This is a genomic window from Rhizobium sp. Leaf306, from assembly GCF_001423425.1.
Taxonomy (GTDB): Bacteria; Pseudomonadota; Alphaproteobacteria; order Rhizobiales; family Rhizobiaceae; genus Neorhizobium; species Neorhizobium soli.
The window spans coordinates 1467990-1646967 of sequence record NZ_LMNX01000001.1; the positions used below are offsets into that span (position 1 = coordinate 1467990).

The following is a 178978-nucleotide window of genomic DNA, read 5'->3' on the forward strand; positions in this document are numbered from 1 at the left end:
GCCGGTCATGCCGGACCTGACCGCATCGAGAAATTCCCTGTGCTGGAGAGCTTCGATATAGCCTTCGCGCTGGATGGCGACCTCTTCGAAATCCATGGAACGGGAGGTATCGACGGCTAGGACGAGTTCGACATCGACCTCGCCGGACGGACCGCCCGCAGTGGCAGGCGATTGTACGACGGGCGTTGCAGCCGAAGACAGGCTGATCAGCATCGCAAGTGTTGCAAGCATCTGCACTCCAATCACTGCGTTTGTACTGGTGAAAACAGTAACACAGGAATGAAAAGCTTCGATGCAGTTGTGCGAACTCGACTTCAACTCTCAGTGATGAGACTCATTCTGCAGGCGTCACCTCCTGCTGGGTGCCTTGTGTGAGCGCTTCGACAAGGCAATCCATGATCGCTTTTCTGAGCGCGTAGGTGCTTGCGCTGGTTCGCTTGCGGTCAAGGCACTGCGCGGCTTCGATCAGGCTCATACCGTGGTGGACGACAATCTGATGGGCCCTGTTCATGGCCCAGTATTCGACTGAAGAACTCTGGTCTTCAAACCTGTGGCTTACTGCGTCCAATGTGGCCTCACTAGATAAATGCATCGTGACGGCGAATCATTTGCTGAGCACAATCTAGCGCAACAGTATAGATTCGTGAATCCGGCACGGATTTGCTTCGCGGCAATAAACAGTCCAAATTCTTAAGTGAAAACAATCACTGTTAGTTTTTATGAATGAGATCTTCCCCGTGATATGAATATATATCACGTTTCTGGCGCGAGACTTGTCGGCATGCCGCCGGCATCGACCAGTTTACCGCGGGACGACCATCGGTTTTCCCGTCACCGGATCGGCAATGATCATTGATTTCAAACCGAAAGCCGCGTCGAGATTGGCTTCCGTCATGACCTGCTCGGGGCTTCCCACATCCACCAGTCCGTTACTGCCGAGCAACACGAGATGATCGGAAAACCGGACGGCTAGATTGAGATCGTGCAGTACGGCCACAACCGTCGTTCCGTGGTTGCGATTGCGCTCGCGCAGCACGGAAAGCACGTCCATCTGGTGGCTGAGGTCAAGCCATGTCGTCGGCTCATCGAGCAAAAGGTAGGGCGTATCCTGTGCGAGCACGAGCGCGATCCAGGCCCGCTGCCTCTGGCCGCCGGACAGTTCGTCGAGCGGCCTGTCGGCGAGATCGGCAAGGCCGACCTGTGACAACGCCCGTTCGCAGGCGATCGCATCGGTCTCGCTCCAGGGCGCGAGCAGTCCGCGCCAGGGTGTGCGGCCTCGCCGCACCAGATCAGACACACTGATGCCTTCCGGGGCCTTGGATGCCTGCGGCAGGATGGCGAGCCTTCGTGCGAGAGCTCTCGTGTCGATCTTCGCAATATCATCCCCCCCCAGCGTCACAGTGCCGTGCAGCGGCGGGATAAGCCGTGCCAACGCTTTTAGAAGCGTCGATTTTCCGCATCCGTTCGGCCCGAGAATGGTCGTGATCTTGCCGTCCGGCAGTGTGAGCGACAGATCCTGGATCACGATCCGATCGCGATAGCCAAGGGTCAGGAGTTCGGTTTTCAGCGCCTTGCCTGTCACAGGTCTCCAGTCTCCATTTCACGCGAGAGCAGCCACAGTAGATAGGGCGCTCCCATGATCCCTGTCATCACGCCGACCGGTAGCTGCAGACCCGGCACAAGCGAGCGCGCGACGAGATCCGCGAGTACAGTAATTGTGGCACCTGTGACGGCGGCTGCTGCAAGCCGCGATCCCGGACTGCTGGCCTTAGTCATCCGCGAGCCGAGCGGCCCGGCCATCAGCGCCACGAACGGCACCGGCCCCGCCACGGCGACACCGGCGCCGGCCAGCAGCACACCCGTGGCGATCAGCAGATATTTCGACCGGCGCACACGCGCGCCGAGACCCGTTGCAAGCTCATCGCCCAGTTCGAGCAGGCCGAGCGAGCGCACCTGAAAGGCCAGCAAAGCAAACAGAACGCCGCCGGTGGCGGAAACCTGAAGCGCATGTCCCCAGTTGCGGGCGGCCAGAGAGCCTGCAAGCCAGCGCTGCGCATCCGCAGCCTCCTGGAGCGGCAGGCGGGTCATCAGGAAGCTGCTTGCAGCAGAACAGAAAAAACCCATTCCGAGGCCGACGAGAATAAGCGTCAGCGCCGCCTGCGTACCGTGCCGCCGGTAAGAAAGTCCCGCAACAATGACAGCCGCAATCAATCCGCCGGCGGCGGCCAGAAATGGCAGCGGCAGGGAAAGGCCGAAGGCGACGCCGCAGATCACCGCAAGGCCAGCACCTTGCATGAAACCCATCACATCCGGCGCCGCCAGCGGATTGCGCAGCAGGATCTGGAAGATCGTGCCGGACGCGCCGAGAACGGCCCCGACACCGACTGCCGTCGCAATTCCCGGGCCTCGCAGGACACGCAGCGTCAGCGCTCCTGGCCCGGTCCCCGTCCATAGACCGGTCCACAGATCCTGCGGTGTCAAAAAGATCTGGCCGAGCATGAGCGATGCGAGAATGGAGGAAAGCAGCAGGCCAACCAGCAGGACGACGCCAGCCCTGCCGCCACCCCTCGCCCGACCATTGCCTCGCGCCGTCACGATGTCGCTCCGGGACGAAGCCGCCGTGCGATGATGACGAAAGCCGGAGCCCCGATCAGCGCTGTCATGATGCCGACGCGAATTTCCGATGGCGCGAGAAGGATACGCCCGAGCGTATCCGCATAGAGCAGGATCGACGCGCCGATGACAGCGGCCGCCATCAGCTCGAACCGCAGGGCGTGTCCGGCGACGCGCCGCGCCAGGGGCGGAACCAGAAGGCCGACGAAAGCGATGGGGCCCGCGACCGCGACCGCAGCACCCGTCGTCAGCGTGATCGCCACGAGAGCTCCGGCCTGCACGCGCGCCGGTTTCGTGCCCAGCCCGCGGGCAAGCGAAGACCCGAGTGAAAGTGCCTCGATGCGCGGCGCAATCAGGAGAGCCACCCCGATACCGATGGCAGCGGCGCTCCCCATGCCGGCGAGCGGACGCGCGCCAGCCTGTGCCAGCGATCCTGTGATCCAGAAACGGAGAATTTCGAGCGTCTCGTTGCGGGCAAGGACGATGGCCGAGACCAGAGACAGAAGCATCGCATTGAGCGCTGTGCCCGCGAGCGCCAGCCGGACGGGGCCTGCATCGCCGCGTAGTCCACCGCCCAGCATGAACACGGCGGCGGCGGCGAGTGCTGCGCCCGGAAAGGCCATGGCAGACATCAAGCCACTATCGGACCGCCCTGTCAGCAAAGCCGCAATCACCACTGCGAAGGCGGCACCGGAGTTGACGCCCATGATGCCGGGATCCGCCAGCGGATTACGAGTGAGCGCCTGCATGATCGTGCCGGCGATACCGAGGCCCGCACCGGCGATCAGCGCCGCGACAAGGCGCGGCATTCGGACGGAACCGATGACGATATGGACCGGATTGCTCTCATCATATGCAAAGATTGCCTGGAACACATCGATAGGCGTGACATCGCGCACCCCGACGCCAAGTGTCAGCACCACGGCGAAGAGGAAAATCAGGCCAAGGACGGCGGCTGATTTCACGGGGCAAGCCCGGCGGCAACGCTTGACGGAACCTGTGTCTCGACTTTCCCGTCCAGAGCCAACCCGATCTCCGCTTCGAGCCGCTCGAGCGCGAACGGCAGGGAAAGAACGCTGCCGAAGGTCAACGCTCCGGCCAGAAGCGCTCCGGCCAGAACCTCACGACCCTCGACATGAGCCTTCAGCGTCTTGCGCATCGGCATTGAGACGATGTCCGGCACGGCATCGGACGTGGAGACCCAGATCAGCAGGTCCGCGTCGAGACTGGAAAGATCCTCCGGGGAAAGCCGGGCGTAAAAACCCTCGTTTGTTTCGAGGTTGGCGAGTGCTGGCGGCGGCCTGAAACCCAATTCCTTCAGGAACGTCGCGCGGGTATCGGTGCCGATGAAGGCACCGGTTTCTCCGCCGAAATTGTAGGCGCAGACAGCGGTCTGTTCCGCCCATTGCGGATGCCGTGTCCTGATGTCCGCAAACCTCGACTTGACGCCTTCGATGAGTTCCTCAGCCTTGCCAGTGTTGCCGACCGCGCGACCGATGACGCGGGTCTGGGCGTCCCAGGTGGTGCCATAGGCGAGATCGCCCTTTTCCTGCATCAGGACAGGCGCAATCTGGGATAGGATATCGTATTCGGCCTGCGAGATACCTGATCCGATGCCGATAATCAGGTCCGGTTGGAGCGAAGCGACGATCTCCATTGACACTTCACCCGAGATGACCTGCGGCTGGGCATCTCCCATCAGCGCCTGGGCCCAAGGCCAGACGTTGTAGGGATAGCCTCCGAACCACTGGCGCGTGGCGACAGGGACGACACCCAGCGCCAGGAGAGGATCATGGGTGGAATACCCGAGCGAGACCACACGCCTGGCCGGCTGCGGCAGTACCGTTTCACCGAAGGCATGGACAAAGCGAAGTTCGTCTTGCGCCATCGCGACACCAGGAAGGCCTCCGGTCGCCGCAGCGGCAAACCCCGACGCGATAGCCGTCAGAACCTGTCGTCTCGTGGGTGCAACGATACCGAAGCCGATCGCTGTCTGGCAGATAGGCATCTGTAAACGGTCCTTTCCACAGTCATGTCTTGGTATACTCAGGTTTCACAGTTCGAGTGCCCCATTGAGGCGAAGCCCGGTTACCAAGTGTATTTCAGCGTTGCGAGAACCGTACGGCGATCGCCGTAATAGGCGGTGTTGCTGAAGCCGTCGATCTGGCTGATATATTCCTTATCGAGCAGGTTCGTGACGTTCGCCGAGAGAGCGACGTTGTCGCGGATCTGATATTTCACGGCTGCGTCGAACAGGACCCTCGACGGAACGGGATCCGTGTTGGCGTTATCGGCATAGGAACTGCCGACCAGGCGTCCGCCAACGCCGAGCGTCAGATCGCCGCGCGCGCCGTTTCCGGGAAGCGTGTAGTCGAACCATGCCGACGCCATATGCTTGGGAACGAGATACGGCCGGTTGCCGACGAGGGTGGGGTCGACATCCTCCTCGATCTTGGCATCCAGGTAGGAATATCCGGCGGTAAAGTTGATCCGATTGGACAGCGCTACCTTGGCTTCCAGTTCGAGACCGCGAACGTTGATCTTTCCGACCTGGTACTGAGCCGAATAGTCCGGTGCCCATTGTGCGACGTTGGTCTGCGTCAGGTCGAACAGTGCCGCCGTGAAGAGCGCATCGATGCCGGTCGGCTCATACTTGATGCCGATTTCGTACTGCCTGCCTTCCTGCGGTTTAGGGGTGCCGATGAAGTAGCTGCGATTGGCCGCAACCGGCAGGAAGGATTCCGAGTAGTTGGCGTAGACGGATACTTCGCTTGTTGCCTTGTACGTCACACCGGCGCGCTTCGAAAAATTCTCGTCGATCGCGTCGGAGTAGGTCCCGTAGGAGGTGTTTTCTGTCTCGGCGTGATCATAACGACCGCCAACAGTGAAGATCAGCCGATCGTCGTAGGTCAGCTCTTCCTGGATATAGAGACCCTTGGTCGTGAGATCGGATTCGGACGCAACGCCGGCACCGAATGACACGCAGCTTCGACCGCAGTATACCGGATTGCGGATATCGCCGATGCCGAGTGCAGTACCGTCAAACCGCATTTCCTCGTTGCTGTCGCGGCCGTAGTCGAAGCCGAGCAGCGTCCGGCTGTCGAAGGCACCAAAGCTCGCCTCGTACTGCAACTGGTTGTCGATATGGAAGCGCGTGGATTCGCCGTAGACTGCAAGAGCGTTCCGGCTCGTGGCTGGATCAGCCGAATTGTAGACACTCTCGTATGTGACATCGAGTTTGGTGTACCTGGCGTTCTGGCGGAACTCGAAACCATTGCCGAAATCGTGGCGGAACTGGTAACCGATATTCTTCTCGATTACGTCCATGTTGTCGAAATCTTGCTCGCCGAGATAGGTCTCGGAATCGATGCCGGAGCCGAGCGGAATGCCGTGAGACGTGCTGCCGTCACGCTTGTTGTAGTCCATCAGAAACGTGAAGGACGTATCCGCGGTCGGAGACCAGGTCAGCGCCGGCGCGACGTAGATGCGATCGTCTTCGGTCTCGTCGATCCCTGCGTCGGCATTCTGCCACTTGCCGGTCAAACGATAGCTCCAGATACCGTCTGCATCCAGCGGGCCGCCGAAATCGGTTCCAGTCTCGACATGACCGTCGCCGAGTGTCGTGTAGACTTCGCCGAATTTCTCGTCCTGCGGAAGCTTGGTCACCGCATTGACGATACCACCCGGTCCCGACAGTCCGAACAGAGACGAGTTGGAACCCTTCAGCACTTCGATGCGCTGCATCGCATAGGGTTCGATACGGTTGGTCGTAAAATCGCCACCCGTATACATCGGCAGACCGTCGCGATAGGTCGCGTTGCCGGTCGAGTAGAACCCGCGGATCAGATAGTGATCGTAGCGATTGTCGGAGCCGTAGATGTCAGTCGAAACACCCGGCGTATAGGCCAGAGCCTCGTCGAGCGTCGTGACGCCGCGCTTTTCCAGTTCTTCTTCCGTCACGACGGAAACCGAAGCGGGTGCATCGAGCAGAGGGGTATCGGTCTTGCTGCTGGAACGGGAAGCCTTGGCAACGATCGTCGCATCGGGACCCACTCCATTGCCACCGCTTTCCAGCACAATCGGGGCGAGCGTTGTGCCGGTGGCATCAGCTGTCTGTGCAAGAGCCTGCAGCGGCAGCAGGATTGCCACACTGGAAAGAAGCGCTATCCGTTGGGCGCTTACCCGGCGCCCCATCGAAATCCGTGAAAAACGATTGATTTGAAAAGGTCTTGACCGAAACGCCACGCGAAATTCCCCTCGTACTAAAATTCCTGCCACGACGCCCCGCCGCTTCAGACCAAGCGGCAAGGAAAATCATGATTATTTTGATCAGGAATTATCGGGAGGGCTTTTGCAAGTCAACGGTTGAACTCTTTTGCTCAAAGCAAGAGTTGCCCGGAACGGAAACGCGAGGTCAAACTGTGGCAGGAATGTCATAGCGGGGGCGCTGGCTGTCCGTGCTTCCGGGATAGGACAGGGCTGCCTAAGCTAGCTCCGCTCTGCCAGCGCGTTCAATTTCGCACCCTCGAGACGGTAGAAGATGTGGGTTTCCTTCCGCTCGCCGCCGAGGTCGTCGTAGAACTTCAAAAGCCGCTGGTTCGTGCGCGCCGCCGTCCAATCGACGCGGCCAAACTTCCGTTCGACGGCAATCGCTGCAAGCCGCTGCATCAGTTTGATACCAACCTCTTGGCCCCGCTCGGAAGCTGACACGAAAAGCTCTTTGAGGAACAGGCCCGGCACCAGGCCGGGACCGGGAAAGATCGAAGCGAAGGCGGCAAAGCCGATCACGCGGCTGGTTCCGGCGACGATGATCTCGGTATTGAGCGGCCGGTTGAGAATCCCCGCGACGATTGCTTCCCGCGGAGGGCAGAACACGCCGTAATAGCCCTGCATTTCCTCGAGCAGTCCCGCAAGTTCATCGGTGTCCCCGGCGCTAAACGGACGAATATGCATGATTTTTGCCCTGTTGGGATACGTGTGATCGTCCGGCAGAAAAATCAATCAGCGCGGATCGTGATATCCTTCCAGCCAAAGTGCGCGACGGTCAAGATCATCCGGGTAAGGGCAGGTGTCCAGCGTGTTGCCGCTTGCCGCGGACCTCCGGCCTTCTTTCAGGATGATCAGCCGTTCCGAATCCGTCAGTGTATCAGGCTGGACTGCGGTGCTGTCGATGGCTACTTCCACCCGCACCCCCTGTCCACGCAACGCATCGATCGAAGAGACGGCATCCTGCGCCGTTGCGAAACTTTCCCGAATGATCTGATCGCCTCGGACGGCCCTTAACTCGTAGGTCATGGCGCATCTCTCCTTGTTGTCAGAAACAGAGGAGATGCGGTTATTGTTCCGGCCGCCTAACGCTTCCGCTAAGCTAATTTTTCTGCCCGACCGAGCGGCCTGCCCCGTCCGGGAACGTTAGCTTGGCATGCGCCTGCGCAATCGGCGCAAGCTTTGCCATCACTTCCGGAGGAGCGACCACGGATTTGCCGGCGCTTGCATCCACATGCAGCATCAGCTGCTCTGCCGTCGCGATGATGCCGTCAGTCTTCGAGTCGTGAATGGTCGAGAAAAATCGGACGCGCTTTTCGTCGACGGACAGGATCTGCAGTGTGGCGTAGATCGCCTGGCCGAGCTTGGCCTCGCCCAGATGCCGGATATGCGTCTCGACCGTGTAATAGCTGTGGCCCGCCTCGACATACGCGAAGTCGACGCCGATCAGGCGCAGCAGGGCATCGGACGTGTCGCCGAACACCTGGAGGTATCGGTGCTCCGTCATGTGGCCATTGTAATCGACCCAGGCGGCGTTGACCTTGGTATCGACCAGCCGCAGCGGGGCCGAGGTGTCGACGGACAGGCTTGCGCCGTTGCCGTTTCCGCCGCCTTCAGACCAGAGATGCGTCTCGAACTCGGAGAGGATCTTTCCGGCGCCCCAGCCCTTGCCGCCGTCGCCAGCTTTCAGCGCCTGCATGATGCCTACCAAGTTTTCGTCCCGGATGCGTTCCAGATCGCGGATGCCATAGGCGCCGGACTGGGCATCCGATTGGGCTGCGATCTTGTCGACCAGGGCGTCATCGAGATCGACCACGTCGGTCAGCTTGGTCCAGGGCCAGGCGAGGCAGGGGCCGAACTGCGCCAGAAAATGCCGCATGCCCGCTTCGCCACCCGCAATGCGGTAGGTTTCGAACAGTCCCATCTGCGCCCAGCGCATGCCGAAGGAATAGCGGATCACATCGTCGAGTGTCTCGGTATCGCAGATATCGTCATGGATCAGCCACAGCGCCTCACGCCAGAAGGCTTCCAGCAGACGGTCGCCGACAAAGGCTTCGATCTCCTTCTTGAGGATCACGCCCTTCATGCCAATCGGCGCCAGCCGCTCGCGGGCGAGAAGCAGGGTCTCCGGGCTTGTGCGTTCGCCGCCGACCAGTTCGGCCAGCGGCAGGAGGTAGACAGGGTTGTAGGGATGCGCGACGAACATACGCTCGGGATGCCGCATGTCGCGCTGCAGTTGCGTCGGCATCAGTCCTGAAGTGGACGATCCGATCAGCGCCTTCGGATCGGCAGCCGCATCGATTTTCGTCAGCACGCCACGCTTCAGGTCCAGCCGTTCCGGGACGCTTTCCTGGATCCAGTCGGCGCCTGCGACCGCCTCCTCCAGCGTCGCGCAGAACGTGAGTTTTCCCCGAGGTGGCAGCGGCGCCATGGTCAGCATGCCATAGGCGCGCTCCGCATTGGCCACCACCTCCGTGACGATGCGCTCGGCATCGGGGTGCGGATCGAAGATGGAAACGTCGATGCCGCCAAGCAGGAAACGCGCGGCCCAGGCGCCACCGATGACACCGCCGCCGATACAGGCTGCCTTCTTGATCTTGCTCATGCCGGTCACCTTTTCTGCAGCTTGAGTTTTTCGCGCACCTCGGCCGGGCCGATGATCTTTGCGCCCATGCCCTCGATCACACCGACCGCTTTTTCGACGAGCTGCGCATTGGTCGCGAGTTGCCCCTTGCCGGCATAGAGATTGTCTTCAAGACCGACCCGCACATTGCCGCCGGCCAGCACCGCTGCCGCCGGATAGGCAAGCGCGTTGCGGCCGATCGAGAAGGCCGAGAACGTCCAGGTTTTCGGAACGTTGTTGACCATGGCCATGAACGTGTTCAGGTCGTCGGGCGCGCCCCATGGAATTCCCATGCAGAGCTGGATCAGCACCGGATCCTCGATCAGGCCTTCCTCGACGAGTTGCTTGGCAAACCACAGATGGCCGGTATCGAAAGCCTCGATCTCGGGACGGACGCCAAGCGCCGTCATCTGCCTTGCCATTTCGCGCAGCATCGACGGCGTGTTGGTCATGACGTAATCGCCGAGCGAGAAATTCATGGTGCCGCAGTCGAGCGTGCAGATCTCCGGCAGGCACTCCGCCACATGCGCCACACGCTCGGTCGCGCCGGCCATGTCGGTTCCATCAGGATTGACCGGGAACGGCGCTTCGACATTGCCGAACACGAGATCGCCGCCCATGCCGGCGGTGAGGTTCAGGACCACATCGACATCGGCCGAGCGGATGCGATCGGTCACTTCCCTGTAGAGTTCGATATTGCGGGCCGCAGCACCGGTTTCCGGGTTGCGCACATGGCAGTGAACCACGGCGGCTCCCGCCTTCGCCGCGTCGATCGCAGAATCGGCGATCTGCTTCGGCGTGATGGGCACGTGTGACGATCGTGATGTCGTATCTCCGGCACCCGTCACGGCGCAGGTTATGAAAACCTCGCGGTTCATCTCAAGCGGCATCATATGCTCCTTCTGATTGAGCGTATTACGACCGAGAGGCGGATGGAATGCTTTGCATTATCGGAGCCATTTCATACACTATCGGCAATCAGCACGGATTACGGTGAATGAGCCAAAAGGCCCCCAGTCAGCACTTCGATATCCTTCTTCTGCCAGAGACCAACCTCATCCTTCTGGCGTCTGTGATCGAACCGTTGCGGGCTGCAAATCGCATTGCCGGGGGCGACCTCTATCGCTGGACACTGCATTCTCCTGATGGAACGCCGGTCGACACGACATGCGGAATACCGATCGCGGTGGCTGGCGCGTTTCGACCGGCAAGGGAAACGGACCCGCTGTTCGTCTTGTCGAGTTATGACTGGAAGAAAAGCGTCACGAACGACCTGAAGGCGCAGCTTGCTCGCACAGCGAGACATCGAAGCCTGATCGCGGGTATTGAGACCGGAACCTTCGTGCTGGCCGAGGCTGGCCTGCTGAACGGGTCGCGTGCAACCATCCACTGGGAGGATCTGGAGGCCTTTTCGCTGGTTTATCCGGAGGTCGAGCTTGTTCGAGACCGCTTCGTGATCGACAGCAAGCGCATTACGACAGGCGGACCGGTTCCGACGCTCGACCTGATGCTGGAACTGATCCGCAGGGCCCATGGCCATACGCTGGCGCTCGAAGTGTCCAGGCTGTTTCTCTATGAATACGGTCACCGCCTAGACCGCGAGCATGGTTCAGCCGTCACTCCCGTCAGACATGGACGCGACGCCAGAGTTCAGGCGGCGGTGCGATTGATGGAGGAGACTGTCGATGCTCCCTTGGTTCTCACCAGGCTCGCAAAGCGCGTCGGTGTAAGCGCGCGGCATCTTCAAGACATGTTCCAGACAACGATGGGTGTGGGACCACACACTCATTATATTGCCCTGCGTCTGAACGCAGCCCGACGAAAGGTCATCGAGACCTCAGCAGCAATCGCCGACATCGCCGCCGAGACCGGTTTCAACTCGGCTTCCGCCCTATCGCGCAGCTACAGGGCGCAGTATCGCGAAAGTCCGAGTGAGACGCGACGGCGAGTCAAGCGCCGCGATCCTGTTATTTCTTCAGGATGACCCACAGCGCGTGCACGATACCCGGAAGAAAGCCGCACAGGGTGAGGAGGATGTTCAGCCAGAAGTGGAGGCCGAGGCCGACCTGCAGGAACACGCCGAGCGGCGGCAGGAGGAAGGCAAAAAGGATGCGGATGATGTCCAAAATTATCTCTCCGAATGATCAATGGCGCAAGATAACGTGCAGTGCAGCGAAAAGTTCATTTTCCCGCTCTGCGGTCGAGGTGCGTGGCGAGGCGCTTTCGAGCGCCTACCGGGTTAAGTTGATGCTGCTGGTTACGACCGTCTTGCCCGTGCTCGGATCCTTGTCGACCGTCTGTAGACGCAGGCTGCCAGCACCGCGCGATTCGATTGTCATATTGGCAGTCCGATCGCCGTTGATGACACGTGCCCAACGGACGGACAGATTGATCCGGTTGCCGGATTGTCTTCCCGAAAGGGTCGAAGGCTGACCGGAAGGGCCGGTATAGGTGCCGCGGTAGCCATTGCCGCTTTCCTGAAGTGTGGCGGATATTTTGCGCTGGACGACCAGCAGGCCGCGGCAGGTGCCGTCCATCGAAAACGCCGTGCGCCCACCCGACATATCGAATTTGCACGTCACGTTGATCGGCTTTGCGCCGATGCGCGTCACGACGGTGCCAACGCCGGTCCAGCTGCCCTTGAGCGTGGGAAGAAAGGAAGACTCCTGTGCCGATACGGGCAAGCTGAGAAGGCTGGCGATGCAGGCGATGATCGGGCGGCGAAAGCGCATGGGTTGGCTCCATCTGAGATTGCTACCCAACGTCGCAAACGCGTTTGGAGTTCCCCTCCTCCAAAGCAGGATCCGGCGGAGCCTGAACGAGAACTGTGACGGGCTCGAATGCGGGACGCTGCCCTTGATCCTGGAGCTCCTGTTAAGAGACGCCGGCGACCGGGGTCTCTCCATGCGGTCACTTTTGACGTCCGGATTGGGAACCACGATTTACGTTTGCCGTTTGCCCTTCGCCGATTTTCGCGTCGCAGCAAGGAATGTGCTCATGGAATTGAAAACGCAGGTCGCCCTGGTCACTGGCGCCGGATCTGGAATTGGCAAGGCGGCAGCGCTCAAGCTGGCCCAATCGGGAGCCAGAATCGGGCTTCTCGGCCATACGCGCAGCGAACTGGAAGAGACGGCTGACGAAATCACGGCCGGAGGCGGCGACGCCCTCGTGCTGGATGCCGACGTTGCGGACGAAGCCGCCATGAGAGCAGCGGTTGATCATCTGGTCGAAGCCTATGGCCAACTGGACATCGTTGTGATCAACGCCGGTATCAATGGTGTCTGGGCCCCGATCGACGACATGAAGCCGGACGAGTGGGACACCACGATCCGCGTCAACCTGCGCGGCACCTACCTATCCTTTCACGTCACCGTGCCGCATCTCAAGAAACAGGGCGGGTCGGTCGTCGTAATCTCCTCGATCAACGGCAACCGCACGTTCACAACGCCGGGCGCTACCGCCTATTCGGCCACCAAGGCTGCCCAGGTTGCGATGGTGCAGCAACTGGCACTCGAACTTGGCAAGCACAGGATCCGCGTGAATGCGATCTGCCCGGGATCGATCGGGACAAGCATCGACGACAATACAAGCCTTCGCGGCAAGGACGAAACGGCTGTCCCTGTCGTTTTCCCGGCAGGTGAAATTCCGATAACCGGAGGAAAGGCAGGCGAAAGTGATGATGTTGCTGACGTCGTGCTGTTTCTCGCGTCCGATCGCTCACGCCACATCACGGGGACGCCGATCTTCGTCGACGGCGGGCAAAGCCTTCTTCGCTAAGATATAAAGGCGTGGAACCAGTCGATGACATTCGCGTTACTGTCCGCCATCAAGGAGGGCAGGAAACGTGAAGAATTTTATTATCGCAGCCGCTATTGCTATTACATCGACTGTATCATTTGTACCTTTTGCACAGGCTCAGAGCGTTACGATCGTTACCGACGACCGTCGTGGACCCCCGCCGCCGCGCATGATGCGCGAACGTGACCGTCATCATCAGCGCCGCGGTTGCGTCGTGAAGAAGGTCAAGACGATGCGTCACGGTGCCGTGATCATCAAAGAAACGAAGGTTTGCCGCTAACACCAAGTGCTGGCCGCAGGTTTTCTGCGATACAGCGATAAGTCCTGCCGCGCTTCCCAAGAGCGCGGCATTTTCTATGGAATAGGCACGTCAGTATGGGAGCGGACACTCCGGACCCATGCAGCAGAACGGGGTCCGCAATGCGATAATGGCGTTGCTAAAGCCGGCAGACATGGCGGTCTCGACCTTGAACCGGAATAGTACGCATGCTAACTAATGGTCATCATAAACTTAGCACACTAACCTTTTATGGATCAGGATCTCGCAAGCTCTGATTTTCTGGAATCGCTTACCAAGGTAAGCCGGAAAATCCGCACGGCGTTCAATCAGCAGGTCACCGCCCAAGGACTGACCTATCCGCGCGCCCGTGCGCTGTTTCGGCTGACTAAAAAGCAGAGCATGACACAGACCGAGCTTGCTTTTGAGCTTGAGCTCGAGCAGGCGACACTGGTCCGGCTGCTTGACCGCATGGAACAGAACGGCCTGATCGAGCGCAGGCCCGATCCCGGCGACCGACGCGCGAAACTGATCTCGCTGACGTCCCACGGCAAGGAGCAGGCAGACTTCGTGCGCTCCCTCGCGGACCAGATCCGGAAACAGATTTTTGCAGGCCTCGACCACGACGATATCCGCCGTGCCAACGACCTCCTGGACGCGATCGGCACCAATCTTGCCGATCTGGAGAGCTTCAATGTCATCACGTGACACAACAGTCGTGAAAGACGACGTCGAAAATTCAGATGCGAGCCCCGATGCGGGGCGATCGGCCGCCTCAGCTGTGCAGGATGCGGCCCCTGCCGTTGCGCCGCCTGTAGCCCCCCCGGCTTTCGTTCCGAAACCGCTTCCAATTGCGCTCCTCTATGCATTCGCGTCAATTGCCGCGGCGGTCATGCAGGGCCTGGGCACAAGTCTGATTTCGGCCAACCTCCAGCAGATCGCTGGCCCGATGGAAGCGACCCAGACCGAAGCGTCCTGGCTGGTGGCCGCCTATCTGTTTCCCAACGCCAGCCTTGGTCTGTTTCTGTTCAAGGTCCGCACGCAATACGGTATCCGCAACTTCTGCGAAATCGCCATTATCCCTTACGTGATCATCAGCCTGGCACATCTGTGGGTGAACGATCTCAGCGTTGCCATTGCCCTCCGGTTTTTTGCGGGAGCCGCGGCCGCGCCTGTCTCCTCCATCGCAATTCTCTACATGCTGGAGATCTTTCCGCCGGAGAAGAAGCTGAATATCGGTATCTGTCTGGCGCTGATCGGTCTGCTTCTGGCAACGCCGATTGCCGGTCTCGTGTCGCCATCGCTGCTCGACGAGCGCGACCTTCAGGGCCTCTACCTTCTGGAACTGGGCCTCGCACTGATCGTGTTCGGCCTTGTGTTCCTGCTGCCACTCACCTCGCCTCCAAGAGCCAAGGTGATCGCGCCGCTCGACTTTGTCAGTTATGCACTTTTGGCCACCAGCATGGGATGCCTTGCCGTCGTCTTCACCATGGGCCGCCTCTATTGGTGGCTGGAAGCGGACTGGCTCGGCTGGCTGCTTGTCGTCGCGATCGTCACCGGCGTTCTGATGACGATCATCGAACTCAACCGCAAGACAAACCTGATCGACGTGCGCTGGATCACCTCGCGCGAGATCATCCATTTTGCTGGCGTTCTCCTGGTCTTCCGCATGCTTTTGACCGAGCAATCCACAGGCGCGATCAACTTCTTCAAACAGCTCGGGCTGTTCAACGAACAGATGGCTGGGCTCTACTGGGCGATCCTGATTGCCAGCGTGATTTCAGGCCTCGTCTGCGCGCTTGTGATGAAGCCCGGCCGTGAAGGCTTCATCCACCTCGTCGCGTTGATCCTGATTGCGGCGGGATGCTACATGGACAGCCAATCCACGGTCCTGACCCGGCCGGAACAGATGTATGTCAGCCAGGCCATGATCGCTTTCGGAAGCGGTCTGTTTCTACCGCCGGCCATGGCGGTGGGTTTTGCCGCCGCGCTGAAGAAGGGCCTGACCTACGTCATCAGCTTTATCGCCGTCTTCCTGTTTACCCAGAAGGTCGGCGCGTTCCTCGGCAGCGGCTTGTTCGGCACCTTTGTCACCTGGCGCGAGCAATATCACTCGTCGATCCTGACATCCCGACTTCTGCCCACCGATCCGATGGTGACGGCGAGAATCCAGCAGTATGTCGGCGCCTACGCGCGGTCGACATCCGATCTGACCCAGCGCACGATCCAGGGCACCACGACCTTCGCCAAGGCCGTTCAGCAACAAGCCTATGTGCTCGCCTACAACGACGCCTTCTACGTGACTTTCCTGATCGCAATCGGCGCGATCGTGATGCTTGTATGCCATCTCGCGTGGACCCACCGCGATCGGCTCATACCGCATGCTTCTGCCTCCACGCAGGCCTGACCGTCAATTCGATACACTTTAGAAAAAGAACAGAGCTATGAACGCTGCCTTCAGATCCATTTCCACATACGTCGCGCTCATCGTCGGGATCGTCGGCGTGTTTATCGTGCTTTACGCCTGGAACCTGCCCCCCTTCCACGGCACGGTCGAGACCACGAACGATGCCTATGTCCGCGGACAGGTGACGTTGCTCAGTCCGCAACTGGCGGGCGTCATCGTCGACGTGCCGGTGCAGGACTACCAGAAGGTCAAGAAGGGCGATCTAATCGTCAAGATCGATGACCGCATCTATGCCCAGAAGCTCGAACAGGCAGAGGCGCAACTCGCCACCGCTGAAGCTTCGCTCGACAATTCCGAGCAAAGCCGCAAATCGGCGGAGGCCAATATCGTCTCGGCAAAGGCCGGCATCGAAAGTGCGCAGGCAGCACTGAACGCGGCCAAGCTGACCTATGAGCGCACCGAGACTTTGCTCAAAAACAACGTCACCACCCAAAGCGAGTCGGAGAAGAACCGCGCCGCCTATGACCAGGCGCAGGCGAGCCTCCACCAGGCACAGGCGACCGAACTGGTGGCTGAACAGGACCTCAACACGATCGTCGTCAGTCGTCGTTCGCTGGAAGCGAGCGTCGGAAGCGCCAAGGCCGCGGTCGAACTCACGCGGATCGACCTGCAAAACACCAGGATCATCGCACCGCAGGACGGAACCCTTGGAGAGGTGACCGGCCGTATCGGTCAATATGTTTCCGTTGGCACACAGGTCGCTTCGCTCGTGCCCAATCACGTTTGGGTGGTCGCAAACTTCAAGGAAACCCAGCTGGAGAACATGACCGTCGGCCAGCGCGTGACATTCACGGTCGATGCTCTGGGTCATCAGGCGTTCACGGGAACGATCGAGCGTTTCGCCCCGGCGACAGGCTCGGAATTCTCCGTGATCAAATCCGACAACGCGACCGGCAACTTCACCAAGGTCGCTCAGCGTATTCCGGTGCGCATTGCCATCGATACCGATCAGCCCCTGACGGACCGTCTTGTGCCCGGCATGTCCGTCGTGGCCAAGATCGATATCGCTCAGGAGAGTGCAGCAGCTGCGGAGGTAGAGACGCGCTAAGCCGAAGTGGCGATGGTGTCAGCGGAACCCGCATATCCCGGATGTCGAAACGCCCCGCATCAGACGCTGACGCGCGGCGCTCGCCGATTATCGTCTGAAGTCGATCCCGTCAGTTGCGGGCGACCCAGTCATGCCAATCGCCCTCGCCGCCGCGAAAGACGTTGAGATCGATCTTACCCTCGACGCCCTGCGAGAGGCCGGATCCGGAATACTGCCAGAACACCCATCTGCGATCGGGATAGACCACCGACGGATGCTGAGCGACCGCGCGCAGCCAGAATGGGTAGTTAAGGAACTCGCCGCGCAGGTTGTCCTTGTAGAAATCCGGCGCCGTGTAGATCACCGGCCGCTTGCCGTAATGACGCTCCAGCATGTCCATGAAGACCTGCATCTTTTCGAGCACCTTGGCGCGCGACAGACGCATCTTGCAGCTCGACTCGCCGTTATATTCGACGTCGATCACAGGCGGCAGCGCGTCGGGATCTTTCGGAACATTGCGGATGAACCATTCGGCCTGGTCGCTCGCAACGCGGCACCAGTAGAAGAAGTGGTAGGCACCGCGCTTGACGCCGGCCTCCTTGGCCTTGCGCCAGTTGGTCTTGAACATCGGATCCAGATGATCGCCGCCGTCGGTCGCCTTGATATAGGCAAAGTTGGCGCCCTGCGTCCGCAGCTTTGCCCAATCGATATCGCCCTGCCAGCGAGAAACGTCGACGCCGTGAACGGACATCTTTCGTGGCGAGACCTTGCCGAAATTGATCGGTTTGGCATCGCGGAAGCTGTGGCTGTAGATCCGCGAGCGGCCACCCGGCGAAACCCCGAGGCCTGGCCTCATGTCGGGCAGGGAAACCGGAGTGAGCGCCGATACGGGCCGCTGAGCCGGCATCGGCATGCCGACGGTCGTGATCATCGGATTGCCTGGCGCTTCGACCGAAGGACCCGGCGCGATGTTGCGGAACGCCGGCGACTGCGGCACAGGCCCGCCCCAGGCCAATGGCTTCTGCGGTGGTGACGGAATGCCGGCCGTCGTCCCGACGTCGACGGCGGGAACCAGCGGAGCCGTTCTTGCAGCCAGACGGGACGTCTTTGCAGACCCGGATGAAGCGGGCACAGCGGATTCCAGATCGCTGCTGGAGGTACATCCAGTCGCAGCGAGGGCCAGAACGAGCAGTGATACAGCCGTAAGACGCATAAGGAACCCGTACTCGATACAAAACGGAATCCGTGCAGCAGACGATCAGCGCCGCACGTTTACTAACGGGACCTTACCGGGAAATACTGAATGCAATCTTTACGGAGGTGCTCCGAGCCCTACAGGATGACGTCTAGAGAGGCGAAATCGATAACACTTCAGTCACGAGGTCGTCAGGTGAGCGCAATGAGCCCGCGAAGGGCACGACACGATCAATCAGGCGGTCTTGATTTAATCCGGAATACGCTCGTTTGGAACTCTCCATGCGGCGTTGGCGTTCGGTTGTCGAATATATCTCAAGGAGACATGGATGGACCAGTTACGGGATCAGCTCGAGGATCAGCTGGCAGCACTTGTCCAGGAAGCGGCGCCACCCCTCGAACGGCAGTGGTGGCATAGCTCGACCGTCTACCAGATCTATCCGCGCAGCTTCTGCGATCTGAACGGTGACGGCATCGGCGATATTCCGGGCATTATCTCGAAACTGGATTATATCGCGTCTCTCGGCATCGACGTCATATGGCTCTCCCCGATCTTCAAATCGCCGATGGATGACAACGGTTACGACATTTCGGACTATCGCGATATCGCGCCGGAATTCGGAACGCTTGCCGACTTCGATCTGCTGATTGCCGAGGCTCGACGCCGGGGCATCGGCATCCTGCTCGATCTGGTTGTCAATCACACGTCCGACGAACACCCGTGGTTTCAGAACTCACGAGCCTCTCTCGACAATCCGTTTCGTGACTTCTACGTCTGGCGCAAGCCGGGTCCTGACGGCGGACCGCCCAACGATCTCCAGTCGACATTCGGCGGCCCCGCCTGGACGCTCGACGAGACGACCGGCGAATACTACCTGCATCTCTTCTCGCGCCGCCAGCCCGATCTGAACTGGGAAAACCCGAAGGTCCGTGCCGAAGTTCATGACATGATGAACTGGTGGCTGGAACGCGGCATTTCCGGTTTCCGGATGGATGTCATCGATTATATCGGCAAACAGGTGGACCAGGGCGTGGTGACCGATGGTGCGCACCTGCACGAATATCTGCAGGCGATGAACCGCGAGACCTTCGGTGGCCGCAACGTCCTGACCGTCGGCGAGGCGTGGAGTGCCACACCTGCATCGGCACTTCTCTATTCCGGTCGCGAGCGGCAGGAACTCTCGATGGTGTTCCAGTTCGAACACGTGACCCGCCAATGGGATGAAACCTACGGCAAATGGCAGCCGAAAACCTTCGACCTCGTCGAACTGAAGTCGGTGCTGAGCAAATGGCAGAACGCGCTGGCCGACGATGGCTGGAATTCCCTGTTCTGGGGCAATCATGACCTGCCGCGTGCCGTTTCGAAATATGGTGACGCTACGGGCTATCCCGTCGAATCCGCCAAGATGCTGGCGACGGTCCTGCATCTGCTGAAAGGCACGCCGTTCATCTATCAGGGCGAGGAAATCGGCATGACCAACATGCCGTTTAGCGCGATCGAGCAGTACCGCGATATCGAGACGCTCAACATGTATCAGCTGCATGTGGATGCCGGCCGTTCGCCTGAGGATTTCATCATGGGCGCCAACGCGAACGGCCGCGACAACGCCCGCACGCCGATGCAGTGGAACAGCGCAGCTTATGGCGGTTTTTCCACCGTAGAACCCTGGATCGGCGTCAATCCGAACTATGCGTCGATCAATGCGGACGTGGCGATGAGCGACGAGCGTTCGGTCTGGAACCATTACCGCCAGCTGATTGCCTTGCGGAAATCCCATCCGGTCATCGTCTACGGCAAATACCAGTCGTGGCTCGACGACAATCCCGACGTCTTTGTCTACACCCGCAAACTGGACAGGGACCTGCTGGTCGTCATCGGCAGTTTTTCAGCCCGCGAGGTAAGTCTGGATCTGCCGGAAGAGCTGCGCGTATCCGGCAGTTGCCTCATCTCCAACGAACAGCCGATCGAAGCGCTCTCGGAGACGATCGTTCTCAAGCCGTATGAAGCCTTCGCCATCCTGCACCGGATGCCATGACGAAAAGTTTTCAGTCTTAGAGAGCCCTGCGCCCGGAGGCGTAGGGCTCTCATCTACTTCCGCAACAGCCTCAGCGCATTGATCGTGACCAGCACGGTTGCGCCGGTGTCGGCGAGGATCGCCGGCCAGAGCCCGGTTATGCCGATCACCGTCGTCACCAGAAACACCGCCTTCAGACCGAGCGCGATGGTGATGTTCTGATGGATGTTGCGCATCGTCTTCTTCGACAGGGCAATCATTGCTGCGATATCGGCCACCCGGCCATGCAGCACAGCGGCGTCGGCGGTTTCGAGCGCAACATCCGTGCCGCCGCCCATGGCGATGCCGACATCTGCCGCCGCCAAGGCCGGTGCGTCGTTGATCCCGTCCCCGACCTTGCCGACGACGAAGCCGTCACGCTTCAGTTCGCCGACGATCCGGCTCTTGTCTTCCGGCAGCAGGTCGGCGCGGACCTCGATGCCGAGCTCCTGTCCGATTGCAACAGCCGTGCGCGCATTGTCGCCGGTCAGCATGACTGTTTTTACGCCCGCTTCGGTCAGAGCCAGAAGCCCAGCCTTGGCATCAGCCCGCGGCTCGTCGCGCATGGCGATCGCACCGGCAAGCACACTGCCGACGATCAGCACGGAGACGGTTTTGCCCTCGTCGTTGAGCGCTGCGATCCGGCGGCTGTGCGCCATCGACATCGACACCCGCTCGGCGGCAGCCTTGGGAGAGCCGAAGAAGACGTCCTGTCCCTCGACCTCTGCTGTCAAACCTTTTCCGCCGAGCGCCTTGCCATCACTCGACTGCGGAATGACAACTTCGTCTTCTTCAGCTTTCGCGAGGATGGCCTTTGCAAGTGGATGGCTGGAGCCGATTTCCAGCGCGGCCGCAATCCGCAGCACCTCATCGGCACTTTGGCCGAAAGCAATGACATCGGTGACCTGCGGCCGTCCCTCGGTCAGCGTGCCGGTCTTGTCGAGGGCAACAACGGTCAGCTTTCCGAGTGTCTCGAGCACCGCACCGCCCTTGATCAGGAGGCCACGGCGGGCACCGGATGAAAGCGACGCAGCGATCGCCGCAGGCGTCGAGATGACAAGTGCGCAGGGGCAACCGATCAGCAGAATGGCAAGCCCTTTGTAGATCCACTCGTTCCAGTTACCACCGGCAATGAGCGGCGGCAGGATGGCGACCAGAGCGGCAACCGCGACGACGCCGGGCGTATAGTAGCGCGAGAAGCGGTCGATGAAACGTTCGGTCGGCGCCTTCTTTTCCTGCGCCTCCTCGACGAGGCGAACGACGCGGGCAATCGTGTTGTCTTGCGCAGCGGCGGTGACACGCACCCGAAGCGCGCCATCGGTGTTGATGGTGCCGGCAAACACGACATCATCGACGCCCTTGGCAACCGGCGTGCTTTCGCCCGTCACGGGCGCCTGGTCCACCGCGCTCTGGCCGGCAATGATGACGCCATCGGCGGATATCCGGTCGCCGGGCCGCACAAGGATGATCGACCCGATCGCAAGGCTTTCGGCCGGTACGGTTCGCGTCTGGCCGCCCTCCTCCAGAAGTGCTTCCTTCGGCACCAGTGCGGAGAGGCTTCTGATGCTGTCGCGTGCCTTTCCGGCGGCAACGCCTTCCAGCAATTCGCCGACGAGAAACAGGAAGACGACGGCCGCCGCTTCTTCCGACGCATCGATCACAACGGCGCCGACAGCTGCGATCGTCATCAGCATTTCGATCGAGAACGGCGTGCCGGCGAGCGCTGCCATGATGGCGCGCCGCGCGATCGGCACCAGACCGATCAGCATCGCGGCGGTGAAAATATAGGTCTCGTAAGCGGGAAACAGGTGGCCGAGCCCATAGGCAACTGCAAATGCCAGGCCGGCAAAAATGGTCAGTCGGCCCTTGGCCGATTTCCACCACGGGCCCTCCATCGGGCCATGGTCATGGCCGTGCAGGCCTTCAGTGGCGGCTGTGTCCCGCTCATGATGGGAATGGTCATGACTGCTTCCATGATCGTGATCATGATGGTCGGCGTGATCAGCAACGGGAATGACCGGCTCAGCCGAACGATTCCGCTGCGAAAGCTGTCTCAGCGGATAACCAAGACCGGAAACACGCTTTTCGACGGCGCTAAGATCGACGCTGTCATTGTGGCTGACCGTCATCGTGCCCGCGGCAACCGATACCGAAACATCCTCGACGCCGGGCATGCGGCGGACAGCCGTATCGATCTTGGTGGCGCAACTGGCGCAATCCATACCGCCGACCTTGTATCGAGCCGTGTTCACTGTTGTCATCGTGCTGGTTCCCTGCCGTTCGTCTCAGATCACCTCTCGTGTCTACAACCTCTAGCCACTAGAGCTGCAAGAGCTAAAACGCCCACAAGTCAGTTCTTATTTGAAAATGGCGCCAAGCTATGTCCCAGAACCCCAACAAATGTTCGTTATGAGCCAATAGGTTTTTCCACAGAATACCGAATGTGCGTATCCCTCTGCTTTAATTGCATAATTTGCAAAACCAGAAGAGCGGCGTTTGTCGCTTGCATGGCACCCGACGAGCCTGTCCGAAAGGAGAGAGCTCATGAAAAATCTTAGCGAATACCACCCTTACTGGTCGGCGGATCTCGCGCGTCGATACGACAAGCGAGCGAGTGAAGTCAGGATGACTTTGCGTTCGAATGCAGCGATTTCACATGAGCGACTGCTGGTTGCCGAGTACGGATCGATGAGCCGCGAGGAGTTCGATCTTCGGGTCGATCTCGCCAAGACCGCCGACGTCCTGAGGCAGCGATGGCTGACCGGCTCGAGAACCATAGTTGACCCGTCAATGAACCTGGGGCCGGATTTGACGGGCGACCGTTTGCTCGGACTTGCTGCAAGCGAACCTATCTACGTCCACCTCGGCGCCTCCGCCACGGTCTACGCAGCCGAGAATATCTTGTTGGATGGTCTTTATATTGAGCGCCTGTCGAGAGACGGCGAGGCGGACATGTTCGGTATGGGTGTCGTCTGCAGACCATTTGTACAAGCCGACCACAGGATGTCGCTGGCCGATCTCCTGTATGGCCAGTCAGTTGTGAGCTACGGCCTCACGCCATCGCTGAATGCGGATGCCGACATCGACGTGGTCGTAAAAGATCCTGCTTTGGATGACCCCCTGTTCCATACGGCCTTTCTTGCCGCAGTGAATGGGGTGGCGGGCAACGTCGCAGGATTTGGGAACGGTGCACCCGTGCGAGGTGGCTTCAGCTTGTAGAACTTGGTGAGGGAATGGACCGACACAACCGGGAAACGGTCCGTCCCTTTCTGAAGCCGGGATGCGCGCCTGGCTGTCGCGCGAGATTCTCCACGACCGTTAAAAGTCGAAGCACCTGCTCAACGCGTTCCTTATCGTCGCCCGCTATGGAAGTTGAAAAAATGCGGGGACTATCATGGATACAATCGCAGTCGGAGACATACACGGGCGCGCCGACCTCCTTGAGAGGCTCCTCAAGCATGCCCACGCCTTCCACCCCGACGCTCGGGTGGTATTTCTCGGAGACGTCATCGACAGAGGTCCGGATTCGAAGGACTGCCTCGACATGGTGGCTAGCGAGCTTGCCCGGAACCCTGCCTCGCGGCTCATTATGGGCAACCACGAAGACCTCATGCTCAGGTTCGTCGACGGGGGTAGTAAGTGGTCAAGAAGCTGGTGCTGGAACGGCGGCCTGAGCACCGTGGCGTCGTACGGTTATAGGGGCTTCGATTTCCTCGATGACGACGATTTGGTCTGCCTCAGCGACGAGCTCGCGGGAATCCTGAGGACGGAGCAAGCCTCCCACATAGCCATGATCCGCGATGCCGTTGCTTTCCTGGAGCTCCCGAAATTCGTTTTGGTCCACGCGGGCATTGATCCTGCATTCCCCATGGATCAGCAAGATCCCTACAAACTGCGATGGAACAGCAAGACGCTCATCGCATGCCGCGACCGCCTGCCCAAGACGGTAGTCCACGGCCATACGGTCACCGGGAGCCCTTTTCCCGAAGTACACGTAAACCGTATCAACGTGGACTGCGGAGCGTATAAGAGCGGAGTTCTCTGCGCGACTTTACTTCCAGCAGATGCTTCCCCCGCTTTCATCCTCTCGGTTGTTAGCGATGAACTTTATGAGATCCACGACACCACGCAGTACTGCGGGTTGTCGATGGCATCCTAACATTCAGGTTCGTCGAAACTCGTACCACAGTGGATCGCTTGGGCAGAGAATTTGCCGGACTGCGGCGCCGACGACCATGAATGCTCACGACGGGCCTGTCGGCGAGCTGGGATGGTTTCCGGCTTCGCTTGCATGAAAGGACGAACTACGGCCCAGAGCATTTTAGCGTTCGTCCTTGAGTTTGTGGGTGGCCTTGGCAAGTGATCGCAGTGTGCAGTAGAGATCGAACACGAAGCAAATGGTGCCGCTCTCATTGCTCGACCTCTTTACCCCGGTAGTGCCAGAGAAACGACTTCACCCGCATTTCAACCGTCTGATCTCATCGACGGACTGGGATATCAGAGAAGTGCTTTCTGATTGGCTGGTCGACTTTGTCGATCGGGACGGCAAGTTCGTGCAGGAATTCCAGCTGACATTCAACTCGTGCTGGTGGGAGCTCTATCTGTTTGCCGTGCTCAAGAGCCTCGGGTGGTCCGTAGACTTCTCTCATGCAGCCCCGGATTTCGTTATCGCTGATGCGACTTTGACGATCGAAGCTGTCGTGTCCAATCCGTCTGACGGGTCGCCTCCGGATTGGCTGAAAAGCCTTCGGGATGTGTCTGATCCACGAGACGTAGAGCCGCGATGGCTGGAAACCCTCGCACGCCTTTATAACAGCCTCGACGGCAAACGAGCTATCTATGAGCGTCGTTATTCCGCCATGCCGCACGTCGAGGGTAAGCCCTTCATCCTGGCGATCCATAATTTCAGCACGCCTGATAGCTTCCAGCTCGGTGACGTCGCGATGCAGCGTCTCCTATACGATCTCGAAAAACGAGAGACGTTCCTGAAGAACGGGAAGGTCGCCCTGCCTCTCGGTATTTTTGACAGACCCGAGTACCGGGACGTGAGCGCAGTGATGTACAGCAGCGTGGCGACCTATGGAAAAGTTCGCGCACTCGGGCGGAGCAACGCCGATCTCTGCTTTCAAGCTATTCGCATTCGAAACAACGTGGAAATGCTCCCGATCTTCGGCACAAAGGCGGACTACCAAGAGAGCCTGCGTGACGGGCTGCGGATATTCCATAACCCGAACGCCAGCCGTCCATTGCCGTTCGGCTTGTTCGAAGTACCCGACGTCAGGGAGTTCAGGCTGATCGACGGCGAGATGTACACTACGTGCCATCCGGATGGTGATCTTTGTATGCGGCAAGTCATCCGCGCCTCGCCAGGGTGATCAGCAGCGAGGTCGAATTAGAGGATGTAGTTGGCATTCGTTACTCAATTGTCGAGCATAACTAGCGTTATAGAGCGGCGTTTTCGTCCAGGCCGCTGAGATACCCGCTCGAGAAGCGCGCCATTGATCGCTTCGGCCCCCTTTGGTTGCCTCGGTCGGCTCCGTCTAGAGCGCGGTCGCTCTGAAACTCGAAACCGCTTCATAGTCCGGCCGTCCCCCAATGTGATGCCGTAGGTTTCCAAGGGCAGTCTCGTTCACGTACAAGAGGTTGGGCCTTCGCTGGAAGCCACGATAAAAAGTAACCGGGACGGACGTTCGTCCAATCCCGGTTGCACTTAGATCAAGTCGCGACATCGGTCGGTGGCGGCGCATCTGCGCCAAGCGTCGAGGCCGCCTATTCTTCGCGCATTCCCAGCTTTTCGAGAAGCTGATGGATTACGCCAATCTGGGCGTCATTGATCCGATACTGCCGCTTGCGTTCTTGCAGCCAGCTGACCTCCCGGGGCGCCACCTTCCATTCGCCGTCCTCTTTGCGGACGAAAGCATAGGCGTCGCGCCATGTGACTTCGTCCTCCAGCTGAAACTTGAAACGCACCGCCGGAATCATTTCCCAATCATGGACACGGGTGATGGCTCCGATCTGGATGCCGGATACTCGGGAAGCGATCCGACTTCCGGCCAGCCTCCATGCTGACTCCGCGAGAACGGCATCGATCTCCGAATGGAAGTCTACACCGATCGGAGGGTGCGCGCCCGAAGCCCGCTCCCCTGCGGCGACGACTGCGTCCTTCAAAACCTGGATATCGTATGTGGCCTCGTCGTCCCCCGGTGCGCTTGTCGTCACTGCCGTCCGCAGCGCCTCGATAGCCTGAGAATATTCAGCCTCCGCACTTACGACGATCAAGCTGAAACGGGTTGCGGTCTTGTCCGACGTCAACACCGCATAGTCGTCGGTCGGAATGCGGCCAGAGCGTACGAAGATATCAACTACGGTGTGGTTGTCTGGAAGGCCGAGGCGAGCTGTGGCAGGATCCTCATATCTCCGCGGGCTGCCGTCTGCGGTGTCTTCAATCCAGAGTGCAGTCCCGCGGTGTTTAGCGAACTCACCTACTGCCGAGACGATTGCTCTGTCCAGATCGTCGTCAAGCCGGACGGTGGCCAAGATCAGTTGATCCAGCGTGAGGTACAGGTAGGTCTTGTCATCGTCATCCATAGTGTCTGCCTTTTTGCCGCCGGATTAGCGCGTCGGGGACCGCCGCCGTGCACGAGAGCGTCGGTGCAACCTGCCATGTTGGCCGGAAGCTTCTGCTGGTTGGGAGGGTTTGTTTGCCGTTCCAATACAGACATGCTCACCGGAGAAAACCGCGGTGTCCAGAGTTTTTTCTAACGAAATTGCAATTGCCTCACAGGCGCGCTCGCTCGACCTCGGGCAACGATCGCGGCGGTCAGTATGAGCGGGAGGGTTTGCAAAAACTCTCCACCCCTGTGTCTGGTTCGGCGGTCAACGATGATAACGTACGTACGCGGTCGACTGAACCGAAGAGCTTGTCCGCGTCCACTACTGGGCCAGCACGCGGAGGTGGTGACTGAGCCGCAAGTCGTCTTTATCCGGACCGTCGTCGGGTCCACTGGCGAATACCTTAGCGTTGCCGCCCTCGGACCGGATCCGTCTACTGATTAAACCAGTACCTTGTCTTCAGGCAAGTGGCCCTCCCGCAACGCGGCTACGAGGCCTCTTAGACTGCGATCCTATACGACCTACCGGATTTGCCGGGCAACCACTCGCTGGAATACGTAAAGCGCGCTGGCAAGTCGCCCTGGTCATTGCGCAGGAGAATTTGTGTGGCTTCGTGCAGTGCCCGGTTCGTCGCAGTCATCACCCTGGCCTTGAAAGGTGTGGTCAAGCCGTCCGCCGAACGGTTCTGTTGATAGAACGTGACTGTTCCGAGCAAAAGCAACTCATCGCCGAGCGTCGTGTGCTCTGGTTGACCCACGAAACGATCAACGAGTTTCCCGTCGCGAAGACCGTATTCCGTAGGTTCTAAAATGGTTTGGACGTTCTGTTGCCAGTTGACAGGCCACCCGAGCCTTTCCAGCGTCTCCGCCGCTTCGACTACGTCGTGGAAAGCCTTATGATGGGCGGGCATAAGGCCGCCGACGACGCCGTTTGCGAAGCGGACCTTTTCCATCTCGCATAGCCGGGCCACGTAGTTTTCGAAAGCCGTACCGAGCCCCGACGCCAGCCCCCAACGGCCCGGCATGTATTCGACATCCTCGCTAAGCCTGAATTCGACCGAGAACCTGGGAAGCCTGACGTCCTGCGTAAGGCCAAGGGCTTCATCGACCGTTTTGAGCGCAGCATCTTTCCTCATTAGCGAGGCCGTCTGCCTCCGGTAATATACCTCCAGTCGTTCCTCGCGAGCGTGATCGTATTGCACTGTTTGCCTCATCGGATCTCTTACTACTTCCAAGACTGACCGAGTATTCCTTCGGCCGCAAGGAGCGAACGGCCAGGTATTTGGCCCTCTGGACGAGATCGAGGTGGAAGGCGACGTCCGTCTCAGTCCCCTATCGCCTTCGTTCGGTCGCTGCCATCTGATGGTCTCCATTGAACTCTTGACGCAAGAACTCTCTCGTGGAGGCGGATTTCCTAACGGGCTAAGCTGCAGGACTTCAACGTATAGACGCAAGCTCCGCCGCCAGATTTGGGTCGACCGACATGTCCGAGCGTATGAGGCCATTCTCCTGATGAAAGGCCTATGCCAAGGCGGTCGGTCTACGATGGGATACCAGCATACACCGGGGTATCGGCGCTGTGAAAAGCTGCCACATCACTCGTTCCAGCACATGTCTAAGCTAGCCGCCCTTGTCGAGGCCGGACACCGTCCGTGATGCACGGGATGGCCGTGGTGACAGCTCGTCCCCGGCACCATGATCGGCTTTCGATAGTTCCGCCAAGTTTCGAGCAGAACCCAGAGTAGCGAGGTCCTCGCGTTGCGGGGATAGCAGCCTACTCCGATGACGTCCACGTCTACCGCCGACGATCGCGTCGGTCGCGTGGAACGGGCGCTCGCCACCCCGAAGATCGGGTCGTTCGTCAGTTCGGATGAACACGAGCATTTCGAGTAGACCTCGACGACCTAGCAGGCGCTGGGGTGACTACGTAATCTATGCCAAGCGCAATAATCCCGAGTTCCAGCCAACTTTATCGATCGGACAGCGGAATCGTTCAGAGCTCCTCGATACTTGTCCAGTGTCATGAGCTGGAGGACCCCGATGTCGAAACTGCCAAAGCATTTGAAAGAGGCTCAAAACCTGTTCCGGGCACGTATGGCCGAGCAAAATCGACGCATTGACGCTCTTTTCGAGGACAAGGGCGGCCTCGTTCCATCCGACAGGTTACTTGCCGAAATGAGGTCGTCAAAAATCGTGGAGACAACAACGGCTGAAGTGTTCCTTGAGCAGCTCCGTGCCGAGATGCCACAGGGAGACGCCGATGCAATGGACCAGTTGAGCAGAACCGTGCAGTAGGCTGTCCATCGGTATACAAAAATGGATGCCGATCACCCCGATAAGGGTCAATTTTGCATGCCGAAATACACTCAAACGACATTGACAGATCCCGGGGCTACGTCTTCCGTAGGGGAATAGGATTGCAATCGCGAAAAATCCGGATCAGCATGGGGAGGAAAAGGAAACCGACAATGACATTCATGCTCACCGATGTTGCGTCTGCAAGAAATATGATTGATGCCCCTATGAGTGGTCCGGTGAAGTTCATTGCTCGGCTTTTGGTAGGGACTGAGGATATTGCGATCGTCGTTACACCCGGTTCAATCCGAGTGTTCGTTGATGACGCCGAGGTCTGCGCGGGCGTGCATTGGAGCTATGTGAACAAACACGCTACGAAAATATTGGAGCAAGTGGAGCGAAATTTCGCGCAAGGAAGCGCACAGGTCGCCATAATCGGGCGGTGGCTGAAAATCGGTGACTTGGAAGGGATCGAGCCTTACTTGGTCGTATCGTACGACCGGGCTGGCGCATCTACTTCGTCGAGTTACACACTCCGGATCTTCGACCACGACGCAGAATTGATGCCGGGCATGGAAATGCGCTTCGAGCAGGAAGAGTGGGACGCGATAGCCGCGAAACTGATGGAAAAGACCGAACTCCTCATCCGCCGCGACGATCTCCCAGCTCACGTTCTCGACAACGGTTGGCCCAGCGGTTTGTTTTGGTATACGTCGCCGGATCAGGGCTCCCTGTGCTTCGCCTATGAAGCCGTCGGTCGAACTACGTTTGCTAGAACGGTCCATGGGAAAGCGTTGTCGGAAGCGGAAACAACGGTCGCCATGCCTTCGACATGTCGTGTTGAACAGGTTACAGGCATCTCTGGGCGGCTCTAGCCCGGCTCGCTCTGAAGAAGCTGAATCGGGAACTTGGCGTCGCGCCTGCGAAGAAGAATCCATTCCAAGCGAAGTGATCGCATGGGAGTTCCTGTAGATCGGTATGATGGTTTGAATTCATGAACACGGCTGACGTTTCCGTCTCTGAAACCGCGGCACTTCTGGCGAAGAAACCCGGGACATATACAAGACATCGATACCTTCGCCAGGTGATGTTCTGCCATCTTCATAGACTTGCAAGCCTCGTTCGGACGTAGGTCTGGAAACGTACCCGTTGTTTCTTGGCATCCCGTTCTCCTTGGAGAAGCCCCGCGCAAGCGAGCCATGTTAGATATCCGAAGGGTGAGATAGTTGGTCTCAGGGCAAGCACGGCAATTAATACAAAGAGACGAAGATGAGTGGGAAATTAGATAGGCGCGTGACGATTACGAGCGGCCGACAAATTGGGATAGGGGACGACAACTTTGATATTCGGGACAGCGGCGTGCCTGTTACCTTCGCCGACATCATTGTGGAAGCTCGTCAACTGAACGGACTGGTCTACCTGTCCCTCGCGGCAGGCATCACCGATGGAAAAGATCCGGCAATCGCTGATGTCACCAACCGGATGCGGATGAGCCTCAGCACCGCGCAGTTTGTTCACAACGTTCTCGGAACACTAATTAAAGAAGCGCTCACGCCCGTTGATCTCTCGAAGGCCAACTGAATGCTTTTATCTTACTGCTAACGTAGGGCAGGTACCCAGATAGCGGATTCGCGATCACCAAAGGGTTTCGCCTTTCCATCCAAGGCGCAGGCACCGACCCACGCGCACACGACCGCGTCCAGTGCATACTCGAATGCCTTGAGCTCGTACACTCGTGCGTCGACCGAAGGCAACGACAGCGCTGCCGCAACTCCTTTTATCTCTGCATCGAGTTGTTGGATGATCTCGGCCCACACTTCCAGCAGTCTGTGGCGACGCATGCCGGCTACGAGATCGGGCCAGTACTTCCCGATCCTCGACTGCTTGTATGGAAGCCGCCGATCGGCGTTAGTCAGCTCCATCAGCTCCGGATGCGCATAGACCTCGATGAGCGCCTGGCCACCGAATGCGGACACGGCCAGCGGATACCCGACTGCATCTAACCCGACCCGCAACTCATCGCTAAGCCGACCGGGGCGCGCCGCGCTCGGGGTATGGGTGCTGGCATGTCTGGAACCATACGCAGCCGAGATCATGTTGTCGGAGGTCCTACGGTTTACTATTGGGGCCATCGACAAGGGCATGTCTATCGCCACCAGGTCGACAGAAGCGCCAGCCTTGGCGGAGGCGGTTTCGACGATTGCCTTAGCATCCGGGATGCTTCCACGATGCCTGAGGACTGGTACAGCATCGCTGCCGCCGAGAAATGCCGCGTAGGATGCCTTCACATCGACAAGGTTCCAACCGTCTCCGTAATCGGCTATCAAAGCGACACCGCTCGGCGCCTTCTCCGTCCATGCGGCGTCTATGCCGAGCGCGACCTTCACGAGCCTCTAACCTCTAATCTGCGTTACGATCGCTGTCGAGCAATCGCCGCGCTACACCTCTGTCTGCGACGATCATGAGCATCCTGGTCCTATGTGCCTCCAAGAGGAGCGACGCTGGGACTTTCTTCTCCTGTTGCCACCTTAATGGCGCAACAAAAGCTCAACCTGCTCCGATGTTGTCCGTTGGTGTTCGACGAAATCCTTGCGCGTGAGAGCTGCTCGCGAAGCATGCTGTCTACCCTCATAATGAAGTGCGCTTCGAAATACTTGTTCTCATACAGTCGCGCGTCGTCCGCCTGGCCTATGAAGCGAGATTGTGTCCCATACCCTAGCGACGTTCAATCTCGATCGCGAGCCGTTTAGCATGATGGAGATCGGACCCCTCGCCCGCCAAGGCCCGTCTTCATGCTCTCCCAGGGAAAGTTCTGCTGGCTTCGGAAACCTGCCTTCTTGTCGTTAACCTAAGTTGCTACATCCGATCAGAGTGCCGGCGCAAGTCGGTATTGGGACTTTCCGTTTTTCGGCAGCCCCCGCGCCCGTTCCAGTCCTCAGGTACAGGGAACCGACGAGTTTTGGCCGAGTTGTCTGCGAAACTGATTACAGGGCAAGACATAATGGCGATCCCGACACCCATCGATCTTGAGCTACCACGTTGCCGCTTAGGCGAAGCTGCGTTCTGGGACGATAGCGGTCGTCTGTTGTGGACAGACATCCTCGGACAGAAAATCTATATCTATCATATGGGAAGAAAAGAGTTGTCGCATGTCGATACCCGCCTGCCCGTGAGCTTTGCGTTCCCGGCACGGTCAGAACATAGGATCATCGCAGGCCTTGCCGACGGAATATACCAGCTTGATCTCCACAGCGGCAGAGAGGAACTGATCGCGGAGCTTGATCTCCCTGCGAACCATCGCTTGAACGACGGTAAATGCGGTCCGCTTGGACGTCTTTGGGTCGGAACGATAGACACATCTGAAGATCCGTCCGGAACTGCAGCACTCTATCGATTGACGAGCGAGGGCTTGCTCGACGTCGAGGATGGTTATGAGAATGCCAATGGCAAGGGCTGGAGTCCTGACGGCACGGTCATGTACCATGCAGACACTGCGCGCGGTATCGTTTGGCGGTACGACTACGACGCCGAGAGCGGCGCTATTGCAAACAGGAGAGTGTTCGTACAGCTCGAAGGCGAGAACCCCGACGGGCTTGCGGTTGACGTGGAAGGAAACGTCTATGCGGCGATTTACGGCGGCTCATGCGTCGCGGTTTACTCGCCGCGCGGCGACGAGGTGGAGCGGATCCCGGTTTCGGTACCGAACGTGACGAGTTGCGCTTTCGGCGGCGACAATCTGCAAACCCTATTCATCACCACAGCGTACGACGGCATGGACAGTTCTGCTCTTGAGACTGCGCCTCTCTCCGGTCACGTGTTCGCGGTCAGGAGGAATGTTCCAGGTGTACCCTGTCCTCTTCCAGTGATCCCCGTCATGACAGGGTACCGGGGTGCTGCGGAATGATCATCGGTTACCATGCTTCCCACGAACAGTTTCCCCCGAGTGAGTTGCTTGCGCTTGTAAAGGCTGCGGAACAGGCTGGCTTTCAAGCGGCCATGACATCGGATCATATTGCGCCCTGGAGCGAGCGCCAAGGGAACTCGGGCAACAACTGGGCATGGCTCGGCGCGGCCTTGAGCGGGACGACACTGCCGTTCGGCAGCCTCGCGATCCCTGGAGGTTGGCGCTATCATCCTGTGGTGCTTGCGCATCTCGTGGCAACGCTGGCAGAGATGTTTCCCAGCCGTCTGCCATGGATCGCGCTCGGTAGTGGCGAAGCGTTGAACGAGAGCGTTGTGGGATCGGGGTGGCCCTCGAAGGACGAGCGCAACGCGCGACTTCGAGCGTCGGCTGACATCCTGCGGGCTTTGTTCAGAGGCGACACGGTTACCGCGCACCATCCGTGGTTCGACGTCGACGACGCGAAGCTCTGGTCTCTTCCAGCGACGCCGCCCCGTTTATACGGGGCAGCGCTCACGCCTGAGACAGCGGCGTGGCTGGGCCCGTGGGCCGACGGACTGATCACCGTCCGAAAGCCGAGAGCGGAACTCCGGATGATTGTGGAGAGCTTTGCCGGCAATGGCGGATCTGGAAAACCTATGGCGCTCCAGCTTCAGGTATCCTGGAGCGAGACCAGGGATGAGGCCCGGATAGCGGCTTGGCAACAATGGCGTAACGCCGCTGCCCCGCCCCACCTTCTGGCCGATCTCCGCACTCCCGGGGACTTCGATGAGCTGACGAAAGATTTTGAGCCTGATGAGATCGAGGGCGTCATCCCACTGGTCACCGAAGGGCGCGAGTTGCTCGACATGATCGCAGATGCGGAATCCCTCGGCTTCGAAGAGATCTATGTTCACAACGTATCGCGTGACCAGGCAGGCTTCATTGGGTTCATGTCGCGTGAGGTTTTACCTACCCTGCGATAAGGTGACGTAATGCTCTGTATTTTGCCTCGAAACACCTGTCGGACGCAGTAATCCGTAGAACGCAACGAGCAACAACTCCCTGTGTCGACTGCGCAGCCCGACTTGATCGGTCATTGTGCAAGGAAATGCATTCTAAGACGGCGCGTTTCGTAGGCCTCCGTTTCGCTTTGCTCTTTGCCACGTCTACAGCCCTTCAAGTCCATGGTTTACGGTCATCCAGGCGCGGTCCAACAACAGCATGGCCCGCCTTCAATTGCTCAGATAGCTCTTCTTTCCTCCGTCCGTCATGCAGTAGCGCCCACCACGCGGGCCAGTGCAGTAAGTGCCTAACCGACAGGAACATTCTGAGCTCAAGGCAGGTGTCATCTGAGCTCCTGGGCTTCCGATGAGGCCCGAAGCCGCACCCATATATGCCGAACAAGACCGTTTGCTGCCCGAAACGGACCCGTCATTGCAGATGAAGGTCTCTCCCTGACACGCCGCTATGCCACTCTTCCTGCCGCTGCATGGCGTGTTCTCCGCCTTCGCGGCAAAAGCGCAGCAGAGAACCAGCACCGCCGACATTATTGCCTGCCGAATTCCCCTACCACTCCTCAACGCGATCTCCAGTTCAGGACCTGCTCGTTCGCCAGGTATCTTTCCAGGACGGTCGGCACATCGTGAAGCTTGGTGTACGGTGGCACCAGGTCGATGTCACGAACCTCATCCTGGATCCAGTCTCCCGTAGACAGCTGAATGAGGTCGTCTCCTGAAGAAAGGGTCAGGAAGTCGCGCTTCCCGCCGAAACTGGGAAACAGTTCCTCGATCGATCCAGCAGCCTTGTAGAACGTCTTGAGGTCGGACGGCTCAGGCCCGAACAGACACCACACGAAGTTCTTGCCGTCCGCGGTCTTGGCGATGGGCAGGTAGGCCACCCAGGTCTGGATCGTTCCCTTCCTGAAAGGCCGCTTCCCAAAAGCGATCTTGTCTTCTCCGTTCTCCAGAAGTTCGGAGCCTTCGACAAACTCCTCCATCGTGGCCTTGGCGGTCGCGAACCCTTGCATGCTGCTCCGCCTCGCAAGGTGGTAGTAGCGGTTGACGCACCCGTTTACGATCATCGACGTCGTTATGCCGGGCTTTTCGCGCATCTGATAGGAGTGTTCGTCGTACTTGATTCCGAGAACCCGGATGCTGTCCGCGTCATCGGCGACGAAGATTTCGTCCTTCGTCGGCGCAAGAAGTCTCGGGAGTTCAGCCGGGACGACGTAGAGCTTGTCGGCGACAGCGATCAGCCTTGATATCGCCAGCACGGCCGACCGATAAGCATCCGCGACGACGGAGGCATCGTAGCGCTCCCCAGTGAGCGCGAGATACGGCGCGTGGTACCCGAGGACGGCTCGCGGTTCCAGAGATCTGTCGGGAAGCTGATCAGGCAGAGGGTCCTTGTCGCGGGCTTGTTCAGGATCCTTGGGCAGCGCGGTCCCGCCGAGGAACGCGATGGCGCACGCTGACATGCATTGGTCGCCCGAGTGGACGACGGTCGCGAGGCCGCGCTTCCGGAAGGCAAGAGCCAGATCCAGTCCCTCGTGGTAGGAGCCTCCGGGGCTGTCGAGAGAGACGACGATCCGGCGCCACGGGTCCTGTGAATAGCTGAAGCCGGACGCCACGAGCGCCGCGTCCAGACGCTGCACGTCCCCTTGCGCGATCTCGCCACGCAGCCGGAACCGGACCTCTTTCGGACTGTCGTTCCGGATACCATCGAACGAAATGTCCGCAGCGCGCGCCGAGACGGCAAAGAGAGCGGCCAAAACCAGCAGTCGTGGGGCCCAACAACAGCCTCCCCTTCCCCTTGTCACTTGGCGACGCCGGGGCAGAGCTGCTGGAAGATCGTGAGCTGCACCGGGTAGCCGGATGCGGACGAACCGTCGAGGATCTCGCCCGACTTCAGGTCCCGGACGGCATAATCGACGAAGGTGTCGGCGGACTTCATCGCGCCTTCGAACGCGAATGACTGGCCGTACATGTCTGTCCAGGTCGCCTTCCTGCAGTTCCCGGTAACGCGGTCGCCGACCTTCACCTCCGCCATCGCGCGTTTGACGCATGCCATCGAGTTGTCCTGCTCGTACCCCACGCAATACGCCTTGGCGTCCTTTGGCGTGTGCTTGACAACTATGACCGCGCTCGCCGTCCCGATCCCCGATTTCGAGACCGTCGTCAGATGCATCCCCGCGCGGGAACCGTAATAGATCGAATGGTCTTCGGCAGCACTGGCTTGGTGCGCGAGAGCTGCGGCAAATAGCGCGCCTATCCCGATCACGGGTTTCCTGAACATGTCTCTGCCCTCCCTGTTTTCAGTCGCAACATACTTTGCGGACATATGTATTGCCGAACGTGACCATCGCGTCCGCTGCGATAAGTCCCCTCGCTTTTAACGCTTCCGACAGGTCCTTCGCCTGCCGCTCCTCGTAGACGTCCGGCAGCGTCACCGCGATCCAGCCGCTTGCCGCCAGGTGGGCCGCAAGCGGAACAGCTGATCCCCTGATGAATGATCGGGCGTCAGCCAGCGTCCTGAAGCTCTTGACCTGGACGAACCGCCCCTCGCCACCTGGCTCGTCGAACTGGCTCACTCGCACCCATGAGTAATGCATGTAGCCGCTGGCCCCGCCGACGTTGACCCGGTACCAGTCGCCCGACGTTTCCGTTATTTCGACGGCGCTGCCATTGGGCGCGTAGCGTAGGGTTTTGGCGTCGGCGTTCGCCGCCTGCTTCACCGGAGAGGCTCCCTTGGGGTGACGGACGTACCCGCTAAGGGCTCTCGGAACCTCGAGCGTCGCTTCGGATTCTCCGTCTGTTGCGAGGTTTACCGAGCTGGCCGAACGCGGGCTGCCCATGGCGGGCGGAGTCTCCGGAGCCGCAGCGATTCTTGACGCGGCCTTGGGATAGCACAGGATCTGGAAGACAGACGGCGTTACCCGGTCGGCGAGATCGGCAGTCGAGAGCGATCCCGAAACGGCAGCGGGATCGGCGGCCTGTGCCTTCAGGCTCTGAGACTGCATGAAGAGCTCCGCGACTGATGCCCGGATGGCGAAGTTCACGTTCTGGGCGGTGATGCCGATCTCGTCGGCCGTCTTCTTCGACAGGGTCGCGCTGGTGATTCCGATAAGGTTTCCGGCGCGGTCCACGACCGGGCCTCCGGAGTTGCCGGGCTGGATCGGCGTGGAGATCTGGATATATCTGGTGTCGTTCCGGATACCTGCAAGAGCGTTAACGTTGCCCGTCGTGATCTTGACCGAGTCGGCGAGAAGCGTGGCGAGCGGATATCCTACTGCAACGATGTCTTCTCCCAGCCTCGTCGGCGAGTTCCGGAAAACGAGTGGCTGCAGCAACGGGGCCGGTGATATCTTCAATGCCGCCAGGTCGTTGATCGCGTCGGTTCTGGTGTCCGTCGCGTCACCCTTCCCCTTCACCTCGATGCGTCCGCAATCCTCGACCACGTGCGCGTTGGTGAGTATCCATCCGTCGGCTGTCGCCGCAAAACCCGTCCCGGACGAGACAGGTTCTTCGGCACGGCAGTCAACGTCGACGGCGCTGGCCAGGCCAACGGCGACGATTAAGCGGTATGCAAAGCTCATCTAAACCCCCAACTCGGTTCGGTACTTAATGCGTCCACACACGACAATTTCAACCTGATATTGCGGGACTGCTTAACGCGGGCTTCCACGGCGGAAACGATAATCGCGAGCTTTGGGAGCTCTGCCTCGTAGGTGCATCTCAAAAGCCCGTATCAGCAACGGCACGTGGCCGCTTCGTCAGCCGGGTTTGTGTCTGTCGTCACCGTTTGTACCTTCGCACGGCGACTATGCACGTCACCGCTTAGCAGTGCACAATAGAAAACCCTCCAGTGGAAGTACGCGAAACCGATGTTCCGTATGGACAGCAGCAGGTCCATAACCGAACCCCCCCACCGTACGATGGTCCTCGTCAGGGCAAGAGGACTAAGAGCGCGGCACAGGCTGACCGGGAAGGGGCGACATGACCGGGCTACTCCACGTTCCGTTCTTCTAGGACGAGGTGCTCACCAGCTACCTTTTCCACACGGCGGGCGCGAACGGTAGAGGCTCCCTCCGCGGTTTCTGCTCGGATGTCGGCATAGGTTTGGATGCGGTCATTTGCGCCGACGATGAACCCATTTGCAGGCTCGCGGAACTCCTTCCCGACACGAAGGACGAACTTCTTACGCGCAGGATATCAAAGCCAGGAAGGCATCGACTGACGCTCGGTGATATGGCCTTTACGCCTCGTGCGCTGGCACCTGCAGCCGTAAAATTCTGTCCTACCTGTCTGGCCGGAGACAGTCTAGACGGGCGGCGCATGGTTTGAACCGGCCGCCAAGCCCGACGCCAATGGGCCCTGTCATGCATCCGCGCGTGCGAGCGTCATGCCCGCTTGCTGGTCTCTTTCGGGACCTCTTGCGATTTCCTGATAGGCTTCTGCAATGACAAACTTCAACCTCTCATCCATGTGAGAAATGAACTCAGAGTCACATCGATCCAGTATATTTCGGAGCCCTGAACCATCGCTTGAAAGCGAGTACGCGATGTAGCCTGATACGACGTAATCGTAGACGTGCTGTCCCTCGGCCTTCGGGGGGGGGCGACCTTCATTGCTTCGCCATAAAACCGATGAGCCGACCGAAATTGTTGCTTCTTAAAAGCTTCTTCAGCGGCGGATACATTGCGCCGAAATGCTTCCGCTTCCGCAAACACTTGGTCGTAGGCACCATTCTTTTCGACAAAACCAGTCTGTGAAGCCATTATAATTCCGCCAGCGATCTGATCAGCACTTTGCGTGCCGTGAATCGCGGATTGCGCGAGACTAGGTAGTTTGAGTTGATCGGCGGCAAGCTTCAATACAGCGCCGACCCCGATATCGTTTTCTCTCCCGATCAATACGATATTCACATCGCGGCCTGCTGCGATGGAGCTGTGCTCGGCTCGAACTACGTTAAAGCCAACCACGGACTAATGTTGAGATTTGTTGTTGTCGAGACTGCCCAGGGACTCTTCGTGGCATATGCGGAGAAACACGACCTGCTGGCGCCTGAAGTGCCAGGATGTCTCTCGATCAAGGGAACTCACTCCAGATCGCACGATAAAGGCCAACTGACCTGAAAACGTGTGGCGTCTTCGGAAAGACGCCACACGTCTAATTTCGCGATCTAGGGGGTGTCAGTTTCCGGTTTATCCTGCTGCCAGAGATCGGTAAGCGTGACACCTTTCCTGCCCCAATTGTCGGTGTCTATCTCGTCGATCACGACGAAGACGTATTCCGGATTGCGACCCAGTTCTTCGACAAGCACTTCGGTCATTCTTCTGATAACCGCTCGTTTTTGATCGACGGTGGCAATTCCTTTGGCGATTTCAACCTTGACGTAGGGCACCAACCAACCTCCCTTTTCTTCGATCGATTCTTATCCAGCGGCCCGGCTCGAAGACTAGCGCCGCCGACGATCGGCGGTAATCGCGACGTGGACCAGAACCGCAGTCGAAAGCAGGATGGACGAGACCAGAACCGCGACAGAGAGAAGGCCTCGGTTGGTAATTTCTGCCTTCGCCCGAAGCCCACTGTCCTTCGTCACCATCAGCGATACTTCAGCACGCTGGACTTCGTACATCGACGAAGGGCTGCTGTCGCCATCCTTCTGGGTCGAGACAGGACTTTGCGCTTGCCCACCGCTCATTTCTCGAGCTTGCCTTCAACCTTGCTCCGGCTGTTGCCGACCGTTTTGACGGCATCCTTGACCTTCGTTTTCGGCACGCCCTGCTTTTTGGCCTCGTAAGCCACTTCGTGATCCTGACCTGCGGCGACACGCGCCCGGTCTTGGTTTCGTCCGCGAGAAGTCGTTGCCATTTCGAACCTCCTTTGTTGACCTGTCGCGATAACTCATGAGGATTCATCAAGTTCCGCGGCCCGGCACTAGCCTACCGCGGACCAAGTCTCGTCGGCGCGACAAACGTCTATTCCTGGGTCGGCGGCTACTTCGTAAGCAGTGGGAGCGCGGCCGTTTAACGTCAGCGTGACGCTTCCCGCCACCTGTATCACTCTTGCCGCACCGGATCGGCTGGCATGGTCATCGATCCGTCAACGGTCTCGTCGGCAAGAGCTGCTTCCAGAGGTTGCGTCAGTTCAGCGCCTAGTTCTTCCACTGCATAGTTTCGTGTAGCAACGACTGGCCAAATCGCGATATCGATGATGTCCGGATCGGCCGGGACGCTGTCATCCCTGTCGCCCTGGAATTCCATCCAGTTGATCTGGACCACGCAGTCGGTGCTACCCACGAGGAAGATCGGGCCGTACGGCAAAGGATCGGGCAACGAGGGGCTGAGTATCCCGAACGACATCGAAGGGAACGAGGCTTGGGTCTGCTCTATTCGCGTCCACAGATTGCCGCTCATGGGCTCGGTGACGGGATGCTCGGGTTCGCTGTCGTAGATAGCGATCCTGATATGTTGCTGAAGGCTGGACTGGGTGTAGATCACCAGGCCATTGGGCGTCACGCATAGACTGCGTGCCTCCATCTCCGGCGTGATCTCCACGGGAGCCTCGAAAGCCTCGTCCTCCCTGTCCACAAGGTAGAACTGACCGTAGTCGGACTGCCAGGCGAACGTCGCCCAGCCTTTCGGCGATGGTGCCATTCCCGTCATCTTTCATGCGCCTCCGCCCAGTGAGGATAGGTAACGTAGGCCGTCAGCGCGCCCTCGCCCTCCGTCGTGATCGTCACGGCCTCGCCTTTGGGCATGTAGACGATGTCACCAGGTCCCGCCGTTACGGTTCCGTCCCCCGTAGAAACCGAGAGCCTCCCTTTTAGGACGATCATGGTGTCGTGGACGGCCATGGTCTCTGTAAGCGACTGGTCAGGAGCGTAGCGGCCGTATCCGATGGTAACAGGGCCACCATCCTTTTCGTCGATCAGATTTCCGACAAAGATATCGGCATCCTGTCCAGGAGACTTGACCAGTTTGGCGTCGGACAGACTGAATTTCTGAACCTTCATATCTACCTCTTTATTCCCGACTGGAGGTAGTGCGGCCGCCGAGAACGCCAAGGTCGACATTAAGGAGACGCAGATCACCAAGAGCTGTACCTTACCGACACTCGAACAGCCATTACACGGAGATCAGCGGAGCTGCGGCGCGCACTATGCTGGACAAGGATCACGTCAAGATTGAATCCCCTTCAGGTATGTGGCTATAGAGATCGGTCGACAGAGCAGCGCGTAGGGAGCAACCATGCTGATACAGGTCAGAGACAACAACGTGGATCAGGCGCTGCGCCTTCTGAAGAAGAAGCTGCAGCAGGAAGGCGTCCTGCGGGAGATGCGACGTCGCGAGCACTACGAGAAGCCATCCGAAAAACGTGCGCGGGAGAAGGCCGAAGGTATTCGCCGGGCGCGGAAGCTCGCTCAGAAAAAGCTTAACAGGGAACTCGGCATCGCGCCTGCTAAGAAGAAGCCCGTCCAGGGGAAATAATCGCGTCCGGGACTTCCTGCGATCCTTAGGAAGGTTGTCATATCCAGTCGAGGCTGACGTCTCCGTTTCTAAGGGGCGGCACTTCAAGTTGGGAGGCCGTAGAGATCAAACCGAATCTCACGATTGTACTGAACACTGGTTGTCCGGCGCTGATTCGAAGTACGGCACGGACATCAGCTGTTTGTGGTCATGACACATCTACTATCGTACGCCATCTCCTCGGGCTGGTTCGAATCCGGCGTTCACAACTCAACTCCGTAATGTCCTCAGTTAATCCCTAGTGGCTCCGCGCGGCTTCCTCCCCACTGAGGCTCAATCGGACAACGGTCGTCCCGTCTGGATCGTCAAGTTCGATTACCGCACCTTCTTCGCCACCCCGGCTTCCGACGAACAGTGCTATTGCAGCCGATATAGATCGACAAGCCGACCCTATATCTCGTTCGACGATGGCGTTTTCGGCAAGCACACGTCTTGCTTTGTCTCGAACACGATATTGATATTGTGGCATATTCCGTCTCTACCTAACGTGCTGTAGCACTGGTGTTGGCGCTGCTGTTGTAAGCTTGAATGGCCGCTCTACTGCATTGTCGATGGGGTATTTGAAGGTTCAAAGAAGTCCACAAGACTTGCATCGCGCGCGTCGCCAAGCTCTGATTTGATAGCATCGAGAGCGTAAACCAGTCGCTCTTCGACATCTTTCGCCTGAATGAGTTCTGCGCAACCTCGTGCGTAGATCACCAATCTGGCGAGAGCTGCAAGCTCGTCATGTCGGTCGTCAATGTTTTGGGCCATGCGATTCTCCATTTCGCATCAACCATAACGCTGACCGCTTCGACCCAGGCGTGAATTGAGCGTGACACAACGAATGCCTGTGCCCGGGGTCTAGTCCCGCCACAAAGAGGTCGATTGAAACGACCAAGGGACACATGCACCCTGCTCGGTATCTCTAACGACTTCTAGCAGTGTCAAGGCGTCCAGCCGTTTCTGGTCGACATACTGGTCCTGACACACCTCGAAACGTTTTTTGGCCTCGGCATGACCAAGTTTCTCGCAATGATTGTGTAGTCCCGTCCAGGTCCGGAGCTTGTAGAACAGCGTTCCGGCAATTGTTTCAAGCTCGTATGCCTCCGCTGCCGTGAAGGTCTGCCGATTTTCAAGAGCCTTGACCGTCGCGCGGATGTTGACCATCGGCAACGTGATCGGTCTGAACCCATATTCCATGGGGCCGTGAAGCAATGCTACTTCAGCATCATCGACCAGCTCGCCAGAAGCGTAGTCATTGAAGATCCCACCTACTCCAACCATGCCGAACGCCTGACATTCCGCTGCACGCAAGGCACCCATACTGGCAGCACCGACGACTGCCACTCGTCGGGATAGCGCATAAAGGATCTCTTTGTGCCATACCGGGGCCGTGTATTCGAACCCACCGTCGATCAAGCCGATTACCGTCGCTCCGTCACGGACAGCTCGCAGCATGTCACCTTGAACCGCAGGCGGTCTGATCTCGATTGGGTGACCACTAAGATCGTTGGCGTTGGGTAAGCTAGGGCCGACAAAAACGACCTTCATTGTGACAACACTGCAGCGACTGCCCTCGCCCCATACCTAAACTTTCGTTCGCCGGGCGGATTTTCAAGTTCCGGTGCAAGGATCTTGGCGACGACAAATGGTAGTTCAGGATCAGATAGCCGGACAGAGTAGATCCTGGAAAGACCTCGTTGTGCTAGGAGATCTACAACCGACTTTGACCCGATAACGGTTCTGCTCGGTGACAGCGCGCACGGCCGGGCCATCATCAGGCGCCTTATAGCATCCGGCAGAGGTCGCAGATACGTTTCCGGATAGACGTCATCTCTCGCGCCACCGATGTATGTCAGACGGGATTGGGCGGCTTCGGTAATGGCACGCACCGCAGCCTTTGAGACGTCCGGATGCGTCCCGCATCCGAAAGTGACGTCGACGTATCGCGGTGATCCCGTAGTCAAAACGCGGGTCTCACCGATGTAGGCGGCAATGGTCGGAATGCCGATATCGCTTGTGACATCGAAAAGTCGAAGCGATACGCCGCCATCGCGCATCTTAGCGACAAGCTCATCAATGATTTTGCTCTCGAACTCGTCAGGGTTAATCGCCAATTCATCCTGCGCCGCTGGCGACTTAACGTGCCAAAGGGCCGTCGCATCACGCTCTATCCGTTCAAGCAAGCCATGAAAGATAGCCTCCTCTTCCGTGCTTCCCGATGCAAGCCCGTCCGATGACTTCCAGTAGCGAGGATCGGGAGTTGTTCGATCGAGGGACACCGCTTCGCTGGGAACGAGTACTGCTTCGCGCGAGATAAGATGCCGCGCCTCGACGAACTCCAGATCTTCATCTATTCCACCGACGTCTCGCCCCGCCGCCAGCAGTTCGGGCAAAAGGTCGTGCGGTTGGCCCCTCCGCATGAGCTCCAACTGGCTCGTTGTAATTGAGCTGAGCTGTAGGTCACAGGCAACGGCCCGTTCCAACGCTTCCATCGCCGCCGAGGTCCTGGCGTCGTCATCCGTAAGACCTTTGCCGTGAGCGACAACGATAGACCTCGCATTCGGGGTGTACGCACACCAAACCGGAATACCTAGACGGTCCAGACCAGTTTGGCGTGCTATTCGCGTGATGCCATAATCAGCGAAGTGCGACGAGACCCGACGAAAGGTTTCAGCGGAAGGATATGCCCTGTCCACGGACTTTCTCAGCCGTCGAAAACGCCGGAGAAAGCGGCCTCGGTCGAGTGTATAGCGACTGCGAAATCGATGCCCTTCACGACGGTTCCGCCTGCTTTACGGAGGTCGTTCGCGGCGGCCAAAGCACCAGTCGCCGGAGGGTCGAATGCTACGATCGTTCCTACTTCCAAGTCTGCCATGTACAGCCCTTTTTCCCCTGGGATACCGATAACGACGATCTTCGACATTTTCATACTCCATTCTCGTTGGTTGGAATCTTACCTGAAGCCAGCCTTCAGCAGGCCTTCCCTGTAAAGCTCTTTTTGCCACGTTTCCCTAACAGGAAGCACAGACAACCACTTCTCGAGCTCGAAGGAAGGATTGAGCTGTTGCGCTCGCAGTCGATGCATCTTCGCTTTCGATCGATCGCCCGCCATAGCGTAGCAGGCGGCAAGCAGCCTGCGTGCAGACGAGCCGTCGGCCATACTTTCGATCTGAGAAATCGCGTTCGCGAAGTTACCGAGGAAATAATTTGCCCCGGCGGCAATCCAACGATAGTCGTCGGGGGACTCAGGGTTCAGCGATATTGCCTTGGTTATCTTCTTCAGGCCGTCATCGGGCCTCGAAGCATGTACAAGTGCGTCAGCGTAGCCGCAGAGGGCATCCGCGAAATGCGGGCTAAGTTGTTCGGCCCGGTGGAAAGACGCAAGGCTCCCATCGACGTCTCCCCGGTAGAGCAAGGACAAACCGAGCTCTCGGTGCGCGGTGGCTAGGTCGGGTGACGCAGATACCGCCTGCCTACCCAGAGCTTCAGCGTGCACAAGTAGCTCGTCGTCTCCTCTTGCCGTCAGGACCCATTCCCACGAGAACGTACGTGAAAGCCCAGCTAAGGCGGGCGCAAAGTCGCCGCGAACCTTCAGCGTCTCCTTGAACGCGTTCCTTGCCCGGCGAACCCCGGGCAGCGTGTAGCTGGACAGGTGCTGGATACTCGAAAGGTATGAGCGGTATACCTCAGGCTGCGTCCGAAACTCCGCGAGTTGGCCCACGTTCAGTCCGAGATGCTCCGAGATCGTGCTCACAATAAGCGCTGCGACTTCCTTCCGGCGGGATACGAGTGTGCTGCCATCAATGGAAAAACGCTCTGCCCATAACACTGCGTCCGCAGGTAGGAAAACCATCTGCGCGAACAGGCCTTCCGAAGACATTCTCGTATCGACAACGTAGGAGATAGAATGGTTTTCGAGTTGGCCGAGCTTGTCCGCGTGGTGCCTGATTTTCGCAGCCGTATATGGAGCGACTACTGCCGCACTGCGGAGTGAACACAATCCTATCGTGATATCCTCGACCAAAGCAGAAGCAAGGCCCGGGTCGACATCGTCGTGAAGCGTCGGGGGAAGCAGAACCAATCGAGGAAGATCCGCCACAGTTTCGACGAAGGCACCGCGCTCTGGAATCAACGTAACGTAGGGTGTCCGAGGCTCAGCGTAAGAGAGGACGGTCCGACCCGAACCTGAGATCTTTTGATGAGTAGTGGATAGGAGTTGAACAACCATGTCATCAGACGGGTCATGCTCAAGAACCAGCTTCGCGCTTTCGCGTACTGTGAGCCAGTCGGGTCTCTCTAAAGCCTGCTGCGACGCCTCGACGAGGGTCTCTCTAAACTGCCACCAGTAGTCCTGTCGTCGCCTAGCTATCCAGGTAGCGAGCGGTGCCGGGGCGTCGGTGAAATCGATGAAAGGTCGTTCGATTAGTTGCTTGACTGCTTGCAACTTACGGACCGCATCGAGGCCGGACTCGAACACGTTGAAGTCGACTTGCAAATCGTCACGAGTTCGAACGTGTGTCGACGAAACCTGAAATGGGGTTAGCCACCCGGCCGCCTCGCACTGCCGCACGCGCTCAATCATTTTGCGCAGATTTATTCTTGCTGTCGTGATTTCGCCCGGCCATAAAATAGTTGCGAGGTGTTCTCTTGAGCTATCGCGATTTCGCTCGGCAGCGAGATACGCGGCACACAAGAGTGCCTTGCGCGGCAAGGGTACAGGACCTTTTTGAGGGTCAACGAGCGTTAGGGAGCCAAAAGTAGTAAGATGCAGCAATATGTCTACTCGCGGGGCGCTCTTTCTCGTTCCTCAACCTTCCCCGAAGCAGTGGACGCTAATGATGCAACGAACCGGACAAAGCTCTGGCGAGTGCTCCCGTCAAGCAGGCTAATGAAGGCTGTATTTAGCTCGATGCCTTCCTGGCTAGTGACGAAATCCATGACTGCGTCCTCGTGCTGCGGGACCGGTCGGTCAAACTCCATCGGAGCGCTATCATCCGCGAAAAAGTAACCTACTTGGACATGGAGAATTGACGCGATATTATGGAGTCGGCTTGCGCCAACGCGGCTGGAGCCGCGTTCGTATTTTTGAACCTGCTGATAAGTTATGCCCAACCCCTGGGCGAGCTTCTCCTGAGACATCCGCATCGAACGCCTACGAAGCTTGATTCTCTCGCCGACATGCAGGTCAATCGGTTCAGCTTTTCGCATCATGTCTTAGTACTTTCTCATCGACGGTAAGATCATGATTGAACTGCAATGCTTTTGCAACCGCATCAGGGAGTTGCTTACCACTTCGATCCGTTCTAGGCGCATGGGTACCGCGCCGATACCGGGAGGAGATTCTCGACCATGTCGATCAGGCGAAAAGCGTCCGCCGAGAGGGGCTGACGCGGTTCGCCCATGGAATACGTGGCGAGGGTGCCGCGAGGGTCATGTCCGGGTTCGAAGAGTACGTCGATGGGATGGAGCGGTTATTGAGAGCCGCAGGTCTGGAACCCAGGAGGCTGGATGGGTCGAACGCGTCCTTCCAGAGATTTTTGACTTCGCGACAGAAAATGCTTTCGGACGAAGAGACCATCCAGAAGCTAGCTCGGCATATGCAGGTGTCCCCTATGCCCGACATATGGAGCGACCGGCGCGCCGCGTCGAAGACGTCGCCTATCTGTTGGCCAGGTCCGAGACACCGGGTTATCCGCGCTCTAGCCGAGGGGTTGGCGCGTACAGGTCGTGAGTCCGAGTATGTCGCTCCAGCGGTTCTTGAAAGATCGTTGGTTAAGCGGCTCGGTAAAAGACCTTGGTTGGATATTGAGTGGGACTGTTAGACTATCGGGAGAGCAGTGCCGGCGCGGCGAATATTTCTTCAAACGGCTGGCTTTGATCCGAGTTTTTTGCCGTCGTGAGAGGTACCAAAGTAACCACCGAAAAAGCAAAACGCCGACCAACGTTCGGCGTTCAATATGCAATTCGACTAACAGCGATCCACCAGATTTTCTTAGCGAATCTCGTGTTTTACCTCGTGGCCGGAATGAGGCTCAGGAACCGTTTCGAATGTGTTACGAATGATGTCGTTAGTCCAGGCATCAACCGTTCCATCGTCCAGTCCGCTGTCCTGAAAAATCTTCTCAAGGCGGGCTTGAACCGACGCGCTAGCATCAACCCAGCTACTAACAGCAGCTCTGTTCAAATATTGGGTCAATTTTTTTCCTCACATGAATACGCAATCAAAGCACGAACGCTTGACAGCAGCAACACCTAACTTACCGGGGCAGCTCTTAAGGATTCAAGATTGCACCCTACTAAGGATCTCTTAGAACGGACCACACTGCGATCTAGCCAAGCTCCATTTCGCGCAAATACGTGATGTAGAGCTTGGACAGACATACGAATTCGCTTATCTACTCGCAGAGGGTGAACACTGAAGGCTAAAACAGCGCTAAGAAGAAGTGGGGCACCAACACAGCAGCGGCCCCGCTTCCTCATGGACCAGTAAGACGCACCAAGCAGCGTGATCACTCGTGCCTGACTTCGGGATAGCTAAAATAAGGCGCCGAGGTCGCCTCTCGGTCCGCCGTGAAGGGTAATCACTTTCCGACTAGCGGGGTCTTGCGCCTACTCCCACGATGTCTACTGCCTCGCAGACCTCGAACCGGCGACTACAGACGCAACGATGTTCGCGACGCGGGTAACCTTATTCATCCTTCGCCATCTTGTAGACTTCGACGCGACGTTGGCTTCGTCTCGATCCGCCGGCCAACCTTTGGCCAGCGATTTATACGACCGTCACAGAACCCTTACCGCGACGTGCCATGATGGAGAGAGTCTCGACGGAGAATGGCATGCGCGAAAAGAAGCTCCGAGAAATCGAGCACATGGCGGCTACCATCAGGGAACTTGCTCAACCAGGCATGAGCCCGAAGCAACTCATTGACGCCGTGCGCGGGCGTCATCCAGACGCCACCAAAAAGGAGGTGGCGCGAGCGGCGTTCATGAGCGTGATCCATTCGGCTGAACACGATCCGAAATATACCCTGGAACTACATGACCTCGCTATGGAGACCCGGGACAGCTGATATGGCTGTACTTCAGTCACGAACGACAGCGTGGCAGGTTCGCCGACACTGGTGCTTTGTCCTCCGCCGTGATCCGTCCGCAAGGGGTTGTCGAAGCACGTCAACGTGCAAGTTGCCCTTGGCGCGATCCGGGTCGGAAGGATAAGACGTTGCCCATCGAGACATTGTCGGAGGCAGGCTCTCTCTTCGGACGTTCGAAGGCCGTTCCGGTGTAGAACGAAGGCACTCCGTCGATGTCTTTGAGGCAACGGCCTATCGAGGCGATGTGTCGGTACCGGGTGCCGTCAAAGACCGTGAATGTCGTCAGCCCCGCCGCCCCGGTCAGGATCGAGGAATGGCATTCGAATGCCACCCGCTCTCGGTCGCCTGGAATTATTCTGGCCATGATCTCTTCGACCGTGACGCCGCGGATGACCTGCTCGACCGTGAACCCGTACAGGTGCGCGAACGTCTCGTCACCTGTCAGGTGGTTTTCCGGCACGACCCAGCTGAAGAAACCCATATGCGACACGTCGTCCTGATCGAAATTCATCCAATACTCCCGTGCGATTCGCCGACATTCTGTCACTAATACTAATATTCGAAATTGCTAATTTTAATGAGCTAGTTGTAGTAGTACGACCGGGCTAAGCCTTAACGAGTATACCCTGGACATCCCGACGGCTCGGTCTCGTGGATTAACGCAACGAGCGCGCCGGGCTTACAGCACGAAACGCGTCTCGGAATGAACTCGACATGGTCAGCAAGGTCCGCTGCCTCCGGTCGCACTCTCCCGGACGTCACGACCACGCGAAATGTTGGCCAACGGCTGCTCCCCAGAGTGGTGCCTCGTCACCCGCATCGAAAAACCGAAAAGCCGATACGTCCAGCAGATGACCCCCAACTTGTCCTCTAGAGGTCGGGAACTCTAGCTTCCATGAAGCGTTGGCGACTGCTAATCACACATCAAGGTTTAACTTCCACGACGGCATCTATGCGAAACGATAAGACTGACAGGAACGACACGTTTGAGTTCCTCGGCCACAAAGGGGCGGCAGCAGACATCATCCGGGAATTCGACTGGTCGACGACGCCGCTTGGACGAGTGGAAACCTGGCCGCAGTCTCTACGAACAGCGACAGCGCTCCTCCTTCATTCCCCGGTCCCAATTGTTATGCTTTGGGGCGAGGATGGCGTGATGATCTACAACGACGCGTATTCCGTTTTCGCGGGACATCGACATCCAGCGCTGTTCGGATCGAAGGTCCGTGAGGGCTGGTCGGAAATCTCCGATTTCAACGACAATGTCATGAACACCTGTCTGGCAGGCGAGACCCTCGCCTACCGCGATCAGGAGCTAACGCTTCACCGTAACGGCTATCCCGAACAAGTATGGATGGACCTCGACTACTCGCCCGTTCCTGGCGAAGACGGGCGACCGGCTGGCGTAGTAGCAATTGTGGTCGAAACCACCGAGCGAGTCTTGGCACAACGCCGTATCATGGAAGAGTCGCAGCGGCTTCAAAACCTGTTTAGCCAGGCTCCAACGTTCATGGCCATGGTTAGCGGAGCCGACCACAGGTTCGAATTGGTCAACCCGGAATACCGGAAACTGATCGGCGGACGCGACGTGATTGGCCTCCCTATTGCCGTGGCGCTTCCCGAGGTCGCCGAACAGGGGTACGCAGCGCTTCTTGATCAAGTCTTCAAAACTGGTGAGCCGTTGAAGCGCATGTCGGATCGAGTGTTATTGAAGCGAAACGAGTACGGCGCTTTGGAAGAGCGCTTCGCGGACTTCGTCTATCAACCAATCCGCGACAACAACGGCAAGGTGACGAACATCTTCATACAGGGTTCGGACGTTACCGAACGGGTCCGGGCCGAAAACCATCAGAAGCTTCTGATCAACGAGCTCAACCATCGGGTCAAGAACACGCTCGCCTCCATCCAGTCCATCGTCAGCCAAACGTTGCGTGGGGTACAGACGAAGGAGGAGGCTTCAGATGCGATCAATTCGCGAATCCTCGCCCTTTCTCGCGCCCACAATGTCTTAACCGAACAGAACTGGGACGGTTCAGACCTACGCATGATGGTCGACAGCTCTATGGAAGCCTTCCGCTACCCCGGCAGACAGGCTATCAGCATCGACGGTCCAAGACTTCGTGTCGGTCCACATGCCGCGCTGTCGATTGCGTTAGCTCTTCACGAGCTTGCCACCAATGCTGTCAAATACGGAGCGCTGTCGAATTCCACTGGAACAGTGACCGTGGAGTGGACAGTGTCTTCCGAGAATCGATTCACGCTGAAGTGGACAGAGCGCGGTGGACCAAAGGTCCGCCAAACTGATCGGAAAGGGTTTGGATCCCGTTTGATTCTGAGGGTACTGCCAAAAGAGCTCCAAGGCACCGCCGAGATGGATTTCGGGGAGGACGGCCTGGGGTTCAAACTGGAAACTTCCATGGAGGCCGTTGTCGACAGCTCGGCTAGCGTCGGACTTTAGATGGCGCGTATACTTATCGTAGAAGACGAAATGCTCGTCGCGATGCTGATCGAAGATGCCCTTACCGATCTTGGGCATGAGATAGTAGGACCTGCGATGCGTCTTGAGACGGCTCTGGAAGCGGCATCCAGCCAACAGTTCGACTTCGCGATTCTCGACATCAACCTTGCAGGAAAACAGTCGTTTCCTGTCGCGGATTGCCTGTCACAGCGTGGCATCCCTTTCATGTTCGCAAGCGGGTACGGCGCAGCAGGTCTATCAGCGCCCTATCTGTCGGCAAAGGTGATCCAGAAACCGTTCTCCCCTCGCGAGCTCGGGGACGCGCTAAAGAACCTGTGACGGCGAAGCTGGTTGCCGCCTGGTCAGGCGGGACGTCGCTCGCCATGGACAGGTCGTCGAAGCTGGCGACACGCTGACGTTTCACTGCGTCGCCCTGCCGTCGTGCTTACAGCTCGGTTTGAGAGGAGCGGATTACGCCGTCTTTATTGAAACTTAACGCGATATCGTCTCGTAGCTCATTCCTGAACTGGAACAACTTTCATACTGCGGAATTTTATGATCCTGAAAGCGCCCTGCTATTATGACGACATCAAAATCCGACACCGATCCCTCGTTGTGTGACGAGCCCTATGCGGTTGCACGGTGGTTTCTGTCATGGCACAACCGTTCCCAATAACCTCATTAGAAAGCAGGATTCTGCCATTGAGTTACGACAGGTCCGAGGTTGATCTCAGCAACTGCGATCGTGAACCTATTCATATTCCTGGCAGCATTCAGCCGCACGGAGCCATGGTCGTTCTGGACGAAGAAACTGGCAGGGTCCTCTTCGTATCGCAGAACGTCGACAGGTTTCTCGGAAGTACCAACCGCGAATACGTCGGCGCCCAGCTATCAGACGTCGTTGGTTCGACGGTCGCGCATGACCTCGGCAACGCCGTCGCCCGATCGGGGTCGAGCCATATTGCCGGACTGGTTCTGAAGGCCAAGCTCGGTGACTCGAACACCCTTGCCGACATTACGATCCATCGTCACGGTGGACGGACATTTCTCGAGTTCGAGGCCCCCGCATCGCCTGAGGATACTGAGGTCGCGCTGCACCTCACGCAGTCGCTCGTGAAGCGGGTGGACGGTCAGAAGGAATTCGATCCGCTTTTCCGCACGACGGCGAGGCTCGTCCGCGCCATGCTCGGCTACGACCGTGTCATGGTATATCGCTTTCTTCACAACGGCGCCGGACGAGTCGTGGCTGAAGCAAAGGACCCGTCGCTCAAGAGCTTTCTCGGTCAGCATTTTCCCGTCTCCGACATTCCGATGCAGGCGCGAAAGCTCTACGTACAGAACTGGGTACGGGTGATTGGCGACGCCAACTTCGTCCCCGTTCCCCTCACCCCCCGCGTTTCCGAGGAAGAGGCACCCGTAGACCTGTCGCACGCTCATCTGCGTAGCGTGTCGCCGATACACTGCGAATACCTGCGCAACATGGGTGTCGCGGCCTCCATGTCGGTATCTATCGTAGTCGACGGCGAGTTGTGGGGACTGATCTCGTGTCACCACAACTCGCCCAAGTGGCTGTCCATTCCGCTTCGCGTGTCCATCGAGCTTTTCGCACAGTACTTCTCGCTCCATGTCGCTTCCATCGAACATCGGGAGCAGAAGGCCGCCTCCGCATCTACCCGCAGCCGCCTCGACGCGATCATCGCAGAGGTCAGGCCCGAGGAATCGGTTGATACCGTTCTGAAATCCCGCCTGAACGACTTCGCGACGCTGATCGCAAGCGACGGCGCTGGACTGTGGTCGAAGGGGGAATGGGCGTCCCACGGAGTGTCTCCACCCGAGAACATGGTACCCGAACTGATGGAACTGGTCGCCGGGCAGGCCGGACGCGCCATCTGGGACACTCAAGACCTTGCATCCTTCACTGGAAACAGGGAGATCTATGGAACGCGCGTCGCCGGCATGCTGGCCATACCGATCTCGGTGTCGAATCCCGATTTCCTCGTCTTCTTCCGCAGCGAAGAGGCACACCAGATCGAATGGGCCGGAGAGCCGACCAAGACCGAGATCAAGACGGAATACGGCAAGCGCCTCACCCCTCGCGGCAGCTTCGACACCTGGCGGGAAGACGTGCGTCACAAGTCCGTCCCATGGTCAGATGCGGACCTTGTCGTCGCGGATGCGATCCGCGGGTATGTCAGGGACGTAATGCTCTCCCATAACGACGCGACCGAGGAGCAGCGCGAAAAGACCGAAAATCAGCGTAAGCTTCTGAACGCTGAGCTCAATCACAGGGTCAAGAACATCCTGAGTCTCGTGAAGTCGATCGCCGCTCAGACCGGAGCGAACTCCGAGTCGGTTGACGACTACGCAAAGTCGTTCGAGGGCCGCCTGAGAGCACTGTCCTACGCGCACGACCAGTCATTCGCTGGATCCGACGGCGGGGAACTCGGAAGCCTGATCACTGCCGAAGCTGACATGCACCGCTTCGCGCAGATGCCGGACAGAATCGTTATCTCAGGTGAACCTGTCGGGCTGACAGAGCGTGCGTTCGGCGTGTTCGCCCTGCTACTCCACGAAATGATGACCAATGCATCCAAGTACGGGAGCCTGTCCGTACCGTCCGGTAAGCTGGAAGTCTCCTGGGTGCTGACCGAAGACGGAGACTGCCGTCTCGACTGGGTGGAAAGCGGCGGTCCTGAAGTCGTCATGCCGACCCGAAAGGGGTTCGGGTCCAAGCTTATCGAGAAGACGGTGTCCCATGACCTCGATGGAACGGTCGACCTGCAGTTCGCTAAAGTCGGCCTCAAAGCGACCTTCGTACTTCCTGCGCAACATCTCTTCAAGGTCAAGACAGCGGTGCTGTCGCGGACTGATGAGGCAATAGAGGAGAACTCTTATCCGATCGGTGGCATGCGGGTTCTTCTCGTCGAAGACCAGTCGCTTATCGCCATGGACACTGAGGAACTTCTTCGGGCACTGGGCGCGACGGAAGTGACCGTGGCCGCGACGGTTGACGCTGCCCTGCTGTCTATCGAGCACAAGCGTCCGGAATGCGCGGTCCTCGACCTTAACCTCGGTGAACAGACATCCGAGGACGTAGCCGCCGAACTCGAACGCCTTGAGATACCCTACGTGTTCGCTACGGGCTATCGCGATGGGATCAGCATTCCTGCTGTATACTCGGAGGTTCCGGTCGTTCGCAAGCCTGTTGCATCGGGGGCGCTGTCGTCGGCGCTGCTCAGATCTCTACAAAGGGGTGCCGCCTCATCCGGGGGATAGCTTTGTAGCAGGCGGGATGCACCCTCGAAGCTTGAGCATTCAGCCACGGCTTGCGGCCAGACGGTCTTGGCATGCCCGTCATTCCGCAGTGTCCGACAGCGAGTCTGGTGCAGTTGATACTCTAGCTCTGTCGCTTATCTACCCGACGACACGGGAGAGACGGGCATGTGCAACCTTTACAATGTAACAACTAACCAGCAGGCCATCAGGGACTTCATCAGCATCACGCGGTTCAGGGAAGGAAACCTGCCCCCGTCGATCAACGTCCACCCGGATCGCGACGGACCGATCATCCGCATGGACACCGAAGGCGAGCGCGAGCTGACCATGTCAACATGGGGCATGCCGACGCCTGAGGTGCATCTCGACGGCAAGCCCGACAGGGGTGTTACGAACGTCCGCAAGACATTCATTCCCCACTGGCAGCAGTGGCTCCGCGTCAAGAACCGCTGCCTTGTTCCCGCGACGGCATTCAGTGAGTATGAACAGACGGCCGACCCGACTACGGGGAAAAAGCCGCTACGATGGTTCGTCGTCGGCGAGGACCAGCCGCTGTTCATGCTCGCGGGCATTCATACCAAGTGGATTGGCTCACGAGGACCGATCAAGGCGCCCCGCGAGGGAGAACACGACCTCTACGCCTTCCTGACGACCGACCCCAACGAGATCGTAAAGCCGATCCATCCGAAGGCCATGCCCGTTGTTTTGACGACGCAGGAAGAATGCGAGATTTGGATGACCGCGCCTTGGAGCGAGGCGAAGGCTCTTCAACGCCCCCTTCCCGCCGACCGAATGATGGTGCTGCCACGCTATACTGCGGTTGGAAGCCTTGGAGGACTTCCGGCACAGACGAAAGACCTGTTCGGCTGACCTCTCGTTGAATGGCCGTAGTGAAGTAGACTTTGCGAAACGTATAGTCGCGTATCGGTCATGGCTAGGCAGATGAAGGCGAGTCGACCTTAGTGGCGGCACGATCCGCTCTTCAATAGTACCCACCGTACTGAGGGCAGTATGCTTCGAGCCCCCGGACCGACTGGGCAACCGCTAGCTCGTATCAATTGACGAGAAGTGAGGCTCGCCGCCCGCTTAGAGCGTGGTCCGTCTGCAGCGAGCCTCGGCTGCAGGGCCCGGGAGTGGGGCAACCGCAGCGCGCAACTGTGGGCCTATCAAATAACGAGCGTAGCGGCCAGATCTGCCCCTCTGGATGGCCAGGCGACCCTTCGGGATCGAATGTCAATCGTTCCGGTAATTAGGTCGAGGCAGAGGATGCCGCTGTCCGTCAAACGGTGAGGTTCGACGGAGGAGCACAGACCGAGAGACGCAAGTTCCTGACCAGCAAGCATGCGTAGGGTTTCGATCTCGTCCGGTATCAATTCGGGCATGGTTCCCTCCAACGCCCGAATAGAATGGCGGCGGCATTTCAGTCAACGATACGGTGACGTGTCAACGCTCTAGCTTGCAGGTAGTCATCGCTGTAGCCGTTCACTTCAGGCATATGACATGGCGAACTCTGCCCTGTGGGTTGACGTCGTTCTGCATTCGTTCCATTCGTTTGTGATGGTCGGGAATCTCAGAACACTTGCCGAAGCCGTCAGGCACAACATGGTCGTCGTTGCGGCATGCCGCCCATGCGGTCGCGAAGGCAGGTTTCTGGCGCGTGACCTCGCCCAGTACAAAGGCTGGAACGCCAGCCCATGGAAACTGAAGTTCAGGTGCAGCGCCTGCGACGGGACCGAGATGAAAGTCACTTGCGAGTTGTTCGATCTCGATCCCAGAAGCGTCCAGGTGATCTGGAAACCGATTGAGATCAAACGGTAAGCATGCCTGACGAAGCAACGCTGAATCAATCTTGCAAGAGAACCCCTCAAGCCATTGAAAAATGATTCGTTTTGACTCGGAACGAATCACTTCGAATCCGATTGGAGTCGCCAACCAGGTGATTCGGAGTAAAGCGTATGGCAGGTCATCGAGCGCAGTGGAAAGGCTTCCTCAAGTTCGGAGAGGTCACAGCGGGTGTAGCGCTTTATACGGCAGCCTCCACCTCCGACCGCATCACTTTCAATACGATCAATTCGGCGACAGGCAACCGCGTCAATCGCGTCTTCATCGACAGCGAGACCGAAAAGCTGGTGCCTAAGGAAGCCCAGACCAAGGGCTTCGAAATCGAAAACGGACAATATCTCGTCATCGACCCAGACGAGGTGGCCGCCACGATCCCGGAGAGCGACAAGACGCTCGAAATCGAGGCGTTCATCCCCTGCTCCGACGTCGACGACGTCTACTTCGACAAGCCCTACTACCTCACTCCAGATCGCATGGGCTCCGACGCGTTTGCTGCACTGCGCGACGGCATGAGGAGGTCGAAGGTCGCAGCCATCGCGAGGACTGTCCTCTTCCGGAGAATGCGCACGGTTCTCATCCGTCCCCACGGCAAGGGCCTGATCGCCACGACGCTGAATTACGACTACGAAGTTCGGTCCAGCGCGAAAGCTTTCGAGGAAATGCCGAAGCTGGAGATCGAAGGCGAGATGCTCGATCTCGCCAAGCACATCATCAGCACGAAGAAGGGGACATTCGATCCGGCAACCTTCGACGACCGATATGAGGCAGCACTCGCTGAACTGGTGAAGGCCAAGGTCGAAGGCAAGGCGCTTCCCAAGCGCAAGAAGATAGAGGTCTCGCAGCCGAGCGACCTGCTCGCCGCCCTACGAGAGAGCGCAGGGCTGCTGAAGGCTGCCGAATCCAAACCGGAACGCACGGCTGCCAATGCCAATGCTGGCGCTGGTCGGAAACGTGCGGCGCGTGGGGCGGTCGGGAAGTCCGCCGCTTCGAAGACCGCCCCGCAGCGCAAGGCAAGCTAGGAGAGAGACGATGGCAATCCGTCCTTACTGGAAAGGCTACCTCAAGCTATCGCTCGTGACCTGCCCGGTCGCCATGACCCCGGCGACCAGCGAGAGCGAGAAGGTGCGGTTTCATACGCTGAACCGCGAGACGGGCAACCGTGTCGTCTCGCAGTACATCGACTCTGTCACCGGGAAACCCGTGAAGGACCAGAACGAAGCGAAGGGGTATGCCCGTGGTGAGAACGACTACGTTATCCTGAGCGACGATGACCTCGACGCCGTCCAGCTCGACACGGTGAAGACAATCGACATCCAGAAGTTCGTACCGTCGCAAAGCATAGAGTGGGTCTACCTTGAAAAACCGCACTATCTCATGCCTGACGATGCGGTCGGCCACGAGGCTTTTGCCGTCATCCGTGATGCGATGAAGGCCGATAACGTCGTCGGGGTATCCAAGCTGGTTATCGGCCGCCGCGAACGGGCGGTCGTGCTTGAGCCGCGCGACAACGGGATTGTCCTCTGGTCGCTACGTTTCGGGGACGAGGTACGGCCGGAAGATGCCTATTTCGAAGACATAGACAACGAAGCGGAACCCGACCTCATCCCGCTCGTGCAGAAGCTGATCAAGCAAAAGTCCGCGAGGTGGTCGCCTGATATGGTGAGCGATCCTATCCAGGAGAGCTTGCTGAAGCTCATCGAGGAAAAGAAGAGGACCCTGAAGCCCACAAGGAAGTCGTCGAAGACAAAAGAGGCGCCTGCTCCCGCATCGAACGTGGTCAACATCATGGACGCGTTGCGCAAATCCGTCGCGGACGACCTAAAGAGCAGGAAGGCAAGCTGATATGATCGACCATCCCGAAATCACCCTTTGCGAACCCGCACCGTTTCTCTACCACGAAAACGGACAGATCGCGGTGACCGACAGCTCGCAGGTCTGGTCGGTGATCGTGACATGCGAAGCGATCAGAGCGATTGCCAACCCGCCAGAGATGTCGTTGCGACGTCTGACGCTTAACGCTAACTTCCTCACTGGCCTGGCTGCTTCCGCGATATCTCGCGGGGAGGACATCGGGGGCAAGGTGTTTATCAGAGAGAGTGATGTACTTTCGGCCACGGTCAGCCACAGGCAGGTTATGCAAGGCTCGCAACGACGGCCTGGCCTTTGAGCGCAAAGGGTCAACTTGATCGCAATTGGGCGCGTTGATTCCAGTGTCGGTTCACGACACCCCGTCGCTACGAGGCCGAGGAGCAAAGTCGGAAAAATGCTACGCATGTGAGACCCTCATGAAGGTAGGCATTCCAAACACGCTGCTCGCTGGACGAAACTACCCAGCGTTAACGAATCTGTGCCACGTACCTACCCTAAACCGTGAACGGGATGACGTCCGGCTACAGTTGGTTCCGCCCGCTCTTCGTAGTGAGGCTCGACGGTCGCATAGGAATTGGAGCCCCAACGCCGAGCCTCTGCCGCGATCGAAGCAAGGGCCATCGCGACAATTTCAAAACTGCTGCTCAAGAGGCTGATTCGCTAGCAGCTACCGCGACATGAGGAACAGCCGATTATTCGAGGCCAACGACAATAAGAATAAGCGGCGCTGCTGCCATCACCAGAGCGACCACACATGCGATCGCCATCTTAACTCTGTAGGCTTTCCGAACTTTCGAACCATCCCATTCATATGACATCGGCGAGCCCCTCAAATCTTTGCCGTGTTTGACCAGCTAAGAGTAGGCAAGTCTAGACGTTGGGGAACAATAGCTTGATCTTGAGGATGATCCGTACGGTGCCGCACCATTGCTACCAAATTGCGTCATCGATGCCGCCGGATGCCCGATGAGTCTGAGGGGGAACCAACCATCGCGGCGGCTCGGTCGGCTCTCCCAGACTACCCCCGTCCTCAGAAGGCAGTTCGGCCTAGTAAGCACTCGCGTTCCGTTAGTGCAATTGCTGAAAGTCACTCATAAAAAGTGAGGCCCGGCGCGTGTCGAATTTCCGTAGTTCGCAGGCGGTCGTGGCTCATCAGTAGCCAACGGGCAAGCCGCTGGTGAAGGGTGTATCCCCCGTTGGCAAGCGCAGTGTATGCAAGCTGCGTTTGGTAGTACTGGACGTAACGAAGGAAGAGACGACGCGCATCCGCGTTCTCCTCGAAGACATCAATGAACCGCGCTACTGGCAATGCCAGCGCACTTCCAGCAACCTGCATCAATGTTGTACTGCGTGTCCGACGGCTCATGAGCGCGACGTGACTGCCGGCCATACCCTCGAAACCGATATGTCGGACCTCCGCTGACCTGCCGTCTGCACTATTTGCGATAACTGAGCCAAGGCCGGACTCGAGGAAATAGACGTGAGACGTAACGCGGCTAGGATGCACTAGGACAGATTTCAGCGGGAGCTCAATCCGCTTCAGATGCGACCGAAGCTGATTGTAGGCCAACGCAGGCAGTGCCTGGAGAAGTCTGTTTCCGACTGTTCCCTGGTGCACGGTGGCTCCTCTAGAAGAGTAGAGCCTGATCTGCAGTGCCGAAGGCTCGTTGCAGCGGTCGCTCGGCGGACGAGGAGGCAAACGCTTATCGGCGGAAGCCGTGTTCTATGCCTTCGACCTGCCCTACTTCGACGGCCACCTCCTCACCAATGCGGAACTCTCCGTGCGTCGCCATCTTCTGACCGATTTCCTAGACGGCGCGACCGGGGCGATCGGGCTCTCTGAAGAGGTTGACGGCGACGGAGCTACGCTGCTCAAAACATCGTGCTCGCTGGGGCTTGAAGGCATCATCGCAAAACATCGCGACAGCAAGTATCGATCGGGTCGAACTGGTGACTGGCAAAAAAAATAAAATGCATCCAAAGCGAAAGCTTTGTGGTCATCGGATACGAACAATCGAACGTCGCGCGAGGCGGGATCGGCTTCCTTCTGCTCGCAGCGCGACGTGGCGACAGCTGGGTTTCCGTTGGTGCAGTAGGCACTGGCTTCAAGCAGAAGGACGCCGTGTATCTCAAGGCCACGCTCGATAAGCTGAGGACTAAGCGACCAGCGGTGCCGGTTGAAGGAAAAAACTTAGTATTCGCGCAGCCAACCCTAATCGCGGAAATCCAGTTTCGAGGGTGGACGGATGACAACAATCTCCGTCACGCCTCCTACAAAGGACTCCGCGAAGTTCAGGACAACGCTGACATCTATGAGGTCCGAGACAACTGATCTCTCCTCATCTGACTAACATGGACCGACGCTCTACACGGCGAGTAAGGAAAACTTGCTTGGAGATCATAGGCCGAAATCAACGCTGCAAAGCCGCACTGCTCCATCCCAGCCCAGGTGTTTCGAACGACTGAAGTTGGACCGGCTGGTTGCGAATTTAGCAGCTAATCCTGAGTTCATTAGCTTCCCCTTGTTCCATCTAACGATTATTGCTTCGTGGTAGCGGTCGCCAAAGCCGCGAATTGGGGGAATACTAGGTGGTGTCATCTTACTCCGCTTTGATTGCGAAATCGGGCTCTACTGGTGAGCGCATTGCTGAGCTTGACTGGTCGCAGACCTCGCTTGGCAAGATCGATGATTGGCCGGAGATCGTTCGTTCAACCGTCCTGCTCGTTCTAAAATCGCCACTCGCAATGGCGACCCTATGGGGTCCGGACGGAATTCTTATCTATAACGATTCGTATGCAGATGTTGCAGGAAGCCGCCACCCAGGCCTGCTTGGAATGAAAGTGCTTGAGGCTTGGCCGGAGGCGGTCGATCTCAATTCCCAAGTTCTGCAAACATGCCTCGCGGGAGACACCCTCTCATATGAGGATCAACCACTCCTCCTCTATCGTGAGGGTGAGCCGGACGAAGTTTGGGTTGATCTCGATTACTCTCCGATACTCGACGCCGAAGGTAATGCCATTGGCATTATGGCCGTTGTCGCTGAGACGACGGACAAGGTTTTATCTGAACAATGGCTCAGTGGCGAACGTGATCGGCTGCGACTTCTTTTCGATCAAGCACCCGGGTTCATAGCGATCCTCCAGGGTCCAGACCACATCTTCGACATTACCAATCCGGCTTACATGCAGTTGGTGGGGCATAGGCAAATCATCGGACGCTCTGTTCGCGAGGCGTTGCCCGAAGTCGCGAGCCAGGGATTCATTGAAATTCTCGATAACGTGTACTCGACGGGCGAGCCTTTTACAGGGCGAGCACTGCGAGTTGGCCTCCAGCGCGACGAGAATTCCGCTCCCGAAGACCGGTACGTAGACCTCGTCTACCAGCCTATCCGCGACCGCAAGGGAAAAATAACCGGGATATTCGCTCAGGGCACCGACGTCACCGACCGCGTTGCCGCCGAGGCTGCGATAAAACGGAGCGAAGCGCAAAATCGTCAGGTCTTAGACAGTGCTGTAGACTACGCGATTATTGCCTTTGATACCGATGGCAAAGTGACCCGCTGGAACAAGGGTGCTGCGACAATATTTGGCTGGTCAGAGGATGAAATCCTCGGGCAAGACGCCTCTCGCATTTTCACGCCGGAAGACCGCGAGATAGATCGCATCGCCACAGAGATGGGTCTCTCGATCAAGGATGGTTCGGCGAACGACGAGCGCTGGCATATCCGCAGATCGGGCGAGGTGTTTTGGGCAAGCGGGGAAATGTCTCGGCTCCTGGACGACGGAGGCAATCTTGTCGGGTTTGTCAAAGTCCTCAGAGACAGGACTGAGGAACACCGGGCGACTGAAAAACTCAAACGAACCGAAGAACGACTGCGACGCGCCCAGGAAGCAGGAGGCGTCGGCATCTTCTCTATTTCGGTTGGTGACGACGTCCTGGAAGTTTCTCCCGAATTCTGCCGCCTGTTCGGGATTCAGGACACGGAAAACATTTCCGCGAAGACAATCGAGAGCCTGGTCATACCGGAGGACCAGGACAAGGTGTCCAATGCAGAGACACGGAATACGCAGACGGCACAGCTTGACGTCCAATACCGTATCAAGCGGGCAGACAACGGCGAAGAACGGATCATAGCCCGAAAAGCGGAGTTCGAGTACAATTCCGAAGGACAGCCGGTTTGCCTAGTCGGCGTCGTTCAAGACGTCACGGATCGGGATCGGGCGATCCTCGCCCTGCGTGCGAGCGAGGATCGGTTTAAGACGTTCGCGCAGGCGATGCCGAACCATGTCTGGACGGCAACGCCCGATGGATTGCTGGATTGGTTCAACGACCGCACCTACGCGTACTCGGGCGCATCCGAGGGCGAGCTTGATGGGCGGGCGTGGACTGGCATTGTTCATCCCGACGACATCGACACGGCAGGGATGCAGTGGCTGGAAGCCTTGACGAGCGGACTCGTCTACGAGGCGGAATTCCGCTTGCGACGTCATGATGGTGTCTACCGATGGCATCTTGCAAGAGCCGTACCGATGCGAGACGAACGGGGCGAGATCACTCGTTGGGTTGGGACGAACACCGACATCAACGATCTCCGAGCCACGCGTGAGGCACTCGCTAACCTCACCAGTCATTTGGAACAGCAGGTCGAGGAAAAAACTGCCGACCGGGATCGAATGTGGCGTCTCTCAACTGAGATCATGCTGGTCGCTGGTATGGATGCAAAGATAATGGCGGCTAACCCCGCTATGCTGGCCCTTGTCGGGCAAACCGAGCATGAACTGCTGGGACAGCCCTTCATGGACTACGTCCATCCGTCAGACCGTCAGGCTACGCTCGACGAGGTCGCGAAACTCGATAAGGGTCTCCGCACGCTAAACTTTGTGAACCGCTATCGCGGTGAAGGCGGCGTTTATCGAACGGTTTCGTGGACCGCAGTCCCGGACAACAATGTCATTCATGCCGTCGGTCGCGACGTAACTGCCGAAACAGAGGCAGCCGAGCAGCTGAGAAAAGCTGAACTAGCACTTCAGCAGTCGCAGAAGATGGAGTCGATTGGAAACCTGACCGGCGGCGTGGCTCACGACTTCAATAATCTTCTTCAGGTCGTCTCGGGTAATCTTCAACTGCTGTCGAAAGAAGTGGTTGGCAACGACCGCGCAGTGAAGCGGATCGCCAACGCGCTCGACGGGGTCAATCGCGGTGCCAAGCTTGCAAGTCAATTGTTGTCCTTCGGTCGTCGACAGCCTCTTGAACCGAAGGTCATAAATATCGGTCGCCTCGTCAAGGGTATGGACGAGATGTTGAAACGCTCGCTGGGCGAAGCCATCGAAATCGAAACTGTCGTCTCTGCTGACTTGTGGAATGTTCAGGTCGACCCGACGCAGATCGAGAACGCGCTGCTGAACCTTGCAATCAACGCTCGCGATGCGATGGACGGAACCGGCAGGCTCACAATCGAAGCTTGCAACGTCACTTTGGACGCTGTGTATGCTAAGGACAATTCTGAGGTTAAGCCGGGCTCCTACGTCATGCTGGCTGTCAGCGATACGGGTTCGGGGATGTCGCCTGAGATTGTCGCCAAGGTGTTCGAGCCGTTCTTCTCTACCAAACCAGAGGGCAAAGGGACGGGTCTCGGGCTCTCCATGGTGTTCGGGTTCGTGAAGCAGTCCGGCGGACATATCAAGATATACAGCGAGGTCGGCGAAGGAACGAGCATCAAGCTTTATTTCCCGCAGGTCTTGGCCGAAGAAGACCTGATCGTCGACATGGACGTTGGCAAAATCGAAGGTGGCACGGAAACTATTCTGGTGGCCGAAGATGATGAGGCCGTCCGGGCGACAGCCGTCGAATTGCTTCGTGATCTAGGTTACTCGGTTATCACCGCTAACGATGCCGAAAGCGCCCTGGTCGTTCTGCAGAGCGGCGTGCATGTCGATCTATTGTTCACGGACGTCGTCATGCCCGGGCCGCTGAAAAGTCCCGAACTGGCGCGGATCGCTCGGGAGAAGAACCCCTCTCTGTCTGTCCTCTACACGTCGGGTTACACTGAAAACTCAATCGTACATGGCGGCCGACTTGATCCTGGCGTGCAGCTATTATCAAAGCCTTACACCAAGGAAGCCATGGCTCGCAAAATCCGTCATGCATTCGCCAATCAGGCGCAGCGAAATCAATCCCTCTCGGTGACACCGACGCCGACCATAATCACTCCCGCGACTGTCTCCAGGAATATCCTGCTGGTTGAGGACGACGTTCTGATCAGGCTGAACACAGCCGATATGCTTGAAGAAATGGGACATAGAATCACCGAAGTAGGCAACGGCACCAACGCGCTTGAAATGCTTGAAAGCGGCAGTTTCGATGTTCTGTTTACAGATGTCGGACTACCTGGCATCTCAGGGATTGACCTCGCGAAAGCAGCCCGGAGCCGGTTTCCGAACCTTACGGTGATATTTGCGACCGGCGATCCTAACGTGCCTTCTTTGGGTGGTTCAGGAGTAACGAAAGTGCTCTTGAAGCCGTATGGGGAGGACGACCTGCGCTCCGCGCTCTCGGACGTTGCTTAGTGGAGGGAGTAATGAACAGGCCACCCGGCGTTCTGAGGCCACATTTTGTTCCGCGAATAGCGGATGTTAATCGGTGGCGACGGCCGCCAACCAGGAGCGTGCCAACGTAAGGTCCGCATTGTGACGTGCCCATCCATGACCGGCATCTATGACATGTAGCGAAACGACAGCCCCAGCGTTGACAAGCTGCTCATTGAGGACGGCACCGTCGTCGTGACGTCGGCGGTCGTCATGCGTTCCTGCCAAGATCAAAATCGGTTTTTCTGGCATTACCTGGAAACGGGAGTCCGGGGACAGCGGCTCGGGGCGCATGAGGATTGCCCCTGTAAACCTCTTGGGTATGACGGACAGTAATGCTTCAGCAAAAATCGCGCCGCTGGAATATCCCACTATAATGACGTCACCTGATGCCGGGAGATTGGCGTTTCCTTCCTGCGAAACCCAGCTTGCCGCCTGATCCACGACCTCAGCAGCTGGAATGCTGCGATCAGAGCGGCGTTTGAAGAAGGCGAACCCACCTGCCTGTGCAAAGGGTCCACGAGGAGCGATTATTCGAGCCTGAGGTGCAAGCTGCTGACAGAACTCTGCCAAATCGGTTTCGTCTCGGCCAGAGCCATGAAGTGCAAGAAGTGTCGGCATCGGTTAGTTTCTGCATGGTACGGCCGCGTCTCGGCGAGGTGTTGGTCGCGAGGTTCTTAGAATTGTCCACCGCGTTCGATACGGCGGATGGTGCCCATTGCTTACGGAGAGCCAAACAACTGGTACGCGTTTCCTCAAATATCAAGAGCACACGCGTCTTCGCGTTTAGACGAATGACCTGAAGCGATCAGGGGCTGCGGCTTTCATTCCATTGCGGCTGTCTACCGCAAACCGAATCACTGCCGTCAACTCTAGAGGCAGAAGTGGTTTGCTGATCACCCCAAGCGCTTTTGGAACGCCATCGCCCAGTACTTCAGGATTTGCCGTCATGAAAACAACGGTGACACCAGCAGTGGCAAGTTCTCGTCCTACATCAGGTCCTGTCGGACCATCGAGCAAGTTGCAGTCGACTAAGGCGACTTCGATGCTGCCAAACGGCGGAACCTCATCACGGCTTGCGGCAATGCCAACGACATCGAATCCGAGTTCAATTACTGCATCCTCTGCCATCATGGCCAGGATCGGTTCGTCTTCGACAATGAGTATGTTTGTCACGCTACATTTTACCCCGTTTTCTGCAGAAGCAAAAAAGAGTATGTATTGTTCCGAGGCTTATTCAGATTTCATCCTTGAACCGCGCAACGTCACAGCGGAAGCGCGGAACGGCGCTTGTCGCGACCACGGTTTCCCTTTGGAGCAGGCGACCGTCTCAAAATGAGTGTCGCCTGTTCGCTCCGTTATGCGGCGACAATCGCCACCGACCTGAACCGAGACAATCGTCTTTGGTTGACGAATAACGCGTGATCAAAGCCCCTTGTCAATATGCGCATCCATTACTGCGAACGGGTGGAAATCTCGTGCGGCGGGTTGGTTTCGTAGACGTCGCTCCCCTCGACGCATCACCGAAACTGGCGGCCCCACACCTGACCATGTCGGACTGTTTCAAGCGCTCGCAAGTCTTGAATTCTATACCAGCGATTCTCATATGAACGTAAGAGGAACAGGAGACGTGCTGTCATAATGACTAGCGTTCGAAAACCGCCATCGAAGACCTCCATCCAAGCCTTGTCCGCTATCGCGCGATATCGCCATCAGCGTCGCTCCGGCCGCGTCTGGCTGATCGGCGACCGGCGAGTTTCAAATGCGACCGTCGCATCGCTCGAACGGGGCGCGTTTTTGAGAGAGATCGCGGTCAACGGAAACCCGGTGCTTGTGATTACAGATCAGGGGAAGCAAGTGATCGCTGACGGAGGCAAGGCAGTCTAAGTCGCGATCGGCCTTCGCGCAGTCATTCTCTTCAAGATCGACCATGTCGCATGAAGCCGATTCTAATGACAAGAAGAAGCCCGCCCACTAGGCTTCCTTGTTCCGTCGGAATCAGATCAGGCGGCCTGCGGAGCCATCGTGGCAGCCTCGGGCTTCTTCAACAGCATGACGGCGACAGCCGCAAGCAGGCACATGACGCCTGCGATCTGAAGGGCCGGCATGTATGTGTCGTAATCGCTCTTGAACCAGCCTGCACCGAAAGCCGCAGTCGCCGCACCCAACTGGTGGCCGGCAAATACCCAGCCGAAGACGAGGCTAGCCTTTTCGCGTCCGAAGTTCTCCGCAGCGATTTTGACTGTCGGCGGGACCGTCGCCACCCAGTCGAGGCCGTAGAATATGGCGAAGACTGACAGCTCAATGGTGCTGAACCCGGAGAATGACAGGTAGATCAGCGACAGGCCGCGCAATCCGTAAAACCAGAAAAGCAGTATACGGTTATCGTATCGGTCTGATATCCAGCCGGCAAAGATCGTGCCGACGAAATCGAAGATGCCGATAACGGCGAGCGTGCCGGCGGCGGTGACGGCGGCCATGCCGAAATCGCCGCAGATGGAGATCCAGTGCGTCTGGATCAGCCCGTTGGTAGAGAGGCCGCAGATGAAAAATGTACCGAAAAGGACCCAGAAGACGGGACTTCCGGAGACGCCCTTCAGGGCGACGAGTGGAGATGCGAGCGTGGTAAGGAGCTTGTGATCCTGTGTTGGCGGCTTCGATATGGTTGTTTCGCCATAGGCAGGCAGGCCGACATCGGCGGGGTGGTCGCGCATCAGCAGCAGCACGAGTGTGAAGGCGATCGCCAACACTGCAACCGTCAGGGACAAGGCCGTGCGCCAGCCGTATGCTTCGGTAAGGGCTGCCAGAAGCGGTAGGAACACAAGCTGGCCCGTGGCATTACTTGCCGTCATCAGACCGATGACCAGGCCGCGTCGTTTCGAAAACCAGCGGGTAGCTACGGTGGCGCCGAGCACCAGAGCGGTCATTCCGGTGCCGACACCTATGACGACACCCCAGAGCAGCAGCAACTGCCAGACCTCGGTCATGAAAAAGGAGGCGACGATGCCGAACACGATCATACCGAGCGCAGTGGAGACGACCTGCCGGATGCCGAAATGGTTCATGAAGGCGGCGGCGAACGGTCCGAGTAGCCCAAACAGGACGAGGCGCACGGCCATCGCGGTGGAGATGTCGGCGATATCCCAGCCGAATTCCTGATGAAGCGGTTGCATCATCACGCCGGCCGAACCCATGGCGCCGGCGGTTGCCAGCATGGTGAGAAAAGTAGTCGCGGCGACTACCCATCCGTAATGGAGCTTTCTCGCGGCCATCCAGCCAGCAACGCCTGTCGATATCATTGGTGGTCCCTTCGTGTGCCGTTGTGGCGCCCAGATCATTGGGGGTATCTGCCCGCATTCGCAGGTGAAATTGCCTATCCTGGTCGAAAAAATCAAAGTTCGGCAAGGAGTTCGTGAAGTTGACGCGCCTTCTCGCGCCCGAGGCGGGCCTCTATGTTATCTTGGACGCCACCCCATAAAGGGGCGCCCTTATCCAGTATCTCGCGACCTTTCTCCGCGATCGTGAGCACTGCCTCGCGCTGGTCCTCACCGTGGCCGATAGCGATCAGCTCCAACCGACCCAAAACCTTGGCATTCCGACCGACGGTTGAGCGGTCGAGCTGAACCGCATGCGCCAGATCGGTAAGCGATACCGGCTCCATCCTACGTATGTTCCTGAGCAGGCTGAACTGGCCGATATTGACGCGAAGCGGAGCCAGGGCCTCGTCATAATAGGACGAGACCTTCCGGGTCGCCTTACGCAACAGGATGCAATGGCATGTATCGTTCGACATTGTTCACGGGTATATACCCGGACCTGAATTTAGGCAAGCAGCCATCGGCTGCCGATATTGCTTACCATTTCAATTCGCCGTTCTCTCGGGGCGCCGTAAATGTGATTCTTAGATCATCGACGACAACGCACAGCGGGAGATGTCGGGTATCTCGGACCTATACGGCGCTTGTCTTGTACGGCGCATGCGAAAGCACCATATCACGCCCTGCCGCCTCAGATACTTCGCACTTTCGCAGCGACCCCCGTTGCGCGATCGAGCTGTGTACGGGGCGAGAGGGCGCTCCTCGCAAGGGTAGAGCGCCCTCGGCACGATTATAGACCCAAGATCCCGTCTAGCGCGATGACTGTTCCGTCCTCTTTCGTCTTGCCGCTCGTCGAGCGGACCGCAGTTCCTCAATAGTCGGTTGCCACCATTCAGCTCCCTGGGCCACGGGCGTCTTCGAGGGCCACGCCTGCACTAGCTCTTCAAACGTAGGTTTCCGCCAGGTTCCCCAGACGTGACCATCGGTGGCGCCGGGGTAGAATTCGCCAACGACTTCCGGTTCGACGAGTTCCCCGGTGATCTCTTCGAAGACAACGAGTCCATACTGCACCGCGACGACACGGCCGAGTGGCGGTAGCTTGTCGATGTTTACCGGATAGCGTCGCCGCTTCCGCTCCGCGGTCCGCGCTTTCGACTTCGCTTCCTGTTCGGTACCCTTCCTCTCTTCGGCGCGGCGTCGCCTTTCTTCTGGTTCGTTCCGGCGCGCTGCTTCCTCAATTTCTGGCCATCGATCCTTGAGCTCTCGGTACGACCGAAAGGGAACGTGCCATAACTTGAGGTCGCTATCCCACCGCGAGTAGGGAATTTCGCGAAGCTTCTCGACGACAGTCCTGGAATAGGGAGTGCTGATCAGGAAGCCCGCTCTCCCGAGCTCAAGATAGACGCTCGCGATCGGATCGAACTCAAATGCGTCCCTGCCCTTCGCGTCGGCGAATGCATCGGCTTCCGCCTCCAGCTCCGCCAGCCACCGCGTGAAGCGACGAGAGGCAGTGGGGCCTGGGACGAACCACGCTTGGCGGGCGTCACTCCACCGTGCACGGGGGAAGCGTTTCCGGAACTGCTTCACGGTCATTCTATCGAACGGAAAGCTGACATCGGCACGAAGCTGGTGTCGGCTTCAGTGGTCGGTTCAACGTCGTCTGGTGTAGCTTTAGCGTTCATCGCCATGTTAACGCCCATCGGCCTGGTCAGGTTTCAGCCAGGACTATGCCGCCGCCCGAAAGCGTATGGCGGCAAGTTCCGCCGAGAGGTTCGGGTCGACAGACAGGTCAGAACGTATGAGACCGTGGCTCCAGCGGTCACCAGAGAACGGTCGATGCCAAGGAGGGCAATCGACGATGGGATACCAGCACACCCCGGCTATAACAGCACCATGGAACACCGCGATATCGACCTGCTCCAGCACGTGCCGGAGCCAGCCGCCCTTGTTGAGGCCCGGATATCGGCGGTGGTGTATCGGATGTCCATCGTGCCAACTTGTCTCCGACACCATGATCGGCTTTCGGTAACGTTTCCATGTCGCAAGCAAGACCTTCACGAGCGACGTTCGGGCCGTATGCGGGTAATAGTTCACACCGACGACGTCCACATCGACCGCAGAAACGATCGCGTCTGTTGCCTCGAACTGGCGCTCTCCCACCCCGGTAATGGGGTCGTTCGTCAGGAGCCCTACTTCAGGATGATGATCCCGAGCGACCTTTGCCATCAGTACTGCCATCTCGACAGCTTCGTGACGCGGCATCCCGGCGATCACTGGATAGAGCGAAGGCTCGTTGACAGGACAAAGCCACAGCTTTTCATTTCCATTAACCGCAAGTGCCGCCTCGGACGCGATACGAGCACAACGAACTGGATCCTGATTTCGATGGTAATGGGAGAGATCCCAGATCGCTTGAACGCCCGCGTCTCTTGCCGCAACGAGGCGAGCGAGCGCGTGGTGTCCGGGGACGATGCCGTCGCGGATCGTGAGAAGTCCGTGGTCGCGAACAATACGGAAATGGTCAGCTAACCGCGCATCAACCGTGTGCCCGGTGGTGACAAGAAGGTCGTGCCGGCCGCGATGAACAAGGCCGCATTCGAAGCCCGCCATTACGCGGCTGCGGAAAAAGCGAGCGGGGTGGAGGGGTAACGGCAGTTGGTTCATTCAGTCGGCTGAGACCGTACAGTCAGCTTGTTTCCGTCCGGATCACGAAGGTAAGCAACGAACGATCCGTTAGGTCGCTGGGAAGGAGGACTTTCGATCGCGGTACCCCCATGTTGGATTCCAGCCACATGCCAGGCCAGTACGTGATCGTGGCTCGCAGCCGAGATGCCGATAGTCCCGCCGTTTGCAACGGTCGCTGGCTCGCCGTCGATCGGCTTCGTGATCATCAACCGACCGCCCTCATGGAGGTAGATCAGTCTCCCTCTCTCATCCATCTCGCCAGGCTTTCCACCTAACGCTGCAAACGTGGCATCATAGAAGCGTCGGGACCTTTCGAGGTCGTTGGTGCCAATCATGACGTGAGTGAACATGCTTCATCTCCGGTTTGGAATGCTCGACTCATTCAACGGTCAACCTCACCATAAGCTTTGGTAGGGCGCAGAAATTACGCAGCATCAGCCAGCCGATCTGAAAATAATGAGCGTTCCGCTTCCATGGCCAAGTACGCCTTGACGACAAATCGCAACGCGGTGGCCCGATGCGTTCGGTCAGGTCTTCGCCGAAACATCAAGTCGCACTACGTTCGTGAGATCGGGCACCGACGACTTAGCAGTTGCCAGCGCATCCAGAAGATCGTCCAACTTGAACGGTTTTGTAAGGACAGGCCGGGATATCGTCCCGCCCGCTTCGAGCTTGTCGCTGTACCCCGTCATCAGGACCACCGGAAGATCAGGGTGACTGCGAGCCAGATGCTCGGCCAGTTCTATGCCGGAAACCTCCGGCATCATGATATCACTCACAACCGCCTGGATATCCGGCTCTCGCTTCAGGATCTCCAGCGCTTCAGCTCCATTCCGCGCTGTCAGGATCGAAAGAACCAGGCCCTCCAACGTCAGGCGCGCCGACTCGAGCGAGGGAGGCGTATCATCTACAAGAAGGATTTTGGCTGGAAGCTCACGCCGCCTATCTTCGCTGTGTTCCATTTTTCGCGGTGCGGTCGATTTCGGAAGGAGCAGCGTGAATGCGCTTCCGCGTCCAGGTAGGCTCGCCGCCCTGACCGTACCGCCGCTTGCCGTCGCAAATCCGTGAACTTGCGTCAGTCCAAGCCCCGGCCTTCCGGTTGCGTTCTTGGAAAAGAATGGTTCGAAGATCCGGTCTAGGTCTCCGGCGGCAATGCCCTCACCATTGTCGGAGACGATCAGCGCCACCATCGGTCCCTGAACCCGGCTGTCCTCCAACGCACCCTCGGCGATGTTGCGCCCCTCGACGGTGACCTCGCCTCCTCCGCTCATCGCTTCCCTTGCGTTCGTGAGCAGATTGATCAGCGCAATCTCAAGGCCGACCGGGTCGGCGTCGATCGCCCAGAGATCGTCCGGAAGCCGGACGTCGAGCGATATCGTGTCGTTGAGGGCCTGCTTGAGCAGGGGTGCAATCTCTGCGAGTTTTCGATCCAGCTCGATCTGTTCCGCACCCTGGTTGGAACGTCTCGCGAATGACAGCAGCCGCCTGGTGATACCCTTGCCTCGCGCGATGCCTTCCCTCATGTGGCCCAGCATGCGCGTCACACGTTCCTCGTCGTTCCGCCGTCTTTCGATACCTTCGACGCCGGACTGGAAGACCATCAGCAGGTTATTGAAGTCGTGGGCAGCCTGTCCGGTAAGCTTCCCCAGGGCGTCCATCCGCTGCCAGTTCGCAAGGCTTTCACGCTCGGCGCTCCGTGTCCGAACTTCATGATAGAGCAGAACGGCTGCCGTCGCACACAAAACGACGATCACGATGCTCGCGACAAGGAGGAGCAGCGTTGCCTGCCTCGCGGGTAGATCATAGTCGGCCGCTGGAACTCCCACACTGACTCGCCAGGGCGTCCCAACGAGCGACGCCTCTGATACGTGAAGACTTGTGCCATCGTGCAGTTCGACGCGGGAGATCCCGGCAGGGCTGACATATTCCAAGGCTGGCCTGGCCTCGAAACCGGGTGCTGCAGTGGCAGCGACTAGCCTATCCTGATTGTCTACAACCCACGAGGCCCAGTCGCTCGGAAGCCCGCTTCTCTGGAGGATCTGCGTGATCATTTCCGGACGGATGACTGCTGACAGCACAGCTCTGGCGCGCCCGCTCCGGATAATCGGAACACGGACGGCGAAAGCAGGTTTGCCGCCCGGCCCGATAACCACGTTCCCGATTATGCCCGATCCAGATTTTAGCACACGGTCGTGACTCTCCTTGTCGACAACCGTCCTTGGGGCGGAGGCTGCAAGAGGGGGGAACGACAGCACGATCTCTCCGTCCCCGTTCGAGACCCGCACCTGCTCCCATGCTGGGACCTGATCGTTGAGACGGCGTGCCGTCTCGTTGAAGCTTGTCCGCGACACCGGGAGGTCGAGCCGTGGCGATTCCGCTACCAGAGAGAGGAGCTGGATCTGCGTTGCGAGTTCTCGCTGGAGCGAGCTTGCCAGAAGCGAAGCACGGTCTAGGACGTTCGCGTCGATCTCGGCCTGACGCTCACGGATGATGAACCATCCCATCAATGTCGCAAGCACGAGCACGGGGATGATCGCCGCGCTCAGAAGCAGGAATGCAGGCCGCGCCTTGATCAAAATGAAGCCTCGGTTCGTCACAACTGAACGTAGATCCTTATTTCCGGCGGGCAAGACTGCCAACCACTTTTCCTCGTCTTCAGACAATCGAATTCTGCGACAGGGATGCGCCTCTCGGCATGGAGTGCTGTTCAGGCAGATGGCACGATCGCGTGAACGAACGGCATCCGGAACGTGAAGCACGTCTCGTCGGCGTCGGATCGCACATCGATGCGTCCGCCATGGGCCTGGGCGATCTGCGAAGCGATGTAGAGACCCAATCCGAGACCCTGAACGCCCGCCCTGCCGTCACCTCGTTTAAAGGGAAGGAACAGTTTGCCGATCTCGGACCTCTCGATGGGCTTGCCGCCGTTCGTCACCGAGATCTCGAGACAACCATCGGCTATTCGCCCATTGATCGCGACAGGCTTGTCGTCGGCACCGTGAGTGACGGCGTTGGACAGGAGGTTCGAGACCATCTGCGCCAGTCTGGGGTGGTCTACGGCGAGCGTCATGGGGGCATCGAATGCGGCCGATATCCGTCTCGTCGGGTTTGCGACGGAAACCTCGTCCACCACGTGCTGAAGTGTCGTGGAAAGGTCCTCCTCGGACAGCGACAGTGTGATTCCGCCGCCCATCCGCGCCCTGGCGAGGTCCATCACGTTGTCGACGAGACCGGACATCCTGGAAAGGCTGGATTTCATCAGCTTCAGGAGGACCGGGCTGCGCTCCGTCCATCCTTCTTTCATCAGACGCGACGTCCCCGCATCCACGGCCGCGATCGGATTTCGCAGGTCATGCCCAAGCACTGCGATAAACTGCTCCCGGAATTCGGCAAGCTCGCGTTCGCGCTGGAGCGCAACGCTCACGTTCAGTAGCCGTGTTTCGGCATCGAGATGATGTGCAATGAGTTCCGCAAAGAGCTTGAATGCGCCGAGAACCTCGGGGGTTTTCAACTTCGCCGGATTCGAATCGATCGCACACAGCGTACCCCAGAAGGCACCACTCTCGAGAATTATCGGCTGGGAGAGGTAGCTGCGCAAACCATAGGTGCGCGGCATGTGATGATCGCAGTATAGGGGATCTTCCGCAGCATCGTCGAAGACGATTGTCTGCCGACGCATGCGGACTTCATTGCACAGTGTGCTTTCGATCGGCAGTTCGTCGCTCGGTTTGAGACCGAAATCGACCCGGTCCAGAACTTCGCAGGCGATCCAGCGTGTCTCCGTCACGCGCGCGACCGCGGCAAAGCCCATTCCCGTGACGCGCAAGACGACATCAAGCATCGTTGGCACGGCTGCTATGGCACCCACACGCTTGACGTCGCGCGCGAAGTCGTCGTTCCGGGGTTCCACTGCGACGCCGCTCCGTAGTGTTGTTCCAGCAGTAAGGGACTCGATCAGGGCGGCATTCTCCAGTGCAGTGGCAGCGGCCTCTGCAAGCGCCTCGAGCACCTCCACCTCCCAGTCCGCAGGCGTATAGGGCTGCGACCAATATGCGCCGATCGCGCCGACAGGAGCATTCGACCGGACAGGTGCCATTGCCATCGCCCGGACAAAGGTTCCAGCGTAAAGCTCGTAAGGAATCCGGTCATCGGCTCTGATATCCGGAATCACCGCGGTTGCCTTGTTGCGCATCGACCATCCGCTGACGCAGGCAGCTGCCGGAAATTTCTGGCCCTTCCAGAGAGGTCCGATGGCGTCCTCTTCGACATAGTGGCAAAGATCCCCATCCTTGAGGATGATGGCGATCCCTTCGCAACCGATGACATTCCGCACGGTCTCTCTCAGCGTGGAGACTGCTTCCTCGGTGCTGCGGGCACGAGCAATCCTCGCAAGAGCCTTGGAGAGGGACGCAATAGGCGTTGAGATTCTGGTCGCCTGATCCACGGACCACCGCCTTTCTCGGCACTAGCCGTTCAGTGGCGGTAATATCTCAAGAAAAAAGTTGCGTTTCAAGTGGAACTTCCGGTCGAGCCGTCTACCCGGACTACTTCGTTAATGACAGACTCCAAGGCGCTCCCACGGTGATCCAGAATTCGGCAAAATGTAAACGAGTAACGAGAATAATGTCAGGGCGTCATATCGGCTACGGCGTCCCTCGAAGGTGGACTAAACACTTCGCCTCGTCAGTAACGCCTGCGGACCAGGATTGGAGAAGCCGTGACGACCACTGATCGTAATAGTCGGAGCGACTAGCAAGCAGGCCGTAGCGTCGCTTCACTGCTTGAAAGTAGCTGCATTCTCCGTTGCCCTGACGCGCAACAGCGTGTCTCCCGCACACTCGCTATCTGAACTGGGCGTTGAGATATTGAACGTTAAACGTCGAGTCATTGCATCCGCCTCATTTGAAGCGACGCGACCGCGGCAATTAGCGGGCCTCCTGCGCGGCAAATCGCGTTTCTATCAAGAGGTTTCCACGGCCCATGTGTCCTTGCCTCCGGACTTGCATGCGTAAAGGACGGCGTCCGCCTGCGATGTCAGTCTGGCCAGGTCGATTTTGGCATCCGACCAGGCGCCGCCTATGGTTGCCCGCACATCTGCCTGCGTGTCTCCCAAAGTCATCGCCTGGCGCATCGCGAGGATGATCCGTTCAGCGATGCCCTCGACGGCATGCCGATCGCCTGCGATGACCAGGATGAATTCGTCTCCGCCCGTTCGAGCGGCCAGATCGGTGAAGCGGATGCAAGCACCGAGCCTTCGAGCAGTCTCCTGCAGGACGTAGTCGCCCGCCGGATGCCCCAGACAGTCGTTGACCAGCTTGAAGCCATCCAGGTCGATCGCGAGAACGCCGATACCGGATGCAGTGACCATCTGCTCATATCGACTGGCCAATCCTCTCCTGTTGAGCAGCCCTGTGAGAGCGTCGCTCTGCGAATTTCGTTCGGATGCTTCGAGACGCTCGTGCTCCTGCGTGAAGTCGATGGCGACGCCCACGATCCTGCGCGGTCTCCCATCGGGATCCCTGAGTAATCGACGATCGCAGCGCATCCACTTCTCACCGGACACGGTCTCGAGACGATACTCGGCGACGGACTGGTCGACCGTTCCGGAAAGGAGCGGTGTAAGGTCCACGGCGACGGAGTCGTCCGGATTTACCCTTTCGAGATAACGCTTCAGATCTAACTTCGCAGCTTCGGGGCCGCCGATGAATTCAGCCAGGCGATCGGACGTCTCGAACGTATTCGTGGACACGTCCATATGCCAGAAGCCGCCCCGGAGCGCCTCCATCGCGAGCTGGAGCTGAGCCGCCTTCTCTGCAAGCTGCCGCTCGTGTTCCTTGTGGGCCGTGATGTCCTCGATCTGCGACAGGAATCGGACGACCTTGCCAGAGTTGTCGCGCATCGCCGCAACGTGGATCACGACGTCGACGATATGGCCATCTGGACGGACATAGCGCTTTTCGATCGTGTATCCGTCTCGATTTCCTGCTAACACATCCCTGAAGAGAACGAGATCCGCATCCAGATCGTCCGGGTGTGTGAAATCTGCGAAAGGGGTTCCGCGGAGAGCTGGCAAAGGAATTCCGACGAGTTCTGAAAAAGCGTCGTTGCCACGCACGATACGCCCCTCGACGTCGACGACCGCTATCCCGATGGGGGCATGGTCGAAGGCGAAATCGAACAGGGCGAGGCGGACCTCGGCGCTGTCGTCAACAGGAACATCTTCGGGTTGCATGCGGCCTCCTCTTCCTCCTCCGACTTGACATAGGTGATCCATGTCCGAGGACAAGCTAAAGGTTCAGTCTGTCTGCACGGGAGGAGAAGCACCCGTTCTCCGAGAGCATCTACGGGCTACAGAGCGGAGGGAAGAATACGTTACCACCGCATCAGTCATCGAGACCTTTAGGCTCAGCTCTGCCGATCATGTAGCCTATCCGACAGCCACGCTGGCAGCCATCGTCAACGGGCTACATGGGGAGCCGCGTATTGAACGGGTGTCAAGCCTCGAGGGCTGGACTTTTGACCGCTTCGGTCCGATAGCAGACTCAGCGTAATTACGCTGAGCAAACGGCTATCTCGTTCCCACGTGGCTACGCAGCACGCTCTGCTTCCCGCTGTCTGTCGAGTAGCTTCAGGACCTCTTCGGCGCTGCAAGGCTTGTGAAACAGAAAGCCTTGCATCTGGTCGCAGCCGGCTGCCTGGAGAAGGTCGTGTTGGAACTGTTCTTCAACGCCCTCCGCGGTGACGGTCAGGCCCATGGCCTCACCCATACCGACGATCGAGCGGATCATTCGGTCGGCATTCGGCTTGATGCGAAGACCGCTGACGAACGACCTGTCGATCTTCAGTTTGCTGAATTGAAGCCGGTTGAGATAACCGATCCCGGCATAGCCGCTTCCGAAGTCATCGAGCGCAAGCCTGAAGCCAGCCCGGACAAGCTTTTCGACCTGGTTGGCGAACTGAACCATGTTATCCGAAAGCGCTGTCTCGGTGATTTCGAACTCGATAAGATCGGAGGGTACTCCCGCTGCCCCGGCCATTTCGATGACGTGATCGGCGAAGTCTGGACGAGAGAATTGCATTGTCGATATATTGATAGAGGTAACGAGGCCCGGCCAACACTGCATATCCGCAAACGCACGGCGCAGCACCCAGTCGCCGAGTTCGCCCATGAGGTTGTTTTCCTCGGCTATAGGTACGAACAGAGCTGGTGAGATCGAGCCTTGTTGGGAGTGGGTCCAGCGAAGAAGAGCTTCGACTCCTGTGACACGGCGGCCGTCCGCACTCATCAGCGGCTGATAATGCAAGTCTAGCGTATCAGCGGCGATAGCGGATCTCAAATCCCTTGCCAGCGATTGACTGTGGAGAATCTCCGCGTCCAACAACTCATCGTAGGCTCGACCAACACCTCTGCCAGCTGACTTCGCCGAGTACAAGGCCACATCGGCTCGCCGCATGGCTTCAGACAAGGGCATCCCGGACGCGCAACTGCAATACCCGACCGAGAAGTTTACGGGCAGCCTCACGCCTGCTTCGATGAAGTGATTTTCGCCTACACGAAGGAGGCGTTCCAACATAGGTTCCGGACCGGTTTCAGCTGCAAATACGACCATGAACTCGTCGCCACCCACCCGCGCCACGAAACCGTCCGTTCCGGTAGCTCCGACGAGGCGGTTTGCGAACTCGCGAATATACTGGTCTCCGACGATGTGACCGTGGCCATCGTTCACCTGCTTGAATCTGTCGAGATCGGCATAAGCGACGTAGATCAACCTCCCGCTCTCTTTCGCATCTTTCAATGCAGCCGAATACTCCTCCTCCAGTCCCTTCCTGTTTAGCAACCCGGTCAAAGGGTCATGTCGAGCTGCTTGATGAGCGTATGCCTGACTTTCTCTAAGGGCATGATTGGTCTGTTCAAGTTGAACAAGCCGCTCAGCTAATTCATTTGCGGTTTGCTGATCGGTGGACCAGCGGTGGACGAGCGTCGTCGCCATCTGACGAACCTCGTCTGCATTGAAAGGCTTAACAAGGTAAAAGAGGCGATCCTGCGCTCCGACGATACCCGCTATCTCGGAGGGTCTATGGTCCGAATAACCCGTGACTACCACGATATTTATTGCAGGATCCAAGGCCCGAAGCTGCTTAGCGGTCTCGATGCCGTCGATACCCGGGGGCATTCGAACGTCGAGGAAGACAGCCGAGAACGGCCGCCCCTGCCGCTTTGCTGCCTCGAAGACGCTGACGGCCTCGTTGCCTTGTCGACAATATGTGATGTCGTTGATGACAGCGGCTGAGTTGACGGTTGATGGCTCATCGCCGAACAGGTCTGCCGCCAATGCATCGAGTTCGCCAAGCACGGGCGGGGTCGTTGGAGCGACGAGATCGGATAGAATTCTACGATATGAGTCGATGACACTGGCTTCGTCGTCGCAGACGAGAATCCGTTTCCCGTATGAATCTATCATCATGCTGCCGCCTTACTCTCCGTCGCTGCAGGAAGCGTGACCGTAACGCATGCTCCTCTTCCTGCCCCCTCGCTTTCGACTACGACCCTACCACCCATCGCATTCATAACGTTAGCGCACCAATGAAGCCCAAGCCCGCGCTTGCCTTCACTCTTCGTGCTGAAGCCCTTCTCGAAGATATGCTGTAAACTTCCCCGGTCGATACCGACCCCATCGTCCCGTATCATCATCGCAACCTCTCGGGCGCCCTGGCCCCTTGTGCGGATCTCGGAAGTGACTAAGATTTTCCCTGACTTTGACCCAGAAGCTTCTATCGCCTCCGCTGCATTGACGAGGATGTTGGCAAGGACCTGATCAAAAGGCACTTTGTGCCCGAGAACCAGATTGCCGTCGAGGTGACTGAGACCGAGGTCTACAGCCGCACGGCGTTCGACCAGTTGCACTGCGTCGCGCATCGATTTGTCGAGATCGATCGATTCGACGGCGCGTTCGAGTTGGGCAGACCGTTCGCTGTCTTTGAGGATATCATCGATATGCCGAAGCATGTCGACCATCGACCTCACACTATTCCGGCGTTCTGCCTCGTCCTCGATCAGGCGCGTCGCCGACATCGTAACGAACTGGTTCAGCTTTGCTGCTCGGTCCTGCGCTATCTCGGGGTCCTTGAGTTGCTCAAGCGCCTTCGTTAGGTTTTGGCTAACGGCCGACTGCCCCTCTTTCGAAAGCTCCCAGGCAAGGACGGAAACCGGGCTCATGGCGTTACGTACATTGTGAAGCAGACCGGCAGCCTGGTCGGCAGCACCATGGTCGTAGTCCTGTCTACGCAGCTTGTCTCTCAGCTCCGCCAGTTGTTGTGCCATGTCGTTGAACGCCTGGATGGCCTCGCTCAGTTCGTCGTTTCTTCCGTCGTCCGGCAAGGCTTCAAGCTTACCGGTCGAGGCGACATTACTAAGATGAGCTCTAAGCATTTCGATGCGGCTTACGGCTATTTTCCGAAGGACATATCCGAGCGCGAACAAAAGCAGTGCTGCGCCTCCGAGCAAAAACAGCAGGGTCGTCAGGATCGTTCGCTCCCCAACTGCAGTGATATCCCGGCCGGTCCGCGAAATCACAGCGGTAAGAGGTTTCCCCTCGACACTCGTCAACTGATCTACCCGATAGAGGAATTCCTGACCGGAAACGCCCAAGTCCTCTGAGGCCTTTTCTGGAGCCTTGAATTCGAAGTCGACCTTCGTCGCCGATCTCAGAGCATCGGCGTCGAGAATACGTCCTAGAACCAGTGTGCCGGCACGCTCCCCGCTTCGATCGGACATTAGGATAGGTGCATACCCAACCACGACGAGCCCTTGGTCGGTACTCAACAACGCTGACCGGACTTCGACATCTTCTGTTGCCTCGAGAAAAGGGTGGGACCGGAGGAGCTGATTACTGGCAAATAGTCTGAGTGGCGACGGTTCTTCTTCGCCATACCGATACCCGCTATCGAGGACGATATGCCCTTCGTTATCGACAGCCACGAAATAATTTACACCGAGGGTCTTCAGCGATTCTGCAGTGACGTTTTTGTCTACGTAGTCCGTCGCTTCGTTTCTCATGAAAGCGTACGTATCGTCCCAGATAGCGTAGTCGCCGGCGCTGTTGGCTACTTGCTCTTTGTGAAGCTCAATCGCTTCCAGAACGCGACCTTGATTCCGATCGGCTGCTTGCTCCTCGAGAGATGCAAAGCTGGGCATGACTGCCATCCTCAGGGCTGCGAAATTCAGCACGGCCGAGACAGCAACAACACCCAGAAGCGCCAAATTGATTTTTGTGATCAGACGCACGAACTACCCCCTGTTGTTGGTAGTTTAGCTTTTCGATGATTAAGCAAGTGCTTGGTAGCATGGTAAAAATTTCAAAGCGGCCGCGTTTAGCCGACGTCGAGCCCCGTTTCTTCAGTCGCTCCACTGGGGACTCCGGAGGCGCAAGTATTTCGGTTATTACTAAATCCGGCAGCCTTATAAACTCGATCGTCATGTTGTAGCTGTGCTGACCCGATTTGGATTTACAGGTCCCGGATCATGCAAGCCCGCGTCGATAAGGGATGCGTTTATTCGAGCGGATGTCGCTCGTGACACCACGATAGCAACAGCGCTGGGTTTCGATGAGATTACAGTGTCCTCGGGACGTCCGAGGTTGAGAAATCAGACCTGTTCACGCATGTCGCCAATGCGGATCGCCGCCTCCCGAGGGAAGCGGCCGACGTCAGGCTCGGCCAAGTGAATGGCGTATTTGTTGCTCCAATGAGTCAGAAACAGGGTCGTACCGCTGTCATGAAGTAATCCTTCCATCATTTGCTTGGTGACAGCATGTTAGCCATCAACCGAAAGCGAAGATGACATCGGTTGACGGGGCCAAGGTCGTAGCCAATGCCTACGAATGGTCGAAGCATCAAAGCCACTGCCGCGCAAGACAACGAGCTACTTGATAAGGCCGGCCTCGATTGCCGCCGCTTTGAATGCCGCTGCCGCGTCTGCTGCTTTCGCACGACCATCGATGGCTTTCAAAATGATCCTTCTCGCGAAAGAGAACGAAGCTCTTCTTTCGCCTGGCCAACTGGTCATCATGTAGGCGATCGCGTCCCGGCAGTTACGAATGCTCTTGAAATGATCCCCGCAGTCGACCGTCACTTCCACTGGCTGCTCCCACAGGTCAGAGCCCATTTGAGATCTCCACATTTTTCATGCGTAACCAACGAGACTTTTGCTTATCGGTTCCAGCTTCGGACGCAGAGTCTAGCGCAGGTGTTCTCTTGGCCTGCGACGAGCGCTTCAAGGTCGCGAGTTCGCGGGTGCCCATTGCTTCACGCGCGGAACTTTTGCAATCGGCACTCGAGCACCCCGTGCGGGCGGAAACAATGGGTATTCGTCACGAAGGTTGGAACTACTCTCCACTCGCTCTGAATTGATTCCTACGCAGGCCTGCGGCCGATCGATTTTCGCCTGACCATTGTCAATCTCGGGGATGGCAAAAGGCCCGGACGTTGATCAGGACATTCGAAACAAGGCTGTATCTGAGAACGAGCGATATTTCGTGTCTCGGTCCGGTGCTTTGCGAATACGCCTCGGTCATGGCCCGTGCTGAACGGCTGCTGCTCGCCCGCCTCAAGGCCGAGCGCGTCTGGACGGGAGACCTCAAGGTCTCGTTCTACCAGCCGCTGGGGCTGTCGGCGACTCATCTGGACATGGCGTATCGGAAACTGATGGCGAAGCTCTCGTCGGTGGCGGAACTGGCCAGGGAGCGGCTGAACGACCTGCAAGGCCCGTCGCGATAAGCATCCTCCGTATCTTCTGCCACTGCGCAAAACACCATGTCACCGTTAGCCAAAGCCGTCGCGTCCGTGAAGCAAAAGGGAACACCAGAGATATAACCAAGGTCGAGCCTGTTGATAGCGGTCGGTTTGATCGGATCGGACTTCGAACTCTGCAACGCAGCAAGGGCGTCCCAGACGGAGTAGCTGATGATCGCGTTGTTGGCCTGTCCCTTGTTGCCGCGCTGGAACAGGCGCAACTCATCGCCAACGATGACCGCGCCCTCTATGTTGAGCACGTCAAATGCCTCGTGAAGCGAAACGAGAACAGGGTACATATCCAGTTCCCGAGGCGGGCCTAACACGGTCCCATCGCTGTCGAGGGCGACAAGGGCCCCGCGTCCCCGGTTCGGCCTAGATCCCGATCCGAGAGCCAGCAGTGCGCCATGAGGGAAATTCTCGAAAGGCGGAACGAGGGTGAGCGCCTCAAGGTCTGGCTTCATCCGTTTTCGCGCACCTTTATTGTCGGGCAACACAACCTCGAACAAACGGACGAGACGTCCGGGTTTAGGCAGATCTTTCGAGAATACTCCGAGATGAAGCTCATCGTCGGCAACAACGTAAATCGTCGAGCCCACGCTTACGAGGCCGCTTGCGGCGCTCAAGTGCAAAGGTCGCTTCGGTGAGGCCGCAGCAGCGATGGTGAGAGCACGCATCTCGGTAAAAGTGATCATCGTACTGTCTTATCAAGCCCGAATGAACAGCTCCAGCCCTGGACTGCTGCAAACCTTCCAGTGGCTCCTATCCGGATCGTGAAGCCCGCGTCGGCTTCGAAGGCTACGGCAGTGTGGAACGTCGGTGATGGCCTCAAGTGTATCCTACGCGGCTTTTCACGATATCGAACGGCACCACGTTGAGGGTATGCAGTTGGTCTGCCGCTGCGGGTCGGCCAAGATAGTACCCTTGTAGCTGATGAATGCCGTACTGCTGCATCAGACGCTGATGCTCGATAGTTTCTACCCCTTCGACAAGAATGCGGGTTCCACGATTACGAAGCAGGCCGATGATGTCCAACATCATTCGTCGTCCTCGCTCCGTGTTGCAGTCATGGAGGAAGGACCGATCGATCTTGACGGTATCGAACTCTATGAGACGTAGCCACGACAATCCGGCGAAACCCGTACCGAAGTCATCCAGCCAGACCTGGACACCCAACTTTCGCAAATCGTTGATGCAGCGCACGACATCCTGGTCTACTTCAAGCTCCATCCCTTCCGTGATTTCGAGAGCGAGCCTTGCTCCTGCTAAACCGAAATCAGAGAGCGTTGAAGCGACGAAACTTGAGAAGTCGGGCATTTTGAGCTCAATCGGCGAAACATTCACACTTGCGACCTCCACCTTATTCTCTGGCAGAATGTCGTTGCAGACGGTGCGTATCGCCCAACGCCCCAGTTCGATTATTGACCCCGATCGTTCGGCGACGGGGATGAAGTCAGCGGGTGAAATCGAGGTGCCGTCGGGCCGCCGCAAGCGCATCAGAGCCTCTGCAGCCGCCACTCTGCCCGTTTGAACATTTTGGATCGGCTGATAGACGAGTGATACAAGCCGCTGGGCGACCGCGACCTTCAGGATCGCTGCTATGTCCTCCTCGTCATCCCGTGTCCTCGCGTCACCAGGATCGAAGACCACGACCGCGTTCCGACCGCCTTTCTTCGCGGCGTAGAGGGCAAGATCCGCTTCGTGGACAACTCGGTCGAGGTGCTTGGTCTGGTTCCTGGCGAACGACAATCCGATGCTGACCGTAACGATCGAGGTTCCATCTCGTCGGTTCTCATGAGGTAAAGCCAGCGCACGTATGGCAGACTTGATCGCCTCTCCAAAAGCGATGGCGTCCTCAACGCTTTGCTGCTGCGCGATGATGATGAATTCCTCGCCGCCGTAACGTGCAATCCGGGCTCCGTGCGAATTCACAACCGCCTGGAGAAGATGGGATACAGCGACAAGGCACCGATCGCCCTCTTGGTGCCCATAACGGTCGTTGTATCGTTTGAAATAATCGACATCGAGCAGCAGCACATAGAACATCGACCTATGGTCAACCCAACGCTGCCAGTAATCACGTAGTCGCTCATCGACAGCCCGGCGGTTTTCCAGCCCAGTGAGCGAGTCCGTGTTGGACAAAAGGAGGAGAGCTTTGCCCCTCTCCTCTGCCGCGTTGTGCTGGACACGGGCCTCGAGAGCGTTGAGGAACACGCTGTAACGCTCTCGGTTGAGTTTCAGGTTCACGTATGAAGTGAATACGAAGCACGAGATACAGAAGGCTCCGAGGATCAGCTTATAAAGCGGCAACATGGGTGAATACAGGTAGAGCGTGCCCAGAAAGATGAGCATATTCGCTGCAGAGGCTGTGAGTGCGACGGGAAAGCGAAAGCTGAAAAACAGGTTCACGCTCATCATGAAGATGGCGCCGAAAACCATGTAGTAGGAGAGCGCCTCCACAGCACTGGACATCTGTGCAGTGAGAATCCAAACAAGATAGGCTACGGATACGGCTGTAGCCGCGACAGTATCGATCAGGCCGGATCTTGCTCCGACGTAGATCAAGACCTCTAGGATCGCTAAGGCACTCACACCAACGGCGAGACGACCTGCGACGGTGTAGTAAGCGACGTCGCGGATAAAGAGGTAGTCGGTAAGAGAGTACGCAAGGAAAGCGACAACGGCTATCCATAGGCCCTTGCGAGTTAAGCGTCTTCTGCCGTGCTCACTCTCACGCACGTACAGATTACGAAGGTCTTCTTCTGGCGACGAAGTTGTACCTGCAGCGACGACACCTGCCTCGGCAAACATGTGCAGCATGACCTCAGACCCAATTCGGTTGCAGCTTACGCGTCGTGGACCGCCGCTCTATGTCGGTAACGACATGTTCCCGCATTGACAAACGATAACTGGCTCACGCCTGGAAGGCTGAGCATTAAACCCGAAGCTTATTTAACAATGTCTAAAAGTTGGTGACACGTGACTGTCCCGATGTGGGACACCGGAATAAGCCTTGACCCTGGAGGAAATGGTGAGAAATCTAACAATGTATTAACATTCGATTAATCATGAGGTTATTTTTTTTGGCTCAGCCCCTTTTCTCTCCTGACGGTCAAAGCTTGATCATGCCGCAATCCGTCAGCGACAGCCTTATCTCTCAAAAGCCGACCAACCAGGCAGAACTTCTAGCTGAAGCAAAAGCTCAGTTTGCCATTGTCATAAACCTTGCCATGCAGCGGTTGGATGCCGGGAAGGATCTGCCCGAGATGACGAGATGGTTGATCAGTCGACTGCACGATATCAGGCAAAAAGCAGGGCCCGAAGTCTGGCAGATGCTCGTCCCCATCATACAGGCGCATCCTTCCGCGCACGTATTGCAGCAGTGCCCCTTCACCCGGTGGTCGTTCGAGAAGCCGCGCGGGTATTCCGGCGATGCCGGACTGATAGACTTCATCTATGGACATGAAGCGGTAGCTGAAGAAGTCGCCAAGGCGACTCCCGTCGGACTTCAGATCTTTGAGTACACAATTAACGCACCAGGGCCGGTTGCGGTCAGGGAAAGGCGAGACATTCTAACCCGCTACGTCGATGAGACCGCGGCGAGGACCGCCCCGGATACTGAAATCCTGGCGATTGCCGCCGGGCACCTCCGGGAAGCGGAGGCATCGACGGCTCTTTCAAAAGGCGAAATCAAGCGCTGGGTCGCCCTTGATCAGGATCCCGAAAGCATTGGCTCAATCATGAGACAATTCGAAGGGACGTCTATCGATCCAATCGATGGATCGGTGCGTGGGCTCCTCACGGGAAAGCATCAACTCGGAACATTTGATTTGATTTATGCCGCGGGTCTCTACGATTACCTCACCGATAAGGTCGCGATCAAACTTACGCAGATTTGCGTCGCGATGCTGAAGCCGGGCGGAGTATTCTTGTTCGCTAATTTCTCCGATGAGATGTCTGACGACGGCTATATGGAATCTTATATGAACTGGGAGCTCTTGCAGCGTTCGGAGTCAGACATGTGGCGTATCGTCAATGCCAGCGCCGGGGTGGAGACAGTCGATGCCCGCGTCTGGTTCGGCACCAACCGCAATATCATTTACAGCACCATTAGAAGGCTGCCGTAGGCTACGGCGATAGGGCCTCTTGGAAAATCCTAAGCCCCAAGTCGATGACATCGTAATCCGGGCAACGTGACGTCGCCTTGGACATGACTTAGTCTCGATTATTGCATTCGAACGGTCTTAGAAGTATCCGAAGCTGGTTTAAGGACGGGTCTGCGGATCCCTAAGCCCGTCCTTACCTTAACTAGGTGGCTCACAAACCTCTTATGGCGGCCTAAAGCAGCTCGGCCATAGCGAGCCTGTTGTTCCCACGGTTGCTCAGTTAACGTGAACTGCGCCAAGAGGCTCTGGAGCTCGTCGGCTTCCGCCGCAAGGCCGTGACTTGCCGCTGTCTGTCCTCGATCATTGCAGATGCGTCGATTCCTGGCTAGGTCTTTGTATCTCGGCCGTCGCCTGGCTTCAAAAACACTCGTAACGTCGTTTGGGAGCAAACTGTGCAAATTGGCGTCGCTCAGTCTCTTTATTCTGTTTCCGTAGCAGACGTGTCGTCACGTACCTGAAGGACGTCTGTAAATGCAATCGAGGAGAGAACTTGACCCGCAACGTCTGGAAGTTCGTAAACCTTGCCCTTCGCGTTCGAACGACCGGACTTGACGGCCTCTCCCATGATTTCCCGAGCTGACTGGATTGCTTCGTTCTCCGCGGATGCCAAGGTGTCGTGCTCTTCGCCCTCTGGATCCTTATTTAGCACGTCGCCAGAACGTATATTAAAGAAATACCGAGGCAAGGTCTCTACTCCCGTGAGGCACCCAAACTGAAATACATCGCGAAAGTTTCCATCCTTCGCGCCCTATATGGACATGCGCGTCAAGGCCTCTATCTCAGGCGTTGAAAGCGCTGCACGGAGGCAACTTTGACCTGGACATCCAATGGGCTTTTGCAAATTATGCCCGAAAACGACTTGAAGATGTTGGAACCGCACCTCCAGCTGATCAGCCTAAACCAGGGTGACGTACTCTTCGAACCAAATTCTCCAATTTCTCACGTCTACTTCTTTGAAAGTGGATTGTCGTCAGAGATTGCGGTAGCCGGAACCCACAGGATCGAAGTTGGATGCATAGGTCGTGAGGGTTGCTCTGGTATACCCGTCATTCTAGGGTCATTCAGTTCCCCACACCGATCCTTCATGCAAGGTGCAGGTGAGGCTCACAGGATTGAAGCGGCAACGCTTCGTCGCTTAATAGGAGAGAGCGTCTCTTTGTCGGCAGTCCTACTCAAGTATGCTCATGTGTTCATGATCCAGATCGCAGCCACGGCGCTTGCCGATGGAAGGTTCGATGTTGAGAAACGTCTGGCGCGTTGGGTCCTTATGTCTCACGACCGTCTGGGTGACACGTTAACGCTAACACATGATTTCCTTGCCCTTATGCTGGGAGTAAGGCGCCCCAGTGTTACCGATGCACTGCATAAACTGGAAGGCAAACGCGCAATCCGCTCTGAGCGTAGCGTCGTAACGGTCCTTGATCGCCCACTTCTGGAACAGATCGCAGGGGAAGCATACGGAACGCCAGAAGCAGAATATCGGAGGTTATTCACCTCGCAGCCGTAAACGCTGAAGGTTCGGGAGGCGCATGGTTCAAACGATCCTGGCTTAAGGCCGTACTTCTTATGAAACGGCCTGCCCGGCAAGATTGACGGGCAGGCCGGCAACATCAAATGCTGCCCGCGGAGTTTTTCGACGTTTCGGCTGAGCCAGCCAAACCGGTTTCGCCGACGATTTTCTCGCGAGCGACGTCATGAACGTCGGAGGCAACATTTACGGCTTTCTGATAGACTTCAGATGCCGCATCGCCGACCTTGTCAGCCGTCTTGGAGACCTCGGAGGATACGCTGTCCTTCAACCGGTCCGACGTCTCACCCATCACTTCGTCTTCCGCACTGGTATGCGGAAGTGCGGCACCGATTGCAGCCCCCAGCGCGAAGGCAATCGCCCCGCCGACGAGTGGCTGGTCCTTGAAGTGCTTCAGAACAGCGTCGTTGAGCTGCGAGCCCATTTCGCTGGCGCTATTGCCTGCACTCGACAGCCCTTGTCCAGCCTTGCTGGCAGAACCGGTGATGCTCTGCCAAGTGCTCGATACCCAACCCGAGGCCTCGTCAAAAAGGTTGCCGGCCTCGTCGCGAATGTCGTGGATCTGACGACCCGAGGCATCCGCGAAACCGCGGAAGGTTTTGCCCGTGGCGTCGACGAAGTGGCCGGCGCGGCGTCCGGTCTGATCCGTCAGCGCCTTGTAGCGGCTTCCGCCGGCGTCACTGAAATGGCTGTAGTGGACGTCTCCGTCGGCTTCCGGCGGACCGATGCGACGCAGCTCACCCTTAGTCGGAGCAAGCGGGTAGCTTTCTTCCGAGCTCTTTGCATAGGAGGCAACGTTGGTCTTGGGTCCAGCCATCAGCCACGCGAGGCTGACACCGATCAGGGCGAGCGGAATGGGGTTGTTCTTAACTGCTGCGCCGATGTTGGACGCGTACTCGCCTCCGCCGCTCGACTTCACATAGGCGAGCGCCTCGTCGACCATCTGGCCTGGAGACATACGCTGCTGGATAGCGTCGAGCCGCTCTTCGATGCGCTGGCGGTCTTTGGCGATTTCCTGCTCGATTTCGGCAGATCGGGAATTGTCTGAAATATGGGCCATTAGGTTCTATCCTTTACGATCTGGGCATCGCGCTGCAGCGAGGCAGAGGTGCGCTCAAGCTTGAGATTTTCCCCTTTCAGGGCTTTCAGTCCGCGCGAAGCAAGGCCCCAGGCGATGAGGGCGACAACGACGCCGACGACGACGGATGACAGAGCGTCAGCGTTCGGTTCGGTCATTCCTTGCGAGACCAGCAGCGCGGTGATCCCCTTCACCAGTGCGGCCAAGAGAACGCCCACAGCGCAGATTGCCAGAACAATGCCTGCGGCAAAGGCTTCGATGCCCGTCAGCGCATGGGACATCTTTTCCGAGGCTTCGGTCTTCGCAAGTTCGATTTCCTTGCGGAAAAGGCCGGAGATGTCGCCAACTAAGCCTGTCACCAGTTCAGGGAGGGATCGGTTTTCGGTTGAATTAGTCACGGGCACGGCCCTCCGTGTTAGCAAGGCTAGTTGGGGCGACATAGGTCGATGGCGTGTTGTGCGCTGGCGCATGGCCTGCGGACGCATGATTTTGCACTGGGCCGGACTTGACTGTGCCGGACTTGGGCGCGGAGGCCGTGAGGAAACGGCTGGCTGCGAGACCAGCGATTGCCGCAATGCTGAGGAATGCAAGCGGCTGCTTGCGACCAAAGTCCTCAGCCATGTTGGCGATTTCGCCGATGCTGCGATCCTGGATCCGGTCAGAGGCGCTGCGCAGATTATCGCCAAGAGTGCGGGTCAGCTTGCCGATGTCGCGGTTATCACCGCTTTCGAGTTCGCCAGCAACTTTCTCCATGGCTTCTGCGATGCCGCCAAGTTTTGCGGCAAGAATGTTCTTCTGGTCGCTCGCTGCTTCTTTCGCCTTGGCCGAAACGGTCGAAGCCTCCTTGCGGGCGAAGTCCGAAACGGACTGCATGTCGTCGCTGATCTTCTGCTTCAGATCCTCAGCCGATGATGCGGATGCTTCTTCTCCGTGAACGATCATGTCGATCTCCTGATGTTCGCTGGTTGCAGAGGCCCCCTCAACAAGATAAAAAACCGATTGTTCCTCAATATCTGCATGGAGATGTGGGGCAGCGCCTCGCTTTCGCTGTCGTCACGAGATCATAGCCGATGTCGCAGGTGTGACTTACTCGTAGATGTTGAGTTGGCGTTCCGGCGGATCTCATTGCTGACGATGTTTGCATCGCGGATGTCAGAGTCGAGAGAGAAATTCATCGGTCGTGCATACATCGAGTTGTAAAGAAAAACGGTCTTGGAGCAGCTTTAAGGCTGCGTCGTGGGTTTCGTCGGCGCCGCTGCATACGGCGTCGCTTAACACAAGAATACGGTAACCCAGATCCATGGCGCCAAATGCTGTCGCCAGCACACAAACGTCAGTTTCTCCGCCGGTCAACACAATACCTTCTACGTATTCGCGCTGAAACTGCTGGTGAAGCCGTCCATCCGCCCATGGACTATAGGCTCGTTTATCGAATACTTGAGCCGGCGGCACCATTCGGCGAAATATCGGCAGGATATCAACCATCTCGTGTGGCAGATGCTCTCGCGTCATCATCGACCACTTCTCAAAATATTGCCGCCAGGCACCCGGCGCTTCGGCGCCTGTTAAGGGGGGCACAAAACGTGTGAAGACGGTCAGATCTGCATACCGCCCCGAAATCTCTTCGATCTGGGGCCGAACCTGTTCCATCCAATCAACATGCCAAGGCGTGTCTTCGGCGAACATTCGCTGCATGTCGATGCATAGATGCCTCCAGCTTCTCCCGCCAAACATCAAAGTCCTCCTTTACGACTATATCGAAGGAATGCGGTCCGTCCCCCGATAAATACGATCCCTACACCTTAGCTTCTTCGCCGGCCTCACGAAGAGAAAGGAAACGCTCGGTTACGGCAGCAAGGTTTTGCTCAAGCCAGAAAGCCATTGCCTTCTCCTCTGCAAGGTTTGCCTTGAGTCCGTTGGAGCCTGCATTGTAGCCGCCTGCTTCGGCGATTACGATCAAGGAGTTGTAAGCAGCGATTTCGAAATTCTCGAAAGCGAAGTTTGCAAAAGAGTTCTTAAGGATCTCGTCGCCAGCAACTGTATGTCCCATTGCTGCCATGGTACCGGTGAATGAGAGCGCTATGTCCTTAAGCGCGGAATGACCTTCGTCCAGTCCTGACAGGATTTCTTCGATACGAGCAATCTGGCCTTCAGTCTCCGTAATGTGCTGCTCTAGTTTCGCAGCCACGTCGGGATAGTTTTCGATACGTTTGACCTGCGGCTTCATGATGCTCAAGGCCTGGTTTTCCATAGCGTGAGCGTTCTTGAGACCTGTGATGAAAATTTCGCGGGTTTCGTTATCTGACATAGTGTTCTCCTGGTAAGGGTAGCTCAACCAGTACGGGCAACCATAGTTCCGCCCCGCACTGTCAGCGCATACAGTCCAAGCCGCCTACCGTCCCAAGATTACAAAAGCTATTTGAAAAAAACCAAATAGCGTCCCTTTAAATCCGTTTTAGCCAGCCGGAGTGTGACTTGGTAACAGTCCTCTGTCGCCAACTCCTAGAAGAAATCGCTGGAGGAAGCGTACGGTGCTGCAGAAGCGGTAAATCGAAAGTTTTTTTTCCTAAACGCTCGACAAACCCTCAGTGTGAGATGTTTAAACACGGCATCGGAATTCGGAGAGTGGGCACTGAGTGGTGCAACACGCTGCCTTGATAGCTGCTGTTCTGCAACTCGGTTGTCTCGTCAACGCACGGCTGGTGGAACACGCTTGCAGCTTTTTTGTTTCTCTCGTGCGCATTGCATTCTGGAGAGAACCTGTTGCCGATTGTTGCCACCGCCGGCTGGTCCATTTCGAACAACGTGGCGGACCGCTTCGTAAAAGAGGGAAGCGGCCTCGCCCGATACTCTTCGGTATTTAGTGGCGTGGAGATCAACTCTACATTCCACCGCCGGCATAAGCCGGCCACGTTTGGAGGATGGGCCGAAGCAGTACCTAACGACTTCTTGTTCGCGGTAAAGATGCCGAAAGAGTTGACGCATGTCCGTGCGATGGAAGACATCTCCCAGCCGTTCGGAACCTTTCTTGAAGATATCTCGCCATTGGGGGAGAAGCGCGGGCCCCTACTCTGTCAGCTGCCGCCATCCCTGGCGTTCGATGCTGATACGTTTAAGACAGCGTTTAAGGCAAAGAGGGACCTCGACACTGGACCAATTGTCATCGAAGTACGGCACAAGAGCTGGACATTTCCCGAAGCGTTGGATTTGCTGAAGACTTACAATGTGGAACGAGTTCTTGCCGACCCAGCTAAGGTATGGCCGCCGCATGATTTCGGAAGCCCGCCGCGGTACATGCGTCTGCATGGCAAGCCAAAAATCTACTATTCCAGTTACACCGATGACGCGATCAAGTCTTTTCAGAACCTGTTGGCTCCGGAAACGTGGTGCGTTTTTGACAATACAGCGTCTGGAAAAGCGATCGATAACGCGTTGACGATGCTCGATCTGCTCTCGAAGTAATGTAGGCAATATGCTGTTGGCACTTGCCTCAACCGGCAATCGTACAACACACGCCGTTGACCCGATCAACTTACTTGAAAGTAATACAAGCTGCTTTGGACATATCGCTGTCTGGGTATCTCCTTTGTTTGATGATGCTGGACAAGATGTGGCAAAACTAGCTCAACGGCCGGCAAACCACGACCTTAGAGATGCGACCGCTTGCTCGATAAACGTTGTCTCGTTAATCTTCTGAGGTAGGAGCACCTGATAGAAGATGGAGCTCGCGAGGGCAGCGGATCGCCCGGCCTTCTATCCTGGAGACCAAATACTTGAGAGTCCTGGATAGCGACATGTCGTCAACAGGTTTCGTCAAGACGCCGATCGCAACGTCTGTTTCCGATGGAACAGCGGTTGGATTGGCTGTTACAATAACCACTGACGTCCCGGTCCTCGCAAAATCCCTGGCTATGTCCAGGCCGCTCGCACCATCCAGCAAATTTAGGTCTATGAGTGCGATATCTGCCTTGCCCACATAGTCCAGAGCGTGGCTACGGCTCGCTGCAGCACCAACAACTTCATAGCCAAGATCGGCGATAGCTTGTTCGGCAGCAGCTGCTATGAGGAATTGATCCTCAATGACGAGGACCTTGTATGGCATGCGCGATTGCTTTTTCATCACGATGGAACGCGGAGACAATTCCTTCAGTTCCAGTTCACGCGGGTCGTTGATGACACAGTCAAATGCTCTTCAAATTCCCGGAGTTTGTTCACCGCGTCTACTGTTCATTGATGGCTAGATCTGCCAATTGGCGCCTAGAGCTTTTGTCGATAAGTTTCAAATACGTCGCGGTTGCCCCTTCGGACCCCCTCCCGCGGCGGAGGCCCGGCGTTGCTGACTACGCTGCACGTGTGCGCCGGGCCTCATATCAAAGTTGTGAGCACAAGCAGAAGTTCGCATCAACATCGGAGGACGGTTCAAAGCATTTGCGGGCGTTCCCCAGCCGAAGCGAAGTTTGGTACCCAAGCGGGTTTGATCGTACACGGTCGCCTGTAGTTATGATTATGCCTGAATTTAGCGTGTTAGGCGAACGAACTCTCCGTCTGGAGCACATATCGACTCAGCAGTGTAGAAGAAGTCTTGACGCTCAAACCCGCCGCCGTCCTCCCACGCGTGGTTCACCTTCTGATCGCATTCCAGGATCTTATCCAGTGGGCTAGCCGCATTCTTGGGCATCTGCACTTTGTCCACGAACAGGTAGTGGCTAGTATTGGGATCGTCAGTGCGTAATACGGTGTCGTACTTCAGTGAGGCGGTGTATCCAGCTTGACCCTTGCCTAACTTTTCGCAGAAAACGTCCTTGTTCGGGTGCACTTTCGCCTTGTACTCAAGCGGACATCCGTCTTGCTTAACTTCCATCTGCAGCACGAGCTTGGAGTACTTTCCTAGCTCGAACTCCTCTCCGGGAGATATCGTCATATCCCCTTGACCGGAATTTTGCTGTGTCTCTGGTTGATAGACAACGGTTCCAATGGCTTGCTCTGCGGAGCTGCCAGCCCGTGTAACAAGGATCGATACTTTCTTGTACCAAAAGCCTTGGGCTTGCGTGGGTGTGAAAGTGACTGACTTTGGTTTCATCGGCGCTATGGCCGAGGCAGCGACGCCAATAGGAATGGTCTTCAGGCCGACCATCCCCAAGAAAGCATTTTGCGAACTACCGCTAACGGTCACCAGCACTGTCTGCCCGGTCATGGAAACGTTATATGTCATACCGGCCGGCAAGCTCTTTGCGTAACCCGCTAGAAAACGTTCAGCTGCAACCTTGGCGGCACCTGCATTCGTTCCGTTAAAGACGCGTGCGCCAGCGAGCGCCGCGCTATCGGCAACACCCTGTGCGCTAACTTTCTCGCGGGTTGCCAAGGTGTAGTCGATCGCTCCACCGGCAGCTATGATCAGCGGCGTCGCCACAAGAGCCGTAATCATACCAAAGTTGCCACCGCGATCCTGTAAGATATTTCGTATAGTCAAAGTCGTCCCCCCAGCGTGTTCGTTGTTTTTAGAAGTGGGAGGTAAAAAGGAACGTAAGGAACACGGTATATCAGGCGTCAACACTTGGCGTTGCTTATTGCGGAACTGCTTTATTAGCGTTTACTAACTAATATAGACTCCGCGGTCTTCATCCTGCTGCACACACGGCGCAGTAGCGTTTTGCGATCTTGCTGGTGGTTCGACGCTCGCGCCTTGGTCGCAGACAGAGACGTCAGCACTACCGCGCCGTCGCAGCAGTTGTCTGCTGACCGTGGCTGAGAGCTGCCGTCATTGCCTCTGGAAGGAACACGCGCGTAGCCGCGGGTTTTGATTGGCTACTTACGAAAACAAGCGCTGCCGCAATGCCCGTCATCATGATCATTATTGAAATTGCTGCCGATCTCATCTCTTCCCCTATTATCCAAATAAAATGACTGGCCGTCGAGAAGCGGCGGCCAGCCATGGAGATTAGTTGATCACTTGAATGACCTTGCGTGAAGCCGGCTCCACGATCACCCGTTGCGTGTTGACGATCGCGTAAGAGTACTTTGGATTATCCGGAACAGACTGCACGACCACTGTCTGCGGCAGTGCTTCGCCAACGACTATTTTCTCTTGGACGACAACTGTGTCCGTTGGAGCGGGTGCCTCGCGAACATAGCTGACAACACGTTCCGGGGGCGGATCAATCGCTGTCCCCGCAACGGCTCCGACGACGCCGCCGACAGCTGCGCCGACTGGCCCCCCGACGATTGCTCCTGTTACAGCGCCTCCAGCTGCGCCATTTACAGTCGAGGACTGCGCGAAAGAAGCGCCTGCGGCCAATACGACGCTGGCTGTGAGCACGATATGTTTCAGTGACATAACTTTCCTCCTTTGAGTAGCCTAATGACCTGCTTGAAACGAGGTCGCTCATTCGCAGTTCCGTCCTCGGACCTCGGTCGCAACTCGGTTGGGCTTTGGTCCCAACGCGCCGATTTTTGGGGTAGATGGCACGAGACAAAATTAGTTTGGCGTCTGTCGTCCCTCACGACACCTCTATCGAACTTGCAAGTTATCCAGCGCAATGAGCGTCGGTTATCGGTTCCCCCAACTCCTATCGACTCCAACTCCCGCACACGGAACGCCAATAAAGAAGCTCTGTCGCGAACCGACTTCCGATCCCACGCCATCGCAGACCGCGTCGCCAGCTGATGATTGGGACTTAAGTCCCGATACTGCATTCGTCGGGAACATGCCGATTCATTCCGCATTCTGACAGCAAACGCCCAAGAAGAAGGTTGCACGATGAAAGCGGTTATGATCGTTCTCGGAGGTTCTGTCCTTGCTGTCACAACGTTTGTCTGGGGAATGGTATCCGCGACTGCACTTTGGACGACACGCACTCCAACTCAGTTGGCGAGCGCCAATGTCTCCGAACTTTGGACCACTAACCCGGTGAAGATCGATAGGGCCGCGCAGTACCTTGAACGTACGGCAGACCGCCCCCTGCCGGTATCGTCCAATATCGAGGCAAGTCTAGAGCCCAGTGTGCGGATGGACATCCAAGATAGTGAGCTCATCCTCGACCTCCCCGAGCTTGGCCTGTCCGGTGGAGCCCGAGCGACGAGCGAGGACAAGCCTCAGGAAATGACATTTGAGCACCTGGAATGGTGTGCAAGCCGATATCGCTCTTACAGACCACGCGACAATTCCTTCACGCCATTCAGCGGCGGGCGACGGCAATGCAATTCGCCATACCAAAGCAGACATCCGTTTGAACCGGCTGATGCTCGAACAATCTCGGAAGAGCCTTACGCGGAGGATCCGTTTGAAGAGCTCAGCACCAACGATATAGAGGTTTCCCAACAGGTTGCTGGCGTCGATCGTTTCTCTCCCGGAGATACGGTTCGCGTGCAGTCTTGCTTTGCTCGATATCGCTCATATCGAGTGAACGATAACACTTATCAGCCTGTCAGTGGCGGCCCCCGTCGACAATGTCGGTAGTGATGAGACCCGACAAGCTATCGGTAGCCAGATACCAAGAGCCATACTGCACCAGTTGCGAGCGCGAAAGCCTTCGTGCGTCACAAGCGAAGCCAACGTACTAGGATCGAGAACATGCAGAAAGTCTTCGCATTGGTGATGCTATGTAGCGCGGTCGCCAATGAACCAGCCCAGGCGTTAGCGGCGCAAGAATATGAATTACTCGAAAAGGCCAGGAGTGCCGGCTCGGCTGTAGCTTCCACTTCTCAGCCTCGCAGCCAGCCGTATCGATCGCACGCGGCGCCCCATAACGCTGTGAAATACAGCCAGAACATCTCTGCCAATGTAAAATCCAACCACCCGAACCCAAAGCCGACTGATCCCTCACCCGAGCCAGGAACACTGGCGATTTCTGCCGAGCTTAAGCAAGCAATCCGGGATATTATCGCCGGTGAGAAGACCGAAGAAGAGAGTCCCACCTTTGACATTGCCCCCGGTGCTTTGGTTCCCAGCTCAGTCAAACTGCATCCGTTTCCGCCAACGGTCGTAGAGATCGTTCCCACTCATCGGAGCTATCAATATTTTGTAGTTATCGACAAGCGGGTAGTCATCGTTAATCCGTCGACGCGGGTGATAGCTTTCGTTCTTGGGCCCTGAGCCTTCGTTCTCCCCGTTCCTGGACATCTAGCGGCAAAATGTAAGGTGAATCGTCCCACTTTCTGCAGTTTCCGACTTCACATCATAGCCAGCTTCCAAGCCGCGCAGATCGTCCCAGAGGCGTATGCCTCCTCCCAGCAGAATCGGAGCGATCGCCACATGCAGATGGTCAACAAGTCCGGCTTTGAGAAAATCACGCACCACGGTCGGTCCACTACCTATCCGTACATCCTTGCCATTTGCGGCCTTCACGGCCATCTGCAGCGCTTCAATCGGGGTCGCGGCGAGAAAGTGGAAGGTGGTGCCGCCAGCCATTTCGATTGACGGCCGCGTCGTATGGGTGAGGACAAAGACCGGGCAGTGGAAAGGCGGCTCGTCACCCCACCACCCCTTCCAGTTCGGATCATCGGGAAGTTGTGCAGCCCGAACTTGCCGGCACCCATGATCTCGGCTCCGATGTTGTCGAAATAGTCCTTCGCATAGTCGTCGTCCAGGCCGGTTGTGCCTTTGCCGCTGTTGTCACGCAGGACACGCTCCTGAAAGGTCTTCGTCGCGATATAGGTACCCGTGAGGCGCGACCAGTCTTGGCCGAACGGATTGTCTGGCGTCTGGTCTGTGGTCGTTGCGAAACCATCGAGAGAGGCAAGAAGATCGACGCGAACTGCCATATAGGTGCTCCGGGACACTAAGGTAATTACCTATGTTACAGTGCGCCTACACTAAGGCAAGTACCTTCTTGTTATTGACCAGCCTGGGCGGTCGGTTTACCTATCTGCATGCCTTCTCATTCGAATCCGCTCGACCTCGCATTTCATGCTCTCAGCGACCCGACACGCCGGGCTGTGATATCGCGTCTGGCCGAAGGAGAGATGCCTGTCAGTGTGCTGGCTGAACCTTTTGACATGGCGCTCCCCTCATTCTCCCAGCATCTCAAGGTGCTGGAGGATTGTGGGTTGATCGCGAGCGAGAAGCGCGGGCGCAGCCGCTGGTGCCGCCTTGAACGAGCACGCTTTGAGGAGGCGGCAAGTTGGATGGAAGCGGAGCGTAGATGCTGGGCCGAGCGACTCAATCGACTGGAAGCCTATTTGGACACCACGAAAGAGAACGACGATGGAAAAGCTGTTTGATACCTGGGCGTTTGACCGTGAGATAGTGCTCGTCAAGGTGTTGAAGCACCCGCGCCATAAGGTCTTTGCCGCCTGGATGGACCCGGAAGCGCTCGCGCAGTGGTACGGTCCGGCAGGCCTCAACATCGAGAACCGAAAGGTCGATATCCGCGAAGGCGGTGAATGGTGCTTCGACATGGTAGGGGTGTTTGAAGGGAAAACACAGCGCTTTGCCAACCTTATGCGTTTTCTAAAGATCGTGCCGAACGAGCTGATCGTGGTGGACTACGGCACTCCCGAGCCAAACGATCCGGAGCGTTTCTACATGATGATAACGTTCGATGAGCAGACTGACGGGAGGACCGTGCTGACCATGCGCCAACTTCACCCGAGCCGTGAACGCCGCCAGATAGTCATCGGCTTTGGTGCGGTTGAGTATGGGCTGCAGACGCTAGATGGGCTAGCGACCTGGCTCGAGGCCTGAACGCCCTACAGCTGGGCGGCGTGTTCGTTACAGTGAGGTTAGAATGTCAGCGACTGTCTCTTGGGTCTGGCCGCCACTAGCTGCTAATGTGGGGTCAAAAGCGCCATTGCGAACGCCCACACTCTGTAGCCGCTATTCCATCCTTAAGTTCCAGGCTGAACAGTCACTTATCGAACATTACCCAGCTGCTTTTTGATGACCGCCATTGGCGCAAAATCGCAAGCGTACAGCTCTCAGGGCATTCATGCTGTCAAAGTCAGTGCACTAGTCTTCAGCACGACCCGCCACGGTTGGACAATGTTCGAGAAGAATACCGCTTGAGGCCTAAGGCAATGCTGATAACGACGAGTACGGCTTCATGATGCGGGGCGACTGGGTGCAGTGCTTTGGTGAATCTGTGTCGCCAAAGCCGGCAGGTTGGACCCTCCCCGCGAAACAGACGATCAACTTCCCTTCTGTAAGCTAGCTGACTACTGCATTTATTTCATCGCATGTCGTCAGCCAAAAGGCTTACACTCTACCGACTTGCAGTAGTCAGCAAATCGGTTCGAGCATCTCTTTGAGTTGGTGAGGATGGCGGATCCCGAAGAGATACCACTCGGTAAGCTCGCGGGCCAATATTCGAGCTTGCGGACCTTCGAAGGCAAGTCCTTTCTCACGGCACACGTCTTCTAGCACCGCTCGTAACAGGGCAAGGTCGTTCGGCTCAAGAGTATCGAAGGACGGGAACATGGCTGCTTATCTCCGAAAAATCGGTATTTAGTGCTGTGTGACACGACTAACTACCTAATAAGCCCAGCATCATTTGCCGCCGACTTGAACGCGGCTGCAGCGTCTGCTGGTTTCGCGCGACCATCAATCGCTTTCAAACAGAGCCTTCTCGCGAAAGAGAACGAAGTTTTCCTTTGGCTTGGCCAACTGGTCATCATGTATGCGATCGCGTCCCGACAGTTACGAATGCTCTTGAAATGATCGCCGCAGTCGACCGTCACTTCCACTGGCTGCTCCCAGAGGTCAGAACCCATTTGAGATCTCCACATTTTTCCATGCAGTAACCAACGAGACTTCCTATTTATCCGTTCCAGCTTGGGACTTAGGTCTAGCGCAGTTTTTCTTATGTCCCTCCCACACAAACTATTCGGGGTCGGGAGCCCGCGTGAGCCCATCGTTTTAAGCGCAGGACCATTGAATGCGGTTCGCCTGGCCTTAAATATCGCTGCCACGATCAACATGGTTTTGAAAATTGTCCGCGCTGGTTCTAGCCTTCAATGCTTTGTCACTGGCTAAGCAGTTCGTTGTTGCTGGCGGGATGGTGACGCTCGTGGCTGTGTTCGCGGTCGGCGTCTTCGTAACCGATTTCATATCTCACGCAGTCACACAGAATACGGCAGCTGCGACGGCTCTTTACGTTGATAGTGTAATCGCCCCCATTCTACCGGACATGACCACCACCCAGCCACTCGATGAGGCAGTTGAACGCGCCCTGGACGAAACACTTAGCCAAGGTGCGCTTGCGAACCGGCTTCTGTCTTTTCGGCTGTGGCGAGGTGACGGCACGGTACTCTATTCAAACGACAAGAACATTATGGGGCAGATCATTCCTCCGGATGACGATCTCCGTCATGCCTTTTCAGGTAACATGGTTGCTGAGTTCGAGCATGACGATGATGAAGACCCGAGGGGAGCCGTCGCGTCCGAAAAACCCATCTTGGAGATCTACAACCCTATCTATCAACCTTGGTCCGGAGAAGTTGTTGCTGTTGCCGAGTTCTACGAGCGGGCCGACGAGCTGAATGCAAGTCTCGGCTCGGCCAGGATCAAAACCTGGCTGGTGATAATGGTATCGACGCTTTCTTTTTTTGTCATTCTCTCCGTCATCGTCCTCCGGGGAAGCCGGACGATCGAGAACCAGAAGACGACTTTGAACGCCCGTGTCGACGAACTTGGCGAGTTGCTTGTTCAAAACAGGGATCTTTCTGGTCGCGTTCAGCGGGCATCGCAACGCACGACAGCTCTGAATGAGCGTTTTCTGCGGCGCGTAGGTGCCGACCTTCATGATGGTCCGATACAGCTGATGTCTTATGCGTCCATGCGGATCGACAGCCCAAATGTACGAGACTGTCGCCGACCCGCACCGGATAGATTGGAGGAAATCGATACAATAAAGCAAAGCCTTGACGAGGCTATACGGGAGGTTCGTGCCATCTGCCGCGGGCTAGTGTTGCCCGACGTTGAAAACGCTCCGCTCGATGAACTCTTGGAACGGGCTGTCTCGGGTTACAGGTCACGGACCGGAGCGGGAGTAGAGATCGTTTCGGGTTGCTCAATTTCGAAGTTATCGCCGTCGGCACGAATATGCGTTTATCGGTTCGTGCAGGAGGCCCTAAACAACAGCTGGAAACACGCCGGTGGTAAGGGCCAGCGTGTGGAGCAATGGAGTGACGGCCAATCTCTGACGGTCGCTGTAAGTGACCAAGGGCCAGGCTTCGATCCAACCCGAACAAGCTCGGGTGGGCTCGGGCTTCTCGGGTTGAAGGAGCGTATTGAGAGCATAGGGGGTAGGTTTGATATAGCCACATCTTCTGCGGGAACCAAGCTTACGATGCAGTTGGAGTTAGATGGTTTGGAGGCAATATGAGCAATTTGCGAGTGGCAGTTATTGACGATCACCCCTTGTTCCGCGCTGGGGTCATTAAGACGCTCGTAGAACTCGGCATAGACGTCGTAGCTCAGGGAGCATCTGCAGAAGACGCAATCACTATCGCTAAAGAGCTCTGTCCCAGCGTCATGCTGTTGGACATCTCGATGCCGGGAGGGGGACTTGAAGCAGTAGAGGTCATTACCGAGAACAGTCCCAAAATCAAAATTGTCATACTGACTGCATCGGAAGAAAGCGACCACGTGCGTAAGGCTCTCCAACTTGGAGCCTGCGGATATGCGGTGAAGGGCGTCGGCCCGGCTGGTTTGGCCGAAATCATCAACACGGTCACCGCCGGAAATCGTTATCTAGCTCCCACCTTGAGCGTGAAATTAATAACGGAAGCCAGCGAGGGCAGTGTTTTAAGCCTACGCGAGCGGGAAGTTATGGATCTGATAGCGACTGGCCTGAGCAACAAGGTTGTTGCTCGACAACTCGGTGTTCACGAAAAGACGGTTAAGCATCACATGACACGTATATTCGGAAAGCTCCACGTATCCAATCGCACGGAGGCGGCCCTGAAATGGCAGCGGTCGAGACCACCCGCTTGAGCGGCTCGCTGCTCTTGATTGGTCTACTCTAGCATGGACCGTATCCTGGCCCTGTCTGCAGGGGTCGGGTAACGGCTTATGATTGTGCGTCCGATTCTGTCGCGCATGACGTAACGGCTTTCGGTGAGGACCTCTCGGATACCGCTGCGGTGACGCACCTCAACGCCCTCGCCGCTTCGGTTGATCGTATCCCCCGTGCGAGGGTTTACGTCGTCGCCTGTTTTGCGACCAGCATTTGCTGAAGCCCCGTTAGCAGAACCGGCGCTCGCTTTACCGCCATTCCCCTTACCGCCGCCATTTCCGTTACCCCCTCCGTTTCCGTTGCCACCTCCCCCGTTCCCATTACCGCCGCCGTTTCCGCCGCTATTGCCATTCCCGCCACCATTGCCATTGCCGTTCTGTGCCAAGGCGCCTCGACCCTCAAGAAGCAAAGCAACTCCACCGAATGCGACCCGTGATGAGGAAAGGGAGCAGGTTAACTTCGACCAACATATTCCCATAATAAATTGCCGGCGCGATACCACTGGAGTTTCTCCTGCCTTCGTCCCGTTTCGCTACGTCTACCTTATCTGAACCCATGCATGCGGCGAGGCATTTTGTGGCGGTACCAAAAGCCGTCCTGACTAGTTTGCTCTACGCCGCGACAATGCCCAAGGCTAGCATCGCACCTGTTAGCACCAGTATTGTGACGAGCAACCATCTGGCCTGATAGACACTCTCTTCCACAGTAGCCTCCTCGGTAAGTCAGCGGAAAATACCCAACAACGCCGTGCGGTTCCCGCTATTCGACCTTTCCTCCTCGCGGGTCACCATAGGTCGCAGAGCTTTGGTACCAATGGTCCCAACGTCTTCCGACTGAAGCCCTCACATGGGAACAGCGTCTCCGAAAGCTTGTTGATCACCCAGCTTCACAAGAGATTGAGCTTGGAAGCGAGGAAACAAATAGAGGAGATCAACATGAACACCGTGACACGATTTGCATTCGCAGCCGCTCTTCTTGCAGGCACTACAATGTCAGCCTACGCCCAGTCCAGCAGCACTGTTGGCACGGGTGGCACATCCGCAGGAGGTGGAACGTCCAGCAGCTCCGTTGGCACTGGCGGCTCAGCGGCCGGTTCGGGCGACTCGGGTTCTGCTTCGACGCTTGGGACTGGTGGAACGTCTGCGGGGGGCGGTCAGTCCAGCAGCTCGGTTGGTACCGGTGGCTCCGCAGCTGGTTCCGGCAGTGGTTCGGGCTCCGCCTCGACACTTGGTACCGGCGGCACCTCTGCTGGCGGCGGTCAGTCCAGCAGCTCGGTTGGCACTGGCGGTTCGGCTGCAGGCTCAGGAAGTGGTTCGGGTTCCGCGTCGACGCTCGGCACAGGCGGCACATCCGCCGGCGGTGGCCAGTCTGCAAGCTCTGTCGGCACAGGCGGCAGCGCTGCCGGTGCATCGGGCGAAGAGAATGGCAAAGGCAAGAAGGACTGCCCTCCCGGCCAGGCCAAAAAAGATGGCGCCTCGTGCTGATTTAAACACCGGGCGGAAGTTGATAGCTTCCGCCCCTATCTGGAGGACCAGGCATGACTTCGGCATCATTCTCACATAACGGCGCTTTCGCCTTACCGCTGATTTTAGCGGTAGTTGTTGCTGGTACGGCTTTCGCCAATGAGAGCATTAAGCTGAACGACGGGACAACTTGCACCGTCATCGAAAATAGCGGCCCGGTGGGCAATGGGACCTCGACGTCGATCACAGCGGGGGGCGGCAGCGTCTCGTCGTCGACAACAATCGACGGGAAAACGACGACCATGCATTCGAGCGGCGGTTCGACATCTTCGAGTGCCGGCTCGTCCGTCAACAGCGGGACCGCTGGCAGTCATTCGTTTTCTACGGCTAGCGTTACACGTCCCGACGGCACCATCGTCACGCGCCGCTCTGACGGCACTTGCGACGTAACAAAACCAATGAAATAGGAGGAACATCATGTCGAAGATCATTTCGATTGCAGGCCTTTCCTTCCTCGTATCGGTGTTCACGACGCCAGTACTCGCACAGGATTGTAACGCGACGGGCACTGTCGGCTCCGGCGGTAGTGCCGCAGCTGGCGGAACCTCCGCAAGTACGCTCGGCACCGCAGGCGCGTGCCAGACAAACGACGGCACGTCCGCATCGATCGCATCGGGCGGCAGTGCCGCCACAGGCGATGGCAGGGCGAAAAGCCAGACAAAGGTGAACGAGAACCCGAACCAACTGCGGGCGCAATCCAAGGCGCAAGCAATGGATCAGGGAACGTTAAGCAAGTCGCAGACCAAGACGCGGGTCAAAGGTGAAGAGCTGCAGAGCACGACCCGCAGCATGTCTCACGTGCCCGGCGAAAAGCCAGTTAAGAGCACCACTGATAGCAATATTGCCTTGCCGCAGCAATGATCCGGGCCTGTGCTCTGGGCAACTACCGGAGCACTGACTTCGTGAGATGTACCAGCATTTGGGCGCGCCTCATTGCCAGGCATGTCTTGGATCGGTTGTGGTACCTTATCGGGCCAAAAAGGCCAACAACCGACTTCTCGAAACAATCCGATGTAGGTTTTCCGCTTGGCTGCAGATGAGATCGCTGCGGCTGGAACTCACGCAAAGCGCCCAGCCACGCCCTGAAATCGATTTGCTCCAGCGCTGGTGATGCAAGGCGGCGTCTCGGTGTCAGTCCGTGGAAACGGGCCTCACATCCGGCGCAATACCGATTGAGGGGAACCTGAGAAGGATCGAAAGTTCTTTGATCGCCACGATCGGTGCAATGTTAGAACTGGATGTGGTAGTAACCAATATGGTGGAACAGCCGACGGATCGACAGATACCGACTAACCTTCCCCCTACAGGAAACCTTTAGAAATTGAACTCATGGTCAAGCCTGCCGCAAGATACGGCTTGCATCCCAATTGCGCCGGAAATCGGCAACTTTAGAGCGGCGCTACCGAGGGGCGTGCGGATTGCCAAGCCCCTCCTCATGTTGTCGAAGTGGCTCAACCTCAGATGGCTACCTCAAGCAGCTCGGCCATAGCGAGCCTGTTGTTCCCGCGGTTGCTCAGTTAACGTGAACTGCGCCAAGAGCCTCTTGAGCTCGTCGGCTTCCGCCGCAAGGCCGTGGCTTGCCGCTGTTTGTTCCTCGACCATTGCAGCGTTTTGCTGCGTACCCTGATCGATCGTGTTGATCGCTGTGTTGATCTCCTGGAGCCCGGTCGATTGCTCGCGTGAAGCGACAACGATCGCGTCGATATGTCCGTTGATCTCCTGAACCTCAGCAACAATCGTCGCCAGTGCCAGACCTGCATTGCCGACGAGTGCCACTCCCGTCTCAACCTGTGACGCAGATGTATTGATCAACGCTTTAATTTCCTTTGCAGCGTTGGCCGAGCGCTGCGCTAGTTCCCGCACCTCCTGCGCAACAACAGCAAAGCCCTTGCCCGCTTCGCCTGCTCGAGCCGCTTCAACGCCGGCATTCAGCGCCAAGAGGTTCGTCTGGAAGGCGATCTGGTCGATGACGCCGATGATCTTCGAGATTTCTGCCGAAGACTGCTCGATGCCGTGCATGGCATTGACAGCATCTCCAACCACGATACCGGACTGCTCGGCGTTGCCGCGTGTACGGTTTACCAGTCGACCAACTTCCTCAGCGCGTCGAGCAGAGTCCTTGACCGTGGTTGTTACCTGTTCGAGCGCCGCGGCCGTTTCTTCGACGGACGCTGCCTGCTGCTCCGTCCGCCGCGCGAGATCGTCAGCGGACTGACGGATCTCGCTCGCACCTGCATCGATAGCTCTCGCATTTTGTCCGACTGTCGTCAGTGCCTCGTTGAGTTTGCCGATCGAATTGTTGAAATCCTCGCGCAGACGATCAAGGTGCGACACAAACGGCGTCGCGATGCGATAGTTCAGGTCACCGTCGGAGAGATGCGCCAATCCCTTTGCGAGGGCATCGACTGCCAACTGAATGTCTGCGGCATCGTTTGCAGACTTTTGTTCCCGGTCGACTCGTTCACGTTCAGAAGACGTACGTGTCTGTTTGGCGTCACCTTCGAGACGTTGGCGCTCTATCGCATTCGTCCGGAACACTGAGAGCGCGGATGCCATTGAGCCAATCTGGTCTGTACGGTTCTGCCCGGGGATGGCCACCTGCAGTTGACCTGCAGCCAGCTCTTCCATCACAGACGTCATCTGTGTCACCGGCTTAATCACGAGCTTACTCAGAAGAATGGCGACAAGACCGATCATTCCTGCGACGGCAAGCACTGTTGCGATGATGGCCGCGATCCTGAACTGGAAAACAGATGCATAGGCGGCATCTGCATCTACGACAAAACCGAGATACCAGTCGACGGACGGCAGACCACTGACGGGGACGAAGCTCGTCAGTTTGCGACTCCCGGAGATTTCGGTCTCCGCGATGTCGGCTGCAATCGCAGGTGCGCCAGATGGAAACAGATCGATCAGGGTCTTGTTGACAAGGGATTTATCCGGATGAATAAGAATCTTACCGCTTGTGTTTACGAGGAATGCGTACCCTCCAGTGCCGACATCGACCGACTGGATCATGGACACAAGCGAGTCGAGCGAAAAATCGCTACCTGTCACACCGCTCAGTTTCCCGTCGACCTTAACGGGGACGGCAGCCGTAATGATAAGCCCGCCTGTCGAAGCATCCGAGTACGGCTCCGTCAGTACCGCCTTATCAGCCTGGATGGCATCGAGATACCAGGGTCGCTTTCTTGGATCGTAACCGGCGGGCAGTTCCTGCTGCGGCCAGGTGATGAACGCCCCGTTGGCAGCGTCGCCGAAGTAGGTGGACATGAACTGACTTGTTAAAACGTCGTTCTGCAGAAACGCGAGTTTGGCCGCAGGATCCTTGGCTTTTTCCATTCCCTTGGCAGATACATCGGTCAGCATGATGCGACCGTTCAGCCAGTTTGCAATGCTTTGGGATGCCTGCTTTCCGGAGGCGCTGATCTTTTCGGCAACAGCCTTGGTTGCCACGCTGCGTTGCAGGCTGTCGATATAGGTCGAGAAACCGACGAAGGCGGTAGCCACGACGAGAGACGCTGCTATGAGAATACGCGTCATCAGGTTTGATTTCCTAGACAAACCAAAAATCCTTCGGATGCTGCCGGTGCGACACCTAGCTTAGATTGGACGGGGGACATGCCTTGAGGCGAGGCAACGCGCATCATGCGTGCCGGAAGACGTGAGCTTCGAACAACTCACTAAATTAAGAAGATTAAATTTGAGCGACTACGTTGCCTGGAACCGTCAGTCCATCCTGCAACCAAGCGCTTCGCTTCTCGTTCGCGCCAACCTTAACCGCAGTTTCCCTACATCTCATACAGTTATCACTCGTCTCGCCTTCAAAGTTCAATCCGCCACACCGAACCTTCGAACGATTAGCTTCACGCCTGGAAAGGTTCACGTAGGAGCTTTTAGACTTTGCCAGTGCCATCCCGTCGGGTACTGCGTCTAGCGCCGCGGAGACATGCCGGCTAACCCTGGTGACCCCAATAGCGTGAGAGCGACGGGCGCTACTCCGGGCCATCCGGTTTTGATTCTTGTTCGGGAGTCGCCGCCGCAAGCACGTGAAGAACATCATTCGCGTCCATCTCGCCGCTCATGAGGAGGGAATTCGCCAAGGACACAATCTCCTCTTTTCTTTGGGAGAGCAGCGCTGTAGCCTCGGAAACGCACCTTTGCAGACGAGCAGCGACGGCGTCGGTCAGTTCCCGATCATACATACGAAACCGCTGGACCGAGCCGGGGTCGGTTTTTCCCTCCGCGAGAAGGCTGGGACCGAATGCGAACGTCCGTTCCATCATCGTCGCCAAACCCGTCGCCGAAGCAAGGTCGGACATTTCGTGTCCGCCCGCTCCGGAGGAATGGTCGCCGAAAACGAGCTTTTCAGCGACCATCCCGCCGAACAAGATCGTGATCCTTCTCAGGTAGTCGCGCTCCACTGCGAGGTTGGGGAGAGCCAGTCGGAATTCCGTGGCTCCGAGTGCAAGCATATCCCTGCCTGCCGTAGGCTTCCTCTGCAGTCTGACACGAACGAGGTTGCCGGGTTCGAGCAGAGCGCCCACGACGGCATGACCGATCTCGTGAACCGCTACCCGCAACCACTGTTCCTCCGACAGCGCAGCGTCGCGTGGCATCGCTGCCGCGACATCGTCCGCCGACACCTCAACCCCGTCACGACGGCGGCAGATCCGCTTTGCATCCCTTGCGAGCTTTGCCAGTTCCGCGCCGGACCAGCCATGAGTATCCTTCATCATGGGCCTCAAGTCCTCAGATCCCGCTAGCTCGGCAAGGTGCTGCCTTAGGATAGCCTCTCTTGCGTCGACGTCCGGATGGGCGATCTCGATTACTCGTTCGAGTCTTCCCGGCCGAAGCAAAGCGGCATCTACAGCATTGGCGTCGTTGGTGGCTCCGACGACGACGACGCCAACGCGACCGCCGGACGGATCGAGGCACTCGAGGAGGGCGTTGATCACCTGCCTCTTGTAGTCGTAATGTTCGGCGTCCTTACTCGACGCGCGATCGCCGAAGCTGTCGAACTCGTCGATGAAGGCGATACACGGCGCCGTCTTCCCAGCCAGCGCGAAGAATTTTCTCATCGATTTCAGCAGGTCGCCTAGATGACCGGATGCCTGCCACTGGGCGGCCGATGCCGAAAGTAGCGGCAGTCCGCACGTTGCCGCAAGCGAAGCAGCGTAGGTCGTCTTACCGCTGCCCGGAGGTCCTGCAAGGAGGATACCCCGGTCAACGTCGTCCCATCCGATATCGCCGTGTTTCCATCCGTTGATATCCTGAGCCAGAGCCAGACCCCAGTCTCTGGCGTCGCCGTAGCCGTGCAGATTCTCGAGAGGCGTAGCCGATGGAACGGCCGGACGGGCTTTATCTGCAGGCTCCTCGCGAAGTTGCAGCAAGCTCCCGACCACGCGAGAAATCGGACGCGCGCGTTGGATCGCAAGCCTCACTCGCCGCATCGGCTGACGGGCTAGCTCCGACGCTTCGTGTTCCGAGATCGGTTTCATCCCAAGCTGCTTCGCGGCCATTCTGTAGTGAGCCGCACGCGGAGGCGCGACAGGTGCATCCAGATCGAGAAGCAGTCGAATATCATCCGAAATCTTCTTGTCTCCTCCGAGCAGGATGATCGCACGTCTCACGTTTTTGAGCTTGGCGACAATGCTCCAGGGTGAGATCTCCAGGTCGTCGGCATACCAGACGGCGCTGTCGCTCTCTCCGCCGTAATCAAGATTGTCCGCGACCTTGAGAAGCTCTCTGGCGGCCTCGGCATACAAGAACACGTCAGCTTCATTGGATACCCTTAGTAAGGCTACGAACGAGACGTTCTTCCGGTCGATGAGAGTTCCGATAGCCCCGCGAATGCCGTACTGAGCAACCAGCGTGACGAGATGTGGTGCCTGCGATGTGTAGTTCGTGCGAAATCCAACCATGGTGAGCCTCGGGCGTGTTTAGAAACAAAAACGGAGAGCGCAGTTCAGCTCCGTATTCGTCTCACCATCGTCTCCGGGCCGAGCAGCGCTTCGTCTAGGTCCGCTTCGAGAAAACCGTGGAGCATAAGGGCCGCAACGGCGGCGACGGGCTCGCGTACGCGGAGGACCGAAAGGCAGTCGGCCATGGGAAGCGATCCCTGTTCGTCGAGGGTCGCAAGCAGTCTGATCCGATCCGACAGTGTCACCGTGTAATTCGCGTAGTGCAGCAGATCGCGGGCATTGCGCAGTCTGAAGCCGCTGTAGATCTCCGTGCGCGGAACCAGCCGGTATACCGCTCCGATATCTCGGGCCAGACCCTCCAGGTCGCTCTGCTGGCTGCTGGCGTGATCGGGAGCGTCGATTATCCAGATCGTGCCTTCGGTGTCGACCATCCGGAAGTCAGGAAGGTGTCCGATATGGTCGGCCTCGGGAAAACCCACACATGAAGACCAGCTTTCGACATTACTGTCGACATCTAGGATAGCGGCCAGATCCTTAGCTGTTCCGGATCGGAAATTGACTACACCGCGGCCTTTGACTGTTGGGCCGGCGAAGGGTCTGGGAGGCGGCAACTGGACGGCGTCGGGCCGCACCGAAGTCTTGTGCTTCTTCATATCGAGCTCACAAACGAACAGAGAGGATGACCTCCGCGACTTGCGCGGTAAGCGATCAGCGTATTCGTATCTTGCGCGATATGGTCTTCGTCATGGAGTTAGCCGTCCTGGAACAGTGATACTGCTGTCCGAGGATCATCAGACCAGATGGTTGATATTGCCTTAACGCCTCGCAATTTTAATTGCTTCCCGAATAATCTAGTATAGGCCCGTCCATTCAAAGCGATGCCAGGTGCGAAACTCCCAGTTCCAATCAATTTTACCAATCTGGAAATTAAATTTCCAGAGCTCATCGGTACTGCTCGGAGCCCTGAACCGGAGGACCGCCATGTCGAAGCTGCCAAAACACTTGCGGGAGGCTCAAGAGTTATTCCGAGCACGGATGACCGAGCACCGTCGACACCTAGACGCTCTTTTCGAAGACGGGGGATCTCTAGTTCCGTCCGAACGGTTGATTGGCGAAATCAGATCGTCAGGAACCCTAGAGACAACAACGGCTGAAGACTTCCCTGCGCGGCTCAGCGCAGAGATCGGGCAGGAAGATGCCGAAGCATTGAACCTGGTGAGAAGAGTAATTCAGTAGCTTGCCGCGATAGCGATGCAGCGGAAGCGCGTTTTGGGCCAGGCCCGCAATCGCCTGAGCGGGTAGCGGCTTCTACACGGCGTTCGCGGACGTGGAAATCGGCCAACTTTCGATTGGCCGAGACGCTTTCAGCACACGTCGATCGTGTATTCGCGTTTCGAGGCAAGCGTTCAGGCAGGTCTACGGTCGGATGCAAAATTCCGTGGCAAAGGCATCCTTGATCTTCAGTTGGGCGCATCACTACCCGCGGTTGTGACAAAACCTCAGGGCTCAGGCGTTTTCTGGCCTGACTTCGAAGCAACTTATAAAATCATAAGACCTGATGCGAGCCCCAGCGAAAGGCTGGCGATTAGAAGCAAGATAACCTTTGCGTTTATCGGGAGGCGGTGCTGACCGGAAGGCGGAGACGATCCTTGTGCAACCCGAACACCTTCGTCCACACCGGTTGGCTCCACGGCCTCCTCCGATCCGAAAAAGGGACGATCTTCGGGTGGCTGAGATACGACTATGTGCGTGATGTGCTCGCTATCAAGCTTGACCGTGAAGGGTATCTGATCTGCAACGCGCAGGTTTTTCGCGACAGCGTGTGCCGCGGTCGCTTCGTCGAGGGTTTCGACAAGGGAGGTATGTGTTACGAGATAATAGGGCATGCAGTTCCTACGGCATCAAAGGCGGGCTTTGGCAAAAGAAAGCCGGACGAATTTCGGCTCAGGCAGCCCATTCGCAAGAATAGGACTTGTAGCCGCAGACAAGCCGACCCCTGTAAGTCGGTTTCCAAGATAGCCCTAACTACCCCGGTCCGTCATCCGGAAACGGCCCCCGCGGGTTCCTGCAGCAGTAGTCGGATCGTGGGAATTCGCACCGACCCATTGGCGACCTTTGCTCCCTCTACTGCGATAATTCGCCGCCTTCGACCCAGAAAGTAGACAGCGTGACAGCCAGGACGAAGCAAGGCACGCTGTTCGCCTTATCCTCGCGCTGTTTTCGTCCGTCGAGGTTCGAAGGTGTGAACGCGTTCGAAGAGGAGAGCAACCGCTGCCTCGATTTTTAGACCCCTTCATAGACCAGCTGGGTAAACAGACCCGGCGTAATCACGAATTTGCCCCAGGACTTGTCGAATGCCGCAGTTGGCCCTGCCGCGACGACTTCGCCGACCGACATGCCTTTTGCCTTGAGCGCAGCAACATTGTCCCTCACCGAGACCATCATGTCGTGGAAAGCCTGCAGCTCGGCCTTGTTACTAACGGGAGCACCGTGCCCCGGGATTACGATCGTCCTGTCGTCCACCATGGAAAGGCTTTTGGCGCAGGCAGCGATCTTTCCATCGATGCTACCTCCTGTTGAATAGTCGATGAACGGATAGATTCCGTTCCAGTAAGTGTCCCCGGTATGAAGGACGTTCTGCTCGACGAAGTGTACGCCGATATCGCTGTCGGTATGGGCGGGTTCGTAGCATATCAGATGAAGCTCGCAGCCTTCGTAGTCTACGTGCTGATCAGCGGTAAAAGTCTCGCTTGGTATCGCGCCAGCTGGAGACGGCGGGAACGAGTAATCCCAGTCTTCGACACGTTGGGTCTGCATGAGGCGCTTTTTCGTGTTTTCATGCGCGACGATCTTCGCGCCAGCTGCGTGGATCCATTCATTGCCGTCAGCATGGTCGAAATGCCAGTGGGTATTTACTAGGTGGGTCACTGGCTGTCGACCGAGATCCGCCAACGCCTGCTTGATTTTCGGCTGCGTCGCGGTGATCCCGGCATCGATCATCACCTTGCCCTGCTTGCCAGCGAAGACGGCGATGTTGCCACCGGAGCCCTCCAGCACGGCAACGTCTCCCCGGAGCTTAAATGTAGTGATGTCGGCCTTGGCGGCGGCCCCTCGTATCATGCCTACGAGCTGGTGGGCTTCCGCGTAGGCCTCCCTCGGCGATAGCCACCCCCCGGCAACCCCCGCTGAAGCAACCCCCACGCAGCACATGCAGAAGCCGCGCCGTGAAAGCTTAGGAACTTGAAACGTCGACATGGAGGTTCCTCATATGGGACTGAACATAACTTGAGATGAACGTTTGGGCAGGTGGAATGCTTGTAGAATCCGCTCCATAAGCTCCGCGATGATCTTTAGCAGCGTTCCCTGGAGGCTAGGCGCGGAAAGGAGCTGTTACCCGGGGTTTTCCGAGGTGACACCAGGTCGGTCGGCTAGCTGATAACAAAACCACCATCCGTGTAATGGTCTGCCCTTTCATCGGGCATCATGCGATTAGATAGCGACAACGCGCAGTGACCGATTCCGGTCTCGCCCCGTTGCTTTCAGGACTTGCGAGAAAATCTGCGAAGTTATGTAGAATTTGTAAGAGGGATAGCGGAAGAGAAGCCGCTATCCCGGTGGTCGCCCTCTTTGAACTTCGAGAATTACGGCCTCAAATATGCAGTGACGGCTATTCTTCGACCGGCTTGCGCTTGAACGCAGAAAGATTCTCTTTCAGCCAGGCATATGCCGACCGAGGTTGTTGTCCGGTGATTTCGAAGACAGTGGATGTCGTTTCCGACTGTACGGACAATTCAAACAATCGGTCGAGACCAAGTTGAAGGTCGGCTATCATCTCGCTCAGCCCAGAATTCAAAAGCAGCTCGCGGTGTTCTCCAGGGGTTCGGTGGTCATATAAGATTTGCTCGCCGAGCAGACGCGATAGCTCGGCAGCGATTTGGGGCATGCTGACTGCTTCTGGTCCTGTAAGATGATAGGCCCGCTGCGCTTGAGGGTTCGCCGTGTCGAGAAGTACTACGCGCGCCACGTCGGCGACGTCGCGGGTATCGATGAGGTTGACGCGTCCTTCGCCTGCAGCCCCGCCCCATGCGCCTTGGACGACAAACGGTGCCCTGCTCTTCAATATATCGACAAAGGTTGATGGACGAAGTAGCGTGTATCCAACATCGCGTGTGGCAAGATGCGCCTCGATCTCTGCATGCCAGTCGAACGGGTGAAGCCTTACAGGCGGTCCCATTACCGAGACCTTCACAATGTGAGCGACTCCGGCATCAACCGCCGCATCAATCAGCGCGATTTCGTTCTCTACCTGCCGCCCGTAAGTGCCGTGCACCACGAAAAGCCTGTCAGCTCCTTCGACAGCCTTTGACAGGGTGGATGGTTTTTCGAAGTCGACCACTGTCGGCGTGATCCCGGGAGGCAGCCGGTCAGTGGACGGATCGCGCGAAAGCGCTACGATTTCGACGTCGTCGGCTACGAGTTTCGAGAGTAGCGCAGAACCAATTCGCCCTGTAGCGCCCGCAACCGCGATGCGCAAGGCGCCATTAGAGAGTGAGTCAGACATAATGTACCTTCTTGATCATCTGGGGTGACGTCAAAATGCGGTTGCTCATTACGGAAAGTTTTAACCATCCGGCATAATCGTCTCAGTTCATATACTTGATTACCGAGCCGCAAGTTGATCGACGCTATTCTGACTAAGCTTTTGACGGCGTTGCGTACAAGGATGACCGTCCTTTCGCACGCGGCTAATTTATGTGCCGCACCGCATTTTCGCTTGGTGACTCAAATGAGGAATTCAAAATCCGAACCCTCTACGAACCAGGCGTTTCCACCTAGTCGATACGGCCAGACGCGGGCGGGTCACTCGCAGGGAACGACTCCATCAGGGCCTCATCAAGAAATTGGTCGGGAGTCGATCTCGGGAAAGACTGCTTCTCAAGGCGCAAGTCTGCGAACTCCGGTAACGTTTCTGCCCCGTCACGCAGTGGTTCGAAGGCGTTATCTGTCGTTTTGGTCATCGCTAGTTCTCCTATCGGGCGAGATATGGGCATGTGGCTGGTCTTCGGTATTGGACGATCCAGCACTCCAATGGCAGCATCGCGGTGGCTCGTAGGGCAACGCAGTGAGTGACCCCAGCGACAGGAAGAAGCCGTCCGACACTACTTCGGGCACCGAATTCTACAATAATCGCAACAACCGCGGTTCTACCCTCCTGTGAGAATTGATGGAGGGCTCGTTGTTAGCAAAACTCGAAAAAATAAGTGGCGTCGTTCCGGCTGAGGGTGAAGTCCCAGTCTTTGACGAGGGCGACATGGTAGTCATCGCAACCCGTTCGCCCATTGGGCACTACCGGATGCCTACGTATCTCCGCGGCAAAATCGGAAAAGTCGAAGCCATCATGCCGCAAATGGCTATGGACAACGAGGAAGAGGGATATGGCCGCAACGCGGGGTCCAAGGGTCACTACTACCGAGTGGCAATCCCGATGACCGAGATTTGGTCGGACTACATCGGTTCTGCGAATGACGGCCTCCGAATTGAAATCTTCGAAAACTGGCTGGAGAAACCGTCCGATGTCTGATCATCACCACCATGACCATGACCATGACCATGACCATGACCATACACCCATCACGGTCGATGAAATGCCAAGCTATTTCGACCTCATGGAAACGGCGGTGCGTGAGCTTCTCGTCGAACGAAAGTTCTTCAGAGCCGACGAAATCCGGCGCCAGATCGAAGTGCTCGATTCCCGAACTCCGGCCCTGGGGGCGAAAGTCGTCGCGAGGGCTTGGACGGACCCGGCGTTCAAGTCGCGTCTTCTCGAGAACGGTCGCACGGGTTGCGAAGAGCTCGGCATAACCTTCTACGACGATACCCAGTTGATCGTCTTGGAAAACACGCCGGAAGTCCACAATCTGATCGTTTGTACTTTGTGCTCGTGCTACCCGCGCCCCGTCCTCGGTCTTCCTCCTGACTGGTACAAGCTCAAGCCCTACCGCGCCCGCGCAGTCTACGAGCCCCGGTCGGTCCTCGAAGAATTCGGGACCTCCATACCGGACGACGTCGAGATACGGGTAAGCGACTCCACCGCGATCATCCGCTACCTCGTGCTGCCGATGCGACCGGACGGGACCGAGCACCTCAACGAAACGCAACTAGCCGACCTGGTCACTCGTGATGCGATGATCGGGGTCATCCAGGTCGCATACAACAGAGAGGCAGTGTGATGGGAACCGAGAATCTCGTGAGAAAACTGCCTAACGACATCGGCGGGGACGAAGCAGGGAAAATCGAGCGCGTGGAACACGTGTTGCTCCCGTGGGAGAAGCGATGCCATGCGTTGGCCGATGTCCTCGACTTCCATAAGATCATCAATACGGAAGAGAAGCGGCGCGGCGTCGAATCTCTGGGCGCCGAGATGATCGGAGAGCTTTCGTATTATGAACGGTGGATCGTCGCATTTGCCAACATACTTTTCCAGAAAGGCATTTTGACGCCGGGGGAACTGGCGATGAAGATGTCGGAGGTTGAAGGACGGTTCTCCGATGTTCCAAGCACGCACCATAACTAGAACGGGTAGCAAGGGCACCGTTCCGAGCTTCTTCGAGCAAGATCCCAAGCTATCCGTTCTGCGCCGGGCATTTGTGGAAGCAGTTGGAACGGGGTTCCTGGTTGTTGCAGTAGTCGGGTCAGGTATCGCTGCATCAAGGCACGCTCCGGCCGAGCCGCTGGTGGCGTCCTTGCTGGTCGCTGTATCGATAGCAGGTTCGCTTGTCGGACTGATAGTTGCCTTGGGGAAGGTGTCCGGGGGGCATTTCAACCCACTGATCACCTTCGCCCAATGGCTGAATCAGGAACGTAGTACGGGCTGTACGGTGGCATACATCGTCGGACAGGTGGTTGGTGGCGCAGCGGGGTCGATCCTCGCAGCTGCGATGTTCAGCGTACCCGCTCGCACTGGTATAGATGCACTCCCATCTTTCGGGGGCTTCCTGAGTGAGGTCGTAGCGACGGCAGGGTTGATGACAGTCGTGCTGGGCTGCGCTCGCAGTACCAAATGGGAGACCGGACCGTTTGCCGTCGGAGCTTGGTTGGTGGCTGCCATCATCGCCACCCCTTCCACTTCCTATGCGAACCCCGCGGTCACCCTGGCCGCGATCTACGCACCTGGCCTCGTCGGCCTTTCGCCCCTTACATCGGCGGCGTTCGTCCTAGCACAAATGGCCGGGATGTTTGTCGCCGTGGGTATCAATAAGTTAGCTTTCGCCGGCGACGACGTAGTCACTGATTAGGTGACGACGTCCTTGCTAACCGCCTCCCGCAAATAGCGCGTGACTGTCAGCATTTGCGGCTCGCGGGGGCAGGTCGCTTCCGCAAGCAGACGATCGCGATGCGATAAAATCCGAAGCAAGCCTCACCCTATTGGAGATAAGAAATGCATATTGAACCCGGAATAGTAGACGGAGCCAAAATCGTACTCAGCTATGCGACCGCGGGCCTCTCCGGCCTTTTCGCTCTCAAGCTCGCATCGAGCGACATCAACGAACGCGGAGCGTTGTCATTCGCAGCACGGAGCGCCATTACGACCGCACTGGTCTTCTGTTTCTTCGAGGTCCTGCCGCACTATCCCGTCGGCGTCTCGGAGGTACACCTTATCCTCGGCTCGACCCTGTTCCTGTTGTTCGGGATGGCCCCGGCGGCGATTGGGCTCGCGGTCGGTTTGCTGGCCCAGGGACTGCTTTTCGCGCCATACGACCTCCAGCAGTACGGGATGAACGTGACGACGCTTCTCGTTCCTCTCTTTGCGCTCCGGATAGTAGCCTCGCAAGCAATCGCGCCGGGTATGCGGTACGTCGACCTCAAGTATCGGCAGGCGCTGACCCTCTCCGTAACCTACCAGGCTGGCATCGTTACGTGGGTCGCGTTCTGGGCTCTGTATGGCCACGGCATCGGCATCGATAACCTCGCGTCCATCGGCACCTTCGGTCTGTCGTACATGCTGGTGATTTCAATCGAACCGTTGGTGGACATCATGGTCCTCGCGATAGCAAAGTCGAATGCGACTATCGCGCGAAGCTCGGTGTTTGACCTGCGACTGCTCGGGCAAGCCTGACCATAAACAGTCTAGCTTTTTGGTTTCCGACCGTTGCTCTGCACTTTTCACAACGGTGAGCGACATATCAAACCAACAGTGAAGGGTGCGGCACCTCGCACCCTTCACTGCAACGTTAGTCCGTCTCACTTCGGGCGGCGCTCTTCGATTGGACTTCTTCGGCCAAGCTCGGTTTTCTCGGCCGCCGCTTGGCTTAGGGTCAAGGCTGTCAGGTTCGATGAACGCGCGGACCAGGTTTCCCACGGCATCTATTCGCTCCGGCAAAAGGCTTCGCCGTCATGATGGTGGTCGCCTAAAGCACTTCCCCGACCACAAGCTCGATCGGAGTTCCATCCGGAGGCGTGACGAACAGATGCCGCCCGCTAAGCTCGCGGAAATCCATAGTCGAATAGGCTATGCCCCGAGGTCGAGTTTACCCTGAATCAAAGCACCATCGAGGCGAGACGCGATGTGGTCAATGCCTTCAGCGTTCCGGGGGGCGGGGGTGCCATCGGCTGGTCAGCGTCATGAACCCGAAATCCCGGAAATTCGACCGATGCACGATATCCGACATTGAGGGCAAGAAGGTCCTCCAGCAAACCCCTTCGTTCCTTCGAGGTCGGCGGTCCGCGTCACGTGATCCAGTCATCGGATCACTCGATCACACCACCGTCATCGACCCGGACGTTTGACCACGTGACAAAAGGCGTAGTCATGAGGAAGATCACAGCGTTGGCGATATCGCCTGGTTGCCCGATGGTTTTGACCGGAAGGTTCGCTGCAACACGCGCGAACGTGGATTTGAAACTGTCATCTTCCCTAGCGCGTCCTTGAAAAAACCTTCACGCGTCAAAGCTCGGGAGCCTCAAGTGGCAGAGTGAACTCGAAACGGCATCCCGGCGATCTGCCCTGGACGAGCCGCATCTGCCCTCCATGGCTTTCAACGATCGTGCGGCAGATCGACAGGCCCATGCCCATTCCGTTCTCCCTAGTGGTCTCGAACGGACGGAAAATGTTCTCGACACGCTCCTCGGCGATACCCGGTCCGTTGTCGTTGACTCCGATCGTAATGAACTCCGCATCATGACGGGCATCGATCGTGAGCGTTCTATCGCGGTCGGTAGTCTCTGTCATCGCTTCGATGGCGTTCAGCATCAGGTTGACGAAGACCTGCTGAAGCTGAACGCGGTCGGCCGGGACCGGCGGGAGGTAGTCGGGCATGTCTAGTTTGAACGCGACCCTGGTTTTCTGGAGTTCCCCACGGGTGAGGATGGTGACATCGGAGATCAGCTCCCTCATAGAGACCCGTTCCACGGTCGTCATCTCCTTGCGGAACATCTTCCGGATACGGGTAACGATATCGCTCGCGCGACGTCCGTCGTCGACAACGTTTCTAAGGCTTACCATGGCTCGAGTGACGTCCGGTGTAGGCCTTGAAAGCCACCTTAGAGCCGCCCCGCCGCTCGCTACGATTCCGGTAAGTGGCTGATTGACTTCATGGGCGATGGAGGCTGCGAGCTCGCCCATGCTGGTCGCACGCGCGACGTGCTCGAGTTCAGCCTGCACCTCTCTCAGATGAACGGCGCTCTTTTGAAGCTCAGCCTCGACGCGCTTGCGTTCTGTGATGTCCATCGTCGTGCCGACATACTCGATGACGTCCCCCGTTTCGCTGAGGACCATCCGTCCCGTGCAAAGCAGCTGCTTGACTACTCCATTTGGAAGAGTGGCTTGGAATTCGAACTGCAGGTCCTGCTTGAGCACGGCCGCGGCTCTCATCGAGCTTTCGAGGAAAGCCTGCTCTTCGGGCAGCATTCTCTCTAGCATGTCGCGTAACGTACCTCCGACTTCCGCGATCCGGTATCCGAAAATGTTACCGTGTTCCTCGGACCACTGGAGCTTGTCGCTGTGGATATTCCAAGCCCAGCTTCCCGTATGGCTGATACGCTGCCCCTCCGCCAGCAGCGCCTCGCTCTTCATCAGGGCCTCTTCGGAGTTTTTCCGCTCCATGACGAAGCTGGCGAGCTGTGTGAAGCGGTCGATAGCTTGACGCTCCCGGTCCCCCATGGTCCTGCGTCTGTCGGAGTAGACGGCTATTGTGCCGAAAACGGAACCACGCGCCGACATGATAGGCGTGGACCAGCATGTTCTAATGTCGAATCTCCGGGCGATATGGCGGTCGTCGGACCAAAGGGGGTCCGTCTCGACGTCGTCCACCAGAACTGGCTCGCGTCTGAAAGCCGCGGTGCCGCAGGACCCCGTCTCCGGTCCAATGGGAATGCCACCGACCTCCTCGTTGAAGCCCTCCGGCAGCCTGTACCCTCCCGCGGGCCGCAGCGTCCCGCCGTCCTGGTCAAGGAGCATGATAGAAACGAAGGCACCGTCGCTGAGGACGGTAAGCGTCTGGCAGAGCGAGTCCAGGATCTTTCCAAGAGGCTCTCCGGAGGCGATCATCTCGAAAGATCGCTTCTCGCCGGCGAGAAGGATTTCTGCTCTCTTGAGATCGTCGATGTCGCTTTCTGACCCGTAGCACCTGACGATTCTGCCCGTCGAGTCGCAAAGCGGCTTCGCTCTTACGATGAACCAGCGATACTCCCCGTCATGCCGACGGAGGCGTGCTTCCAGACCACTCATTTCCCTTTTGGTGACAACCCTATACCACGTCGCAGCAGACTCAGCCCGGTCGTCCGGATGGAACACGTACTTCCAGCCGCCGTTGCTGGCTTCGCTCGGCGTCAGCCCCGTATACTCGTACCACTCCTTGTTGAACCATTCGTCTCCGCCGTTGGCGTCAGCGCTCCAGATCATGGCCGGCATAGTGTCGTTCGACATCCGGAACTCTTGCTCGCTCTCGGCCAGAAGCTCCTTCTCGTGCCTTAGCTCCGCAAAGGAGCGACCGTTTTCAAGAGCGATCGCGGCTTGCGGTGCAACGGCCTGTAGAATCGCGACGCACTCCAGATCAAAGTTCGGGCTTTCTGCCGCACGGCGGAGGAGAAGCACGCCAGTCAGCCGCGATCTCTTCACAAGAGGTAGATAGAGCGCAGTGGCCGTCTCGGGTGGCTTGCCGTCTTCCAACGCGGGTCGGACGTTCCCTGCTTGGTCGGCCCATATGACTTTGAGGGTGCGCGCCGCTTCCATCACGCTCTGGCAGGAGACGTCATTCAGACCGGGTGAGCGGTTCAAGTCGATCGCTGCACCATCGACGGTTTTCTTCGCCCGTGCGCCGACCCGGATCTCGCCATCGTGCAGATCGAGGAGAAGTGCTTCTTCAGCGCCCGAAATCTCAAGAGAGCTTTTAAGGATCGTTTCCGAGAGATGGCCGAGATCGACGGTGGCTGAAAGAGACTGCGACAACTCAAGTACTGCAGAGACCCAGCTTCCTGACGGGTCGCACGCGCCCGCGAGCGCCTGTCCGGCGGACGGATCCGCATAGTACTCCGGGTAGGCTCCTTCTAGTTGCTCGACTTTGCCCACAGCACCCCAGCGCACGTAGCAGTCACGCGCCTTCAAGAAATGGTCCTTCGCCGACTGAACCGCACCGCGTTTGCGGTAAAAGCGACCTGCGGTCTCGTAGGCGAGGGCCTCATCCGCCAGAAGACCGTACCTGGAAGCCAGCTCGATCGACTGTTCGTACAGGCGCTCGGCTTTCCTGAACTGCCCGTCGATGCGCGCCACCTCGGCCAGCCCAAGCAACTGCTTGCCATGGAATGTCTCCGGGCAAGTCGCCGCCCAGCGGGCGAGCCAGTCTACGTTGCCAACGATCGCCGCGTAGCTTTCATCGGGGCCACCTTCGCATAAGGCCGCAGAGGCAAGCGCCGAGATGAAATGGAAGTCCACAAGCTGGATGTGGCCAATCGAAGCCCAAGTGAGGGTCGCAGCCTGCTCCATGGCATGCCTGGCCTTTTCGAAGTCGCCATAGACGAAAAACGCCTGCGCTTTCAGTATCCAGTAATAGCAGATATACGTAGGGGTCTGCTCCGGCACGAAGCCGGACTCGAAATCGCGGGCGACGAAAAGCCCGTCATCGAAAATGTCGTCCGCTCGTCTGCCTTGGCGCATCACTTCGACGAACCTTCTCTGCGCGGTCAGAGGCAGCAGGTTCGCGTTGAAATCCGCCTTTACGACGAAGTCGGTGGACGTATCTATCTCGGCGGAGATTTCCGCAAGATCGTCGCCACGGGCGAGTCTATGAGTGACTATTCTCACGTAAGCATAGCAGAGGAAAGGAATGTCGTTGCTTCGGCTGCGCGCGGCTATGCAGGATCTTGTCAACTCGATCACCGCGCCGATCGGGCGGGTCCAGATTGCCACCAGTTCAAGGAAGGTGATCGCCTTGGGCTCGTATTCCCAGAAGCCATATCGCGTCACGACGGTGAGAGCGAGTTCGCAGAAATTGAGACCGTCCTTATACCGACCAAAATGGTGACTGATGAAGAAGCCGAAAAGGACGAACGTTAAGACACCCTCTTCGCTAATCCCGTGCTGCAGCGTGAGATCGACCATGTGGCATAGCGTGACGCCCAAAAGCCTTTCGTCGGTAAGAAACGCCGAGTTGCTCATCGAGGCGAGCACGCTCATCACCGCCTTCATGTCGGCTTCTTCCATGATCGGAAGATTGACGAGGTCCTCGACTTGGCGTCCGTCAAGTCTCGCCCACACGGCGATCGCCTGGGCCTCGAGTTCGAGCTGGTCCGGGCGCTCGGGTATGACGATCCCGAATTCCTGAAGGCAAGCGAGCGCTACAGTCACGCTTTCGGGAACCTCGGATCGGCGAAGGTGGAGTTCGATCTGGAGGCAACAGGCTGCCGCCCTGTCGATCCTGTTCGCGGCCAGTTCCCAGAGAAGTTTAATATGCCCCTCGGTCGCTAACAGGCTTGAGGACGAAATGCTCGACTTGGCACTGTCTAGGGCTGCCGCGAAGCTTCCTGTGTCCAAAGCGTTAGCGCGGGACGCCGCAGAAACGCCCGCGAGTCCTATGGTTTCCTGTTCGGACGACATCCGTTGGCTCTGTGACTGTGGCTCTCGATACTGATCTTTAGCTTATTCTTGTGGCACCTTTGCTGTCCCATGAACACCGTGCAAAATGGTTTCCGTCAAAAAAAGGCAGGAATGTTGGGGCGGCGGGTCGTCCCCCGTCGAGACCGCAGGCGAGGCGGATCCTCCAAGCACCCGTTGTTTTCCAATCCACGGACACTCCGAGACGCGAACCGACTGACATTGTCTTCATCAACCTGGAAGACGGCGCGCCAGGGCGTTTTCTGGCGCGAAACGCGAAGGATTGAACGGAACATAGGTCGGGATGAGCGATGCGATACGACCGTGTCGTTATCGTCTGCTGTCCATCTCCTTCCAACGCGTCAGCGGAATTCCCCGCACGAGGCGGTCCTTCACCTTGTCGGGAGTTATGCCGTACCTGGCCGCCAGCTCTATGCATGCCCTGTTCCTACTCCGCCAGCGTTCACCTTCGAACGTGAACTGCTTCTTTGAGGTGGGACCGATCGGAGTAGACAGGGCTTCTTCGACCGACATCCCCGTCTTAAGACGGAATTGGTAGGTACCGCTGCCGATGCCGTATTCTGTCAGCGCCTGTCCAACGGACGGCCAAGTTCTTCCAAAAGCTTCGACGGGCTTGCCTTGCGCCCTCTCGATTATCGCCTTTCGCGTCATCCACGTCCAGTTCGTCGGTCCCCATGGCCCCTGCTCGTCAATCCTAGTGAGTCTCCCCTCCCCGGGGTTGCCAGTCACGTCAGCTTTGAAGCGTTCATAGTCCAGCCAATCAGGATCAACTGCGTCGCCCTTGTCTCTTGCCCTCTTGAGTATCCCGAGGTGCTGCCGGAAGAGGAGCGATCCCGCCTCAGCATGCCTGCTATGCCGGCGAGCTTTCGATGGCAATGGCTTGTTCGCCCTGAAATGGCTTTCGATGACATGTTCCGGTAGCCCGGTTTCCTTTGATAGTACGCGACGCATCAACGCAACAGACCGGAAGTGCCTGCCATCCCATTCCGCAGGTCTACCAACGTAGGAGCCGATCTGCCCTCCGGCTCTGGTGTTCAGCCCCTTGGGGTGGAGTGTCCCGAGAACAGCCATCCATTCGATTTCGCGCTCAGCAAGTCTCCCCTCCCCGCCCTCCACCACCTCAAGGACGTCTAATGCGAAGTTCCGCGGTTCTCCATCGCGCATGGCTTGGTGCAGCAGGCTGGCGCCGCCCTTAGCCGCCATCAGGAAATGCTGACCCAGGCGGATTTCAGGCCTATTCACGGTCAACCCGACATATGCCTTGCCTGTCCTCCTATCCGTGATCCTGTAGATGTACCCCGGCGCGCCGTCTGACATGGGAGGCTCGGCGAGGATGTCGTCGATAGCCCATTTAGCTTTTAGCCTGGCATGCAACATTTCCCGTTCGCTGTAGCGGTCGATCGCCTTGAGAAAGGACGTGAATGCGGAGTACCCGCCCCGGTGATCGGGATACAACTCTCCGTCATATACGAACTTCTTTCGGCGGCCGCCGCCGTGGTCCGTGATCCAGTCCGCCTGGGTGGAAAAGGCGGCCTTGTCGAGTTGTTCCTGAGTGATCGGTATCGAACGTTTCTCGAGAGACTTCAACCTTGTGCGGAAAACCGAATAGGATTTGACATGCTCATGCGAAGCATACTTGGCGTAAAGTTCTTCAGCTTTTCGTCTCCCGTTCTCTGTTTCCATCCAGGTAACGCGCTTGCCGTATTTAGCCTGGAAGGCCGATGCATCCGTGTAGAAGATCTCATCAAGGACCTCATCTGAGAGGCTGCCTCCGTTGTGGATTAAGCGGTGCAGACGTCCAGAAACGGTTGACCAGCTGACAGGAGCCGACGGCACCAGAGAAACCATGAGCTGGCGAAAACCCGAATAGGCAACGCCGCGGTACATGATCGGAAACGGAAGTTTCGCGTTATGCGAAGGACCGCGCATGAAAGCCCCCGTTTTAGCAGTTGGAGAACTTCGGCCCACAGCCGACAACAACTCCTGATATCACTTTTCAAGTCACGAACTAGCGATACTTCAAAACGAAAATCGGCTCCGCGAATATCAGATGTCTCGGGGAGGATCGAAGCGATCCTTTGCCGGGTTCTATTTGAAATGTCCACTTCCGCATGGACAAGGAAACCGTCCGCAAAGCGAAGCTTCGTTGTCCATGCGTCTCCGTCAGGCACCAACCGGATGCTTTTACCTGACTGCATATGTCATGATGCGAGTGGCACAAGGCGGGACGCCGACGCCTGTGCAAGACGATCGACGGCTTCGTCGGTCGTCCAGAGCGCATTCGCAAACCAGCGGAAGTTTACGAGAGCGGCGAGGTAGGCATCGCCCTCCGGTAGCTTGCTCCCAGCGGTGGCGTCCCTGACCACCGCCACCTCGAAGCCCTTTTCGACAAAGTCGCGGAGGTGGGATTCAACGCAGAAGTTCGCGGCCATGCCAGCCAGGATGACCTTGTCGATGCGCTTCTTGCGCAACTGGAAGACCACGTCATTGGTCTGGGGGCCGGCGATCTTGTGCGGCGAGCACACGATCGTCTTCCCGTCCTCGATGTATTCCTTATACTCGGGCATCCAGTCCGCACCGGAATTCTCGAAGCCCTCCAGAGACAGGGGATCACGGCGGTCGAACATCCGGAGCTTGTGCATCAGGGTTTCGCCTGTCGCGGCGAAATCCCAGCGATGGTCGAACGGGTAGTAGTAGTGAGGCGAGATGACAACCTCGATCCCGGCCTTTTTCGATGCCTCGAAGAGTTTGCCGATATTCTCGACGGTGTTGTGCTCGGTGATGCTCTCGCCGAACGCGCCCCAGCCAGCACCCTTCGAACTGAGGAAATCGATCTGGGGATCTGTGATTACCAGCGCCGTCCGCGGGATATCGATGTCGACGTCGGTCTTGGGTAGCGCTGGGTTCTCCGGGTCGCGATAGGCGAGCGGGACGATTTTCTCCGGCATTGGGGTTTTCCTCTCGGTTTGGGGCACCGCGGGTGTCGACTTACTCCCGCTGTCGCGCGGCCAGGCGGCTGGTGCCTCGGGATGTATCCGTGAAGGGAACCGCTGGTCTTGTTTCGCGGACATACTGGCCGACGGTGCAAGACTGCGATTGTAACATCCAGTTTCCGCGAGACGCCGCTTTGGCCGGACGGTCCGCACGCAGCGAGCTACGCGGAACAATGGCTGAAGGGGCACCGGCATCGTTGCTGGGGCACTTATTGCGGGTATTCGTCACGAACGGTTGTCGCGCCCGCCCTGCCTCCCAAGACCAGTGTGATCCGGCCAAGAGACGGCAAGGCCGTTTGCGGCGACAGTTACGCTATAACGACGACGGGGTTCGCCGCATATGCAATTCAGGATAGGTGAATATAACAATTAGCTGGTGTCGAGCGAAGGGGCGCGAGACTGCCATGCTGACGCCGCGGATCGCGAGCTTTCAAGACATCTTGCCCTACGTTCCCCGCCAACAGCTTTCGAGCCAGCTACGGCGTTGCTCTTTGCAGCGCAGGCCGCCGACCGATGAGTTGTGACAGGGGCACCCTGTGGACATCGTCAGAACGCTATCGGACCTTTCCGTCATTGCATCTTTGTCCCGCAAGGCTCTAGGAATCGTGCGATTTCGCCAGTGCCAAAGCAAGCATCTCGACAGCTGGCCCCACAGCAGCCGTCTCGACTTCAAGACGACCCGTATTCCTGTGAACGTCCGCTACCATGGCGTCGATGACCTTACCGCCTCCCGGATACTCGGTCCTGCGCGTCTATCACGCATCGTACGAGTTCGTCGGCGTCTATCGGCTTGTTAAGGAAATGGACCGCTCCGTTTTCGAGCGCCTTGGCCCTGGTGACGTCATCGTCCTGGGACGTCACGAACACGATCGGGAGAGCACAATGCTGCCGCTTCAACTGCGACTGGAGCTCCAGCCCGCTCAACCCGGGCAGTCGCTGGTCCAGGATCAGACACTCGACATTATTCTGGCAATTCGACGCCATGAATTCCTCCGCGGAGCCGAAAGCCCGCACTTCGTACCCATAGGACGACATCAGGTCCGCATAGGCGACCCGTACTCCGTCGTCGTCCTCCACTATGGCAATCGTTAGCAAATCACGTGGCTCCGATGGCCTATCTCGGAAAAGCCGCGCAGGCTTTCCGGCATGGTTGTGACACAAAGCCTATCGGGATCTTCTGCCTCAACTGGCTTTCTCATAATGTCATTCAAGCGAATAGGGCCTCCCACCCGTGCGCGGTTCTCGCCGTAACCTCGCCCTGTTCGGAGCCCCGATCAGGCAACCATTGCTCCAAGCGTGAGTCCTGCGACGAGAACACGAACTCAGGAACCTTATCAGACGGCAATCACCCGTCCACCTACCTCTAGGTATAGAGCCGCGCGAAAACAATCGTTGTGCGCGATGATACAATAACGGCGGTGCCGTCCGTCATAACGTGCACTCAACGACAACTCACCGAGGCCAAAAGCGTTTCGGAAAAAGCTGTGCGGCAAACGGCGCCGCCAAACGGGAGCCCGACATGACAGACGCAGAGAAGACCATCGCATCAGTATCGGGTACATTCAAAATCGGCGATTTCGTCGTCAATCGGCTCGGTTTCGGCTCGATGCGACTGACGGGGCGCGGTGTCTGGGGGCCTCCGGCAGACCGCGAGCAGGCGCTAGCCACGTTGCGGCGCGCGCCGGAACTGGGTGTGAACTTCATCGACACTGCGGATTCGTACGGACCGGACGTGGCAGAAGAACTAATCGGTGAAGCTCTGGCCGGTCGTCACGACATCCTTGTCGCGACGAAGGCCGGACTTCGGCGTCCCGGCCCGGACCAGTGGATGCCCCACGGCCGACCGGAATACCTGATCGAACGCGCCAAGGGCAGCCTCAGGAAGCTCGGCGTCGAGCAGATCGGACTCTGGCAGCTGCATCGCATCGATCCGCGTGTCCCCATGCAGGACCAGTTTGCCGCAATCCGTCAGCTTCTCGACGAAGGAGTCATAGCCAACGCCGGCTTGAGCGAAGTCTCGATCTCCGACATCGAAGCCGCGTCCCGATACTTCAAGGTCGCAACGGTTCAGAACCGCTACAACCTGGTCGATCGCGGGAGCGAGGACGTTCTCGACTATTGCGAACGAAACGGTATCGGCTTCATTCCGTGGTTTCCGCTTGCTGCAGGCGACCTCGCGCGCCCGGGCGGCGTTCTCGACTCGCTCGCCAAGCGACACGGCGCGACGCCCGGCCAAATCGCTTTGGCTTGGATGCTCATGCGCAGCCCGGTCATGCTGCCCATACCCGGTACGTCCAAGGTCAATCACCTCGAGCAGAATGTAGCCGCCGCCCGTATCCGCCTGTCCGACGACGAATTCCAGGAGCTGGACCGAAGCGTCCGCTGATGGGTGCCATCGAACCGGAGCTCGAACGAAGCGGCGGGCATGTTACTCAGTTTCCGACACAGGTGCACCATGATAATCGACTCCTCCATGTATCGCCGTCATGGGCTTCTGGGCTTTCAGCTTCGGAGCGAAGTCTATCGCGACGGCGCCCATCAGGCTACTTGGCCAGGGTGACAGTTCCGCCATTTCGGTGATCGCCCCAATCACCTTCGTGCTTGCAAACGTCTTTGTGCCAAGGCTAGCGCTGATGACAGTTTGGCTGCTCTTCTCCGGCAGAATGTACGGTCAGCCCGCCCCAGCGAATTAAGACCTGCGTCCCTCAGCGGGACGGGTCGCCGTCTCCCGATCCTTTAACCTGAACGACCGCGCCGGGCATGCATCGGCCTGTCAGTCGCTGCCTTGCGTCCGAATGAACCCCCCGTCCGGTCGCCTATTATCAAAACAATGAGGAACCGTAATGAACGCTACCCTAGAAACGGCAACAACCGAATATATCGACGTACCGGGAGCCAGGCTCGCCTACCGCCGGATCGGGCATCGGTCCGAAAGGAAACTCGTCCTTCTCCAGCATTTTACGGGAACCATGGATGCGTGGGATCCGGCCGTGGTGAACGCTCTCGGCGAGGTCAGCGAAGTGTTCGTGCTGGACAACGCCGGCGTCGGCGCTTCAAGCGGCACCACGCCCGGCAATATCGAGGAAATGGCGGACTACGCAGAGGCCTTTATCGCCGGACTCGACCTCGGCGAGGTCGATCTCCTCGGCTTTTCTCTCGGTGGCTTCCTCGCGCAGGTAATGGCCGCGCGGCGGCGCGTTGCGATCGGCCGGATGGTGATCGCGGGAAGCGCGCCGATGGGCGGCGAGGAACATCTCCTCGAGGTCGTGGGGGCTGCCTTTGAGAAAAAGGCCCCGGACGTCCGCCTCCCGCTGTTTTTCACGCCGTCGGACAAGAGCCAGGCAGCGGGTCAGGCCTTCGTCGAAAGGACGCTTGCCCGCACTGCTAACCGCGATCCCGACCATGGGAATTCCGTCAGTGACCCGCAGGCGAAGGCCATCATCGAATGGTGTGCCCGACCGGATCCCGACCACCAGTCCCTGAAAGCCATCAATACGGCGACGCTTATCGTTCATGGAAGCGATGACACGATGTTCCCGTCGGACAACGCCTACGTGATGTTTAAGAACATGCCGGACGCGACGCTTATTCTCTATCCCGACTCCGGCCATGGCGCGCTCTTCCAGCAGCCCGAGACGTTCGTGGCTCACGTCAGAACCTTCCTCGAACTCTGAACAGCAACAAAGGATGATGAAATGAATTCGCTCGTTAGCAAGATCATCGACGCCCATGGTGGCCTCGAAACATGGAGACAGTTCTCTCTTCTCAAGGCTCGCCTTGTCCAGGGGGGCGCGTTATGGACGCTCAAGGGGCAGCCGACGACGCTTTCCGAGACCAACGTCACTGTGGATCTCGTGAAAGAATGGGCGTCCCACTCGCCCTTTGGCCCACAAGCAAAGGTATCGAGTTTCGAGCCCGGCAGGGTCGCTCTGAGCGATGCCCAGGGTAAGGTTCTCGAGGAACTTCGCAGTCCGCGCTCGTCTTTTGCGGGCCACTCGCTCGAAACGCCCTGGAGCGAACTCCAGTTGGCCTATTTCGCAGGTATCGCCATGTGGACGTACCTCAACATGCCGTTCTTGCTCGCCCACGCGGGTGTGGTCGTCGATGAGCTTCCGGACTGGTCGGAAAAAGGTGAAACCTGGCACAGACTCAAGGTCACGTTCCCGGCCGACATCGCGACCCACAGCACCGTTCAGACGATCTATTTCGGTGACGACGGTCTCCTCAAGCGCCATGATTACGACGTCGAGATCGCCGGAAACACTCCGGGCGCGCACTATATCGATGGCTACATCGAGGTTCAGGGTATCAAGATCCCGACCAGCCGTCGCATCTTCCCGAGACAGCCGGATGGCCAGTCGATGGCCGAGCCTCTGGTCGTCTCAATCGATCTGTACGACATCAAGCTTTCCTAGTCGAACGACACTCCCCGGCGGCAAGCAGATGCAGCCGGGGAACCAGTCCTCCGCCCCGGGTTCGGCGGATACCCGATCTTACAAGAACCGCCGCTGACCAACTGCGAAAGCACATCGCGACCAGGCGAGGGAACACGACATGACCGACACGACCGGAACCTATCTCGCCGTGCAGGCAGTATCGCCCGGAAAGCTGGAGCTAGCCAGGAAGCAGATGCAGGCCCCTCGCCCCGGATACGTCCGCATCAAGGTCGAAGCCTGTGGGGTCTGCCACTCGGACGCCGCCACGGTCGAGGGTGGGTTCCCGATCGCCTGGCCGCGGGTCCCGGGCCATGAGGTGGTCGGGAAGATCGACTGGCTCGGAGAAGGCGTGGAGGGTTGGAGCGTCGGCCAACGTGTCGGCGTGGGATTTCTCGCGGGCAGCTGCGGGCATTGCCCCGAATGCCGTTCCGGTCATCTCGTCAACTGCACCAACCAGGAATTCACGGGCGTGCACCACGACGGCGGATACGCCGAGTCGATGATCGCCAAGGCGTCTGGCTTGATGTCCATTCCCGACGACCTCACTGACGTCGAAGCCGCTCCGCTCCTTTGCGCGGGCCTGACGACTTTCAGCGCGCTCAGGAATTCCGGCATGAAAGCCGGGGATCTTGTCGCCGTCGTCGGGATCGGTGGCCTCGGTCATCTCGCCGTGCAATACGCACGGAACATGGGATACGAGGTCGCAGCCATCGGACGCGGGGAAGCGGTAGGAGAGCTGGCAAAGCAGCTCGGCGCACATCATTACATCGACAGCACCGCAGAGCCTGTCGACCAGGCGCTCCAGAAGCTCGGAGGCGCGGACCTGGTTCTAGCCACCGCGTCCGGCGGCAAGGGCGTCGCCGATGTCGTGAAGGGTCTCAAACCCCGCGGCAAGGCGATCGTACTCGGCGCTACGCCGGAGCCGATCGAACTTGCATCCGGTGACCTTTTTTTCAAGGAGAGGTCGGTAGCCGGAGCGCTCACCGGAGACCCGGCCACCGGGGACACGACCCTACGCTTCAGCTTGCTTTTCGGCATATCGGCGATGATCGAGGAGTTTCCGCTCGAACGTGCGGTAGAGGCGTATGCAAAAATGATGAACGGCAAGCCGAGGTTCCGGATCGTTCTTAGGATGTAGCCGGAACCCAGGTCCGTTCGGCCGATCGCTAGGGCACCTTAGAGTGACGGCCATAACGCGGTTCTGCAGGAGAAGCACGCGAAGAGATCGGGCGCTGGTCGGCGATCGGGGTCGGAGATCACCTGGCCGGCTCGAAGCGAAGCAATCGGAAAAACCGGAGTTTGCCATGACTGAAAGCCTAACGGTCCAAGAAGCCATTGCTGACAGCCTGATTGCCCTCGTAAATGCGGCTGACGGCATAGACCAGCGCTCGTTCGCAGAGTTTCTCGTATCGGAAGCCCGGCGTCAGTCGACCCGGAGCGAGCCGCACGCACGCCTATCGTCAAAGGTCTGCAATGCCCAACTGCAGTTTGCCTTGCACCCGCCTAGACGTCCAGCTTCCAACCTGGCTGGCACCGATGCTGTGTACATTCCGGCGATGTGACCGTATTACGGCCGACGTCGAGGGTACCAAGCATCAAACCGGAGACATGGCGCCTACAGACCGGGCGCTTGCCCGCCTGCTCCATGCGTCTGCGTTGTTCTCCAGAAGCTACCCTGCCGAATTTGTTGACCTGTCTTTTGGGATAGGTGAGGCCACACCACAGTACAATTGTTACCAACCGCCAGTCGTTTATCCATTGCATAGGGCGCAGCACAAGCCGTTGCCCGGATTTTACCACAGGATCGCTGCGACTACGAGCGCGGAGAGATCCGCAAAGCGGTTGCAGGTGGACGATGACGGTACTGCAATTTGACGATTTCGAAATGGATATCCAGAGCCGGAGCCTCAAGAAATGCGGCGACCAAGTCCGACTGGGCTCGCGGGCTTTCGATCTTCTCGCGGCCCTTGCTTCGCGTTCAGGCGAGGTGCTGTCCAAGGCTGAGCTTATGTTGGCCGCCTGGCCGGAAACCAACGTTGAGGAAAGTTCTCTCCGGGTTAACATCGTGGCACTTCGCAAGGCACTCCACGACGGAGCGCCCTCCAAGACGATCGAAAACGTAGCGGGTAGGGGCTACACTTTTACGGTGCCAGTTAAGAAACTCGGCGATCATCGTCACCAGCACACGGTCTCAAAAACAGACGCCCTTCCCGGTGCCTATTCCCGGCTTATTGGACGCAAGCAGCTCGTCGACAGATGGGCGTCCGAGATGGACTTCGGCATATCGACTATTGTAGGGCAAGGCGGCATCGGGAAGACTTGCGTCGCTCTAGAGGTCGCCCGTCAGATACAGGATGCCTACGACGCGGTTCTTTACGTCGATATTTCCGACTTTACAAATGCACCTGTTTCGCCTTTGTCGACCGCGCTTAAATCGAAACATGTAACGCCCGATACCATCCAGAAAGCCATCGACAGTCTTCTCGGGGAGTCCGTTTTGATCGTGCTCGACGGATGCGAGAGCTCAATCAACCGGGCAGCCGTGGTGGCCGAGGCCATCGCCTACAGCAAACCAAATGTCGCGATCCTCGCAACGAGCCGTGAACCGCTCGGAATCATCGGGGAAAATGTACTTCACCTTTCCCGTCTCACGGTGCCTAACGATAACCAGCGCGTTTCTGATCTGACTTCGTTTGCCGCCGTCGAGCTTTTTGCAGACCGGGTGTCATTGGTCGCCGAAGAGTTTTCTATCAACAGTACACGCGACCTGGAACTGGCCGCCGAAATCGTTCGGAAGACCGACGGCAACCCGCTTGCCATCGAACTGGCCGCTTCCCGCGTCGCGGACCTCGGGCTGGAGAACCTGCTGTGGTCCCTCGACCGCCCGTTGCGGGCACTCCGCCGGGGAAATCGCACTTCTCATCCACGGCAACAGACGCTAAGAGCAAATTTAGACTGGAGTTTCGATCTTCTCGACGGGTCTATGCAGACCGTTCTCGCAAGACTTTCGGTTTTCGAGGGCGAATTTACCCGGGACATGGCCTTGGAGCTGAAAGGCCACGAAACCGCACCCGGTGAAGTCGAGGAGGCTATTGAAGGCTTGGTCGTGAAGTCTCTCCTATCCCGACAGCTGAACTCCGGGACGTATTCGCTTCCAAGGCTCGTCCGTGAATACGCCAAGGAAAAACTTTCGTCGTTTGCGATCACCGGACACGATGGTGAGCTCGCGTCTGCCACCTCGCTCCGTCGCCAGAACGGATATCAGCATCCTCATCATGAGGCCGTCGTCTCATCGCGGGCGGCGCAGCCCGTGTTCGTGCCGGTTGGGAGAGCCGCCTGAACGTCAGGAGCGTTTCATCACTTCTGAGCCAGAAATTCCGCTTTTTTAACGAGGTCGGCCACCGACCTAGCGCGCATTTTCTTCATCACGTTCGACCGATGAAGCTTTACGGTGACCATGCTGATCCCAAGCTGCCCTGCGATCTGCTTGTTCATATAACCGTTTACAACGGCGCGCATGACCTCCACCTCTCGTGGAGTGAGGCTCTCCCAAAGCTTTTCTATGTTCGATCGCCCTTGAGATTCTGCGCGAATGAGCTCGTCACGCTTGATCGCGCCCGTGACCGCGTCGATTAGATCCTGCTCGCGGAAGGGCTTCGTGAGGAAATCGATCGCGCCGGCCTTCATCGCCCTCACGCTCATCGGAATATCTCCGTGGCCCGTGACTACGATGATGGGCATGCGGTTTCCCGCCTGCTGTAAGTCGGATTGGAAGTCCAGACCGCTGGTTCCCGAAAAGCGTACGTCGAGGACGATGCATCCAGGTGTGTCGAGATCGTCGGCTTCAAGCAGGGCTCGCGGCGAATCATACGCGATCGCATTCAGATCGATCGATTTGAAGAGGTCTAATAACGCGACCCGGACCGATTTGTCGTCATCTACTACACGTATCAGCGGCGATGATAAACGCTGCTCTTCCACGGCCCGTCCCTCGCAAACGCAAAGTCGACCCGTCTTTGTCCCCGTCACTGGCAGGAAAGCATCGCCTTTATTCCCGACAAATCTAAACCGGGAACCTACGCATGGCAATTGTGCAGGACCATCAGGCCGCCGATTTGCAGTATTTTATCGTGATAGGATACTCTGGATGCTAGCTACTCGCGGCCTGCACAGTACGTTTTGGTCAACGACGCGCGGCACGAGGTGTGGTTCCGACAGGACATGAAGGTTCAGCCTGTTCTTGTCGCTGCTCGACTTCCTTTGCCCGTTGGAAAGACTCAAGTTTAACAACATTTCACAAGCGTTCACTCATATTTTCAGCGAAGCTGTAGGCAGACTTATGAGACCGAAATCTCACAGAATCCGTCTTTTGGAACCCGTTTGAAACATCGTGAAGTCAGATGAAGCGCACTGCTCAAATGTTCGTCCCAGCATTAGACGATGTCGATCATGGTCTCTCTTCCAAATGGGTCTCCGTTCCCGGAAGCACGATACCAATGGGTGAGTACGCGCCCGCCTTTGTGCTGCCGCGTTCGGATGTCGGCTCCTTTGGTTTCGCCGAGCTTCTCGGCACACCATCTGTCCTTTACTTTTATTCCGGGTCGGGCGACGACTGTTCGCAGCAGAGTGCCATCCTTGCCGATCTCTCCCCCAGGCTCGCCCGCCTCGGTGTTGCATTGGTCGGCATAATCGCCGCCGAACCCTCGGCCATATCCGTCTACTGCAGAGCCATTTTACCCACGTTTCCGTTACTTTGCGACTGGGAGCCGCGTGCACTTGTCTCAAGGTTATACGGCTTCAATCGCGAAAAGGCCGCCCCCGCAATTTCAGCGACCTACCTGATTGACGCCCGCGGCGTGATCCGCTGGATATGCTGCGAAGACGGAGATCGCCCGACAAACGGCGCCAAAATCCTCGGTGCTGTCAGAACACACCTGCTACGACCGTTCCCGGTCGGCCCGGTAGATTGACGGGAGAGACCCTGCCCATGTCACTACTGCAGTTCGACGATTACGAGATAGATATAGAGCAGAGGCGGCTGACCGAACGCGGACAGCCGCTGAGGCTCGGCGGCCGGGCGTTCGATATTCTCTCCACACTTGTTTCCCGCGCCGGGGAAGTAATTTCGAAAGAGGAGCTGATAAATCTCGTCTGGCCGACGACAACGGTCGATGAGGGGTCGCTCAGGGTTCACCTGGTGTCTCTACGAAAGACGTTGGGTGACCGGGCAAAGCATTACATTGAGACCATCCCCGGCCGTGGATATGTGTTCGCCGGTCACGTTCACGCCCTGACACGTAGCGAGGGAATTCGAGAACCGGAGACCGCCGGCGCGATCGACTTGATGAGCGCGCTTCCCCGCATCCCGAGAAAGCTGGCCGGCAGAGACGACTTTGTCGCTTCTACCCTGGAGTTACTCAAGACGGCCCGTCTTTTGACTATCGTGGGGCCGGGAGGGATCGGGAAGACATCCGTGGCGGTCGTTTGTGCGCATTCCCTCTCCGGAAGCAGGCGGATCGTCTTCGTGGACCTTGCGGCAATAGCCGACGGAGAGAAGCTTCTTCCATCGCTCGCCAGTCAGCTAGGACTAAATACGTTCGGCGAAGATATCCTGCCCGGCATTCTGGCCGAGCTATCGAAGACACCGACGCTGCTGCTCTTAGACAGTTGCGAGCGCATCGTGGACGCCGCTGCGAATACCGCGGAGGCGCTGCTGCGCGCGTCTCCCACTACCCAGGTCCTGGCGACCAGCCGGGAAGCGCTAAGGGCATCAATGGAAAGGGTGAGACAGCTTCCACCGTTGGAATATCCGAGAGAAGGACGGGCGTCTCAGGACCCGCTGGGATATTCGGGCGTCGAACTATTCGTCTCTCTCGCCGCTCTCGCCAGCGACAACATAGACCTGACAGAGCCAGACAGTCTCGAACTCGCCGCGGATATTGTCCGCAGACTCGACGGAATACCGCTTGCCATCGAGCTTGCGGCAGCGCGCTCGTTCGACATGGATCTTGCGACACTTCACCGCTCGGTGGCCGACCCAATAGCCGTGCTGAGGCGCGGCCGCAGGACCGCGCCACCGCGCCAGCATACACTCCGAGCAACCATCGACTGGAGCTATTCGACGCTTTCCGACAAAGAACGGGAGCTTCTTCAGCGCCTATCCGTGTTCACGGGGACATTTTCACCGGAAGCGGCTATGGCCGTCACCGGAAGCAACGAACATGCCGAGGATTTTCACGCAGCCTTCGATGGGCTTTTTCTCAAGTCGCTTCTGGTCGTGACCCAGCAGGTCGGGATGTTCAGACTGCTTGGAGCGACAAGGGACTACGCGCGCGAAAAGCTCGCGCAAGCCGAATTTGCAGCCTCGTGCCGTTATGCCCACGCGTTATACTGCCTTGGCCGGACCCGCATTGCTGAACGTGAGTGGCCGACGGCCGATCCAGCGGAATGGCGGTCGCTGAACACCGATTTGGTTCACGACCTACGAGCAGCATTGCGATGGGCGTTTGATGACGGCGGCGACGAAGAATTGGGAACACAGCTAACCGCGGCCTCGGATACTATATGGGTGCAGTTCGGCATGATCGCCGAACAACTGGCCGTCGCCGAGCGGGCGCTGAGGTCATTCGAAGGGCGAGGCGTGGCTGATGCCGCCCTTGAGATGAAGCTCCGGATGTCCTACGGGAGCGCTCTGTATCACACAAAGTCCATAGAGAGGAACGCTGACGTCATCGCGGAGTATGACAAGGTCTTGGGCTTGGCCGTCGCCGAAAAAAACAGCACCAAGGTCATGAGGGCCATCGTAGGGATAGCGGCAATTCACACGTCAAACGGCGACTATCAGGGGGCGATTGACCTGGTAAACCGCTTCAACGCTGAGTTTGACGCGATCGCCCCACAGGCTCGAAGCCGCCTTCTCAATCACAACTACCATTATGTCGGCGAGTTCAACAAAGCCATGGACCACGCGCGGATTGCCCTGGGCACACAATGCGATTGCATCGGCTCTCAGCCGAATAGCGGCAGCAGTTTCGATCCACGTGTCAGCACTCTGTGCACGGTGGTTAAGACGCACTGGATCCAGGGGCGCTATTCCGCAGCTAGGGCTGCCCTTAACGACACGCTGGAAGAGACTATAGCACGCGGTCACGCTATATCGACCTGCCTGTTTCTTGCGGCCTCGGCTTGCCCGACGGCGTTCGGCCTCAGCGACACTGACCTCGGCACGCGGCTGCTGGATATCCTTCGTGAGGTTTCGACAAAGAACTCGTTGCTGAGATGGCGCGATTGGGGGAGCGTTTATGAAAGCGTGCAGGCAGCGTTACGCACCCACGACCGGTCATTATTCGAGCGCGCCACTAGCAGGATCAAGGGAGCGCCTTTCGAGAATTCCATTGTGATGGCCGGGCGGCTTGCCGACGATGCCACCCTGCAGAGGATTGATCCGGTGGGAAGCTGGTGCGGCGCGGAAGCGCTGCGCCTGAGGGGCGAATTGGCGATGCCGGGCTCGCCCGTCCAGGGCCGCGATTTACTCATGGCTGGCTACGACCTCGCAGTCAGCCAGGCCGGAACGATCTTCGAGCTACGATGCGCGACCAGCCTTCTTAGACACTCCCCTTCCGATCTGCTCAACAGCGCAAGAACCAGGCTTCTCAAAGTCCTGGATACCGTGGAATACGACGAGAGCGTCGAAGATATTGCGGCAGCCAAAGCCTTGCTCTGAAGTGGGCACTGCAGTCGGTCACTTTCGGCGACCAGACTCGAACAAGAACCAGACGCGCCCCTCGGCTTCGTCGATCTATCCTTCTACAAGGCTAGTGGTTGCATAATCCCGGTGTTCGGCGGTCAGCTCGTGGACCTCGCGCATGATACGGATCAACTGCTCGTTATCGCTCTTGAGTTCGGCTAGCATGTCCTCGGGCGTGACAAAATCAGCATCGTTGTCCGGAAGGCGCTGAAGACGGGCAATATGGCCGACCGAGCGCAGGGTCATGCCGCCGACCTTGCGAGCGCGCTCGGCGATGGCGTCGGTCATCGCGATCAGTTGGCCCCCTTGGTCATCGAACATGAGATGAAAGTCGCGAAAGTGTGGCCCGGAGAGGTGCCAGTGGAAGTTTTTTGTCTTGATATACAAGGTAAAGACGTCGGCAAGCATGGCGGTGAGCGCGGCGGCGATGTCGGTGCGCGCGTTGCCTCCGAGGTCTGTCGGCGTCGTGAGGGGTGCCTTACGAATGGTCGTAGCGGCGACTTGGTCCATGATATGCTCCTCGGGTTGTGCGGACGGGAAATGCATCGAAGGATTTCGCCCTACGCATCGGCGAGATTGACCTCTACCGGCGGTAAATTCTTGGACAATTGAGCCTCCGGGTACCCACACCTTTGTATGACCGGCAAACCCCTACGGCCCGACTTAGCTCAACGGCAGGTTCATCGTCTTCAACGGATCCCCGTTTACGGTAGCCTTCGGACTGTTGAGGCCGAAATCGGAGGCTTCAAGGAGGATTTATACAATACCTCTCCGCAGATCGCCGCTCTTCTCATGAAGCCACAGACCCAGCGTGATACGTGGCCTCCGCCGCGAGCTATTCGAGCGCCTCGCGTTCGCCGGAGATAATTCAAAGACTAAGGATGAGACGCCATGCGAGTTCTCAGGAACCTGGAATACAGCAATCGTCACGCGCTCGACGTCTACGTCCCGGACCTGTCCCGCGGTGCGGTCCTTCTGTTGCACGGCGGGTGGCTAGATGGAGACAAGAGCGACGAAGCGCTGCTTGCCGAGCGCATGTGTAGATCGGGTATTCTGGTATTCGCCGCGAACTTCGATCTCGATCGAAGCGGGCCGAACGGCCGCGCCCTGCGCGACGCGCTTGAGGCGGTTGCCTGGATCCGCGGTTCGGAGTTCAAGTTCGATCGAGATCGCGTCGCGGTCATGGGCGTCGGCACCGGGGGCACCGTGGCCATCGAAGTCGGTTTGAAAGAGGGTGTCCCGGTCGTGGGATGGTCTGCCTTGATCGACCTCAAGAGCTTTATGGACAGCTCAGCCACTCTCGGCGACAGCGACCATCTACGTGACTACTACGGCGTGAGCCGGGAAACCATCGAGGAAGCCGGGGATCAGATCCCGTTCCTCAGGGGCGTCATACTGGCGCTGGTGGCGAACAATCTCAGCCTCCTCGCGGCCACGAGCCCTCTCCAAAGGGTAAACCCGTCCGCAGGGCGGACGCTGCTCTTCAACTCAACGAACGAGCTGGTTCCCGCAACAGGTGCGGGCATGCTGCAGCTGGCCATGTTGGAGGCGGACGTGCCCTGCACCGTACACCTCCTAGATGGAACCCGGCACGGCTCCGAGTACCTTCTCCAGGCACTTCCGGAAACAATCCAATTTCTCGCTGCTGCGCATACGGACGAAAGTGCCGATGCGGCGGAACGCGACCACGACGAACACCCCGGCGATTTGGTTGAGGCCCCTATGGAGAAGTTTCCAGCAAGCGATCCATTCTTTCCCGGTTACGCCGCCCACTGAGGTCGGCCCAAATCTCGCCGTTCTGGTCGACATCGGGCATGTTTCCCTTGAGGGTGGCAATAACCTATCCAAGGGCGATCACGTCACCGGTGTCGCAAATGTCGTAAAACGGCAGCGGCTTCAAACGCGTCCCCGTGCGGTGTGTCTCGCATCAGTAGATATCTAATCGGAGTACGGGGCCGGGGAAAGACAACCGCGAGGTCGCCCTCCGTCGGGGCGATATATTGCAATCCGCATGGTCTTCGTTGATGCATTCCTTGTCGGCGTATTCACTCAGCCGATGAAGAACAGCATGATCCAACAGTTTCTATGGAACCCCCTGGTCCAGTTCGCAGTCCTTGTCTTGGCAACGACCGCTGTCCGCATCGCTTTTGGGCGGAACCCCACCATTAGGTTCATCGCCAGCGTCTGTTTCTTTGCTCTCCTGACCGCCACGCTACTTTCCCACGGTATGACCCCCTATTCTCCCGACATCGGTGACGACGCACTGTCCCGGCGGATCACGACCGGATTCCTCAAGGCCGTGTGGTGGATAGGAGGAGCCGTGGTCCTCGTCAGCTCGGTCCGGCTCTTCCTTATCTTCGAGAACAAGCCGCGGGAAGGACGTCTTGTCCAGGACCTCGTCGTTGGCGTCATATACCTCGGAGCGGGGTTGGCGTTGATAGCGAATGTCTTCAGCCTCCCGATCGGCACGTTGATTGCAACGTCAGGCGCTTTCGCGATCGTGCTCGGCCTGGCCTTACAGAGCACCCTCAATGACGTGTTCTCAGGCGTCGCGCTGAACCTCGGGCGCCCTTATGCGGTGGGCGACTGGATCGTCCTCGAGGGCGGGTTTCAGGGTCGTGTCGTCGAGACCAACTGGAGGTCGACCCATCTCGTCAACGGCACGGGGGATCTAGTCGTCTTGCCCAATAGCACGCTGGCCAAAGCGCGGCTCGTGAACCTAGCGCGACCGGATGAGACGCATGGCGTGTCGATAACGGTGCGTTTCCTGCCGACCCGCACGCCTGCCGCCATGGAGGAAACGATGCGGACCGTCCTGCTAAGTAGCGTTTCGATCGTTAAGACGCCACCGCCTTCCGCGCTCGTCGTCGGCATTGACAGCCTCGCCATAGAGATCGAGTTGTCGTTTAAAGTTTCCGGCTTTGCCATGGCTGGCGCGGCCAAGAGCGAGATTTTCGATCTTATCTACCGCCATGCCAAGGCGACCGGATTGAAAATGGCGGGGCCACGTGATGTTGCCGCACCCTATCCGGAGAGTGCGCTGGAGGCTCAGTCCGCGAAGCATCCCGGCACTCCGTGGCGGCTGCTGGAGTCCATTCCCTTGTTCGCTACGCTGACAGACGACGAGAAGGACGCCCTCGCATCTTCCATGATCAGGCGGACATATCGGAAGAACTCAATAATTGCGTCGCAGGGCGGCAAACTTTCCTCGCTCATGATCATGAGGACCGGGGTCGCCGTGGTCGAGCACACCGAAAACGGCGCTCGGGCCGAACTGGCGCGCCTGTCGCCGGGTGACCTTTTCGGTGAGCGCGGCGTCCTTGTCGACGCGGCCGAAGCTGGAGACACAAGGGCGCTGACCTTTGTGGTGATTTACGAAATTTCAAAGGAAGACCTCGCCGCGGTCATGCGTGATCGCCCTGCCCTAGCGGAAGAACTTGGCGTGCTGCTCTCCCGAAGAATGGAAGACGAGGAACAACTGGCGAGCGCGAACGCCCTCGTGCACGTGCCGCATCCCGATACGCTGGCGTCCCGCATACGGCGGCTTTTCGAGATCCCGCGGGAAACCGAATTCCTGTAGCGGCCGCCTCTGCGGCGGCCACTACGTCGTCACATCACTTGACGTTGCCGAAGAGCATGTTCAGGCCTTCGGTGATCGTCGGGTGGGCAAAAATGGCATCCCGGAGGACCGTGAACGGGAGTTGGCCGAGCATCGTCATCTGCACGACGCTCATGACATCCCCGGCGTTGACCCCGAGCATGCTGAAACCGAGGATCTGATCGGAATCCTTCGCGACCAGTGCCTTCATGAAGCCCTTTCTTTGTGAAAGGGTCCGGGCGCGCGGCACGACGTCCATGGGTAGCCTTGCTGCGCGGTACTCGATTCCCCGGGAGCGTGCTTCGCTTTCGTTGAGGCCTACACGCGCGTACTCGGGGTCGATGAACACGCAGTACGGGATGATGCGTCCTTCAGTCGTCCGGTTCCCGCCCTTCAGCTGGCTCGCGACAATCCGGTAGTCGTCCAGCGAAGCGTGAGTGAACATGGGCGTTCCTGCGACCTCGCCCATTGCCCAAACGTCTTGCGCTGTCGTCTTGAGATGTTGGTCGACCTTGATGAAGCCCCTAGCATCCAACTCGACTCCCGCGAGCTCGAGGCCGATGCCTTCAGTCGGGGGCCGCCGGCCTGCCGCGACCAGAAGGTGCGATCCCTCGAAATGGCGTCCGTCGGCCGTCTTGACGCTGACGGTCTGGCCTGACTTTCCTGTTACGGTCGTTCCGTTGCAGCCGAGCTCAATACTGACGCCCTCGTCCCGCAGCACGTCCACCAAGGCGGAACTTACGTCATCGTCTTCCCGAGGCGCGAGACGCGTGTTGCTCTCGATGATCGTGACCTCGGCACCAAGTCGCCTGAAAGCCTGCCCGAGTTCCATGCCGATGTAACCCCCGCCGAGAACAAGGAGATGCGTCGGCATGTCACCAAGCTGGAGCGCCTCGACGTGGGTGATCGGATCCGCTTGCGCTAAACCCGGAACGTCTGGGACGGCGGCCGTGGTGCCGAGATTGATGTAGACCTTGTCGGCCGTCAGCGTTCTGATGCCGTTCTCCGTTTCAACCGCGATGGTCTTGGGCGACACGAAGTGCCCCCAGCCGATGACGAGCTCGAAGCCACTTGCGTCGAAGCCAGACTGGTTGAACGCGACCATTTCGGCGACGACGCTTGCCGTGCGATTGCGGACGAGATCGAGACTGGTGCGAACGTTGTCCGCCTGCGTACCGAATTCACCTGCCCGGCGGGTCGCATGGGCGATCTCTGCGCTACGGATAAGGGTCTTGCTCGGGATGCAGGCGATGTTGATACAGGAGCCGCCGATAAGCCCGGCCTCGACGACGGCGACGCGTTTGCCCGCCTTTGCCTGGTCCATCGCCAGTGTCTTGCCTGCCTTGCCGCCTCCGAAAACGAGGATGTCGTAGGATTCTACTTGGGCCATTTCAGTTTTTCCTTGAGGTTTCACTCCTTTCCGATGAAACCATTCGAAGAGACTATCCGATTGTATAATCGAGCCTGTCGGGCTTTATTTCGTTTCCGCTACATCGCTTTTCTCTACGGCGGCCGCAACGTTACGCCAGCTGCTGCGGACGTGGGTCAGGATCGTCCGTGGTGTCTAGGAGACGATACCCGTTTTAGGATTAGGCTTTATGCTGGGCGGGACAATCGGGCCGAAAAGTGTCTCAACCGAAGCACCGCTGCAAGTGGTCCGTTCCCCGGGCTTGGTGCGGCAGGCACGCAGTCGCGGACAACGACCTAGTACTGGCCGCGGCCGATCAAATCCGTTTGAGTCCGCTCCGCTGATGGTCCGAGGGGTCAGAAGGGCACAAATCCCTTTGTCGCAAGGGACAATCACGATAGCCGCAACCCGCTCAAGGTCTTCAATTTTCCCTGCGTCAGCCACGGCAGGGCGTCGGACCAAGAGAGGGACGCGACCCGCAAGTTGGCGGCGGAGTCAGTGTCGAATGTGATCGTTCCGAAGCCGCGGTCGTTTCAGGCTCTATTGCCAGGAGGGTGGTCAGCGTCGGCAGTCATTCATTCGCTTGGGAAGAGGCGCCAGGCTGCACTATGCAATCGGCATCAGCGCAGAGAAGAAAAGTCCTGAAGGCATGAGACGCTGAGCCATTTTTCCATGGAGCTGGCCTTCGATGATCGTCCGCATCAGCTTGGAGCCCTGATTCGGCGCACCACCGGAATCGACCGCGGGTCCGCCGATTTCCTTCCACGAAAATCCGAGCTCGCCATCGTTGAATGTCCACTGCACCAGAATTTGGCCCGAGCTAACCGACAGCGACCCGTACTTGAGGGCGTTCGTCGCAAGTTCGTTTGTTAAAAGCCCCAGTGCCGCGGCCATGTTGGAGCTGATTTGGACATCGGGGCCTTCGAACATCACTCTCGGCAGTGTCGCGTCCTGGTAAGGAGACAGGACTGCCGTCAAAACCTCGCCGAGAGGAATGCCTAACTCACAGTCGCTTTCGCCGTCGAGAAAATGATGCACCTCCGCGAGCGTGCGCAATCGGCCGGCGAATTCCTTGGAGTGCTCTTTCGGAAGCGACAGTCTAGCAAGGCCGATCGCGGATGCGTATACGTTCTTCAGACGGTGGCGCACGTCGTCGCGCTCCAATTCGAGACGGGCTCTCGCGCTTTCCAGCGCGGCCAGGTTCACACACCGTGATATCGCTGCGGTCGTCGCCCTCGCGAGCGTCTGCGCGGCGATTATCTCGATCATCGTGTCGCGCCCCTCGTCATAACCCCCGAGGTCAGTCAAGAAGCCGCCGATTGGCACTGGCAGCTGATCTACGGATTTCGTACAACGTTCAACCGCGCTCGCACGGGTTGTGGCGTCTATTGCCAGTTCTCCAGTACTGACAGGGCCATAATCCACCGCGACCGCAATTGGCGAGGCCAGAGCGTTTGTGGAAAGCATGTCCGAAGACTGTGGCCAAACTGGCAAGTCTTCCTCGCCGGCAGCCTGTATGATCGAGATGGTCCTGGCAGAAAGGATGCGCCGGGCCGCGGTCCGTGCGATCTCGGTGATCTGGTGACTGTCGTTGGAAGCCGCGATCTGAGCGAGCGCTTCGATGAGGATGGGATAGGGCTGAAGCATCTTATGCACCATCTTAGGGCTAGGGCCGCTTGGGTTAGGAATATCTCAATAGCTATTTGCTGAACCTCCACTGAAATAGGACGATCCAGCCCTCCCTGACGACCGGGCAGATTTCGGCGGTTCCTTGATCCGCGATGCCTGCGACCTACTTCACGGACCTGCCAGACTGAGGGACCAGGTTCCCCCACTAACGCCCTGTCCTTCGTGGTGGTCGCTTCGCCATTCGTGATATTCGGCGGCGACGCACGATATTACCTTACTGAAAACCACAGAGAATCTGGTGTCACGGCACGTTCGAGCACTCTTAGCCACTCACGGCGAGTCCGGAACGACGGTCTTTTCAGTGGCGGTGCGCATCGGAGGCGCGGTGTCGGAAGCGGATCTCGTAAAATCGCTTCCGACAGCACAGATGAGGCAACCGCTCATTCGGAAGTCTTTGAACCAAGAAGTCGAGGTTTTCGACTATTCATGAGGGAAACCGCCTCGCCACCGGTCGTGCGGAAGCGGCCGACCGTTGCTCAATTCACGTTTTCAGTCAAAGACGGCAGAGCCCATTGGGGGCACGCTTATCTCAAGTATCCTGCACGCCCCCACAGCGGCAGGGTTCGAAGCGTCATACAGCGGCCTGCCAAAGCGGGAGCGATCTTATGCGTCGGCCGGTCGCGGAGAATATGGCATTGGCCAGGGCTCCCGCCGCGGCGGCCGTTCCGGCTTCGCCCACACCTCCCGGCTTCTCGCCGCTTTTGACCTGGTACACGTCGATCTTTGGTGCCTCGTTTATGCGAAGGATGCGGTAGGTGTCGAAGTTGCTCTGGTCCACCGCGCCATTGGTAAAGGTCACCTCGTTGAACATCGCCGTCCCCAAACCGAAAAGCACTCCGCCTTCCATCTGCGCCCGCACGGTGTCCGGGTTGATCACGATGCCGCAATCGACCGCGATAACGGACCGGACGAGTTTGATCTGCTTTCTCGGTGTGATCTCGATGTCCAGGATGTGCGCCAGATAGCTGCCGAAAGCGAACTGCAGACTTATTCCTCGCCCTCGTCCGGGTGGCAGCGTCTCGCCCCAGCCCGCCTTTTCGGCGGCGAGATCGAGGACCCCGAGGGCGCGTGGGTTTTTGGTCAGCATGCGGCGGCGAAACTCGAGCGGATCCTGGTCGGTGGCATGGGCCATCTCGTCGACGAAGCTCTCGACGACGAATAGATTGTGGGTAGCCCCCACCCCGCGCCACCAGCTTGTCGTCACCCCGGCGGGTTCGTGGCGCACGTAGTCCGCAAGGACGGCATCCTCGTCGTAGGGCGTTTCCGCGGCGCAGTCGACGGCGTCCGGGTCTACGCCGTTGATGAATGCAGCCGGAGCCCAGCGTGCGAAGACCGAAGACCCGGTCACGCGGTGGGTGCGACCGATAAGGCGACCATTATCGTCCAGACCCGCGGCGACGCGGTCATAGTAATATGGTCGGTAGAAGTCGTGGGTCATATCCTGCTCGCGGGTCCAGACGATCTTGACCGGATAGCGGATGTCCTTGAGCAGCCGGGCGGCGATTTCAATCGAGTCGACGTCGAGACGGCGTCCGAACGCTCCGCCCATCAGCTGGTTGTTGACCGTGACCTTGTCGGGAGAAATTCCGAGCGCGTCGGCAACCGCCTTTTGCGCGCGTACGGGGACCTGTGTGCCGACCCAGAGCTCGGCTTTGTCTTCCTCGATAGCAAGCGTGCAGTTCAGCGGCTCGAGCGGCGCGTGGGACAGAAACGGCGAGTGGTAGATGGCGTCGAGCTTGGTCTTTGCGTTATCGATGACAGATTGGGCGTCGTTCTGGTTTCGAATGACAACACCCTGCGTCTTGGACACTTCGTGCATGTCCATGACGATAGAGACGTTCGTGACCGTTGAGTTCGGGCCGTGATCCCACTCGACTTCGAGAGCGTCGACACCCTGCTTCGCGGCCCACATATGATCGCCGACGACCGCGACCGCGTCATCCGTCCTGACGATATCGCGGACGCCGCGGACGGCCTTGGCCGCTGCCTCGTTCATCGTTGCGATCTTGCCGCCCTTCACGGGTGCCATCACCAAGGTGGCGTATCCCATTCCCGGCAGCCGGGTATCGATCCCGTAGACCAGCGAGCCATTGACCTTCGCGGGCGTGTCTATACGTTTGGCGCTTGTCCCGATGAGCCGGAACTGCGAGGGCTCCTTGAGCCTGATCTCCTTGGGGACCTGTCGTGAGGCAGCGCGGGGAGCGATGTCGACATAGGTGGCCGTTTTTCCCGAGGCATCATGGTAGATGACCCCTCGTGCCACGCGACACTCGTCGGATGGCACGCCCCAGCCTTCGGCAGCGGCCTCGACAAGCATGATCCTCGCCGCGGCTCCGGCTTCGCGCAACCGCATCCAGTCAGATCGCGTGGAAGTCGATCCTCCTGTCGCCTGATCGTAAAGGATCGGATCCATGTATTTGGAGATGTCGGGCGGCGCGGCTTCGACCTTTACCTGGCCGAGGTCCAGTTCAAGCTCTTCGGCCATGAGCATCGCGCTGGAGGTGTAGATGCCCTGCCCTATCTCAGCGTGCGGCATGATCAGGGTGATGCCGTCGACGTCGATTTTGACAAAGGCATTCGGCACGAAGCTTCGCTGATCTCCTGCGGCCGCCGCACGGCGGACGCTGTCGGGTAACTGCACCGCCAGGACTAGGCCGGCTGTCGCAAGGGCGGTACCCCTGAGGAAATTTCTACGGGAGACGAGGTTCTCGATCACTGCGGTATCCTCAAATTGCAATCGAATGGATAGCTTCGCGGATTCGCACATACGTGCCGCAGCGGCAGATGTTGCCCGCCATTGCATCGTCGATGTCGGTATCGGTCGGCTTTGGGTTCTCGTTTAGGAGCGCGGCCGCGGACATTATCTGCCCCGAATGACAGTACCCGCACTGCACGACTTCCTTCTCAAGCCACGCCGCCTGCACCTTTGCCCCGACAGGAGTGTTTCCCACCCCTTCGATCGTGGTGACAGGCTGGCCGTAGACCGCATCCATCGTCGTTTGACAGGCCCTGACGGCCACGCCGTCCAGATGGACGGTACACGCGCCGCACTGGGCGATGCCGCATCCATATTTGGTTCCCGTCATGCCAAGCACGTCTCGGAGTACCCATAGTAGGGGCATATCATCCGGCACAGCGACGTCGTGGACTTTCCCGTTGATTGTAACCTGTCTCATGGCTCGCTCTTCTCCGTCACCTGATATCCAACGCAGAACCCGACCCCGGTTGCGCGCCCACTGATCCGCGATAGCCCCAGAACGATCCGCGGCGGGCGGACAGTGATTCCGCGAACGCACGTCCGTCAGACACTCGAAGCGTCATTGAGTATCTTACTTGTGGCGAGCGCTGGAAAATTGGACGATCCTGCACCGGAGCGCGCCGCGCAGGAGCGGGCGTGGCAGAATTGTCGAGAACGCAGAGATGACCCCTCTACGACCCGGTACATAGTTTCCGGTCGCTGCCCGCTCAGAGGGCGACAGAGACCTGCGCGCAATCGCCACAATCCCGGCGTGTGCCGGCAATCAGGTAGTCCCAGTCTGTCGATCGCGCTACCGAGGCGCTCTTTCGCCATTTCAACGGGGTCATGCCGACGAGGCGTTTGAATACTTTGGAGAGATGGGCCTGGTCACTCAGTCCGCAAGCATGCGCGATCTGGCTCAATGGTTCATCGGTCGAAGCGATCAGGTACTTCGCGGCCTCCATGCGTCTGGACAGAACGTAGTCATAGGGCGGTCGCCCGAAAGTGACGTTAAAGCCCTTCGAAAACCTGCTGACACTCAGGCGCACCTGTTCGCTTAGGTCGAATACCCGCAGCTTCGAGTCGACGTTCCCATCAACATAGCGGATGATCTTCTTGCGCTGCCATTCGCTCAGGCCAGCGGTGAGCTTCTCTTTGGCCTCGACCGATACGGTGATCCGCTTGTCGGCAATGCTCTGTCTTTCGACAAGACCCTCGATGGCACGGTAGTCTGCTTCCAGGCCCCAGGTCTTCGAGACGTCTACTTCGTCCTGAAGCGGAATGTAATAGATCGTCTTGTTCATCACGGTGTCCTCGCTGGTTCGATGCAGTGAGGTTGCCGTGTTGCGGTACGTGAAATCGAGTTATGAGATGTAAAAAGAAGTTATGGCGATTAACCCCCGCCTTAACAGTCGCCTTGACTGAATTTTACAATCCCGACGTCGCGCTACTGCGTAACTGCGGTATGGGGTTCCCGTTAAAATCATACAGATAGCGGGGTTCCGTTTGCCAATTCAGGTTTTTGAGGCTCTCGTGAACGTAGTGGGACAGGATTTGGATCGGGCCTCGATTTGCCGGGTGGCTCTTGTTACGCAGGCCGATAGCGGCGTCGGCCTGGCGACCGTTCAGGCGCTCGCCGAAGGCGGCTCGGATCTTGCTCTTGCACTCGAGGTGGAGCCGGACGCTCACTTCCTCGAGTCGCTGCGGTCTTACGGAGGACGCGTTGTCTTTTTCCCGACAAGCAGCCGACTGAACACCGTCGAGGCGACCCAGCTCGTACGAGCCGTAATGGCTGCTTTCGGGCGTCTGGATGTGCTGGTCGCCAACAATGTCCGCCGGGTGGAAGGGCAGATCGATGACGAGGACGTCGACGAAGACGCTCTCGAAGAGCAGTTGTCCATGAACATCAAAGGCACTTTCGCGCTGATAAAGGCGGCGTCGAAAGTCATGAACGAGGGCGGCCGCGTTATTGCCTTGGGCTCGAGCATAGCTGACCGCGTAGGCACTCCGGGATTGGCCGAATTCGCCGCGACGAGAGCGGCGATAGCCGCTTTCTGCAAGGGCGCCTCGCACGATCTCGGTCCTCGGAGCATAACGGTTAATGTCGTGCAGGTCGGAGCGCTGGAGAGCGATGTTGATGGGGCGCATTCACAGGAAACGCTTGCGGCAGAGCGGGAGGCGAACGTGCTCAAGAGACTTGGGCAGCCTTCGGAGGTGGCTCATGCGATCATGTTTCTGGCAGGTCCCGGAGCGACGTTCATTACGGGCAGCGTCCTGAACGTCGATGGCGGATACAACGCCTAACCAATATTCCAGGGTGAATACCTCGGCCCGGAAGGACCGGGCTTCTCTTCGGCCTACTGCGCTATTTCGCGTTGGATGCCGGTCGTATCCTGTCGCTCGGTTCGCCTACCTGCAGGACGCGGCCTTTTCGCAATCGTTAGCTTCAATGGCTCGTCGCTTTTCATTGCGACTTCACCAGCCAAAGTCCGAAAGCTCGAAGGAGCCGTTGCAAGACAGTCGTTCAGATGTGATACCCAATTGACATTATAATCCGGCGACCTTTGCGGCGAACACAATGTCCTTTCTCAAATTCGGAAGCTTCGAGCTCGATCTGACCAATAGAAGGCTTTCTGACGCTGGGAAGCCTTATCAGTTAGGGAAGAAAGCCATCGAAATACTTTCCGTTCTAGCAAGCAGGGCGGGCGAGATCGTTTCGAAGGAAGACCTGCTGAAGGCGGCCTGGCCCTCGACTACCGTCGATGAGGGCGCTCTCAGGGTCCACATAGTAACCCTTAGAAAAGCGCTCGGGGAACGCAGCGGGCGTCGCTACATCGAAAACATCGCGGGGCGAGGCTACATTTTCGTCGCACCAGTCGAAATCTCGGACGCGAGCGCCAATCCCCCAGGCATTCCGACGGCCGCTCCGGAGTCCAATCTTCCCAGGTTTCCCGGCCGGCTGATCGGCCGAGAGATTTTCGTGGAGTCGTGCCTTTCCGCTTTAGGCTCAACCCGGCTTCTGACAATTTGCGGCGCGGGGGGGATGGGAAAGACCGCAGTGGCGCTTGAGATCGCCCGGAAGTTAACCGTTTCACGTCGGGTCACCTTCATTGACCTGGCCGCGCTGACAGACCAGAGCCTGATCATGCCGACCCTGGCATCGGCGCTTGGCCTTATCGTGTTCACCCAAGACTATCGTCAGGCGGTCCTGAACGCCCTTCATGAAAGTGACGCTCTCCTTCTGTTCGACAACTGCGAACATCTCATCGAGGCGGTCGCGGTGACAGTCGACCAGATCCTCAGGACGACAAAAGGAATCGTGGTGATCGCGACCAGCCGAGAGCCGTTACGGGTCGCTGGCGAGAGAGTGAGGCAGCTGCCGTCGTTGCCCGTACCGGAAACCCAGACGTCGCGCTCGGCGCTCCTCGCCTTTCCGTCGGTGGAGCTCTTCATCGAGTCGGTCAGGCTTGCCTCCGAAACTGAGACCTTTGAAGACGACGAGAGCGTTTTCGCGTCCGCGGATATCGTGCGCAGCCTGGATGGCATCCCGCTGGCAATCGAGCTGGCCGCCTCGCGCGTCAGCAACCTTGGACTCGCGAGCGTACTCGACTCGCTCGACGATCCCCTGTCAATCCTGCGAAGGGGACGACGAACGGCTCCGCCTCGGCAACAGACGCTGAGGGCTACCCTGGATTGGAGTTACGACAGTCTGACCGAGGACGAAAGAAAGCTCTTTGCCCAGATGGCGGTGTTTCCCGGAACGTTTTCCGATCTTGGCGCTGAGGCGATCGCACGCGACTGGCTTACTGGAGAAAGCTTCGACAACGCCTTCGACGGCCTGGTACTTAAATCCTTGATCACGGTGTCCAACAACGACGGCAGATATCGGTTTCTGGACACGACAAAGGGCTATGCAATGGAAAAGCTCGCCGCGAGCGGGCTGCAACCTCGGTACCGGATGGCTCACGCGATGTACTGTCGCGAGGAACTGCTGCGGGCCGAGTATGACTGGCACAGCCTCCCGACCAACGACTGGATGCGGCGGCACGGCGCACTCATAAACGACTTGCGCGCGGCCGCCAACTGGGCGTTTTCGGAGCAAGGCGATTTGGACGTGGCCATAGAACTAATCGCCATATCCAACGTGCTATGGACGCAGCTTGGCGTGATGCACGAGCAATTGGTCGCAGTCGAGAAGGCTCTGGACCTCTTGCCCTCCACGAAGCATCTCGGGACCGATGTCGAGCTTCAGCTCAGGGTATCTCGGGGTAGCGGGCTTTATCATGTCCGTGGTTTCAAGAGCGATGGCGAGGCGATGGCCGAATTCGAGCGCGCCGCCGTCATAGCGGAGCAACTGGGAAACCCGGGCCGCATCATGAGGGCTTACGGCGGCAAGGCATCGGTGGCAAGTTCGAACGGCCGCTACACCGATACGATTGCCATCGCTCAAGATCTGCAGAAGCGCTTTCCGGGTGCAGCAAGCTTCAGTCGGTTTCTTGAGCACAACTATCTCTTCCACGGCAACTTCTCCGCATCCCGCGAGCAGGCAGAGATATCTCTTCTCGAAGCGAGCCGTGCAGTCAGGACGACCCTCAACAACGGCACCGGATACGATCAGGGAACGATCGCGAAGGCCGTGATCGCGATGATCGACTTTCTTGAAGGGAAAATCGACCAGAGCTTTGCTGCGGTCCGCGAAATGATAACTGATTCCGAACAGCTCGGGCATTCCATATCCAGCTGCCTAATGCTTTGCCTCACTGCAATCCCCGTCGCTTACCTTTCTGGAAATACCGCCGAAGCGCGGGCCAGGCTCGACACTGTCCGACAACTCGCGGCAAGGGACGTGCTCGTTCGCTGGCAAGAATGGGTGGAGGGCTACGACTTGATCGTGCCGGAAAACACCCAGATCAACGAAGTCCAGACGGCTTTGCAGGGTGCCCTTTTACAAGGCGTGGGTATGCGGCTCGAATACATGACGGTGCTAGCAGGATGCAGGGCTTCCGCCGCGGCTCTCGAAAGGGCGCTGTCAGGCGATGCCGGATGGTGCAGACCGGAACTGCTGAGGCTCAAGGCGGTGACCTTGATCAAAAAAGACCGCGAGAAGGCCATCGCTCTTCTCCGAGAGGCTTTAAATTTGGCGCGTTCGATGGGAGCCGCGTTCTGGGAACTTAGATGCGCTATATGCCTTGTTCGTCTCGCGCCACCTTCGCAATCCGCTTCCGCTAGGGACGACCTTGTTTCGTCACTTGGCAAGTTCGACTGCACGCATCCGATTGCCGACATTGCAACGGCGCGCAAGCTCCTCGCAGAGTGAGCTGCGGCCGGGCCGGGTCAACCTGTATTTGCTTTTAGTCCGGTTGCGCTGCGGGTGCAGCTTTTCGGCACATAGGCTTCGAAGGGCTTCGTTTCGATCTGGTCCACGAGAATCTGTCAACTGAGCGCTACCCTTTGCCTTCAGCGCGCTCGAACGCTCGGTCGCTCCCCATCCGACGTAGGTAGCCCCACATTCCAGGGGATTTCGATGAATCTATCTTGGGGGCGCCCAACTTAGGATGGCCCCGGGATGAGCAAGAATTTGCAGGCAATCGACTCATGGGACTGTGGAACAGGACGCCGGCGGCCCCGCCGCCGACGTGGCATGCATAGATAGGGTCACGCCACTTTACGGGCGTTGACGATACGCCGCTGGGTGAAGTCTTCCATTCCTTCGATGCCGTTCTGGACGCCGTGTCCCGACTGCTTGGCCCCGCCGAACGCGACGTCATACGGAAGGGACAAGTGATGGTTCACCCAGATGGTTCCGGTCTCGATCTTGGAAGCGACAGATACGCCTCTTTCGAAGTCACCCGTCCAGATAATGCCGCCAAGCCCGAACTCGACGCTGTTGGCTTCCGCGATCGCGCTGTCCACGTTGTCGTAGACCTGGATCGGCAGCACCGGGCCGAACTGCTCCTCTTTTACAAGACGGGCGTCGTTCGGCAGGTCACGGACGATCGTCGGCTTAATGAAGTAGCCGTCGCCCTCTACGCGGTCGCCGCCTGTAACGATTCTGCCGTTGCGGCGGGAATCGTCGATGAAGCCCTGCAGCTTGTCGTACTGCATCTTGTTCTGGATCGGACCGATCGTGGTGCCCTGCTCCAGACCGTCACCGACCTTGGCTTGCTTGGCGAGGGCGACCAGAGCGTCGGTAAGCGGTTCGACGAGGTCCTTTGGCGCATATACGCGCTTGGTGGCGAAGCAGATCTGTCCGGCGTTCAGAGTTGCAGCGCGGAAGATCGCCGGGGCGACCTTGTCGACATCGACGTCGTCGAGCACGATCGCGGCGTCGTTTCCGCCCAGTTCAAGCGTGAAGCGCTTAAGCGTGCTTACCGTGTTCTCCAGGACCTTCTTGCCGGTCGGCGTCGATCCCGTGAAGCTGACATGCGCAATGTCTTCGTGGCTTGTCAGAAGCGGTCCGAGATCATTGGTATCCGCAAGCGTCTGGAATACGCCGGGCGGGAAGATCCCGGCCGCCAGTTCGCCGAGAAGCAATGTCGTCAGAGGTGTCGTCGGCGCTGGCTTTGCGATCACCGGGTTTCCGGTCATCAGCGCGGCCCCTACCTTGTAGACCAGGAGAGAGATCGGAAAGTTCCATGGGGTGATCGCAGCCGCGACACCCTGTGGATAGCGCTGTTCGACGATGTATTCCTGTTCGTTGTCGCGGATCACCCGTGGCTTGATCTCCTGGGAGGCAAAGAAACGGAGGGCCGCCACGGAACCCCGGATTTCGGCTTCCGCTTGTGGCAGGGGCTTCCCCTGTTCAAGGGTGAGAAGACGGGAGACGTCGGCCGCGCGGGCCTCAAGGGCGGCCGCGAACGCTTCGACGTAGCCGGAACGGCGCTCGTAGGTGAGCGCCGCCCATGAGGGGAAGACCTTTTTCGCGGCGGCTATGGCTCTCAACGCGATAGCCGCGTCGGCCCGCGGAGCGGTCTCGAATTCCTGGGCAGTCGCTGGATTGATGACACCGACATCCCTGGCTCCGTCAATCAGTTCACCGTCCACGAGAAGTTTGTAGCTCATTGCCATGTCCTCTGATAACGCCGCGTTCCTGGCGTCGTTCTGTGATGCCCTTACGGGCGGCTTGCCGGAGCGGCCGACTATCGTCCGCTCCGGAACTGGCCAGTCGACCTCAGACCGGGATCGGTTCCTTCACCATGACCTCGTTGAACTGGAAGAAGAACTCGTGCTCGTTGGAACCCGGGTTGTCGCGAAGCATCTGGATTGCATCGACGTAGATGTCTTCGCGGTCGGTCGCGAGCTTCTCCATCGTCTCCTTCACGAAGACGTCGAGCGGCATGGCGCGAGGATCGCCGCTCTTCTTGACGAGGTCGGTATCGACCCACGGCGGAGCGATTTCGTGGACCTTCACCGACGTGTCGCGGAGGGTGAAGCGCTGCGACATCGTGAAGGAATGAAGAGCGGCCTTTGTAGCCGAGTAGACTGCATTGTACGCGAGCGGCACGTAAGCGAGCACCGAAGTGTTGTTGATGATGACCGCGGAAGGCTGCTTCTTGAGGTGCTCGATCAGGGCGGACGTCATCCGGATAGGGCCCAGGAAGTTCGTTGTAACGATGATCTGCATCATCTTTCCGTCGATCGCCTTGGCCGCATCGTCGAACGGCATGATGCCGGCGTTGTTGAACAGGACGTTGAGCGCCGGGTAGTCCGCGATGATCTTGGCAGCGACCTGCTCGATGCTGGCCGGGTCGGTGATATCCATCTCGTAGGCGGCCATACCGGGGTTCGCGCCGATGGTTTCATCGAGGTTAGCCTTGCGCCGTCCCGAGATGATCACCTGGTTGCCGAGCTTGTGGAAGGCCTCGGCCAGACCGCGGCCGATACCGGAACCACCGCCTGTGATGAAGATCGTGTTGCCGGACATTTTCATTTTCGTTCTCCTTGGGTTCGATTTTGGTTTGAGGTTTGGGGGGCGCGTCGATACCGCCAGTATTCAGCGGGCGGACGACGTGTTGGGGGATGTCGTCTTGGCGGCGAAACCGAAGATCAGTGCGACGCCGATCACTTCCGCAAGCGCCGCGGCGAGACCGAGATCCGCGACTTGCCCACGGGCGACGACAAAGGCTCCGATGGCGCTTCCGATTGCGAAGCCGCCATACATGAAGCTGGCATTGAGCGAGAGGACGATAGAGGCGGATGCCTGCCCGCCTGTCTTGATCAGGTGCGAAATCTGCGCCGGGAAGAAACCCCAGACAGCGACGCCCCATACGGCGACCGAGATGACGATCGGTAGTACGGCTTGCGAAGGCGTGAGGAAGAACGCGGTGAACGACAGAACCAGAAATGCCGCGGCGAGGATCGCCAGGCTGGTGCCCATTACGGTCTTAGCGCCGAATTTATCGCTGAGAGCACCGCCGCCGAACACTCCGACGGCCGCGCCGACACCCCAGAGGCACACGATGAAGCTGATACCGTTCGGGCCGAAGTTCGCGACCGAAGTCAGGTAAGGAGCGATGTAGGTCCAGACAGTGTAGGCACCGACGGCCCAGAAAAGCGTGACAGCCAGACCAATCAGCACAGGTGGCTGCTTCGCGACTGCGATCCTGGCTGAAAGGCTCGGCACCGGAAGTCCGGCCCCGGCCGATCGATCAAGGCCCACGATCAAGCCGACGACAGCGATCGCCGCGAGTGCGCCGACGCCGAGAAACGTCACGCGCCACCCCAGCGCATTCCCCACGAGCGACCCGATCGGCAGTCCGAGCGCGATAGCGATCGTCATCCCGCCATTGACGATGGCAAGTGCCCTGCCCCGCTTTTCCGGTGCGATCAGAACACTGATCAGCGCGTTGGCGTTCGGGGTGTAAAGTCCCGCTGCGAGAGCCAGAAGCACACGGGCCGCGAAAATGCCCCAGTAGCCGCTCGACTGCCAGGCGACTAGATTCGCCAACGCGAAGAACGCCATTGTCGCGATCAAAAGGCGTCGTCTGTCCACGCTGCCGAAAAGCGTCGTCAGTATCGGCGAACTGAACGCAAGGGTCAGCGTGAAGACCGTCACCAGCGTTCCAAGGGCGGCGATCGACAAATGCAAGTCGTCAGCCATGTTGGGCAGGAGCGGCACGATCATGAAGCCTTCGGTTCCGATCGCGAACGTCCCGAGCGCCATTACCCATGCCGGTGTAAGTCTCTGGTTCTGAATATCAGTCGCCATGGCAACGTGTCTCCGTTACGTCTTGCTTTTTAATATGACCAGTCGTATTATTTCGTCAATTGACTTTATTTCTACCGCTCGATGATTGCCGACACTTGAATTAGGATGGCCTCGTTCTTACCCCGGGACCGAAGGAGAACCTTATGGCCTCGCCGACCAGAGACAAGATTTTCGCAGCCGCCCAGGAACGTTTCCACGCGCTTGGATACACCGCATGTGGCGTCCAGCAGATTGTGGATGCCGCGGGCGTCCCCAAGGGTAGTTTCTATAATTACTTCAAGACCAAGGAAGGTCTCGCTCTTGAGGTATTGGAGATGTATGTCGCATCGTCGAAGCGGGAAATATTGTCTAATGCTGCCCTGTCTCCTCTCGCCCGGATAAGGAAGCATTTCGAGTTCTTCATATCCAGATACGAGATGGACGGCTTCGACAGGGGATGCCTGATCGGCAATCTGTCGGCGGAAAGCTCGGACGACGTCCCGCTTCTACGAGAGGCGCTCAAGGATTCGCTATCGACGTGGGCGGATCTGCTTTCGAGCGTCATAGTCGAGGGCCAGGCGATCGGCGAGATAAAGCCGGGTCTTGAACCGTCGGCGATGGCACGCTTTCTCATCAACAGCTGGGAAGGGACTGTTATTCGGATGAAAATCACGAACGACCGGCGGCCGTTGGACGACTTTATGTCCATCGGCATGGGACTACTCGATATCAAGCAAGCCTGATCCCGTGCCGGGTAGTTCGGTTCGGCTCTCAGCGGACTAAGCGCGATAGGCTGCTTGGCAGCATGAACGTTAATACTACCGACGAGCGCTTCGGGCAGCCTCTCGTGAGCTTCCGCAGAGGTCACGTTCGCGAACACCGCGCCACTGCCACTTAAGATCGACAGTAATTTTCGACGATACGAATTACTGGGGTTTCCGTTCGCGTGATCACGCGGTCTATGGGTGCCGAGAGGAGATCAGGGAGTTCTTCGACAGTATCGTTAAATGCGGTCACTGCAGAAAAAGTTTTGGTGACTAGAAAGGGGCCGCTAGAAGACTGTCCGGTTGTCGGTCATTGTTGGCGATGAGCCGCCATTCAACGTCCACCGATTTCAGTCTTCCCACGCCTGGCAAACTGGTTAGAAATTCAACCTTTGCGTCGTAGGCCGCTTTTTATGGAGCACGAACGTCAGACGCATCGCTTGATACGAAAAGGTACGAGGCTCCTTGCGGCCATACGACCTCGCCGTTCACCTCGGCGGCGAAGACTTCTGCCTGGTCCTCTCAAGGACGCGGGAATCTAAAGCCAGGGGGATGGCTGAACGAATTCGCGGCAGGCTGGAGAGCAGCATAGTCGAACCGTTACCCTGTGGATGCATCACTACCAGCTTCGGAGTATCGTTGATCCTTTGGCTGCCGAACATCCCAAGTCTCTAGCGCAGATGACACGCCTGCAACGAGTACCCTCCTCGCAATCCATAGATGGTAGGGCGCAATATACTTCCAATGGCGTTTATTAGCCCTGAGTATCGAACAAATGCGGCTGAACAACTTAAGCTGACGTTAATTAGCTGCTTCTAGGGTACTTTTAACTCGTGAACGGAACGCTGCTGTGCAAGGTCCGCTTTCTGCCTCTCGGAATCAAAAGCCAGTCACAACGAAGGCTGAGATGGGTGGACTGATTCCCAAGTTGCCACTGCCTCTCGCCATCGTTGGAGGATCAGGAGAGATCCTGGCGACAAACGAGCTTTTCAGCACACTCTGGCTGCAGCCAGACCGGGACCAGTGTCTGCTTGCCAAGCTATCCCAAGAAGATAGCCTGCAACTGATTGCTGACATCGGGGCCGCCGCGCAGGGTGTGACGTCCGAAACGCGTGAGTTGCTAATCATCTCGACCCTGGAGCCTCGCTGGGCGCAAGCAAAAGTCATGCCGTCGCCCGGTGGATGCGAACCCGGTGCTGCCCTTCTGATGTGGTTAGAAGCTCCTAACCGATTGAGGGGGCAGGAGGAGCTGGCGTACAGGGAAAGCCGGTGGGATCACGCTTTGATCTCATCGGAACTGGGCGTTTGGGACCACAACTGGGATAGTGGTCGGAAATACTATTCTCCCACCTGGTACAAAATGCGAGGCCTGCAGCCAGGCGAGCAGCTTCCAGGAAGCACAGCCGAGTGGCTGCAAAATGTCCACCCGGACGACCGAGCAAAGGTTATTCATGCGATGGAGCGGCAGGAGGAAGGCGATCCGGCCTTTGCTGTCTTTGACTACCGTGAGCAGCATAAGGATGGACACTGGGTTTGGATTGAATGTCGCGGTGCCGGCGTTGAATGGGACGCTTCCGGCAGGGCAACACGCGTCGTCGGGACTGATACCGATGTAACTGTTCGCAAAGCATCAGAAGAGGCCGCATTGCGTATGGCACGGCGCTTGGAGATGGCACTCGATATTTCCGGCATCGGCGTATTTGAAGCCGATTTCACGACCGGTCAGTCGGAATGGGACGAGAGGATGTTCTCGATTTACGGGCTCGACGGCAGCGGCACCATCGAGATAGGCGGACTATGGGAAAGCTTACTTCACCCGGAAGATCTCCCCCGCGTTGTCCAAAAGGTCGCCGACCACGCTTCTAGCACCGACACATTTTCCGACGAGTACCGGGTGGTGCTCGGCAGCGGCCAAGAACGCATCATCAAGAGCCATAGTAAGCGTTTCACGACTCAGGACGGACATATCAAATTGGTTGGTGCCAATTGGGATGTGACGGATGATGTACTGCTGCGGCGGGAACTGGAGGATGCAACACGGTTGGCAGAAGCCAAAAGCGTTGCGCTGGAATCGGCGCGGCAAGAAATAGAACATAGCGCACTGCATGATTATCTTACTGCTCTGCCCAATCGCAGATACTTGGATCAGACGCTCCGCCGGACGGCCGAGGGATCTTTGGGCGGCGCGAACAAGCTTGCTATTTTGCATCTTGATCTGGATCGGTTCAAGCACATTAACGACACCCTCGGCCATGCGACAGGCGACGCTTTGCTTAAGCACGTGGCGCAAGTGCTGGCATCATGTGCCGGCGACAATGACTTCGTCGCCCGCGTCGGTGGCGATGAGTTCGTGATCGTACATTCGCTCGACGGATCCTCCGGGTCCATCTCCGACCTGGCTGACGATCTGATCGTTACATTGTCCAAGCCCATCACCGTCAACGGGCACTTGTGCCGCACCGGTGCCAGCATCGGGATTGCCTGCCAGGATGAAGAGGAGACGGACACCACGCAATTGCTACTGAACGCTGATATCGCCCTTTATCGAGCAAAGAAGAGTGGCCGCAACAGGTTTGAGTTCTTTTCCTCACAGTCGTACGAAGAGCTTGTGGGCAAGAAGGGTGTGGCTGACGATGTTCTAGCAGGCCTAGAGCAGCGGGCCTTCATCCCATTCTACCAGTTGCAATTTGACGCCACCTCCCTTGAGATTGTCGGCGTAGAAGCTCTTGCCCGTCTACAAACCCCTGACGGGGGCCTTCATAGCCCGGCCGTCTTCCTTCCCGTCGCTAAGGAACTGGGCGTTGTTGCAGACATCGACTCTATGATCCTCGAAGCGGCACTTGAGGATTTCCGCACCTGGCAGCAAGCAGGACTCGGAATTCCGAAATTATCTGTAAACGTCTCCTATGAAAGGCTTTACGATCCGGCGCTTACGGCCAAGTTGCGGGCGCTAAATCTTGAGCCCGGGATTTTATCTTTCGAACTGCTCGAGTCGATTTTCCTAGACCAATGCGACGAGGAGATTCTAAGGCGCCTTACAGAGTTGCGGGAGCTTGGAATATCACTTGAGATCGATGACTTTGGCACCGGCCATGCCTCTATGGTAAGTCTGCTAAAGGTGTGCCCGAGAGCGCTGAAGGTGGATCGAGAGCTGGTTGCTGGGGCAACCAATTCCAAGGAACAGCAGGCATTACTGCGTTCCATTGTTGAAATCGGCAGATCCCTGGATATTCAGGTCGTCGCCGAGGGCGTAGAAACCGAAGACGATATCGCGATCTTGAGAGATCTGGGATGCGACAGCTTGCAAGGCTACGCATTGGCCCGGCCTATGCCGGCTTCAGAACTCACGGCGTACGTCCAGCGCCAGCCATGGCGCGGGTTAGTCGCTCGGTTGACGCGCCCAGCCATCAAGACATCTTGAGTAGCACTATGATGTGCTGTTGTAGGTCAACAACAGTTGCCGTTTTGCGCCCGCCACTGAACACTTAGGCACCAACGTCTGCTTTCAAGCATACGCAGCTCTTGCCAATGTGGCGGGTTTGGAGGCGCAAAGCTGCCATGGGCGGCATCCCCTGTTGAGCAAAAGGTCGAACCAAGATTTCAGGTCTTGAGCCAATTCGAACCAACGATCCGGTTGTGAGTTGGTCGTCATCAGCCAAGTTGTATGGTCTAGTTGGCTTCGCGTCGCAATCGTACATCGGTCCGAGCCAGCGATCCGCTCAAGTAGCTCTGCGATCATGTTGACAGCGAAAGGCAGCTCTAGTCCAATGTCTCATTGGAGATCTCGGTGGCTCATCCATGAGTGCGATCAACTAGAGCCATAATGACCAGCCCCGCTGCTACGCCGGCTGCGAACAGGCTCAGTCCAAGAGTAACACTCCTGGCTGACAGTCGTCTCGGCTTGGAGACACCTGTATGGGCTTGATTGACAGCTGAGGCCTCAAGAATGTTGTCTTCCTGGATCTGCTCTGGGGATGGTCGGGGCTCCCGGGCAGCCGGTTGCGCGACTTCCGAGGCCGGGACGTTGGCGACCGTCACCTGCCGAATATTTTCTTCATCGTATTTCACGGTGAATCCTACGGCGCCATCTGACTTCAACTTCGTGAGGACTTTCTGAGCTGCTTCGACTTCATCCGCGCCTTCCTTGAACGACGTCTGGGTGACGAGGTAATATGGCATGCGGGACTGCTTTCTATTCGCGCGATTGCAGTGTGATCGACCAGAACGACTTGCGCCGTCAAGGGCACCGCAGCCATGCACCCCCCTGCTCCTCTTCCCAAATCGACAGGGCAGGCAATGATCGGGCTGCCGCAGACGGAGCAGCGGCGCGTTGCGCGCGAGGCGGAAGGCTGACCTTTGCAAAGCCAACTTCGACCCAGACAATCATTGCCGGCGTCGGCGACTAAAGGCCGCCGTCACAAAACCGTCATTAAAAGCGGACGTCGCGCTGGAAAGTATCGCGAGAAAACAGCATCTAGGGGAATGAAGTCTGTCAAGAACGCATCCAAGCAACCACCTTTCAAGCGGCAAACTCTGCTGCAGCAGTTAGCCCAGACGCCGGACAAGCTGTTCAATGGCAAGTTCAGGCAGCAATATGCGGCTCTTTGCTACCGGCACGCGGCTGACCGCGACGGCATAGAGATACTCGTCATCACTTCGCGCGACAGCGGTCGCTGGGTTATCCCCAAGGGCTGGCCTATGAAAAAAAAGAAACCCCATGAGGCAGCCGAGATTGAGGCCCAGCAGGAAGCGGGCGTACGTGGCCGGGTCAAGAAAAAGCCGATCGGCAGTTACACATATTTGAAATGGCTCGACAACGGCGATGTTGCGCCGTGCGTGGTTGACGTTTACGAAATCGAGGTGGAGGATGCTGCATCCGACTACAAGGAGCGTGGTCAGCGCACACTGGAATGGGTTTCTCCCGACGAGGCTGCTCGGCGAGTTCGAGAAGTGGAGCTGAAATCCCTGCTCGTCGACTTCAAGCCGCGGCGTAAATCTGCGACATCCACTGCAAAGTAACTGCTCGTCCGCTGGACGAACACTACGCCTTGATAGGATTCGAATCAAAGACCCCTGCCATTCGGTGACAACCCTTTGCGCCCTCACTCAATATGGCCATTGCGGCGTGACATTGAATTGACCATAAGAGCGGAAATGCCGTGCCGGGGGCTAAGCGTCCTTACCCGTTTGCCCTAGAGACAGCGAAGCCAAACCGATGACACTGCACATGATGGGCAGATGACCGAAAAGATCGTGATTAGCAGGAACAGCACCGCTCCGGTGAAGGTTCTTGAGACCGGCAGCGAGTTTATCCTCAACAAAGGGGTGACGCTGAGCACAGCCGCGACCGCCATTCTGGCGACCGGCCCGGCAACGCTGCGCGACTTCTACATAAACGGCACGGTGCTTTCCGCTTCCAGCTATGCCTTCCAGTTCGGCACAACCGCGGTGACCGACAGCCAAAGCCAGTTCGTGGTCAGCGCGTCCGGCGTGGTCAACGGCCAGGACTACGGCCTAAAGATCGACAGCGGCGGACTGGAGCTCATCAATGACGGCACGGTGGCGGCACGCCTGACCGCGATCGCAGTTGCTGCAACGGCGACGACAATCGTCAATACCGGCCTGATCGAATCCTCTGCCGGTATCGGCATCGCCGTGTCCGGCAGCAACGCGGAAATCATCAATCACGGCACCACGCATGCGGCGCTGGATGTGGTGCAACTGCGCGGCGCCTCGGCCATTCTCACCAACAATGGCGAGTTACGCTCCGACAAGGGCTCGGCGATCGTGTCCAGCGGCAAATCGGCGGTTTTGACCAATCACGGCACCGCGACCGGCACCGGGACCACCATCGCATCGTCCGGATCCAATGCTGTCATCACCAATGACGGCACGGTCATCTCGATGAAGGGCGGCGCGATCACGGCGACCGGCGCTGCGGCGATCATCACCAATAGCGGCGAGATCACCGCTTTGAAGAACGCCATGACGCTCACCGGAGATCACGGCAAGATCACCAATAACGGCCTGATCAAGGCCGCCGGCTATGCGATTGCCGTCTCGGCCGACGATACGATCATCACCAACAACAAGACCATGACGGCGGCGGGCGGCATCCAGGTCGGTGGCGCCGGTGAAACCGTGACCAATGACGGTACGATCACAGGCACGCAGGCATCTCTGGCGACGATCGATTTTTCGGGTGCGAGCAAAGCGGCGCTGCAAAACAACGGCCTGATCAAATCGGCGGGCACCGCATTCCTGGGCGGCAACAGCGCCGATTCGCTCTTCAACAAGGGCACCATCACCGGCGACATCAAGCTGGGCAATGGCAATGACTATTTCGACGGCACCGGCGGCAAGGTCAACGGCACGATCTATGGCGGCAACGGCAACGACGTCTATGTGATCAGCGACGCGAAGATCAAGCTTTCCGAAAATACCGGCGGCGGCACCGACCTCGTCAAATCGGCGGTGTCGTTCACGCTGGGCAACAATTTCGAGAACCTGACGCTGAACGGCGCTTCGGCCATCAACGCCACCGGCAATGCGCTGGCCAACCAGCTTCACGGCAATAGCGGCAAGAACGTCATCGACGGCAAGGCAGGCAATGATATCATCTGGGGCCATGGCGGCGCCGATATCCTGACCGGCGGCGCGGGCGCCGACCAGTTCGTCTTTGCCACCAGGGACGGCAAGGACAAGATCACCGATTTTGCCGCGACCGGTTCGAAGCACGACATCCTTGACCTCACCGGTCTTGGTAGCATCACCGACTACAAGGACCTAGTCCAGCACCATATGAAACAGGTCGGCCAAGACGTTTATATCGATGGCCTGAACGGCGACAGCATCCTGTTGCAGGACGTAAAGCTGGCGGCCCTCGCTGCCGGCGATTTCCTGTTCTAAGCGGTGACGGCACTCGCCAAGGGGGAAGTAGCCAATCTGGTAGCCTGCCTGGTTTCTAACGAATCCGCCTTCGTCACCGGAGCCAGCTTCTACATCAACAGCGGCAGTTTGTTTTCTTAGGTAGTACTTTTCCGTCGTGTTTTCGCTCGGCCGTGGAACTCCCACAGCTCAGCAATCTCTTGGCCTACGATTGGACCGTAGATCCGCCGCTCAACCGCCGCTGAAAAGCTGGCAGAGAGGGGGTAACTTCTAAGGGAACAACGGACTTTTTCCCTTAGCCACCTGCACAATAGGGGGGCCGAACCTGGTCATTATCAGACTTCCCGGAGGCAGTGCTTGACGAAGTACGACAAACGCCTCTCTTTCTCGCGACCCTCCAACAGCTCCTGGTAGTGGTTTCGAAGATTCTCTGCGGTGATCGATCCCGCAATCCACTCTTCGACAGCGTTTAGGTATGTGGGATCGTCCTCGAATTGCAATCCAAGTGCATGGGCTTTGTTGCGGACCGCTTCGAATATCTCGCGGCGTTTTTCAATCGTCATGTGAACCTCGGTGGCGGCATCCAGAACCGGCCTGCCGTACTCTCCCGCGAGAACATTCGTGCCGATGTACGCGGAACACAACGGCTGATTCGTGCCTACCTCAAACGCATAGCCTGCCTCTCATATTGACGGAACCGAAAGCTGAAGGCGGCATGATTGCAGTAGATGGCTTGGAGCGCGAGAATGCGTTTTGTGAAAGTAACAGCGTGGATATTTCTTGGCCTTTCGGTGCTGGTTTTGGTCTTGCTGCTTTCGGGTTGTACGGTATTACCGATAGATACCACCTCTTGTCGGTAATATGCCTCTGGCAATGCCGTTCCAGATCGCAAGCGGAGTGTGTCGGTGCCGGTTGTCACCTTCTAACGACATGTTCCGCTACAACGTTACCAGTTGCTGAGGACGGAAGACGCAACTCCCGCAACAATTCCTTAAACAAAAAGCCTGATAACCTGTCAGTGTCTTGGCATCGCCTTGCCGAGATGTTGGACGACCGAGACGGACGTTTCAAGCATGATCGTCTCGGTCGTTCTCGGCCTCCAGAAAGGTGAAGGTATTCGATCACAGCCTTTTCCTTTCTGGTTCGGTCGGTGATAATGAGCGCACGTTAGAACTGAACGCACCCATTCTGGCCCTCGTCAGGCACACCGTCAGCTAGGCGGGACGCAAACTCGTATGTGGCCGCTCCATCGCCAACGATGAGCACGTCCAGCCGCCTCGCGATCTACAGTCGCGCAGCACTTTCACCGATCTTGTCCGGCGCCACATTCATGGTTGGTTCCCCTAATTAGCGGCAGCGACAAAGCCGTCCGGCTCATTAGCCAGCGCACCCTAGTTTTGAACTTCGAGTTTCAGCGAGAGGCAATCCCCATTCTACTGAGGACTCGCTTAGGCCGCTATACGTGGCGGTATTCCGGAAGCAGCTTTCTTCAGAACCTCGCACAACACTACGAACCTTCGATCACAAGTGCGCAAGCAGCTGAACGATCTCGCTAACTTTGCGCATGGATAGGCGCGCGACTTGCGCTGCACCACCGGACGCTTACGATCGATCTTGCCGGTATCGAATTCTATCAGACGCAGCCCTGACAATCCGGCAAAACCCGTACCGAAGTCGTCCAGCCAAACTTGCACGCCCAACTTTCTCAAATCGTTGATGCAGAGAGCTACATCCTGGTCTAGTTCCAGCTCTATGCCTTCCGTAATTTCGAGAGCGGGCCTCGCTCCTGCTAAACCAAAGTCTGCGAGCGTTGAAGCAACGAAACTCGAGAAGTCCGGCATCTTGAGCTCAATCGGCGAAACAATCACACTTGCGACCTCCACCTTACTCTCTGCCAAAAGGTCGCTGCGGACGGTTCGTGTCGCCCAACGCCCGAGCTCGATTATTGCCCCTGATCGTTCCGCGACGGGGGATGATATCGACCGGCGCGATCGATGTGCCATCCGGCCGACGCACGCGTACTAGAGATTCGGCAGCCGCCAATCTGCCCGTCTCGACATGTCAAATTGGCTGATAGACCAGGGACACCAGCCGAAGACCACGACCGTGTTCCGACCAACTTTCTTCTCAGCGCACGATCAAGAAGCTCCCGTAGCTACAACATCAAGGATGCTGCACATCCGTGGTCCGCGCACTGCAGATTCTGCGACGGCAGCATTATTAAGCGACCGGACTTCGATCATGCTATCTGTCAGCCTAGTCCTCGCTTGACTTGGAGTACGCATGGCCCTCGGCTCGCGACGTTGCCGCTAATTCGCGAGCAACGCCTGTATCAGTGAATATGTCGCCCTTACGCGAGCTTCATTCGGATAGTTTTTGTTTGCCAGGACAACCACGCCGATGTCCTCGCTCGGCAGCAAAGCGATGTAACCGCCAAACCCGTTCGTCGAGCCGGTCTTGTTCAGGATCACATTCTTCTGCGGAGCAAGCGATGGGCTGATTTTTTCCGCTGGTTGTGGCTTCATGATGAAATCATAGCCATTGCCAGACGTCATTGTCTGCAGGTCGGCGGGCCATGGGTACTGCTCCCAAATCATATCCTGGGTGAAAAAAGCAGTTTTGTACTGACCTTCATGGGTTCTCTCGATCGCGTTGCGCAATTCGTCGGGAGCTTTCCCGTGCCCCAGCTCCACATCAAGAACTGTTAGCATATCTCGGACGCTCGACTTCACGCCATAGGCCTCCGAGTCTAAGACCCCAGAGCTCACCCGAATTGGCGCATTGGTCTTTCGGTCATAGCCGAAAGCGTAACGGTTCATGTCACTCTTCGGAACGTCTATCCACGTATGGTGGAGCCCGAACGCAGGGAAGAGCACGTCTTGCAAGGCCTGCTTGTAGTTGGAGCCCATGGCTTTGCCAGATATATAGCCGAGCATCCCGATGCTGACGTTCGAGTAGCTGCGCGTTCCCGGTTGCGGCGGGTTCCAATCCTTCAGCCAGCTCACCAACCCATCTACATTGGAAACGTTGTCCGGCACCTGCAATGGCAGTCCGCCCGAATGATGTGTTGCCAAATCCATGAGTGTAAGTTTGTCGCCAATTGAACATGCGTCGACACAGACGTGATGTGCCACCGTATCACTGAGGCTGAGCTTTCCGCGTTCTTCAGCCAATGCCGCAAGCGTCACGTTGAAAATTTTGCTTATCGAGCCAAGCTCAAACAGCGTATCAGGGGTGGCCGGACGGTTGTCGGCACGCGATGCCAACCCGACCGCATAAAACTCATGTTTGCCGTTCCTGGTAACTCCAACGACGAGTCCGGGAATACCGTATTCCTTTATGACGGGTTCGAATGAAGCTTGCGCCTTCTCAGCAAACTCGTCGGCCTTCGCAACTGAGCCGCATGAGGCGAGTACCGCGATAGAAAACGCGACCAGACAAGAAAATTTACTCATTCGATACGCTCCACATCAATATTCCAAGATTGAGGTTCGCGACATACTGTCGGCCTTGGGGCAAAGTTGTGACAACGTTCAACATTTGAGCAGTTTTATCAATTGTCCACTCGTCGTCTCAGCCCCCCACGCGCATGGTCAAGGTGCTGGGCACTCAGCGGTTACGATCATGCTTGATGATGCTGTGTTTCCTCGCCTTGAACGGATCCGAACCTTCGACTTCGGACACGAGGTTAAGCTAACCGCACCTTGGTTTCAAAATCATTGGGCTGAGATAGCCCATTGTCTAGTGCCGTCATTTTGGATTGTAGAAGCGCTCGAAGTAGTCGAACACATCCGCTCTGGCATCATTCCGCGTCCGATAGACCTACCTCAAACAGCTAACTGGAACGACGGGAACCAAAGCTTGCTCCGAGTGTTATAGCAGCATGTTGTCATAATGACAGGATGTTGATTTGAGTAACTCTCCTCCCTCTGCCCATGTCAGGGATCTTGCGCTTGCGGTGTTCGAGACTAACGGCCGTTTGGTCGACGCAGGCAATGAGCTGGTCCGACCGATTGGCTTGACGACCGCTTGGTGGCAGGTTCTCGGTGCTTTGGGCTATTCACCCCAACCCCTCCCGGTAGCGCACATTGCCCGCAACATGGGGCTGACCCGGCAGGCAGTGCAGCGTGTCGTCAATCTGCTGCTGGCAAACGGCCTGGTCAGCGAGCAGCCTAATCCGCACCACCAGCGAGCCAAGCTAATTGTCCTCACTACCGTTGGCCGGGCTGCACTTGCCGGGGCCGAGACAGCGGTCGCCCCGCTCGATCAGGCCATCCTTGATCAGATCGGCGCCGATCGACTCGTCGCAGCCGTCGCCGTGCTTCGCGAGATGAACGCAGTGATCGCCGACAGCCTTTCAACGACGGCGGACCCTGCAGCACCCTCAACGCCCAAGGATATCGCATGAACAGCAAATTCCTCCGTGACGGCTTCGACGCCGAGGTTATCATCGTGGGCGGCGGACCGATCGGTCTGACGACCGCTTGCGCGCTTGCACATCACGGCGTCGACTGTCTCCTGATCGAACAGCGACGCCAGCCAAAGGAGTGGTCGCGGGCCAACAACCTGTGGGCCCGGCCGCAGGAACTGCTTGCCAGCATCGGCGTACGCGACGCCATCGCCGCGCAGGCTTACAGCATCACCCAGGTCAACACGCTCCTGAACGGCCGCAGGGTCGATCCCGTCGAGATCGCGGACGTACCAAGCCCATACGGGCCCGTCCTCTACAGCGGACAGGACGTCATCGAGAAGACACTTGCCGAACAGGCGCAAGCCAAGGGTGGCAGGATCGAGCGCGGGCGCAAGGTAACGGGGTTCGCACAGGACGAGGAAGGCGTGACCGTGACGCTCGCAACGGTCAGCGAGGACGACGAGAACGTGACGGTCGGCCCCGAGGAAACGCTGCGTTGCCGCTATATGATCGGCGCGGACGGACCCAAGGGCTTTGTCCGCGAAGAGCTCGGTCTCGGCTTCGAACCGACGAAACTGCCAAACTGCATGAACCGTCAGGTCGATGCCAAGCTGAGCTGGCGCCGCTCGACCGACTTCGACCATCTCTGGTTCTTTTACTATCCGAGCGGTTTCTGCGGCGTGCTGCCGGTGTGGGACGGCTACCACCGCCTGTTCTTCCTTGCCGACGACACCGGCATCCCCGATCGCGATCCAACGCTTGAGGAAATGCAGGCGATCGCGCGCGAAGTCACCGAGGATGAGACGCTGACGCTCACCGATCCTATCTGGCTGACGCACAGCCACTTCCAGCACGGCGCCTCGGCGCACTACGCGAAGGATCGGGTCTTGCTCGTTGGCGATGCCGGGCACCTGTCGCTTCCTGCCGGCGGCCAGGGCATGAACTCCGGGTTTCACGATGCGATCGGCGTCGCATGGCGGCTGGCGATGGTGCTGGCAGGCAAAGGCACGCCGATATTGCTCGAATCCTACGACGAGGAGCGTGGCGGCGAGCATCGCCGGCTGGATTACCAGCAGGTTCGCGGCTTCCAGAACAGCGTGTATCGCGGGAAGGTGAAGGACGCCGCGATGGATGTCGCAGCGCGCTTCATTCCTAACATCGGCACTCTCATTCAGGGCAGCGCTGATCTTCAGCAATTAACCGTAGGCTATCCCGACAGTCCGCTGAGCGAAGACCACCTTGGCGGCTTGCGCGATCTGCTGAGCCGCCATGCGCCGAAGGCGGGGGAGCGGGCGCCGGATGCGAAGGTGATTGCCGCAGATGGTGCTTCATCCACGCTGTTTGCGCATCTCTACAATCCCGACGGATGGAGCTGGGGCTGGTCGCTGCTCGCCTTCGATGGCCGGCGGGCCGACTCGCTGCCCGAGTTGCAGCAGGCATTCACCGAGGTCGAGTGCTGGGAGTGGGTCCGACCACGGCTCGTGCTGGGGTCCGCGGTTGCCGGCAAGGACGATGCGAAGGTCCTCTACGATCTCGATGGTGAAGTACACGCTGCCTACGGCGTCGGTGACAAAGCAGCACTCATACTGGTTCGGCCGGACGGTCATATCGGCTTCCGTGGCAGGGCCGACCGGCCAGACATGCTTCGCGCCTACTGCCTGAAGGTGGCCGGTCGCGAGGGGGCGTGAGCGGCCTGAAACCGCAAACTGACATATCGCAAGCGCGGAGCGCAGTGCCCCAAAATAACATCGTTTTCGGGCAAGACGGCAGCCGACCCGTGACGTCGGCTACCGCCACCCCCTTCCGGAAACCTGCCATTCCGCTTACCACCCCAGGTCAGACATCGTGGCTGATCAGGCGAACGGTAACTTCCAGGTCATTCAACAACAGACTGAATGACCGAAAAGAGGGCGCATAGCGGCCCAATATCCACTATTGGCCTGAGGCGGACATCTCGATAATTATTGAGTTCCCGCGCTCTATGCGCGGGAGGTAATTGTTTGAGTTACCTCATTGCCCCCATCTCAAGGTCGGCAAGCAATGCTTGTCATTCACCCGGCGTTGATTTGTACTGCCCAGCGACGCTCATAACCCGCGCGCCATAGAGACGCGCTGTTTCGAGATCGCCCGAAGACATTTCTTCGGGAGCCGCGTCGGCGTCCGACTGCGCCATCGGCCCGATATAGGATCCCATGCGGTTCAGGTCGTCGCGCTTGGACGCTTTCACGTTGGATGGCTTGATGCCCAGGCTCACCCACAGGCCACCATGCTGCCCGGAAAGAAGGACAAAATATTGCAGCGTGTTCAGCTTGTCGCCATTGAGGCTGGCGCTGTTGGTGAAGCCGCCAAAGACCTTGTCCTGCCACTTGGCGGAAAACCACGGCTTTGAGGATGCATCGGCAAATTTCTTGAACTGCCAGCTCGGTCCGCCCATGTAAGTCGGGGAGCCGAATATGATGGCGTCTGCGGCATCCAGCGCCGCCCATCCGTCGTCGGAAAGATTACCCTCAGCGTCAATGGCAAGGAGCGTTGCACCAGCGCCTTCCGCGACGGCCTCTGCCATGCGTTGCGTATGGCCGTAGCCGGAATGGTAGACGATGACAGTTTTTGCGAAGGAATTCGAGGTCGTCATGGCTTGTTCCTTATGTCGTGATTTTACGCGTCGCCTATGGAGTCAGCGCGGTCTGGATTGTGTTGGTTGTGATGATGGAAGCGCGCGGTTTGCGGCCGCTGCTATTGGGGCTGCTGTTATGATGAGAACTGGACGGAAGCTGCGATGATGAGCAGCAGCAGGAAGACCGCTGGCGGCGGGATATGGCGGAAATCGCGGGCTCTCACGACAGCGAGGATCGCGGCGACCATGATACAGGCTCCGAGCGCCACGCCGATTGCGAAGGTTGGCCGCAAGATTAGCAAGACTGCCGTCAGGAATTCCAGGATTGCGGTGATCCAACACCACCACGATGGAAATCCGTAACGAACGAATTCGTCTCGGATAACCTTGCTGCCGGACGCGTTGATGGCGGCGCCGAGAAGGAATGCGGCGGCCGCCAGGAGCGTCGCAGCATTGCCGACTGACAGCGATATGAAGTTGAACATTGAACGATCCTAACGGTGACACCCGCCGACGTGACGATATCTCTAGCACCATAAATAAATCTAGCGTTGCTATATTGTCAACCGTTGCATCACATTATTACTGCCGCTATGGGACTTGGTAACGGGTGAAGGTGAAGGCATGGGCATCAGCGAACGCAAAGAGCGGGCAAAAGCGGAGCGAGAGCAGCGCATCATCGGCGCGGCCAGAATGCTTGCCGAAAAAGACGGCTGGGCCTCGGTGACAGTTCGTCGGCTTGCTCAGGAGATCGAATACAGCCAGCCCGTCCTCTACGCCCATTTCCAAAACCGCGACGCGATTGTCGGGGCGGTCGCACTGGAAGGATTTGGGGAGTTGGGACCGGTGCTGCGGGCATCGGTCCGTCGCGGCGCAAGTTCGGCGGAAGCAATGGAAGACGTTGCTATGGCCTACCTGGAATTCGCATTTGAGCGGCCAGCTTTGTACGAAGCGATGTTCGTCCTACCGAGCGGTCTGCGGTTTGCAAAGTCCGATACACCTCAATCCCTGCGCGATACATTCGGGGCCATGATGGCGGTCGTTGAGCCATTTTGCGAAAACGCTGAAGTCGCGACCGAGGCCTTTTGGGCTACTCTCCATGGCCTAGCGGAACTTGAGCGCCACGGTCGGATCAGGGAGGCGTTCCGCAAAGACCGAGTGACTCATTTCATCGATATGCTATCGCGTAGGAGTTGACCTAGAAGCACGATCAAAGCAATGTCCCGTTACGCCGCTAACTAAGCGCCTAGCTGCTGTGTGCAGAGGCGCGGCCACGCTTGGCGCGAGGCCGCACAACTTCAATCTTTGTATGCTCCACCAATCCGAGCGCGTCCTCTATGCCATCCCTAGATACTCGACCGTGTTGTCAATCTTACGGTCAGGACCATTGATGTGGAGCAGCATGAATGAGCCGCCACCTTGGAAAACGAGCAGCACTTATAGAAATTCAGTAGCGCATCAGCGTCGAAGCCCTTCAGCCCTGCGAGGGCACCCGGCGGGACCTTCTCGACCCAAGCCGGATCGCTGATCAGAGCGCGGCCGATGGCGACAAGCTCGAACTCATTGCGCTCAGTTCATCGTCGCGGCCTGAGAGACCCCAGTCGCAGGGCGGTCGCCCTGGTCGTGCACGGTTGGGGCCTCTCGTTGTCTTGGCTGCGCATCGGCCACGCCGGCGCGCCCGTCCTTCGCGCGGAGGAGTTTCAGCTGCGCCCAAGCCCTTCCGCAGAAAGGACGCCCCGGCTCAGCGCACGAACCGCTCCGAGACCGCCAGCATGGTGACGGCGTGACCGGCCTGGGCGAGGAGTTCATCGAAGGCGGCTCGATCGGCATCCACGCCGTCCTGGAACGCCGTCAGGGTGGGCCACCACAACTGGCGGGCACCCAGGAACGGTGCGCCGTCGCTGTGCACCTCTGCGCTCGGCCGGTTCACCGCGTGACGTAGCGCGCCGATCCGCAGGCCGAGTTCGGCGTCGTTCGCTCCCGCCCAGCCGGGATTGCCATCAAGGTGCACGAACTGCAGGAGATGGATGCTCGTCGGCCGCTCCAGCACGTCCCATTGCCGATCGACGGCAGATACGGCTCCGATTGGGGGCCGCGAGACGATTACATCCTCCTCGGTGATGAAGAAGATGACATTCGGCAGGTCCTGGAACAACGGCTCGTCGGGGCGGATGTTGTCGCCGAACAAGGGCTCGTCGACCAGTGCGGCGGCGTCTTTCGGGGAGTCGAACGAGGGCATCGCGACGCCGTCATACTTGTCCTGACCTGGGCCGAGGCGATCGGTATCGAACTGGTGCCCCTGGACGTAGGTGAGCATGCCCGGGATCTGGCGGCCCATGGTGCCGTGCGGGTGGCGCCAATGGTCATGGAAGCGCTGGCGATCGATGTCGGGGCGGCGGGGGAGGAGGGCAAAGAAGCGGATCACGGGAAACTCCTGATTTGGTTGAATTAGTTGAATTCGTTGGATTAATTAGTTTGATTGATTTGTCACGGGTGCGAGCGTCCTCCTCCTTGGGAAGGACCCTCGGGGCGCGGCTTCTAAGTCAAGCTCTGTTATCTGCCTTCGAAACGGCACATAGAGGCCTCTATACGGCCGGATGGGAGCCGTTGCCCTATTTTACCGAGCTGGCTGCCTCAAGAATGACATCAGCCGTCTCCTGTGGGTGAGACATGTAGACCATGTGACTCGACTTCACTTCCGTCATCTTCGTGCCTGAGCGCTGATACATCCACTGTAGAAAGTCGGATGAGAGCACCTTGTCTTCGGTCGTCACGATGCCGAATGACGGCTTGTCATGCCATGCAGCATGCTGGAACGGGATCTGGAATGTATCCAGCCTCATCGGCTTGGACATCGCAGACATGAAATCGGTCACGTCGCGTGGAAGGTCCGCACCGATCATCTCATGATAGCTCGCTGGATTTGGAACGAACCTCTTGTCGTCATCGAGCTTCTTCATGTCGATGCCCATGGGAAAGCGGCTGCTGATCTCAAGCAGAGTTTCGCCCTTATCAGGCTGAAGGGCGGCAACGTATACCAGTGCCTTGACGTTGGGGGCTACACCCGCCTCGGTGATAACGGCACCACCGTAGCTGTGGCCAACCAGAACCGTGGGGCCGCTTTGGGTAGCGACGGCCAGCTTCGTCACGGCGATATCATCTTCGAGGCTTGTATGCGGCAACTCCACAACAGTGACTGCCAACCCTTTCGCCCGTAGAATTTGGAAGACATCCTTCCATCCCGAGCCGTCCGTGGTCCCACCATGCACCAGGACAACGTTGGTCGCACCGGCATTGACAGATCCAACAACTTTGGCAGTTCCATCGGATTTGGCAGGTCCCGAAATTGCTAGAGCCAACAGGGCACCAGCCAGAAGTCTTTTCATCGTCATCCTATTTCCTTCAACTATCTTTGATGCGCGTCGGGACGCTCGTCTGTTCCCGACATCATCTCATGATGATGAGGCATAGATACACGATGGATATCTGATATCAATTACGCACCTAGATTAGCCTAGATATGGACGAGTATACTGGCCCTCGAAGCCCTCGCATCGCGCGCTGGATCACGCGCCGGCCGCTTGCCAACCCTACTCGCCCCCTAGTCGCCATGCTGGCAAAGTCATCAACGCACTTGGCATTGCATCCTGTGCCCTTCGATCAGGTCGGGATGCCGTGAGACGACGACGTCTATCCTCGGCGTCGGGCCCCAGGCGACCGCGGCGACCTTGTCAGAGACGATCGACCCTCTCGTCATAGCGCCGCGTGGCCGCCTCGACCTGGTCGCCATTGGCCTCTGCCCAGTCACACAGTGCTTCAAATGGCTCCCGCAAGGAGTGGCCGAGGGGAGTGATTGCGTATTCCACGCCAATCGGCTGCGTTGGCAGTACGGTTCTGGTCACAAGGCCGTTCCGCTCAAGCCTCTTCAAAGCGTCGGCCAGAGCCTTGTGCGTGATCCCGTCAAGACGCCGCTTGAGATCGTTGAAGCGTGAGGGTTTGGGACAGATCACCGTCAATATCATGATCGTCCATTTGTCAGCGATCTTGTCGAGTACCGGGCGAACCTGCGCCATGTCACCACAGGCACGCTGAGAAAGTTCTTCAAGGTCGGTATACTGGTCCATATCTGAGCTAATCCGTGTGGTTAGTTGATATCAGGTATCCAGCGTATATCATGGCGAGATCACTCCAGGAAAGTATTTACGATGGCTCGAATGAGTAACGAGGTGGCTGGTCGCCAAGGTATTGGCCTGCCTGTTGCGGAGTGACTTTGTGCCGAGGGTGCACATGCCCTCATCACCAGTCGCAGAAGTGGAGATCCCGAAAAGGCCGCCAAAGGCATCGGCAATTGCACGGTCGGTATCGCTGTTTTCGAGCGCAGCTACATAGGCGGACACTGTCGAAATGTGATCGGTGCACCAGCACTCTTGGCAGGTCTCTAATCCCGGCTGACACAGGTATACTCATCGATATCTACTCTATATAAAGTGCGTAATTGACCCTACATATCAAATATATATCTATCACCTGTCACTTTCAATGGAGCCAACATGACCAGATTAGACAACAAAATTGCCCTCGTTATCGGGGGACAAGGCGGCATCGGTGGAGCCGTTTCGCAGCGGTTTGCCCACGAGGGCGCACAGGTTTATGCGACCAGCCGCAAGGGCACGGATGGCGTGTCAGAAGAAACAGGCACAGGCAGCATGCGCAGCATCCAGGCGGATGCGAGCAACACCGCCGACCTGACTCGTGTCTTCGAGCAGGTAAAGTCGGAACAGGGGCGCATCGACATTCTTGTCGTCAACGCAGGTCTTTCCGAATACGCACCCTTGGAAGACATATCCGAAGACCATTTCGATCGTGCATTCGGGCTTAACGTCCGCTCGCTCGTTTTCGCGGCACAAGGTGCTACTGACCTCATGCAACCCGGCGGTACGATCGTGTTGATCGGCTCCATCGCGGGCGACATCGGTACCAAAGGATATGGCGTCTACGGCGCCACAAAGGCCGCTGTCCGCTCCTTTACGCGCACCTGGGCCAACGAACTTGCTCCCAAAGGCATCCGTGTCAACGTCGTCAGCCCCGGCCCGACCGATACGGCGATGATGGCCGGAGCCTCGCAAGAGATCCGGGATGCGCTTTCCGGCATGATCCCGCTGGGGCGCATGGGCCGGCCAGACGAGGTCGCGGCCGCAGTCCTTTTCCTTGCCAGTGAAGAGAGTAGTTTTACGACCGGCGCAGAACTGGCCGTGGATGGTGGCATGGCTCAGGTCTGAACCTGACAGAAGGGGCTGCTGGCTGCGCGCTTCGCAACGTTGCGTGTGCGCGTGGCCGACAGTCGGACCCAGCGTATCCGCCGCAGGCAACCAGCAGGCATCGTAAACTCGACGGATGAGAGGCCCGCGAAAGATGCCTTCCGCAGATACCTCTTATGCTCAGGTAAAATGTCGTGTCGTGTAATTTGAAATAGGTTGGCGATCGGATCAGAATGTAGATGAAGTGCTGGCGTATCAGTATCTTCGCCTTGATGGGACCAGAACCTACGACCCGTGATTAGAGATCAAATCACTAAGATTCCTAAGACAATTCATCGGCTTATTGGTGGAGAAACGCTGTGTCAGCCTGCCGAGGGAATACAAGTTCGCGGGTCGATGAGCCTACGCCCTCCGCAATGACGACCGGATTGTACTGTTCGATCTTTCCGCTTGCGAAGGTAAGAGCCGCATCTGCGACCTCCTCGCTCTCGATCGGGTCAAAGGGCGCAAGGTTGGCTTACAGGAACCACGCTTCGGCAGCTGCCAGCAGTTTCTTCTCGTCTCGCCTTCCTTCTTGGAACAAGCGGAAAAGCAGCATCGCGAGCTCGTCGGGATGCGTCTCGTGTATCGGCACTGCCTGCGCAAATACTCGTTCGAGCAGAGCCAGGTCTTCAGGCCGGAGAAGAACATCAGAGGGAATTCTACCGCGCATAACGTAAGCTATTGTGAGGTTGGTCAATTGGCAATTGTTCGTGGAAGTATGATGAGCGCTACCACTCGTCGTTGGCTCGTTCTCGCCAGACTGACTAGGCTGCCACTGTTCATAGAAACACGACACAGACTTTACTGCGGTGTGCAACAGAGTTGGGTCTTGCCACACGGGCGCCGAGCGGCAGCGAACGCGCTGCCCAGCGAGATCATGCTTCGCTCGGCTCCCTTGGTGCAGGCGGTTGAGAATGACGAGGCGACATTCTGGTTATATGCCGGGCAGCTTCACTGGCGCTCTCGGTTGGATGCAAACCGATGATGTCTTCTGTACTGAAAACGATATCACCTGGCACTAGGTGCGGGTCTCGCGGCGGCTGAAGATGCGACCGTTACATTCGATCCGCTGGCAAGTCTTATGACATCGGAAATAAACCCTATCCATGAATGCCGGCATTGAACTCCACGCTTAACGTTACGCCAACCATGTCGGCGGCATAGGAGGCTACGTAAAGAATCATTCAAACACCTCCCTGTAGGCTTTGACTCGAGGCAGGCAAAGCAATGCAGATCGATTTACAAACTCTCTGGTACTTAACAATCGGAACGCTGMTGGTGTCAGCTTCGCTTCTCCTTTGGGAAAGGCAGGCTTATCCAGGTCGCGCACGCGTGCTCGGTGTTATGGCCGCGGCTCTCTTCGCGTTCGTTCTCGNTGGTGTCAGCTTCGCTTCTCCTTTGGGAAAGGCAGGCTTATCCAGGTCGCGCACGCGTGCTCGGTGTTATGGCCGCGGCTCTCTTCGCGTTCGTTCTCGGCTGCGCACTTGCAATGAACCGCAGCCACATCTCGGTCGCGCTCGGCATGGGGGCGACGAACATCCTGATGATGTTGGGCTACCTTTTGGTCCTAAACGCCATCGCGGGCCTCGACCGTCACCGATATGTCTGGTCGTCTGCTGGAGCGCTAAGCCTCCTGGCCCTCGCCTGGGCGATCGCTGGCACGCACTTCCCGGCCGCCTTCTGGAACCATGTCTCGTCTCTCCCCATTGCGCTGACCTGCGGCCTGACAGCGTGGATACTTCTGCGCAGCCGCACGGTTCAGGGACTGCGCTCGCGTCCGATCGCAGTAGCGATCTCGGCCGTCCATGCCGTGTTCTACCTCGGCCGCGCGTTCATTGCCCCTATCCTCCTCCAGCAGTACGGGCCAGATATTCTCTCCACCATCGGGAAGGCGACGATGTACGAGGCCGTCTTGTACTCTGTAGCGATGCCGATGTCCTTTCTGATGATCGTTCGAGAGGAGGAGAAGCAGCACCTGCTCCGCCTGTCGCAAACCGATCAGTTGACCGGGCTTGCGAACCGCCACGCCTTTTTTGAGCAGGCAGCTCGGATCATCAGGGAGCGGCAAGGCCACCCCGTCTCCCTGCTTGCCTYCGACCTCGACCACTTCAAGGCGATCAACGACCGTCACGGCCATCCAGTCGGAGATCAGATTCTCAAGCTGTTCGCAGAGACCGCCCGCGAAGAAGCGGGACCCGACGCGCTTCTTGTCCGGCTGGGTGGTGAGGAATTCGCCGCACTCCTGCCACGGTGCGACCATCATCAAGCTCTCAGTCGTGGCTCGGTGATCGCACGCCGGTTCGCCATCACAGCCGCGCGAGCAGAGGGCCTGAAGACCCAGGCAACCGTCAGTATTGGTCTTGCGGCACCGGACTGCCACGACCTCGCCG

General features: G+C 57.9%; 149 protein-coding genes and 5 pseudogenes (1 of these 154 running past the window's edge). 64 read left to right on the forward strand and 90 right to left on the reverse strand.

Translation table 11 applies throughout. The features are described from left to right. From ASG19_RS06975 to ASG19_RS07020, 11 genes are all read right to left on the reverse strand, one after another. Positions 1-231, reverse strand: partial view of a DUF1194 domain-containing protein gene (locus ASG19_RS06975; RefSeq protein ID WP_062454443.1) — the start only. The gene continues 564 nt to the left of window position 1, outside the view; the window shows 231 of its 795 coding nt (coding positions 1-231); the start codon lies at positions 229-231; the stop codon falls past the left edge of the window. A gap of 103 nt (positions 232-334) precedes the next feature. After that, entirely contained in the window at positions 335-511 is a 177-nt protein-coding gene (locus ASG19_RS24190) for a hypothetical protein (RefSeq protein WP_175487295.1), read from the reverse strand. A gap of 291 nt (positions 512-802) precedes the next feature. After that, positions 803-1582, reverse strand: coding sequence for an ABC transporter ATP-binding protein (locus ASG19_RS06980; protein WP_062454446.1), 780 nt, complete (start codon positions 1580-1582; stop codon positions 803-805). After that, a complete protein-coding gene (locus tag ASG19_RS06985) occupies positions 1579-2595 on the reverse strand; it encodes an iron ABC transporter permease (RefSeq protein ID WP_062454447.1) in 1017 nt (338 codons plus the stop codon). Before ASG19_RS06985 ends, ASG19_RS06980 begins: the two co-directional genes overlap by 4 nt. Further along, positions 2592-3578 carry an iron ABC transporter permease gene (locus ASG19_RS06990; protein ID WP_062454449.1) on the reverse strand — a complete coding sequence of 329 codons (987 nt, stop codon included), beginning with the start codon at positions 3576-3578 and terminating at the stop codon, positions 2592-2594. The genes ASG19_RS06985 and ASG19_RS06990 overlap by 4 nt, the downstream gene beginning before the upstream one ends. Then, positions 3575-4621 (reverse strand): iron-siderophore ABC transporter substrate-binding protein, encoded by a 1047-nt coding sequence (locus tag ASG19_RS06995; protein ID WP_082476207.1) that lies wholly within the window; start codon positions 4619-4621, stop codon positions 3575-3577. The genes ASG19_RS06990 and ASG19_RS06995 overlap by 4 nt, the downstream gene beginning before the upstream one ends. 80 nt (positions 4622-4701) lie before the next feature. Next, positions 4702-6807, reverse strand: a complete 2106-nt coding sequence (locus tag ASG19_RS07000) for a TonB-dependent siderophore receptor (protein WP_082476208.1) — start codon at positions 6805-6807, stop codon at positions 4702-4704. Between the two features lie 294 nt (positions 6808-7101). Beyond that, the gene (locus tag ASG19_RS07005) at positions 7102-7566 is read right to left on the reverse strand and encodes a GNAT family N-acetyltransferase (RefSeq protein WP_062454992.1); all 465 of its coding nucleotides are present in this window, start codon (positions 7564-7566) and stop codon (positions 7102-7104) included. 48 nt (positions 7567-7614) lie between these two features. Continuing rightward, positions 7615-7908, reverse strand: a complete 294-nt coding sequence (locus ASG19_RS07010; protein ID WP_062454451.1) for an Rmf/CrpP family protein — start codon at positions 7906-7908, stop codon at positions 7615-7617. A 73-nt stretch (positions 7909-7981) separates the two neighbouring features. Then, positions 7982-9484 (reverse strand): carnitine 3-dehydrogenase, encoded by a 1503-nt coding sequence (locus ASG19_RS07015; protein WP_062454996.1) that lies wholly within the window; start codon positions 9482-9484, stop codon positions 7982-7984. 5 nt (positions 9485-9489) lie between these two features. After that, positions 9490-10392, reverse strand: coding sequence for a 3-keto-5-aminohexanoate cleavage protein (locus tag ASG19_RS07020; protein ID WP_062454994.1), 903 nt, complete (start codon positions 10390-10392; stop codon positions 9490-9492). Positions 10393-10499: 107 nt separating this feature from the next. On the opposite strand from ASG19_RS07020, the gene ASG19_RS07025 reads away from it, so the two are divergent. Further along, complete coding sequence (locus ASG19_RS07025; RefSeq protein ID WP_062454452.1) at positions 10500-11486, forward strand: GlxA family transcriptional regulator; 987 nt, start codon at positions 10500-10502, stop codon at positions 11484-11486. Here ASG19_RS07025 and ASG19_RS23420 read toward each other — a convergent pair. Then, on the reverse strand, positions 11470-11628 hold the full coding sequence (locus ASG19_RS23420) for a YqaE/Pmp3 family membrane protein (RefSeq protein ID WP_082471680.1): 159 nt from the start codon (positions 11626-11628) through the stop codon (positions 11470-11472). The genes ASG19_RS07025 and ASG19_RS23420 overlap by 17 nt on opposite strands. Before the next feature lie 105 nt (positions 11629-11733). Continuing rightward, on the reverse strand, positions 11734-12234 hold the full coding sequence (locus tag ASG19_RS07030; protein WP_062454454.1) for a hypothetical protein: 501 nt from the start codon (positions 12232-12234) through the stop codon (positions 11734-11736). 265 nt (positions 12235-12499) lie between these two features. On the opposite strand from ASG19_RS07030, the gene ASG19_RS07035 reads away from it, so the two are divergent. From ASG19_RS07035 to ASG19_RS07050, 5 genes are all read left to right on the forward strand, one after another. Next, on the forward strand, positions 12500-13279 hold the full coding sequence (locus ASG19_RS07035; protein WP_062454456.1) for an SDR family NAD(P)-dependent oxidoreductase: 780 nt from the start codon (positions 12500-12502) through the stop codon (positions 13277-13279). A 67-nt stretch (positions 13280-13346) separates the two neighbouring features. Beyond that, a complete protein-coding gene (locus ASG19_RS23805) occupies positions 13347-13580 on the forward strand; it encodes a hypothetical protein (RefSeq protein WP_113110177.1) in 234 nt (77 codons plus the stop codon). A gap of 249 nt (positions 13581-13829) precedes the next feature. Next, positions 13830-14285, forward strand: a complete 456-nt coding sequence (locus ASG19_RS07040; RefSeq protein ID WP_062454458.1) for a MarR family transcriptional regulator — start codon at positions 13830-13832, stop codon at positions 14283-14285. Then, positions 14272-15984: an MFS transporter gene (locus ASG19_RS07045; protein WP_062454460.1), complete on the forward strand. Its 1713-nt coding sequence runs from the start codon at positions 14272-14274 to the stop codon at positions 15982-15984. Before ASG19_RS07040 ends, ASG19_RS07045 begins: the two co-directional genes overlap by 14 nt. Positions 15985-16021: 37 nt before the next feature. Further along, positions 16022-17092: an HlyD family secretion protein gene (locus ASG19_RS07050; protein WP_062454462.1), complete on the forward strand. Its 1071-nt coding sequence runs from the start codon at positions 16022-16024 to the stop codon at positions 17090-17092. A 109-nt stretch (positions 17093-17201) separates the two neighbouring features. Here ASG19_RS07050 and ASG19_RS07055 read toward each other — a convergent pair whose 3' ends face one another. Next, complete coding sequence (locus ASG19_RS07055; protein ID WP_062454464.1) at positions 17202-18284, reverse strand: GH25 family lysozyme; 1083 nt, start codon at positions 18282-18284, stop codon at positions 17202-17204. A 310-nt stretch (positions 18285-18594) separates the two neighbouring features. Between ASG19_RS07055 and ASG19_RS07060 the strand changes: the two genes are divergently transcribed. Beyond that, positions 18595-20301, forward strand: a complete 1707-nt coding sequence (locus ASG19_RS07060; protein WP_082476209.1) for an alpha-glucosidase — start codon at positions 18595-18597, stop codon at positions 20299-20301. A gap of 53 nt (positions 20302-20354) precedes the next feature. Here the strand turns inward: ASG19_RS07060 and ASG19_RS07065 are convergent, their stop codons facing one another. Next, positions 20355-22580 carry a heavy metal translocating P-type ATPase gene (locus tag ASG19_RS07065; RefSeq protein ID WP_062454466.1) on the reverse strand — a complete coding sequence of 742 codons (2226 nt, stop codon included), beginning with the start codon at positions 22578-22580 and terminating at the stop codon, positions 20355-20357. Positions 22581-22863: 283 nt separating this feature from the next. Between ASG19_RS07065 and ASG19_RS07070 the strand changes: the two genes are divergently transcribed. The 3 genes from ASG19_RS07070 to ASG19_RS07080 all read left to right on the forward strand — a co-directional run bounded on the left by ASG19_RS07070 (position 22864) and on the right by ASG19_RS07080 (position 25694). Beyond that, on the forward strand, positions 22864-23538 hold the full coding sequence (locus ASG19_RS07070; RefSeq protein ID WP_062454468.1) for a hypothetical protein: 675 nt from the start codon (positions 22864-22866) through the stop codon (positions 23536-23538). A 175-nt stretch (positions 23539-23713) separates the two neighbouring features. Beyond that, positions 23714-24478 (forward strand): metallophosphoesterase, encoded by a 765-nt coding sequence (locus ASG19_RS07075; protein ID WP_062454470.1) that lies wholly within the window; start codon positions 23714-23716, stop codon positions 24476-24478. A 238-nt stretch (positions 24479-24716) separates the two neighbouring features. Next, on the forward strand, positions 24717-25694 hold the full coding sequence (locus ASG19_RS07080; RefSeq protein WP_062454472.1) for a hypothetical protein: 978 nt from the start codon (positions 24717-24719) through the stop codon (positions 25692-25694). Between the two features lie 394 nt (positions 25695-26088). Here the strand turns inward: ASG19_RS07080 and ASG19_RS07085 are convergent, their stop codons facing one another. Both ASG19_RS07085 and ASG19_RS07090 read right to left on the reverse strand, forming a co-directional pair. Beyond that, positions 26089-26907 carry a hypothetical protein gene (locus tag ASG19_RS07085; protein WP_062454475.1) on the reverse strand — a complete coding sequence of 273 codons (819 nt, stop codon included), beginning with the start codon at positions 26905-26907 and terminating at the stop codon, positions 26089-26091. Between the two features lie 523 nt (positions 26908-27430). Further along, positions 27431-28066 carry a hypothetical protein gene (locus ASG19_RS07090; RefSeq protein ID WP_156466415.1) on the reverse strand — a complete coding sequence of 212 codons (636 nt, stop codon included), beginning with the start codon at positions 28064-28066 and terminating at the stop codon, positions 27431-27433. A 904-nt stretch (positions 28067-28970) separates the two neighbouring features. Here ASG19_RS07090 and ASG19_RS07095 point away from each other — a divergent pair. The 3 genes from ASG19_RS07095 (at position 28971) to ASG19_RS07105 (ending at position 30806) form a co-directional block, all read left to right on the forward strand. Next, positions 28971-29225 (forward strand): hypothetical protein, encoded by a 255-nt coding sequence (locus tag ASG19_RS07095; RefSeq protein ID WP_062454479.1) that lies wholly within the window; start codon positions 28971-28973, stop codon positions 29223-29225. A gap of 173 nt (positions 29226-29398) precedes the next feature. Next, positions 29399-30100, forward strand: a complete 702-nt coding sequence (locus ASG19_RS07100) for a hypothetical protein (RefSeq protein WP_062454481.1) — start codon at positions 29399-29401, stop codon at positions 30098-30100. 394 nt (positions 30101-30494) lie between these two features. Further along, a complete protein-coding gene (locus tag ASG19_RS07105) occupies positions 30495-30806 on the forward strand; it encodes a hypothetical protein (protein ID WP_156466416.1) in 312 nt (103 codons plus the stop codon). 17 nt (positions 30807-30823) lie between these two features. Here the strand turns inward: ASG19_RS07105 and ASG19_RS07110 are convergent, their stop codons facing one another. Continuing rightward, positions 30824-31612, reverse strand: coding sequence for a DUF429 domain-containing protein (locus ASG19_RS07110; protein ID WP_082476210.1), 789 nt, complete (start codon positions 31610-31612; stop codon positions 30824-30826). Between the two features lie 614 nt (positions 31613-32226). Between ASG19_RS07110 and ASG19_RS07115 the strand changes: the two genes are divergently transcribed. Both ASG19_RS07115 and ASG19_RS07120 read left to right on the forward strand, forming a co-directional pair. Then, entirely contained in the window at positions 32227-33129 is a 903-nt protein-coding gene (locus ASG19_RS07115; protein ID WP_156466417.1) for an SMP-30/gluconolactonase/LRE family protein, read from the forward strand. Continuing rightward, complete coding sequence (locus ASG19_RS07120) at positions 33126-34091, forward strand: TIGR03885 family FMN-dependent LLM class oxidoreductase (RefSeq protein ID WP_062454487.1); 966 nt, start codon at positions 33126-33128, stop codon at positions 34089-34091. The genes ASG19_RS07115 and ASG19_RS07120 overlap by 4 nt, the downstream gene beginning before the upstream one ends. Before the next feature lie 593 nt (positions 34092-34684). Here the strand turns inward: ASG19_RS07120 and ASG19_RS07125 are convergent. From ASG19_RS07125 to ASG19_RS07135, 3 genes are read right to left on the reverse strand one after another with little or no spacing between them, the layout of a single operon-like run. Further along, positions 34685-35878 carry a hypothetical protein gene (locus tag ASG19_RS07125; RefSeq protein ID WP_156466418.1) on the reverse strand — a complete coding sequence of 398 codons (1194 nt, stop codon included), beginning with the start codon at positions 35876-35878 and terminating at the stop codon, positions 34685-34687. Positions 35879-35922: 44 nt separating this feature from the next. Then, positions 35923-36402: a hypothetical protein gene (locus tag ASG19_RS07130; protein ID WP_062454489.1), complete on the reverse strand. Its 480-nt coding sequence runs from the start codon at positions 36400-36402 to the stop codon at positions 35923-35925. Between the two features lie 19 nt (positions 36403-36421). After that, on the reverse strand, positions 36422-37702 hold the full coding sequence (locus ASG19_RS07135) for a trypsin-like peptidase domain-containing protein (protein ID WP_062454491.1): 1281 nt from the start codon (positions 37700-37702) through the stop codon (positions 36422-36424). Between the two features lie 1257 nt (positions 37703-38959). Between ASG19_RS07135 and ASG19_RS24300 the strand changes: the two genes are divergently transcribed. Beyond that, positions 38960-39241, forward strand: a complete 282-nt coding sequence (locus tag ASG19_RS24300; protein WP_156466420.1) for a hypothetical protein — start codon at positions 38960-38962, stop codon at positions 39239-39241. Positions 39242-39288: 47 nt separating this feature from the next. Here the strand turns inward: ASG19_RS24300 and ASG19_RS07145 are convergent, their stop codons facing one another. The 5 genes from ASG19_RS07145 to ASG19_RS07160 form a co-directional block, all read right to left on the reverse strand. Then, positions 39289-39510: a 4-oxalocrotonate tautomerase family protein gene (locus ASG19_RS07145; RefSeq protein ID WP_062455003.1), complete on the reverse strand. Its 222-nt coding sequence runs from the start codon at positions 39508-39510 to the stop codon at positions 39289-39291. Positions 39511-39564: 54 nt separating this feature from the next. Continuing rightward, positions 39565-39810, reverse strand: a complete 246-nt coding sequence (locus ASG19_RS07150) for a hypothetical protein (protein ID WP_062454495.1) — start codon at positions 39808-39810, stop codon at positions 39565-39567. Next, positions 39807-39980 carry a DUF3606 domain-containing protein gene (locus ASG19_RS23430; protein WP_082476211.1) on the reverse strand — a complete coding sequence of 58 codons (174 nt, stop codon included), beginning with the start codon at positions 39978-39980 and terminating at the stop codon, positions 39807-39809. The genes ASG19_RS07150 and ASG19_RS23430 overlap by 4 nt, the downstream gene beginning before the upstream one ends. Positions 39981-40168: 188 nt before the next feature. Next, positions 40169-40765 carry a hypothetical protein gene (locus ASG19_RS07155; RefSeq protein WP_210168443.1) on the reverse strand — a complete coding sequence of 199 codons (597 nt, stop codon included), beginning with the start codon at positions 40763-40765 and terminating at the stop codon, positions 40169-40171. A 5-nt stretch (positions 40766-40770) separates the two neighbouring features. Then, positions 40771-41124: an AraC family ligand binding domain-containing protein gene (locus ASG19_RS07160; protein WP_062454499.1), complete on the reverse strand. Its 354-nt coding sequence runs from the start codon at positions 41122-41124 to the stop codon at positions 40771-40773. Between the two features lie 235 nt (positions 41125-41359). Between ASG19_RS07160 and rpsU the strand changes: the two genes are divergently transcribed. Further along, positions 41360-41599, forward strand: a complete 240-nt coding sequence (gene rpsU / locus ASG19_RS07165; RefSeq protein WP_062454501.1) for a 30S ribosomal protein S21 — start codon at positions 41360-41362, stop codon at positions 41597-41599. Between the two features lie 576 nt (positions 41600-42175). On the opposite strand, the gene ASG19_RS07170 is transcribed toward rpsU, so the two are convergent. The 6 genes from ASG19_RS07170 to ASG19_RS07195 form a co-directional block, all read right to left on the reverse strand. Further along, positions 42176-42391: a hypothetical protein gene (locus ASG19_RS07170; RefSeq protein ID WP_062454503.1), complete on the reverse strand. Its 216-nt coding sequence runs from the start codon at positions 42389-42391 to the stop codon at positions 42176-42178. Between the two features lie 90 nt (positions 42392-42481). Then, positions 42482-43171, reverse strand: coding sequence for a TfuA-like protein (locus tag ASG19_RS07175; RefSeq protein ID WP_062454506.1), 690 nt, complete (start codon positions 43169-43171; stop codon positions 42482-42484). Continuing rightward, on the reverse strand, positions 43168-44319 hold the full coding sequence (locus ASG19_RS07180; protein WP_244476091.1) for a YcaO-like family protein: 1152 nt from the start codon (positions 44317-44319) through the stop codon (positions 43168-43170). Before ASG19_RS07180 ends, ASG19_RS07175 begins: the two co-directional genes overlap by 4 nt. An 8-nt stretch (positions 44320-44327) precedes the next feature. Next, a complete protein-coding gene (locus ASG19_RS07185) occupies positions 44328-44546 on the reverse strand; it encodes a hypothetical protein (RefSeq protein WP_062455005.1) in 219 nt (72 codons plus the stop codon). Between the two features lie 30 nt (positions 44547-44576). After that, positions 44577-46118, reverse strand: a complete 1542-nt coding sequence (locus ASG19_RS07190) for a tetratricopeptide repeat protein (RefSeq protein ID WP_162238124.1) — start codon at positions 46116-46118, stop codon at positions 44577-44579. 284 nt (positions 46119-46402) lie between these two features. After that, complete coding sequence (locus ASG19_RS07195) at positions 46403-46834, reverse strand: helix-turn-helix transcriptional regulator (protein ID WP_062454511.1); 432 nt, start codon at positions 46832-46834, stop codon at positions 46403-46405. 1625 nt (positions 46835-48459) lie between these two features. Here ASG19_RS07195 and ASG19_RS07210 point away from each other — a divergent pair. Beyond that, positions 48460-48693, forward strand: a complete 234-nt coding sequence (locus tag ASG19_RS07210) for a hypothetical protein (RefSeq protein ID WP_062454517.1) — start codon at positions 48460-48462, stop codon at positions 48691-48693. A gap of 100 nt (positions 48694-48793) precedes the next feature. Here ASG19_RS07210 and ASG19_RS07215 read toward each other — a convergent pair whose 3' ends face one another. Next, complete coding sequence (locus tag ASG19_RS07215) at positions 48794-49225, reverse strand: hypothetical protein (protein WP_062454520.1); 432 nt, start codon at positions 49223-49225, stop codon at positions 48794-48796. A 441-nt stretch (positions 49226-49666) separates the two neighbouring features. On the opposite strand from ASG19_RS07215, the gene ASG19_RS24075 reads away from it, so the two are divergent. The 4 genes from ASG19_RS24075 to ASG19_RS07235 all read left to right on the forward strand — a co-directional run bounded on the left by ASG19_RS24075 (position 49667) and on the right by ASG19_RS07235 (position 55318). Then, the gene (locus ASG19_RS24075) at positions 49667-51172 is read left to right on the forward strand and encodes an HWE histidine kinase domain-containing protein (RefSeq protein ID WP_162238125.1); all 1506 of its coding nucleotides are present in this window, start codon (positions 49667-49669) and stop codon (positions 51170-51172) included. Further along, entirely contained in the window at positions 51173-51511 is a 339-nt protein-coding gene (locus tag ASG19_RS07225) for a response regulator (RefSeq protein WP_062454524.1), read from the forward strand. It begins immediately after the preceding gene. Positions 51512-51826: 315 nt separating this feature from the next. Then, positions 51827-54448 (forward strand): HWE histidine kinase domain-containing protein, encoded by a 2622-nt coding sequence (locus ASG19_RS07230; RefSeq protein ID WP_062454526.1) that lies wholly within the window; start codon positions 51827-51829, stop codon positions 54446-54448. Positions 54449-54613: 165 nt separating this feature from the next. After that, complete coding sequence (locus tag ASG19_RS07235; protein WP_062454528.1) at positions 54614-55318, forward strand: SOS response-associated peptidase; 705 nt, start codon at positions 54614-54616, stop codon at positions 55316-55318. A 612-nt stretch (positions 55319-55930) separates the two neighbouring features. On the opposite strand, the gene ASG19_RS23820 is transcribed toward ASG19_RS07235, so the two are convergent. Further along, a complete protein-coding gene (locus ASG19_RS23820; protein ID WP_210168444.1) occupies positions 55931-56380 on the reverse strand; it encodes a hypothetical protein in 450 nt (149 codons plus the stop codon). Between the two features lie 23 nt (positions 56381-56403). Between ASG19_RS23820 and ASG19_RS07250 the strand changes: the two genes are divergently transcribed. The 5 genes and pseudogenes from ASG19_RS07250 (at position 56404) to ASG19_RS07275 (ending at position 64726) form a co-directional block, all read left to right on the forward strand. Continuing rightward, the gene (locus ASG19_RS07250) at positions 56404-57309 is read left to right on the forward strand and encodes a Ku protein (RefSeq protein WP_062454534.1); all 906 of its coding nucleotides are present in this window, start codon (positions 56404-56406) and stop codon (positions 57307-57309) included. A 10-nt stretch (positions 57310-57319) separates the two neighbouring features. Beyond that, complete coding sequence (locus ASG19_RS07255) at positions 57320-58132, forward strand: Ku protein (RefSeq protein WP_062454536.1); 813 nt, start codon at positions 57320-57322, stop codon at positions 58130-58132. Position 58133: 1 nt separating this feature from the next. Continuing rightward, positions 58134-58457: a hypothetical protein gene (locus ASG19_RS07260; protein ID WP_062454539.1), complete on the forward strand. Its 324-nt coding sequence runs from the start codon at positions 58134-58136 to the stop codon at positions 58455-58457. A gap of 1363 nt (positions 58458-59820) precedes the next feature. Continuing rightward, positions 59821-60491 (forward strand): annotated as a pseudogene (locus ASG19_RS07270) (ATP-dependent DNA ligase); the annotation flags it as partial. Between the two features lie 260 nt (positions 60492-60751). Beyond that, complete coding sequence (locus ASG19_RS07275) at positions 60752-64726, forward strand: PAS domain S-box protein (protein WP_156466422.1); 3975 nt, start codon at positions 60752-60754, stop codon at positions 64724-64726. A 66-nt stretch (positions 64727-64792) separates the two neighbouring features. Here ASG19_RS07275 and ASG19_RS07280 read toward each other — a convergent pair whose 3' ends face one another. The 15 genes and pseudogenes from ASG19_RS07280 to ASG19_RS07355 form a co-directional block, all read right to left on the reverse strand. After that, entirely contained in the window at positions 64793-65365 is a 573-nt protein-coding gene (locus ASG19_RS07280) for a dienelactone hydrolase family protein (protein ID WP_062454544.1), read from the reverse strand. Between the two features lie 165 nt (positions 65366-65530). Continuing rightward, entirely contained in the window at positions 65531-65920 is a 390-nt protein-coding gene (locus ASG19_RS07285; RefSeq protein ID WP_062454546.1) for a response regulator, read from the reverse strand. An 827-nt stretch (positions 65921-66747) separates the two neighbouring features. Continuing rightward, positions 66748-68043, reverse strand: a complete 1296-nt coding sequence (locus tag ASG19_RS07295) for an MFS transporter (RefSeq protein WP_062454549.1) — start codon at positions 68041-68043, stop codon at positions 66748-66750. A gap of 92 nt (positions 68044-68135) precedes the next feature. Continuing rightward, positions 68136-68537: a MarR family winged helix-turn-helix transcriptional regulator gene (locus ASG19_RS07300; RefSeq protein ID WP_062454551.1), complete on the reverse strand. Its 402-nt coding sequence runs from the start codon at positions 68535-68537 to the stop codon at positions 68136-68138. 334 nt (positions 68538-68871) lie between these two features. Continuing rightward, positions 68872-69681, reverse strand: a pseudogene (locus ASG19_RS07305) (hypothetical protein); the annotation flags it as partial. Positions 69682-69786: 105 nt separating this feature from the next. Continuing rightward, positions 69787-70671 carry a glycosyl hydrolase 53 family protein gene (locus tag ASG19_RS23825; protein ID WP_162238126.1) on the reverse strand — a complete coding sequence of 295 codons (885 nt, stop codon included), beginning with the start codon at positions 70669-70671 and terminating at the stop codon, positions 69787-69789. 50 nt (positions 70672-70721) lie between these two features. Then, entirely contained in the window at positions 70722-71096 is a 375-nt protein-coding gene (locus tag ASG19_RS07315) for a VOC family protein (protein ID WP_062454553.1), read from the reverse strand. A 177-nt stretch (positions 71097-71273) separates the two neighbouring features. Next, a complete protein-coding gene (locus ASG19_RS07320) occupies positions 71274-73343 on the reverse strand; it encodes a response regulator (protein ID WP_244476094.1) in 2070 nt (689 codons plus the stop codon). Between the two features lie 110 nt (positions 73344-73453). Next, positions 73454-75190 carry a GAF domain-containing sensor histidine kinase gene (locus ASG19_RS07325; protein ID WP_062454555.1) on the reverse strand — a complete coding sequence of 579 codons (1737 nt, stop codon included), beginning with the start codon at positions 75188-75190 and terminating at the stop codon, positions 73454-73456. Positions 75191-75706: 516 nt separating this feature from the next. Further along, the gene (locus tag ASG19_RS07330) at positions 75707-77032 is read right to left on the reverse strand and encodes a diguanylate cyclase (protein ID WP_156466425.1); all 1326 of its coding nucleotides are present in this window, start codon (positions 77030-77032) and stop codon (positions 75707-75709) included. Between the two features lie 301 nt (positions 77033-77333). Beyond that, on the reverse strand, positions 77334-79211 hold the full coding sequence (locus ASG19_RS07335) for a GGDEF and EAL domain-containing protein (protein ID WP_062454558.1): 1878 nt from the start codon (positions 79209-79211) through the stop codon (positions 77334-77336). Then, the gene (locus ASG19_RS07340) at positions 79208-81031 is read right to left on the reverse strand and encodes a CHASE4 domain-containing protein (RefSeq protein WP_062454560.1); all 1824 of its coding nucleotides are present in this window, start codon (positions 81029-81031) and stop codon (positions 79208-79210) included. Before ASG19_RS07340 ends, ASG19_RS07335 begins: the two co-directional genes overlap by 4 nt. A gap of 636 nt (positions 81032-81667) precedes the next feature. Beyond that, a complete protein-coding gene (locus tag ASG19_RS07345) occupies positions 81668-81910 on the reverse strand; it encodes a DUF982 domain-containing protein (RefSeq protein WP_062454562.1) in 243 nt (80 codons plus the stop codon). A gap of 511 nt (positions 81911-82421) precedes the next feature. Further along, positions 82422-83231, reverse strand: coding sequence for a hypothetical protein (locus ASG19_RS23830; RefSeq protein WP_062454564.1), 810 nt, complete (start codon positions 83229-83231; stop codon positions 82422-82424). 133 nt (positions 83232-83364) lie between these two features. Then, positions 83365-85356 carry a bifunctional diguanylate cyclase/phosphodiesterase gene (locus ASG19_RS07355; protein ID WP_082476214.1) on the reverse strand — a complete coding sequence of 664 codons (1992 nt, stop codon included), beginning with the start codon at positions 85354-85356 and terminating at the stop codon, positions 83365-83367. Between the two features lie 263 nt (positions 85357-85619). Between ASG19_RS07355 and ASG19_RS07360 the strand changes: the two genes are divergently transcribed. After that, entirely contained in the window at positions 85620-86663 is a 1044-nt protein-coding gene (locus ASG19_RS07360) for a class I SAM-dependent methyltransferase (protein ID WP_062455012.1), read from the forward strand. Between the two features lie 850 nt (positions 86664-87513). Next, a complete protein-coding gene (locus ASG19_RS07370; protein WP_062454567.1) occupies positions 87514-88209 on the forward strand; it encodes a Crp/Fnr family transcriptional regulator in 696 nt (231 codons plus the stop codon). A gap of 103 nt (positions 88210-88312) precedes the next feature. Here ASG19_RS07370 and ASG19_RS07375 read toward each other — a convergent pair whose 3' ends face one another. From ASG19_RS07375 to ASG19_RS07395, 5 genes are all read right to left on the reverse strand, one after another. Further along, positions 88313-89290 carry a DUF3618 domain-containing protein gene (locus tag ASG19_RS07375; protein ID WP_062454569.1) on the reverse strand — a complete coding sequence of 326 codons (978 nt, stop codon included), beginning with the start codon at positions 89288-89290 and terminating at the stop codon, positions 88313-88315. Further along, positions 89290-89706 carry a phage holin family protein gene (locus ASG19_RS07380; protein ID WP_156466426.1) on the reverse strand — a complete coding sequence of 139 codons (417 nt, stop codon included), beginning with the start codon at positions 89704-89706 and terminating at the stop codon, positions 89290-89292. Before ASG19_RS07380 ends, ASG19_RS07375 begins: the two co-directional genes overlap by 1 nt. Beyond that, complete coding sequence (locus ASG19_RS07385; RefSeq protein ID WP_062454572.1) at positions 89699-90250, reverse strand: hypothetical protein; 552 nt, start codon at positions 90248-90250, stop codon at positions 89699-89701. The genes ASG19_RS07380 and ASG19_RS07385 overlap by 8 nt, the downstream gene beginning before the upstream one ends. Before the next feature lie 210 nt (positions 90251-90460). After that, positions 90461-91042 (reverse strand): cysteine hydrolase, encoded by a 582-nt coding sequence (locus ASG19_RS07390; RefSeq protein ID WP_062454575.1) that lies wholly within the window; start codon positions 91040-91042, stop codon positions 90461-90463. Positions 91043-91103: 61 nt separating this feature from the next. Beyond that, the gene (locus ASG19_RS07395; protein WP_062454577.1) at positions 91104-91616 is read right to left on the reverse strand and encodes a ferritin-like domain-containing protein; all 513 of its coding nucleotides are present in this window, start codon (positions 91614-91616) and stop codon (positions 91104-91106) included. Positions 91617-92071: 455 nt separating this feature from the next. Between ASG19_RS07395 and ASG19_RS07400 the strand changes: the two genes are divergently transcribed. After that, entirely contained in the window at positions 92072-92770 is a 699-nt protein-coding gene (locus ASG19_RS07400) for a DUF72 domain-containing protein (protein ID WP_062454579.1), read from the forward strand. A 223-nt stretch (positions 92771-92993) separates the two neighbouring features. Here the strand turns inward: ASG19_RS07400 and ASG19_RS07405 are convergent, their stop codons facing one another. The 3 genes from ASG19_RS07405 to ASG19_RS07415 form a co-directional block, all read right to left on the reverse strand. After that, positions 92994-93410 (reverse strand): response regulator, encoded by a 417-nt coding sequence (locus ASG19_RS07405; protein ID WP_062454581.1) that lies wholly within the window; start codon positions 93408-93410, stop codon positions 92994-92996. A 414-nt stretch (positions 93411-93824) separates the two neighbouring features. Further along, positions 93825-94778, reverse strand: a complete 954-nt coding sequence (locus ASG19_RS07410) for a TadE/TadG family type IV pilus assembly protein (protein WP_156466428.1) — start codon at positions 94776-94778, stop codon at positions 93825-93827. 468 nt (positions 94779-95246) lie between these two features. After that, complete coding sequence (locus ASG19_RS07415) at positions 95247-95642, reverse strand: DUF1236 domain-containing protein (RefSeq protein ID WP_062454585.1); 396 nt, start codon at positions 95640-95642, stop codon at positions 95247-95249. Positions 95643-96878: 1236 nt separating this feature from the next. Between ASG19_RS07415 and ASG19_RS07420 the strand changes: the two genes are divergently transcribed. Beyond that, positions 96879-97400, forward strand: a complete 522-nt coding sequence (locus ASG19_RS07420; RefSeq protein WP_062454587.1) for a DUF1236 domain-containing protein — start codon at positions 96879-96881, stop codon at positions 97398-97400. A 27-nt stretch (positions 97401-97427) separates the two neighbouring features. On the opposite strand, the pseudogene ASG19_RS07425 reads toward ASG19_RS07420, so the two are convergent. Then, positions 97428-98068, reverse strand: a pseudogene (locus tag ASG19_RS07425) (dihydrofolate reductase family protein). A 108-nt stretch (positions 98069-98176) separates the two neighbouring features. On the opposite strand from ASG19_RS07425, the gene ASG19_RS07430 reads away from it, so the two are divergent. Both ASG19_RS07430 and ASG19_RS07435 read left to right on the forward strand, forming a co-directional pair. Next, a complete protein-coding gene (locus ASG19_RS07430; RefSeq protein ID WP_062454589.1) occupies positions 98177-98527 on the forward strand; it encodes a metalloregulator ArsR/SmtB family transcription factor in 351 nt (116 codons plus the stop codon). Beyond that, the gene (locus ASG19_RS07435) at positions 98511-98990 is read left to right on the forward strand and encodes an SRPBCC domain-containing protein (protein ID WP_062454590.1); all 480 of its coding nucleotides are present in this window, start codon (positions 98511-98513) and stop codon (positions 98988-98990) included. Before ASG19_RS07430 ends, ASG19_RS07435 begins: the two co-directional genes overlap by 17 nt. A gap of 534 nt (positions 98991-99524) precedes the next feature. Here the strand turns inward: ASG19_RS07435 and ASG19_RS07440 are convergent. Beyond that, complete coding sequence (locus ASG19_RS07440; RefSeq protein ID WP_062454593.1) at positions 99525-99722, reverse strand: hypothetical protein; 198 nt, start codon at positions 99720-99722, stop codon at positions 99525-99527. Positions 99723-99772: 50 nt separating this feature from the next. After that, the gene (locus ASG19_RS24670) at positions 99773-100222 is read right to left on the reverse strand and encodes a DUF982 domain-containing protein (protein WP_348271487.1); all 450 of its coding nucleotides are present in this window, start codon (positions 100220-100222) and stop codon (positions 99773-99775) included. An 11-nt stretch (positions 100223-100233) separates the two neighbouring features. Here ASG19_RS24670 and ASG19_RS07450 point away from each other — a divergent pair, with 11 nt between their 5' ends. The 5 genes from ASG19_RS07450 (at position 100234) to ASG19_RS07475 (ending at position 104645) form a co-directional block, all read left to right on the forward strand. Then, on the forward strand, positions 100234-101628 hold the full coding sequence (locus tag ASG19_RS07450; protein ID WP_062454597.1) for a sensor histidine kinase: 1395 nt from the start codon (positions 100234-100236) through the stop codon (positions 101626-101628). Next, positions 101625-102239 carry a response regulator transcription factor gene (locus ASG19_RS07455; protein WP_062454599.1) on the forward strand — a complete coding sequence of 205 codons (615 nt, stop codon included), beginning with the start codon at positions 101625-101627 and terminating at the stop codon, positions 102237-102239. The genes ASG19_RS07450 and ASG19_RS07455 overlap by 4 nt, the downstream gene beginning before the upstream one ends. A 957-nt stretch (positions 102240-103196) precedes the next feature. Continuing rightward, entirely contained in the window at positions 103197-103745 is a 549-nt protein-coding gene (locus tag ASG19_RS07465; protein ID WP_062454603.1) for a hypothetical protein, read from the forward strand. Positions 103746-103798: 53 nt separating this feature from the next. After that, positions 103799-104191 carry a hypothetical protein gene (locus tag ASG19_RS24405; RefSeq protein ID WP_082476219.1) on the forward strand — a complete coding sequence of 131 codons (393 nt, stop codon included), beginning with the start codon at positions 103799-103801 and terminating at the stop codon, positions 104189-104191. Between the two features lie 10 nt (positions 104192-104201). Next, positions 104202-104645 carry a hypothetical protein gene (locus ASG19_RS07475; protein WP_062454607.1) on the forward strand — a complete coding sequence of 148 codons (444 nt, stop codon included), beginning with the start codon at positions 104202-104204 and terminating at the stop codon, positions 104643-104645. Between the two features lie 609 nt (positions 104646-105254). Here the strand turns inward: ASG19_RS07475 and ASG19_RS07480 are convergent. From ASG19_RS07480 to ASG19_RS07510, 6 genes are all read right to left on the reverse strand, one after another. Further along, positions 105255-107348, reverse strand: a complete 2094-nt coding sequence (locus ASG19_RS07480; RefSeq protein ID WP_062454609.1) for a methyl-accepting chemotaxis protein — start codon at positions 107346-107348, stop codon at positions 105255-105257. Positions 107349-107779: 431 nt separating this feature from the next. Further along, a complete protein-coding gene (locus tag ASG19_RS07485; protein ID WP_062454611.1) occupies positions 107780-109708 on the reverse strand; it encodes an AAA family ATPase in 1929 nt (642 codons plus the stop codon). 44 nt (positions 109709-109752) lie between these two features. After that, positions 109753-110361: a hypothetical protein gene (locus tag ASG19_RS24305; RefSeq protein WP_062454614.1), complete on the reverse strand. Its 609-nt coding sequence runs from the start codon at positions 110359-110361 to the stop codon at positions 109753-109755. Positions 110362-111246: 885 nt separating this feature from the next. After that, positions 111247-111594 (reverse strand): hypothetical protein, encoded by a 348-nt coding sequence (locus ASG19_RS07500; RefSeq protein ID WP_062454617.1) that lies wholly within the window; start codon positions 111592-111594, stop codon positions 111247-111249. A gap of 397 nt (positions 111595-111991) precedes the next feature. Continuing rightward, on the reverse strand, positions 111992-112963 hold the full coding sequence (locus ASG19_RS07505; RefSeq protein WP_062454619.1) for an MBL fold metallo-hydrolase: 972 nt from the start codon (positions 112961-112963) through the stop codon (positions 111992-111994). A 412-nt stretch (positions 112964-113375) separates the two neighbouring features. Then, the gene (locus tag ASG19_RS07510; protein ID WP_062454621.1) at positions 113376-114269 is read right to left on the reverse strand and encodes an NAD(P)H-binding protein; all 894 of its coding nucleotides are present in this window, start codon (positions 114267-114269) and stop codon (positions 113376-113378) included. A 675-nt stretch (positions 114270-114944) separates the two neighbouring features. On the opposite strand from ASG19_RS07510, the gene ASG19_RS07520 reads away from it, so the two are divergent. The 5 genes from ASG19_RS07520 (at position 114945) to ASG19_RS07540 (ending at position 117824) form a co-directional block, all read left to right on the forward strand. Next, positions 114945-115289, forward strand: coding sequence for an SH3-like domain-containing protein (locus tag ASG19_RS07520; RefSeq protein ID WP_244476097.1), 345 nt, complete (start codon positions 114945-114947; stop codon positions 115287-115289). Then, a complete protein-coding gene (locus ASG19_RS07525) occupies positions 115282-115938 on the forward strand; it encodes a nitrile hydratase subunit alpha (RefSeq protein WP_062454626.1) in 657 nt (218 codons plus the stop codon). Before ASG19_RS07520 ends, ASG19_RS07525 begins: the two co-directional genes overlap by 8 nt. After that, positions 115938-116282, forward strand: a complete 345-nt coding sequence (locus tag ASG19_RS07530) for an SH3-like domain-containing protein (protein ID WP_200933884.1) — start codon at positions 115938-115940, stop codon at positions 116280-116282. Before ASG19_RS07525 ends, ASG19_RS07530 begins: the two co-directional genes overlap by 1 nt. After that, positions 116239-117003 (forward strand): aquaporin, encoded by a 765-nt coding sequence (locus ASG19_RS07535; RefSeq protein ID WP_244476098.1) that lies wholly within the window; start codon positions 116239-116241, stop codon positions 117001-117003. Before ASG19_RS07530 ends, ASG19_RS07535 begins: the two co-directional genes overlap by 44 nt. Before the next feature lie 143 nt (positions 117004-117146). Next, on the forward strand, positions 117147-117824 hold the full coding sequence (locus tag ASG19_RS07540) for an energy-coupling factor ABC transporter permease (RefSeq protein WP_062454632.1): 678 nt from the start codon (positions 117147-117149) through the stop codon (positions 117822-117824). A gap of 422 nt (positions 117825-118246) precedes the next feature. Here ASG19_RS07540 and ASG19_RS24310 read toward each other — a convergent pair whose 3' ends face one another. Then, positions 118247-118402, reverse strand: coding sequence for a hypothetical protein (locus ASG19_RS24310; protein WP_156466431.1), 156 nt, complete (start codon positions 118400-118402; stop codon positions 118247-118249). Between the two features lie 250 nt (positions 118403-118652). Continuing rightward, positions 118653-122798, reverse strand: coding sequence for a GAF domain-containing protein (locus tag ASG19_RS07545; protein ID WP_062454634.1), 4146 nt, complete (start codon positions 122796-122798; stop codon positions 118653-118655). 158 nt (positions 122799-122956) lie between these two features. On the opposite strand from ASG19_RS07545, the pseudogene ASG19_RS24410 reads away from it, so the two are divergent. Then, positions 122957-123082 (forward strand): annotated as a pseudogene (locus ASG19_RS24410) (cupin domain-containing protein); the annotation flags it as partial. Positions 123083-123125: 43 nt separating this feature from the next. Here ASG19_RS24410 and ASG19_RS07550 read toward each other — a convergent pair. The 3 genes from ASG19_RS07550 to ASG19_RS07560 all read right to left on the reverse strand — a co-directional run bounded on the left by ASG19_RS07550 (position 123126) and on the right by ASG19_RS07560 (position 126904). Beyond that, positions 123126-124745, reverse strand: coding sequence for a GIY-YIG nuclease family protein (locus tag ASG19_RS07550; RefSeq protein ID WP_156466432.1), 1620 nt, complete (start codon positions 124743-124745; stop codon positions 123126-123128). Positions 124746-125017: 272 nt separating this feature from the next. Then, entirely contained in the window at positions 125018-125764 is a 747-nt protein-coding gene (locus ASG19_RS07555) for a cysteine hydrolase (RefSeq protein WP_062454639.1), read from the reverse strand. A gap of 765 nt (positions 125765-126529) precedes the next feature. After that, positions 126530-126904, reverse strand: a complete 375-nt coding sequence (locus ASG19_RS07560) for a response regulator (protein ID WP_082476220.1) — start codon at positions 126902-126904, stop codon at positions 126530-126532. A 424-nt stretch (positions 126905-127328) separates the two neighbouring features. On the opposite strand from ASG19_RS07560, the gene ASG19_RS07565 reads away from it, so the two are divergent. From ASG19_RS07565 to ASG19_RS07595, 5 genes are all read left to right on the forward strand, one after another. Next, positions 127329-128195, forward strand: a complete 867-nt coding sequence (locus ASG19_RS07565; RefSeq protein ID WP_062454640.1) for an aldo/keto reductase — start codon at positions 127329-127331, stop codon at positions 128193-128195. A gap of 457 nt (positions 128196-128652) precedes the next feature. After that, on the forward strand, positions 128653-129483 hold the full coding sequence (locus ASG19_RS07575) for an alpha/beta hydrolase (protein ID WP_062454645.1): 831 nt from the start codon (positions 128653-128655) through the stop codon (positions 129481-129483). Between the two features lie 21 nt (positions 129484-129504). Next, complete coding sequence (locus ASG19_RS07580) at positions 129505-130224, forward strand: hypothetical protein (RefSeq protein ID WP_062454646.1); 720 nt, start codon at positions 129505-129507, stop codon at positions 130222-130224. A gap of 139 nt (positions 130225-130363) precedes the next feature. Further along, positions 130364-131383, forward strand: coding sequence for an alcohol dehydrogenase catalytic domain-containing protein (locus tag ASG19_RS07585; RefSeq protein WP_062454648.1), 1020 nt, complete (start codon positions 130364-130366; stop codon positions 131381-131383). Between the two features lie 717 nt (positions 131384-132100). Further along, on the forward strand, positions 132101-133585 hold the full coding sequence (locus ASG19_RS07595) for a winged helix-turn-helix domain-containing protein (protein ID WP_062454652.1): 1485 nt from the start codon (positions 132101-132103) through the stop codon (positions 133583-133585). A 17-nt stretch (positions 133586-133602) separates the two neighbouring features. On the opposite strand, the gene ASG19_RS07600 is transcribed toward ASG19_RS07595, so the two are convergent. Next, a complete protein-coding gene (locus tag ASG19_RS07600) occupies positions 133603-134226 on the reverse strand; it encodes a response regulator (protein WP_062454655.1) in 624 nt (207 codons plus the stop codon). 419 nt (positions 134227-134645) lie between these two features. On the opposite strand from ASG19_RS07600, the gene ASG19_RS07605 reads away from it, so the two are divergent. Then, positions 134646-135215 carry a peroxiredoxin family protein gene (locus ASG19_RS07605; protein ID WP_082476221.1) on the forward strand — a complete coding sequence of 190 codons (570 nt, stop codon included), beginning with the start codon at positions 134646-134648 and terminating at the stop codon, positions 135213-135215. Between the two features lie 17 nt (positions 135216-135232). After that, positions 135233-137968: a winged helix-turn-helix domain-containing protein gene (locus tag ASG19_RS07610; protein WP_062454659.1), complete on the forward strand. Its 2736-nt coding sequence runs from the start codon at positions 135233-135235 to the stop codon at positions 137966-137968. A 75-nt stretch (positions 137969-138043) separates the two neighbouring features. Here the strand turns inward: ASG19_RS07610 and ASG19_RS07615 are convergent, their stop codons facing one another. After that, positions 138044-138502 (reverse strand): DNA starvation/stationary phase protection protein, encoded by a 459-nt coding sequence (locus ASG19_RS07615; protein ID WP_062454660.1) that lies wholly within the window; start codon positions 138500-138502, stop codon positions 138044-138046. A gap of 381 nt (positions 138503-138883) precedes the next feature. On the opposite strand from ASG19_RS07615, the gene ASG19_RS07620 reads away from it, so the two are divergent. Beyond that, positions 138884-139768, forward strand: coding sequence for an alpha/beta hydrolase (locus ASG19_RS07620; protein WP_062454662.1), 885 nt, complete (start codon positions 138884-138886; stop codon positions 139766-139768). Between the two features lie 280 nt (positions 139769-140048). Then, positions 140049-141572 (forward strand): mechanosensitive ion channel family protein, encoded by a 1524-nt coding sequence (locus ASG19_RS07625; protein WP_244476099.1) that lies wholly within the window; start codon positions 140049-140051, stop codon positions 141570-141572. A gap of 34 nt (positions 141573-141606) precedes the next feature. Here ASG19_RS07625 and ASG19_RS07630 read toward each other — a convergent pair whose 3' ends face one another. The 5 genes from ASG19_RS07630 to ASG19_RS23470 form a co-directional block, all read right to left on the reverse strand. Then, positions 141607-142980, reverse strand: a complete 1374-nt coding sequence (locus ASG19_RS07630) for an FAD-dependent oxidoreductase (protein ID WP_062454664.1) — start codon at positions 142978-142980, stop codon at positions 141607-141609. Between the two features lie 624 nt (positions 142981-143604). Beyond that, entirely contained in the window at positions 143605-144645 is a 1041-nt protein-coding gene (locus ASG19_RS07635) for a sensor histidine kinase (RefSeq protein ID WP_162238127.1), read from the reverse strand. Positions 144646-145258: 613 nt separating this feature from the next. Beyond that, positions 145259-147403 carry a molybdopterin cofactor-binding domain-containing protein gene (locus tag ASG19_RS07640; RefSeq protein ID WP_062454668.1) on the reverse strand — a complete coding sequence of 715 codons (2145 nt, stop codon included), beginning with the start codon at positions 147401-147403 and terminating at the stop codon, positions 145259-145261. A 10-nt stretch (positions 147404-147413) separates the two neighbouring features. Continuing rightward, positions 147414-147863 carry a (2Fe-2S)-binding protein gene (locus ASG19_RS07645; RefSeq protein WP_062454671.1) on the reverse strand — a complete coding sequence of 150 codons (450 nt, stop codon included), beginning with the start codon at positions 147861-147863 and terminating at the stop codon, positions 147414-147416. Between the two features lie 289 nt (positions 147864-148152). Further along, positions 148153-148728: an AraC family transcriptional regulator gene (locus ASG19_RS23470; protein WP_082476223.1), complete on the reverse strand. Its 576-nt coding sequence runs from the start codon at positions 148726-148728 to the stop codon at positions 148153-148155. Positions 148729-148957: 229 nt separating this feature from the next. On the opposite strand from ASG19_RS23470, the gene ASG19_RS07655 reads away from it, so the two are divergent. Both ASG19_RS07655 and ASG19_RS07660 read left to right on the forward strand, forming a co-directional pair. Further along, entirely contained in the window at positions 148958-149728 is a 771-nt protein-coding gene (locus tag ASG19_RS07655; protein WP_156466434.1) for an SDR family oxidoreductase, read from the forward strand. Between the two features lie 274 nt (positions 149729-150002). Beyond that, on the forward strand, positions 150003-152741 hold the full coding sequence (locus ASG19_RS07660; RefSeq protein WP_062454673.1) for a winged helix-turn-helix domain-containing protein: 2739 nt from the start codon (positions 150003-150005) through the stop codon (positions 152739-152741). 338 nt (positions 152742-153079) lie between these two features. Here ASG19_RS07660 and ASG19_RS07665 read toward each other — a convergent pair whose 3' ends face one another. From ASG19_RS07665 to ASG19_RS07675, 3 genes are all read right to left on the reverse strand, one after another. Beyond that, entirely contained in the window at positions 153080-154486 is a 1407-nt protein-coding gene (locus tag ASG19_RS07665; protein WP_200933885.1) for an aldehyde dehydrogenase family protein, read from the reverse strand. 109 nt (positions 154487-154595) lie between these two features. After that, complete coding sequence (locus tag ASG19_RS07670; protein ID WP_062454676.1) at positions 154596-155354, reverse strand: SDR family NAD(P)-dependent oxidoreductase; 759 nt, start codon at positions 155352-155354, stop codon at positions 154596-154598. 63 nt (positions 155355-155417) lie between these two features. Next, positions 155418-156632 (reverse strand): MFS transporter, encoded by a 1215-nt coding sequence (locus tag ASG19_RS07675; RefSeq protein ID WP_062454678.1) that lies wholly within the window; start codon positions 156630-156632, stop codon positions 155418-155420. A 143-nt stretch (positions 156633-156775) separates the two neighbouring features. Between ASG19_RS07675 and ASG19_RS07680 the strand changes: the two genes are divergently transcribed. Together ASG19_RS07680 and ASG19_RS07685 are read left to right on the forward strand one after the other, a co-directional pair. Then, a complete protein-coding gene (locus ASG19_RS07680; RefSeq protein ID WP_062454680.1) occupies positions 156776-157354 on the forward strand; it encodes a TetR/AcrR family transcriptional regulator in 579 nt (192 codons plus the stop codon). A 928-nt stretch (positions 157355-158282) separates the two neighbouring features. Next, positions 158283-160796: a GGDEF and EAL domain-containing protein gene (locus ASG19_RS07685; RefSeq protein ID WP_062454683.1), complete on the forward strand. Its 2514-nt coding sequence runs from the start codon at positions 158283-158285 to the stop codon at positions 160794-160796. 371 nt (positions 160797-161167) lie between these two features. Here the strand turns inward: ASG19_RS07685 and ASG19_RS07690 are convergent, their stop codons facing one another. Next, a complete protein-coding gene (locus ASG19_RS07690; RefSeq protein ID WP_062454685.1) occupies positions 161168-161554 on the reverse strand; it encodes a hypothetical protein in 387 nt (128 codons plus the stop codon). Between the two features lie 303 nt (positions 161555-161857). Here ASG19_RS07690 and ASG19_RS07695 point away from each other — a divergent pair, with 303 nt between their 5' ends. Together ASG19_RS07695 and ASG19_RS24605 are read left to right on the forward strand one after the other, a co-directional pair. Then, the gene (locus tag ASG19_RS07695; protein ID WP_062454688.1) at positions 161858-162394 is read left to right on the forward strand and encodes an NUDIX hydrolase; all 537 of its coding nucleotides are present in this window, start codon (positions 161858-161860) and stop codon (positions 162392-162394) included. Positions 162395-162613: 219 nt separating this feature from the next. Further along, complete coding sequence (locus ASG19_RS24605) at positions 162614-164284, forward strand: hypothetical protein (protein WP_062454689.1); 1671 nt, start codon at positions 162614-162616, stop codon at positions 164282-164284. Between the two features lie 314 nt (positions 164285-164598). On the opposite strand, the gene ASG19_RS07705 is transcribed toward ASG19_RS24605, so the two are convergent. From ASG19_RS07705 to ampC, 3 genes are all read right to left on the reverse strand, one after another. Further along, positions 164599-164826: a hypothetical protein gene (locus ASG19_RS07705; protein ID WP_156466436.1), complete on the reverse strand. Its 228-nt coding sequence runs from the start codon at positions 164824-164826 to the stop codon at positions 164599-164601. An 885-nt stretch (positions 164827-165711) separates the two neighbouring features. Next, complete coding sequence (locus tag ASG19_RS07710) at positions 165712-166266, reverse strand: EAL domain-containing protein (RefSeq protein WP_082476224.1); 555 nt, start codon at positions 166264-166266, stop codon at positions 165712-165714. A 306-nt stretch (positions 166267-166572) separates the two neighbouring features. Next, on the reverse strand, positions 166573-167718 hold the full coding sequence (gene ampC, locus ASG19_RS07715) for a class C beta-lactamase (protein ID WP_062454695.1): 1146 nt from the start codon (positions 167716-167718) through the stop codon (positions 166573-166575). A gap of 455 nt (positions 167719-168173) precedes the next feature. Here ampC and ASG19_RS07720 point away from each other — a divergent pair, with 455 nt between their 5' ends. Then, positions 168174-168671 (forward strand): MarR family winged helix-turn-helix transcriptional regulator, encoded by a 498-nt coding sequence (locus ASG19_RS07720; protein WP_062454697.1) that lies wholly within the window; start codon positions 168174-168176, stop codon positions 168669-168671. Beyond that, positions 168668-170362, forward strand: a complete 1695-nt coding sequence (locus ASG19_RS07725) for an FAD-dependent oxidoreductase (RefSeq protein ID WP_062454700.1) — start codon at positions 168668-168670, stop codon at positions 170360-170362. The genes ASG19_RS07720 and ASG19_RS07725 overlap by 4 nt, the downstream gene beginning before the upstream one ends. Before the next feature lie 359 nt (positions 170363-170721). On the opposite strand, the gene ASG19_RS07730 is transcribed toward ASG19_RS07725, so the two are convergent. Beyond that, the gene (locus tag ASG19_RS07730; protein WP_062454702.1) at positions 170722-171306 is read right to left on the reverse strand and encodes a flavodoxin family protein; all 585 of its coding nucleotides are present in this window, start codon (positions 171304-171306) and stop codon (positions 170722-170724) included. Between the two features lie 116 nt (positions 171307-171422). Continuing rightward, complete coding sequence (locus ASG19_RS07735; protein WP_062454704.1) at positions 171423-171773, reverse strand: DoxX family protein; 351 nt, start codon at positions 171771-171773, stop codon at positions 171423-171425. A 139-nt stretch (positions 171774-171912) separates the two neighbouring features. Between ASG19_RS07735 and ASG19_RS07740 the strand changes: the two genes are divergently transcribed. Further along, positions 171913-172485: a TetR/AcrR family transcriptional regulator gene (locus ASG19_RS07740; RefSeq protein ID WP_062454706.1), complete on the forward strand. Its 573-nt coding sequence runs from the start codon at positions 171913-171915 to the stop codon at positions 172483-172485. A gap of 544 nt (positions 172486-173029) precedes the next feature. Here ASG19_RS07740 and ASG19_RS07745 read toward each other — a convergent pair. The 3 genes from ASG19_RS07745 to ASG19_RS07755 all read right to left on the reverse strand — a co-directional run bounded on the left by ASG19_RS07745 (position 173030) and on the right by ASG19_RS07755 (position 175412). Beyond that, a complete protein-coding gene (locus ASG19_RS07745) occupies positions 173030-173713 on the reverse strand; it encodes an EthD family reductase (protein ID WP_062454708.1) in 684 nt (227 codons plus the stop codon). A 187-nt stretch (positions 173714-173900) separates the two neighbouring features. Then, entirely contained in the window at positions 173901-174674 is a 774-nt protein-coding gene (locus ASG19_RS07750; RefSeq protein WP_244476100.1) for an alpha/beta hydrolase, read from the reverse strand. Between the two features lie 345 nt (positions 174675-175019). Further along, positions 175020-175412: a helix-turn-helix domain-containing protein gene (locus ASG19_RS07755; protein ID WP_062454711.1), complete on the reverse strand. Its 393-nt coding sequence runs from the start codon at positions 175410-175412 to the stop codon at positions 175020-175022. Between the two features lie 426 nt (positions 175413-175838). Between ASG19_RS07755 and ASG19_RS07760 the strand changes: the two genes are divergently transcribed. Continuing rightward, positions 175839-176567, forward strand: coding sequence for an SDR family oxidoreductase (locus ASG19_RS07760; RefSeq protein WP_062454713.1), 729 nt, complete (start codon positions 175839-175841; stop codon positions 176565-176567). 1397 nt (positions 176568-177964) lie between these two features. Then, a pseudogene (locus tag ASG19_RS07770) lies at positions 177965-178978 on the forward strand (GGDEF domain-containing protein); the annotation flags it as partial.

Coding starts and splice junctions, on each gene's coding strand:
- ASG19_RS24190 (WP_175487295.1), bottom strand. CDS start 511: ATGAACAGGGCCCATCAGATTGTCGTCCACCACGGTATGAGCCTGATC.
- ASG19_RS06995 (WP_082476207.1), bottom strand. CDS start 4,621: ATGCCTATCTGCCAGACAGCGATCGGCTTCGGTATCGTTGCACCCACG.
- ASG19_RS07000 (WP_082476208.1), bottom strand. CDS start 6,807: ATGGGGCGCCGGGTAAGCGCCCAACGGATAGCGCTTCTTTCCAGTGTG.
- ASG19_RS07005 (WP_062454992.1), bottom strand. CDS start 7,566: ATGCATATTCGTCCGTTTAGCGCCGGGGACACCGATGAACTTGCGGGA.
- ASG19_RS07010 (WP_062454451.1), bottom strand. CDS start 7,908: ATGACCTACGAGTTAAGGGCCGTCCGAGGCGATCAGATCATTCGGGAA.
- ASG19_RS07015 (WP_062454996.1), bottom strand. CDS start 9,484: ATGAGCAAGATCAAGAAGGCAGCCTGTATCGGCGGCGGTGTCATCGGT.
- ASG19_RS07020 (WP_062454994.1), bottom strand. CDS start 10,392: ATGCCGCTTGAGATGAACCGCGAGGTTTTCATAACCTGCGCCGTGACG.
- ASG19_RS07025 (WP_062454452.1), top strand. CDS start 10,500: ATGAGCCAAAAGGCCCCCAGTCAGCACTTCGATATCCTTCTTCTGCCA.
- ASG19_RS07030 (WP_062454454.1), bottom strand. CDS start 12,234: ATGCGCTTTCGCCGCCCGATCATCGCCTGCATCGCCAGCCTTCTCAGC.
- ASG19_RS07035 (WP_062454456.1), top strand. CDS start 12,500: ATGGAATTGAAAACGCAGGTCGCCCTGGTCACTGGCGCCGGATCTGGA.
- ASG19_RS07040 (WP_062454458.1), top strand. CDS start 13,830: ATGGATCAGGATCTCGCAAGCTCTGATTTTCTGGAATCGCTTACCAAG.
- ASG19_RS07045 (WP_062454460.1), top strand. CDS start 14,272: ATGTCATCACGTGACACAACAGTCGTGAAAGACGACGTCGAAAATTCA.
- ASG19_RS07050 (WP_062454462.1), top strand. CDS start 16,022: ATGAACGCTGCCTTCAGATCCATTTCCACATACGTCGCGCTCATCGTC.
- ASG19_RS07055 (WP_062454464.1), bottom strand. CDS start 18,284: ATGCGTCTTACGGCTGTATCACTGCTCGTTCTGGCCCTCGCTGCGACT.
- ASG19_RS07060 (WP_082476209.1), top strand. CDS start 18,595: ATGGACCAGTTACGGGATCAGCTCGAGGATCAGCTGGCAGCACTTGTC.
- ASG19_RS07065 (WP_062454466.1), bottom strand. CDS start 22,580: ATGACAACAGTGAACACGGCTCGATACAAGGTCGGCGGTATGGATTGC.
- ASG19_RS07070 (WP_062454468.1), top strand. CDS start 22,864: ATGAAAAATCTTAGCGAATACCACCCTTACTGGTCGGCGGATCTCGCG.
- ASG19_RS07075 (WP_062454470.1), top strand. CDS start 23,714: ATGGATACAATCGCAGTCGGAGACATACACGGGCGCGCCGACCTCCTT.
- ASG19_RS07080 (WP_062454472.1), top strand. CDS start 24,717: ATGGTGCCGCTCTCATTGCTCGACCTCTTTACCCCGGTAGTGCCAGAG.
- ASG19_RS07085 (WP_062454475.1), bottom strand. CDS start 26,907: ATGGATGACGATGACAAGACCTACCTGTACCTCACGCTGGATCAACTG.
- ASG19_RS07090 (WP_156466415.1), bottom strand. CDS start 28,066: ATGAGGAAAGATGCTGCGCTCAAAACGGTCGATGAAGCCCTTGGCCTT.
- ASG19_RS07095 (WP_062454479.1), top strand. CDS start 28,971: ATGTCGAAACTGCCAAAGCATTTGAAAGAGGCTCAAAACCTGTTCCGG.
- ASG19_RS07100 (WP_062454481.1), top strand. CDS start 29,399: ATGACATTCATGCTCACCGATGTTGCGTCTGCAAGAAATATGATTGAT.
- ASG19_RS07105 (WP_156466416.1), top strand. CDS start 30,495: ATGAGTGGGAAATTAGATAGGCGCGTGACGATTACGAGCGGCCGACAA.
- ASG19_RS07115 (WP_156466417.1), top strand. CDS start 32,227: ATGGCGATCCCGACACCCATCGATCTTGAGCTACCACGTTGCCGCTTA.
- ASG19_RS07120 (WP_062454487.1), top strand. CDS start 33,126: ATGATCATCGGTTACCATGCTTCCCACGAACAGTTTCCCCCGAGTGAG.
- ASG19_RS07130 (WP_062454489.1), bottom strand. CDS start 36,402: ATGTTCAGGAAACCCGTGATCGGGATAGGCGCGCTATTTGCCGCAGCT.
- ASG19_RS07135 (WP_062454491.1), bottom strand. CDS start 37,702: ATGAGCTTTGCATACCGCTTAATCGTCGCCGTTGGCCTGGCCAGCGCC.
- ASG19_RS07150 (WP_062454495.1), bottom strand. CDS start 39,810: ATGAGCGGTGGGCAAGCGCAAAGTCCTGTCTCGACCCAGAAGGATGGC.
- ASG19_RS23430 (WP_082476211.1), bottom strand. CDS start 39,980: ATGGCAACGACTTCTCGCGGACGAAACCAAGACCGGGCGCGTGTCGCC.
- ASG19_RS07155 (WP_210168443.1), bottom strand. CDS start 40,765: ATGGCACCATCGCCGAAAGGCTGGGCGACGTTCGCCTGGCAGTCCGAC.
- ASG19_RS07160 (WP_062454499.1), bottom strand. CDS start 41,124: ATGAAGGTTCAGAAATTCAGTCTGTCCGACGCCAAACTGGTCAAGTCT.
- rpsU (WP_062454501.1), top strand. CDS start 41,360: ATGCTGATACAGGTCAGAGACAACAACGTGGATCAGGCGCTGCGCCTT.
- ASG19_RS07170 (WP_062454503.1), bottom strand. CDS start 42,391: ATGGCCCAAAACATTGACGACCGACATGACGAGCTTGCAGCTCTCGCC.
- ASG19_RS07175 (WP_062454506.1), bottom strand. CDS start 43,171: ATGAAGGTCGTTTTTGTCGGCCCTAGCTTACCCAACGCCAACGATCTT.
- ASG19_RS07185 (WP_062455005.1), bottom strand. CDS start 44,546: ATGTCGAAGATCGTCGTTATCGGTATCCCAGGGGAAAAAGGGCTGTAC.
- ASG19_RS07195 (WP_062454511.1), bottom strand. CDS start 46,834: ATGATGCGAAAAGCTGAACCGATTGACCTGCATGTCGGCGAGAGAATC.
- ASG19_RS07210 (WP_062454517.1), top strand. CDS start 48,460: ATGCGCGAAAAGAAGCTCCGAGAAATCGAGCACATGGCGGCTACCATC.
- ASG19_RS07215 (WP_062454520.1), bottom strand. CDS start 49,225: ATGAATTTCGATCAGGACGACGTGTCGCATATGGGTTTCTTCAGCTGG.
- ASG19_RS24075 (WP_162238125.1), top strand. CDS start 49,667: ATGCGAAACGATAAGACTGACAGGAACGACACGTTTGAGTTCCTCGGC.
- ASG19_RS07225 (WP_062454524.1), top strand. CDS start 51,173: ATGGCGCGTATACTTATCGTAGAAGACGAAATGCTCGTCGCGATGCTG.
- ASG19_RS07230 (WP_062454526.1), top strand. CDS start 51,827: ATGGCACAACCGTTCCCAATAACCTCATTAGAAAGCAGGATTCTGCCA.
- ASG19_RS07235 (WP_062454528.1), top strand. CDS start 54,614: ATGTGCAACCTTTACAATGTAACAACTAACCAGCAGGCCATCAGGGAC.
- ASG19_RS07250 (WP_062454534.1), top strand. CDS start 56,404: ATGGCAGGTCATCGAGCGCAGTGGAAAGGCTTCCTCAAGTTCGGAGAG.
- ASG19_RS07255 (WP_062454536.1), top strand. CDS start 57,320: ATGGCAATCCGTCCTTACTGGAAAGGCTACCTCAAGCTATCGCTCGTG.
- ASG19_RS07260 (WP_062454539.1), top strand. CDS start 58,134: ATGATCGACCATCCCGAAATCACCCTTTGCGAACCCGCACCGTTTCTC.
- ASG19_RS07280 (WP_062454544.1), bottom strand. CDS start 65,365: ATGCCGACACTTCTTGCACTTCATGGCTCTGGCCGAGACGAAACCGAT.
- ASG19_RS07295 (WP_062454549.1), bottom strand. CDS start 68,043: ATGATATCGACAGGCGTTGCTGGCTGGATGGCCGCGAGAAAGCTCCAT.
- ASG19_RS07300 (WP_062454551.1), bottom strand. CDS start 68,537: ATGTCGAACGATACATGCCATTGCATCCTGTTGCGTAAGGCGACCCGG.
- ASG19_RS23825 (WP_162238126.1), bottom strand. CDS start 70,671: ATGGCGGGCTTCGAATGCGGCCTTGTTCATCGCGGCCGGCACGACCTT.
- ASG19_RS07315 (WP_062454553.1), bottom strand. CDS start 71,096: ATGTTCACTCACGTCATGATTGGCACCAACGACCTCGAAAGGTCCCGA.
- ASG19_RS07335 (WP_062454558.1), bottom strand. CDS start 79,211: ATGATGATAGATTCATACGGGAAACGGATTCTCGTCTGCGACGACGAA.
- ASG19_RS07345 (WP_062454562.1), bottom strand. CDS start 81,910: ATGGGCTCTGACCTGTGGGAGCAGCCAGTGGAAGTGACGGTCGACTGC.
- ASG19_RS23830 (WP_062454564.1), bottom strand. CDS start 83,231: ATGATCACTTTTACCGAGATGCGTGCTCTCACCATCGCTGCTGCGGCC.
- ASG19_RS07355 (WP_082476214.1), bottom strand. CDS start 85,356: ATGCTGCACATGTTTGCCGAGGCAGGTGTCGTCGCTGCAGGTACAACT.
- ASG19_RS07375 (WP_062454569.1), bottom strand. CDS start 89,290: ATGGCCCATATTTCAGACAATTCCCGATCTGCCGAAATCGAGCAGGAA.
- ASG19_RS07385 (WP_062454572.1), bottom strand. CDS start 90,250: ATGATCGTTCACGGAGAAGAAGCATCCGCATCATCGGCTGAGGATCTG.
- ASG19_RS07390 (WP_062454575.1), bottom strand. CDS start 91,042: ATGTTTGGCGGGAGAAGCTGGAGGCATCTATGCATCGACATGCAGCGA.
- ASG19_RS07395 (WP_062454577.1), bottom strand. CDS start 91,616: ATGTCAGATAACGAAACCCGCGAAATTTTCATCACAGGTCTCAAGAAC.
- ASG19_RS07405 (WP_062454581.1), bottom strand. CDS start 93,410: ATGCCATACAAGGTCCTCGTCATTGAGGATCAATTCCTCATAGCAGCT.
- ASG19_RS07415 (WP_062454585.1), bottom strand. CDS start 95,642: ATGTCACTGAAACATATCGTGCTCACAGCCAGCGTCGTATTGGCCGCA.
- ASG19_RS07420 (WP_062454587.1), top strand. CDS start 96,879: ATGCAGAAAGTCTTCGCATTGGTGATGCTATGTAGCGCGGTCGCCAAT.
- ASG19_RS07430 (WP_062454589.1), top strand. CDS start 98,177: ATGCCTTCTCATTCGAATCCGCTCGACCTCGCATTTCATGCTCTCAGC.
- ASG19_RS07435 (WP_062454590.1), top strand. CDS start 98,511: ATGGAAAAGCTGTTTGATACCTGGGCGTTTGACCGTGAGATAGTGCTC.
- ASG19_RS07440 (WP_062454593.1), bottom strand. CDS start 99,722: ATGTTCCCGTCCTTCGATACTCTTGAGCCGAACGACCTTGCCCTGTTA.
- ASG19_RS24670 (WP_348271487.1), bottom strand. CDS start 100,222: ATGTTGATCGTGGCAGCGATATTTAAGGCCAGGCGAACCGCATTCAAT.
- ASG19_RS07455 (WP_062454599.1), top strand. CDS start 101,625: ATGAGCAATTTGCGAGTGGCAGTTATTGACGATCACCCCTTGTTCCGC.
- ASG19_RS07465 (WP_062454603.1), top strand. CDS start 103,197: ATGAACACCGTGACACGATTTGCATTCGCAGCCGCTCTTCTTGCAGGC.
- ASG19_RS24405 (WP_082476219.1), top strand. CDS start 103,799: ATGACTTCGGCATCATTCTCACATAACGGCGCTTTCGCCTTACCGCTG.
- ASG19_RS07475 (WP_062454607.1), top strand. CDS start 104,202: ATGTCGAAGATCATTTCGATTGCAGGCCTTTCCTTCCTCGTATCGGTG.
- ASG19_RS07485 (WP_062454611.1), bottom strand. CDS start 109,708: ATGGTTGGATTTCGCACGAACTACACATCGCAGGCACCACATCTCGTC.
- ASG19_RS24305 (WP_062454614.1), bottom strand. CDS start 110,361: ATGAAGAAGCACAAGACTTCGGTGCGGCCCGACGCCGTCCAGTTGCCG.
- ASG19_RS07500 (WP_062454617.1), bottom strand. CDS start 111,594: ATGCCCTATTATCTCGTAACACATACCTCCCTTGTCGAAACCCTCGAC.
- ASG19_RS07505 (WP_062454619.1), bottom strand. CDS start 112,963: ATGTCGACGTTTCAAGTTCCTAAGCTTTCACGGCGCGGCTTCTGCATG.
- ASG19_RS07510 (WP_062454621.1), bottom strand. CDS start 114,269: ATGTCTGACTCACTCTCTAATGGCGCCTTGCGCATCGCGGTTGCGGGC.
- ASG19_RS07525 (WP_062454626.1), top strand. CDS start 115,282: ATGTCTGATCATCACCACCATGACCATGACCATGACCATGACCATGAC.
- ASG19_RS07530 (WP_200933884.1), top strand. CDS start 115,938: ATGGGAACCGAGAATCTCGTGAGAAAACTGCCTAACGACATCGGCGGG.
- ASG19_RS07540 (WP_062454632.1), top strand. CDS start 117,147: ATGCATATTGAACCCGGAATAGTAGACGGAGCCAAAATCGTACTCAGC.
- ASG19_RS07545 (WP_062454634.1), bottom strand. CDS start 122,798: ATGTCGTCCGAACAGGAAACCATAGGACTCGCGGGCGTTTCTGCGGCG.
- ASG19_RS07550 (WP_156466432.1), bottom strand. CDS start 124,745: ATGCGCGGTCCTTCGCATAACGCGAAACTTCCGTTTCCGATCATGTAC.
- ASG19_RS07555 (WP_062454639.1), bottom strand. CDS start 125,764: ATGCCGGAGAAAATCGTCCCGCTCGCCTATCGCGACCCGGAGAACCCA.
- ASG19_RS07565 (WP_062454640.1), top strand. CDS start 127,329: ATGACAGACGCAGAGAAGACCATCGCATCAGTATCGGGTACATTCAAA.
- ASG19_RS07575 (WP_062454645.1), top strand. CDS start 128,653: ATGAACGCTACCCTAGAAACGGCAACAACCGAATATATCGACGTACCG.
- ASG19_RS07580 (WP_062454646.1), top strand. CDS start 129,505: ATGAATTCGCTCGTTAGCAAGATCATCGACGCCCATGGTGGCCTCGAA.
- ASG19_RS07585 (WP_062454648.1), top strand. CDS start 130,364: ATGACCGACACGACCGGAACCTATCTCGCCGTGCAGGCAGTATCGCCC.
- ASG19_RS07595 (WP_062454652.1), top strand. CDS start 132,101: ATGACGGTACTGCAATTTGACGATTTCGAAATGGATATCCAGAGCCGG.
- ASG19_RS07605 (WP_082476221.1), top strand. CDS start 134,646: ATGAAGCGCACTGCTCAAATGTTCGTCCCAGCATTAGACGATGTCGAT.
- ASG19_RS07610 (WP_062454659.1), top strand. CDS start 135,233: ATGTCACTACTGCAGTTCGACGATTACGAGATAGATATAGAGCAGAGG.
- ASG19_RS07615 (WP_062454660.1), bottom strand. CDS start 138,502: ATGGACCAAGTCGCCGCTACGACCATTCGTAAGGCACCCCTCACGACG.
- ASG19_RS07620 (WP_062454662.1), top strand. CDS start 138,884: ATGCGAGTTCTCAGGAACCTGGAATACAGCAATCGTCACGCGCTCGAC.
- ASG19_RS07625 (WP_244476099.1), top strand. CDS start 140,049: ATGAAGAACAGCATGATCCAACAGTTTCTATGGAACCCCCTGGTCCAG.
- ASG19_RS07630 (WP_062454664.1), bottom strand. CDS start 142,980: ATGGCCCAAGTAGAATCCTACGACATCCTCGTTTTCGGAGGCGGCAAG.
- ASG19_RS07635 (WP_162238127.1), bottom strand. CDS start 144,645: ATGCTTCAGCCCTATCCCATCCTCATCGAAGCGCTCGCTCAGATCGCG.
- ASG19_RS07645 (WP_062454671.1), bottom strand. CDS start 147,863: ATGAGACAGGTTACAATCAACGGGAAAGTCCACGACGTCGCTGTGCCG.
- ASG19_RS23470 (WP_082476223.1), bottom strand. CDS start 148,728: ATGAACAAGACGATCTATTACATTCCGCTTCAGGACGAAGTAGACGTC.
- ASG19_RS07660 (WP_062454673.1), top strand. CDS start 150,003: ATGTCCTTTCTCAAATTCGGAAGCTTCGAGCTCGATCTGACCAATAGA.
- ASG19_RS07665 (WP_200933885.1), bottom strand. CDS start 154,486: ATGAGCTACAAACTTCTCGTGGACGGTGAACTGATTGACGGAGCCAGG.
- ASG19_RS07670 (WP_062454676.1), bottom strand. CDS start 155,354: ATGAAAATGTCCGGCAACACGATCTTCATCACAGGCGGTGGTTCCGGT.
- ASG19_RS07675 (WP_062454678.1), bottom strand. CDS start 156,632: ATGGCGACTGATATTCAGAACCAGAGACTTACACCGGCATGGGTAATG.
- ASG19_RS07680 (WP_062454680.1), top strand. CDS start 156,776: ATGGCCTCGCCGACCAGAGACAAGATTTTCGCAGCCGCCCAGGAACGT.
- ASG19_RS07685 (WP_062454683.1), top strand. CDS start 158,283: ATGGGTGGACTGATTCCCAAGTTGCCACTGCCTCTCGCCATCGTTGGA.
- ASG19_RS07690 (WP_062454685.1), bottom strand. CDS start 161,554: ATGCCATATTACCTCGTCACCCAGACGTCGTTCAAGGAAGGCGCGGAT.
- ASG19_RS07695 (WP_062454688.1), top strand. CDS start 161,858: ATGAAGTCTGTCAAGAACGCATCCAAGCAACCACCTTTCAAGCGGCAA.
- ASG19_RS24605 (WP_062454689.1), top strand. CDS start 162,614: ATGACCGAAAAGATCGTGATTAGCAGGAACAGCACCGCTCCGGTGAAG.
- ASG19_RS07705 (WP_156466436.1), bottom strand. CDS start 164,826: ATGACGATTGAAAAACGCCGCGAGATATTCGAAGCGGTCCGCAACAAA.
- ASG19_RS07710 (WP_082476224.1), bottom strand. CDS start 166,266: ATGGCACATCGATCGCGCCGGTCGATATCATCCCCCGTCGCGGAACGA.
- ampC (WP_062454695.1), bottom strand. CDS start 167,718: ATGAGTAAATTTTCTTGTCTGGTCGCGTTTTCTATCGCGGTACTCGCC.
- ASG19_RS07725 (WP_062454700.1), top strand. CDS start 168,668: ATGAACAGCAAATTCCTCCGTGACGGCTTCGACGCCGAGGTTATCATC.
- ASG19_RS07730 (WP_062454702.1), bottom strand. CDS start 171,306: ATGACGACCTCGAATTCCTTCGCAAAAACTGTCATCGTCTACCATTCC.
- ASG19_RS07735 (WP_062454704.1), bottom strand. CDS start 171,773: ATGTTCAACTTCATATCGCTGTCAGTCGGCAATGCTGCGACGCTCCTG.
- ASG19_RS07740 (WP_062454706.1), top strand. CDS start 171,913: ATGGGCATCAGCGAACGCAAAGAGCGGGCAAAAGCGGAGCGAGAGCAG.
- ASG19_RS07750 (WP_244476100.1), bottom strand. CDS start 174,674: ATGAAAAGACTTCTGGCTGGTGCCCTGTTGGCTCTAGCAATTTCGGGA.
- ASG19_RS07755 (WP_062454711.1), bottom strand. CDS start 175,412: ATGGACCAGTATACCGACCTTGAAGAACTTTCTCAGCGTGCCTGTGGT.
- ASG19_RS07760 (WP_062454713.1), top strand. CDS start 175,839: ATGACCAGATTAGACAACAAAATTGCCCTCGTTATCGGGGGACAAGGC.